A 209365-nucleotide genomic window follows, 5' to 3' on the forward strand; every position below is an offset into this window, starting at 1 on the left:
CGCCGAGATCAAAGGCCCTGCAGGTTCGTCCGTTGTCGAGCGACGCGACACGGGCTTTCGCGATGAGATGACGGCGTCGCCGAACAAGGACGCTTATGAGATTCTCGTCGCACAGAACTCGACGTTCCAGAAGGACGGCGGCAAGCAGGTCATGACGGAGATGCTCAAAAACTACAAGGACAAGATCGACATTCTCTTCGCGCAGAACGACGACATGGCGCTCGGCGCGATCGAGGCGATCGAGGCGGCGGGCTTGAAACCCGGGCAGGACATCGTGATCGTTTCGTGCGACGGCACGCGTGCGATCTTCCAGGCGATGATCGATGGCAAGAGCAACTGCACCGTCGAGGGCAACCCGCTGCAGGGTCCGCTCTTGATGGAGATGGCGAAGAAGGTCTTAGCCGGCGAGAAGGTCGAGCGCACGGTCTTCGTCAAGGACAGCGTCTATCCGGCAGAAATCGCCCCGATGGCGATACAGGAAAGAAAATATTGATGGGAGGGGCGCGGCGCTTGATGGCCGCGCCTTTTTCTTGACTTCTCGGGCTTTCATGATAGAATAGTATAATAAGGAGGAGAGGAGAGACTCTCTGAACTGGAGGAGGTTCACTTTTGCTTACGTTTTTGATGGTGCTTGATGCGCTTGTCGCCATACTCTTGATCGCTGCCGTCTTGGGGCAGGAGCCTAAGTCTGCGGGCATGGGCGGCTTCGACGGAGGCGGCGGCGATACCGTGTTCAGCGCGAAGGCGCGCGGCATGGATGCGCTCTTGGCGCGTGTGACGGTCGTCCTGGCGGTGCTTTTCGGTGCGATTACGCTCGTGATTGCCAAGATGACGATGTAGGGCGGCCATAGAGCGCAGGGGTTTTCTGCGCTTTCTTGGCAGCTGTTTGCGGCGGACGCTCGGCAAAAGGCCGGGCGTTTCTTTCTATTGGAGGGGCGTGGCTTGTGGGGCCTTTCCCTTCGGCCGTCGAGGGAGGGGTGCGGCGATGATCATCGAGGGAGCGGAGCCTTTTCTTTTGTCGGGCGGCTCGCACGGCGTGCTGCTCCTGCACGGCTTCACGGGCATGCCGCCCGAGATGCGGCTTCTCGCCGAAGCCCTCCATCGTGTAGGTCATACGGTGCTTTGCCCGCGCCTCGCCGGGCACGGCACGAGTCCCGAGGATCTGGCACATACGGACGCTGAGGACTGGTACGATTCGGCTCTCGACGGCTATGCGATTCTTTCCGGGCTCGTGCCGCGCATTTCTGTCGTCGGACATTCGATGGGGGCTTTGCTGGCGCTTCGTCTCGCGGCGCAAAAGCGCGTCACGGGCGTCGTGACGCTCGCCGCACCGATCTTCATTGATGAGGGGCGCGGCATGAAGCACCTGCCGCCGCGCAGCGCGTGTATCGGCAGGTTTCATCCGAAACTGCGCAAGTCTCTGCGCGACGTGCCCGAGTTCTGCAACGTGACGTATGACAGGATGCCGCTCGTCGCCATCCACGAACTCGTCGGCTTCATCGAGTGTGTCAAGGCGCTGCTGCCAAAGGTACACGCACCGCTCCTACTCGTGCACTCGCTGCACGACCGCACGGCGCACAGGAGAAGCCTCCGCTATATCTATGACCATGTGGGGGCGGCGCATAAGGAAGTTCTTTGGCTCGTGCGCTCGGGTCATCTCGTGATGCTCGATGCCGAGCGACGGGCGGTCTTCCGGTGCACGGCATCGTTTTTGCGCGAGATGGGGAGCGTTTGAGAGAATGGGGAAGGAAACGATTTATGCCATACGAAAAGATCGGGCAGGGTGAGGACTACTGCTTTGCCTGCGGCCCGAAGAATCCTATCGGGCTTCATCTGGAGTTTCAGCTGACGGATGGGAAATTCCGGGCGCGCAAGGCGCTTGCGCCCGAGTATCAGGGATACAGCGGCATCGTGCACGGCGGCATCGTCACGACGCTGCTCGATGAGGCGATGGGCGGCTATCTCTACGACGGACTCGGCGAACGGGCTGTGACGGCGCGTCTGGCCGTGCGCTATCGAAATCCTGCGCCTGTCGGCGAGGAGCTTTTGATCGAGGGCTGGGAGGAGAGCCGCCGCAAGGGGTTCGTGAACATGCGCGCCAAACTTTCGCTCGCTGACGGCACCGTGCTTGCGGAAGCGACGGCGAAGATGGCGCTGGTAGGAGAAATGAATGGAACAAAATGAATTGCAGGAGCGCATCGTAAACTACATGCGCACGGCGGCGTACAAGCCGCTGACGGCGGACGATCTCGCCGCCGCCATGAGCCTCGCGCAAGAAGAACTCGCGCTCTTTTGGACGGCTTTGGAAGAGCTGGAGAAGACCGCGGCCGTCATCAAGACGCGCCACGAGCGCTTCGGCGTGCCCGAGCGCATGAACCTCGTCGTCGGCAGGCTCTCGATGTCGGCGAAGGGGTTCGGCTTCATCATCCCCGAGGTGCGCGAGAAAGAGACGGACAGCGACATCTTCGTGCCGGGCGTGAGTCTCGGCGGCGCGATGAACGGCGACCGCGTCGTCGCGAGGATTTCGCCGTCGGAAATTGCCGGACGCTCGCGCGAGGGCGAGATCATCCGCATCGTCGAGCGTGCCAACGAGCAGATTGTTGGCACGTTTGAGGAGAGCCGTCACTTCGGCTTCGTGACGCCCGATGACAAAAAGATCGGGCAGGACATCTTCATTCCCAAGGGCGCTGTGCATGGCGCAAAGGCGGGCATGAAAGTCGTCGTGCGCATCACGAAGTGGCCGGCGGGCAGGAGAAACGCCGAGGGCGAGGTGGAGGAAATCCTCGGCCGCGCGGGCGAGCCCGGCGTCGACGTGCTCTCCGTCATGAGCCAATACGGGCTTTCGGAGGAGTTTTCCGCCGACGTCGCAGCAGAAGCAGCAGCGATCGAGGACGCTGTCTCACCCGAAGAATTCAGCGGCAGGCGCGACCGCCGCGGTTTTCGCATCGTGACGATCGACGGCGAGGACGCGAAGGACTTGGACGACGGCGTTTACGCCGAGCGGCGTGCGGACGGCAGTTTCTTCCTCGGTGTCTACATCGCTGATGTCAGTTGGTACGTGCGCGAGAATTCGCCGCTCGACCGCGAGGCGCGTGCACGCGGCACGAGCGTCTACCTCGTCGACCGCGTGATTCCCATGCTGCCGAAGAAGCTGTCGAACGGTATATGCAGCCTGAACGCGGGCGAAGACCGCCTGGCGATGGCGTGCGAGATGGAGATCGGCGCGGACGGACTCGTCAAGAGCTACGAGATCCTGCCCGTCGTCATTCACGTCTATCGTCGCCTGACCTATACGCTCGTCAACGAGATTTTCGCCGAGGGCGCGGAGGCGGTGCGCACGGAGAACGCCGACCTCCTGCCGCTTCTCACACCTCTTCGCGAGGTGCATGACGCGATGGAAAAGGCGCGGCATGAGCGCGGTTCCATCGGCTTCGACGTGCCCGAGATCAAGGTGAAGCTCGACGAGAGCGGCAAGCCCGTCGCGCTCATCAAGCGCACGGGGTCGCTCGCGGAGTCGATGATCGAGCAGTGCATGCTCGCGGCGAACGAGACCGTCGCGGAGCACATGGAGAAGAAGGAGCAGCCGTTCCTTTACCGCGTGCACGAGCAGCCGTCGGACGAGAAGATCGAGCGCCTGAACAACCTTCTGGCGACGTTCTCGCTGCACCTCGTGCCGAACGAGGCGGGCGAGGTAGCGCCGAAGGACGTGCAGCAGGTCTTGGAAAAGGTCAAGGGAAGGCCTGAGGAGCGCATCGTCAGCGCCGTCTCGCTGCGCTCGATGCAGCAGGCGCGTTACGCCGACGCGCCGCTCGGCCACTACGGACTCGCCGCGCGTCATTACACGCACTTCACGTCGCCGATCCGCCGCTATCCCGACCTCATCGTGCATCGCCTGCTGCGCGAGACGTTTGCGACGGGCACGATCGCGGCCGAGCGGCAGGAGCGCCTGAGGAGCCTCTTGCCCGAGATCGCCGAGCACACCTCGGCGCGTGAGCGCATCGCCATCGAGGCGGAGCGCGAGACGCAGGACATGAAGAAGATCGAGTACATGGCGCAGTTTGTCGGCGACGCTTTCGACGCCGTCATCAGCGGCGTCACGGCGTTCGGCATCTTCTGCGAGCTGGAAAACGGCGTCGAAGGACTCGTGCATGTATCGAGCATGGTCAACGACTACTACGAGTACCGCGAAGACCTCTACGCGCTCGTTGGCGGTGCGACGCACGTTTCCTACCGCCTCGGCGAGCCTGTGCGCGTCGTGCTCGTGCGTGCCAATATCGCCGAGCGCAACCTCGACTTCATCTTGGAGGACAACGGCGTCTTTGTCGCCGCGAAGAAGAAGCCCGAGGAAGGCGGCGTAAAGCGCGGTGAGTCTTCAAAGGGCAAGGGCGCGAAGAAGGACGCACGCTCGAAAAAGGGCAGAGGTCGGAAGGCGGCGAAAGAAAAGCGTACGGATGAGATCATCGCCGATGTGAAGGGCGACAAGCGTCCGGAGAAGACATCCACCCCTGCGGAAACGGGCGAACGCAAGTCGCACGGCAAGGGACATAAGGGTGCGAAGCCGCACGGCAAAGGGCGCGGTGCGAAGCGGCCGGAAAGATTCCAGGCAGAAAGGCAGGGCGCTCTCGCCGACGAGTCGAGCAGCAGCCGCCCCAAGGCGTTCTGGATGAAGCCGCCGAAGGACTTGCGCAAGAAGGGCAAGAAGTCTGCGCCCAAGCCGGAAAAGAAGCGCCGCCCGCACAACAAGACGCAGCGAGCGACGGCGAACAGCGATTGATGCAGAGATGCTGCAGGAAGCGGCGATTGCCGCATAAGGAAGCAGGGGGGAAGCGATGGGACGCAAGAACGACGGCGTGAAGATCGTCGCGGAAAACCGCAAGGCGCGTCACGACTATTTCATACACGAAACCTTTGAGACGGGACTCGTGCTGCAGGGCACGGAGGTCAAATCCCTGCGTGCGGGAAGAGTGAACCTCAAGGACAGCTTCGCCTCGATCAAGAACGGCGAGATCTTCGTGGAGAACATGCACATCAGCCCCTACGAGCAGGGCAACATCTTCAACCACGAGCCGCTCAGGAAGCGAAAGCTCCTCATGCACAAGGCGGAGATCGTTAAACTCTTCTCCAAGACGCGCGAGAAAGGCTTCACGCTCGTGCCGCTGAAGCTCTACTTCTCGAAGGGCAGGGCGAAGCTAGAACTCGCACTTGCAAGCGGCAAGCACAACTACGACAAGCGCCGCGACCTCGCGGCAAAGGCCGCCAAGCGCGACATCGAGCGCGCCTTGAAGGATCACGGCAAGGGTCGGTGAATACAACAAAAAGAGATGGCATCCGCCATCTCTTTTTGCTATTCATCTGCCGAAAAGTTTACTGTGTGTACCTATGCGAGCGAGCGTAAGGATTAGTATATCGTTTTGATGTTTATAGATCAGCAGCCAGTCGGGTGAGATATGACATTCGCGGTAACTGCTCCATGTGCCGCTGAGAGCGTGGTCGCGATTCTTCTCCGGCAAGGGGATGCCGAGAGCCAGCTTTGTGATCACGTCTTCCAAGAGCTTCATATTTTTGCCGCTTTTTTCTGCTGCTTTGTAATCCTTGCGAAATTGTGTCGTTGTTTTGACAATATATCTGCTTTTCATCTTTTTAAGTCCGCAAAAAGTTCGTCGAGGTCATCGTAGCCCTTTACGTTCGGGTCATTCGTGATTCGTTCGGCTTCAAGCAAGGCCGCTATAGTCTCTTTGTTCGGCTTTTCCAAAGCGATGTCAAAAGGTATGCGTCCTTCGCGCAGGGATTGGCGGACAAAAATTTGAAAAGCGGTCGAGAGGTTCATGCCGAGCTCGGCGAAGAAGATGTCGGCCTGCGCCTTTAGTGCTGCATCCATGCGTATGCTGATGTTCGTTGTAGCCGTGGACATAAATATCAACTCCTTATATATATTATACTGTTTTGCACGAAAAAAACAATGATGTGCACGAATAATTCAACATAAAATTCCAAGGGGTCAAGCTGAAGATGCAGACCGATTGCCTGCTTTCAATGAAGCGAAAAAGTTCGGTCATGATTCTTGACATATAAATCGCTATATCGTAATATATAAATATAACGATTTTGGAGTTGATTCTATGGCAGAAGATCGAGAGCTTGCACGCGCGGCCGAGATGCTCAAGGCGCTCTCGCATCCCGTGCGCCTCTGCATCGCGCGCGGGCTTTGGCAGAGCGGCGGCTGCAATGTGGCGCACATGCAGCAGTGCCTCGAAGCGCCGCAGTCGACGATTTCGCAGCATCTCGCGAAGATGCGCGCCGTCGGCATCATTGAGGGCGAGCGCAACGGGCTGGAAGTCGTCTATCGCCTCAAGAGCCGGGCAGTGGAGCAGCTGCTCGAAGGGCTTTTCTGCAAGGAGAAGAATTATCACGATATGGGCTGATTTCGCTCTTTCGACGAGCGAAGCGCGGCGGCACAGAAGGAGGCATATCCGTATGGAAATGAAAAAGGAACAGGCAAAGCGCTATGTGATCGTCGGCGGCGTGGCGGGCGGGGCGACGGCGGCGGCGCGACTCAGGCGCTTGGACAAGGATGCGAAGATCGTGCTCTTCGAGCGCGGCGAGCACATCTCCTTCGCGAACTGCGGCCTGCCATACTATGTGGGTGATGAGATCAAGGAGAGCGAGAGCCTGCTGCTCATGACGCCCGAGCTGTTTCGCGAGCGCTTCGCCGTCGACGTGCGCACGGGAAGCGAGGTCGTGCAGGTCGATGCAGAAAATCGCCGCGTCCGGGTGCGGACGCCGGCGGGTGAGACGTATGAAGAGCCGTACGACGCGCTTCTCCTGTCGCCCGGAGCAAAACCTCTGCGGCCGCCGATCCCGGGCATCGAAAGCCCGCGCGTCCTCGCACTTCGCAATGTGCCCGATGCCGAGGCTCTGCGCCGTCTGGCGGATCAGTATGCAGCGACGGGGCGTGCCGTCGTCGTGGGCGGCGGCTTCATCGGCGTCGAGATGGCGGAGAATCTTCGTGCGCGCGGGCTTTCCGTCACGCTCGTCGAAGCGGCGCCGCATGTGCTCGCGCCCTTTGATGCGGACATGGTGAAGATCGTGGAAAAAGAGATGAACGAGAACGGCGTCGGACTCGTCCTCGGCGATGGCGTGAAGGAGTTCAAGGAAGAAGCTGAGGGCATCCTCGTGCGCCTTGCGAGCGGGCGCGAGGTAGCGGCGGACTTCGTCGTGCTCGCCATAGGCGTGAGCCCCGACACGGGCTTTTTGCAGGCGAGCGGCATCGCGCTCGGCGAGCGCGGCCACATCCTCGTAAACGAGCGCATGGAGACGAACGTGCCCGAGGTCTACGCCGTGGGCGACGCCGTGCTGACGCTCGACCGCCAGACGAAGAAGGCGGGCGCTCTGCCGCTCGCAGGGCCTGCGAATCGGCAGGGACGTATCGCCGCCGACAACATGGCGGGCAGGCGGCGCGTCTATGACGGATTCGTCGGCACGGCGATCCTCAAGGTGTTCGGCCTCGCGGCGGCTTCCGTCGGCAAGAACGAGCGCACCCTTGAGCGTGAGGGTCTATCCTATGGCGAGGATTACCGCGTCGTGACGCTTCATCCGCTCGCGCATGTCGGCTATTATCCGGGCGCTCAGACGATGACGATGAAGCTCCTCTATCGCACGAAGGGATCTGTCGGCAAGATTCTCGGGGCGCAGATCGTCGGTGCGGGCGGCGTGAAGGCGCGGATCGACGTGCTCGCGGCGGCGATCGCCATGGGCGCGGACACGGATTTTCTGACGAGTCTGGAGCTTTCCTACGCGCCGCCATTCGGCGCGGCAAAAGATCCCGTAAACATGGCGGGCTACATGGCGGAAAACGATCTCGCAGGCCTCGTGCGCTTCCTGCCCGCAGATCGCCTCAAGGAGGCGCGGGAAGAGGGCGTGCGCGTGCTCGACGTGCGCACGGCGAGCGAGCTTTCCCATGCGCCCGCCGCATCTGACGCGCAGATTCCGCTTGACGAGCTGCGCGAGCGCTTCTCGGAGCTTGACCGCTCGCAGCGCTGGGCGGTGCTCTGCAAGGTCGGGCAGCGCGCTTATACGGCGGCGCGTTTCCTTCAGCAGGCGGGCTATGACGCAGAGGTCATCGCGGGCGGCTATACGTCGCTGAAGATGGAGGAATTCGAGGCGTCGCCCGTGGCCGCTGCGCCTGCGAAAGTCCTTTGATGGAACGCTTATATGATGATACGATGATACGATGAGAAAAGGACAGCCTGGCAGCATCCCGAGGATGGTGCAGGGCTGTCCTTTTTTCGCTATACGAGATCTTTCCCTTTCTTGCCCGTCAGGTGCTCGATCTTCAGCTCGACCATGTTGAAGGCTGGCCAATGCTTTTTGATCTCCTCATCACAGGCTTCGGGATGGCCGGGATAGTAAGCCTCGCCGAGAAATTCCGCCGCTTCTCGCTTTTCCTCGTCGCTCTTGAGGACGCGCAGCCTGCCGAAGGCGATGACGCTGCGGTATTGCGTCAGAAAGCGGTGCGGCACGACCTTGTCCTCGGCAATGATGCAGAACGACGCCTTGTCACATCGCTCAATCGCCGTCATCTTGTGGCCGACGCGTGCCGTGTGAAAGAGCAGGCGTTACTTTTCCTCGTCGTAGGCGAAGCTCATGGGCACGGCATAGGGATAGCCGTTTTCGCCCGCGAGCGCGAGCACGCCCGAGGTTGCTGCCGCGAGGATGTCGCGGGCTTCTTCATCACTCATCTGTTGATTCTTGCGGCGCATTTCTCTGAACATGGCAATCGTCTCCTTTTGAGGAAGCATGGAGAAAAGCCGTGCTTCCTTGTGCAGCCTTGTTTTATGCGAACTTGGTCAGGGGGCTAAGGCGCTTCATTCTCGCCCAAAACTTGACAACACCCCTACCATATAGCTTACAATGAAAGTCCAAGAAGTCAAGCCCGAAGGGCGCAGGCTGATTGGCTCTTTCATGTAAGGGCGTGCGCACCATGTCCACGAAGTGGACGTTTGTGCGTTAAGTTTACAATGAAAGTCCAAGAAGTCAAGCCCAAAGGGCGCAGGCTGATTGGCTCTTTCATGTAAGGGCGTGCGCACCATGTCCACGAAGTGGACGTTTGTGCGTTAAGCTTACAATGAAAGTCCAAGAAGTCAAGCCCAAAGGGCGCAGGCTGATTGGCTCTTCTGGTCAAGCTGCAAAAGGAGAATTTCATGAACACATTGGCAAAGCATTTCAGCCTCGGCGGTCTTTTGCGCTTCGCTGCGCCCGCCGTCGGCATGATGCTCGTCATTTCTATCTATACGGTGACGGACGGCATCTTCATCGGGCGCTATGCGGGAAGCCTCGCGCTCGCTGCATCGAATATCGTCTATCCTGCGCTGAATCTCGTATTTGGGCTTTCCATCATGCTTTCTTCGGGCGGCTCGGCGCTCGTTGCCAAGACGCTGGGCGAGGGCGATGCGGCATTGGCGAGAAGCCGCTTCACGCTGCTCGTCGTTGTTGGTGCAGCGCTCGGCATATTGCTCGCAGGCACGGTGTTCCTTTTCATGGAGTCTATTTTGGCGCTTCTCGGCGCTTCACCCGAGCTTTATGCCGACTGCCGCGCGTATCTCTCGGCGAATATGTTCTTCGCGCCGTTTGTCGTTCTGATGATTATATTCAACGCTTTTTATATTGCGGATGGCCGCCCCGTGCAGGGATTTCTCGTATCATTGACAGCGGGACTTGTCAATGTTGGACTCGACTATGTGTTTCTCGCGCACTTCGGCATGGGCATCTTCGGTGCGGGCCTTGCGACGGGCATCTCGGATGTCGTCGCGGCGGTCTTGGGTCTCGTTTACTTTTCGCGCTACAGCCGCACGCTCGCGTTCGAGCGGTTTTCCTTCGCTGTGCGTCCGCTTTTCCAGGCACTTTACAACGGCTCTTCCGAGATGGTCACGCAGCTTTCCGTAGGTATTACGACGTATCTCTTTAACCTCGTGACATTCTCCTATGCAGGAGCGGACGGCGTCGCGGCGATCAGTGTCATCCTCTATGCGGAAATGCTCCTGACGGCAATACTCATGGGTTTCGCCAATGGCGTCGCACCTGTATTTTCCTACCAATTCGGCGCGAAAGGATATGCCGAGCTTCTGCGCCTTCTGCGGCTGTCGCTTGGCATTATCTTTCTCTTCGGAATTTTGTCCTTTGCGGCGGCAAATATATTCGCCGTACCGCTGATGACGCTGTTTCTGCCGGATGGAGGACGTGCCTATGCGCTGGCTCTCGGCGGCTTCGGGCTGTTCTCGTGGAGCTTTTTGCTCTGCGGTTTCAACCTTTTCTCCTCGACCTTTTTCACGGCGTTGTCGGACGGCAGGATGTCGGCAATCCTGTCCTTTGTGCGCAATCTCGTCGGCATCGTGGTGTTCCTGCTGCTCCTGCCGCACTTTTTCGGCCTTGACGGCGCATGGCTCGCCGTTCCTGCGGCAGATGCGGCCGCCGTACTGCTTTCCTTCCGCCAGCTTTGGGGGGCGGCGCGTTCCTTTCGCGAGGACAAGGCGGCGGGCGCTGTGATTTTGGAGCGTTGAGAGGTATGTGTGCGAAAATGAAAGTTTCGAGAAATATCGGGAAGCATGCTGCGTGCTTTTTGGCTGCGGTCGGCGTGTTTCTCGGCGGGGCGGATTTGACGGCTGCTAAAGCGGGAACGACTGCCGCGGCAGTGTTGTCCGTGACAGATGCGGCGGCAGTTTCCGCTCAGCCTGCATTGAAGGCGGAGCTGGCGGACGATGTGCGGGGGCAGACTGAGGAAGATGCATCGCCCGACTATGGCATGGCGCTCGGCGCTCCCTACGATGACGCCGGCTTCTGGTGCGATGCGGCAGGCGATCGCCTCCTTGGCACGGCGGAGGACGTGGCACGTCTCAACGAGGAGCTGCACGCGAATCAGCCGAGTCTCGTTTCTCTGGCGGAATTGCCGCGTGCCGTATCGAGGCGGCAGCTCCGACACTGGATGGAAGAAGCCGCGCCCGAGCGCGAAGATTGGTACGCGCCGACAGAGCCGCTTTCGGCTGAGGCGTATCAGGCGACTGTCGAAAACTGCGCGGCGGACAGGCTGCCGCTCCGCAATCCTCTGCGCTATGGAATCTGCGTGCGCCGCGCCGACTTGCGCTGTTTACCGACCGAGGAGGCTTGGCTCGATGCGCCCGACGATGTCCATTACGACATCCTGCAGGCGACCGCCGTCGATCCCGCTGAGCCGCTTGCCGTTTGGAGCGAGAGCGCAGACGGCAAGTTCCTCTTCGTTTCCATGCGCTATTATCGCGGCTGGCTGGCGAGGGGGGCGGTCGCCTTGACAACGCGCGAGACGTGGCTCGCCTATGTGCAGCCCGAAGATTTCCTCGTCGTCACGCAAAATCGCTACGAAACGCCCGAGGAGGCAGGCGGGCAGGTCTATCAGCTCGGCAGCCGCATTCCGCTCGTGCAGCAGGGCGGAGCGCATCTCGCGCGTCTGCCGCAGCGTGCGGCGGACGGCAGTCTCCAAGAAATGCTTGTGCCGCTTCCGTACAGCGAGAGAGCGAGCCTTGCTGTGGAGGACGCGGGCGACATGGAAGCCGCCGCGCTCCATCACGGCAGCCTGCCCTATACGGCGAACAATCTGCGCCGCGCGGCTTTCGCGTGTCTCGGCGACGTCTATGGTTGGGGCGGGCAGGATGAGAGCGTCGACTGCTCCTCGTTCGTCGCCGATGTCTACCGCATGGTCGGCATCGAACTGCCGCGCGACGCCGATGAGCAGGAGGAGGCGTTTCTGCGAGCGAGTGCCCATGTGGGCGATGCACAGAATGCGGCGCACGGTGCGCGGGGAAAGGCTGCGGCATTCGGGGTGCGTCGGCGCGGCACGGAAGATGCCGCGCCGCACATCTTTTTCACGCCGCTCGACGATCTTACGCCCGAGGAGCGAACCGAAGCGCTTCTCGCCGCACCGCCTGCGAGCCTTCTCTTTCGCCCCGGCCATGTGATGCTCACGCTCGGCTCGGTCGATGGCAAGACGTATGTCATACATTCCTTGAGCGGCTGCTGGGAAAAGACGCAGGAAGGCCTCAAGCGTTGCCGCATCCGCCGCGTGCTCGTCAGCGACGCCTACTTTTTGACGAGCACGGAAGGCAGGAATCTCGACGATTGCACAGGGGTGGGCAGTTTCCGATAAGGCATGGTGCGCCAGGTTTCGATGCCCGGCGCATTTTTTGTGCAAGATATAGATGGAATGTTCTGAGGTTGAAATAAGGAGGAGAAAAAGAGTATCTTATTTCATTTTGATTGTAAAAGTGAAATAAGACGCATATTGGCCGCACGACATATCTTGACGGTCACGGGCAAGGGAAATGGCGCGCTAAGACTATCAGAGGAGTCTTCGTTATAATTTTTTGAGCATTTTCCTGACGGGTAAATTTTTACCCATCGCTTATGCTATAATGACATTACGAGATGAAAAGGGACATAGAAAGTATCACCAGGGAGGATGCCAATGAATGTTTATGCCGGAGACAATAAGAAAATGCTCAATATGTTGATACTGGAGATACTGAAGGAATACACAGATACCGAGCATAGGCTTACGCAGCAGGAAATCATCGACCTTCTCAAACTGAACTACGGTGCGGAGTGTGATAGGCGTTCCATTCGCAACAATATCCGCTCTCTCAAGGACATGGGCTACGAAATCGCCACGGAGCGTGGCTGCTATCTGGTAGAGCGGGATTTTGAGAATGCGGAACTGCGGATGTTGATTGACAGCGTTCTCTTTTCGAAAAACTTGTCGGGAGCGCAAGCCCAGCGGCTCGTCAAAAAACTAAAGGGCTGCGGCAATCGTTACTTTCACGCCAAGGTTTCTCATGTGTCGAACTTGCCTGAAATGTTCCATTCCGACAACAAACAAGTCATGGTAGTCTTAGATACACTAAACGATGCCATAGAGGAAAAGAAGAAGGTCAGCTTCATCTATAACTGCTACGGCACAGACTTCAAACTTCATCCAAGACGCGATGAGCCGTACATCGTGAATCCTTACTATATGGTTGCCAACAACGGGCGCTACTATCTTATCGGCAATTACGACAAATACGATGACCTGTCCCACTACCGCATTGACCGCATAACTTCGGTCACCATGCTCTCGGAGCAGGTCAAACCGAAAAAGGATGTCAGGGAACTTGCCAGAGGTTGGAGCCTCCCCAAGCACATGGCAGAACATATCTACATGTACAGCGGCGATAGCGTGATGGTGAAATTCATCGCCGACACGGATTTGATGGACGAACTGATCGATTGGTTTGGTAGGGATTTTTACATCAAGAAAGAGACTGAAAATAAAATGCTTGTGACGCTTAAATGTAACGAACGGGCGATGAAATATTGGGCATTGCAATACGGTGGGCATATTGAAATCAAAGAGCCGCAAAGTTTGCGTGAGGCCGTCAAGGCGACAGTTTTGGATATGGCGAAGAAATACGCCAAAGGATAAGAATGAGCGAAGGGAGTGATAGCCATGTATGGAGCGATTTTAGGTGACATAATCGGTTCGCCTTACGAATCTGACAGGGGAGAAAAAATCAAGGCATTTCCCTTGTTCATAGAAAAATCTCGTTTCACCGATGACACCGTTATGACCGTAGCCGTAGCGGATGCCCTGATCTATGCGGACAAAGATGCCGAGGAGGAGAAAATTTGCGCGGCGGTTGTTTCCTCCATGCAGCATTGGGGGGGAAAATATCCCAAAGCAGGATATGGCGGCAAATTCCGTGAGTGGCTAAAGAAAAAGGTGCCGAAACCTTATGGCAGTTTTGGCAACGGCTCGGCAATGAGAGTATCTCCCGTAGGTTGGCTTTACAGCTCTATAGAGCGTACGAGAGAAGTTGCTCGTTGGACCGCAGAGGTTACACATAATCACTCCGAAGGGATCAAGGGCGCAGAGTCTGTGGCGAGCGCCATCTATCTCGCACGGACGGGAGAATCCAAAGCAACCATCAAAAAGTATATCGAGGAGGAGTTCGGCTATTATCTCTCCCGCACATTGAAGGAAATTCGCCCCACCTACCAGATGGATGTGACTTGCCAAGGTTCAGTGCCGGAGGCCATCATTTCCTTCTTGGAATCTACGGATTTTGAAGATGCGGTGCGAAATGCCGTCTCCATCGGCGGCGATACGGATACCACAGCTTGCATTGCCGGAAGCATTGCCGAGGCTTACTATGGGCTTACGCCGACCTTGGAAGAAGAGTGCTTTGAGCGTATCCCTGAAAAAATGAAATCCGTACTGCACCACTTTGACCGTACAAGAGGGAAGGCAATACTGGGCGAACCTATCATCGAAGCCGCAATTCTTCGTTATCATAAAGACAGATCCCCTGAAAATGAGGCGGCTGTTTTGGAGGCAATTTATATGCGCATGAAAGACGGTGGCTCTTTCCTGCTCTCACCAAGCGAAGTACGGGTATTTGACGAATGTGTCGCAAAGGGTGATTGTGAAGGCACAATAGGTATCGAAGCCTATACCTCGGACAGAGAATTTTTCATGGGGCTGGATGAGGAAGACGAAAATGACGATTACATCACGGAGGTGAAAATTTACGATTTACTCTCCTTTATTTCTAAGGGAACAGACAAGGAAGTGGGCATTGACATCAACTACGACAAAAAGTTCTATCTGAACCGCGACATGGCAAAATCAATTTTAGCAAAAAGTAAAGAGACAGTTGCTCATCAGAGAAGGATGTATATCCTCATGTCGGATAAGATATCCATTTCGTCTAAAGATTTAAGTCCTAAATTCATCTCCGGGGTTAGATTTTGCTTCGTGTGCACCTACGATATCTATAACAATTACTGCGAGCTCTATCATCGTAACGGCAAAATTTACCGTTATGATATTTCCGGCGATCATAAGAACATGGAAAAGATTTGTCAGGTTTTCCCTGCGCTCAAGAAATTTCATGAGAGTAGCGGTCAAAATGATAAACTGGATGAATGGGAGTGGAACTACTACGAATTGGGAGCATGGATCTTTGCTCACTCTGAAGTGCAAAAAGCGTATAAAATGCGTACGGGATATACCGACTATTTGACATGGAGTCCAGATGATGCCTATATGACGATACAGGATTTGTTGGAAGAAGAAGGGGTACACGATAACCGATGAAGAGGTGAAGGATTATATGATCAGAATGAATAAAGAGAAAAAGTATCATGATTTGGTGAAAAAATCGCAGGATGAATATCGTAACCATCCCGAGGAGCATAAGAATACCAGAATTGTTTTGCAGGCTGCCCCCGAAGGATTTTGCGAGGAGATCAATCTCTACACTTATTGGCAGGGGTTTGGTTACGCTCAAGGCATACCCGAGATTAAATATCTTTTGGTGGCGCAGGATTGGGGCAATCTAAGCGTCATGAAGAAGGGAACTGCAGAGAGAATCAAAGCCATGAACCAAGGGGAAAAGGATGTAAACTATCTGGACAAAAAATCCCTCGATTTTGAGACAGATGCGAACTTGATAGAGTTATTCAAAGTATTGGGGTACGATTCTATTGCAAATACAAGGTATGCGGATCTCTTTTTCACTAATTTTTGTTTGGGATACCGAGCCGGAAAAGAAAGCGGTGGAATGACTAAGACTTTGATGATGAAGGATAGCGGCTTTTTCAAGGAACTCTGTGATATTTTGGAGCCGGAAAACATTCTTTGCTTGGGTCAACTAACTTTTAAATGCGTTTACGAAACGCTGACCGGCGAGAAAATATCTTCCCTTAAGGGTTTCAAGGACGGCTATAACACTTTTATAAAACAGGATGAGCCTATAAGAGCCACGTGCGGCAGAGTGACTGCAAACATCTATCCCTTGGCACATTGTGGGAGCATGGGTACGATGAACCGAAATAGAACCCTCAAGGATGACCCTCGGGTGAAAAAAGATGCTTTGTTCTTGCAGAAAGGGGATTGGGAGAGAATTAAGACAAGAGGGTGAATTGGGAGATGTCCTTCGATACGGCAGCGGCGGCAATCAAGCGCTGGGCAAATGCGAAATCTTGGCAGAAATAAGCGAGAGAAGAAGAAGTCGCATCTTCTCACCGCAGAAAATTGCGCCAGATCGTAAAAGCTGCGAAGACGATGAGGAGGAAGAAAACGAAGAGGCGAGGCGGTTCTTTTCTTTCGCCGTGCAGAATCCAATGGAGATCGTCGCGCAGGAGAAAGATGCACAGAATCGGGCCTACAATGAATATGGCTTCATTCGCATGGAAGGCGGCAGCGAGGTCGCCTTCGGAGAGCGAGAGCATCAATCGAGTGATGCCGCAGCCGGGGCAGTCGAGTCCTGTCATGGCGTGGAAAGGGCATGGCAGGCTGAGTCCCGTCGTGCGGCAGAAGATGAGATAGGCGACGCCGACGGCGAGGAGCAGGACGTAGCGTCGGAAAACGATCTTGGCGCGTGTTCGCTGCTCGGCGGCAAGCCATCTTGCCACTCCTTTTGCATTGCCTGTGATGTTTTTTGCGGCAAAAAGAAACCGCCCGAAAACGGACGGCTTCTTTCTTTTCGTATCGTTCATGATTTAGAAGGCCTGTGATGCGCCGCCATCGTGGTCGATACATACATTAAGCGAGCTTTGAATCAGCGCGAGACTGACTGGCCAAGAGCAGAAGAGGGCGAGGGCGAGATAGATGAAAGGGAGGTTGTTGTCAACCATCATATTGCGGACTTGTTGTGCCGAGATGATGTTCTCACCCATTTTATAAAACCAATAAAAACCATAGATACTGCAGGTGAGGATTGTGAAGAGGACAACCTTGCCGCCAGAAGCCGTAGTGCGCTGTCCAGTCATGGTATAGGCGTCTTCTGTGAGTGCATAGAGCCAGTAAAGACCATAGATGCCGCCGGTAAGTACAGTGAAGACGACAGCGAGCGGAATCGTTCGTTTTGTCATGAATATCATCCTTTCTGTCGAGAGGCAGGAGGGTTCTTTTATTTCGGTTGCGTTCATGTAAGCGGCTTTTGCAGAGATACGGGAGAATCCGTTTGCGTATGGATGAATTCGGTTGGGAAAGCAGGGGTGACATTTCCTCGCTGGAGCAGGAAATCGTTGAGCGATAGCTGCAGGAAGGAGACTGTGAAACCATAGGTACGCAGGAGCGCCATGAGCAGGTAAACGAGAGTCGGATTTCTGTCCTTGCGTTCGTACACGGCCCAGAGAACACCGCAGGACAGGGCGGATTGAATGAATACGATCCAGAAAAAGACGATAATCAGCACGATACCCATGAAGAAGATGGCGAAGAATACATCGTTGTTTCTGCTTAAGGCGGAGTGCATTGGTGCGGCTTCAGCAAAGATTGTGAGGACGATTTGCCAAGTATAGCCCATGGTCATGAAGAAGATGCTGACAATCGTCATAATAATCGTTGTGAGGCGATATGTTTCGTTGCTGACTGAGTCATCGGAAAGCCCGTTCATACGGCGCAGTTCAACGAGTTCTTCACCAATCTTGTAAAGCCAGTAATAAAAGTATATGGTAAAGGTGAGGAGCGTATAGAGTACGGCCGTGCCGCCGTCCACGGTGCGCGGCTTGCCCGAAAGAGCGTGGATCTCGTTCGTCAGCTTGTACATCCAGTAAAGTCCGTAGATGCCGCAGGTGATGACGGTCAGGACAATGGAGAGCGCGATGTCGCGTTTCTGTATCTGCATGAAAACCTCCTTGCTAGATCTTAGCCTTTCCTAAAGATTTCTCTTTTACGAGAGAAGCTCCATGGGGCAGATGCCTCATGGAGCTTCTTCTTCAGCGCACGCGTGCGGCGGGTTCTTCCTTCTCCTCCTCGGGGAAGACGACGCCCTGCACCTGTACGTTCGTCTCGACGACCTTGAGCCCTGTCATGGACTCGATGGCGCGGCGCACGTTCTTCTGCACATCGGTCGCGACGTGGCGGATGTCGACGCCGTAGGTCACGACGATGGAAAGATCGACGGCGGCTTCCTGCTCGCCGACTTCAACCTTAACGCCCTTCGAGAAATTCCTGCGGCCAAGCATCTCGGCGATGCCGCCGATGAGACCGCCGCTCATTCCTGCGACGCCGTCGACATCCATCGCCGCGAGTCCCGCGATGACGCTGACGACTTCATCGGCGACGCGGATCGAGCCGAGTCCTTCGTTGCTCGTCATGAGCGGAGCTGTATCTTCTGCCATAGTGAGAACCTCCTTGCTTACCATTAAACTACATGCACAAACGTCCACAGAGTGGGCATTGTGCGCCGCCCTTACAGAAGCCTAGCCGATCAGTCTGCGCCTTCAGCTTGATCTCTCGTGACTTCATGGTAAAAGCTTCTTCAACATCTCTGCTATTTCAGTATAACAGAAAATGACATGCGTGGCAATGATATCGGTTTGTCAGATGTTAGAGTGAAGCAGCTGCTCTTTGGGCGATTCGCTGAAAGAGAGCAATCGTCTCTTGGCGGTCGCGGCAGTTTTCGTCCATGACGACGAGGATCAGGTCGCCCGCGTCGCTCCAAGCGATGCCGCCGTCGGCGTAGACGCCCGTGATTTCGCCCGTCTTGTTCGCGACGAGGAAGACGGGGAGCGCCGAGGGCAGACAGTCCTTGTCCTTCTGGCGCGAGAGGATCTGCAGCATCTTTTTGTCGTGCTCGTAGTCGACACATTCGCCGCGGTAGATGAGCGAAAGGAGCGTGCCGATGTCCTTGACGCTGGAGAGGTTCGGCCGGCCTTGGTTGGAGAGCATCATCTTGTGCTGCAGGCACGTGTCTGCGTAGCCTTTCTGGCGGATGTAGCCGTCGATGTTCTCAATGCCGAGGCGGTCAATAAGGATGTTCGTCGCAGTATTGTCGCTGTCCGTGATCATGCGCTCTAAGAGCTGCTCGATCGTGAGCTGCTTGCCCCTGTCGTACCAGCTGAGCTGCCCGGCGCCGCCGACGATGTTCGTCTCGGTGATGGAGAGCGGTTCAGCAAGGGAGAGTGTTCCGTCTTTCGCTTGCTGCATGGCGTAGGCAAGAATGAAGAGCTTGATCATGCTCGCAGGCTGCATGGCGTGCGATTGGTAGAGAAGCGGCTCTTTTTCTTCGCGCGGACGTAGCAGGAAGATCGAGCAGTCGGGAGATTTTTTGGCGAGGATGGCGGAGAAGTCGGCGCGCAGCGCTTCCTGGTCGCTGCCGCGTTCGGCGAGCTTCGGCACAGGTGGCACGCTCTTAGCTGCAGCCGAAGAATCCTGCTGCACGCTGCGTTCCGCCGCCTCCGCCTCGCCGCCCCTTTGCTTGGCGCGCACGGCGCTCGTAAGGCTCTGCCAATGCTCTTGCAGTTCTTTTTGAGCAGCGTCGCTGCCATCGAGAAGGGCGACGAGGAACGGCGAGGGCTTGTCCGGGTTCTGCTTCTGCCACATGTATTCGGCGACGCCGAGGCAGAGGGCAGTTTGTACGAGGATGAGCAAGGTGGTGCAGAGCATCGCTTTTTTCAGCCACGAGGAGGATTTCTTCGGCGTCTTTTTATCCGCGTGGAGACGATCGAGCTTCCTTTGCAGTTCTGCACGTTCGCCGGCTTTTCCCGATTTTTGCGTGCGCTTCTTTACCACGGCTGCGCCGTCCGCGGCGTCATGACGCCGAAGGTGAAGCCTGCGCCCTGCAGCATGTCGATGATGGCGGGCAGCGCCTCGACCGTCGTTTCCTTGCCGTCCTTGCTGTGCATGAGGACGATGGCGCCGCGATCCTTGGGCCGGTTGGCGCAGGTGTAGCTGATCGAGCCGAGGATTTTCTGCACGCTGACGTTGTTGCCCGTTGCGTCTTCGCTGCTGACGTTCCAGTCGTGGTTCACATAGCCGTTTTCCTTGAGCATGGCGCTGTAGCCGGGCTTGAACATGCTGGCGGCGCCGCCCGGGGCGCGGATGATGAGCGGACGTACGCCGAGAATGTTGTAGATCACTTCATCGGTGTGGACGATCTCTTCGAGGAAGTTTTCCTTGTTCGGATAGAGAATGTCGTAGCGGTGGCTGTAGCTGTGGTTGCCGATGGCATGGCCTTCGGCGAAGATGCGCTTGAGAACGTCGGGGTGCGCTTCTGCCATGCTGCCGATGACATAGAAGGTGGCGTGTATGCCGCGCTCCTTTAGGATGTCGAGGATGGCAGGCGTGTTCTTCGCGTCGGGGCCGTCGTCAAAGGTCAGGTAGGCGACATTGGGCATCGTATAGGGGATAAGGTCCGGCATCTCGGTGGGAAGCCCCTTTTCGCGGCGCTCGGCGAGCGTATAGATGTCGTAGACGGGCGTCTGCGCGTCGGTGATCTGGAGGTTGCTGAAGTCGTCACTGACGACGACGTAGTTGCCGCTCGGCGGCGTCTTTTTCGCAGGGTCAGCTGCGGGAGCGCCGCTGTCCGTTGTCTGTGCCGTCGAGGATTCCGCAGCGTTGTCTTCCGTATGAAGCTCACTCCATGCGATGCGCCAGCCCGCGATGCAGGCAATCATGAGGCAAGCGATGAGCACGAACATCTTCGCGTGGCGGTTTTGCAGGAAGTTCTTGCCGCTGGTGTTCTCCGTATTCTTTTGCAAGACAAAATCATCCTTTCCGTATGTTCCGTGATTTCTTACATTCCGTTTTGCCGTCTTGGCGTATCTTTCATCCTTTGCTGAGGCGGCGGAGTTCTTCGAGAAGCTGCTTCATGTCCTCGTCCGTGCCGATGGTGATGCGCAGGTGTTCGTCGATGCGCGGTTTTTTGAAGTAGCGCACATAGATGCCGCGCTTTCGCAGCCCTTCGAAGAGCGTTTGCGCCGGGATGTCGGGATTTCGCGCGAAGAGGAAGTTTGTCTTCGATTCCGTGACGGAAAAGCCAAGCTTTTGAAGAGACGCCTTCGTTTCCTCGCGCGTCTTGATGATTTTTTCAAGCGTTTCCTGAAAGTAGCCTTCGTCCTCGATAGCGGCTTTTCCTGCGGCGAGAGAGAGCGTCGTCATCGTGTAGGAGTTGATCGACGCCTTGACGTCCTCCAGGGCACGGATGAGCCGCTTTGATGCGAAGGCGTAGCCGATGCGCATGCCGGCGAGAGCGCGCGATTTCGACATCGTGCGCACGACGACGAGGTTCTCGTATTTCTTGAGCAGCGGGAGCGCTGTTTCTGCGCCGAAATCGACGTAGGCCTCATCGACGATGACGACGGATTCGGGATTCGTCGCGAGGATCTCTTCAACGCCTGAGAGGGGAAGCGCAAGTCCCGTCGGCGCGTTGGGGTTTGCGAAGATGACGCCGCCGTTTTGACGCGCGTAGTCTTCGGGGCGGAGCGTGAAGTCCGTGGCGAGCGGCACGGTCTCGTAGGGAATGGCGTAAAGCTCGGCCCAGACATCGTAGAAGGAGTAGGTAATGTCGGGGAAGAGCACGGGCTTTTGCCCGGCAAAGAACGTGAGGAAGGCAAGCGCGAGCACGTCGTCGGAACCGACGCCGATGAAGACTTCGTCCGGCTTGACCGCGTAATGCGCGGCGATCGCTTCCTTCAAAGTGTGGCAGTCCGGTTCGGGGTAGAGGCGCAGGCGGCCTGCATCGCAGGTGGCGATGGCTTCGGCGACGCGCGGCGAGGGCGCGTAGGGGCATTCGTTCGTGTTCAGTTTGATGACCTTGCCCGCAGGCTGCTCGCCGGGGACGTAGGGGGTGACGTGGCGGATGTTATCGTATAGGCTCATGGCTTTCCCTCGTTTTCATTATGCTATAAGCGGTTTCTTAAGGTATATTTCCTATTCTACGTCCTTTTGGCTCGAAGGGCAAGGGGGCGGCAGGAAAGCGGCGGCTTTTGCCGAAAATTTCTTTAGGGTAAAGAGGGGATTTTCCGCGTGTTTGACGGAAGGAGAGAAAGTCATGACGGAAGATGGAAAAGTGCGTGAAAAGGAGCGCATTGAGCGTACGCTTGAAGCGTTTCGCCGCAATCGTTACGACGTATCCCTGTTTCAGACGAAGGAGGAGGCGGCAGATTACCTCGCGCGGGAGATCGCAGGAAAGCGCGTGGGCTTTGGCGACTCGGAGACGCTGCGAGCGCTGAGGCTCTACGAGAAACTCAGCGTGAAAAACGAGGTCATAGATCCTGCGAGGAGCGGTCACATCGGCGGTTTGGAGGCTTTCCTCGCGGCAGGCAGGGAGGCGCTGATGACCGATGTCTTCCTATTGTCGGCGAACGCCATCACGGAGGCGGGGCAGATCGTCAACATGGACGGCGCGGGAAACCGCATAGCAGGTTCTCTCTTTGGTCATGAGAAGACGTATTTCGTCTGCGGCGTGAACAAGCTCGTCAAGGATGTGGAGGCGGCAATCGAGCGCATCCACGCCATTGCCGCGCCGCAAAATGCAGCGAGGAAGAAAAAGCGCACGCCGTGCGCTGCAAAGGGCGACAGGTGCTACGACTGTACAAGCCCCGAGCGCATCTGCAACGCACTGACGATCCACTACAAGAAGATGAGCTATCGACCGATGGAACTGGTTTTGATTGAGGAGTGTTTGGGGTTGTGAGGTGTTGATGATGAGAAAAAATATAGATTTTATATGGGATTGAATTACCCTGTGGTGATAGAGCGAATCTCAGAAGAAGATGGTGGCGGTTTTTTTGCATCGATTTCGCTTTTGCCAGGGTGCATGAGCGACGGAGGAACGCTGGAAGAGGCTTATGACAATATTGAGGACGCAAAAAAAGAATGGCTGATGAGCATGTTGGAGCGCAAGATGAACATACCGGAGCCGGCGGATCAGGAAGAGTTCAGTGGCAAGTTTCTCATACGCCTTCCAAAATCACTGCATAGAACTTTGGCGCAAATATCTAAAAGGGAGGGCGTCAGTCTCAATCAATATGTTGCAAATGCGTTGGCGTATAGTGCAGGGCAGAAGGCCTGACAAAAGAGCTGCCGCACGAAGACGTGCAGTCTTCATGCGGCAGCTCTTTCGGTGTCCAGTTTATGCTAGGTAACGTCATCTGGCAATATTGATAATTTTTCGCTCAGGTGCACCATCAGGCAATAACTTGGTATTGGTCTCATCGGCTGTATAGAATAAGATGCGGCAATGCTTCAGTATATTATTTCTTGAAAATATGATTTTAGTATCGTTGATATTTGGATTTACGCCAACATCAACGAAACGAACTGTGGTCAATGCATAGGATTCACCGTAATTCCGATTTACTTCCTTGGCAATCTTGATGTATGTTTGATCAGGTACATTGGGTGGCATATATACATACATTTCGTAATGTGTCAGTCTTCCATCGCCCATAAAATGCGAGTCTATGATATGATAATCGAGAGAGGCGTCCTTCTCATAAATCTTATCGAGGAATTTTCCTTCGATGACGGATTCCACTTTTCCGTCCCGTGGTACAGGCGAATTTCCCGCAATGAATCTGGATTCCCTCGGTTCTAGGTCTAAATCAATCCAGCTGTTTTTTGCACTATCGGTAATCGAGCTATTTGAAATCTTTATGCGGCCTTTGAATCGCTGGTTCGAAGAGTTTTCGATTCTGGCATACCATGCTTGCTTGTCGTGATCTTTTGGAGTCGGTATATATACAGTTTGAATGATGGTTTTTCTGATGGAATCGTTGGGAATGTTTTTGGCATCTTGGTGGGCAGTCTTTTCTTGTTGCTGCGGCACCTTTGGTTGTTGTGCATTTTGTTGCTGCGTATGTCGTGGGAGAGTGATGCTAGTAAGGAGGTGCAGAACAAAAAACAAGAAAATGCAAAGGAACGTAGTTGCTTTATAGTATTTAGGGAACTTTAATTCGCGGCGTCTGTAGGTTTCTTTCATCATCGCTGCACTAAAAAGAGGATAACCGTCCATATCCTTGAAAGCACCGTTGTAAAGCTGATAGAAATCGTATAGAGTACCCAGAAAGAAAAGTCCACCAGAAAAGAGATAGAGTGTACCGCTCTTCCAGTTTCCAACATAGAAACGATGAAATCCGGCAAAGCCGATAAATCCCAGCGAGCAAAGAATCATAGCGATGGTTCGGCTTTGCGCGGAAACGTAGTAATAGGAGCTCCTTGATTGATAGTCTTTGTCGATGATGATTTTTACGCCGCATTTAGGGCAGAACTTCATATGGTCCTCAATATCGTTTCCGCAGTTTCGGCAGTACATGGGGGTACCTCCTTTTGTGGAAAAAAGATGTTCTTAAACAAATGAAGTAATGATTTGGAACAGCAGAAAACCGATTCCCATGCCAAACAGCATTCCTGTCATAAAACGTTTGAAGTTTGTGGATTCATATTTTGCATAAAAGAGTTGAATGCTGCCGTCGACGGACATCGGCAGCATCCATAGGATTGCTGATGTTGCTGAGAGGCGGCAACCGAAGATAAGAAGAAAAATGACGGTGATTTCTCCGACAAAGATGCCCGTACATCTCGCACATAAGGGGAGTTGGTATCCGTAGGCAGAGAAACTTCTTGTCGGAATTTGATGGCATCCCCAATAGTGTCGGAAGAAAAGCATTGTCTTAATCCATAAAGCAATCTTTTTTTCCTCATTCATACTTTGAATTTTTGTCCACAGTGTTTACAGACCCAGAAATGTTCTGTATGCGTTTCACCGGCACGGTGCATACCGGCAGCAGCACCAACAGCCGTACCAGCTGCAATGCCGGTTGTTGCTGATAATTGCGCACACCCCAATCCAGTCATTAATGTTGTAGGAATTGTAACGAATAATGATAATGGTGAGCAACATAGCGCTGATGCTAGATTGCTGCATACCGCCACTGGCAACCCGAGAAGACCGCCAATACCACTTATGCCGCAGCAACCCGACGCAGTGGCCGATGAGCCTAAGAGCATCTTTTTCCCGTTGATGCCTTTTGCTTGTACGTCCGCCACGACCTGCAAATCGTGAGACCCACATTGCGGGCAAGTGATGCCGGCGAAGGGAATGGTTTCGGCTGGCATAGCGCCTTCTTTCACTTGTGTGCGGCAGTATTGGCAGAAATTTGAATCGTCAGGGATGCGTTTTCCGCAATTTCTACAATTCATGGAGACACCACTTTCATCGAATTTAATTTATATTAGTATTGTATCGACTTATTATTTTTCGGTCAATAGTTGCAAAAAAAGTTGGTTCTCGGTATTTTCCAATATCGAGAACCAGATGCAAGCAGCTATTCGAGATACTCGATCTTTGCCTTGACGATGCGCCGGACGGAAGCGTCGAGGCGGTCTTTGGAGATCTCGCCGCTCTTCACGGCTTTCAAGAGGCCGTTGTAGACGGCGGTTTCGTGCGCGTAGTCGTGGCAGACGAGCACGAGGTCTGCGCCCGCCAGGATCGCTTCGACGCCCGCGCGGTCGAAGCCGTAGTGGCGGGAGATCGCGCCCATTTCAAGGTCGTCGGTCACGATGACGCCGTCGTAGGAGAGCTCTTCGCGGAGAAGACCCTGCAGGATGGCGGGCGAAAGGCTGGCAGGATTCTTGGCATCGAGCGCCGGGTACATCGTGTGCGTTGCCATGACGAACCAGCCGCCCGCTCCTTTCGCATTCTTTGCAGCGTTCCTCTTGCCGATCATCTCGCGAAACGGCACGAGGTCGCTCGCTTCGAGGGTGGCGCGGTCGGCGTGCACGGTGACCGTGTCTTCATGCGAGTCGCTCTCGCCGCGTCCGAGACCGGGGAAGTGTTTGATTGTCGCGAGAAGCCCGGCGTCGGAGTGACCTTCGAGGGCGGCGGCGACAAACTTTGTCGCGGTAGCGGCATCGTCGGCATAGGAGCGTCCGTCTGTCGCACCGAGGTCGGCAACGGGAGCGAAGTTCAGGTTGAAGCCCATCGCCTTGAGTCCGTGCGCCGTGTCGGCGGCATAGCGGTATGCCGCTTGGGGGTCGCCCGTGCGGCCGATTTCTGAGGCGGCGGGCGGCGGCGGGAATGCCTCCTTCATGCGAGCGACGGCGCCGCCTTCCTCGTCGATGGCCAGGAAAAGCGGCAGTCCTGCATCCAAGGCATTTTTCTGCAGAGAATCGTTCAGTGCACGCACCTGCTCTTGACTCTTCATATTGCGGTCGAAGAGGATGATGCCGCCGATATGATATTCCGAAAGCATGAAGCGGCTGTCCGCATCAAGCTCCGTTCCCTGTATGCCGATCATGAGGAGCTGCCCGACCTTCTCGGCGTCGCTCATCTTCTGTACGATGGCGGCCGCTTTTTCATCGAGCGAGAGGCCTTTTTGCGTATGGCTCTCGGCGGAATCTTTCGAGGCGGCATCGTCAGAGCGCGCAAGGCAGCTCGCGAGGAGCAGGCTGGTGCAGAAGATGGTCAGACAGAGGAGCAGAGGAACGAGAGAGGTTTTGCGGTTCACGCGATTTTTCATCATGGATAGTTTACTTGAGCAGCACGCTCGCATTCTCGAGCACCGCTTCGCCTGCTTGGCAGGCGGGGCAGAAGCAGATCTTGTTGCCGGCAGCTTTGAACTCTTCGGCCTTCTTTGCGAGGTTTGCAGCTTCTTCCGCACCGAAGATGCTTTTCGCTTCGTCGGACTGGAAGAAGGCGAGTGAGGCGTCGATGCTGGAGACGTCTTCCTTGAGAGCGGCGATGAGCTTTTCGGAGAGCCTCTTTTCCGCGTCCGTGCCGACGGCGGCGAGCCAGTCTTCGCCGAGCTTTCGGAGTCCTTCGTAGCAGCTCGGGGCGCTGACGATTTCTTTGACCTTTTCGATGAGGATTTGCTTGTCCATGAACAACATCCTTTCTTTTATCGTTGACATTGCCTATTACGACTATAGAAGAAATGGGGCAGAATTGCAAGCGGTTATTGACAAAGCGCGGAAAATTTACGTAGTATAGTAATGGAAGAACGGTGGAAGCGCGGCTGAGACGGAGTCGTCCGGATATGCGAAGATGGGCGCTTGAGGTTATTTGCGCTTCCTTTGGAACGGAAAGGAGATTCAGGCATGAAGCATCTTCTTGTCATCGGACAGGGGCCTGCGGGCATTTCGGCGGCTGTTTACGCGAAGCGCGGCGGGGCGTCGGTCACGGTCGTTGCGAACGGCATCGGTGCGCTCGAAAAGGCGGAGCAGATTGAAAACTATTATGGCTTCGGCGAGCCGCTGACGGGCAGGGAATTGGCCGCGCAGGGCGTCGAGGGCGCGAAGCGTCTCGGCGTGGACTTCGTCGAGGGCGAGCTTGTCGGCCTGCGTTTCAAGGACACGATGGATGGCTTCGTCGCCGAGCTCGTGCATCGGACGCTCGAAGCGGATGCGGTCGTGCTCGCCATGGGCGCTTCGCGCCTCGCGCCGCCACTCTCAGGACTCAGGGAGCTGGAAGGGCACGGCGTGAGCTACTGCGCGATCTGCGACGCCTTCTTCTATCGAGGCAAGGAGGCCGCCGTCCTCGGCGCGGGTGACTATGCGCTTGCAGAAGCTGCGGCGCTCCTGCCGCACGCGGCGAAGGTGCATCTTTTGACGAATGGCGAAGCGGCGCCCGTGCACGTGCCGACAGGGCTTCTCGTGCATACGGAACGGCTCGCCGCGGTCGAGGGCGAGGGCAGGGTCGAGCGCGTCGTCTTCGCGGGCGGTGCGGCGCTTCCCGTCAGCGGCGTATTCGTCGCCGTCGGCACGGCGGGCAGCACGGCGATTGCCAAGAAGCTCGGCATTCTTCTCGACGGTGTATATCTGAAAGTGAATGAGAAGATGGAGACAAACGTGCCCGGCGTCTTTGCCGCGGGCGATGCGACGGGCGGACTCCTGCAGGTGGCGAAGGCCGTGCACGAGGGCGCGGTCGCGGGGCTTTCGGCGCTGAAGTTTTTGCGCGGCAAAAAGGCTTGAATGGAAGAAGTGCGGCTGACGGAAAGTTTTCTTTGAAAAAAATTGGAAAGAGACGCCCCTTCCATGCTATAATGATGGTCAAGGTATGTACGCCAGCTGGGCGCGGGCGTGTCCGGCAGTTTTCTTTGGGAAATGATGATAAATTGAGGCCGCATAGAAGTGTAAGGATAGGCGGCCGAATTTATCCGTGCTTCTTTCGTCAGGAGGTTCGAAGGTGTTTGATTTTTTGAAGAGCAGAAAAGATGAGGAAGGGAAATCTTCTCTGCGCGACCGCGTGGATGCGAAGCCCTTGCCGCAGGTTCAAAAGGCGGCCGCGCAGAACGGAGCGCCGGCAGGCAGAGACTTGCAGGGCGCTGATGTCGCCGTCTGCTACCTGCATCGAAGCGAGATTGCGCGGGAAAACCTCGCGCCCATCGCCTCTCTGCCCGACGGCGTGGCGCTCGTCCTCGGCTTCGTCTCGCCCGATCTCGACTTGACGGACGTCGGCAGAGCCGTGCAGCAGGCGCTCGGCAAGGAAGTGCGCGTCGTGCTCATGACGGACGCGGGCGAGCTTTGTCGTCCGCAGGGCAGCGCGACGCTTTACCAGGAAGCCGGTGAAGGACGCGCACGCGTGCTTCTGCAGGGATATTCGCGCCGCATGATCGAGGACGTCTTCACGATGAGCGTTCCGCTTCACTCGCAGGACTTGAAGGCGGATCGTATCGACATGAGCCTTGAGGCGCGTCTCCAAGCGATCAAGGGCGAGCTTGAGCGGCATACGCCGCCGTTTCGCATCAGTCTTTACCACACGTTTGCGCTCGTCTACATCGATGGACTTTCGCGCTCGGAGACGTTTCTCATGCAGGCGCTCTACGAGTCTCGAAAGTTCCCGTGCCCCTATATCGGCGGCTCGTCTGCCCCCGATGCGCACGGGCGCGCCTGCGTCTACGACGGCGAAGCGAGCCTTGAAGATCATGCCGTCATTACGCTCGTGCGTCTCAGGCGCGGCTACCGCTACGGCATCTTCAAGACGCAGGCGGTCGAAAAGACGGATACGTCCTTCATCATCGACAAGGCCTCGACGGCGCTTCGCTCCGTCGAGACGCTGCAGCTTTCGTCGGGCGAGACATTGCCGGCGTTGGAGGCCTTGAAACGCACGCTTGGCGTGCATTCTGCCGCCGATCTTGATGCGGCAATGCAGAAGTACACGTTCGCTTCCGATATCAACGAAGACTTCTTCATCCGCTCGGTCAGTGCGCTCGACCATGCGCGAGGCCGCCTGAATCTCTACTGCGACATCGTGACGGGCGAGCGGCTTCATCTGATGAAGCGCGGCTCTCTCGCCGATACGCTCGCCAAGGGTCTTGCCGATTTCCAGCGCGGCAAGCCTGCACCGCTCGGCGGTATCCTGAACGACTGCATCCTGCGCCGCCTCTGCTATGCGTCGGAGACGGGGCACATCGACGAGTTCCGCGATGTGCCTGTCGCAGGCTTTTCGAGCTTCGGTGAAATCGCAGGGCTGCATGTCAACGAGACGCTGACGGCGCTCTTCTTCTATCATGTGCCTTCGGGTGTGAGTTTTTGCGATGATTACATCGATAACTTCGCGAGCATCTACGCCGACTGCGACACCTTTTTCTTCCGCCGCATGATCGACCGGCAGGCGCATGTGGGGGCGCTCAAGGATGACCTTGTCGCCATGTTTCGCGACTATCAGCAGAAGATTCCTGCGATCATCGCCTCCATCACGCGCATTTCCGATGAGGTCCATGCGATTCAGGCGGCGCTCAAGAATCTTTCGGACGGCTCGGCCGAGCAGAAGCAGCTCTTCGCGCAGATCGTGCGCCAAGGCGAGGAAATCGGGCCTACGCTCGAAAAGCTGGCGCAGGACACGAAGCGCATCGACGAGGTTATTCGCCTGATTGCAGGCATCGCTTCGCAGATCAACTTACTCGCCTTGAATGCGACCATAGAGGCGGCGCGTGCGGGCGAGGCGGGACGTGGCTTCGCCGTCGTCGCGCAGGAGGTCAGCAAGCTCTCGGGCACGACGCAGGAAAACCTTACGGCATCCGACGAGGCGGTGCGAAAGCTGCTGAATGAAGTGCACAAGATCGACGCCATCATGGAGGCAAACGAGAAAATGGAGAAGAAGATTCATGCTTTCGACGCGCAGTTCAACGAGCAGATGACCGTGCTGCAGAAGACGCTCGAAGGAAGCCTCGTGCACATCGCCGAGTCGGCGCGCTCAGTCAGCGAGCTGGAAAAGGTCAGCGAGTCGGCGAATATGCGCATGGAGGCGATCAACCTCCTGATCCGAAACATCGAGCGCGGCGCGTAGATGGGCGGCTTGACTCTTCGCGGCGACGGGGTGAAGGCACGCGCTCTTCGCGCGGCATTTCCGCGCACCGTGCCGATTCTCGCGGGCTTCCTCTTCCTCGGCATGGCGTACGGCGTCTACATGCATGTGCTCGGCTTCTCCTTCTGGTATCCCGTCGTCATGGCCGTCGTCATTTTCGGCGGCTCCTTGGAGTTCGTTGCGGGGACGCTGCTGCTCTCGCCCTTTGCACCCGTGCAGGCGTTCTTCATCGCCTTGATGATTCAGGCGCGCCACCTCTTCTATGGGCTTTCGATGCTCGAAAAGTACAAGGGGCTCGGCGCCAAGCGCATCTATCTCATCTACGGCCTTTGCGACGAGACGTTCTCCATCGCCTATACGACGCGCCTGCCGCAGGATGTCGATCGCGGCTGGTTCTACTTCTTCGTCACGCTTCTCAATCAGCTTTATTGGGTCGCGGGCACGGCGCTCGGCAGTCTCGCAGGCGGTCTGATGAGCTTCGACACTGCGGGACTCGGCTTCGTGATGACGGCGATGTTCGTCGTCATCTTCCTGGAGCAATTCCTACATGAAAAGCAGCATATCAGCGCTGCCGTTGGCTTTTTCTCCGCAGGCGTCTGCCTCTTCTTCTTTGGCGCGGACGACTTCCTCATCCCGACGATGGCGCTGATCTTGCTCCTTTTGACCGCACTGCGTCGCCCGATTGTGCGGAAGGGAGGCTTTCGATGAGCTCTTTTGAGGAAGCCGCGACGATCGCCCTGTGCGGGCTGGCGACGCTCCTTACGCGCGCTGTGCCGTTTCTCATCTTTTCGGGCAGAAAGCCGACGCCCGCCTATGTGCGCTACTTGGGCGATGCGCTGCCCGCCGCGATCTTCGCGCTGCTCGTCGTCTACTGTCTCAAGGACGTCGCATGGCTCGCCGCGCCGCACGGCTTGCCCGAGCTTTTGGGCGTCGCCGTGACGGCGGGCTTGCACGTGTGGCGCAGGCAGTTCCTCTTCTCCATCGCAGGCGGCACAGTCTGCTACATGCTGCTCGTACAGTTCGTATTCATCTGAGAAAACACGGATGAATGCAGCACATATCGAAAAAGAGCCGCCACGGCTACAAAACCATGGCGGCTCTTTCTCGTATGTCTTGAGGAAGCGCGAAATTTATCCGCGATCCCTTCAGTCGAGCAGGCTCTCGACCATCTCGCGCGGCACGAAGCCGACGGATTCTTTCGCCTTCTTTCCGTCCTTGAAGACGATGAGCGTCGGAATCGACTGCACGCCGAATTGGACGGCGAGATCGGGCTGCTCGTCGATGTTGACCTTGCCGACCTTGAGGTCGGGATGCCCTGCAGCCACCTCGTCGATGACGGGCGTGAGCATGCGGCACGGGCCGCACCACGGCGCCCAGAAGTCGAGCAGTACCGCGCCCTTGGCGGCCGTGACCTCGCTCTCGAAGTTTTCCTTTGTAATCTCTATTGCATTCATGTTTATCCCTCGCAATCTTTTTTGATGGAATTCTTTCGCCATTATATCACATCTTTTTCCTCGGAAAAAGCGGGAAGGCGTGCGATTTCTTCCGTCTTGCCGTCAAATCTCTTGCAATATCGCGCTTTTTCCACTACAATGATGAACGAAAAATAATGATTGGGGAATCGCTGAACTTATCCGTGCTTCCCTGGAAAGGTGGATTCCATGACACGATTGGAAGAGATGCTGCAGGCGAATGAGGCGTACTGCAAGAACCCGCCCGTCGACTACACGGGGGAGGATGTGCACGAGAGCAAGCTGCCGAAGAAGAAAATCGCTGTGTTCACCTGCATGGACACGCGCCTTGTAGAGCTTTTGGAGCCTGCCTTGGGGCTAAAGCGCGGCGACGCGAAATTCGTCAAAACCGTCGGCAACACGCTCGTCGACCCCTTCGACGGTGTCGTGCGAAGCCTCATGGTTGCGACATACGAGCTCGGCATTGAGGAGATCTTCGTCGTCGGACACGACGAATGCGGCATGGCGAAGACGACGGCGAAGAGCCTGATCGAGGCCATGCACGCGCGCGGCATCGACGATGCGGCGATCGCGCCCCTGCGCGAGGAACTTGTGCATTGGGCGGACAGCTTCAGCCATCCAGCGGAAAATGTCAAGGAAGTCGTCCAAAAATTGCGCGAGAATCCGCTGCTGCCGAAGGATCTCAAGATTCACGGACTGATGCTGCACCCGAGGACGGGCAAGGTCGATCTGATCGAGAGCGGCGATGCGTGAAGGCAGCATCGGATATGAGGAGAAGTTTTTTGGTTCAGGTATGCCGGAGGAGAAGTCATGATGGCCGCTCGAAGAAAGAACCGTGAGTTTACCGCGAAGGATCTTGTCTTGACCGCGCTGATGACGGCGATCGTCTTTCTCGCCACCTTCGTGCCGCACATCCCGATACCGCTGGGCTACGCGCACTTGGGCGATGCCGCGATCTTTCTCTTCGCACTTTTGACGCCGCGGCGCTCGGCGCTCGTTGCCGCGTGCCTCGGCTCGGCGCTTGCCGACTTCATGAGCGGCTTCGCGCTTTGGATCGTGCCGACGCTCGTCATCAAGTTTGTCATGGCGGAAATCGTCTGCCGCATGGCGGATGCGGCGAGTCTCGTTGGACGCATCGGCGTGGCGCTCACGCTTTCAAGCCTCTGGATGGCGGCGGCCTACACGCTCGCGGGCGCTGTCCTTTATGACAGCCTCGCGGCGGCGCTGGCCTCCTTCCCCGGGCTTTTCGTGGAGGGGGTCGTCAACAGCGCCTTGGCGCTCGCCGCCCTGCCGTTTTTGCGCGGGCGTTTTTTGCGCAAGGATTAAATTTTATGGATGAGGAAAGAAGTGACGGAATTGCTCGCTCCCAAGGGCTATGAAGATATTGAAGAAAAGGTGCTGGCGAAAGAGCGCCTGACGCGCGAGGACGGCGTCCGCCTCTTTGACTGCAGAAACATCGCTTGGCTCGGTGCACTCGCCGACCATGTGCGGCGCGAAAAGTGCGGCGACGTCGTCTACTACAACGTGAACTGCCATGTGAACCTCACGAATATATGCCGTGCGCACTGCAAGTTCTGCGCTTTCGGACGTGACGCCGAGGACAAGGGCGCTTACGAGATGGCGGCGGACGACGCCGTCGCCGTCGTCGAGGACGCGATGAAGGATCCGCACCTTGCGGGACTGCACGTCGTCTCGGGGCTGCATCCCGCATGGACGTTCGATGACTACCTCGCGCGGCTTCGTGCGCTGCACGAAAGATTCCCCAAGCTCTACCTCAAGGGCTTCACGGGCGTCGAGATCACGCATTTTTCCAAGATCTCGGGGCTTTCCGTGCGCGAGGTGCTGCAGAGGCTCAAGGCGGCCGGACTTGACGCTATCGCGGGCGGCGGTGCGGAGATCCTTTCCGACCGCATCCGCGAAGAGCTGTGTCCGAACAAGGCGACGGCGAAGGAGTGGCTCGATGCCGCGCGCACGGCGCATGAACTCGGCATCAAGTCGAACGCCTCGATGCTCTACGGGCATATCGAGACGCTCGCCGAGCGCGTCGACCATCTGCTCGCGCTGCGCTCTCTGCAGGACGAGACGGGCGGCTTCCAGACCTTCATCTGCTTCCCGTTCCTGCCGAAGAACACGGCGCTCGCCGCTGAGAGCGGCATCTCTCAGACCTCGATGTGGGATGACCTCAGGACGATGGCGATCTCGCGCCTCATGCTTGATAATTTCACGAACATCAAGGCGTATTGGGTCATGCTGACCGTCCCTGTCGCCCAGGTAGCGCTCGCCTTCGGCGCGAACGACATCGACGGCACGGTGCACAAGGAGACGATTCTGCACGACGCGGGCGCGAAGAGTCCGCGCGCGCTGACGGAGGACCGCATCATCCGCATCGTTAAGGAAGCCGGCCGCATCCCCGCGGCATGTGACTGCAACTTCAATATCCTTCATGTGTATGAATGAGGTGGAAAAATGAAAAAACTTTTTCTAGCATCTTATTTGGCCGGAGTGAAGACGTTGGTTGGAACATGGTTGGAGGAGAAAAGGCCGGAAGAGATTCTCTTCGTTCCAACGGCGGCGAATGTCGAAGAATACACCGACTATGTGGAGGAAGCGGCGGATACATTCGCCGCTCTTGGCTACCGTGTGAAACGTATGGATTTTAGCAAATTCGCACGGGAAGAATGTGAACGAGAATTGCAAATGTGCGATAGCCTTTATGTTTCAGGCGGTAATACCTTCTATTTGCTGCAGGAGCTGCGCCGCAAAAATCTTCTGGGGGCTTTGCATGAGAGAATTGAAGAGGGGATGCTTTATATCGGAGAGTCGGCAGGAGCAATGATCACGGCTAGGGATATTGCCTATGGTCAAATCATGGACGACAAAAAAGCCGCACCGGACCTAAAAGACATGAGCGGCTTATCTGTTGTGGATTTTTATATTTTGCCTCATCGAGGAGAAGAACCGTTTGTTGAAGCTGTGGAAGAAACGCTTCGTGTATACGATGGGAAACTGGAATTTTTGACAATGGACAACAGTGAGGCAGTGATTGTTGATGGTGCGGAGCACAGAGTGGAGAGAGAAGCGTAGGTGCGATCGGCTCCGCTTAGGCTTATAGGGACTCACTGTCGTCAAGTTTTGCAATTCTGCGTGCAGCGGTTTTATATACGGCAGAATCGCTGCGCAACCCGATGACGATGATAAGCATGTGATCGCGGTCTTGCACCAGTTTGTAGACGATACGGATGCCTGAGCGCTTCAGCTTGATTTTTAATAGACCGACGAGATTCGTGTCGGCATGTGCGCCCAATGGCTTGCCGTAGCCGCCTTTACTTGCAGGCAGTGGATTCTGAGAAACCTTGCAGATGGCCTTTGCCGTTTCCTGCTTTTGACTGCCGTCAAGACGCTCGAAATCTTTTTGCGCTGCTTCCAGAAACTGTACTTGCCACATCATTCGATTTCAACGCTCTCAAAATCGAGAGAAGGAAGGTCGATGCCGTTTCGCTTGCAGACTTCTTCAAAGGGAATAGCCGCCTGCTCTTTGCTGTCGAAGTCTTTCAGTCTTTCGGAAGCGAGATGCAGAAGGTCAGCGTCTTCTAAGCGCTCGACAAGGGCGTTGTAATCGGCAGGCGACAGCAGGACGCACTCCGGTTCATTGTTCTTCATGACGACCGTCATGCCGGTTTGTTTTACGTTGGAGAAAATTTTTCCGGCTTGGCCGCGATTGAAGGCTGTGATGGGAATCGTAGGGGGAAGCGGGCGTATTTGCGGCATGATGAACCATCCTTTCCAGATCATGCGGGTACTCTGCATCCAGTATAGCAAGATGTCGATAAAATGGCAACGAATTTGTCGACACTCCTGTTGCGGGGAAAGGAATCACAATCTTGGAATCGGAGCGGAATATCCATTTGTATAACGCATGCCCGAGAAAAGAACTGTTTTACCATGAAGCCCCAAGAGGTCAAGCCGAAGGCGCAGAGCGATTGGCCAGGCTTCTGTAAGGGCGGCGCACAATGTCCGCGAAGTGGACGTTTGTGCGTGTAGTTTGTGAGCGAAAGGAGCATTTGCATGAAAAAAAGTCTTTTCGTATGCTATCCGCGCTGCACGACATGCCAAAAGGCGCGTCGCTGGCTGGAAGAGCGCGGCGCTGCAGTCGAGGAGCGCGACATTAAGGAGGAGAGACCGACGGCCGACGAACTGCGTGCATGGCACGCGAAGAGCGGTCTGCCGCTGAAGCGCTTCTTCAACACGAGCGGCTTAAAGTACAAGGAACTTGGACTCAAGGACAAGCTGTCCGCGTTGAGTGAGGCTGAGCAGTATGACTTGCTTGCTTCTGACGGCATGCTCGTCAAGCGTCCGCTTCTCGTCGCCGCTGACTTCGTCCTCGTCGGCTTCAAGGAAAAGGAGTGGCAGGAGCACTTTGCATGAATTCCCGACGCAGATGCGTCGGGATGAGTGACTTCGTTTTATCCGCGCTTCCTTATGGCTGTGCTCGGGCTTTTTGCCTTGGGTGCAGCCTTTTTTGCTTCTTGGAGGGAAGCATCTGACGGGCGGGGGGAAGCTATTGGAAAAATCCTTGAATCTTCCCTTAGGAATAGAGGCGTTCGCGACGATAGATACATTAGACGCATATATTTTGACTACTTTTACGGAGAGAGGTACGAGATGAACGGAAATTTGAAAAACTGCCCTTCGTGCGGCAAGCTCTTTATCGCACAGCCGAAGCAGAGGCTGTGCATGGACTGCTTCGAGAAGCAGCGCGAGGAAGAAGAGCGTATCATCCGCTATGTGAATGCGCATCCGGAGGTGACGACGCTCGATGAGATCGCCGCAGGAACGGGGGCTGAGCCAAAGGAGATCCTGCGCATGATCCACGACTCCCGCCTCCTGCAGGCGGACCGGGAGATCCGCTATCCATGCGAGAGCTGCGGCACGCTGATCACGCGCGGGCGCTACTGCGCGGGCTGTATGCGCGACTTCAAGGCGGGGGCGGACCGCATCGGCTGAGGGCGGATGACCTCTTCTTTCCGGTGGCGCACTTCCGTGCCCGTCGCAAAGAAATAGGACGCTTGAGAGCCGCTCTTTCGCAGAAACTTCTCATGGAGCGGCGCTTAAGCTGAAAGAATTTTTTTTCGATACTACACATGAAAGACGGGTATGTGAGTGAGGATGCTCCGTTTCCGTCCATAACAAGAAAGGTGGTGAGGTGCGATGTCCATCCAGGTGCAGGGACGTGTGCAGACTCTTTATGGCGTCTATACGGCGAATGAAGCTCTTTCTGCCGTGCAGACGCAGGACAGATACCGGACGGAAGCGCCGCGCAAGGACGCCGTTGTGCTTTCCGAGGAAGGTAGGACGTTCGGTGAGATTCTCAACCGCTTGAAAGCGGATAACGATAAGGTTCGAGAGGACAGAGTTGGTTTTTATGAAGAGCGCATCGCCGCAGGTGATTATTATGTTGCCGGGCGCGATATAGCTGCGAAAATGCTCGACCAGCGCATTTGAGAAAGCCTTGTTTTGATGCGCTGTCACGAGGAGGATGCTTATGTGGCGTGAAATGAAGGAAGTCATGAAGGCACTTTCTTCGTGTTATGCGGAGCTTGCAGAAGTCAGCGGGGCGAAGCACAAAGCACTGGCCGCGATGGATCTCAAGGCGATCGAACGCGTCGTGAAGGAAGAGGAACGGTTCGCGGCGGAGATCGAGCGACTTGAGACGCGCCGCAAGGCGGTTCTCCGAAGCCTTGCGGAAAAGGACGCGGGCATAGAGACGACGATGAAACTGCGCGAGCTTCTGGCACTCTGTCCGGACCGGCAGATTGCCGGAGAACTTGAGTCGCTGCACGAGGAGCTTGATCGACGCATGAAGGAGGTCGAGCGCCTCGGCGAGCGGAATACGCTGCTTGCCGAAGGCGCGCTCGCCGCGGTGACGGCGAACCTCAACCGCATCGGCGGCACGGCGGCGGGTGCGTCCTACGGAGCGGGCGGCAAGGAAAGCGTGACGCGCGAGCGCCGCTTCGACTTCAAGGCGTGAAGCTATGGGAGAGATCATCAAGCTGCTCAGACAGCAGATTGACTTGTGCCAGAGACTTCTTCTTGCGGTGGAACGTCAGCGCCAGGCTCTTTGCGACGGTTCGGGCGATTCGATGAGCAAGGAGACGAAGGCAATCGAGGTCCTTCTCATCGAGCTGCGACGCATAGAGAAGCGCCAGGAGCTGCTTCTGAAGGGTACGGCAACGCACGACCTCGCGGAGCTTCTCTCGCGCACGGCTCCGTCTGAAGAACGTGCTGTCGCGAGACGCCTGCTGGAGGAAACGAACGGGATCATGCGCGAGATGCAGGAGGCTGTCGCCATGAATGACGCCCTGCTCGAACGCCACATGCAGTTTATCCTCTTCAACATCAATGTGATGGCGGGGACGCCTGCAGAGGCGACGTACACGGCGAAGGACGTGCGGAAAGGGAAGAAGCAGACGGGCGCGGGCACGAAGGTGTTTGATGCAAACGTCTGACGGGATAGATAGAGAAAGCGCAGATTCGTAAGAGCGAGGCGGCGCTTCCGAAGGAAAAGGGTGAAAGAATGCGATCAACATTTTCCGGACTGAATACGATGGTTCGCGGCATTTACAACAATCAGCTGTCCCTTGATACGGTGGGGCACAACATCACGAACGCGAACACAGAGGGTTATTCGCGCCAGCGCGTGAATCCTGCGACTACGCGGGCATTGGAGCACAGTAGTCTGTATGGCGGACTTTTCGTCGGTACCGGCGTCGATTCGGATTCGCTGACGAGAGCCCGCGATTTTTTCGCGGACAAGCAGTATTGGCAGGAGGAAGCGACGGAGTCCTACGCGAAATACCGTCAGAAGAACTACGACAAGATCGAGGCGGTTTTCAACGACTCCAAGACTAAGGGGCTGCAGAATGAGATGCACAAGTTCTACAGTGCGTGGAACGACCTCAGTGTCTATGCGAGCGATCCGGCTAAGCGCGTCTCTGTCATCGAGTCGGGCAAGCAGTTCGCTGACCGTCTCGAAGAATCGGCGCAGAACGTACAGAAGCAGCTCGATCTCGTCTATCGCGAGATGGACACGCAGGTCAAGGATGTCAACGAGATCACGCGGAAGATTGTCGAACTCAATAAGAATATCTCGCTCGCCGAAGCGAATGGTGCAATGGCGAACGATCTTCGCGACAAGCGCGATCTCCTTGTTGATAAATTGTCGGGCTACATGAGCCTGCACGTCTACGAGATGGATAACGGCATGTACCAGGTCGTCTCGGGCGGCGCGTCCATCGTCAACGGCGTTTCGCGCCTCGAGCTCAAGATGGACGGTCCTGTTGAGAACAAGCGCTACGGCGTCAACGACTATTCATTGATTTTCAAGGATACGAACACACTCTTCGTGCCAGGAAATGGCTCGCTGCAAGCTGCCGTCGACTCCATCAAGGAGGACAAGGCGTACATGGATAAGCTCGCAAACATCGCGGCGACCTTCATGACGCAGTTCAACGACCAGCATCGTGCGGGTGCTGGAATTGACAAGGACAAGACATCGAACCTCAACTTCTTTGGCAGAAACGACAAGTATTATATTTGGGACAAGGAGCGTCAGTCGCTTCTCGCAGCGAAGGTGACGGGCACGGCGTCGACAACAGCCGGCTCGCCTCCCGTGACGACGCATACGACGACGCTCTCTACCGCGGCCGGCGATACGGAAGAGCTCGAAGGCCTTGAGATCATCAAGGCGATGAAGGTCAGTGCCGAACTCGTCGCACAGAACGGCGAGCTCAAGCTTGCCGCACGCGGCTTCGGCGACAACAGCGATGCGAAGAACTCCTACGTGCAGAATCTCGGCTACAACAATGCGACCGTTCCGCCAAATCTTACGGGCGCGGGCACCGTCGTCCATACGACGAGCGACATGAACGGCACGGCGGACGGCAGCAACGCCGTTCTCTTGACGAACATCTTCAACATGGAACAGAAGGACACGGGGCTCACAATCTACAAGAACCCGACGGCGGGCAGCCCAACGGAACACCGTCCGACGGGCACGGTCTCGCTCAATAACTATTACAATTCAGTGACGAGTGCGCTCGGCATTGACTCGAACGCGATGGACACGAAGGTCAAGTTCCAGCAGGATGTCATGACGCAGATCGAGGCGTGGCGTACGTCGGTCTCTGGAGTCAACTGGAATGAGGAGCTTTCCAATATGATCAAGTTCCAGCAGGGCTACAGCGCGTGCGCACGCTGCATGACGACGATGGACGAAATGCTTGACCGTCTCGTGAACAACACGGGAATGGTGGGAAGGTAAGGTGAAATAGATGAGAATCGGCAGTTTGCAGATGGTTTCACGCTATCAGAAACAGCTGAACACCGCCGCAGAGGAGCAGGCGAAGCTCATGGAGCAGTCGGACGGACAGTCGCTGCACCGTCCGTCGGACGATCCCGTGCGCTACTCGAACTGGATGCGCTACAGCACGGAGCAAAACGAGAACGAGCAGTATCAGAAGAACGTCGATGCGGGAAAATCTTGGATGCAGCGCACAGACGGTGCCGTTTCGGGCATGGCGGACATCTTCAAGACTTTGAAAGAGAAGACGATTCAGGCGGCACAGTCGCCACATCAGGATACGGATATGGACGCAATTGCCAAGGATATGACGGCAAAGCTGCATGAAATCGTCTCCCTCGGCAATTCACAGCAGGGTGATCGCTACATCTTCTCGGGGCAGTCCGACCTCACACAGCCGTTCCTTCTCACGGAGAAGAAAGTCGCGCGTGGCGTGCCCAAGACGCTTGACGATCAACAGTCGAAGTTCTTCAACAATACGAACGTGTCGGGCCGCATGAAGCAGATGATCACGCTCCAAGGCGACGACAATAATGAATATTATCTCGACACGAAGACGGGAGACATCTATTCCTACGACTTCATGAAGGACGGCTACAAGAAGAAGGTTGCAGCAGGCCAGACAGAAGTCAACCCGGCGGCCGATCGCGCGGGCACTCTCGGCGGCGCATTCAACGTGTCGGACAACTTCCTCAATACGGGGCAGATCAAGGACGCCTCGACGACGCCACCGGCTGCTGCCGGCAAGGGCGCAGGCTGGTCACAGAGCATCACGGTCGGTGGCAATACGGTTAACTTGAAGCTCAAGACCATCGACCAGCAGATCGTCAAGTACCAAGGCGATTTCAAACAGATCTCCATGGTCAAAAAGAACGGCGCCGTCGAGCCGACCGCCGACACCGTCAATGCGACGGCGGGCGACATCTTCGGCACAGACATCTTTGACGATGAAAATTCGGGCAATACCCAGTCGGGTACGGCGGCGATCAACGATATGCTGACCGTGGCGGCGAAAGTCGATTCCTCCGACGTCAACTGGCTGATTTCCGACGGCGTGACGCTCGCCGACGAGTCACACAATAACGTCGTCATATCGCAGGATCATATCGCGGCGCGCCACAACGTCTACAAGGGCATGGCGGACATCCTCGACGACTACGCCGTTTCCATCAAGCAGGATATTTCCGACACGAACAGCACGGATGTCGCGAAGCTCGCCGTCCAGCTCATGCAGGCGTCGGCAATCTACAACATGTCGCTCTCCGTCGGCTCGCGCATTCTGCCCCCGACTTTGACCGACTACTTGAGGTAAGAACAAGACAGAAGAAAGGAGGGACGCGATGCTTTCCAATATGACGTATCTGAATGTGCGCCATACCCTGCCCATGCTCGGCTGGCAGACGCGCTCCTTCCGGCTTAAAACGAGCATGACGCCGACACAGATGCGAGGGGTGCGGCGCGAAGCGAGCGCAAATCTCGGCGCGACGCAGGTGCGCATTGACATCGACAGCTACGAGAGCCGTAAGGCGTACGGTTTCCGCAAGGATGCCGATCTCTGCGCGGACTTCAAAAACGCAGGCCTTTCGGGCGTGAAAAGCGGCACGAGCCGCCGTTCATCGGAGGCTTGGCAGGCGATTGACGGTGCGGCGAAGCCAAATGCGGACTTTTTCCAAAAGCAGGCGAAGGGCAAGATCGAAGCTGAGATCAAGGAACAGAAGGAAATCGAGCTCAAACCCATCCCACGTCCGAAGATCACAGTGCATCCAGCAGAGCTTAAAGGATCGCCCGATGTCGGCGAGCACTCGATCGACATACGCTCCGATCCGTTCGCCACGTACGACTATGAGCCGGGCAGTATCGACTATCATATGAAAGTGGAAGGTTCCATTCATATGTGGACATCCATCGGCCATTATGATGTATACGCATAGGGGAGAAGAACATGAGAAAGATCACGACGACGCGCTTTGGAGAAATCGAGGAAGATGAGAGCAAGATCGTTCATTTTGCTGCAGGCCTTCCAGCCTTCGAAGACGAACATGAGTTCATCATCATCCCATACGACGAGGAAAGCCCTTACGTCTTCCTGCAGTCGGTGACAACGCCCGATCTCGCATTTCTGATGGCGATCCCGTTCATCTTCTTCCCTGACTACGAGTTCCGCTTGGAGGATGATGTTCTCGAAAGCCTTGCCCTTGAACGACAGGAAGATCTTCTGCTTTATACGCTCTTGACGATTCCAGGAAAAGATATCCGCGAGATGACGGCAAACCTTCTCGCACCGATCGTCATCAACAGTCGCACGAATGAGGGATGCCAGATCGTCCTTGACAAGAGCGGCTATTGCACGAAGCACAAGTTGTTTTCCAAGAAGACGGAGGACAAGGAAGCAAGCGAGCGGGAGGCGAACTGAATGTTGGTATTGACGCGCAAGCCGCGCCAACAGATCATGATCGGCGATGATGTTGTCGTCCACGTTGTGGAAGTTCAGGGGGACAATGTCCGCATCGCCATCGAAGCACCGCGTGAGGTCAAGATCTACCGCGGCGAGATATATCGCGCTATACAGGACGAGAACAAGCGGGCGGCAGCGCCTGCTGACATCGACCTCAGCGGCGCACTGCCCGGGGCGGAGTGAAGCGCCTCGTCCAGGGCAGGGCTTCAGTAAGTCGTTCCTTGCAGGAGCAGGAAGCTCCTGTATTGCCCTGCGCAGGAAGCGCTCGGCAAACAAGGGATTGCATATATTTTATCTATGGAGGGAGAAAACATGATAAGCAAGATTCAGGACGCGCTCGGCGCGGCGGCCGTCATGCAGATGACCGATCTTGCCGTAGGGGGGAGTTCAGCGCCCGCTCCTGTAGCACCCGCAAACAGCGGACAGCAGGCAGCGACGACGGGCGTGGAGAACCCTGCGGCGAGCAGCCCCGCAAGTGAAGCTTCGCCCGCTGCCGTCGTCGACGAGCATCTGAGCACGCAGCTGCAGGCGCGAGAGATCAGCGAAGCGGCGAATACGAAGAGCGAGGCAGCGGAAGCGGAGCGCAAGGAGAAGCCCGACAAGGACAAGCCGGTCGACGAGTCGCAGATGACGTACCTCATGAAGGAGATCAACCGTATCATGAGCCGCATGAACTGCAACATCGCCTTCGAGTACCACAAGGAAGTCGACGTCATGAGCGTGCGCATGCTCGAAAAGAAGACGGGCAAGCTCATCAAGGAGATGCCGCCCGAATATATGATCAAGGGCATGGAAAAGACGCGCGAATGGCTGGGCACGTTCCTGGATCAGCCGGCCTAAGGAGGAAGAATTATGGGTGTAAATGGAATTTACGGCCTTTCCGGCTCGGGTCTTGACGTAGAGTCCCTCGTCAAGATGGGCATGAAGGGCAAGCAGAACCAATATGACAAGATGTACAAGCGCGAGATGACGAACGAGTACACGAAGACCGCGCTCAACGAGCTTTACAACAAGGTCAACACGTACAACCTCTCCGAGCTTACGAATTATAAGAAGCAGTCCGATATGGCGGCGAAGAGTGCGTCAAGTTCGGACGACAAGACGGTCACGGTCAATGCGAACGGCGCGGCGGCAGTCATGAGTCATACGGTCACGGTGCAGAGTCTTGCGTCGAATGCCTACTTTATGTCGAACGCACCGATTACGCGTTCCTATCAGCCGGATCCCTCCGATCCGCATCCGCCCGACAAATCGAAGAGCACCGAGCTTGCCGACATCGCATTCAAGCGTATCGACAAGCTGACGACGCTCGGCCCTGGCGGTGTCAAGCAGTATCGTGTTCACTATACGGATGGTACAAATGCCGTCGTCAACGAAGATGATACGGCGCTGTCTTTTGAAATGAAGGACAAGCTTGGAGCGCCCGCTGCTGATACGTATACGATCAAGTACACGTTCAAGGATCTCGTGGAAAACAAGAAGACTTTGAATGACCTTGCGAGCAGCATACAGAATGCGTCTGTCGGCTCGAACGGCTCGTCGCGTCAGGTGGCGAAGAAGGCGAACTTCAATGCGAGCTACGATGCGGCGACGGGATCGTTCAGCATCTACAACAAGAACGGCGGCGCGAACCATGTCATCGACATCAAGACGCTTGACAAGGGTTCGACGCAGCTCATGAACAACCTGCATCTTGCAAAGTATGATCAGTCGACGAACTCGCTGACACCCCTTACAGCTTTCGCGCAGGGCGTGGGTCAGTCGCACGGCGGCACGGCAGGACAAGTGACGGTTGACGGCAGGACGTACAGTATCGATGAGAACCGCCTCGTTGCGGGAGGCGTCACCTACAACTTCCTCAACAAGACGCAGACAGGACAGACGGTCACGGTCTCCGTCTCGCAGAACGTCGACGCCGTCGTCGACAGAGTCAAGAAATTCGTCGAGAGCTACAACAAGCTCTTGGACGAACTACAGAAGGAATATAACACTGCACACGACAAGGACTATGACCCGCTGACAAAAGAGCAGGAAAAAGGCATGTCGGAAGAGCAGGTCAAGCGCTGGAATGAGAAGGCGAAGGGCGGCCTGCTTTATCACAATGCGCAGCTCGGCAGACTGATCAACAAGATGAGAGAGGCTGTAGCGACGCCTGTGACAGCAGTGGACTCGAAGTACAATTCGGCATCGTCGCTCGGCATCACGACGCAGGTTGGCAATAACCACGGACACCTGACGCTCAATGAGGACAAACTCAAGAAGGCATTGGCGGAAGACCCCGACTCTGTCTACCGCGTATTTGGCTCGTTGGACGAAAAGGATGACTTCAAAAAGTCGGGTATCTCGATGCGCCTGTCAAAGGTCTCCTTGGACAGCCTCAAAGACATTGCCAAAGAAGCCGGTACGAAGTCTGATTGGGATGACTCGAGTGCACTCGGCAATCTGATTCGCCAGCAGAAGAAGAAGATGAAGGACTTCAAGAATCTCTTGGATGACTTCCAGTCGCAGCTCTACAAGAAGTACGACGCGATGGAGTCGGCGCTGCAGCGTATGAATAGCACCTACAGCTCGATTTTCGGCGCGAAGTGATAGGGGAAGGCAGGGGGAAAACGAATGGTAAATGCAGCAGCGGAAGCATATAAGAGACAGCAGATCATGACGGCGACGCCCGAAGCCCTCACGCTCATGCTCTACAACGGCGCCCTGCGCTTCATGTCGGAGGGCAAGGAGGCTCTGGAGAAGAAGGACTACGAGTCGGCGAACAACTCGATCATCAAGGCGGAGAAGATCATCACGGAATTTCGCGTGACGCTCGACTTCGACTATGAGATCTCGCATCAGCTACTGCCGCTGTACAACTACGTCTACGACTGCCTCGTACAAGGAAACTTGTCGAGTGATACAGGTAAGATTGATGAGGCGGCGGGCATTATCCGCGAGCTGCGCGATGCCTGGGCACAGGCGATGAAGAAGGCGCGTGCCGAAAAATCGGGAGAGACGCTCGAAGGGGCGGCGCCGCCCGTGCCCGAGATCTCCACGACGCCTCCGACCGAGGGCGCATGATGGAGATGCGCACGCCCGAAGAGCTTTGGCAGCTGTACTTGGAGCTTTCGCATGAGATGTTGAAGTTCATCAAGGAGGACGATATTGACCGCTTCCTCGACCTTGAAGCGCAGAGGGCCAAGGTGTTTGAACAGATGGAAGAGTGCAGTATCGAGGCCTTCAAGGTGACGCAGGAGGGGCGAGCTCTCGTCGAAGAGCTCAAGCCCATCGAGATGCAGATCATCTACAACACGAAGGTCTGGCTGAATAAGTCGCGCACGCAGCATGAAACCGTACGCGACTATGAGGTCAGAGGTTTTGACCCCAGCGGTCATCTCGTGAATCGAGAAATGTGAGGAAGCACGGGGTGGTGCAGCCTTCCGTAAAATAAATTTTCACCGGCGGGAAAAAAGTTTCAAAAAACGCTTAAGAAAATGGAGCGTCCCACCGATAAACTAATTGAGCAAAGGCAAGAAGCACTTGCCGCTCATCAGATGTCAGCAGTCAGGCGGGTCTCCGATCAACCCGCTGCATGAAGCTAGCTAGCGGCGGCATGCAGTAAAGACGGAAAACGCCTGTTTTGCTTATTTGCGCCGCAAGGCGCAGGGACGGCAAAGCCGTCTCAAGCACCGGACAAGGATGCCCGGCAGAAGAGAAAATAGGAACAACCAGGGAGGAAAAGACAAATGGCATTGGTAGTTAAGAACAACATGATGGCGGTCAACACGCTGAACACGTTGAACAAGAATCAGAGCGCGCTCTCGACGAGCCTCAAGCAGGTTTCGTCCGGCATGAAGATCAACGGCGCCGTCGATGACGCTTCGGGCTATGCGATTTCCGAGCGCATGCGCGTCCAGATCCGTTCGCTCGATCAGGACAACCAGAACACGCAGAACGGCAACAGCATGATGAAGGTTGCTGAGGGCGCTGTTTCCAGCACGGTTGACATCCTCAAGACCCTCAAGGAGAAGGTCATCAACGCTGCGAACGACACGAACACGGATGACGATCGTCAGACGATCCAGAAGGAGCTCAACCAGAGCATCGACCAGATCAACGACAACGCGAACATCACGTTCAACGGCAAGTACCTCGTCGATGGCACGCACAACCAGAAGGTCACGGCTACGACGACGACGTTCACGAACCAGGCGATGAGCACGGCGACGGAGGGTTCTTCCGTTCTGACGGCGCTGCTTGACCGCACGGGTCGTAACCTCAACATCCATTCGCAGGATACGATCACGGTTTCCTACGTCAACCAGGGCAAGACGGTGACGACGTCCTTCACGGTCGGTACGTGCAAGTTCAGCGAGATCATCGGCAAGATTTCCGGCGTCGGCAAGATGGCTACGACCGTTGGTGCAACGTCCATCATCGGCACGAACGTCGCTGGCGATACGGTCTACACGGCTTCCGGCGAGAGCGCGGTTTCGATCTACGCTGGCGGCACGGGTGTCGGCAACTCGATCGGCGGCATCACGTTCAGCATCACGGACACGCAGGGCAACATCAACAAGTCCGCGAACGCTGTTCTCGATGCTTTCTCCGAGACGGTTCGTGCGCAGGACAACTCGCAGGACAACGCGATGAACTTCCAGATTGGCACGCGCGCCAACCAGGCGATCCGCGTCGGCATGACGGATATGCGTGCTCAGGCTCTCGGTCTCCAGGGTTCGGATGGCTCCACGCTGAACATCAGCACGCGCGACAAGGCGAATGCTGCCATCAACGTTCTTGACAACGCGATCGCAAAGGCACTCGACCAGCAGACGACGATCGGCGCTGTTCAGAGCCGCTTGAACTACACGAGCCAGAACTTGACGACGGCAAGCGAGAACGTCCAGGCTTCCGAGTCCACCATCCGCGATGCCGACATGGCAAAGGCGATGACGAACTACACGAAGAACAACGTTCTCATGCAGGCTGCTCAGGCTATGCTCGCTCAGGCGAACCAGTCCAGCTCCGGCGTTCTCAGCCTGCTCCAGTAATTTCGTCAGAATTACACAAAGAGCAAAAAGAACCTCCCCTTTTGGGGAGGTTCTTTTTTTGCTCTTTGTCGTTTTAAGTTTCGTTCTGCTTATCACGATAACAAGACATGAGCTTATCGGGAGGGCATCATGAAAATATCTGCTTGCTATATCGCGAAAAATGAAGAGCGAAATATTGCCCGATCCTTGCAGAGTCTGGTAGACGCTGTGGATGAAATCATCGTGGTCGATACGGGATCGACGGACGGGACAAGAGAAATTGCTGAGGCGCTGGGAGCGCGCGTATTGGATTTCTCCTGGCAGGATGATTTCTCCGCTCCGAGAAATTTCGCTGTTGAAGCAGCTTCAGGAGATTGGATCGTTTTTCTTGATGCAGATGAATGGTTTGTCGAACCGCAAGGTGTGCGCAGTACAATCGAAGCGGAGATCGGTGCCGCTTCCGATCTGGAAGCGATGATGCTCCTGCGCCTGAATCTCGACGATCAAGGCAAAGAATTTTCACGTGACAGAAGTCTGCGCATATTTCGCAATGCACCATGGCTGCGCTATCATGGAAAGATTCATGAGAATGTATACAGCAGCAAAGGCCGTCTGCGAGTTTCCTATCCCGAAGGACTCGTCCTCAATCATGACGGCTATCGTGGCGGCATAATTGAGGAAAAAATCGAACGCAACTTGTCCCTGATGCTCAAGGACATTGAGAAGAATGGTCATGCGGAGCGATTTTACCCCGGACTTACGGATTGTTTCTACCACCTTCGACAATACGAACGCTGTTTGGAGATGGCATTTTCGGGGTTGGAATTCCCTACGTATCCACGAGATACCCGCAGGGGCCTTTATCATGTTGCATTGGAAGCCATGCGATCCCTTAGCCTTCCCTTGGACTTGATGTGTGATCTTATGGATTGTGCACAGGCAGAATTTCCTCATCTTCCCGAATTCTATGCAGAAAAAGGCATTCTTCTTTCGTGTAGGGGAGATCTGGAGGAGGCAGTTTGCAATTTGGAGAAAGCAGCCGTCCTTTTTGAGGCTGCTCGGGAAGATGAGGTGTTTCCGTACTTTTATAAGGGCGGTGGGATTGCCTATGAACGTCTTGCACAGATCTATCGCGTTCTGGGGCGTTATGATTTGGCAGCCTTGAATTTTCTGAAAAGCAGCTGCTTTTGTGGAGTGATGCCTCCTTCTGCAAAGGAACTATTGGAAGAAATGTGCCGCATTTGTGGGATTCAGATGAAGGAATTTGCAGGGAATGGGAGCACGATGATGCTTCCCGCCTTGCTGCAGAAGCGTTTGCTGCAGGGCAGGCGGTCGGCTTCACCTGCTATGGCACGGATGTGCCGCTGTGGTTTGCTTCTTGTGGCAGCGGCTCGTGTGCCGCGGGCAAAGGCAGAAATGCTCGCTTTTTTGCCAAAGACTTTGCAGGAAAAGTGGAACGGCTATGAGATTGTGAAGAAGAAAAAGGAGATCGATGATGCGCATATCGGCATGCTGGATTACACGAAATGAGGCGAAGAATATAAGCTCTTCCATCGCAAGTGTCGCAGCGAGTGTAGATGAGATTGTTGTCTACGATACAGGATCAGAGGATGATACGTGCCGCATCGTAGAGAAGATTCCCAAGGCAAAGCTCTTTCGAGGTTCTTGGCATGACGATTTTGCGGCAGCACGAAACGAGGCGCTTTCCCATGCGACAGGCGATTGGGTCGTCTTCCTCGATGCAGATGAGCGCTTTTCCGAAGAAACGCGGGGGAATTTGCGCGTCATCCTTGAAGAAGCAAAGGAATATGATGCGCTTGCCGTAAAGATCGTGAATCTTGATATCGACGGCGAGAGGGAGCGACGAATCGATCACACCTACGTCGTGCGTGCTTTTCGGCGTTCAACTGAGATTCGCTATGTGGGGCGTATCCACGAGCACATTGAGCGAAAGGGGGAGGAACTGCGGCTCGCATTCATCCCGGAGGCCATGTTGGTGTTGCTTCATACGGGCTATACGGAGAGCCGCTTGAAAGGAAAGGCGGAGCGCAATTTGAAACTCCTCCTGCGGGAATTGAAGCAGACGGAAAGTCCGCAGGATCTCTATCGCTACCTGGCTGAGGCGTATGAGGGCGTGGGTGATACGGAACGCGCCCTTCATTATGCGAGGCTTGACGTTGCGGAGGGACCTCGTCCTGTGATCTTCGCCAGTCGCTGCTATCGCATGCTGCTTTATATGCTGCCGGAAGGAGAGGAGCGCACCCGATTGTTGGAGAAGGCCGTGCGGGACTTTCCAGGCCTGCCGGAGTTTCACGCTGAATATGCTGAGCATCTCGCGCGCGATTTGAGATTTTCGGAGGCGGCAGAGGTGATGCAGCAAGCCTTTCGTGCCTATGCTGAGCATGAGGAAGATGGCGAAGCCATGGAGTTTGATGATGCGATGCTCGCCGTGGCGAAGGAGCGCACAGCCCTTTGGCAGAAGATCGCGGAAAGGGAGAAGACGCTCAAAATCTCGGCCTGCACCATCGCGCGTGATGAGGCGCATGATCTGCCGCGCTGGCTCGAAAATACGGCGGTTTACAGCGATGAGCGCATCGTCGTTGATACGGGATCTGAAGATGATACGAAGGCACTTGCGGAGGCGGCGGGGGCGCGTGTTTACGATCATCCATGGAGCGATGATTTTGCAGCGGCAAAGAATGCGGCTCTTGCTCATACAACGGGAGAATGGGTCGCTTTTCTAGACGCCGATGAGTATTTTGCTGCACCACAGCAGGTGCGGCCGTATCTTGCCGCACTTTCCGTCGAGCAGCCGGAGATCGAGGCGGTCATGCTGACGATCGTAAATCTTGACGAGGATGATCGACTCAGGGAGATCCAGCGCTTTCCAGCCATACGTCTCTTTCGGCGCAGGAAGGATATTGTCTTTGTTGGCCGAATTCACGAAAGCATTTGCAAGATGGATGGCAAACTTGAGATCAAAATGGAAAGAAGGCATCTGACCGTCCATCATCTCGGCTACTCATCGGGGCGCGTGATGAAGAAGATGGAGCGCAATTTTTCCCTACTGCAGGAAGATATCAAAGAAAACGGCGAACAGGACAGGCACTACCGTTATTTGGCAGACTGCTACATCGCTTTTGGCGATTGGAGAAAGGCGCTGTACTATGCTCTGGCGGCGCTCGATTCTTCAGCGACTGCCGTCGGCAGTGACAGCGATATGTATCGAACGGCGCTGCGTGCGATGCGCGAATGCCGAATGTCGGCTCAGGATATGCTTTCCCTGGCAGAAAAAGCGGCGGAGGAATTTCCAAGTCTGCCCGATTTTCATGCGGAAAAGGGCAGGATTCTCTTTTCGTCAGGAAGACTCAAGGATGCTGCTGCTTGTCTTGAACAGGCACTCGATATTTTTACACATGAAAATGACGCAGGACAGGCCACGCGCTTTGTGGCGGAGGCTCCCGTCGCCTGGCGCGAGCTGGCAGAGATTCGCCTCGCTCTCGGCGAGAAGGAAAAGGCGAAGGCGGCGATCACTTCCTCCCTGCGCCTCAACCCGTTCAGTGAGGAAGCGCTCGGGCTCTGGCGGAGAATCTGGGGTGTCCCTTGCGGTGAGGAACTGTACAAGTTCTTCCCGCATACGCCTGAAGCGCTGCGCTTTCTGGCGCGTTGGGCGATTTCTGCGGGAGAGGCCCAGCTCGCGGCTGATGTTGCTGCAGAGCTTACAGACCGCTCGGGTGAATATTTGCCCGAGGCGGCATGCCTCGTTGCTTGGCAGGTGCAAGATTGGGAAAAAATGGCAGATGTGGCGATGGAGAACGTTGCCGCTGTGATGCAGGAACTCTTCCTCGTGCTGCTGCTGGCGCTGGCCAAAGGGGATTCCGTGCGTGTACATGCATCGGAGATGCAGTCTCTTCTGCCTGAGCTGCAGGAGATCCTGTGCAGTTTTGCCAAGAATCAGCCGATCAGCGCAGACCTTTGGGAAGAGTGCCGGGCGTTCCTTCCCGTGCTTGCACAAAGACTGCCGAACGAAGTCCTGCTGCGATACGTCAGCATTCTTTCTGCACTGACGCCAGAAAAGAAGTGCGAGGCGGCGACGCTCCTTTTGACAGCGGAAAAGTGGCAAGCCGCTATGGCTCTTTTGGCGGAGATTCCTGCAGATTCTCCAGCAGCAGATGATGCCTTTTGGCATGACACAGGCGTCGCTTTTTATCAAATGGGAGACTTTCCTGCAGCGCGCGAGTGCTTTTCGCGTGCGCGGGCTTTGGGTTCAGCGGCGAAAGATATCGCCGCCTATGAAGCATGGATGAAGGGAGTCGGAGCATGAAGCTTTCCGCCTGCGTGATCGTGAAGAATGAAGAAGAGAATATCGGCACGTGGCTCTCTTCAATGAAGAAGATTGCTGACGAGATGATTGTCGTCGATACTGGCTCGACCGATCGTACGGTCGAGATGGCGAAGGCGGCGGGCGCACGCGTCTTTCATCATGCGTGGCAGAATGATTTTGCCGCCGCGAAGAACTGCGCGTTGGAAAAGGCGAAGGGCGACTGGATCCTCTTCCTTGACGCTGACGAATATTTCAGTCCGCAGACGATTGCCAAGGTGCGCCCGCTCCTCATGGAGGTGGAGAAAAGCACGAAGCCCATCGTCGGCGTGATCTGCCGGCTCGTCAACATCGACAAGGATCAGGGGAACCGCTTTACGGGAGCAATCTTCCAACTGCGCATTTTCCGCAATAGTCCCGACCTTCGCTACGAGGGCAAGATTCATGAGCATGTTGTAGATGCTCGTAGGGCGGAGCATGAGATGTTCGCGACGCCGGAACTTGTGATTTTCCATACAGGCTATTCACAGCATCTCGTACAAAAAAAGCTTGAGCGCAACCTCGAATTCCTGCGACAAAAGGAAGAGACGGAGGGCGAGTCGACGGATGACGCTCTGCATTATATGGATTGCTACTATGGCTTGGGCGATTTTGCCAAGGCGGAAGAATATGCACGCAGAGCGATTGAAAGCAAGATCATCTATCTGGGGCGTGAAGGTGCTGAGTACTGGGGATTGACGCGCGCTTTGCTTGCCCAGAAGCGGCCGAAGGAAGAGATCGTAGCCGTCCTGGAAAAGGCAATGGAGAAGTACCCTGATCTCGCAGAGTTTCCCATGGAGTATGGACTCTTGGCATGGGAGGAGCACGACTATCTGCTTGCAGAAAAGATGTTCCGCCTTGGCATGAAGCTCAAGGAGAAGGCGCCTGCGTCGCTTCGATCGGACAACTCGCTGCAGATGTTTCCCTTTGTCTGTGCATCTCTTGGAAAGATAGCGGCAATGCAGGGAAGAGCGGACGAGGCATTCGATCTTTTCCTGCGCGGTCTCAGGGAATATCCGTATGACGAGGGGCTTTTCCTCGCCCTTTACGATGCTCTCGCAGGCCAGGAAGCGGCGGACGTCATCGCACTTTTCGATACACTCTACGACAGGGAGCACGATGCGCTGTTCCTTACGAGGGCTTTACGCGCACGGGAGGCGACGCCGATCGTGCTTTACTATGCGCGATTTTTGCCGCAGGATCAGAAGGATGAAGCATATCTCTACATGGCAGCGAATCGCATGGATGCCGCAGCGGTGGAATTTTCTGCACGGCTCAAGAGCTTTTCTTCTGTGCTCGCCGAGGCGAAGGGTGAGATGCACATCCTGCCCGAGATGGATGGCGCCTCGCTCCTGCTTGCCGATGCTTACCGAAAGCAGTGGCGCAGGAAGGCGCTGCCTCTCGTCAGCATCATGATCCCGACGTACAACCGCCCGAAGTTCTTCGAGCTTGCGCTCCAAAGCGCCCTGTGGCAGACGTATGAGAATCTTGAGATCATCGTCTGCGACAACAGCACGGACGATGAGACGGAAGCCCTTGTCGAAAAGTATCTGAACGATTCAAGGCTGCAATATCATAGAAACAAGGCGGCAAAGACGAAAGAGGAGAACTTCGTGCCGTTTGAGCAGCTTGCCAATGGTGAGTACCTGCAGTGGCTGATGGACGACGACATCCTGCTCGACGGCAAGATTGAGAAGATGATGCAGGCGTTTCGCGAGAATCCTGCAGCGAGACTTGTGACTTCAAGGCGTGCCCTGATTGATGACGAGGGAAGGGTTCTGCCCAATCCCTATGCGGCGAGTGTGCCTGAGATTGAAGCGGATTATTCCGTATTCGAAGGTGCAGTTGTCGGCAGGGAGACGCTGCTTGGTTGGCGTAATTTCCTTGGAGAGCCGTCTGCCGTCCTCTTTCGGCGGGCCGATCTCAAGCACCACTATTGGCATGCCGAGAGCCGCGGCTACAAGACAATTTCTGACGTGGCGATGTGGCTGGAACTTTTGGAAGGAGGAGACTGCATTTTCTTCCAGAAGCCCCTGAGCTGCTACCGGCGTCACGCGGCGCAGGAGGGGCAGCAGGAGGCTGTAATCCTCTTGAGCCGCTTGGAGTGGCTGCGGCTCATCAAGGAGTATTTTGAGCGCCGCATATACATCACGACGGAAGAAGAGTATATACAGCCATTGGAGCTTCTTTACGGCGAGTATCTAGCGGAGCGCGATCGTTTTGATCGTGCGGCGGCAGGTGACTATTGGCGCAAGTATGAAGATGCGATGCGTGGCGTGCGGCGCATCTTGGCGAAGCTGAAGGAAAAGGGGCGTGCGCATGGCAGGCAAAGAGGAAAAGGAAAAAAATAGGCTGCGCGAAAGAATCGGTGACTGCCTTGCCGTACGCGATTTTGACGGTGCGATGGACGCTGTGCGTGAACTGGCAGAGGATAAGTCGGCAGAGGCAGAAGCGCTCGGTGCCGCCGCGAGCATCCATATCGAGGCGGGCGACTTTGCGGGGGCAGTTCCTCTCGTTGCGGCGCTTCTGCAGAAGGAGCCGCAGTCCGTCTACGGCGCGTTCCTCCATGCGCGAATCCTCTTCGCTGAGGGGAAACCGCTCTCGGCATATGACGCGCTGACGTCACTCCTGAAGCGCGAGGAAGGACTCGCACCAATCTACGTCGAGAAGGTTTGCAACCTTCTCGGGCAGACGGCGCGTATCATGGGATTGGCAGAAGAGGCTGCTGCCGCTTACAAAAAGGCGGCGTCTGCGGCAGAGACTTTCGAGCTTCGCAGGATGGAGTGGAGCAATGTTCTCTTCGCGCTGCATTTTTTGCGCGTGCCGCAGCAAGAAGTGTATCGTGCGCATTGTGCCTACGCTGAGCTTTTCCGCGATGTGCCGCCGTTCCTCCACCGCCTTCGACAGAAGCGGCGCAAGATTCGCATCGGCTATATCTCGCCCGACTTGCGCCGCCATGTCGTGCTGCGCTTCGCCGAGGCGCTTTTCACGCATTACGATGCCGAGCGCTTCGAGGTTTACTGCTACCAGAACGGCCCTGAGGACGAGGAGAGCCGCCGCATCATGCATCTCGTCGACAAGTGGCACAACATCTCGCCGCTCTCACCCTCGGAGGCGGCGCGGCGCATCTACGAGGACGGCATCGACGTCCTCGTAGATCTCGCCGGTCATACGCGCGGCACGGCGCTTCCTGTGCTCGCTCATCGCCCTGCGCCCGTGCAGATGTCAGGCATCGGCTACTTCGCGACGACAGGGCTTCCCGCGGTCGACTATATGATCGGCGACGTATGGCTCGACGGTGCGCCGGCGGGCATCAAGGAAGCGCCGTTCTTTACGGAGAAACTGCTCGTGCTTGCACATACGCACCTCTGCTATACGCCCGAGGCGGACGCACCGCCTGCGGGCGCTGCGCCATGCCTGCGGAAAGGCTTCGTGACCTTCGGCAGTTTCAATGCCTTCGCCAAGGCTTCGGACGAGACGCTCGCGGTGTGGGCGCAGATTCTTGCAGCAGTTCCGAACGCGCGTCTGCTCTTGAAATCTGCCGCCTTTTCGAGCGAGGAGGGATGCGTCGCCGCACTTGAGCGGTTGCAAGCGGCAGGCATCGAGCCTGCACGCGCCGAGCTGCGCCCCGATACTCGTGAATACCTACATGAGTATCACGACGTAGACATCGCTCTCGATCCGTTCCCCTATCCCGGCGGCGGCACGACGTTCGACGCGCTCTACATGGGTGTTCCCGTCGTCACGCTCAAGGGAGATTCGCACGGCGCGCGCTTCGGCTTCAGCATCCTCGCCAATCTCGGGTTGGAGGATCTGGCGGCAGCGGATGCGGCAAGCTATGTAGAGAAAGCTGTGGCGCTGGCGAAAGATGCGGAGCTTCTTGCCGCCCTGCACGGGAATCTGCGCTCCATGATGGAAAATTCGCCTCTGATGGACGGCGCTTCTTATGTCGCCGCTCTCGAAGCCGGCTATGAAACGACACTCGCCGCGCACGATGCGACTGAGACGCTTCCTTCCCCCGAAGAAGCTGCGAGGCTCGCCATTGCGCTCAAACGCTTTTTTGCGGCAGGGGACTTGCGTCAGGCGCTTGCCGCTGCCGACGCGCTCCTTGCTGCAGGCAGGGCATCGCGCGATGTATGGCGGCTTCTGGCAGGGCTTTACGTCGATGCCGAAGAGGGGGAGAATGCCGCGCGTGCGGCTGGACTGTACCTTGCAGACAAGGCGGATAGCTTTGGCTTTCTCTTGCGTGCGCGCGCCGTATTCCTGCTCGGCCGTTGGCGCGATGCGCTCGAAGATGCACGCCGTGCACTCGCCCTCGGCACACTCTCACGTGGGGAGCAGGTGCTCGCGCACAACCTCGTCGCGCGCATCTGCCGCAGTATGGGTGAGATTGAAGAAGCTCTGTGCGCGGAGAAAGCGGCGTTTGATGTCGCCGATACGCTCGAAGACAAGGCGGCATCATGGAGCAACTACCTCTTCGCCCTGCACTATGTCGAGCGCGAGCCGCGCTTCCTGCTCGATGCGGCACGCCGCTACGGAGAGCTTTTCAAAGACGTGCCGAGATGGAAGGGAACGCCGAAGCGGCGCGAGAAGATTCGCGTCGGCTACATTTCGCCCGACTTCACGTTCCATATCGTCGCGCTCTTCAGCTTCGCCTTTTTCACGCACTTCGACAAGACCCGCTTCGAGGTCTTCGGCTACTCGCTTGCGGGAGAGAATGCGATGGCAGAGGAGCTTTCTTCTCATGCGTCGGCTTGGCGCTATGTGGGCGGCGAGACTCCCGCAGAGATTGCGGAGAGGATTCGCGCTGATGAGATCGACATCCTCTTTGACCTCGCGGGGCACAGCGCAAACAATGCGCTTCCCGTGCTCGCGCTGCGTCCTGCACCCGTGCAGATCTCGGGTATTGGCTACTTCGATACGACGGGGCTTTCCGCTGTCGACTACTTCCTGACGGACGTGCATACCGATCCCGTTGGGGAAAACGACGCCTGTTTTACAGAGAAGCTTCTGCGCTTGCCCGAGAGCCACCTTTGCTATCGGGCGAGGGGAAAATCTCGAATCGCGCCTTTGCCTGCGCGGGAGAAGGGCTGTATTACGTTCGGCTGCTTCAACAACTTCGCGAAGGTCACGGACCAGGTGCTGCATCTCTGGGCGAAGATTCTCCGCACCGTGCCGCGCTCGCGTCTCTTCCTCAAGACGGCAGCGTTCGATGCGGCGGACGGCAGGCAGGAGGCGCTCCGCCGCATCGAGGCGGCGGGCATCGACCGCGCACGCGTCAATATGGAAGGCCATACGGCAGAGTACCTCGCGGCATACGGCGAGGTCGATATCGCGCTCGATACATTTCCATACCCGGGCGGTGGTACGACGTGCGACGCACTCTACATGGGCGTGCCCGTCGTCACGCGGGCAGGCGTGCGCCATGGCGCACGCTTCGGCGTGAGCATTTTGGCAAATCTCGGTCTTGTCGACGCTTGCTGTGCGCATACGGCGGACGAATATGTGGAGAAAGCGTGTGCGCTTGCCGCTGATGTACAGGCGCTCGCCGTCCTACGGCGTACCTTGCGCACGCGCATGGAGGCGTCTCCCCTCATGGACGCCGCGCGCTACATGCTCGATCTCGAAGCGGCGTATGAAAAGATCTGGGCGCATCGGCTCGGAGAAGATGAGGGAGAGGTACGCAAGGCGCTTGTGCTCAAGATGGAAAAAGAGACGGATGCGGCCTTCAACGCACGCGATTGGCGGCGTTTTCTCTCTGTCGCCGCACGTCTTATGGCTCTCCATTCTGCCTCGGGGCGGCTCTTGATGAGCATGGGCTTTGCCGCCCTGCAGCTGCAGCAAGTGGCACGGGCACGCCTTTATCTTGAAATGGCGCTTGAGAAGGCGCAGGAGGAAGAGCCGGAAATCCTGCAGCTTCTCGCCGAAGCGCAGAAGCTGTCGGGCGATCATAAGGCGGCGCTCGCGAGTTTGAAAAAGGCGGCTGCGCTGACGGAAAAGACGCACGAGACGCGCCCCTTCCGCTATCGTCTTGCGCTTGCACATGGTCATGCCGCATACATGCTCGGCCATGCCGACGAGGCTGCTGCAGCCTATCGGGAGGCTTCCGACTTAGCAGAGAATCTTCGCGCACGCACGGCAGCCTACAGCTCGCATCTGCTCGCTTTGCACAATACAGCGATTGGGCGGGAGGCGCTTTTTGCTGCGCATCGAGATTATGAGAGGATTCTAGAAGGGATCGAGCCGCTTGCCGCGCGAATTTTACAGACACGCAGCAAGATTCGCATCGGCTACGTGTCGCCCGATTTTCGCCGACACGTCATGTTCTCCTTCATCTACGGCCTTTTCGTACGCTTCGACCGTATGCATTTTGAGATCTATGCGTATTCGCTCGCAGAGGAGGAGGACGGCTTCACCGCTGCCCTAAAGGAGCACGCGACGGCATGGCGTGAGATGGCGGGACTTTCCTATGCTGAAATTGCCGAAAGGATTCGTGTCGATGAGATCGATGTCCTCGTCGACCTCGCAGGGCACAGCGCGGGCGGCGCACTCCCCATATTCTGCTATCGTCCCGCTCCCGTGCAGGTTTCGGGTCTTGGCTATGTCAATACGACGGGGCTTTCCTCGGTCGATTACTTCCTCACGGACGATATCGTCGACCCGCCGGGAAGACATGATGCGTTCTTCACGGAAGAGCCTGTATGCCTGACGAGCCAGTTCCTCTACACGGCGAAGAGCGATGTGCCGGATCCTTCGAGTGCACCATGCAGACCATGCAGAGTGAAAGGATATATCGTTTTCGGTGTTTTCAACCACTGGTACAAGGTCACGGAAGAAATGCTCTTTTGCTGGCGCGAGATCTTGGAGCGCGTGCCGAAGAGTCGTCTGCTCATCAAGTGCCAGGAGCTTTTTGCGCCAGAGATGCGAGAAGAGGTGCTGCGTCGCATGGTAAAGGCGAAGATCGACATTGAGCGTGTCGACCTGGAGCCTGCGACGAGCGACTACATGGAGCGATACAGGACGGTCGACATCGCGCTCGACACCTACCCATACCCGGGTGGCGGCACGACGTGTGACGCGCTCTACATGGGCGTGCCCGTCGTCACGCGCTATGGCAGGCGGCGCGGCTCGCGCTTCGGACTGTCGCTGCTGAAGAACGTGGGCGTTTCGGAGCTTGCCGCTGCTGACGCGAGGTCGTACATTGAGAAAGCCGTGGCGCTCGCTCATGATGCAGATCTTCTCGATCAGCTGCATCGGACTCTTCGTGCACATCTTGCTGCCTCGCCCGTCATGCAGGCTGCGCACTATATGGAGGAGTTGGAACGTTTCTATTGCACGGCAGTCGAACGAAAGAAGGAGGAGTCGGACGAAGGATGAAAGATTTTTCAAAAATCGCTGGAGAGCTTGCTGTTTTGCAGGACAAGGGGAGATGGGAGGCGGGAATCGAGCGCGTAGAATACCTGCTTAGAAGGCGTGCGTCAGAGCTTGAACGCGGTGAGAAGAGTTTCCTCTGCGGCAGGCTCGGCTACTTCCTGCATTTCGTTGGCCGCATCGAGAAGGCGGCTGCTGCTTATCAAGAGGCGGTCGCCCTTGCGCCGTACCTTGCACAGCAGAGAAAGCTCTACAGTGACTACCTCATGATTTGTCACTATCTGCCGCAGATCGGTGACGAGGAGCTTGCCATACGCCATTTCACCTATAATCAGTTTTTCCGTTCGGAGGAGGAACTGTATCACGAGCGAGAGCTTCACCGCCGCCACGAGAAGATCCGGGTAGGCTACCTCTCGTCGAACTTCAAGACGCACATCATGAGCTGCTTCATGATGCAGCTGCTCGCCATCGCTGACCGCAGTCGTTTCGAGGTCTATTGCTACGACTTTGGCAACGATTCTGATGCAGCGGCCGAGCAGATGAGATCCTTCGGTAACATTTGGCGCAGCATCGCCCTGCCTGAGGCTAAGGATCGCGCACGGGCGATTGCTGCAGATGAGATCGATATTCTCTTCGATCTCAGTGGCCATACGGACGGCGGACATGGTTTGGCGACGCTTGGCTACAAGGCGGCGCCCGTGCAGCTCACGGGAATCGGCTACATGAGCACGTCGGGGCTCAAGGCGGTCGACTACTGCCTGTCGGATATTTTTCTAGACCCAGAGGGCAAGGGCGATGCGTATTTCTCTGAAAAACTTCTGCGCCTTCCACATTCACACTTCTGCTATACGCCGTTCGAAGCCGTGTTCAAAAGTACGATTGACTGGCAGCCGCATGAACGAGTGGTGTTCGGCTGCTTCAATAACTCCGCAAAAGTTTCCGACGATATGCTGCGTCTCTGGCACACGCTCCTTATGCGTGTGCCAGACTCCAAGCTTGTGCTGAAGGCGTGGAAGCCTAAGAACTTGCGCAAAAGGGCGCTTTCTCTCGGCTATCGTCCCGATCAGATCGAGGTGCGCCCCATGACGCTCGACTATATCCACGAGTATATGGACATGGATATAGCGCTCGATACCTTTCCCTATACGGGTGGCGGCACGACGTGCGAGGCACTCTACATGGGAACGCCCGTCATCACGCTCGCGGGCACGCGCCATGGCACACGCTTCGGATTGTCGCTTCTGGAAAATGTCGGCCTTGGCGAACTGGCGGCACAGACTCCGCCAGAATATATCGAAAAAGCTGCGGCGCTCGCTTCGGACAGAGAATTGCTGACAGCGCTGCACCGAAACCTGCGTCCCATGATGCAGCGATCTCCTGTGATGGACGGCAGAGGCTATGTGCGTGAGGTCGAGACGATGTATGAGAAGATTTGGAAGGAATGGCTCGATGGGGAGAATCGTTGAGGAAAATATTGGCGTTATTCGTACTTCCTTAAGCCTATATCGAGCTTTTTCGATATAGAGACGTATGATATAATGGACGTAAAGGAAATCTAGGAGGAATATATCTTGTCAAATTGGAATACGAGAAATTCGCAGGGAACGGTGATCTCGGCAGATGAGATGAAGCGCAAGCTTGCCGCGCAGATGGCAGATGAAGAGTACGCAAAGGCGCTTGGCACGGTCGCGGCGATGATTGAAAAGGGGATTAAGGATGCCGACGCCTTTTATGATGCAGCGTACAGCTACTTCATGAGCGGTGACTATGAACGCGCAACACAGTGGGTAGATAACACGCTGAGTCTTGTGCCGCATCACGTTAGGGCGCGCATCCTGCTCGCTCGCATCTGCCTCTTGGAAGAGCGCACGTCGGACGGTCTTGCCATCTTCGAATTCGTGCTGAAAAATTATGCGGCATCCCTTTCGACAGAAGATAAGGAAGACCTTTCCGAGGTGCTCGATTACTATGTTGCGACGAAGGAAGATGAGATCCGTGCAGGTTATCCCGCCATCGCGCATTTCCTGCAGCTCGATCATGCGGCATCGGAGAAGCAGACGGAGGCATTTCAGCCGTTGGCACAGCAGGTGCAGCGCATCGAAATGCCGTTGGCGCAGCAGAAGCAGCCTGTGCAGCAAAGTGCGGCGGATGATGAGAATGAGGCTATGCGCTTGACGCAGGAAATTCTTGGGAAGGATGTCGCGCTTTCGGAGAAGGTGCGTCTTTTGAATTCGTTCGCAGGGGGGTTCTTCCTCGCAGGTTCTTTCACTGCAGCGAAGCATCTCTTAAAGCAAGCGCTTGGTCTCGATGCGCACGATGAGATGACGCTCAAAAACATGGGATATACACTCGCTGCCCTTGGAGAGCGCGATGCAGCGCTGGAACTTGCTGCTAGGATGAAAGTGCCCGACTTTGGCCTTCTGGTCGCTGTCCGTGGCTGAGGCGCATTCTTTTGCGGAGGCGATGACAAGCGTTCGTGCCCTCCTTGCTGAAGGCAGGGGAGGAGTCGCGCTTGAGGCGCTGCGCCGCTTGGCGCGAGCGCCTCTTTCGCCGCGTGCCGCCTTCGAACTGGCGGCGGCGAAAGCATCTGCCTACACCGCCTTGGGCGATGCACACGGAGTCGTCGAGGCGTACCGTGCAGCATGCTCGTCGGGCGGTGCTCTGCCGGAAGAACATCGCATGGCGTACAGCAATTATCTCTTTGCACTTCACTACTTGCCGGGTGTGGAAGATGCCCGGCTTTTTCGTGAACACTGCGGCTTTGCGGCGCTTTTTGAGGGCGTGAGGCAATATGCGCACGATGCGCTGCTTCACCGCCATGAGAGATTGCGCATCGGATATATTTCGCCGGATTTCGCCATGCAGATCAATGCTTTCTTCATCATGCCGCTTCTTGTTCATCGGACGAAGGAGCGCTTTGAGGTCTACTGCTATGACACGCGCGGCGCAGGTGACAGCGTGACGGAGCAGATGCGCTCTCTCGCGGATGTCTGGCGAGATGTGTCGTCTTTGCCTGCAGCGGAGCAGGCGGCGTGCATCCACGCGGACGAGATAGACATCCTCGTCGATCTTTCCGGTCATGCAGCGGGCGGAGAAACTCTCGCCGCTCTCGCCCATCGCCCCGCTCCCGTGCAGGTGACGGCGATCGGCTGGTTCGATACGACGGGACTGCCTGCGATCGATTATGTGCTTGCCGACCGCTTTTCGGCTACGGCAGACAACGAAGAGCTTTTCCTCGAAAAAACGCTGCGTTTGCACGATCACTCCCTGCTCTGTTACATGCCGCCGTCCTCGGTGCAGTATGTGACGAAGCGGCGCGAGCGACACGCGGCGCCGGTGTTCGGCAGCTTTAATAACTTTTACAAGATTACGCACGAGCAGCTTCTTCTTTGGCGTGAGATTGTAGAGCGTGTGACGGGCGCACGCCTCGTGCTCAAGAATACGGCAGACAGCGAGGTGCAGGAGCGCCGCATGCGCCGCATGGCGAAGCGTGCGGGATTCGCCGAGGGAATGGTCGAATTTCGGCGTGCGTCGAGCGATTACCTCGCGCAGTATCTCGACATCGATATTGCGCTCGACACCTACCCGTATCCAGGTGGCGGCACGACATGCGACGCGCTCTACATGGGCGTGCCTGTCGTCACGCGCTATGGCAGGCGCTTCGGCTCGCGCTTTGGCCTGAGTCTTTTGTCGGCTGCAGGGCTTTCGGAGCTTGCGGCAGCGACGCCTGAGGAGTATGCGGCGAAGGCCGTGTCGCTCGCTCGTGATACGGAACTTCTGACTGCGCTGCACGAGACTTTGCGTGTGCGTATGGAGGCGTCGCCTTTGATGGATGGCGCTGGCTATGCGCGCGAGGTTGAGGCGCTCTATGAAGAAGCGTGGCGGGCATGGCTGCAATAGGGAAAGCACCGTAGGAGGAGATGCGAGGGAATGAACAAGATTATCGCTATATCCCTGGTCGCGGACTGTGCTGACATCATCGAAAGCTTCGTGCGTCACACGCTGACGTATGCGGATGAGATGCTCGTGGTCGACCATGCGGCGACGGACGGCACGGGAGATGTCCTGCACGCACTTCAAGAGGAAGGACTGCCCCTTTGCATTGAGCGCTACGAGGCGGCGGAACTTCGCCATGACGAGATTATGACGGCTCTGATGCACAGGGCGTTTGACGAGTATGATGCCGACATCGTCGTTCCTGTTGATGCCGATGAGTTTCTCGTAACACAGGACGCGGCGAAACCTTGCCGTGCTGTCCTCTCGCATCTGCGCACCGATGTGACATTCTGCGCATGGCATTGGATGTACGAGTTGGAAAAACCGGAAGAAGATACAGGAAGATTCCTGCTCTCGCGCCCGTTGCGGCGAAAGAAGCGGCATGAGCCGGTACAAAAGGCGATCGTTGGGCGCGAGGCTGCACGTTCGTATCCGTTGTTGGCGCAGGGCACGCACTATCTCTACCGCATGGAAGGAGAGGAGCGCGTGCCGGCGCCTGCGCTCCCCATCAGCTTCCTGCACTTCGCGCATTTCCAATGGCGCGGCACCCTGCATACGGCGGTCAAGGTCCTGAACGGCTGGATTGGCAATGCGGCGAAGTATTCCGTGCACACGGCGCGCTGCTATTATTGGAAGGAGCACTTCGACACGGTATTCGAGGGCAGAGTGCCGCCCGTCGCACTTTCGCCGGAGGAAAGCGAGGCAGTGCAGGGATTGGTCTTGCCGCAGGGACAGATTGAACTGCGCTATACAAAAGGTGCGGCATTCTCTCCACTGCAGAGCCTGATGCGTCTATCTGAGCAGCTCGCGCAGGATTTTGCCGAGGAGCGTGTGCTTGCGCGCCGGAGGCTCGTGAGCATTGTCGTGCCGTATCTTGGGAACTTTTCTTTATGGCAGCGTTCTTTGGAAAGCGCTGCAGCACAGACGTATCCGCATATCGAAGTCGTTGCGCTTGATTTCGTAGGCGATGAAGCGCGCCTGCAGGAATCTCTGGAGGCTTTGGGAGCGCCGCATGGAATTGTTCCCGCCGTCTCTTCGGGATGGGGCGCACGGCTTTCCAGCACGGTGCGCGGAGCATACGTTCAATGGATCGTCCCCGGCGACCGGCTTCTTGCTGAGAAGGTCGTGCGGATGGTGACGACTTTGGAACTTGACGATGAACTTGATTTCGTAATTGCCGATCCAGAAGAAGCGGCGAATGAAGAGAATGATGCGTTGGAGCGCTTCGCCTTCCGCATGAGGCAGTCGCACTGCATCGTCGCCTCTGGCGCATGGCATCGCAGTTTCGTGCTCTCGGAAGGACGTTCGCCCGCAGGGGGGCTGTCGGGTACACTGCTGCGCCGCAGCGTGCTGGACGAGTGCGCGTGGTTGGAACCGGCGTTCTTCCAGGGACGCTTCTTCCCTCTGGCAGCGTTTGTCCTGCTCTTCCAAACGCGGGCGGATTTCCGTGCCGGTGTCTTCGAGATTCCTTTGCTCGCCCGCGGAATGCAGGACGCAGGCGAGATTTTATGGCATCCGGCGGAATGGGCGGCATTGCTCCTTTCGTGCGACGGCGAGGTTGACATGACGGCACGAAAGAGCGCTAGGGAGGCTCTGGCGCAGCAAGCGCAGGATATCTTTTCGCGCGAAGCTCTTTGTAGCAGAGCAGACTTTGCGTGTGCGCGCCGCGTGTTTGAGGAACTTTTTGCGGCTCTTCCCGAATGAGGCGCTGTTCCCGAAGGCAAAGGAGGATGACCGAGATTATGCAAAAAGCGCCGTACATCGCTGAGCGCGCCATCGTCCTTGCGGCGGGGCGCGGCGAGAGGATGCGTCCCTTGACCGATGAGACGCCGAAGCCCTTGGTGCGCGTCGGCGAGCGCCGCATCATCGACACTCTGCTCTCGGCGCTTGTGGCGGCGGATTACCCTGAGATCTGCATCGTGCGCGGCTACTTGAGCGAGAAGTTTGAGGCTCTCAAGGAGGAGTACCCAATGATCCGCTTCATCGATAACCCGCACTGGCACGAGGCGAACAACATCGCATCGTTGCTCGCCGTGGGAGATCTTGTCGAGAACGCGATGATCGTCGAGGGCGATCTCTTTCTGCAAAATCCCGCGCTCCTTTGCCGTGAGCAGCCAGGGACGAACTATCTGGCGATTCCCGTCGAAGAGACGGATGACTGGTGCTTCTTCCCCGATGAGGAGGGCGTCATCCGTCGCATGGCGGTTGGCGGTAAGGAGTGCTGGAAGATGGTCGGCATATCCTATTGGACGCCGAAGGATGGCAGGAAACTCTCCGAGTCTTTGCAAAGACTCTATGAGATGCCTGGCGGGTCTGAACGCTATTGGGACGAGGCGGCTCTCTCGGCCGACATCGAGGATTTCTGCGTCCGTGTGCGTGCCTGCAGCGAGAAGGATGTGCAGGAAATCGATACGGTTGAGGAGTTGGAGACGTTGAGGCGGAAGTACGGGGAAATGGAGGAGAAGTGATGGCTACGCGCGCATTTCCGCCGGGAAACGCAAGGGGAGCGGAAGTTTTTCAGGCTCTGCTGCAGAAGAGTCGCGACGGCATGTACGATGAGGCCTTTTTTGATCTTGTTGAGCAGTATCGTCAGATGTATCCGCTATCGGAGAAAACGTCGCTGTTTCTTGCTTTTTGTGCCATGAGCGAGGGATATTTTGATATCGCCATGGAACAGGTGAGGGAAGCAGAAAAAAAGAGGCGCATGTCCCTTCCTGTATGGGAGAGCCTTATCGCGTGCTGCTCGCGGCGGGGTGATGTGCGTGAGGTCGTTGTTTACAGCGGTATGGCTCGCTGCTTCTACCAGCGCCCGATGCATCTTTCACTGTCGCATGATGAATTGGAGCAGTTTCTGAGCGTGCTTTCGCGCGCTATGAGCGCGCCGCTTTACGCGCCACTGCTTACGGCGCGAGCTGTTTGGGAGGATGGCGTCCTTTCCTATCGTGCGGGATCCTTTGCGGGGGAATTCCTGCCCACGCTTTTCCATTCGGAGGAATGGCCGTATTGGGCGGGCGCCTATATTGCTGAAGAACCGCTGAACGAAAAGGGTTGGCTTCTCGAAAGGATGAAGGACGATCCGGAGTTTGCCGCGCACCAGGGGGCAGAGTTTGTTTTTGATCTCATGCGGGCGAAAAAGGTACAGGAAATCACTTTTTCGACGGGAAAAGACACATGGCTCTTGCCTGTAGCCGGCCTGTCCGCAGGGCAGGAGGCAGAGTTTGCAGGAGCTATGCAAGCGGGAAGCGTGCCTCTGGCGTACAAATCGTTTTCGTTCTTTCGCGTGGATAAGGAGATAAAAATCTCTTCCAAGGAGCCGTGGATTCTGGGGCAGCCGATTCGCTTAGGGCATAGCCCACGTCGTCATCGCCTAGTGCTCAATATCCTTGTCGACGCCCTTAGCTGGGGTGAGATCAAAAGGGAAGGCTACAGGGCGGTGCCCAATCTCATGCAATTTTTCTCCTCGGGAATCATATTCGACAATCACTATGCTGCTGCAGAATATACATACCCATCGTTGGCTGCAATGGAAACGGGCCTTTACATGCACCGCTTGCAGGTGTTTGATAACTGTTTCGGCGGGGAGATCGATAGTGGAATCAAGACGCTCTCGGAAGGCGCGGCGGAGCTCGGGTACTACTGCGTCAACGTCATGGGAGCCTCGGAGGGCGTTTACAACGGTGTCACGCGCGGCTTCCATCGGCTCATCGTCAACCCGAATCACCTGTCGTCTGCCGAGGCTGTGGAAAGGGCGATCCGCCAGATCGAAGCATTTGATGAATGCGATCAGTATGTATTCCTGCATTTTTCCGATACGCATACGCGCTCCATATTGATGGATGCCCTGCCTCTTGCGACGCAGACGCATCTGCCGCTGGAAGAGCGTTTACTGGGGGCGGAAGGCGAAAAAACGAGTGTATTTCTCTCGGAACGCGCCATTTATTCCCATGCCAATCGAGAGGGGATACGTCGGGTGGATCGGATCCTAGGGGAGTTTTTTTCGTATCTGGAGAGCCGCTTTGCGCCGGAGGAGTATGTGGTTCATCTCTATTCCGATCACGGGGTTCCCGTTTACGAGAAGGAGCCTTATCCGACGAGCGAAAACCAGGCCTGCGCTGCATTGATGCTGCGCGGCGCGGGAATTCCAAAGATCGGGCGTTGTGCGGAACTCGTGAGCGGACTCGATTTTTATCCGATTGTGGCGCACAGCCTGGGATTCTCGCCCAGCGCGTCCATCGACGGCAATCTGCCGAAAGTCTTGGGCGGTAAGGAGCGTGAATATGTGGTTTCCAGCACGCAGTTTCCCGGGCAGCCGTATCGCGTAAGCATACGCACCAAACTGCATGAATGCCGCATGGAAAGCGTTTTTCCCGTGACACCGGAAGGCACCGTCAATCTTGCGGGAGCAGCCATCGAGATTTATACGCGCGAAGGTCATGAGCAGGTGGAAGATGAGGCGCTTTACCGTTATTTTCTTTCTTTGCTCGATGACCATACACGCTCATTTAATACAGAGGGGCATGAATGGCCAGAGCACTTCATGGAAAAAGTGAAGGAATCATGGCACGCATGAGGAGGAATCTATGGGAAATATTGCTTACGCCTGCTTCTGCACGGATGTGATTCACGAAGGGCATCGAAACATCCTGCGTGAAGCCAAGAAGCACGGCACGGTCATTGCGGGCGTCCTTTCTGATCGCGAGATGGTGCGCTACAATCGCTTTCCCTCCATATCACTTGAAGAGCGCATCGCGCTTTTGGAGGCCGAGCCGGAGGTCGAACGCGTCATCGTGCAGGACGCCATCATGTACGATGCGGTCATTGCATCTCTGAGACCTGACTTCGTCGTGCACGGAGACAACTGGCGCGGCGGTCCGATGTCTGCAATTCGCGAGAACGTGCTGGCCAATCTCAAGAAGACGGGCGGTACACTCATCGAGGTGCCATACACATGGAATCCGGATGTCAAGAAGATTGACGAGCGCGTGAAAGAGCGGCTTGTCATGCCGGAGTTTCGGCGACGGCGTCTGCGCCGTCTCTTGGAGATCGTACCGATTGTCAAGACGATCGAGGTGCACGACGGGCTTACGGGACTTCTCGCAGAAAAAACCGTCGTCGAGCATGAGGGCGGTCTCGATCAGTTCGATGCTCTTTGGATTTCTAGCCTCTGTGACTCGACGGCGAAGGGCAAGCCCGACATCGAGCTTGTCGACATGTCGTCGCGCATCCGCACGATCGATGATGTCATGGACGTCACGACGAAACCCATCATCCTCGACGCCGATACGGGCGGACTCACAGAGCACTTCGTCTATCATGTACACACGTTGGAACGCATGGGCGTTTCCGCTGTCATACTGGAAGATAAGATCGGCCTCAAGAAGAACTCGCTCTTCGGCACGGAGGTCGAACAGCAGCAGGATACGATCGAGCACTTCGCGGCGAAGATTCGGGCGGGCAAGGAGGCGCAGCGAACGGATGATTTCATGATCATCGCACGCATCGAGAGCCTGATTCTTGAAAAGGGACTGGCAGACGCCTTGGAACGCGCTTCCGCCTATGTGGCGGCGGGGGCGGACGGCATCATGATCCACTCGCGCAAGAAGGAGCCGGACGAGGTATTCGCCTTTGCCGATGCTTTCCGCAAGACGCATCCGGCTGTGCCGCTCGTCGCTGTTCCGACATCTTACAGCGCGGTGACAGAGGCGGAGCTTGCCGCGCATGGCGTGAACATCGTCATCTATGCGAACCAACTGACGCGCAGCGCCTTTCCCGCGATGGAGCGCACAGCAATGTCCATCTTGAAGCACCATCGTGCTCTTGAGGCGGATGCGGATCTTATGCCTTTCAAGGACATCATCCGCCTGATCGACGATGTCTAGTTGTTTTGAATAGACGAAGACGCAGGCGGCTAACGTACGAAAGCAGGCTGTGGGCGATGAATGGGTGAAAGGACGGAGCGTGCATGGATGAATAAAGAAAAGTGGGAAGAGGCGATGAAGGAGCAGAAAATCCAGCCTCAGAACGAAGTCGTGCAGGACGCGAAGAAGATCGCCGTCATTGTCGCACGCCAAGGAGAGGAACTTCCTCAGGACCTCTTGATGTCGATTCGCCTATTGGAGCAGCCGGCAGGCTTCACGATGGAGCTCGTCGAAGTCGAGGGCAAGGCTGGCATGGCAGCGGCATACGGACAGGCTATGGAAGCGAGTGCCGCGAAGTACAAGATCTATCTCGACGAGCGCGTGCGCATCTTGGATTCGCATCTCTTGGTGCGCATCGTCCACCTCTTTGAAACGCACGTCGATCTCGGCGTACTTGGTATCTCAGGCACGAAGCTCCTGCCGCCTGACGGCATCGCCTTTCATTCGACGAGGCGCATCGGATCGCTGCGCCTTGCTGAAGACGCACGCACGGTGTCCTGGGGGCGGGTGCTCGGCGAGATGGAGAACGTGCTTGCCGTCGACGGCTTCCTAATGGCGACGCAGGTCGATTTGCCGTGGCGCGAGGATCTCTTTCATGGCGGGGCGTTCTTCGATGCGGCGCAGTGTTTGGAGTTTCGTCGCCAAGGGCTACGCTCGGCCGTGCTCGGTCAGGATGAGCCGCTCGTGGAGTTCCTTGGCGAAAGTTTTCCTGCCGATGAGGCGGGAAGGCGAGCCTTCCTCGAAGAGTATGCGACGGAGGCGCTGCCGCTCGTGAGCATACTCATCCCAACGCATGAGCGGCCGGAGTTCTTCAAGCTCGCGCTGGAAAGCGCGCTCGCGCAGACGTATCGCCACATTGAGATCATCATCAGCGACAACAGCAGCGATGATCGTACGGAAGAACTTATGCGGACGTATGCCGATGATGCGCGCATACACTATGTACATGATTCGAGCCTTTCCCTGCGTCAGAATTGGCTGCGCCCGCTGGAAAGAGCAAACGGCGAGTATCTTGCCTACCTTTTCGATGATGACCTCTATGCGCCCGAGAAGATCGAGCGCATGGCGGATGCGCTGAGCATGGAAGACGGTATTGCCTTTGTGACCTCGCATCGCCGCGTTATTGACGAGGAGGGGAACTTTGTCGACGATCCTACTGTCGATCCGCTGCCTGTCGAGGAAACATCGCGTATTCCGGGTGAGTTGGCAATTTACGGCCTCTTGGAGAAGCAGGCGAACTTCATCGGGGAGTTCACGACGGTCTTGCTGCCACGCAGGATGAAGGAAATCGTGCATGAGATATTGCGCAGGGAACCTCCGAGTGTATTGCCTGACGTCGAGTGCTGGCTGCGGCTCTTGGAGGAGGGAGATCTCCTCTATATTGTTGATACGCTCAGCTATTTTCGCAAGCATGAAGGGCAGGAGGGCGCAGATCTAGCCGTTCAGATTGAAGGCGCACACGCCTGGGCACAGCTCCTGCGTGAGCGCGCGGCGCGGGAGAACGGTATGCGGCGCAAGAAAATGTTTGAGCAGGCGGATCTCATCGAGATGGTTCTGCGTGCGCGGAGGAGATGACGAGATGAAGGAAATAGAAGCGAAGAAGCAGGAACTTCACGACAAGATCCTCGCGCTTGTGCGCGAGTACGCCGACGAATATCACAGGCCTGCGCCCTGGACGAAGGGGGCACGCATCCCCTACGCGGGGCGCGTCTACGATCATGAGGAGATGGAAGCCCTCGTCGACAGTTCCCTGGAATTTTGGCTGACGGCGGGACGCTATGCTGCACAGTTCGAGAAGGGGCTGGCCGCATTCCTCGGCACGCGCCACGCGCTCGCCGTCAATTCTGGTTCTGCGGCGAACTTGCTGGCTTTCATGGCGCTGACTTCGCCACTCCTCGGCGAGCGCGCCGTGCGTCCGGGTGATGAGGTCATTACGGTCGCGGCGGGCTTCCCGACGACGGTCGCGCCGATCATCCAGTACGGCGCCGTGCCCGTCTTCATCGATGTGACGATCCCGCAGTACAACATCGATGTCACGCGGCTTGAAGAGGCGCTGTCGCCCAAGACGCGTGCCGTCATGCTCGCGCACACGCTCGGCAACCCGTTCGACCTTCGGGCGGTCAAGGCATTTTGCGAAAAGCATGGGCTTTGGCTCGTCGAGGACAATTGCGACGCGCTCGGCTCGCGCTATGAGATTGACGGCAAGCAGTGCTATACGGGAACGGTCGGCGACATCGGCACGTCGAGTTTCTACCCACCGCACCACATGACGATGGGCGAGGGCGGCGCCGTCTATACGAAGGACGCTCTGCTCTTTCGCATCCTGCGTTCTTTGCGCGACTGGGGGCGCGACTGCGTATGCCCGCCGGGCGAGGATGGCTTCTGCGGCCACCGTTTCGACGGACAGTACGGCGAACTGCCGAAGGGCTACGATCACAAGTACGTCTACTCGCACTTCGGCTACAACCTCAAAGTCACGGATATGCAGGCGGCGGTCGGCTGCGCACAGCTCAAGAAGCTGCCCTCCTTCGTTGAAAAGCGTCGGAAGAACTTTGCACACCTCAAGGCGGCGCTTCAAGGCATTGAAGAAAAGCTCATCTTGCCCGAGCCGTGTCCGCACAGCGAGCCTAGCTGGTTTGGCTTCCTCCTGACCTGCCGTGAGGGCGTTGAAAGAGAGCCGATCGTCCGTGCCCTCGAAGCGCACGGCATACAGACGCGCATGCTCTTTGCGGGCAACCTCGTCAAGCATCCGTGCTTTGACCGCCTGCGCGAAGCGAAAAGCGGCTATCGCGTCGTCGGCGAGCTTTCGGCGACCGACCGCATCATGCGCGATACCTTCTGGCTCGGCGTCTACCCGGGCATGGCGGCAGAGCAGATTGACTATATGGCGGAGGTCCTGCACAGCGTCCTCAACGGATAGAGGAAATTGCGGCGCGGCAGGGAAGCGGATTCGTCAGTGGCTTTGCACCTTGCAAGAGCAGGAGGCTTTATGAAAACGATACTTGAGGCATTCGAGGTCTTTGGCGAGCGTCTTTCGCCCGATGCGCCTTTTCCGGCGCGGGATTTCGTGCGCGTCATGGAGCCTGTCTTTGCGGCGGGGGGGTATCGCACGCCGCGCACTGCGGGCGAGAAGATAGAGATGCTCGTCATCATGGATGCGGGCGTCGGCGACTTCCTATGCTTTTCGGGCGCTCTGCGCGAGATCCGCCGCCTCTATCCTGAGGCGGTGATCACGCTCGTGATTTTTCCGCCGGGCTTCAAGCTCGCTGAGCCATGCCCGTACATCGACTTTCTGCTTGGCAATGAGCAGCTTCCCGTGCTGCGCCCCTTGTCGGAGCTTTTTGCAGCGCACGCTGGGTATGCGGCGGAGCATCTTTTGAGGCAGCGCTTCGATCTCGCCTTCATCTTTGGGCACTATGCGAGCGCGTACCTTCTCGCCTATATGGCAGGCGCGAAGGAGCGCATCGGTCATATAGGGGACTTTGCGGAGGGAGGACTTTTGCGCGAGGACTGCGCCGCGCTTTTGACGCGCCCTTTGGAAAAGCCCGTGCATTCCCTGCACATGGCCGATCTTTGCTTCGATGTGATCGACCAGCTTCTCGCCGCGCCCGTGCCCGATCGCTCGTTGGAGCTTTGGCTGACGAAGGCGGACATCGCGGGCGTGCGCGAAAAGCTTACATATCTCGGAGCACCCTCGGCAGGGCAAAAGCTCTTCGCCGTCGGTCTGGGTGGCAGCACACGGCGCAAGCATTGGCCGTCCGCCGCCTACGCAGCGTTTTTGCGCCTGCTTTTGGCCGAAGAGAGCGAGGCGTTTTTCCTGCTCCTGGGGGGCAGGGACGATGCGGCGGAAGCGGCGGAAGTTGCCCGTGCGCTCGGCGAGGAGAGGGCGCTTTCCCTCGCGGGCGTGCTTGATTTTCGCGAGACGGCTTCTGTCGTCACGCTCTGTTCGGCGTACATCGGTAACGATACGAGCCTCCTGCACATGGCGGCGATCGTAGGCCTTCCCGTACTGGAAATCTGCTGCTACGGGAGCGACCTGCCGCTTGACGAAAAGGCGATTCCTCGAAGCTACTACCCCTATCGTACGACCTCCGTCATCGTGCAGCCCGCGAGAGCTTTGGCGGACTGCGCCGAGGAGCCGCGCGATACTTACGGCTGCAAGCATATAGAGGAAGCACACTGCATCGCCTCGATCGAGCCGCAGACAGTGCTGGAAGCGTATCGTCTGTTGCTGCAGCGGGTGAAAGAGGGAAAACGAGAGCCGGTCTTCGTCGCGGAAGAAGTGTGACGGAGGGGCGGCGAGGGGAAGGAGGCGCGGCATGATGGAAATGCCCTTCGATGAAAGGCTTTATGCGGAAATGGCAGCATTCTTCTCCGAGAAGATGGCATCAAATGCACTGCTTATCGGCATGGGCGCGGCGTGGCAGAGTCGCTTTCAGCAAGACTTTGCAAACTGCACCTTTGCTGCGGCAGCATGGGAGGAGGCGCTGCCCGCCGTGTGGCACGGTCGCTTTTCCTGGATCGTGCTTGCGCCAGGAGTCGAGGAACTGTCTGCGCCGGAAAGTCTGTTGGAATCCCTGCAGGATTTCCTCGCACCTTGCGCTGCTCTTGTTGCACCGTTCCGAAATCCTTGGCATTGGAGTGTCTTTCGCGCGTGGCTTGCGGGCGATTTGCGCTATGGGGCGAATCCTCTGCTCGATGGGCAGGGACGGCTCTTCTCCTTTCCCGAATTAGTGCGCCTTGCTAAGCTTGCGCACTACGAGGATTTCGCCGTGCGTCAGGTCATTGAAAAGGGGACGGCGGAGATGCTGGAGGTGATGCAGGCTTGCGGCGTGCAGAACGGACACCAGGAGATAGAGACATCGTGGTGGGTCGTGCGGCTTTCCGTACTCGATGCACGCACGGCACGCCTCAAGGCGCGGTACACCGATGCGGAGCGCTGTCTCTTGGCGCGTCTGCTGCATAGATTGGAAAACGGCATTGAAGCGGCGGAAACCGTCGAAGCTCTGCGACGCTTGCTCTCTGAAAGCAGAATCGACGGCGGCTACCTCGAAGAATTTGCCCGGAATACGGCGGGAGATGCCGACTCCATGTGCGACATCCTGCGAAAGGAGGGGCTGCTTCGATGAGCGAAGACGCGAAGAAGATCGCCTTCATCTCATGCGTGAACGATGAGGAGATGTACGCCGAGTGCGTGCGCTACCTCAGGCATCTCGATCTGCCGCAGGGCGTTTCGGCGGAGCTTGTTCCCGTGCGCGGCGCACCGTCGATGGCGGCGGGCTATGAGGCGGCGCGGCGGGCATCGTCGGCACAGTATAAGGTGTACATGCATCAGGACATCTTGCTGACGGAAAAGCGAATCATTTTCCGACTGCTGGAAAGCTTCCATACAAAACCGGAGATGGGGCTGATCGGTCTCACAGGCTGCCGTCACATGTCGCTCGATGGTGTATGGTGGAACGCGAAAGAATGCTATGGCTCGGTTTGGCAGATCCGCGATCCTGAGGCGATGGATCTGTTGGAGCAGCGTCCTGTACCATCTGCGGGCATCGAAGTGGAGGCACTCGACGGCATGGTTCTGGCGACGCGGACGGATGTGCCGTGGCGCGAAGATATTTTCACAGGCTGGCACTTTTATGACATTTCGGCTTCCATGGAGTATCGGCGGCGCGGCATGCGCCTCATGATTCCGCATTTTGAAAAACCGCCGTGCATCCATGAGACGGGGCGCAAGCGCCTTGATGACGCATGGGAGACGGCGCGGCAGGTCTTTCTTGCCGAATACGGAAAAGAATTGCAGCATGGCTGAGAGGGGGAGCGCAGATGAAGAAAATGACGCGGCAGGATGACCTTGCCTTTTATCGCGGCAAACGCGTGCTTTTGACGGGGCATACGGGCTTCAAGGGGATATGGCTCTCGAAACTGCTGCTCGGCGCAGGAGCGCATCTTACAGGATTTTCGCTCGCTTCGCCGACGGCGGACGGTGCACGGCTCTTTGAGAAGCTGAAGCTGGCGGATTCCATGCGCTCGATCGAGGGCGATGTGCGCGATCTCGCATCTCTTCGCGCGGCCTTTCGTGAGGCTCGTCCTGAGATCGTCGTGCATCTTGCGGCGCAGCCTCTCGTGCGTGAGAGCTACCGTACGCCCGTCGAGACGTATGCCGTGAACGTCATGGGCACGGCACACGTCCTCGAATGTGTGCGGGAGATCGATACGGTCCGTTCCTTTCTCAATGTGACGACGGACAAGGTCTACGAAAACAAGGAATGGGAGTGGGGCTACCGCGAGGACGAGCGTCTCATGGGTTTCGACCCGTACTCGAACAGCAAGAGCTGCTCAGAGCTCGTAACGGCGAGTTACCGCCAGAGTTTCTTCGCGGATGGCGGCGTGCGCATCTCAACGGCGCGCGCGGGCAACGTCATCGGCGGCGGAGACTTCTCGCCCGAGCGCATCGTGCCCGACTGTATCCGAGCGGCGAGCGAAGGACGAGCCGTCATCCTCAGGAATCCCACATCGACGCGGCCCTATCAGCATGTCTTGGAGCCTCTCTCTGCGTATTTACGTATCGCGCACGCGCAAGCAAGCGAAGCAGAATTGGCGGGAAGCTACAATGTCGGGCCGGCGGACTCCGACTGCGTGACGACGGGCGAGCTGGCCGAGCTCTTCTGTCGCGCTTGGGGCGAGGGTGCTTCGTGGCGTGTTGAGGAGGAGTGCGCCGCGCCGCACGAGGCGGGCTTCCTGAAGCTCGACTCCTCGCGCATCAAGGCGCGTCTCGGCTGGCAGCCGCGCTGGCACATCGAGGAGGGGATCGCGCGTACCGTCGATTGGGCGAAAGCATGGCGGGCGGGCGAGGACGTCGGTGACGTCATGGAGGAGCAGATCGCCGCCTACTTCGAGGAGGCGGAGGCGTGAATCGACAGGATGAGTGCTTGAAAAGGGCCTCGGCACGGGGGCTGGAGAGCGATGAAGGCGACGGGAGGGGCGCTGCGTCCATCTTCGCGCCTGCCGCTGCGCCGCGACTGTGCCTGCAGCCCGTTTACATGCGCCGCTTCGTCTGCGACGGCAAGCGATGCGGCTCGCTCTGTTGCTGTGCGAAGTGGGGCGTCGCGCTCGATGCGGCGACATTGGCGCGCTATGAGGGGCGGCCGGAGCTTCTGCACGAATTGAAAAAAGGCTTGGAACGCAGCGAGGCGACGGGCGTCTGGATTATGCGCCACGAAAACGGACGCTGCGTTTTTTTGCGTGAGGACGGGCTTTGCTCGCTGCATCGGCGCTTCGGTATCGGCGCGATCTCCGATGTCTGCGCCGAGTACCCGCGCAAGATGCACGAGGTCGGCGATACGCTCGACCGCGCCCTGTGTCTGAGCTGTCCCGTGGCGGCAGAGGAAGTCTTGTTCACCGAAGAGCCGCTGGCGTTCGAGTGGGTGGAAGTCGCCGCACCGCGCCCCGCTTATGTTGACCGCACGCCGCTTGGCGCACCGCTGTCGGCGGCGGCCTTCCGCAGTCTGCAGCTTGCTGGAATCGCGCTCTTGACCGAGCGCCGCCTCTCGCTCGACGCGCGTCTCGCGGCGCTCGGTCTCCTGCTCGCGCGTGCCGAAGCGTATGTCGAGCAGGGGACGGCGGAAGATTTGACAAGGGATGCCGTCGCCATCGCCAATGCCGCCGCAGGGGAGGCATTGGCTCTTCTCGCGGCGAATCCCTTCGATGCGGCACTGTATCTGCGCTTCTTCCAGCGGATCTTCCCTGCTCTGGCGAAGGCGACGGAAGATGATTTGCCCGAAACGGCGGCATATTTGGCGAGGATTCGCAGAGCCTTCGGCGAAGGGGATGGCGACGCGGCGGGAGAACGGGCAGATGCGGCGCATACGGGCGCGGCGCAGGCTCGGCAAAGCAGCATCGCCGCTTTTTTGGAACGACGCAGACAATATGCGAAGGGCATCCTTTCAAAGTACAGCAATGCTTTGGAAAACTGGCTCGCCAATGAATTTATGCTCGGACGCTACCCTCTGACAGGAGGCACGAGCTTTCTGGCAAACTATGAGGTCTTCGTCGTGCTTTACAAGCTGCTGGAGTTCCTGCTTCTTGTGGATGCCTCGCTCGATGGGGGCGGCGTGTCTGCGCCGCACAGCGCGGTGCGGACGGCTTTTGATGGCGTGGAGAGTGCAGAAGACGAGGATGATCGTACAAAGGAGTGCATCCTTGCCGCTGTCGAATGGCTTGCCGTGCGCACGAATCACTTTTACGGTTATATCGATGCGTTGGCGGAAGAGATCGCCCGCCTGTTGCCCGGCGGGCGTTTGCTTAGTTTGCTTGACGGCGAGCACATTATTTGATCAACGCAGCAGGGTGCGGGAAATTGGCAGCTAAGCCGCAGAAAAAAGAGGAATTTTTCCCTTCGTTGGCGAAATAAAAAAACACTTATGGGAGTTTGGGAAATTCCGGGAGGTAAGCAAGATGATGGATTTTAAGGACAGCGAGATCCGGCGGATTCTCGTGCCTTATGACGGTTCGGAGCAGGCGCAGCAGGCCGTGCGGCAGGCGGCGCATATCGCGCGGCTGCAGGGGGCGACGCTCATGCTGCTCTCGGTCGTCGATCTCAATGCCGAGATCGCGGCCTTCGAGCGCGTGAGCATGGACGGTTATGATCCTGCGGCTCTGAAAGAGGGCGCTTACAAGGAACTGGCGAAAATCCTGCGAGAGGTGCCCGCAGACATCCGCACGAACAGTGTAGTGGAACTTGGCTCGCCCGCCGAGGTCATCGTGGAGACGGCGGACGATGAAGGCTACGACCTCGTCGTCATGGGCAGCCGCGGTCTCGGCCGTCTGACGGGCTTCTTGATGGGCAGCGTCAGCCAGTATGTACTGCAGCACGTCCACTGCCCCGTCATGGTGGTTCGCTGATATGCAGAACGACAAGAAAAAAAGCTTCCTTTCCCGATTCTTTCAGAGCAAGGATGACGCAGCGCGACTGAGGCGCGGCGTCGTCCTTTTTGCGGTCTTTTTTCTCGCAGCGTTCCTCGCGCTCGGCTATCACGCCTACGACAGCGCACGCACGTCGAACGCGACGATCTGGAAGGAGAAGGTCGACGCTGACATGCGCGGCGTTCTCTTGCTGATCGACTCGACGCATCCCGGCGATTGGACGGTGCAGGACGGACGCATCTACAAGGGAGGAAGACTGCTCAACGACAATGGCAGTTTCGTCGATCACTTGAAAGAGGTTACGGGATCGGACGTCGCGCTCTTCGTCGGCGAGCAGTGCGCATCCTCGACGTATGAGACGAGCGGCAAGAGACTTGTCGGACAGAAGGCGGACGCCGCCGTCACGAGGATCGTGCTCACGGGCTGCACGCCGTATGTCGGCCGCTCTGATTTCGGCGGCAGGCGACCCATCGGTTCGTATCGTACGCTCTTCGATGCGGACGGCGAGGCGGTCGGCATGATCTTCGTCGGCGTGCCTGAGGCGGAGGAGGAACGCTCGCTCGGCGCATTGACGAACTCCATGACTCTGGCGGGGCTGCTGCTGCTCTTGCTCGTGCTCACGGGATTGGGGCTTCTGCTCGCTTATGCCGGGCGCATCGCCCTCCCGCTGCAGGGGCAGAAAGAAGAGGAACAGGCTCCTTTGCCCGAGGTCTCGGATGTTCCTGCAGGTGAAGCGTTTGCCGCGCAGGAATTGGGGACGCCTCAAAGAGATGCAGCGTTCGAGGCCGTGCCATCGGAGACGCTTTCGCGCATGGGCGCCTTTTGTACGAAACTTCTCGCGGGGGCGCAGGAACAGGCGCAGGCGATGGAGTCGGCTCTCGCACAAGCGGGGGCATTGAAGGAGCGGGCGGAGAAAGCGGCTTCGGTGCTCGCCGAAGCCGCGGACGGCATGGACGAAGATGCGTCGGACGAAGCGCAGAAAGAAGCCGAAGAAGTGCGCCGTCAATTTGGCGAGAACCGGAGGGCGGCGCACGATGCGGCAGAGCGCACGAACGCGCTCGCGAAGGAGTTGAAGGCGGCGGACGAGATGGCGCGCGATCTGGGAAAACGTGCGGCGGCGATCGGCGATACGCTCGCTGAAGTCGCGGAGCTTGCGAGCCAGACGAACCTTCTCGCGTTCAACGCGGCGGTCGAGGCGGCGCGTGCGGGCGATGCGGGCAGGCGCTTCGCCGCTGTTGCCGACGAGGTGCGCCGCCTGTCGGAGGATGCGGGCAAGCTTTCCACAAATGCGGCAGAGCTTCTGACGGCGCTCGCCGGCGACGTCTCCAAGGCGGCCGAGGCCATCGAGGCGGGCGGTGCAGGCGCACGGGAAAGCCGCACGGCGCTTCGTGCTCTCGCCGATACGGCGGCGCGCCTGGAGGAGGCGGCAAGGCGCACGGCAGGACGCGGAAACGGGACGGCAAGATTCCTGCCGGCTCTTGCCGAGGCGCGTGCGCTGCATGAGAAGATGGCGCAGGATGCGGGGAAACTCCTCGCAATCAAGGAGGGCGAGGAAGCGAAGATCGCCGAACTGCACGCCGCTGCCGATGGCCTGCGCGCCCTTCTGGGTACGGTTCTGCCGACGCTTGGAGCGGCGGGAGGCACGGCCGGAACGTCTGAAGCGAGCGACGCGGATGCCGCAGACGACGTGGCGGAATCGCCTGAGATGCGAGGGGAGGAAAAGCCATGATCATATCGTGGGATGAATACTTCATGGGCATCGCCCTTTTTTCCAAGTACCGCAGCAAGGATCCGCACACGCAGGTCGGCGCCTGCATTGTCAACGAGGACAAGCACATCGTCGGCGTCGGTTACAACGGTATGCCCAACGGCTGCTCCGATGCGGAGTTCCCGTGGGGCAGCACGGGCGAGTTCGGCGACAAGAAGTATGCTTATGTCGTGCATGCCGAACTGAACGCCATATTGAACGCGAGCACATCCTTGAAAGGCTGCCGCATCTACACGTCGCTCTTTCCGTGCAACGAGTGCTGCAAGGCGATCATTCAAAGCGGCATCAAGGAGGTCATCTACCTGTCAGACAAGTACGCGGCGACCGACAGCACACGCGCCTCGAAGCGCATGTTCGCCGCTGCTGGCGTCCACTATCGGCGTCTGGAAACGGACATCGAAGAGCTGCCCGTGAATTTTGCGCTGCCAAAAGACGAGCAGGAAGGATGAATAGTGCGTCGCCCTTACCAGAAACCTAGCCAATCAGTCTGCACCCTTCGGGTTTGACTTCTTGGGGTTTCATGGTACAATAATAGAACGTTGAAACGGAGGGCTGCATTTGGCAGCTGTGACTTTATATTGCCGGCTTTTGCATTTTCTAGCGGAGGAGGATTTCTATTGCCCTTTCAGACGACGATCGCCCGACGCGTCGATTACGACGGCGTGGGGCTTCATTCCGGCGTCCTCGTGCATCTCTCGCTCCTGCCGGCGCCCGTCGATGCGGGAATCGTCTTCGTGCGCAAGGATGTTGCGGGCGAGCCGAAGATCCGCGCGACCGCGCCGCATGTGACGTCGACGGTGCGTGCGACGACGCTCTCTGAGGGCGGCGTGCGCGTCTTCACGGTCGAGCATCTGATGAGTGCGCTCGCGGCGTTCGGCATCGACAACTGCTTTGTCGAACTCGACGCCGAGGAGCCTCCCGTCGCGGACGGCTCCTCGCTCGTCTTCTTCTCTCTTTTGAAAGAAGCGGGGAAGGTGCAGCAGGAAAAGGAGCGGCAGGAGATCGTCATCGACCGCGTCTACCGCATCGACGACGGTGAGCGCTTCCTCGTTGCCGTTCCCTATGGCGACGGCTTGCGCGTGAGTTTTACGTCGCTCAACGAGCACGCGCTCGTCGGCACGCAGTACCGGGATTTCCTCATGAGCGAGGACGCTTACGAGAAGGAAATCGCCCCTGCGCGTACGATTGCTTATGAAGGCGAGGTCGAGGCGCTGAAGAAAGCAGGACTCGGACTCGGCGGCACGCTTGAAAACGTTATCGTCTACAACGATGAGCGCTGGCTCAACGAGCTGCGCTTCCCCGACGAGCTTGTGCGCCACAAGATCCTCGACCTCATCGGCGATCTGCGTCTCGCGGGCTTCGTACGAGGGCATATCCTCGCCGTGAAGTCGGGCCATGCGCTAAACGCGCAGCTTGCTAAGGCAATTTGTGCCTCTCTGGCATAAAAGTGCAGACGGGGTTTCTGCTTGCGGTGAACTCCGGCGCGTTTTGTGCCGGTTTCGATTAGGAAAGAAGGAGCGAAACTATATGATTTTGGACATCAATGAAATTCAGAAGATCCTGCCGCATCGCCCGCCGATGCTTCTCGTCGATCGCATCATCGAACTCGTGCCGTTCGAGTCAGCGACGGGAATCAAGTGCGTGACGATGATGGAGGACTTCTTCCGCGGTCATTTTCCCGGCTCACCGATCATGCCCGGCGTGCTCCTTCTGGAGGCCATGGCACAGGTCGGTGGCATCACGATGCTCTATCCCGAGGAGAACCGCGGCAAGCTCGCACTCTTCGGCGGCATGGAGGGTGTGAAGTTCAAGAAGCCCGTCGTGCCTGGCGATCAGCTCGTGACGAAGGCGAAGATCACGAAGGTGCACGGTGACTTTGGCAAGCTTCATGCTGACGGCTACGTCGACGGTGTGCTCGTCGCCAAGGCAGACTTCACCTTCGCTCTGCAAAGAGCTGAAAATCTCTCTTAAGGGGCAGATTTACCAGGAAAATGAGTGCCAGTCTTTTATCAACCCCCGAAAATTGCCGATTTTGCCTGAATATCGCAGGCAAAAGACGACAGGATTTGCAGGATTATAACAATATGGCGCTTTATCCGAATAAGAATCGCGCATAGTTTCAGTGATTCTTATAGAAAGCATAGATTGAAAATCCTGTCAGCTCTTTTCGAGTGGAATAAGGGGTGGAAAAAATGATGGACAGCAAAGTGGTGGCATATATCCACGAATCGGCGGTCGTAAGCCCTCGTGCCCATGTGGCGAAGGGCGTGGAGATCGGCCCGTATGCTGTGATTGAAGAGAATGTGACGCTCGCCGAGAACGTCAAGGTCGGTGCGCACGCTGTCATCGGCGCGAATGTCTCGATCGGCGAGGGCACGCGCATCGAGCCGCATGCCGTCATCAACAGTTGGACGAGCATCGGCAAAGACAGCCATATCTTCCAATTCGCTTCGGTCGGCGCGGAGCCGCAGGACTTGAAGTTCAAGGGCGAAAAGAGTTATACGATCATCGGTGACCGCACGACGATCCGCGAGTATTCGAGCATCCACCGTGCGACGGGCGAAGGAGAGGAGACGCGCATTGGCAGCGACAGCCTGCTCATGGCTTGCACGCATGTCGCGCACAACTGCGTCGTCGGCAATCATGTCATCATGTCGAATGCAGCGATGATTGCGGGCCACGCCATCGTCGAGGATCGTGCGGTCTTGGGTGGCATGTGCGGCATCCACCAGTTCGTGAAGATCGGCCGCAACGTCATGATCGGCGGCATGTCGAAGATCGTGCAGGACTGCGTGCCCTATACGATTGTCGACGGTCATCCGGCACGCGTCGTCGGACTCAACAGCGTGGGCATCGCGCGTGCGGGCATCGCAGTTGAGGCGCGGCGAAATATTAAGCGCGCCTACAAGATCCTCTTCCGCTCGGGTTTGAGCCTCGCGCAGGCGATCGCTGTCATCGAGCAGGAAGTCGATACGTCCGAAGAGGTCGAGCATTTCCTGCGCTTCCTGCGCAATGTGGATCGCGGCATCTGCCGCGAGCGTCGCGAGAACGAATAGAAATCGGAGGGAAAATCTTTGGAAAAGATCGGTCTTTTGGCCGGCGTGGGACGATTGCCCGTCGTCTGCGCACAGGCGGCGAAGGCGCTCGGCATCGAGGTCAGCGCCGTTTCGCTTCTTGCGGGCACGGATAAAGAGCTTGCGGAAGTCGCATCCGATCATCGCGCGATCAACGTCGCACAGCTCGGCGCGATCATCGACTATCTCAAGGAGCGCGGCGTGACGAAGGTGACGCTTCTCGGCAAGGTTACGAAGGAGCTTCTCTTTGCGGGCAGCCACGAGCAGCCCGACATGCGCATGATGCAGCTCTTGATGTCGCTGCCCGACAAGAAGGACGACACGATCATGCTCGCCTTCGTCAAGGAACTTGCGAAGGAAGGATTGGAAGCCTTCGATCAGACGGCTCTCTTAAAGACACTGATGCCGCATGCGGGCACGCTGACGAAGCGTGAGCCTACCGCAGAGGAACGCGCTGACATGGAGATGGCGCTCGCCATGGCCAAGGAGATCGGCCGGCTCGACATCGGGCAGACCGCCGTCGTCAAGGCGAAGGCGGTCATGGCGCTCGAAGCGATCGAGGGAACGGACGCCTGCATAAGGCGCGGCGGGGAGCTTTCGGGCGGAGGCGCTGCCGTCGGCAAGGCGGCGAAGCCCCAGCAGGACATGCGCTTCGATGTGCCGGCAATCGGCACGGCGACGATCGAGTCGATGATCGCTGCCGGGGCGAAAGCCCTCGCCATCGAGGCGGGCAGGGTGCTCGTCGTCGATCAGGCGAAGGTCGCGGCGCTCGCTGATGAAAACGGCATAGTGATCGCGGCGATTTGACGATTTGCGCGGTGGATGCAAGATCTGCATCCTCGCGCTTTTTCGGCTTAAAGAAGCGCTGGTGAAATGAAGCCCCTGGATTTTCGCAGATGTGTGAAGATGGGGGCGGTGTTTGTCCGTGCTTTTCGAAGAGGAGGGGCAAGATGAAAATCATGATGTCGGCGGGCGAGGCGTCAGGCGATTTGCACGGCGCACGCCTCGCGAAAGAAATGCTGGAGATGGAGCCGGACGTGGAGCTTTTCGGCTTCGGCGGAGCCAAGATGGCGGAGGCAGGCGTGCGCCTCGTGCGCGACTGTCGCGATTACAGCATCATGGGCGTGTGGGAGGTTGTCCTAGGACTCGGTCGCCTATTGCAGCTGGAAAAGACGCTTGTCAAGTCCATGCGCGAGGAAAAGCCCGACCTCCTCCTCATCATCGACTATCCTGATTTCAACTGGCGGCTTGCGGCTAAGGCGAAGGCGCTCGGCATCCCCGTCTTTTCCTACATCCCGCCGTCGGCCTGGGCGTGGCGCAAGGGGCGTGCGAAGAAGTGCGCGGCAATTGCCAAGGAGATCGTCACGATCTTCCATCACGAGATCGGTCCCTACGTCACGGCGGGCGCGAACGTCTCCTTCCTCGGCAACCCGCTCGTCGACACCGTACGCGCCGACATGGAGCCGGAGTCGGCGCGCGCCTTTTTCGGACTCAAGGATGGCGAGCGTGCCGCGCTGCTCCTGCCCGGCAGCCGCCGGCAGGAGGTCTCGTTTCTCCTGCCCGATATGCTCAGGGCGGTGCAAATCTTGAAGGAGAAGCGACCCGAGACGCGCTTTTTCCTGCCCGTTGCACAGGGACTCGAGCGCCAAGAGATCGAGCGCCATATCGAAAAGTCGGGCGCTTCCGTCGAGCTGACGGAGGAGCATGTCTACGACCTCATGGGCGTCGCCGACTTCGCCATAGCGACATCGGGCACGGTCGTCATGGAAGCGGCGCTGATGGATCTGCCTGCCGTCGTCTGCTATCGCATGGGCAGGCTCAACTACGCCATCGGCAGGATGCTCGTGAAGATCGACCATTTCAGCCTGCCGAACATCATCCTCGGAGAGGAGGCGGAGCCAGAGCTGCTGCAGGACGAGGTGACGCCGGAGCGCATCGCCGAGGAAGCTGCGAAGCTCTATAAGGGCGAGCCGCAGCGCGACTCCGTCATGGCGCGTCTCAAGGTCGCCGTGCTGCAGCTCGGACCTCCGGGCGCTTCCGTGCGCGTCGCGGCGCATGTGCTCGCGGCGGCCGCAGGAAAGGGAAACGAGAGGGAAGCATGAAGAACTACATCCGTTTGATGAACTACATACGGCCCTATGTGAAGCATCTGGCGTTTGCCATCGTCTGCATCGTGCTTGCGGCGGCAGCGAACCTTTATGTGCCGTGGATCATCAAGGACATGATTGACAAGGTGCTTATGGAGCGCGACATGGCGATGCTCAACCTCATCGCGGGTGGCATCATCGTCGTCTTCTTCTTCCGCGGTATATTCTACTATGGGCAGAGCTACCTCGTTTCCTTCGTTGGGCAGCGCATCGTCATCGACATCCGCGAGGCGCTCTTCGAGAAGTTCCAGCGCATGCCGCTCGCCTATTTCGACCGCCATCAGACGGGGGAGATCATGAGCTACGTGACGAACGACGTACAGGCATTGCAGAACGCGCTCGTCGACAAGCTCATCGAGCTTGTGACAGAAAGCTCCGTGCTCGTCGGCTCCATCGTGCTCATGTTTTATCTTGACTGGAAGCTTACGTTCATCACACTCATCACCGTGCCGCTCGTCGGACAAGCGATGAATATTTTCGGCAAAAAGCTCAAGAGGTCGGGCATCGTCATCCAGGAAAGGCTTGCCGACATCAACTCGCTTCTGCAGGAAAGCATCTCTGCTGTGCGTGTCGTCAAGTCCTTCGTGCGCGAGCGCTACGAGATCGAACGCTTTCATCGGCAGAACGAGTTGAATTTCCAGGCCGAGATGAAGAACGTGCAGCTTACGAGCCTCCTGACCCCGACCGTGGAGTTCCTCGCGGCGATCACGGTCACCTTCATCTTGTGGATCGGCGGCTACGAGGTCGTGCAAGGTGATCTGACGGCAGGCGCTCTCGTTGCGTTTCTGACGTATGCCGTGAATCTCGCGAACCCTGTCAAACGCATCAGTCGCATCTACGGCACCGTGCAGCGTGCGATGGCGGCGGCCGATCGCGTCTTTGACGTGATCGATATGGAAGAGATGATTCACGACAAGGAGGATGCCGTTCCTCTGCCTAAAATCGAAGGGCGCGTCGCCGTCAAGGACGTGTCCTTTTCCTACAAGGAGGGTGCTCCTGCGCTCTCTCATGTGTCACTTGAGGCGAGCCCTGGACAGCTCGTGGCCTTCGTCGGCCCTTCGGGCGCGGGCAAGTCGACGATCGCGAATCTCATACCGCGTTTCTACGAGGTGGACGAAGGTGTGATCGAGATCGACGGTCACGACGTGCGTGACGTGACGCTCAACTCTTTGCGCGAACAGATTGGCATCGTGCCGCAGGAAACGATGCTCTTTTCGAGCAGCGTGCGTGAGAATATCCGCTACGGCAGACTTGAAGCGACGGACGAGGAAGTTGAGGAGGCGGCGCGTGCGGCGAACGCCGAGGAATTCATCCTGCAGCTTCCCCAAGGCTATGAGACGAAGATCGGCGAACGTGGATTGAATCTTTCGGGTGGACAGCGTCAGCGCATCGCGATCGCACGCGCCATCTTGAAGAATCCGCGCATTCTGATCCTCGATGAGGCGACGTCGGCGCTCGATACGGAGAGCGAGAAGATCGTGCAGGCGGCTCTCGACAAGCTCATGGTGGGCAGGACGTCCTTTGCCATCGCGCATCGGTTGTCGACGATCTTCAACGCCGACTGCATCTACGTCATCGACGGAGGACACATCGTCGAGCAGGGAACACATGCGGAACTTCTGGCGGCGGGCGGGCTTTACAGCACGCTCTACAATATCCAGTTCAGAGGTGAGGAAGAGGGCGAGAAGAAGGGCGAAGGATCTTTGCAGCCTGCTACATGAAGGAGCGGAAATATGCGGTTACTCTACAATCTGGCGGCGATCCTCGCCGTAGTCCTCATCATACCCGTGTTCCTTGTTCGCGCCGTACGCGAGCGTGGCTTCGTCGAGCGCGTGCGCCAGAGCCTCGGCTTCTTTCCTGAGCACGCGCTCGACAAGGTGGCAAAGAAGAACTGTATATGGGTTCATGCGGCGTCCGTCGGCGAGATCGTCGCTGCCAGCCCCCTGATCCGAGAGTTCCACAAGGAATTCCCGAAGAGCTCGATCCTCGTCTCCGTCGTCACGACGGCGGGCTACGAGATGGCGAACCGCATTATCAAGGATGCGGACAGCATCATCTACTTTCCGCTCGATCTTCCGTGGCGCGCGGGCAGCATTCTGCGTCGCATCCATCCGCGCGTCTTCATGCCCGTCGAGACGGAGCTTTGGCCGAACTTCCTGCGGACGGCGAAGAAGCTCAAGATTCCCGTCATGATGGTCAACGGGCGCATCAGCGACAAGAGCGTCAAGCGCTACAAGCATCTGCACAGCGTCCTTGATGACATGATCGGCACGGTTCGAAAGTTCGCCATGCAGTCGCCCATCGACGCCGAGTACATCATGCGTCTCGGCGCACCGCCTGAACTTGTGACCGTCACGGGGAATACGAAGTTCGATCAGACGTACACGGATGTGAGCCTCGCGGAGAAGGAAAAGCTCCTGCGTGAAATGGGACTTCGCAAGAATGGTGGCATTTTTCTCGCAGGCAGCACGCATCGCGGTGAGGAGACGCCTGTCCTCGAGGCGTTTGCCGCACTCCGGGAAAAGTTCCCCGAGGCCAAGCTCATCATTGCGCCGAGGGAGCTTCTGCGCACGACGGAAGTCGCCACGCTCTGCAGGCACAAGGGATTTTCCGTCGCGCGCCGTACAGAACTTTTGAAAGAACCGAGCGAAGATCATGACATTGTGATCCTCGATACGATCGGTGAGCTCGGCAGAGTCTACAGCATCGGCGACGTCATCTACGTTGGCGGCAGCCTCATCGCGCACGGTGGTCACAACATCCTGGAGCCTGCGGCGCACGGCAAGGCGATCATCGTCGGGCACAACATGTTCAACTTCAAGGATACGCATGTACTCTTCACGAAGAGGAACGCCTGCATCACGGTGCATGATGGAGAGGAGCTTTCCGCAGCTGTTTGCAGACTTTTCGAGGACGAAGGGGAAAGGCGGCGCATGGAGCGCGAAACGCTCGCCATCATCGGCGAGAACAAGGGCGCATCCCGAAAGACGGCTGTGCTCCTGCATGACTTCCTGGAGGACTTCGAGCAGGGCGAAAATGCGGGCAAGGTGCGCACGACGGAGCGCGTCGAGAACTTCCGCACCTATGTCACCGACCTCATGCGCCGCCGTCATGCCGATGGCTTTTGCCTGCGCGTTGTCATGGGGATGCTCTACAGCTTTTCCCTCATCTATCGCCAACTTGTGAACTTGAAGCTTTGGGGCTACAAGGCGGGGCTTTTCAAGCGCAAGCAGCTCTCCTGCTACGTCATCAGCCTCGGCAATATCACGGTCGGCGGCACGGGAAAGACGCCGACTGCACAATACTTGGCGGCGTCGATCCGCGACCTGGGCTATCGCGTCGTCATTTTGAACCGCGGCTATCGTGCGAAGTGGCGCGGCGACGTCGGCATTGTTTCCGACGGGCAGAAGCTTTACATGGACGCGACCGAGGCGGGCGACGAAGCCTTCATGCTCGCCAAGCATCTGCCTGAAGTGCCCGTGCTCATCGGCGCCGAGCGATCGCTTACGGGACAGTATGCGATCGAGCACTTCGGCGCGGAGGTAGCGATCTTAGACGACGGCTACCAGCACTGGCAGCTCGCGCGCGACATGGACATTCTGCTCGTCGATGCGGTCAACGTCTTCGGCAACGGCTACATGCTGCCGCGCGGCACTTTGCGAGAGCCTGTCTCGCACATCGAGCGCGCCGACGTGTGCCTTCTGACGAAGGTTGATCAGGCGGTCGGCGTCTCGCGTGAGCACATCAAGAACACGATACGAAAGTACAACGAAAAGGCGCTGATCATGGAGAGCATCCATCAGCCGCGCCGCTTCGTTGACCTCAAGGACTGGCATCGTGACATCTCAGGCGAGGGCGTCGACATCAAGACGCTCGCGGGGAAACGCGTCATGGCGGTCTCCGCCATTGGCAATCCGATGTCGTTCGAGCAGACGCTTTTTGACATTGGCGCAAAGATTGTCGAAAGCCTGCGCTTTCCCGACCACCACGAGTACACGACGAAGGAATTGCAGGACGTCCTCGATCAGGCGATCTCTCTCGGGGCAGAAGCCATCGTCATCACGGAGAAGGATGCCGTGAAGATTCCGTTGACGATCATTGAGGCAAAGGTGCCGATCCCTGTATTCGTCATCTGCGTCGAGGTCACGTTCCAGAAGGGGGCGAAGGAGTTTCAGGATATGCTCGCCGCACATCTGCAGGAAAAGATCACTGCCTTGCGAAAGGGAGGAGAAGGAGAATGAGGACACTTTGCGTGATTCCGGCGCGCTACGCGTCGACGCGCCTGCCGGGAAAGCCGCTTGCCGACATCTGCGGCAAGCCCATGATCTGCCGCGTCCTAGAGCGTGCGAGCCGCGCCCAAAAGCCCGAGAAGGTAATCGTGGCGACGGACGACGAGCGCATCTACGACGCTGTGCGAGCGGAAGGCGGCGAAGCAATCCTGACGCGTGCCGACCATCCGACGGGCACCGATCGGCTTGCCGAGGTGGCAGAGGCATACCCTGAGGTTGATCTCATCGTCAACGTGCAGGGCGACGAGCCACTGATCGAACCTTCCGTGATCGATGACCTCATCGCACCATTTGAGGTAGACGAGAACTTGCCGATGGCTACTGTCATGACGCGCATGGACGACGCGGCGGAGCAGCTCAATCCGAACAACGTCAAGGTCATCGTGGACAAACTCGGCTACGCGCTCTACTTCTCGCGCTCGCTCGTGCCTTATCCGCGTGCGGCGGCCAGTCCCGTGTACAAGCACATCGGCATCTATGCCTACCGACGCGACTTTTTGCTGCGCTACGCACGCCTTGAGCCGACACCCTTGGAGCGGGCGGAGTCGCTGGAGCAGCTTCGGGCGCTGGAAAACGGCTACGGCATCCGCGTGCTGGAAACGGACTGCCGCTTCGTCGGCGTCGATACGGCAGAAGACCTTGCGCTCGTGAACAAGCTCTATCGAGAGCAGGGGCTGGTGTAAGAAATAAATGTGTTGCGGACAAAAGCGGTACGGTGCAAAGAATCTATCAGCGAATCTTTAAGCATTTTTAAGAATTTGCTGATAAAATGAGGTCGTTCGGATGTGTGAAGCTGGGCAGTTGAATTTATCCGTGACTCCCCAAGAGAAAGGCGGTACTATGATGATGAACAAGGTGAAGGTCAGAGATTTCACGATCGGCGGGGGAAGCCCGCTCGTGCTCATGGCGGGGCCGTGCGTCCTTGAGGAAATGGAGCGCTGCCTTTTGATCGGGCGCACGATCAAAGAAATCACATCGAGGCTCGGCATCCCCTACATCTTCAAGGCGTCGTTTGATAAGGCGAACCGCTCGTCTTTCAACAGCTTCCGCGGCCCGGGACTCAAGAAGGGACTCGAAATGCTGCAGGCGATCAAGGAAGAGCTCGATGTGCCCGTCGTGACCGACGTCCACAAGGAGTCGCAGATTGCGCCTGCGGCGAAGGTCGTCGACGTGCTGCAGATCCCTGCGTTTCTGTGCCGGCAGACTGACCTCATCTACGCGGCGGCAAAGTCCGGCTGCGTCGTCAATGTCAAGAAGGGACAGTTCCTCGCACCGCGTGACATGGGCAACGTCGTCGACAAGCTGCACGAGGGCGGCTGCTCCGACATCCTCTTGACAGAGCGCGGCGCCTCGTTCGGCTACAATAACCTCGTCGTCGACATGCGCAGTTTCCCCATCATGCGCACGTTTGGTGCTCCCATCATCTTCGATGCGACGCACAGCGTGCAGCTGCCGGGCGGCGCGGGCACGTCGTCGGGCGGCAACCGCGAATTCGTTGAGCCTCTGGCACGCGCTGCCGTCGCCGCCGGGGTTGACGGACTTTTCATGGAGGTGCACGACAATCCCGAGGAGGCGCTCTGCGACGGCCCGAACAGCCTCTACCTCGACAAGCTCGAAGAGCTTCTGAAGGAAGTGCTGGCAATTTACGACGTGGTGAAAGGGAAGCTGGTCTGAATGATTCTTTCTGCAGATGCGAGGGAGCGCGCGCACCGCGTGCGCTTCCTCATCCTCGATGTCGACGGCGTTCTGACCGACGGCGGCATCTATATGGGCGATACGGGCGAGCTGATGAAGCCTTTCTACGTGCGCGACGGACTCGGCATGCGCCTGTGGCAGAACGAAGGGTTTGGTCTGGCTGTCATCACGGGGCGCGACTCCGCCATCGTTTCCCGCCGCGCTGCCGATCTCAAGATCGAGGACGTCTACCTCGGGCACATCGACAAGCGTTCGGCCTACGACGATGTCAAGGCGCGCCAAGGCCTTCGCGATGAAGAGATTGCTTACATCGGCGACGATCTTGTCGATCTTGCCGTCATGGAGCAGGTCGGTTTCCCTGCCGCACCCGCTGATGCTGCCGCCGAGGTGCGGGAACTTTCGTGTCTTGTGGCGGGAAATCCAGGCGGCAGGGGAGCCGTGCGAGAGATCGTCGAGTTCCTTCTGAAGGCAAAGGGCCGTTGGGAGAGCGTTGTCGCACGCTTCACTGCGTCGACCAAGGTCACGAACGTCTCGCAATGACAGCTTTGGCAAGGGCACGCAGCACTCTATGAGGCGGACGCGCGTGCGCTCAAGATCTCACATATCTGAAGACAGCAGGTGAATGTTCATGCTCTACAACTCGTTGATGGCGCTGAGCCGTGCGCTGCGCTTTCTGCCGCACGGCGCGCTGCTCTTCCTCGGCGCGCTGCTCGGCAGGCTCTATTATATGATCATCAAGAAGCAGCGCGAGCTTGCCGTGCGCCAGATGATGCGGGGGCTTTGCATCTCGGAGGAGGAAGCACGGAAAATCGTGCGCGCCTCCTTCGTGAACCTCGCGCAAAACATGCTGGAGATTCTCTACATGCCGAAGCTCAATCGAGAGAACCTGCATGAATACATCGAGATCGAGCACCTAGAGCGCCTTAAAGACGCGCTAGCCGAAGGGCACGGCGTCGTCGTCCTCACGGGTCACATCGGCACGTGGGAGTGGCTGTCCGCCGCTTTCTCGCTGTCGGGCCTGCCCGTCACGGCAATCGCTAAGACGCAGCCGAATGCCGAGTATTCGCGCGTCCTCGATGATCTGCGTGCGACGATCGGCGCGGAGATCTTTTCGCGCGGCACGAGCGAACTTTTGGCGGCGGGGCGCGCCTTGAAGAATGGCAAGCTCCTCGGGTTCCTCGCTGATCAGGATGCAGGTCCTGGCGGCGCTTTCATCGAGTTTCTCGGCAAGACAGCTGCGACGCCTTTGGGACCTGCCGTCTTTTCGCGCAAGTTTCGCGCACCCGTCGTTCCCGCGTTCATCCTGCGCCGCCCCGACGGCAAGCATACGGTGCGCGTCTATGAGCGCATGGAGTATGTCGACACGGGCGATACAGAAAAGGATCTCTACGACCTGACCGTGCGCATGACGCGCCTTATGGAGGAGGTCATCCGCGAAAATCCGACGCAGTGGCTGTGGTTTCAGAAACGCTGGAACACGCCGCCTGAGATGAAGAAGGAGAAGCACCACGGCGCGATGCTGCAAGGAGGGAAAGATGAAGCATAGGAAGACTCTTCTCGCAGTCCTCGCCGCAGCCCTCTTCGCCGCTGCACTCGCATGGGCAGTGTTCTCCGTTCCCGAGGTTCCAGCCTTGAACGATTCTACGCGCACGTTGCGTTATGAGGGAAATACGCTGAGCTTGGAGAAGGACGGACGTACCGTCTGGCAGCTGACGGCGGAATCGATCGAGGCGGATGCTGACGGCAAGGCGGCAGAGGCGAGAAACATCGAAGGTGTTTTTCATGAGGAAGGCGGGCGCGAACTGAAGCTCACTGCGCCTCATGCTCATTATGATCTGACGTCTAAGGATCTTACCATCGACGGCAGCGTGAGGATCGAGACATCGGACGGCATACACCTGAAGAGCCGAGAGGTCATCTGGTCGTCAGAAAAGGAGACGCTCGCCGCTGTCGGCGACGTCCTGCTCACGCAGGATAAAGAGAAGCTTCGCGTGAGCGCGGAGCGCATCGAAAGCTCGGACGGGTTCGTGAAGTTCACGGCGAGCGGCAAGGAAGGCAAGAAGGCGCGGATTGAAAAGGGGAGTGGAGCGAATTGAGGAAGAGAAAAGGGAAGGCTGCACTCGTAACTGCCGTTTTGGCTGCAGTTCTGAACATGGGGACGTTGCAGGCGGCGGATGAGCCATCGTCCTTGGAGGGAGCGAGCGTCAGCTACGACATGACGACGGGAGAGATTACGGCGGAAGGCGGCATCACATTGAAGCGAGGCACGGCGACCATCACAGGGGCGAGAGCCAGCTACAACACGAAGACACAGCAGGGCGAGATCACGGGCGGTGTCATCGCTGTGCGCGATGCGATGCGTCTGACGGCACAGACCGTGACGCTCGAATCTGCCGATGCCATCCATGCGACGGGCGGCGCAGAGATCACGAAGGAAGATCTTAATCTGACTGCTGCAAGCCTCTCTGTCTTTGATAAGGATCGTTATGTCGCGGAAGGTGACGTTCGTGCCATAAAAGCGGATAAGACGTTTACTGGCGCACGCGCTGAGTTCACACAGTCGGCGAACTACATGCTCATTCCGGCGGGCGGCACGATGACGACGGCGGACGGAACTTTCACGGCAGACCGTATGGAAGGCTGGCTGACAGAAGAGCATTACCGCGGCACAGGCAACGTGCATGTCGTCAGTCCGCCGAGAAGCTTCGAGGGCGGCGGCGATATGGTCGACTACTTCGCCAAAGCCGAGGACGGAAAGGGCAAATGCGTGCTCGATGGCAACGCCTGGGCATACCAGGGAAATAACATGCTCAAGAGCAAGCATCTGACAGTTTACCTTGCCAACACGGGCAATCTTGCGGTAGAATGAGAAGGATTCAACATAAGAAGAGAGGTGGAGAGTCTTGCATCTGGAAGCGAAAGATCTGGTCAAGACGTTTAAGCGACGCAAAGTTGTCGATCATGTGTCCCTGCGCGTCGAAAAGGGCGAGATCGTCGGGCTTCTAGGTCCCAACGGCGCGGGCAAGACGACGACGTTCTACATGATCACGGGGCTTGAGCGGCCGACTTCGGGCGATGTTTTCGTTTCCGATGTGCGTATCACGAGCATGCCCATGTATGCGCGTGCGCGTCTCGGCATTGGCTACCTCGCGCAGGAAGCCTCGATCTTCCGCAAGATGACCGTCGAGGAAAACCTCCTCTCGATCCTGGAGATGACGAAGCTTTCCGCGCAGGAACGCAGGGAGAAGATGGAGAATCTGCTCGCGGAATTCCGCATCGGTCATGTGCGTGACCGTCTCGGCACGGAGCTTTCGGGCGGTGAGCGCCGCCGCGTTGAGATCGCGCGCTGCCTCGCCATCGAGCCGCAGTTCATCCTGCTCGATGAGCCGTTTGCCGGCGTCGACCCCATTGCCGTCGCTGACATACAGGAGATCATTGCGTATCTGCGCAAGCGAGGCATCGGCATCCTCATCACTGACCACAACGTGCGCGAGACGCTGCACATCGTTGATCGCGCCTACATCCTGAACGACGGCAAGATCCTCCTCGAAGGGGACAGTGTGACCATCGCCGCGAGTGATCTCGCACGCAAGTTCTACCTCGGCGACAACTTCACGTTATAGGAGCGTCCTTATGCAAATACGACTTTTGGACAAATACATCTTTCGTGAGGTCTGCCTCGCCTTCTTCTTCGGTATATGCGGCACGTCTGCCGTGTTCGTCGGCTCGGGCACGCTCTTTCGCATTGCGCAGTACATTACGGAATATGGCGCATCGTTTGGTTCTGTCGTAAAGATGCTCATCTTCAGCCTGCCTGCCATCGCCATCTATACATTTCCCATGTCGATGCTCTTGGCGGCGCTCTTGACGTTCGGCAGGCTGTCGAGTTCGAGCGAGATCACGGCGATGAAATCGTGCGGCGTGAGCTTCTACCGCATCGCTGCGCCCGCCATCGTGCTTGGCGTCGTCGTCAGCATCTTTTCCATCCTCTTCACGGAGCATGTCGTACCGCGTGCGAACAACGCCTACGAGAATGTTATCGCCTACGAGATTCAGGGCAACGCCGCACCTAAGTCGCAGGATCACATCGTCATCAAGGAGATCAAGGACGGCGAGATGCAGCGGCTCATGTATGCGCGTCGCTACGACGCTGCAACGGAAACTCTCGAAGGCGTGACGCTGCAGTCGTTCGAGCAGGGTGAGACGAAGTATGTGCAGGATGCCGCCTATGCGAAGTGGGAGGGCACGCAGTGGACGATGTATCGGGGAGCGATCTACGAGGTTTCCGGCGGCAAATCGGAGCATACGATGCGTTTCGACAAGCAGGTGCTGCCCATCAACGCTGGTCCTGGGCGCATCGTGCGCGAGCAGAAGAAGCCGGAGGAGCTGACGATGAAGGAGCTGCGTCAGCAGATCGAACTCATGCGCACGCAGTTCGTCGATACGAAGAAATTGGAGACAGAGCTTTATCAGCGCATCACGATTCCGATGGCGAGTCTCGTCTTTGCTGTCATCGGTGTGCCGCTCGGCATCCAGCCGACGCGCAGCAGTTCCTCGCGCGGCATAGGTCTAAGCCTCTTGATCTTCTTCTGCTACTACGTCCTCATGACGCTCGCGGGGGCACTTGGACAGTCGGGCGCACTAAATCCCGCTTATGCTGTCTGGCTGCCGAATGTCGTGGGACTTCTCGTCGGAGCGTATCTGATGCGCGAGGCGGCGCACTGATAAGGAACAGGCGGATTTTCCCGCCTTGCCAAGGGAAAACTCTCGGGAGAGAAAGGAGCATGTCTTGATGTACGGGATCGTCTTGATACTCGTGCTGATCATCACGGGTGGCGTCATTGCCGTCATCGGCGACCGCGTGGGCACGAAGGTCGGCAAGAAACGCTTGTCTCTCTTCGGCCTCAGGCCGCGTCATACGTCGACCATCGTTACCATCGTCACGGGCTTCGTCATCACGACACTGACGTTCATCATCCTGGCCGCCGCTTCAGAAAACGTGCGCACGGCGCTCTTCGGCATGGAGCAGCTCAACCGCTCGATGCGGGAAACGGAGGAAAAGCTCAAGGATGCGTCGGCCGAACTTACGTCGGCGCGCGCTGAGCAGGCGGCGGCGGACAAGGCGCTTGCCGATCTCAAGGGCAGTGTCCGCTCACTAGAAGAGGAAGCCGAAAAGCTTTCTGCGGGCAACCGTGCGCTCGCAGCGAAGAACGATGAGCTCGCAAAGGAAAACACTGCGCTCGATGGGGTGAACCGTACACTTGCGGCAGAAAACGATGCGCTCGGTGCGGCGAACGAAACGCTTGGCACGGAGAATGCGGCGCTTGCGACGAACAACGCGCAGCTTGCCGGCGATAAGAAGGCGCTGGAAATGCGCACGCAGGAGCTGCGCCGCGGGCTTGAGATCATCCGCGAGGGCGACATCGTCTATCGCGCGGGCGAGGTCATCGCGGCGGGCGTCATCAAGGGCGGACGGCCCGAGGACGATGTGCGCGCCGATGTCGCTGCACTCGCACAGCTCGCGAGCCGCAACGTCTCAGCACACCTCGGCAAAGATCTGCCCGACGGCGAGATCTGGGTCTACTCGCCCGAGGTCGATGACGCCGTCGCACGCATAGCTAAAGGTCCAGGCGATATGGTCGTGCGCATCGTTGCAGCGGGCAATCTCGTGCGCGGCGAAGCCGTGCGCGCCGCCCTCGACCTGCATCCGAACAGCATCGTTTATCGGCAGGGAGAATTCATCCTCGCGCAATCGTACCGTCTGACGGGTACGGGCGGTGCGCAGGCATCACAGGAAGTCGTCATGGACTTCTTGAAGCGCGTGAATGCCGCTGCTTCGGCACACGGCATTCTGCCCGATCCGATCCGCGGCACGGTCGGCGTCATCGATGGTGAGCAGATGTATGGCATCATGCAGACACTCGAACCGCTTTACGGCATGATCCTCCTCTCCGCCTATGCGCGAGATGACACCGATGCACTCGGTCCTCTGCGGCTCAACATCAAGGTTGAGCGAGCAGCCGAATGATGGAGAACGGGACGCTCGCCGCCGTCGATCCCGGTCGCGAGAAGTGCGGGATTGCGGTTCTCGATGTACATGGCGTGGTGCTTTTCCAAAAAGTGATCGAGACGCTTAATCTTGCGCGTGAAATCAACGATAAACATTCTAGGTATGCGTTCGCTGTTCTTGTGCTTGGAAACGGCACGACGAGCAAGGAAGCGAAGGAACGCATAGAAGAGGCCGTGCCTGGTTTGCGCGTGGTGCTTGTCGACGAGTACCGTACGACGGACATGGCGAAGCGGGCGTACTGGCAGGCACGTCCGCCGCGTGGCTGGCGGAGGCTTCTGCCCGCCTCGATGCTCGTGCCGCCCGAGCCTGTCGATGATTTTGTTGCCATCATCCTTGCACGGCGCTTTCTTGAAAAAGCGCCGTTAAGCGATGTTTGAGAGCAGGAAACTTGGTTTCCGCAAATGTTAAAGATGTGTTGACGAACCTTTGAGCAGCACAGTTCTTCCACAATGAAAAGGAGAGTTCACATGGCAGAAAAAGAAGAAAACCTCGAGGTAGAAACGAAAGGCACGAAGAAAACGGCGAAGGCAGCAAAGGCAGCAGAGGCAATGGAGACTGCGGAAGCTGTCAAATCCGAAAAAGCAGCGAAGTTTGACGCGATGCTCAAGGAGCTTGACATTCAGGCGTTCCAGAAGCAAGAGGTCGGCGATGAGTACGGTACGGTGCTCTACCGCTCCTCGATGGAAATCAAGGGGCAGTTCCTGCCCGTCATCGTCATCCTTGACGCCTCCATCTACGGTATTGTGCGCGTCATCGTCGGCAGCAAGGTCGTCAACGAGAAGAACGAGAGCGACCTCGCGGCATACATCAACGAGATGAACAGCCGCTACAAGGTGTTCAAGTACTATACGGTGGAAGACGGCAGCCTCGTCCTCGACGCTTGCCTGCCCGCTTCTGACGAGGGATTCGAGCCGGACATTGTGCGCACGATCCTCGACGTCATCCTGCAGCACCTCGATGAGACTTTCGGCGATACGATGAAGACCATCTGGGCGGACAACTGAGAAATGAATCAAGAGAGGGCTGCTCCGAAAAGCGAAATCTCGCTTCTTGGAGCAGCCCTCTTTGCTTGGAAAAAGCATGAAAAAACTGCCGCAAGCCTTCTGGCTTGCGGCAGTTTTTTTTCGTGCAAATCAGCCCGCAGCGACAGCTTCGTTCAGACCCTTCATCAAGGCGTCGATGTCGATGCCGTGCGCGAGTGCACCCTGCTCGATGTTCTCGAAGTGCGAGGCGGCGCAGCCGATGCAGCCCATGCCGGCGCTCATGAATACGGGAACAGTGGCGGGATATTTCTGGACAACTTCTCCGATGCCCATATCTTTCGTTATGGTCATACAAAAACCTCCTTTGTTACAGGGAAACTCCCAAGAAGCCGACAGAAGTCAGCCGGTTGATTGGTTCCATGTAAGGGCGAGTATACGGCAGAGCCGCATACGAAAACACCTTACTACTGGCTAGATTATATCATGTTTCCTAGCGAATAGCTAGAGGATATTTCGATTCTTGAGAATAGTTGCTGTCATGTTGCGTGGAACGCGGCGCATCTATTTCAAAGAATATCCTCCATCATTTCATGTGCTGAAGCATAGGATTTGAAATTCTCGGGATTTCTGCGTATTCCTTCGGCTTCCTGCAGAGCGGCCATCGTTTCGGGATTTGTTGCATAAAGCTCAAAAGGAAGCCTTCCTTGGCGCAGGATCTGACGCGCCATCGCGTTGACCGCGACGGACATGTTGAGTCCCATACTGGCAAGTGCGGCATCCGTTTGGGCTTTTAACGCTGAATTCATGCGGACTCGTATCATGGTTGAAGGCATGGTTTCAACCTCCTTTTTGAGACAGAAATATGGAATAAAGCTACAGGAATCGTTGAAACTGTCGACCTGTCTTACGGTATCAGTATAGCATAAATAAAAGAATTGTCTGCAAGAATGGGCATTTCGCAGGCGGATATTAGCCGCATTGAAACAGGAGAGGCCGATCCTTCGATGCAGACGATGAAGGGGTTGGATATGCAGCTTCGCGTGATGTTCGTACCACAGAACGCGCACAGCGGCGTGTAGAAAAGCAGATCGGCGTTGGAGAATTTTCCTTGCATTTTTCCACAACTGCGCTATAATGAATATTGCAAAAGGGGAGTCCACGAATGGGCTGAGAGGGGGCTTTTCGCTCCGACCCGGAACCTGATTTGGATCATGCCAACGTAGGGAATAGAGGGCGACTTTGACCGCATACACCACTTTGGCGTGTGCGGTTTTCTTTTTGGGAGGGATGAAGATGGTGAAGGTCAATGGCGAGGATACTGCGGCGGACGGCAGGATGCTCTTGGACTATCTGCGAGAAGCCGGCTATACGCCCGCACGCATCGCCGTCGAGAGAAATGGCGAGATCGTGCCGCGGGCGACGTATGAATCGGTGCGGCTTGCGGCGGGCGACGTCGTGGAGATCGTGAGCTTCGTCGGCGGCGGCTGAGGCGATGAGGCGCGTCGTGCTTCTGCCGGGGTGCGCTGTCGATGGAGGGAAGGCTTCTCCCAAAGGGAGGGCGAAGGGGGAAATCGTATGGAAAAGAAGCAAGAGGAAGATATGTTGAAGCTTGGCGGCAAAATGTTCCGCTCGCGCTTCATCCTCGGCTCGGGCAAGTATTCGCTCGAGCTCATCCGTGCCGCCGTGGAACATGCGGGCGCGGAGATGGTGACGCTCGCCGTGCGGCGCACGAATACGCGCGAAGGTGAGAGCATCCTCGACTACATTCCCGCGCATGTGACGCTCTTGCCGAACACGTCAGGCGTACGCACGGCAGAGGAGGCGGTGCGCATCGCCCGCATGGCGCGCGAGCTTGGTTGCGGCGATTTCATTAAGGTGGAGATCATGCGCGATGCGAAGTATCTTCTGCCAGACAACGAGGAGACGGTTCGCGCGACGAAGTTGCTTGCCGCCGAGGGCTTTACCGTCCTGCCGTACATGTTTCCCGACCTCTATGCGGCGCGCGCCCTTGAAGCGGCGGGAGCGGCGGCGGTCATGCCGCTCGCCGCTCCCATCGGCTCGAATCAGGGACTGCAGGCGAAAGCGTTCATCAAGATTCTCGTCGAGGAGATCGACGTGCCGATCATCGTCGATGCGGGCATTGGCAGGCCGTCGGAAGCGTGCGAGGCGATGGAATTCGGCGCCGCCGCCGTCATGGCGAACACGGCGATCGCGACGGCGGGCGACGTGGCGCGCATGGCGGGGGCGTTCAAGTCGGCGATCGAGGCGGGGCGCGCGGCGTATCTTGCAGGGCTTGGCCGCGTCTTGGAGCGCGGCGCGGCCGCTTCCGATCCGCTGACGGGTTTTCTGCACGAGGGAGAGGCGACGAGATGAGAGAAGATGCAAGCTACTTCATAGATTCGGCGCGCTTGAGCGGCGCGGCGCTCGAAAGGAAGCATCGGCTCGAAAACGATCCGGCGAGCCGCACGGATGTCATGGCGTATGCGAGCGATATGGAGCGGATTGATTCCGATGTGCGCGAAAAGGTGCTTTCTGCGGCAGCGGAGTACGATCCTGCCGCTTACAGCGCCGCCGATGTCGAGCGTGCTCTCGCGCACGAGCGGTGCAGCATCGAGGACTTCGCGGCGCTCCTTTCGCCTGCCGCCGCGCCCTTTTTGGAGCGCATGGCGAGGCGTGCGCAGCGGGAGACGGGGCGTCACTTCGGCAACACGGTCTACGTCTTCACGCCGCTTTATATCGCGAATTACTGCGATAATTACTGTATTTACTGCGGCTTCAACCGCTACAACGACATCGTGCGGCGCAGGCTCACAGAGGCGGAGATCGCACGCGAGATGGAGGTCATCGCGGCGTCGGGCATCGAGGAGATCTTGCTGCTGACGGGCGAAAGCCCCGCGATGAGCGACATCGCCTACATCGGCGAGGCATGCCGCTTGGCGAGGCGGCATTTCCGCAATGTCGGACTTGAAATCTATCCCGTGAATACGGCGGATTATCGCTATCTGCACGAGTGCGGCGCGGACTATGTGACGGTGTTTCAGGAGACGTATGACGCCGTGCGCTACGAGGAGCTTCACCTCGCGGGCCGAAAGCGCGTCTTTCCTTACCGCTTCGAGGCTCAGGAACGTGCCATCCTCGGCGGCATGAGGGGCGTCGGCTTCTCAGCTCTTCTGGGACTCGCCGACTTTCGGCGCGACGCCTTGGCGACGGCGCTGCACGTCTACTTCCTGCAGCGCAAGTATCCGCACGTCGAATACTCGCTCTCCTGTCCAAGGCTTCGTCCCATCGTCAACAATGCGGGAATCAACCCGCGCGACGTGCACGAAAGGGAGCTTTGCCAGGTGCTATGTGCCTATCGCATCTTCCTGCCCTACGTCGGCATCACGGTCTCTTCGCGCGAGTCGGCAAGCTTTCGCGACGGCATTGTGAAGATCGCGGCAACGAAGGTGTCGGCGGGCGTCTCGACGGGCATCGGCGACCACGAGGAGAAGTACGAGGGAAAAAAAGTGCAGGCGGCTGGCGACGAGCAGTTTGAAATTGCCGACGCGCGCTCTCTTGCCGAGATGTACGCAGGACTCTCGCGCGGCGGACTGCAGCCCGTGCTGAACGATTACGTCTATGTATAGGGGAAGAATCATCGCGTGCATCACGAATCGCCGTCTGGTCGAGGGCGATTTCCTCGCGCAGATCGAGCGCGTTGCCGCGATGGAGCTGGTGGACTGGATCATCGTGCGCGAAAAGGATTTGCGCGTGGAGGAGTATCGGACACTTTTCGCAAAGGTCGCACGCATCGCGCATAAGGGCGGCAAGAAGTGTCTCGCGCACGGTCGGATTGCGCTCAGCGTGATGTCGGAGCTCGGCGCGGACGGCATCCATCTGCCGCTTGACGTCCTGCGCGAATGGCGAGCGGCGAGCGGGCGGGGCGGGCGGCGATCAGGCGGCGGCGAGGATGCTGTGCAGTTCGTCGGCGCATCGGCGCACTCCGCCTCCGAGCTTGCCGAAGCCGCCGCCCTTGGCGCAGACTACGCGACGCTCAGTCCCATCTTCGCCACAGCGTGCAAGCCAGGTGTTGACCCTCTCGGCACGGCCGCCCTCGCCGCCGCCTGCCAAAAGTCGCCGATCCCTATATTTGCGCTCGGCGGCATCGGCATGGACAAGCTCGACGCTTGCATCGAATCCGGTGCGGCGGGCTGCTGCATGATGTCGGAGCTGATGCGGTGCATTTATTCGATCCGCGCTGTACCTTTGGGGCTTGAGTTCTTGAAGGTTCATGGTACAATAAAATAGAAGGGCGGGAGAGGACGATGTCCTTTCCCGCCGTATCCTTTTGTGCTGCTTTCAAGGAGGTGAAAGCGGCGCTTTGCCTGTGCGATGCGTCGCGAAGTGTATGGGAATCTTATTTATCGGAGGAATTGTTGGCGTCGTTGCGTTGGTCGTCGTGCTCTTGGCGATTTTAGTGGGCGGCTATGTGAAGGCTTCGCCGTCGACGGCACTCATTATTTCCGGCATCAAGAAGCGCCCGCGCATCCTCATCGGGCGGGGCGGAGCGCGCATCCCTTTCTTTGAGCGCATGGACAAGCTTTTCCTCGGGCAGATTTCTGTGGACATCAAGACGGAGACACCCGTGCCGACGAACGATTACATCAATGTGAATGTCGATGCTGTTGCCAAGGTCATGGTCGGGCGCGACGAGGAGAGCGTGCAGCTTGCAGCACGGAACTTCCTGAACTTCACGGGGGAACAGATCGCGAAGGATCTGCAGGATTCCCTTGAGGGCAACATGCGCGAGATCATCGGCACGTTGACGCTGGAAGCCATCAATACGGATCGTGACAGCTTCTCTGATCAGGTGGTCAACAAGGCGGCGCAGGATATGAAGAAGCTCGGCATCGAGATCATTTCCTGCAACATACAGAATGTCACGGACAACAATGGTCTCATCGTCGACCTCGGTGCGGACAACACGGCGCGCATCAAGAAACGCGCGGCCATCTCGCGTGCCGAGGCGGAGCGCGATGTCGCTGTGGCCAAGGCGCAGGCGCAGAAGGAAGCGAACGATGCGCAGGTAGAGGCGGATCTTGAGATTGCCCAGAGGCAGACCGATCTTGCCATTCGGCAGGCGGAGCTTAAGCGGGCGTCCGATATCAAGCGCGCGGAGGCGGATGCAGCCTACGAAATTCAGGCGCAGGAGCAGCAGAAATCTGTTCAGGCCGCTACGGTCAACGCGCAAATCGCGAAGGCGGAGCGTGAGCAGGAGCTGAAGAAGCAGCAGGTGTCCGTGCGTGAGCAGGAGCTTGCGGCGCAGATTCAGAAGCAGGCGGACGCAGAAAAGTATGCCGTCGAGCAGAAGGCGGCGGCCGATCTTGCCAAGCGTCAGCGTGAAGCGGAAGCCGCGCTCTACGAAACGCAGCGCAAGGCGGAGGCGAAGAAGGCTGAGGCTGAGGCCTCGCGCTATGCGGCAGAGCAGGAAGCAGCAGGAATCAAGGCGCAGGGCGAGGCTGAAGCTGCCGCAATCCAGGCGAAAGGCGAGGCGGAAGCCGCTGCGATGGATCGCAAGGCGGAAGCGCTGAAGAAATACGGCAAGGCGGCTATGGCGCAGATGATCGTTGAGATTCTGCCTCAGATCGCTTCGGAAGTGGCAAAGCCGCTTGAGCGCATCGGTAATGTATCCATCATCGGCGGCAGCAGCGCCTCTGCGGTTGAGCCGATGGCAGACAATGTGCCGCTCGTCATGGCGAAGACGTTTCAGACGGTCAAGGCGGCGACGGGCATCGACCTCGCAGACATCGTGCGCGGCGAGAGCTACGAGGCGAAGGTCACGAAGAATGTCAACGTCACGGGGGCGGATGCTGATGCTATAAAAGCGGCTGCCGTCAAGGCGGCGACGATTGCCAATGCGATTCGCGACTGAGGGAGGAAAGAGAATGACAAACTACACGCACAAACGTCCACTTTGTGAACATTGTGCGCCGCCATTACAGAAACCTAGCCAATCAGTCTGCGCCTTCGGCTTGACCTCTTGGGGTTTCGTGACAAAATTTCTGCGGCGGTTTCTACCGCTCTTCGTGCTGTTCTTTGCGCTGCTTCTGGCGGCGGGCACGGGGAACATCGATGCACGCATTTCGCAGGAAGTCGAGCAGGGGGCGAAGGTGCGCATTCTGAACTACCACATGGTCAACGACATGGATCATTCGCTCGCCGTTGCACCGAAGGACTTTGACCGTCAGATGGCGTGGCTCAAGAAGAACGGCTTCCAGTCGATCACCCCTGAAGAGCTTTACGGCGCTCTGACGGGAGCGGGCGATTTGCCCGAAAAGCCCGTGATGATCACATTTGACGACGGCTATGTCGACAACTATGAGAAGGCGTATCCGATTCTTAAGAAGTACGGTTTCAAGGCGACGATCCTCGTCGTCACGGAGATGGTGGGAAAGAAGAAGGGTTATCTGACGTGGGAACAGCTGCGCGAGATGGAGCAGAACGGCTTTTCCATCGAAGGGCACACGATGACGCACCGCGCCTTGACGAGCCTCACGGATGACGAGATCAAGGAGGAGCTTTCCGCTTCGAAGCGCATGATCGAGGAGAAGCTCGGCAAGACGGTCACATGCTTCGCCTACCCAGGGGGCGCATACAACCTGCACATTGCGAATCTCGTGAAGGAAGCGGGCTACAAGATGGCGTTCACCGTGCGCTACGGCAATGCGGATCGCGCGAGCAATCTCTACGCGATCGACCGTGTGCCGATCTTCCATACGGAAAACACGGAAGGATCGTTTCAGAAGCGTCTGCGCTATTTGCCGATTTTCGAGAATTTCGGCTGGCAGAAGCGGTAGGGAAAAGCGCGGCTTCTTCTTGCCTAAAAAAGAAAATATGTTTGTGGGAAAGCAGTCCCTTGCCTTTGGCGAAGGGGGTGCTTTCTCTTTATTTTTGCGGCAAAAGGGGCGCAGGATGAAAAAAATGAAAGCGAGAGGCAGGAAAAAAAGGGGAAAGAAAGAATTAAAACTAGACAATGAAGTGGCGAAAAGTGGGGAAATGTGGTTTAATATAGAGAGCACTGGTGAAGGAGGTGGCAAGCGAGATGTTGATGGGCGAATACACACATACGATCGACGCGAAGGGGCGCGTGATCCTGCCTGTGGATTTTCGCCCGGAGCTCGGCAGCTCGTTTGTCATCACGAAGGGGCTTGACAATTGCCTCTTTCTCTACGGAGAGGAGGAATGGGAGCGGCTGTCGGCGAAGCTCAAGGCGCTGCCGATGTCGAAGCCTGAGGCTCGGGCCTTTGCACGCTTCTTCTTTGCGGGCGCACGCAAGCTGGAATTGGACAGGCAGGGACGCTTCCTCGTGCCTGCGAACCTGCGCGCCTATGCGAGCCTCAAAAAGGATGTCGTCCTGAACGGCGTCATGACGCGCGCCGAAATCTGGAGCCGCACGGCTTGGGATGCTTACAACGCTGAAGTGAATCCGATGGTCACGAAGATCGCGGAGACGCTGACGGATCTCGGGATTTGAGGTGAGTGCATGGAGTTTCGCCATACGAGCGTGATGCCGGAGGAGACTCTGGAGGCTCTCGCCGTAAAGCCTGCGGGCACTTACGTCGACTGTACGCTGGGCGGCGCGGGTCATGCGCGGCGCATCGCTGACAGGCTCTCTCCCGCAGGACGGCTCATCGGGCTCGATCAGGACGAGGCGGCGATTCGGGCGGCGAAGGAGCGGCTTGCCGACGTTCCGTGCCGCGTCGACGTCGTGCGCTCGAATTTCCGTGCGCTCGACTCGGTTCTGCAAAGACTCGGCGTCACAGCTGTCGACGGCGTGCTCTTCGACCTTGGCGTGTCGTCGCATCAGATCGATACGGCAGAGCGCGGCTTTTCCTACATGCAGGACGCGCCGCTCGACATGCGCATGGATACGTCGCGTCTCCTCTCGGCGCACGAGGTCGTCAACGAATATGACGAGGCAGAGCTTTGGCGCATCTTCCGCGACTACGGCGAGGAGCGCTGGGCGAAGCGCATCGCCGCATTCATCGTAGCGGCGCGGCAGGAAAAGCCCATCGAGACGACGGGCGAACTCGTTGACATCGTATGCCGCGCTGTGCCCAAGGGCGTGCGCCGTGCGGCCGGCGGCCATCCGGCGAAACGCATCTTCCAGGCGATCCGCATCGAGGTGAACGACGAACTCGGCATCCTGCAGGCGAGCGTCGAGAATGCGGTGCACGCGCTCGTGCCCGGTGGCAGGATCGCCGTTCTCACGTTCCACTCGCTCGAAGACCGCATCGTCAAGCAGGTATTCAAGGAACTCGCACGCGGCTGTATCTGCCCGCCCGGGCTTCCCGTCTGCGTTTGCGGTCACGAGCCTAAGGTCAGGCTCTTGGGCAAGGCGCAGAAGCCGAGCGCCGCAGAAGCTGCAGAAAATCCACGCGCCAAGAGCGCGAAATTGCGTGTGGCTGAGAAATTATAGGAAGCCGCTCTTCGGCGGAGGGCGCATGAGGGAGCAGGCGGAGGCCGCAGGAAGCGGCAGCACCGCTATCAAGGAGGGATCGACAGATGCTCGCAAGACAAAGAGAGTATGAGTATTATGAGGAGGAGCTGCAGCCGCAGCGGATCGAGAAGCCTGCGCCGCCTCCTAAGAGGCGGCCGACGCTCAACACGCATCTGCGCTCCCGCTGTTTCTTGCTGCTTGCGCTGGTCTGCATCATGGCGATGGCGGTGACGATCCGAAGCGGCATCACGGCGAGCCGCGGCTACGATCTCGTGAAGATCCAGCAGCAGGCGGAAACGCTCGAAAAGGAAAATGAGCATCTGAAGATCGAGATCGCACAGATGAAATCGCCCGAGCGCGTGCGCCGCATTGCGACGGAAAAGCTCGGCATGAGCACGCCGAAGACGGTCTACTTTGCGACAGGTGCGAAGGAATAGGTCCGATAAATTTCATGGAGGGATGGCAATGAAGACGCTTGCCGAGTTGGCGGCGCTCGTCGAGGGCGCTGAAATCAAGGGAGATGCAGCTGCGAAGATCGCGGACATCGTGCACGATTCGCGCGAGGTGACAGAAGGGACGCTCTTCGTCGCCATCGAGGGGCTGCATGTCGACGGCCATTCCTTTATCGCGCAGGCGGTCGAGAAGGGCGCGTGCGCGATTCTGACGGAGCGCGGGATCGAGATTCCCGAGGGTGCGGCGGCGGTTCTTCGCGTGCCGAATCTTGCGGCGGCGCTTGAGGTCATCGTGCCGTTTTTCCATGACTACCCGTCGCGAAAGATGCGCATCATCGGCATCACGGGCACGAACGGCAAGACGACGACGAGCTATATGACGCGTGCCATCCTGCGCGAGGCGGGGTACAAGGTCGGACTCATCGGCACGATTCAGATCCTCGTTGAGGATGAGGCTCTGCCGATTCACAATACGACGCCCGACGTCGTCGTCCTGGAGCGAACGCTCGCCTATATGGCGCGGCGCGGCATGGATTTCGTCGTCATGGAGGTGTCTTCGCACGCGCTCGATCAGAACCGCGTGGCGGGCATCGAGTTCGATACGGCGGTATTCACGAACCTCACGCAGGATCATCTCGACTACCATAAGACGCTCGAAAACTATAAGCGCGCGAAAGCGCGCCTTTTCGACCTTGTGAGCCGAAAGGGCGCGAAGGCAGGCAAGACGGCCGTCGTTAATGATGACGATGCGGCGGGCGAGACGATGCTCGCCCATGCGAAGTGTGCGCATCTCACGTATGCCGTGAAGAAGGAAGCCGCCCTTCGCGCCGAGAACATCCGCGTCCATGCGCGGGGCATGGAGCTGACGCTTACAGGCGCTTTCGGCAAGATGGATCTTTCGCTCGGCGTTACGGGAATCTTCAATGTCTACAACGTCATGAGCGCCGTCGGCGCGGCGCTCGCGGAAAGGATCGCGCCCGAGGCGATCAAGAGGGCGCTCGAAGCTTTCAAGAGCGTGCCTGGGCGCTTCGAACTCGTCGATGCAGGGCAGGCGTTCTCCATCATCGTCGACTATGCGCATACGCCTGACGGCTTAGAGAACATCCTGAAGACGGCGAGGGAGATTGCGGCAGGACGCATCATCACGGTGTTCGGCTGCGGCGGCGACCGTGACCGCACGAAGCGGCCGATCATGGGACGCATCGCGGCGGCGCTTTCTGACGTCGTGCTCGTGACCTCGGACAATCCGCGCACGGAAGATCCCGCGCGCATCCTCGATGAGGTCGAGGTCGGCGTGCTCGAGAAGATCGGCGACAAACGCCATGAAAAAATCGCCGACCGCCGCACGGCGATCATGCGTGCCGTGGCGCTCGCCGAAAAGGACGACATCGTCATCATCGCGGGCAAGGGGCACGAGAATTACCAGATCTTGAAGGACAAGACAATCCACTTCGACGACAAGGAAGTCGCACACGAGGCCGTCGCCGCGCGGGAAAAAAGCTATGTGATGCGCTTTTCGCTCGCCGACGTCGAGCGTGCGGCGAAGGTCGAAGCCGTGCGCACGGCGGCGGACATCGTATTTTCCGACATCGTGACGGATACGCGAAAGATTGCGGCGGGATCGCTCTTCGTCGCGCTTCGGGGCGAGCGCTTTGACGGCGCGGACTTCGCGGCGCAGGCGGTCGAAAAGGGCGCGGCGGGCGTGCTCGTGGCGGCTGATACGCCCGAGGCGAAGCTGCCGAAGACGGGCGTCATGCTCAAGGCGAAGGATACACTGCTCGCCTATCAGCAGATCGCCGCCGCGTGGCGCAGAAAGTTTTCCATCCCCGTCGTCGCCATCACGGGCTCAAACGGCAAGACGACGACCAAAGACTTGACGGCTGCTGTACTCGGCGCACGCCTTCTTGTGCAGAAGACGGCGGCGAACTATAACAACGAGATCGGCCTGCCGTTGACGCTCCTTGGCCTTCGCGCCGCGCACGAGGCGGCTGTCGTCGAGATCGGCATGAGAGGACTCGGGCAGATCGCCGCGCTCGCGCCGCTCGCCGCGCCGACCGTTGCCATCGTGACGAACGTCGGCGAGGTGCACATGGAGCTTCTCGGCTCGATCGAGAACATCGCGAAGGCGAAGGCGGAGCTTGTCGAGGCAGTGGAGTCGGGCGGCACGGTCATACTGAACGCCGACGATGCGCGCGTCCTCGCGATGCGCGAGAAGGCGAAGGCGGGCGTGCGCGTCGTGACCTTCGGTCTTTCGCGCGATGCTGATGTGCGTGCCGTCGCTGTCGGCAAGGCCGAGGACGGCATGAGATTCATGCTGGAATGGAAAAACGAGCGCGGGCGACTGGAACGGCACGAACTCTTCTTGCCGATGCCCGGCCGACACAACGTGTCGAATGCGCTCGCCGCCATTGCTGCGGCTCGCGTGCTCGGCCTTTCGCTCGCGGATGTCCGGCGCGGACTCGCCGTGCCGCCTGCGCAGAAGATGCGCTTCGCCGTTGAAAAGTGCGGCGCATACACCTTCGTCAACGACGCCTACAATGCGAGTCCCACATCGACACGCGCGTCCTTGAAGACGCTCGCCGAGATGTTTGCGGGCAGGAAGATCGCCGTTCTCGGCGACATGCTCGAACTCGGCAGAGCGTCGAAGAGCGGCCACGCGAGCGTGGGCGAGGAGGCGGCGCATCTTGGCTTTGCCGCCGTCCTCTCGCGCGGCGAGGAGAGCCGCTTTATCGCAGAGGCCGCAAAGGCGGGTGGCGTGCCGCTCGTCGAGCGTATGGCATCGCACGAGGCGGCGGCGGCAAGGCTCAAAGAGATCCTGCAGCCGGGCGATGCCGTGCTCTTCAAAGGCTCGCGCGGCATGAAGATGGATGAGATCATCCCCCTGTTGAAGAAGGCGCTGGAGGCAGGCAAATGATGGATGTGAATACGACGGCGCTTTCTCTTGCAGGAGCGGCGGCGCTCGCCGCCGTCCTCGTGCTCGCGGCTGGCCCCTTCGTGATTCCCGAGCTGCACAAGCTGAAGTTCGGGCAGAGCATACGTGAGGAAGGGCCGAAGAGCCATCAGGCGAAGAGCGGCACGCCGACGATGGGCGGCATCATGATCATCGCCGCCATCACGCTCGCGACGCTTGCCGCCGCGCCATTGACGGCGGGCGTATGGCTCGCGCTCTTCGTGATGCTCGGACACTTCGCGCTCGGCTTCCTCGATGACTACATCAAGGTCGTGAAGAAGCGCAACCTTGGGCTCAAGGCGCGGCAGAAGTTCTTGGGGCAGATCGTCATCGCCGTTGTCGTCGTTTTTTTCGCACAGCACGAACTCGGAATTGCGACGACGGTCTGGCTGCCGCTCGTGCATGCGGCGCTTGACATCGGACTCTTCTACTATCCGCTCGTGCTCTTCGTGCTCGTCGGCACGAGCAACGCCGTGAACCTCACGGACGGCCTCGATGGCCTCGCGGCGGGCACGGTCACGGTCGCCGCACTCGCCTACATGGCGGTTGCGCTCGCCTTCAGCGCGACGGGGCTTGCCGTGTTCGCGGCGGCGATTGCGGGCGCTTCGTGCGCCTTTTTGCGCTTCAATCATCATCCGGCTCGCGTCTTCATGGGCGATACGGGATCCTTGGCGCTCGGCGGCGCGATCGCCGCGCTCGGCATTCTCACGCATACGGAAATTTTGCTTGCCGTCATCGGCATCGTCTTCGTCGCCGAGGCGCTTTCCGTCATCATCCAGGTCATCTCCTTCAAGACGACGGGAAAGCGCGTCTTCCTCATGAGTCCGATTCATCACCACTTCGAGCTAAAGGGGTGGCAGGAGACGCGCGTCGTCCATACGTTCTGGCTCGTCGGCGCCGTCTTTGCGGTGCTCGGCGCATGGCTTGCATATTGACGCGGGCAGACGTTTGACATCTTGGGAAGCCTCCCTCGTCTGCAGGGAAGAGATAAAACGAGGAGGAAGCATATTGCATCTCAATACGGATTTCACAGGAAAGAAGATTCTCGTCATCGGCGCCGGGATCAGCGGCTTTGCGGCGGCGAAGGTTCTCAAGAGGCTTGGCGCGAAGGTCACGCTTTCCGATGCGAAGGACGAGGCGGCGATCAAAGAGGACGTCTCGGAGCTTCGCGCACTCGGCATTGAGCTGATCTTCGGCGCACAGGAAGCCGCGCTCCTGGACGGCTGCGATCTTCTCGTGCTCTCGCCCGCCGTTCCCGTCGCCATCCCGCTCGCCGAGGAGGCGAAGCGGCGCGGCATCCGCATCACGAGTGAAGTGGAGTTGGCGGCGGCGCTTGCCAAGTCGCCGATCTTCGCCGTGACGGGGACGAACGGCAAGACGACGACGACGACGCTCCTGGGGCTGCTGCTCGCCGAGAAGTTCGGCAAGGAGAAGACGCGCGTCGGCGGCAACATCGGCTATCCGCTGTCAGAAGCCGTGCTGGAGGCGGGCGAGGGCGGCGCGGTCGCCGCCGAGATTTCGAGCTACCAGATGGAGGCGACGGAGCACTTCCGTCCGAAGGTCGCCGCCGTCCTCAACGTGACGCCCGACCACATCAAGCGCCACGGCTCGATGGAAGTCTATCAGGCGATGAAGGAGCGGCTTTTCCGCGAAATGGCAAAAGGCGATTGGCTCGTCCTGAACTATGACGACGAGAGGACGCGCTCGATGAAGGAGCGTGCCGCGTGCCCCGTATTTTTCTTCAGCCGCAGGGAGGCGCTCGAAGAGGGCGCTTTGCTCTTGGGCGACAAGCTCGTCCTGCGCCAGGGCGGCGAGGAGATCGCGCTCGTGACGACGGCGGAGCTTGGCATCAAGGGGGCGCACAACGTCGAGAACGCGCTCGCGGCGGCAGCGATGGCGCATCTCGCGGGCGTCGAGGCTGAGGCGATTCGCCGCGTGCTGCGCTCCTTCAAGGGCGTCGAGCACCGCATCGAACATTTTCTCGATCTCGCGGGCGTCGCCTGGTACAACGATTCCAAGGCGACGAATACGGACTCGGCGATCAAGGCGCTCGAATCCTTCTCGGACGGCATCGTGCTCATTGCGGGCGGCGACGACAAGATGACGGATCTGACAGACTTCATGCATCTCGTCTCGGAGCGCTGCACGGAACTGATCCTCGTCGGCGACGCTGCCGTTCGCTTTGCCGAAGCCGCGCGCGCAGCGGGCTTTCCCACTGCGCATATCCACGATGCCGCGTACTCGATGAAGACGGCGGTCTACATCGCGCGTCGCCTCGCGAAGCCGCCTGCCGTCGTGCTCTTGTCGCCTGCGTGCGCGAGCTTCGACATGTTCGACGGCTTCGAGGAGCGCGGCGAGGTGTTCAAGCGCTTGGCACGCGAGCTGGTGTAGGAGTTTGCAGGAAAACGCAGAAATGACAGGCAAAGGGGAACTGGCATGAAGATCATCGTTTCGGGCGGCGGTACGGGCGGCCACATATATCCGGCGCTGACGCTCGTGAGCGTTCTCGCCAAGAAGGAGCGCACGGCGGAATTTCTCTACGTCGGCACGCAGAAAGGCCTGGAAGCCGACATCATACCGAAGGAAGGCATCCCCTTTGAAACCGTTGATATCGAGGGGCTCAAGCGCAGTTTCTCGCCCACGAACATCGTGCGGCTCGGACGCGCCATGCATGGCCTTGCGGAGGCGGCGGCCATCGTGCGCCGCTTCCGTCCCGACGTCGTGATCGGCACGGGCGGCTACGTCTGCGGGCCAATCCTCATGGCGGCGAGCCTCGCGCATGTGCCGACGCTCATTCAGGAGCAGAACGTCGTGCCCGGCGTGACGAACAAGATCTTGTCGAAGTTCGTGACGAAGATCGCCGTCGGCACGGAAGAGGCTCTGTGCCGCTTCCCGCGCAAGAAGGCAGTCTTTACGGGAAATCCCATCCGCCGCGAGGTCATGACGGCGAGCCGCGAGAAGGCGCTCGAAAAGTTCGGCTTTGATGCGGCAAAGCGCACGGTGCTCGTCTCGGGCGGCAGCCGCGGCGCGAGGAGCATCGACCGCGCGATGGTCGGCGTCCTGCAGGCGGCGCAGGAGTATCCCGAGGTGCAGTTCCTTCTCGTCACGGGAAGGGGCGAGTATGAGGACGTCATGCGCCGACTGGAGGAGGCGGGCGTGGATCTCGCCGCCGCGCCGCACATCAAGGTCGAGCCTTACCTCTACAATATGCCCGAGGCGATGGCGATGGCGGATCTCGCTGTCTTTCGCGCAGGTGCGACGGGACTTGCCGAACTTACGGCACGCGGCGTGCCCGCGATCTTGGTGCCGTATCCGTATGCGGCGGAGAACCATCAGGAGTACAATGCACGCGCCTTGGAGCGGGCGGGCGCGGCGCGCGTGATCTTGGATCGCGATCTCACGGACAAGACGCTTTCGGCGCTGCTCGGCGAGCTTTTGTCGGAAGAAGGAAAGCTTCGCCGCATGGCACAGGCGAGCCGTATGCTCGGCCGCCCCGAGGCGGCCGATGAGATTGCCGATCTCGTGCTGGAGATTGCGAAAGATTAGGAGGAGAAAGAGTTGCTGAAGGACATCCATAAGATACATTTTGTCGGTATCGGCGGTGCGGGTATGAGTGCGCTCGCGCACATTCTGCTGGAAAAGGGCTATGAGGTGACGGGCTCCGATCTCGGCTCTTCCGCGCTGATCGAGCAGCTCAAGGGTCTCGGCGCGCACATCCATCATGGGCATAGGGCAGAGAACGTGCACGGGGCAGAAGCCATCGTCGTCTCGACAGCGATTCCTGAGACGAATCCTGAGATCGTCGAGGCGGCGCGGCTCGGCCTGCGTCGCTTCCATCGCTCGGACATCAATGCCGCGCTCCTCAACGCGGCGAAGGGCATCGCTGTAGCGGGAGCGCACGGCAAGACGACGACGACCTCGATGCTCGGCGTCGCGCTCGACCATGCGGGCATCTCGCCGACGATCATCATCGGCGGCGAGGTCGATGTCCTCGGCGGCAACGCGAAGCTCGGCAAGGGTGAGTATCTCGTCTCCGAAGCCGATGAGAGCGACGGCTCGTTCCTGAAGCTCCGGCCGCACATCGCCGTCGTCACGAACATCGAGGACGATCATCTCGATCACTACGGCACGCTTGAGAACATTCGCAAGGCATTTCGCGAATTTCTGGAAAACATCAAGCCCGGCGGCCACGCCGTCCTGTGCTTTGACAACGAGAACGTGCGAGACATCGCGCAGACGCTCGGCCGCAAGGTCATCTCCTACGCCATTGACCATGAGGCGGACTACCGCGCGGGCAAGATCGAGATGCACGGCGCGGGCGTTGATTTCTCCGTGCTGCACAAAGGAAAAGATCTCGGCCGCGTGCGCCTCAATCTGCCCGGCCGGCACAACGTGCTCGATGCGCTCGCGACCGTCGTCACGGGGCTGTCCATTGGCTTGACGGTCGAGCAGATGGCGGCGGGACTTGCGCTCTTTCACGGCGCGAAACGGCGCTTCCAGACGAAGGGGCGCGTGCAGGACGTATGGGTCGTCGACGACTACGCGCATCATCCGACGGAGATCGCAACGACGCTCCTCGCGGCGCGTCAGACGAAGCCGCGCCGCATCATCTGCGCCTTTCAGCCGCATCGCTACTCGCGCACGAAGCTTCTTGCCGCTGAATTCGGCGGCGCTTTTCGCGAGGCGGACGTGCTCGTACTGACGGATATTTATTCGGCGGGAGAAGCGCCGATCGAGGGCGTGTCGGGGCGCACGATCCTCAACGCCGTGCGGCAGACGACGGGGCAGGACGCGGTCTATATTCCGCAGCGGGAAGATATTGCCGCGCACCTCGCCGCCATCGCACAGTCTGGCGACATCGTCCTCACGATGGGCGCGGGCGATATATGGAAGACGGGCGAGGAACTGGTCGCTCTTTTGGAGGGGAAGTAATTTCATGAAGCAGGGAAAGATCGTCGTCGTCATGGGCGGCCCGTCGAGCGAGGCGGAAGTCTCGCGCCGCACGGGAGCCGCCATCGTCAGCGCCTTGGAGTCGAAGGGCTATGCGGTCGAGGGCATGGAACTCGATCCGCCGCACTTTGCCGAGGCGATAAGAAAGAGCGACTGCGCCATCGTCTTCAACGCGCTGCATGGCAGGTACGGCGAGGACGGCGTGCTGCAGGGCACGCTCGACATGCTCGGCATCCCCTATACGGGTTCGGGCGTCCTCGCCGCCGCCGTCACGATGGACAAGGTCATGTCGAAGCGCGTGTTCCTCGGCGCCGGCATCTCGACGCCGCGCTCCGAGACGTTTCATCGCTTTGAGTTTGACGCGGAGCTTCCCTCGCGCATCCGAAAGGCCTTTTCCCTGCCCGCCGTCATCAAGGCGTCGTCGCAGGGATCGAGCATCGGCGTCGCCATCGTCGAGAAGGAAGAGGAGCTTGAGGCGGCGCTCAAGGACGCCTTCCGCTACGACGAGGAAGTGCTCGTCGAGGAGTTCATTCGCGGCAAGGAGCTGACCGTCGCCGTCTGGGGTGATGCGAGAGAAGCGCAGGCTTTTCCCGTCATCGAGATCACGACCGTTTCGGGACGCTACGACTACGCGAGCAAGTACACGAAGGGCGCGTCGACGCACATCATTCCCGCACGCATTCCCTCGGAGGTGACGGAGCGCGTGCAGCAGCTCGCCGTCGACGCTTTCCGCGCCTGCGGCTGCCGCGGCGTGGCGCGTGCCGACATGATGCTCGGCGAGGACATGACGCCTTATGTGATCGAAATCAACTCGATGCCCGGCATGACGGAGACCTCGCTCGTGCCCGATGCGGGACGCGCCATGGGCGTCGAGTTCCCCGAACTCTGCGAAAGGATTTTGGAAATGGCAGGGTATGAGAAGTAAGAAATGAGCGAAGGTACGGGATACGGAAAGGAGGCGGAACGATGGCAGAGGAAAGGCAGGAGACTCTCGGCTTTACCGAGCCCGGCGCATTGCCGGGCGAGACGCATATCGTGCGCCGCCGCAGCCCGCGCCGCGTCCTCAAGGGATTCCTGTTCCTCGTCATCTCGGGCGCTCTCCTCGCCGTCGCCGTCTACTCGCCGCTCTTTTCCGTGCGCGATGTGCGCATCATCGGCAACCACTACATGCCGGCCGATGACATCCGCCGCGTCGCCGGCGTCTACCCGGGCGTGCCGCTCTTCCAGGTGAAGACGGCGGAGATGGCTCAGCTCCTGATGAAGGATCTGCGCGTCGAGCAGGCGAGCGTGCGCCGCTCCTTGCCGTCGACACTTGAGATCCAGATCGTCGAACGCCGCCCCGTTGCCACCGTCGACTGCGACTTTGGCTACGTCGATCTCGACCGCGAAGGCACGGTCATCGACGCTTACAAGACGCTGAAGAAGATGCCGATTCCCATGGTCACGGGCATCAAGCTCAAGGACATCTACATCGGCGACAAAACGACGGATGAAAATCTCAAAGCGGCGCTCGTCTATCTCAATGCCCTGAAGCCTGAGACGAATGCGCAGATCTCCGAGGTGTCGCTGAAGAAGCCGGACGACGTCATGGCGTACACGACGGGCGGTGTGCAGATCCGCCTCGGTGCGCTCGACCGCTTGGAAGAAAAGGCGCATCTGACGGACAGCTTCATCGTCGATCAGGAGGTCAAGCAGCGCCCCGTCGAGTACGTCGACTTCAAGTACACGGCGCCGTTCATCAAGCTCAAGCAATAGTTGTGGAAGAAAATTTGAGTTTGCGTTATAATCTCTTTGTTATCTCATTTCAGCAACAGCTCGGGAGGCATTTTATGATCAATTTCAAGCAGGGGCGGTGGTCCATCGCCTTTGTCTGCATGGTGCTGGGCTTCATGCTCGCCGTGCAGTTCCGTGCGACGGAGGACATGCGCCAGTCCGTATCGCAGCAGCGTGTGGAGGAACTTGCCACGCGTCTTCTGGAGACGGAGAAGGAGCGTGACCGTCTGCAGGAAGAACTGAAGGATACGAAAGACGCAGCGTCAGAGGGGCCGAGCAACGACTACCAGCGCATGAAGGGCGGCTTCACGGCGCTCGCGGGACCGGGCGTCATCGTCACGCTCGACGACAGCAAGGCGACGTCGAAGGCGGGCGAGAATCCGAACCTCTACCTCATTCATGACGACGATCTCCTGCGCGTCATCAACGAACTGCGCGCCGCAGGTGCAGAAGCCGTGTCCATCAACGGGCAGAGGCTCACGGGTACGTCGGAGATCCGCTGCGCGGGGCCGACGCTCTCCGTCAACAATGTACGTTCGGCACCGCCCTACAAGATTCATGCCATCGGCGACCCCGAGAGTTTGGAGAAGTCGATCAAGATGCGCGGCGGCGTCGAGGACACGCTGAAGGTCTGGGGCATACAGATCGACGTGAAGAAGGAAGAGCATGTCGAGGTGCCTGCCTACAAGGGCGCGGCGTCGTTCAAGTACGCGAAAGCCATCGAAACGCTTTCGGATGAAAAGGAGGGAGCAAAATGATTCTGCCCGTTCTCGGACTTCTCGTCGGCGTCGCTGTCGGCATGCTCTCTCCGATCACCGTGCCGCTCGCCTACGCGAAGCTCTCCTCCGTCGCCCTGCTCGCCTCGCTCGATTCCGTTTTCGGCGGCCTTCGGGCGGCGTCGGAAAACCACTTCGACAATGCCGTATTCATCTCGGGCTTCTTTATGAACGCCCTCATGGCGGCGTTCCTCGTCTACATCGGCGATCGCCTCGGCATCGACCTCTACTATGTGGCGCTCTTGGCGTTCGGCTTGCGTGTTTTCCAGAATTTGGCGATTCTGCGCCGTCATTTCTTCGAAAAGCATAATTAGAGCGGCAAAAAGAGAAAAAAGCAAGCATTTTCATAATTTTTTTATGGCGCACGTATTAAAATAATGATAGAATGGTAGGGAAACTTTTGAGGACGACTGCCGTGCTCCCTCTGTTGGGACGAAAGGCGGACTATGCTATACTTTGGGGGTTGCTATCGTGTTTGAATTGGATGATATGGGTTTGGACCAGTTCGCCAAGATCAAGGTCATTGGCGTAGGCGGCGGCGGCAGCAATGCTGTGAATCGCATGATTTCAGCGGGATTGCAGGGCGTGGAGTTCATCGCTGTCAACACGGACGCGCAGGCTCTTTTGCACGCAATGGCGCCGAAACGCATCCAGATCGGCGAGAAACTTACGCGTGGCCTCGGTGCGGGTGCGCGTCCCGAGATCGGCGAGCAGGCGGCGGAAGAGAGCCGCGACGACATCCTGCAGTCGCTGCAGGGTGCGGACATGGTCTTCGTGACCGCTGGCATGGGCGGTGGCACGGGCACGGGCGCGGCGCCCGTCGTCGCCGAGTGCGCGCGTGAGATCGGCGCTCTGACCGTTGGCGTCGTCACACGCCCCTTCACGTTTGAAGGGCGTCTGCGCCAGAAGAAGGCGGAGGCGGGCATCGAGAAGCTGCAGCAGCACGTCGACACGATCATCACGATTCCGAATGACCGCCTGCTGCAGGTCGTCGACAAGAAGACATCGATTACGGATGCGTTCAGCTTCGCCGACGATGTCCTGCGCCAGGGCGTCAAGGGCATCTCCGACCTCATCGCCGTGCCAGGACTCATCAACCTCGACTTCGCTGATGTCAAGTCCATCATGAGCAATGCAGGCTCGGCGCTCATGGGTATTGGCGAGGCAACGGGCGAGAATGCCGCTGTCGCCGCCGCCAAGTACGCGATCGAGTCGCCGCTCTTGGAGACGAGCATCGAAGGGGCGCACGGCGTTCTCCTCAACATCTCCAGCTCAGCGGAGAACCTCAGCATGTACGAAGTCAACGAAGCCTCGTCGACGATTCAGGAGGCCGTCAACGTCGATGCGAATATCATCTTCGGCGCGTCCCTCGACGAAACGCTCGGCGACACCGTGCGTGTGACCGTCATCGCGACGGGTTTTGACAACGATACGATAGGCATCCAACGTCCCGCTGCGACGGCTGTCCCGGGAAAGCCCGTGCAGCCTGGCGCAAAGCCCGTTTCCCAGGCCGATACGCCGCTACCGAAAGCGCCGAGCTTCAGCAACTTCGACATCCCTGAGTGGATGAACCGAAAGCGCGACTGAGGGCAGGCAGGGAAATAATACGAAAAGCAACAGGCATCCTTCCGATGATGGAAGGATGCCTGTTTTGTGTGCGCATGATGCGGCGCATGTTCTGTTCCTCCGTTAAAGGATTTTCAGTCAAAGATTTTCCACCGATTCACTTGAATTCGTGCTATAATAATCTTCACTAGATGGATTTTGAGGGGATGGCGAGAGTATGAAGAAGATGGCGCTGAGTTTGGCTTTGGCTCTGGCGGTGGCCTTGGGAACAGATGCCGTTTCGTTTGCGGCACTGCCGCAAACGCAGGCTCGTGTGCAGGTGCAGCAGCAAGCGGCGAAGACGCTGACGGGCGTGCGCTTTGGTACGAGCGACGAGCGTGAGCGCGTTGTCTTCGACTTGACGACGCTGCCCACCTACGAAGTCCATACGGAAAACGATGGACAGAGGATCGTGCTTTTCCTTGCGGGCGCACGCAGTCAGGTCGTGCAGCCGGAGATTTCGGGCAGCATGGTCGAGAGCGTGCGCGTATCGGCTGTGCCGCAGGGCGTCAAGGTCATCATCGATCTTGCGGCGCCGGCATCTTACGAGATCAAGACGCTGGCGAATCCGACGCGCCTCTTCATCGATGTGCAGAAGGAGTATGAGGTCGTTTCCGAGGAGACACCTGCGCCCGGTTTGAAGCTCTCGACGCTCAAGAGGCTCGACGCTCGCGGCCGCCTGACGGGATGGGTGCTGGAAGCTGATCCTGCCCGCTATCGCGCCGTGCCTGTGCTCGCCAAGGGGGCTGTGCCAGGACGTGCTTCAGTCAGCGCGATGTCAGATATGGCAGGAGCCGCTGCGGCGATTAATGCATCCTATTTTGCACCGAGCGGCGAGATTCTGGGTCTTTTGAAGCTGGACGGCACGATTGTCGGCACGACGTACTTTCGGCGCAGTGCTGTGGGGTTTGACGCCGACGGCAGGGCATATTTCGGCCCTGTCGATTACAGCGGAACGGTGACGCTCGGCAAGAGAAGCTGGCCCGTGGGCGGCGTCGATGCGGAGCGCGGCGAGGATAGTCTCGTGATCTACAATCATTACTATGGATCGACGACGCGCACGAATGAATACGGACAGGAGTACATCGTCCGCGGCGGCAGAGTTGCTGCCGTCAACACGGCGGACAGCACGATTCCGAAAGACGGCCTCGTCATCTCAGTACACGGCAAGGCGAAGGATGCCTTCGCCCAAGTGAAGGTCGGCGATGCTGTGCGTGTAGAGGAGGCGATCGGTGCGCCTTGGGAGAGCCTGCCGACAGTCATCGGAGCAGGCCCGATGCTTGTCAAGGATGGTATTGTTCATGTGACGTCGGAGGAGGAGGAATTTCCTCCCGATATCGCACGCGGACGTGCGCCGCGCACAGCGTTCGGCGTGACGGCGGCTGGGCATTACCTGCTCGCCGTCGTCGACGGACGCCAGTCGCACAGCATTGGCTGCACGCTGCAGGAGATGGCGGAGTTCATGCTGCAGTTCGGCGCCGTTCAGGCGATCAACTTCGATGGCGGCGGTTCGAGTGCGCTCGTCGTCGGTGGCGAACTCGAGAACAGTCCGTCCGACGGGCAGGAGCGTGCCGTCGGCTCGGCGCTCGCGCTCTTGCCGCGCTGACGACGACTCTTCTTATAGTTTTTGTTGGCACATCAGAAAGAATTCGCTATAATGGAGGAGATGTAAATGAAAAAAATACTGACATTTGGTCTTTTTCTTGGTGTTATACTGCTCGCTTTCCATGCTTTGAGGGCAGAGGCGGCAGTGGATGTGAAGTCTGGTATTGCCGGAACAGTCACATGGCGGGCTGAGCCGGGAAGTACGCTTGCGGCGGGTGCGGAGATCGTGCGCGTACGCACGTTGACGGGCGAGGTCGCGGCGGCGCGTGCCGAAGAGGACTGTAGCGTGAGCGAGATGCTCGTCTCCGTCGGCGATGACATCGCTGCGGGACAGGTCGTCGCGCGCTTGAAAAAACAGGATGAATGATTGCGAGGGAAGACTCCCTCTTTTGTGCCGCTCTCCAATCTGTACGAGGTGATATGTTTGCGTAATTTCAAAAAGAAGATGCTCGCGCTCAGTTTGTCGCTGTCTCTTTCCATGGGCGTGGTGGCAGCGGCTTCCCTGCCACCGACTTTGCCGCTTTCGGAGGTATACCCGGGCATGGAAGGGACGGCGTACACTGTGGTCGATGAGTCGGGCGAGATCGTGCCGTTTCACGTCGATGTCGTCGGCACATATGAGGAAGGCTCGTCGACGAACCGCATCATGGCGAAGGCGTCAGGCCCTGTCGTCGAGCGCACGGGCGGCACGCTGCAGGGCATGAGCGGTAGCCCTGTCTATGTGGACGGGGCGCTTGTCGGAGCGCTTTCGGCGGGTATCAAGGGCATGAGCCTCTATACGTTTTTCATCACGCCGATCGATGAGATGCTGCCCATCTGGGATATGCCCGACTACAAGGCGGTTCATTTGAAGAAGGAAAAGAAGGAAAAGGCAGCGGACGCCGATGAGCCGATGGGCGAGGGCATCGGTGAAGGTGCTGGCGAAGGCGGCGAAGGTGGGACGGAGCAGACGGCAGGAAAGCGTGCCAAGCTCGAAAAGGAAGAACTGCCGGAGCTAGCCGGGGGGACAGCGGAAAAGCCTGACAAGAAGCCAGCAGGAAAGCAGGGAAAAGACTCCGAAAAGAGAGAGAAAGCAGAGAAAGAAAAATCTGCAGCTGCTGAAGAAAAGAAGACAAAGGCAAAGGAGAAGCCTGCGCCTGAGAAGGAGGAGTCTGCAAAGGCAGAAGAGAAGCCTGCGGGAGAAAAGAAAAAGCCTGCAGAAGCGGAGAAGAAGCCTGCGGGAGAAGGAGAAAAGCCCGAAGGAGCGAGAAAGAAGCCTGCCAAGGCGAAGGGAAATCCTGCTGAGACAGGGAAGAAACCAGCCGAGGCGATGAAAGAGCCGACGAAGGAGACGAAAGAACCGGCAGAGGCGTCAAAGAAGCCGGCAGAAGAGAAACCTGCGGAGAAGAAGCCCGTGCCTGAAGAAGGTGCGAAGCCAGCAGCGAAGAAGCACGAGACGCAGGCGAAGTCGACGCTCTATCTCGCAGGATTCGGTAGAAGCGGCTCCGCCTATATGGAGGATAAGCTTTCTGCCCTCGGTTTCAAGGCGGGCGAGATGCCGGCATTCGGCACGCCGACGCCAGGCGCACATGTCGTCTATGATGCGGCTCTCGCGCCCGGGAGCGCCGTCGGTGTCGCCGTTTCTTACGGCGATTTTTCCGTCGGCGCGACGGGGACGGTGACGGCGGTCGACGGAAAGCGCGTGCTGGCCTTTGGTCATCCGTTCCTGCACAAGGGAAATGTCAACTACTTTATGACGGACGCCAAGGTCGTCGGAACGATCAGCGGCCCGACGGACGGCATGAAGATTGCGAGCATCGGCAACATCATTGGACGCATCAACCAGGACCGAGAGGCGGGCGTCGCCGGCATCATCGGCGCATTTCCCGAGAGCGTGCCGATGCGCGTGCGCGTGAAGGACACGTCGCTCGGCTATGACAGGAAGTTTGCGGCGCAGATCGCCTACGACGAGGATTTTCTGCCGGTTCTCGTGCCTGGCATCGCTTACGCAGCGATGGGCAAGACATCGGATACGATCGGCGAGGCGACGGCGAACCTCAAGTTCACGATTCGCACGACGGCGGGCGAGGATGGCAAAATCGAGCGCTCGAACATGTACTATACAGCCTCGGACGTTGGACAGGCTTCCGTGGGCGAGTTGGCGCAGGTCATGACGCTTCTCTGTCAGAATGCGGAGGAGGAAGCCGACGTGACTTCGATTGACGTTGACATCGAGATGGAGAGTACGCGCAAGACGGCCTCTCTGATTTCCGCTGTGCCCGAAAAACCCTCGGCAAAGCCAGGCGAGACGGTAAATTTTCGCACGACGATCAAGCCCTTCCGCAGGGAGAAGGAAGAGCTGCTGATTCCCTACCATGTGCCGGAGAGCCAAGCACCGGGCGTCCTGAGTCTCGATGTGCGCGGCGGCAGTTTCATCCCCGTGACGGCGGCTCTTTTGCAGAACGCGCTCGGCATCGATACGAGCGCCGAGGAGGACAAGACGCAGACAACGGCGGACAAGCTCAAGCAGTTCCTGCAGCTCGGTAGGAACAATGAGATCATCGTAGCGCCTGCGATCGCGCCCAAGCTGCCCCTTTCAGCGGAGGAGAAAAAGGAAGCGAAGAAGCGCCTGAAGAAGCCAGAGAGCGTACTACGGAAGAAGCAGGAGAAGCGCATTGACCTCCTCGGGCAGAAGGCGAAGGAGCAGGGCAATCCCTTTGAGACGAAGTTCGAGACGGGTTATGTCATAGACAATGTGATCCATACTTCATTGCTGATTGAGGAAGAGGATAAGAGATGATGATGCGGCTGTTGGAGAAAATCGGTTCGTTCGTGCTCGAAAGATTCGAGTGGGTCGGCTCCGTCATTTTGCTCCTTGCCGCCGCCGTTAAAGAGATGCGCCGCCCCTTGCGCTTCCGACACATCTTCGCGCAGATGTCGCATCTCGGCGTAGATTCACTCGCCATTGTCGCCTTGACGATGCTCTTCACTGGTATGGTCATGACGTTGCAGGTCGCGCATGAGTTCATCCGCTTCGGCGCGCAGTCGACGATCGGAGGCGTCATAGCCATCGCCATCGGGCGTGAGCTTGGCCCCGTGCTCGTCGGTGTCGTTTGCGCAGGGCGCGTGGGGTCTGCCATCACGGCGGAGATCAGCACGATGAAGGTCACGGAGCAGATCGACGCCCTGCGCGTCATGGCGACGAGTCCAATCGGCTACCTCGTCGTGCCGCGCATGATCGCGTGTATGTGCATGGTGCCGCTCCTGACGGTCTTCGGAGACGTCATCGGTGTCTTCGGCGGCTGGTTCGTCGCTGTGCACTATGCGGGCATCGCCTCCTATACCTTCACGAACTCCATCCATGTCTTTGTTGTGCCACACGACGTCACGGGCGGACTCATCAAGGCAGCGGTGTTCGGCGTCGTCATCGCCGTCCTCGGCGCATGGTACGGGCTTCATGCGCCCGAAGGAGCGGAGGGCGTGGGACGTGCCACGACGAAGAGCGTCGTAGCGGCGATCGTCTGCATTTTCTTTTTGAATGTGTTCCTGTCATTCTTGCTTTATTGACGGGTTGAGGTGGAAAATATGATACGGCTGGAAGGTGTGACGAAGAGCTTCGCTTCCCATGAGGTGCTGCACCCTCTCGATCTCTGCGTCAAAGATGGTGAGACGCTCGCCGTCATTGGCGGCTCTGGTTCGGGCAAGAGTACGCTCCTTCGGCTCATCATCGGGCTGATCCGTCCGACCTCGGGCAGGATTTGGATCGATGACGCCGAAATCTCACAGATGACGGAAACCGAGCTTGACCAGGTGCGCCTGAGGATGGGCATGGTCTTCCAGTATTCGGCACTCTTTGACTCTATGACCGTTGGCGAGAACGTCGCCTTTGGACTTCGAGAGCACAAGCATCTCAAGGAGACGGAGATCTCGCGCATCGTGCGTGAGAAGCTGCATCTCGTCGGCCTCGATGGCAGCGAGTGCATGATGCCGGGGGAACTGTCGGGCGGCATGAAGAAGCGCGTGAGCTTGGCGCGCGCCATCGCCATCGACCCATCCATCATCCTCTACGATGAGCCGAGTTCGGGACTCGATCCCCTGACGTCGGCGAAGATTGACGACCTTATCATCGAGACGCAGAGGAAGCTTGGTGTGACGAGCGTCGTCGTGACGCATGATATGGCGAGTGCCTGCCGCATCGCTGACCGCATCGCCATGCTGCATAAGGGATCGCTGATCGCACTCGATACGGTCGAAGGGTTCAGAAAGCTCAAAGATCCGCGTGTCCGTGCGTTTTTTCGTGCGGTGGAGACGGAAGAGAAGGAGGCGGGTTTATGACGACGGAAGCGAAGGTGGGAGCGTTCACGCTTGTCGGCATCGCGATTTTGACAGCAGTGCTTCTGCAGCTTCAGGGATTTTCTTTTTCGACGAGCCGCAATTATACGATTTATGTAGGTTTCACGCAGGTTGTGGGCCTTGCCCCGGAAGCGGACGTGCGCTATGCGGGTGTGCTCGCGGGCAAGGTCAAAGCCATTGAGCCGGAGGGAACGGGCGTGCGCGTGACGCTTTCCGTCCATCCTGATATCCGTATTCCGAGAGATGCACGAATCTCTCTCGCGGCGAACAGCGTCCTCGGCGACAAGTTCGTCCTCATCTCGCCGGCTGGATCGAAGAGTACGGATTACTTGAAGGACGGAGACTTCGTCATCGGCGCGGACGAGACGAGCGTCGATTCCGTACTTGAGAACGTGAGCAAGGCGGTGGCTGATGTGCATGACCTTCTCGGCTCGTTGAACGACATCCTCGGCAATCCGCGCATGAAGGAGTCTGTCCTCGGCTCGGCGGAAAATGTGCGCGAGGTCACGGCGCACATCCGCGATCTCACGGCCGTGCTCGGGCGCGTCGCGCTGCAGAATGAGGGCAATATGCACGCGATGATGGAGGAGATGCGCACGATCTTGACGAACCTTGCCGCGACGACGGAGACGGTTCGCCAGATGGCGGCGGACGTCTCCGACGGCGGCGCGACGGCCGCGAATCTTCGCTTGACGCTGCTGAACGTCGCCAAGGCGAGCGAGAACATCCGGCAGGTGGCGGAGGAACTGCACGACGTCACGGGCGACCCTGCGGTGCGCGAAGATCTCAAGGCGACGATCCATCAGGCGCGCGCCGTCACAGAGAAGGCGAACGACACGCTTGATAACTTAAGCAGCATAGAGACGCAGCCTTCGGTTGATATTCTCTACAGCGGCAAGAATCGTGACTGGATCACGAACTTCAATGTCGACGTTTCCAAGGAGGACAGGCCCGACCGCTTCCTGCGCGTTGGCGTCGAGGATATCGGCGAGGGGAACGATCTGAATCTTGAGGTCGGCCGCACGAAGGGCAGGCTCGGTGCGCGCGCCGGACTCATCGCTGGCGAGCCGGGCGTCGGGCTTGATGCGAATGTGGGAAATCGCTGGCGCTTCTCCGCCGACGCCTACGATCCCGACGACTTCCGTCTGCGCCTTTCCGCGCAGTATCGTCTGCGTGAAGATACGTATCTGATGGGACAACTCAAAGATCTCAACCGCAGCGAGCGGCGTGCCGCCTACTTCGGTCTGCACCAGTCATTTTAGGAGGAATCATTGTGAAGCAGTCAAAACATTTTTCCAAGAAGCTTGCGGCGCTCGTCGCGGGCGGGCTCTTCTCCCTGAGCTTCGCATCTGCGTCCGCAGCGGAGACGCGCTCTCTCGCGCTCTCCGAGAGCGTGGAACTGGCGCTTGAGAACAATCGCTCGATCAAGTCGTCCGTGACCGATGTGGATGCGGCGGACTGGGCATACCATGAGGCGCGCCGTACGGCAGGACCGAAGCTCACGCTTTCGACGCAGGGCAACCGCGTCGGCGGCAAGGCATACAAGATGTACGACCATGACTATGCTTTTCGGAGCAGCGCGGCGCTTTCCTTCCCGCTCTACACGGGCGGCAGTATCGAGCGTGGCATTGAGGCGGCGCGCTACGGTGTGAACAATGCCGATCTCGCGCTCGAAGGCACGAAGCAGGCGGTGCGTTACCAGACGACGGGACAGTATTTCAAGGCGCTTGAATACCGAAATCTCATCAAGGTCAGCGAGATGTCCGTCGCCAATTTGAAGGGTCATCTGGCCAATGTCAACGCGCAGTACAAGGTGGGCACGGTCGCACGTTCCGATGTGCTCGCATCCCAGGTCTCGCTCGCGAACGCTGAGCAGAGTCTCGTGAACGTGACGAACAACTACGACGTCGCCATCGCCGAACTCAATAAGATCATTGGCTTACCGACGGACACGAAGCTCTCGCTGGCGGACGAACTCGCCTACAGAAAGTATGATCTGAGCCTTGAGGACTGCACGGAGTACGCACTCGCGCACCGAGCGGACGGCATCGCGGCGGACTATGCCGTGCGTCAGGCGAACGCTGCCATGGAGGCGACGCGCGGCGCTTCGCTGCCGCAGGTCAGCGCAGCGGCATCCCGCACGGTCGGCGGCGACAGCCTCTTTTCCAACAACACCGATTCGGCGGACACTTGGTCGATCGGCATACAGGCGAACTGGGCGGCCTTTGACAACAACGTGACGCAGGCGCAGGTGAACCAGAAGCGTGCGGCGGTGCACAAACTGCAGCAGGCGGCGGAGGACACGCGCGAGCAGATTGCGCTCGACGTGCAGACGGCGTACCTGAGTCTTCTGGCGGCGGAGAAGAACATCAAGACGACGAGCGTCGCCGTCGAGCATGCCGTCGAGGACTTCAAGATCGCGCAGGTGCGCTACACGGCTGGCGTCGGCACGAACCTCGACGTGACGGACGCCGACGAAAAGCTCGTCGCGGCGCAGACGAACTACTACGATGCGCTCTACAACTACAATCTCAGCAAGGCGGCGCTCGACCGGGCCATGGGTCTGCCCGTCGATCTCGACACCGTTTCCTACCGTGAGAAGGTTGACGCCAAGTACTACAAGGCGGCGAAGGAGCAGGCCGAGACGGCGCTCTACCATACGGATGAGGCGGCGGAGAAGATGGCCGCCGAGCAGAAGCTGCTCGATGAGAAGAGCCGGAAGAGCCGCACGGCGAAGGATGATGCGATGATTCCCGTGACGCACGGCGCACCCGCCAAGACCGCACCTGTCAAGACAGCAGAAAAGGATGCGGCGGCCGAGGCGGCTGCCGCCGGGGAGATGTAAAGCGCATCGAGCCGCGATATCCTTTCGTGCCGCAGAATTTGAAAAAGATACAACGAGGAGGAAGAGCCGATGAAGAAGGGGCGCATTGTTTTCGCTGCAGTCGTCATCGCGCTCTTCTTTTTTATGCTCGTTTGCGGCACGGCGGCTTACATCGCCTGCACGGGCGCTTACGTTGAGGAGGCGGGCAGGACGCTTTCGGCAAAGGCGTCCGAGTCGCTCGGTGTTCCCATCGCCATCGACGCCGTGCGGGTCGAGTCTTGGCATACGCTTGCCCTTGACGGCATCGCAGTGCAGGACAGGGAGGGAGAGGAGATCCTTCGCGCCGCGCACGCCGAGGTGGAAATGAGCCTCTTCGCGGCTCTTTCCTCATCGCCTGTCGCTGCGATTTCCCATGTGACGGTCATAGAGCCGTCCCTTTCCCTGCAGCAGCGCGCGGACGGAAGCTGGAATGTCGCCGACCTCGTGCAGCAGGAAGCAGGGGAAAATGATTTTTGCGGCAAGGTCAGCGTGAAGGAAGGAAAGGCGAACGTTGCCGTTTCGGGCAAGGAAATCGCCTTGGAGGATATTGGGGCTGAGCTTGACTTCGCGCACAAGTCTTCTGCCTCCGTCGAAGCTGAGGCTAGATGCAAGGATGCACCGCTTGCTGTCGAGGGAGAAGTCTCGAAAGAGCGACAGGAACTGAAGATCCAGGGGGAAAATATCAATGCGATGGATTATATCGCATTCCTGCCCGAGGGTGTGCTTCCCGATGAGATCGAGCCGCAGGCGCTGCACGTCGACGAGGCGGCGCTGAAGCTCGTGCGCGAAGCGGATGACGTTTCGCTCGCGGGCGATGTGCGCCTTTCAGGCGCGAAAGCGCTCGTCTATGGCGAGGAGGTTGAGGCGTCGCGTGGACTCGTCGTCTTTTCGGGCAAGGAGGCGCGCATCTTTTTGCGTGCTTCTGCCGAAGAGCAGCAAGCGTCCATTCATGGGAAGGTCGCTTGGCAGGAGGAAGTGCCGAGCTTCAACTTCGTCGTCGAGTCCGCGGCCTTCGATCCGTCGAAAATCTTGGCGCAGAGTCCTTTTCAAGGTTCGGTGCGCGTCCTCGCTTCCGTTTACGGCACGCCGCAGGACTGGAAGGTTGACGGAGAGTGCGAAGCCTCAGCCGCGACGCTCTACGGTACATCGCTTTCAGCGGTGAAGGCGAAGGGTCACTATGAGGACGGCCTTCTGACAGCGAGCGGCGAGGCAGAAGCCTTGGGAGGCACGTTCGAGGGTGGGGGGATGCTCCGCACGGCGGACGGCTCCTACAGCGCACACGTCGAAGCGAAGGGGCTTTCGGGCGAGGAAATCGCCGCCGTACTGCCTGTGGACGGCCTTTCCCTGACGGGGAATTGCACTGCGGACGTCGCATTGAGCGGCAAGGGGACGGATTTGGCAGATCTTCTCGCGTACGGTACTTTTTCGGGTGAGGGAGCGGCCTTCGGCGGCATTGCGGCCGAGAAGGTTTCCGCATCGTTCTTCAAGCAAGGGGAGCTTCTTCATTTCGATAACCTCAATGCGTCGTTCGCGGCGGGCGGCACGCTCGTTGTCGAGGGTGACGTACGGGGCGGCACGGCGCTCGACCTGCGCTTTTACGGTACGGCATTGCCGCTGGCGCTCGTCGACGCCTTTGTGCCCGAGGCCGAGGGAGCGGGCACGCTCGACATCGCGGGTGCAGTGCGCGGCGCCGCGTCGAATCCTGCCATTGAGGCGGATTTCGAGGGGACGGCGGGAAGTCTCTTCCATCAGCCCTTCGACGCATTCCACGGCGCCGTGCACGGCAGCGCCGACAGCATCGTCATCGACCGCTTTTCCGTGGAGCGTGCGGGCAAGGAGACGTGGATCGCTGAGGGAAGCGTTGGCCTTACGGGCGAGAGACGCATCGACTTGCGCGTCGATTCCATCGGCGCGCGCATGGAGGACATCGCGGCTCTCGTCGCTCCCGATCAGCCGATCACGGGCAACGTCGACAATACGATCCGCTTCACGGGAACGCTCGACAATCCGTCGGCGGTCGGCTACATCCATCTCTATCGCGGCAGCTACAATGGCTACATCCTCTCGGGCATGGACGGCGACTATTATCTGGAGAACGGCGTCGTGCGCCTGCAGGACTTTCATATCTTCTCACCGCTCGTCGACGTCGACCTCAACGGCACGGTCACGCGCGATGGTGCGCTTGATCTCTATGCCGATGTACATGATGTGAGTCTCGACCGCTTCGGCAGCAGACTGCCGTACCCGGTCAGCGGCCACGGCACGTTTGCTGGGCATATCGCGGGTACGCTGCAATCGCCTGAATTCATCGGTGTGCTCGATGCAAAGACGCTTCAACTCAACGGACAGGCGATCGAGTCCGTGCACGGAGAGATCGTCTATGGCGCAGATGTGCTGCGTGCCGAGAATGTCCACTTCAAGCAGAACGGCGGCGCCTATGCGATGAAATGCACGGCGAATCTCGAAACGCAGGCGCTTGACGGCATATTGAACGTCGAGAACGGTGACGTGCGCGCTCTCTTCGCGATTGCGAACCTCAAGAATGACATCCTCGACGGAAGATTGAACGGCACGATCCGCCTTGGGGGCACTTTGGATAATCCTATGGCGGCGCTTGATGCCGTTGTTGTCGAGGGCAAGGCGGCAGGCTACGAGATCCGTGATATGGCTCTGAACATTAATCTCGCCGACCACGTCGTGACGATCAATGAACTCCATGGCAGGCAGGGCGACGGCGTATTCGCAGCCAAGGGACGCATTCCATTGGATGGCGCGACGATGGATGCGCAGTTTGCCGCGAACGGCATCCCCGCCGGCATGGTTGCGAAGGCGGCGGGGGCAGACGCTGACGTGCGCGGTACGATCAATCTCGCCGTGCAGTTCGGCGGCACGCTGGAGAACCCGCAGGCGAACGCCTCCGTTGAAGTGAAGAACGGTGGCGTAGGTGCGTCGACCTTTGATGATATGACGGGCTTGGCGAGCCTCAAGGACAGCGTCATCAACATCGAGCAGCTTCATGTGAAGAAGAAACTTGGCGAACGCGACTACAGCGCGAGCGCCAAGGGAAAGATTCCCGTGAGAAGCTTGACGGCAGCCGCCGATGAAACGGTCGCATCGTCCGATCAGATTGATCTTTCGCTCGCGCTCGACAATGCCGACCTATCGCTTCTGCCGATTCTCTCTCCCGCCGTCGAGTGGGCGCTCGGTCCGACGAAGGGCAAGGTGCGTGTGACGGGGACGCTCGAAAGGCCGCAGTTTGCTGGCGAGGTCAGTCTTGCGGACGGAGCGCTGAAGTTCAAGGACGTCGCGACGCCCGTCACGGAGATGAAGGCGCGGCTGCGTTTCTTTGGCAACAGCATCACGCTGGAGGATTGCACGGGCAAGATGGGGACAGGCTCTTACCATATCGCGGGCAGGACGTCGTTCGACGGCGGCAGGTGGCGCGATTATGCGCTCGATTTTAAGGCGGATGAGCTTTCTGTCGTCAGCAGTTTCTATGACGGTCCCTTGAGTGCAGACTTTCACATCGAAGAGGGTGAGATGTTCGGACAGAAGATGCCGAAACTCACAGGAGACATCCACATCCATCATGCGACGCTTTCCGTTCCATCCCTTCCCGATGCCGAGAGCGCACTGCCCGAGATGATCTTGGATGTCGGCGTGACACTCGGCGAGCGCGTGCGCTTCTATGATCCTGCCCTCTATGATATGCGCCTTTCAGGCGCTTTCCGCTACGGCGGCACGACGCAGCACGTCGAGCCTTCCGGCACGATTCTCGTCGAGCGCGGCACGATCACGTACAACAAGACGCGCTTTACAATCCGCGATGGCGAGGCGTACTTCAACCAGATTGGTTCATTCTTGCCGAGCCTCACGCTCGAAGCGGAGGCGCACGTCGGCAAGGTGCGCATTTTCCTGCATTCGAAAGGCCCCATCGGGGCGATGGAAACGCACCTTAGTTCGATGCCCGAAATGAGCGAGACGGAGATCGTGAACCTCTTGACCTTTCAGACGCCCGATCTGAAAAGTTCCCAAGCGCTCACATCGCTTTTGACCTTCGGTCTTTCCATGACGGTTCTCGGCGAATTCGAGACGAACGTGAAGAATGCGCTCGGCCTCGATGAATTCCGCATCGCGGGCGAGGATGTGACGACGACGGACAAGGACGCCATGAAGCCGGGCGAAACGGCGCACGGACTCGAATATACGCTGGAAGTGGGCAAGTACATCAACGACAGGGTCATGCTGCGCTACAAGCAAGGCATCGGCAACAAGGTGCGCGAATTCGGCGTGCGCTACGACTTCAACGACCGCATGAGCATCTATTGGAACCGTGACGAGGATTCGCAGTCCGTCATCGGTATCGAAGCGCGCATCAAGTTCTAAGCGCGAGGAGGATCGTCATGAGACTTGAGGAATATTTGCAGGAACTCGAAAAGGTCGAACTCCTTGCGCCTGAGGAGGAAAAGTCCTTGTGGCAGGCCTTTAAGGAGCGCGGCGAGAGGGCGGCGAGGCAGCGCCTGATCGAGTCGTATCAGCCGCTTGTATTCAAGACGGCGCTGCCGTGGCGTACGAGCGAGAGTATCATGGACATCATACAGGAAGGAACGGTTGGACTCATCGAGGCGGCGGAAAATTTCGACTGGAAGCGCGGTGTCGCCTTTAGTCTCTTCGCTGTTCATCGCATACGCGGCAGGATGCTCAATTTCCTGCAGAAAGAAGGCAGCCGCGACGTCACCTGTATGGATGCGCCTCGCGCCGACGGCAAGGCGCCCTGGGAACTTCTGCCTGATACGACGCCTTCCGTCGCTGAGCAAGCGGAATTGGGCTTCATGACGCGAGAGCTTCATCGGGCGCTCGCGCGTCTGCCGCAGAAGGAGCGCGTCGTCCTGGAGAGCGTGTACCTGAAGAGCGAGACGATTCCGAAGATCGCCGATGTGCTCGACGTCAGCGCCTCGCACATCTACCGCTTGCAGAAGAGCGGCATACGCCGCGTGCGCGGCATGCTTTCGCGCTTCATGCGCTTTTAGGGAAGGAGGGAGAGGAAGATGGCAGAGGAAAGGGAAAGGATCTGTGCGCATGTTAAGGCAGCGAAGGACTGGCTGGGACGTGCAGAATCCTCGTTGGAGAAGGAAGAGGATATTCGAGGCGGACTCAATCTCATGCTGGCGGAGGCGGAACTGCAGCGTGCGAGAGAGACGCGCAAAAGGAAGCGATTCGCACGTTTCCTCGCGCCGGCGCTCGCTATGCTCCTCGCCTTGGGCGGCGTCGCCCTGCAGAGGAGTGCAGAGCCGACGGCGGCACCTGCCGAGAAAAGTCCTGCGGCGATCGTCGGACAGGGGACGACGATTCACGAGGAGAAGGGAAGTGAGGCACTCGCCGAACGAATGGGAGCCGCGACGAATCTTTCGGAATCTCGTGAGATCGAGCTGCCTGTCATGCCTGTGCGGGTGCAAGAAAGCCCGATGGCACAGGCGCAAGGACAGGTGCAGTTTGCCGAGCCGTCTCAGCCGCAGCCTGCTTTGGAGCAGCAGACGGAGAAGACGAAGCAGGTCCCTGTCGCTTCGCCGCCGACTGAAGACATGCAGGAACTCATGGTCACTGCGGGGCGCGTGCTGCGCGAATGATTCTTATGATTCCTATAATTCGATGAGTCTGCTGTTAAGACTTTGCGTCCCCCTTGACCTCGTGGGCATTCATGGTACAATAAAGGGGATGTGAAGCATAGGAGGTTGAAAACTTGGATATGAAGAGAACGCGAATCCTCGCCGGGGCCGTCGCACTTGCTGCGGGCTTTGCCGGCTTTTCCGCAGACGCCTCTGCGGCCGTCGCTGTCGTGGGTACGATGCAAGGCGATCAGGAAATGAAGAACGCCGCTGCAGATGCCGAAGAAATCCGGCGCGTGGATGCGCAGACTGTTGCTGAAAGCGCTGCCGCCAAGGCACAGATGAAGGATGCGCGCGTTGAGGCGTGGGAAGCCAATCGCCCCGAGGAGCGCAAAATTGACGAGGAGGCGAAGATCGCCGACGGCAAGACCATCGTCGACATTGTCATCGACGGCGCGGGCAAGGATACGATGGCGACGGCGCGCGCTGCCCTCGTGCAGCGCGTGGGCGATGTGTATGATGCTAAGAAGGCGCAGGGCGACCGCTCCGCCATCTTCGATACAGGCTATTTTTACGACCTCTACCCATCGTGGGAGTATGTGCCCGAGGGTGTCGTTCTCACGTATCATGTCCTGGAAAACCCCGTGCTTCATTCCGTGAGGATCGAGGGGAATACGGTTGAGACGACGGAGGATCTCGAAAAGCTCGTCACGCTTGAGCCAGGCAAGGTTCTGAACAGCCGCGAACTGCAAAAGGACGTCTCTGCCATGCAGGAAAAGTACAGGGCGGACGGTTTCATCCTCGCCAAGATCGAGGACATGAATATCGATGCTGCAGGAGACCTCACGCTCAAGATCAATGAGGGAAAGCTTGAAGGATTCGCTGTCAAGGGCAATACGAAGACGAAGGATCGCGTCATCCTGCGCGAGATGCGTCTGAAGATCGGTGAGCCGTTCGACGTGAAGAAGGCTCGCCGCAGCATGCAGCGCATCTACAACCTCGGCTTCTTCGAGGACGTGAACATGAAGCTCAATCCCGGGAAGGAGTCGGGATCCGTCGTCCTTGAAGCGGACGTCGTCGAAAAACGCACGGGCAACTTTGGCATTGGTGCCGGCTACAGTTCGTCGGACGGCCTCGTCGGCATGGTCAATGTCGGCGATACGAATTTCCGGGGCACGGGCGACGCCGTGAGTCTTCTCTACGAGATGAGCGGCGATGATACAGATGCGCACGGCTTCGTCTTCTCTTATCGACGTCCTTGGCTTGACAGCAAGGAAACAGCGGCTTCTCTGCGTATCTACAACCGCACCTATGAGTACGACGACTATGATACGGACGGCAACTTGGAGGAAGAATACATGCGCAGGTACTCGGGCGGTGAGATCACCTTGAGCCGTCCCGTCAATGAGTATGCAACGAACTCCATCACGCTGCGCAATCGCAAGGACAGCTATGAAAAGCATAAGAGCAGCGGAAATCAGGGCGATCGCAGCACGCCAGCATGGAAGGCGTGGCGCGATGCGAACTTCGGCACGACGCGCAGTATCACGTTGTCGCGCGTGACTGATACACGCGACAACATCTACAGCCCGACATCGGGCGGACGCACGAGCTTCGAGGCGGAGTTCGCTGGATTCGGCGGCGATTTCAACTATCAGAAGTTCACGGCAGAGGACAGGCGCTTTTTCAAGGTCGGTCGAGCGCAGACCATCGCTGTACGCGGACAGATCGGCTACGCGCACGGCTCGATTTCCGAATCGAACCTCTACAAGATAGGCGGACAGGATTCCCTGCGCGGTTACCGTGATGACCAGTTCCGCGGCACGCATCTACTGCTCGCGACGGTTGAGTACCGTTTCCCCATTGTGAAGAAGGTGCAGGGCGCCGTCTTTACTGACTGGGGAAATGCTTGGAGCGACGGTCGCTGGCCGAATACGATCAAGGGCAGCGTCGGCGTGGGGCTGCAGCTTGAGACGCCGATCGGTCCGATTCGCCTCGACTATGGACGCGGCTCGGACGGCGGGCGCGTGCACTTCAGCGTCGGCGGCTCCTTCTGATGCTTGGGCGAAGAGCAAGGGCACAGATGCTCCTTGCGCTCTTCACCTTCGTGCTCTTTTGGCTGGGAGGTGAACATGCCTTTGCTTCGGGCATGGTCACAGCGGTTCGCGCCGAAGTCGTAGCGGACGGCGAATCTTTGCCGCCCACGGTCAAGGTGCGCATGGAAAAAAGCGTCGCCGCCATTTCCTCACAACTCATTGAGGGAAAACCGCTCTCTTCGTATGAGGGGCGCAGGGCGGCGGATGAGGCGACAATCCGCGAGGTATTCGATAAGGTGCTCGTCGGCTACTCCGTCACGGACGTCGCCATTGAGCCTGGCGAGGAGGCGTGCGTCCGTGTGACTCTTGCTCCTTGGGCGAATCGCGTTGAGGCGGTAGAGGTCGAAGTTGTGGTCGATGGTGTCTCGCCTGTCATAGGGAAGATGGCAAAAGAAGATCTCGCAGGTGTCGAGACGGTGTTTCGACAAAGCCTCGAAGGGCTTCCAGTGGCCGCTGTCGACTGGACGAACGGCGTCCTGAAGGAGAGTCTAAGCGCCTATATGGCGGAGCATCTGCCCGAGTTTCGTGCCGATTTCGATGTCGAGACGGCAGGGCACACGCGCGTCGTGTTGACGGTTTATCCGAAGATGCCTGTCGTGCGCACGATTGATCTCGCCATGCGTTCAGATACGATCGCGAACTTTGCTCTGCTCGAAAAGCGCAGCGTTTTGCAGGCGAAGGCGAACGAGATGCTCGGTGTTCCCGTTGCATTCGTGGCTCGTCACGAGAAGGAATTTGCGCGGGGAATGGAAGAAGTTCTCGACACATCAGGCGAGTTCCGCACGCTTGGCTTGAAAACACATGCAACGATTGCAGCAGGTGAGCAGACCTCGGTTATGAGTCGCAGCGATACTTCCAGGTACCGTCTGCGCCTCGAGGGATGGAGCGATATCGGCAGACGTTCTGCCGATGGCAATGACATAACGTTTCGCGCCCATGCGGGAGCGATGTTGTCGGCAGCGGATGAAATCTTCGTGCAGGCCGATGTACTGCCGCAGGATTTTGACTGGGGCTGGGAAGTGGCCTACGAGAGACACGTCTTTCCTGGAATCTTCGCGAGCCTTCGCTACGATATGCGCGAACATGCGTGGACGACGGGGGTGCGCGCAGATCCCCTGCCGCGCGTTGAAGTGCGCTGGGAGTACCGCCGAGCCGATCATACGGGTGAGGCTGGAATCAGCTATCGTCTGCACGACTTTCTACGTGCCGAACTCGTGCGGGACTCTTCGGGTGGATGGCTGCGCCTGATTGGCGATTTTTAAGGGCGTCTGCGCCCTCTTGGGCTTGAATCCCCCAAAAGAGTTTGCTATAATGTTTATCGTTGGGTATTTGAGGAAGGATCGCGATGCAGCGTTCTTCAAAAGGGAAAAGGAGACAAAGAAATGGTAAAACTTCAGAAGACTCAGGTCAAGATCTTTTGCGTGGCACTTGCGCTCGTGTTCATTGGCTCGGTCGTGGCTCTCGGTCTTTCGCAGCTCGGTACGAGCACAGCGTCTGCAGCATCTTCGTCCGTCGGCGTCGTCGATTATCGCAAGGTGATGATGAGCCATCCGGATTACGCTTCGGCTTCGAACGAGATGCAGAAGGCGATGCAGGAAGCGCAGATGCGCTTCGAGGCGGATAACGCAAATAAGAGCGATGAGGAGAAGGCGAAGGCGATGCAGCAGGCGCAGATGGAGCTGCAGCAGAAGGAACAGGATCTCATCTCGGGCATCCAGCAGAAGATTGACGATGCCGTCAAGCAGGTCGCTGAAGCCAAGGGGCTTTCCGTCGTCATCGACAAGAGCGCTGTCGTCTATGGCGGTCAGGACATCACGGACGATGTCATGAAGAAGTTCAAATAAGAAAATACGGATATGCGCGCGCGAGCGCATGATGTACCGGGCGGGCTTCCTGCCCGGTACTTTTAAATGCAGGGGCTTTTCGGGAGGTGGATGAGATGCCGCAGGAAAAGGCGCAGGGCGGCGGTTTTTGGGAAAAGCGCCGGAGGGAAATTTGCGGTGCTCTCGCTGTCCTGTTCTTGGCGGCTCTTGGCGGCGCAGTCTTCTTCTTTCGAGCCGAGCCGCCGCCTGCTGCTCCGGCGAAGCAGGAAAATGGCGGGATCGCCGTCGTCGATGTGGCGCGAGCCGAGAAGGCACATGAGGCGTATGCGCAGCTGGCGGATCTTGAAGCGCAGTATGCATCGCTCGCCGCCGACATCGATCGACTGAGCCGTTCGCGCCGTGCCTTGAAGCCGCCTGCGCTCGCAGATGAGCCGTTCCAGCTTGCGGCGGAGCAGAAAAATCTGCAGCAGCAGCGCCTCGCGGCAGAAGCACAGGCGCGTGAACGCCGCAAGGCGCTCGCTGCATGGGAAGAAAATACGAAGGACGCCTTTCTCAAGGAAAAGAAGGCACTCGAAGACGCCTATCAGAACCGCATTGTTAATATTGAGATGAAGATTGACAACCGAGAGGCGATGTTCCTTTCGGAGGCTGACGTAAAAAACCTGCTCGACGAACTCAAAGCCTTGCGCGAGGAGCGCGGAGAGCGCATACGGGCGCTCTTTGCTGCTCGCGACGAGGAGAAGCGGAAGTATCTTGACGCGCTCATCGCGCGCGACGCAAAGAGTGCAAAGTCTACCGCAGCAAGCGCACAGGAAGAAGCTGCACGCCAAAAGGCGGAAGCGGAAAGGCGCAACAGCGAGGCGCTCCTGCAGGCGATGCAGGGCGTCGAGATCGACGAGATCCTGCGTCGCAAGAGAGCGGCGCTCGCGGCGAAGGGCGAGGAAATACGCATCATTCGCGAACACATTCGCAAGGATATTGAGAGCAAGACGGCGAAGCTCGCGCTCCTCCATCATCTTTCCCTCGTCGTTGCGAAAGAAACGGATGAAGCTGCAGATCTGCGGCGAGAAGAGGCAGACGCTCCCTCGCTTCGTTTTTCTGTTGTCGCTCCCGCCGCACTCGATCTGACAGAAGAATTGATTGCCGAGCTTGCGCCCGGAAATATTTAGAAAGAAGTGGAAAATCATGAAGCAAAACAAGAAGCGCATGGCGATGCTCGCAGGTGCCTTTGCCATCATGACGCTCGCCGCAGGCTGCGGCAAGACAGAGATCGGCTATGTTGATCCGAGTCGCGTTGAGAAGGAAGCGCCGGCCATCATGAACATTGACGCCGAGATGAAGTCGAAAGTGGAAGAAGTGCAGAAACAGGCGCAAGAGGAGTTGAAGGAGAAGCAGGCGCAGGGTGCGCCGCCCGAGGAGATGCAGAAGGCACAGCAGCAGGCTATGGGCAAGATGCAGCAGACGAGCAGCATCTACGACCAGCAGAAGACGATCAAACTGCAGACGGCCGTCGGCGAGATTGCACGTACGAAGAAGTTGGATGCGGTTCTCTTCAATGTGGATGAGCAGAAGCTCGTCCATCTCGGCGGCACGGACATCACGGATGATGTGATCAAAGCGCTTCAGTGAGACTGAGAGAGGACATGACGATGAAAAAGACGTTGGGGGAAGTCGCTCGCTTCCTGGAAGGACGGCTTGCAGGCGATGAAAACATCGTCGTCACGGGCGCGACGAACATCGAAGCGGCGGGCAGGACGGAGATCACCTTTGCCGCCCCGCCCCATATCGAGGAGGCCAAGGCGTCGAAGGCGGCCGCCGTCCTTCTGCCCGACGATGTGCAGGCCTTTCCTCTGCCCGCCATCCATGTGAAGGAGCCACGAGCCGCCTTCGCGAAGCTTTTGGAGCTTTTCACGCCGCCGTTGCAGATTCCCGCGGGCGTCAGTCCGCAGGCTTTCGTGGCGAAGACCGCCGAGGTAGAAGAGGGGGCCTCGATTCTTCCCTTTGCCGTCGTCGATGAGCACGCGAAGATCGCTGCGGGCACCGTCATTTACCCGCATGTCTACGTTGGGCAGTACGCGGAAATCGGTGAGAAGAGCGTCCTCTACGCGAGCGTCACGGTGCGCGAGCGCTGCCGCGTCGGCAAACGTTGCGTGCTCCATGCGAACTCGGTCGTCGGCTCCGACGGCTTCGGCTTCACGACGTCGGGCGGCGTTCATACGAAGGTGCCGCAGGTCGGCAACGTCGTCCTCGAAGATGATGTCGAGATTGGCTCACATGTCGGCATCGACCGCGCTACGACGGGATCGACTGTCATCGGACGCGGCACGAAGATCGACAATCTCGTCCATATCGGGCATAACTGCAAGATTGGCGAGGGGAATCTCATCGTCGCGCAGACAGGCATCTCTGGCTCGACGACGACAGGGCCAAATGTGACCTTCGGCGGACAGGTCGGCACGGTTGGACACATCCACATCGGCGGACATTCCGTCTATGCAGCGCGTTCGGGTATCATCGGCGACATGCCCGAGGGTGTGTTCTGTGCGGGATTCCCCGTGCAGAGCCATCAGGAATGGCTGCGCATGCAGGCGGCTATGAAACGCCTGCCCGATCTTGTCAAAAAGGTCAAGCAGCTGGAAAAAGCTCTCAAAGAGAGGGAAACTAAGGAATGACGTACTACCTCGTGCGCTTTTTGAGCCGTATCGTCTGCCTTCTGCCCGGGCGCTTCTGCGACTGTCTGGGACGCGCTCTGGCGCTCGTCCTCTGGCCTTTTCTGCCCGCGCGCAGAAAGAGACTCGCGGTCTCGCAGGTTGCCATGTGTCTTGGGACAGATGAGCGCGAGTCGGAGCGTATCGCCAAGGAGAGCGCCTTGCGTTTCGGCCCCATGCTCTTCGAGGTTCTGCGCTTTCCCGTCATCGTGCGCCATATGGCAGATTACGTCGAGATCGAGGGAAGAGAGCATCTCGAAGGAGTCCTCGCCCAGGGCAAGGGCGCGGTCATCGCCACGGGACATGCGGGCAACTGGGAGCTTATGGGTGGTGCACTGTCACAGGCGGGCTTTCCAATTATTGGCGTCGCCATGCGCCAGAGGGATGCGGCGATGGATCGCTTTATCAATGAGTATCGGCGGCTCGTCGGTATGCACATCATCTATAAGAACGACGTGCGCGAGATGTTTCGCATGATGAAGGAAGGCTGGGTCGTTGGACTTCTTGCCGATCAGGATACGAATCGGCACGATGGCATCGTGCTCGATTTCTTCGGCAAGCCGACGAACTGTGTGCCCGGACCCGCCGCGATGGCTCGTTCGGCAGGGATCGGCGTCATCCCCGGATACATCACGCGCAAGGAGGACGGCATGCATAAGATCGTCCTTTATGCGCCCGTCGAGGTGCCTCGCACGAAGGACAAACGTGCCGACATCCGCACGGCCGAGCAGGCGGTCAACCGTGTCTTGGAGCAGCACATCCGCGAGCATCCCGAGGAGTGGTTCTGGCTGCATGATCGATGGAAGTCGATGCGTGAGGAGTTTTAGGGGCTTCTGCTTGCATGAAGATGAAAAAACCTTTATAATTCAAGGAGAGTCAAAAATTGCAGGCGGAAGGTGGCTTGTGAATTTATGAAGATAGATGCCTTAAGCTCGCAGCGATCTGCGCTGCAGACACTTGAGCGTGATATCGCTGTACATGAACCCTCACGCAGCGATGTGGATTTCGGAACGGAACTCGCCGACCAGCATGCGGCGTTTTCCGATCGCCAACTGCAGGAAATTTTGAAGAAGATTGACGAGCAGGGTGCGCGCCTTACGAATACGCCGACGTATGATGAACTCAAAGCGTATCGCGATCTCGTCAAAAATTTCGTTGACGAAGCAGTCGGGCGCATGTATCAGCTTCATGTGCAGGCGGGATGGGATCGCATGGGACGGCAGAAAGTCTACACGACGGTGCGTAAGATCGATCGGAAGCTCGAAGAACTTGCAGAGAAGATTCGCACGGGTCAGACGGACGCCCTGGACATCGTGGCGAGTCACGACGCGATTCGCGGTATGCTCGTCGACCTCTATATGTGATGGAGGAGGCGCTTTCCTGGAGGGATGTCCTCGGGCACGAAGGGAATATCCATAGGCTGCGGATCATGCTGCGTGACGGTCGCCTGCCCCATGCGCTCCTCTTTTCGGGGATCTCCGGCGTGGGCAAGAAAAAGGTTGCGCACCTCTTGGCCGCAGCTTTGCTGTGCGGCAGAAAGGATGCGCCTTGCGGTGTGTGCCCTTCATGTCGTGCTTTTCTCGCAGGTACGCATTCCGACTACGTTGAGACGGCGCCCGAGAGCCGCGGCAAGGGCGTGCGCGTCCTGCGCATCGACGCCGTGCGTGAGATTGAGAAGAAGGTCGCGCGAAAGCCCTTGCTCTCGGGATGCTTCGTCGTCCTTGTGGACGATGTCGACGCGATGAACGAGGCAGCGGCGAACAGCCTTTTGAAGACTTTGGAAGAGCCGCAGGGCGCAGTTTTCTTCCTGCTCGTGACGGCGAAGCGCACGGCACTTCTGCCGACGATCTTATCGCGCGTGCGTGACATACATTTCGGTGCGCTCTCTCCCGAGGTAATTGAGGAGGCGCTCCTCGCGCGCGGTGTGGAAGGCCAGAAGGCACATTCTCTCGCCATGGCGGCGGACGGCAGTCTCGGTCACGCATTGCTCCTGCTCGAAGGGGGCGGGTTGCAGCTCATGGAGGATGCGGCGCAGACGCTCTTTTCGCTTTCTGCGCTCGATATGTTCAGCCTTTGGGCGAAAGCAGAGGAACTTGGCAAATTGCCGCGTGATCGCGCTGAGGAATGGCTGCTCGCGCTCTCTCGCCTTCTTCGTGACATGCTCGCGCTCCTTTCAGGGCGCGGTCAGATCTACCATGAGGAAAAGCGCGGAGCTTTGGCTCATGCGCTCGCAGAGTTTCCCGAGACGCGCATCTTCGCGTCTCTCGCCCTCGTGCGTGAGGCGCTCGGGAGGCTTCGGAGCAACGCAAGCGTGCATCTTCTCTTTGAAGGATTGCTGATGCGTTTGCGGAATGCGTGGGCGTCGGAAAGGTGATGCCAGGCGCGAAAGAACGCGCTCTCAATAGATGAAGGAGGCAAGGGGTTGCAGACGATTGTGGGCGTCCGCTTCAAGAAAGCGGGCAAGATCTATTATTTCAGCCCGGGAGAATACGAACTCGTACTCGGCGACGATGTCATCGTCGAGACGGTGCGCGGCATGGAGTGCGGGCGCGTCGTCTTGGGGGTGCGAGAGGTGGAGGAAAACGGCTCTCAAGTCTTGAAGACCGTGCAGCGCAAGGCGACGGAGCAGGATCTTCGTAAGGTCGAGGAAAACCATCGCAAGGAAAAAGAGGCGTTTAAGGTCTGTGAGAAGAAGATCAAGCTGCATGGTTTGCCGATGAAACTCGTTGATGTCGAGTGCACATTCGACTTGAATAAGATCATTTTCTACTTCACGGCAGACGGGCGCATCGACTTCCGTGAACTCGTCAAAGATCTGGCCTCCGTGTTCCGCACGCGCATCGAGCTGCGGCAGATCGGCGTGCGCGATGAGGCAAAGCTCATGGGCGGCATGGGCTGCTGCGGCAGGCCCTTGTGCTGCTCGATGTTCCTCGGCGACTTTGAGCCGGTATCCATCCGCATGGCGAAGGAGCAGAACCTCTCTTTGAATCCGACGAAGATCTCGGGTATCTGCGGCAGGCTCATGTGCTGCCTCAAATATGAGTGCTCGGACTACAAAAAGAGCTGCCCCAAGCGACGTCCGAAGCCGCCGAAGCAGGGAAGTCGCGTCGCGTCGGCGGAAGGGGAGGGAAAGGTCATCTCTATCAATGCGCAGAGACGCACGGCGACGATCCTGCTCGACTCGCACAAGACGCTCGTGGCAGCATGGGAGGACGTCATTGCCGTAGAAAAGGGAGACAAGGCGTAAGATGGAGCGCACGGAAGGGGCGCAGGGAGCGACGCCAAAGGAAGCCCGGCACGTAAAGGGCACGCTCTACCTCGCGGCGACGCCCATCGGTAATCTTGAGGACATGACGCTGCGTGCCGTGCGGATTCTCAAGGAAGTGCCGTTGATTGCGGCCGAAGATACGCGCCACACGCGCAAGCTTCTCGCACGTTACGACATCCACACGCGCCTCGTGAGTTACCATGAGCACAACAAGTTTGAGAAGGGACCATGTCTCGTGGAATTCCTGCTCGCAGGAAACGACCTCGTCTGTGTCAGCGATGCGGGGCTTCCTGGCATCGCTGATCCCGGCAGCCACCTCGCTGCTCTGGCCATAGACGCAGGTGTCACTGTGTCTCCCCTGCCCGGCGCAAATGCCGCGCTCTCAGCACTCATCTGTTCGGGACTCGACACACGGCGCTTCACTTTTGTGGGCTTTCTGCCGCGCACGGCAGCGAAGCGCGGCGATCTTCTCGCCGAAGTCGCCGCGCGAAGGGAAACACTCATCTTCTACGAAGCGCCGCACCATCTGAAGGATACGCTCAAGGCGCTCATTGCTGTTTTCGGCGGAGCGCGGCCTGCGGCAGCTGCGCGTGAGCTTACGAAGCGCTACGAAGAGTTCCGGCGCGGCAAACTCGCCGACTTGCTCGCGCACTACAGCGCGGAAGAGCCTCGCGGCGAGTTTGTCCTCATCGTTGCGGGGGCGGCGGATGGAGAGGTACAGGAGACGACACCGCAGGATACGCCGCAGGAACTTGTCGCACGCTTTATGCAAGAAGGCAGGTCGAAAAAGGAAGCCATGCGCGAAGCAGCGAAGCGGCTGAACTTAAGTCGCCGCGACGTTTATCAGACTTTGCTGGAAGAATGAAAAAGCCCGCCCACTCCCTTTGCGGGAATGGGCGGGCTTCTGGATGCTTGCGCAAAACCTATACGGCTTCCTTCTGCAGATCTCTCGCGCACTTTTTGCAGACATTGCGCCCCTTGAAGAGCGACACGTCGTCTACACTGCCGCAGAAGATGCACGTGCAGGTCGGTTCGTACTTTCGCAGCACGATGCGATCCTCATCGGTGTAGATCTCCAAGGCATCGCGCTCTGCGATGCCGAGCGTGCGACGCAGCTCGATCGGTATGACGACACGACCGAGTTCGTCGACTTTTCTGACGATTCCTGTGGCTTTCATAGCTATCTCCTCCTTAGAAGCAGGCCAGCCAACTGCGGGGAAATAGTCATTCAACGTGCAAAAGCAGAGTTGAGTGATTATTACAGGTTTACAGTATTTGCATGGAGAAACATTTTTTGCCTAAAAATGTATACTTTTTCCTTTGCTTACAGTATAGCATTTTCAAGAGAATGTTTCAAGTGAAATAATTAAGAAGAAATAATAAATCTATACAAGAAAGACATTGTGTTTTTGATGAAGGACATAGCGAGGGAGAAAGTATTTTACTGCCAAATCCTCAAGCAATGATTGAAATGATCGGTGCTTTCTCGATGCGCGAAACTTGAAAATCTTGCATAGGAGGATAAATTTATTCTATAATAGGGGAGATATATAAATGCGGCATCATGCCGTTGAGGAGGATTTTTTGATGACAAGGAAATCATTCTACATAACGACGCCGATCTACTACCCGAGCGCGAAGCTGCATATCGGGCACGCGTACTGCACGACGATCGCCGACGCTGTCGCGCGCTTCAAGCGGCTGACCGATCACGATGTGTTCTTTCTCACGGGAAGCGATGAGCACGGGCAGAAGATCCAGCAGAAGGCAGAGGAGGAGGGCGTGACGCCCATTGCCTACGTCGACAAGATCGTTGCGGGGTTTCAGGGACTTTGGCAGAAACTCCACATCTCGAACGACGATTTTATCCGCACGACTGAGGAGCGCCACCAGCGCGTCGTGCAGGAGGTCTTCCGCCGCATCTACGAGAAGGGCGACATCTACAAGGGCAAGTACAAGGGGCTTTACTGCACGCCGTGCGAGAGCTATTGGACGGAGCGCCAGCTCATAGACGGCAAGTGCCCCGACTGTGGGCGCGAGGTGGCGGAGGTCGAGGAAGACGCCTACTTCTTCAAGATGTCGCACTATGCCGACCGTGTCCTCGCGTACATCGAGGAACATCCCGACTTCATACAGCCCGTCTCGAGGCGCAACGAGATGATCAATTTTATCAAGCAGGGGCTTGAAGATCTTTGCATCTCGCGCACGTCGTTCGACTGGGGCATCCCTGTGCCGATCGCACCCGATCATGTCATCTACGTCTGGTTCGACGCCCTGACGAATTACCTGACGCCGATCGGTTTCTTGGACGATCCCGAGAAATTTGAGAAGTATTGGCCGGCCGACGTCCACCTCGTCGGCAAGGAGATCGTGCGCTTCCATTCGATCATCTGGCCGTGCATCCTCATGGCGCTCGATCTGCCGCTGCCGAAGATGGTCTACGGCCACGGCTGGCTGATCGTAGACGGCGACAAGATGTCGAAGTCGAAGGGCAACGTCGTCGATCCCGTGCAGCTCATTGACGAGTTCGGCGCTGACGCCATCCGCTACTTCCTGCTGCGCGAGATCAACCTCGGACAGGACGGCAATTTCTCGCGCGACGCTCTCATTACGCGCATCAACGCTGACCTTGCGAACGATCTCGGCAACCTCCTGCACCGCACGCTGAACATGATCGGCAAGTTCCAAGACGGCGTCGTGGAAGAGGCGCAGGGAGAGAGCGAGATCGACCGCGCCTTCCTTGCGGACGCGGAAAGTGCAATCGCTGCCTACGAGCGCGAGATGGAGGAGATGAAGCTGCAGAGCGCCATCAAGACGACGTGGGCGTTCATCAGCCGCGCGAACAAGTACATCGACGAGACGATGCCGTGGGCGCTCGCCAAGGATGCGGCGAAGAAGCAGGAACTGACGAATACGCTCTACAATCTCGCCGAGAGCCTGCGCCGCATCAGCGTCCTCATCGAGCCGTTCATGCCGGAGACGGCGGCGAAGATCTGGCATCAGCTCGGCATGGAGGGAGACTTCTCTCGCGTGCGCTTTGCCGACGTGCGCATGTGGGGCGGCTTCCTAGCGGGAACGCATGTGGGAAGCCCCGAGCAGCTTTTCCCGCGCATCGAGGTCGAGGCGGAGGAAAAGCCTACGACGCAGGGGAAGAAAGGCTCTGCCGCAAAGTCCCAGGAGGCGCAGAAAAAGCAGGGGAAAGCGGAAAAGACGAATGTTGCTGAGCCTGCAGATGGCGTCATCACGATCGACGATTTTAACCGCGTCGACCTGCGCGTTGCTGAGATTCGGAAGGCGGAGCGCGTGCCCGATACGGCGAAGCTTATGCGCCTTACCGTGAGCCTCGGCACGGAGGAGCGTGAGGTCGTCTCGGGCATCGCCGAGTTCTATGCGGCAGACGAGCTTGTCGGCAGGAAGGTCGTCCTCGTCGCGAACTTGAAACCCGCGAAGATTCGCGGCATCCGCTCGCACGGCATGATCCTGTGCACAGCGGACGAGAGCGGACTGCGCCTCGTCGAGCCTGTCGCATCTGCAGGGAGCAAGGTAAAGTGATGGAGCTTATCGATTCTCATGCGCATCTCGACGGCGAGAAGTTCGCGGACGACCGCGCCGCCGTCGTTGAGCGTGCACTGGCAGCCGGCGTCGTGAAAATCATCACGATGGGCGACAGCCTCGAATCCTCGGCGCGGAGCGTCGCGCTTGCAGAAAGGTTCGAGCCGATCTATGCGGCGGTCGGCGTCCATCCCGAGGAGGCGCAGCCGATGACGGCGGCGACGGACGAGCAGCTTGCCGCATGGGCGGCGCAGGAAAAGGTCGTCGCCATCGGCGAGATCGGGCTCGACTATTATTGGGAGAAGGATGAGGAAAAGCGTGCGCTGCAGCGTGCGATCTTCGTGCGCCAGCTCGATCTCGCGCGTCAGCTCAAGCTGCCCGTCTGCATCCATGACCGCGAGGCGCACGGCGATATGATGAAGATCCTCAAGACGGAGGGCAGAGGGCTTCGCGGTGTGCTGCACTGCTACTCAGGAAGCTGGGAGATGGCGGCGGAACTCTTGAAGGGCGACTGGTACTTCGGCATCGACGGGCCTTTGACGTATAAGAACGCTGCGAAACTGCCCGAAATCGTGCAGCGCCTGCCAGCAGAGCGCATTCTCGTTGAGACAGATTCCCCCTACCTTTCTCCCATGCCGTTTCGCGGCAGACGCAACGAGCCTGCCCATGTACTCTACGTCGCCAAGAAGGCGGCGGAACTGCGCGGTGAGAGCCTTGAAGATTTCGCACGGGCGACGCGCGAGAATACGCGCGCTCTGTATGGCATTTGAAAGAAAATTGCATCTTATACGTTTATAATAAAGAAGTGGTGAATGCCTGTCGGAAAAGGGCTTTCACCACTTCTCTTTTCCCTAAATATGGTGTTTTATTCCACCAAAGTGGGGCATATATTGACAAAGAGGGAGAACAGTGCTAGAATAAGCCTGTCGTTAGATTTCTAAGGGGGGATTGAATGACTTTAAGGAAACTAGCACTTTGCATGGTGTTGATCCTCGGAGTCGTATTCACGACAGGTTTTACGGACGCGATGCGCAATGTCAGCATCGAAGTCGACGGCAAGACTTTGGAGGTAAGCACCAGATACTCGAGTCCTGAGTTGATCTTGCATCAGGCAGGCGTCGAGATTAGGCACAAGGATGAGTTTCAGTTAAAGAAATCGGACAAAGAAGAAAAAATTATTGTGCAACGTGCCGTGCCGGTCGTCATCGAGTTCGAGGGCGACAGGCAGAAGGTTTATACGACCCGCAGCAATGTGGGCGAGGTACTCAAAGACTACGGATACGTCGGCGACCGCTTCTCGGCGGAGCTGGATGGGGCAACACGACTTGAAAAGAATCTCAACATCAAGATACACGATTTGGTCGCAGAAAAAGAAAGAGAAGAAGCAGCAAGACGTGCCCAGTCTGTAGAAACATCGCGCGGCGCTATGCGCTATGTGCGTGAGTACGATATGGAAGCGACGGCCTACCTGCCGACCGACGGCGGCGGAAATGGCATCACGGCTTCTGGTATGCTCGCAGAGCGGGGCGTCGTAGCTGTGGATACGGACGTGATTCCCTTGGGAACGCGCCTCTACATCCCGGGCTACGGTGTGGCCATCGCAGGGGACACGGGCGGCGCCATCAATGGCGAGCGCATCGACCTGTGTATGGAATCCTACGGTGAGGCGATGGAATTCGGCCGCCGTTGGGTCAAGGTTTATGTCTTGGAATAACGACATAGAAAGAGGACTGTACGCGAAAGCGGCAGTCCTCTTTTCGTATGTGCATTACCTGCGAAAACGTATGACGTGCGCCTTCGCGCGGTCAGAGCTTTTCGATATACGGCTCCTCGTGGAAGGCTTCGGCGTGCTGTATGAGGCTCTTGAGGCGGTCGATGTTTTTCTTGTGCAGCACGATGGCGAACTCGATGCGCGTCCTCTCCTCATCTGTGAAGTCGCCCGTTTCGTGCGATTCCTCGATGCGCTTCAAGCGTTCCTCGACGTCTGCAAGTTCGTCGGCGAGGAGCTTTCGGTCGTGCATGGCAAGCCCGTAAACGGAGCGCAGCCCCTGGCGTACCTCTTGCGCATAGCCCGCCTCGTGCGTGACGGCTTCCAGTTCCTTGGCAACCTCGTAGATGATGTCATAGGGACTGGCGGCACTGTTGATCATGCCGAGCATCTTCATCTTGATGTTCTCGAAGAGCGTGTAGTCGATATTCTCGTGGTGGATTTCTTCTGCCATAGTTGCATCTCCTTCTTCACTTCGGACTTCCCTAGTATAGCATCATTCCGTTTTTGTTTACAGAGCAGGATGCACAGTCTATAATAAAAAGAGCAATTCTCTATAAAAGTCCAAGAAGTCAAGCCGAAGGCGCAGACGGATTGGGTAACTTTCATTGAGGGCGACGCACTTTTGTCTACAAAGTGGATGTTTGTGCGTGTAGTTTTTTGAGGTGATATGATACCATGCAGAAACAAAAAGAAATGCGGCGCGGCTTGAAGAACCGTCATCTGCAGATGATCGCACTCGGCGGCGCCATTGGCACAGGGCTTTTCTATGGCTCGGCGTCGACAATCAAGCTCGCGGGACCTTCCGTCATGCTCGCCTATTTGACGGGCGGCGTCGTCATCTTTCTCATCATGCGCATGCTTGGCGAGATGGCGGTCGAAGAGCCGGTGTCCGGCTCCTTCAGTCACTACGCTGCGAAGTATTGGGGCGCTTTTCCGGGCTTCCTCTCGGGCTGGAACTACTGGTTCAACTACGTCATCGTCAGCATGGCGGAGCTTTCCGTCATCGGCATCTACATGAACTACTGGCTGCCCGACTTGCCGCAGTGGATTTCAGCACTCGTGACGCTCGTCGTCATCACGGCGCTGAACCTCGCGGCTGTCAAGGCTTATGGCGAGATGGAATTTTGGCTTGCCATCGTCAAGGTCGCCGCCATCGTCTCGATGATCGTCCTCGGGCTGTACCTCGTCTTTTCGCGCCCTGAGGCATTTCCGATGAACTTTTCCAACCTCTGGGTGCATGACGGCTTCTTTCCGAATGGCGTTTGGGGCATGATGCTCTCGATCACCGTCGTCATGTTTTCCTTCGGCGGCATCGAGCTGATCGGTATCACGGCGGGAGAAGCCGCCGACCCGGATCGCTCGATTCCGCGCGCCATCAACCAGGTCATCTGGCGCATCCTCATCTTTTACGTCGGCGCCATGGCGGTGCTCATGGCGCTTTGGCCGTGGGACGAGGTCGGCATGGAGGCAAGCCCCTTCGTGCAGATTTTCTCGAACGTCGGCATTCCTGCCGCCGCGCACATCCTGAACTTCGTCGTCCTGACCGCTGCCGTATCCGTCTACAACTCAGCAATCTACAGCAACTCGCGCATGCTCTACGGACTCGCTGCAGGCGGTGATGCGCCGAAAATTCTCGCGAGTCTGTCACGTCAGGGCGTGCCCGTCGTCGGCATCCTCATCTCCTCGGGCGTGACGCTTCTCGCTGTACTCCTCAACTACCTGTTCCCCGGTCAGGTATTCATGCTCTTTCTTTCCATCGCCATGGCATCCGTCATCATCAGCTGGGGCACGATCGTCATCACGCACTTGAAATTCCGTTGCCTCTATGCGCGGGAAGGACGTAGGGCGAAATTCCGTGCGCCGTTTTTTCCCGTTGTCAACTACATCTGCCTAGCGTTCCTCGTCATGATGTACGCCCTCATGACGCAGATCCCCGACATGCAGTTCGCCGTCCTTGTCCTGCCCGTTTGGCTCTTCGTTCTGTGGCTCGGCTATCGCAGGAAGAAGCGCGATATTTCCTAGGGAATCACTGATAAATTCAGCCACCCATCTTCACACATCTGCGCTGTCCTCTCGTCGTCGACAAATCCTCGACGTAGCACCGCTACGCCTGTGGTTTGTCTCCTCGATAGATACAGCGCATCTGTGCAAATCTGGGCGACCTCATTTTATCAGCGCTTCCCTAGAAAAAATTGGTTTTTATCGCGTGTTTATGATATGATGAGAGAAAATGTTGAGGAGAGAAACATGCACCATAAGACGAGCATCATCATCTTGAGCTGCAATACGTTGGAACTGCTGCAGCTTTGCATCTCGAGTATCTATGAGTACACGGAGGCGGGGACGTATGAGATCATCGTCGTCGATAATGCATCGGAGGATGGCTCTGCTGAGTGGTTGAAGGAGCAGAAGAATCTTCGCTGTATCTATAACGGAGAGAATCTAGGTTTTCCCAAGGGTTGCAATCAAGGGTTGGAGATCGCGACGGGAACGGAGCTTCTGCTTTTGAACAGCGATACCGTCGTCACAAAGAATTGGCTCAAGAATCTTCGATGCGCTCTCTACAGCAGCCCGAAGGTTGGCGCCGTGAGCTGCGTGGCAAACTGCTGCCCGCACAATCAAATGATTGAGACGCACTATGAAAAACTTGAGGATATGCAGGATTTTGCTGCAGATTACAATAAATCTAATCCTAAACTTTGGGAGAAGAGAACGACGCTGATTGGCTTTTGCTATCTTTTCAAGCGCGAGGTGCTTGAAAAGGTTGGATTTCTTGATGATCGGTTTAGTCCGGGCAATTACGAAGATGATGACTACTCGCTGCGTATCCTGCAGGTGGGATATGATCTGCTTCTTTGCCGGGATACGTTCATCCATCATTTCGGCAAGGCGTCATTCAAGAAGAATCTCAGTACGCAGGACGCTGTTGAAATGGCGCAGCGTTATAATTCCCTTTTGGAGAGAAACGGAGATCTCTTTGAAGAAAAGTGGCATGTGCCGAGCGATTGCTGGAAGATGGCTCCCGAGGAACTGTTGCCTTACCTGCGACAGCAGGTGGTGGAGAAAGAAGAGGGAAGTTCTGGTGCAGGGCTTGTGGCGCAGAAGGTTGCCGTCCTTGTGCGTAAGACGCAGGAGAAGCGTTACGGCCTCTGCGTGGAGTCTTTACGCGCATCAAGGCTGCCCGCAGGATATGCGTTGGAAATCTTCTCGTTGGCTGCGAACAAGCCCTATGCGGCACAGGTGAACGAGATACTTTCCCAAACGGATGCGGAGATTAAGATTTTCATCAATGATGAGATCTGCCTTGTCTCGCCGTTAGCAATTGAGCAGATGCTGGAAATCTTCCGCAAGGAAAATATCGGCATGGTCGGCTTCATGGGCAGTCGCTCGCTGCCCATGAGCGGCAACTTCTTGGAGGCGCCCGATGTATGGGGCAGTGTCCATATGCCGATGAAAGGAAGCCTTGAGGAAATCCGCTTCGGCAAGGCAGCCGCTCACGAATTCACGACGGGCGTGCGATTCCTCTGCCCGTCCTTTTTTGCGACGCAGGTTGATATTCCATGGGATGAAGACTATGACAAGCAGTATTATGCCGTCCTTGCGCATTGCCGCGCCATGGAGGAGGGCGGACAGAAGATGGCCGTGCCGCTGCCGCGCGAGATTTGGTGCGCCTATCAGATGGAAAATATATCGTTTGACTCTGCCGAGGGAGATCGTCGGCGCTACTTTGCAGCGCATCATTCCAGACTGGATGATGTGCTGTCGTCTGGGGCGCGATTGGCTCTCTATGCATGCGGCAAGGATGCACAAGTCGAAGGCTGGCAGAGTTTTTCTCATCCCGAGGGAATCGCCGTCGGCGCTCGGACGAGGATACATGAGACGGCGCTTTGCCGGCTGTTCTCGGACAACTTCGTGGGCGAGCCGCGCATCTCTGTCGGCGACGACTGCACGATTGACGCTTACAGCACTCTGACGGCACAAAATCGCATCGTTCTTGAAAACCTTGTGACTGTGGGTGCGAACGTTCAGATTAAGGACTACACTCGCGCAGAAGAGGATCTTGGCCTTGCCGCCGAGGATCGCGAGCTTCTCGGGCATGCACGTGGCATCCGGATTGGCTGTGCGGCAGAGATCGGAGCGAACGTCGTCATCGAGGGCGCTGTGCAGATCGGCTGCGGCGCACGCGTCCGTGCTGGAAGCGTTGTAAAGAGCGACGTCCCCGCTTACTGCATCGCCGAGGGCAATCCCGCGCGCATCGTCAAGGCCTTTTCATCGCGCGCGGGGAAATGGCTTGCGACACCCGATGAAAAGGTGCTCACGGGCCTCTTGGAAGAGCGGGAGAAGACGAATCCGCTCCTTACCTATGCTTTCATCACATATAATCGCAGCCAGTATTTGAGAAAATCGCTCAGGAGTGTGCTGCAGCAGGTCGGAAATGATCCGCTTGTCGAGGTCCTCGTCTCGGACAACGCCTCGACGGATGAGACGAGAAGCCTCGTAGAGGAGCAGCAAAAAAGGTTCAAGAACCTGCGCTATCACTGCAACGAGACGAATGTTGGTGCAGAGGGGAACATTCATTGCGCCATGCGGGCGAGCCGCGGCGAATATGTGATTGTAGCAGGTGACGATGACTACATCCTCGATGGCGTCCTGCGTTTCGTGCTTTCTGCCATCGTCAAGCACCGTGGCGTCGCGCTGTTTTGCTTGAAAAAGGAGGCCGTGCCACGCTGGGTACGGCGGGGTGCGGGAATATTGGAATATATCTCGTATGTAGGTTTCTTGATGACCTGGATCAGTGGCATCGTTATGCGGCGCGACCTCTATCTTTCTGTCGAAGAACCGCAGAAAGATGACGATACACGCATACCGCAGGTCTATCTGCAGCTGGAGATGTTGAAACAAAATCCTGAGTTTGCTGTACTCTACGGGCGTGTTCTGGCGGAAGGCTCGGGAGAGCGCATGGCATCAGGATTCAACTTTGGCGAGGTGTTTATTAAGAATTATCTCGATATATTGATGGCGGCAGGTATACCGGCATATCTCCTGTCGCAGGAAAAGAAGCGGCTGGCAGAAGATATGATTTATGATCGTCTGCAGAAGATTACGAAATATCATTACGATTTGCCTTTGGATGGAATTTTTGACATCATGCATGAGTATTATGGTGAGGAGCCTTATTACGAAGAAGTCGTGGCGAAGATGAAGGAGATATTACAGGAAGTGGGAGATGCAGGAGATCAAGCGGATGCAGAAAAGAAAGATGCGGTGAACCAAAAGTGATAGAGAGACTCAGTATGACAGGTTTCGCTCTTGTGGAGCAAAATATCTTCGAGGATGAGAAGAAGACGAAAGGAAGCTGGCGCGCGGCATCAGGCATCGATTTTTAAAAGAAATCATTGACAAGCTGCAGAAGATCAAGTGGTGGAACTGGCTCGAGGAAAAAATTCTGTCCTTACTGTCGGAACTGAAGGATGCGCGGCGCTTTGTCGATACATTTAGCGAAGACGTGAAAGAAGATGACGAGGATGCGGATCTGACGGCTTCAATGAAGGAACTGCAGTCGCAAGGCTATACGATCTGCTATTGCATTGCTGACTTTGATGTGCAGGATCGGGTCTGGCAAAGGGTGTTTGAAAATTATCTGAAAGCGTATCGTTCGGCAGACAAGACAGCTTTGCTGTTTGGCGTACGGCAAGGACCGGAAACGGTAGCTGCCTTATGAGAAGAATGTCAGCCCAGAAGGAAACATTCATCTGATGACGGCATGGAATCAGTGAAAGATTTGTTTAGGAGAGAAAAAATGAGTCATAAGACGAGCATCATTATTCTGAGTTACAACACATTGGACCTTCTGCAGTTCTGCATCAAAAGCATACGCGAATATACTGAGGAAGGAACGTACGAAATCGTTGTCATCGAGAATGGCTCGAAGGACGGATCGGCCGAATGGCTCAAGGAACAGGATGATATCAAAGGTGTTTACAACGAGGAGAATCAAGGTTTCCCCAAGGGGTGCAATCAAGGGCTTGAGATTGCGACGGGGACGGAGCTGCTGCTTCTTAACAGCGATACTGTCGTCACGAAAAATTGGTTGAAGAATTTGCGCTGCGCCCTTTACAGCAGCCCTAAGGTCGGTGCTGTGAGCTGTGTTACGAACTGCTGCTCCAACGGCCAACAGATTGAGACAAGCTATAAAAGCATAGAGGATATGCAGGCGTTCGCCGCAGGCTACAATAAGTCGAATCCCATGCTTTGGGAGAAAAAAACAACACTTGTGGGCTTCTGCTATCTCTTCAAGAGAGAAATTTTCCATAAGATAGGCTTCCTCGATGAACAGTTTAGCCCCGGTAACTTCGAGGATGATGATTACTCTTTGCGTATCTTGCAGCAGGGCTATGATCTGCTCGTCTGCCGCGATACTTTCATCCATCACTTTGGTCATGCGAGTTTTTCCAAAGGATATGACGATCAGGCTGAGGTAGAAAAAGCCAAACGCTTTCAAGCTTTGAATGAACGAAACGCAGCCTTGTTTTTAAAAAAGTGGCATGTATCTGAGATGTATAAGGTTATGGATGTGGAAGAACTTCGCCGCTGCCTGCAGAATCAAGAAGGTGCAGGGAAACCGGTTTATGAGAACCATCCGTCAAAAGAAAAAAAGATCGCTGTAATCATCCGCAAAAGTCACGCGGGGCGCTGTGAAGTTTGCATGGAAGCCCTGAAAAATGTGAAGTGGCCGCAAGGATATGATGTGCAGGCGTTCATTCTGGATGCGGCAAAGCCATATGCGGCGCAGATCAACGAAATTTTGACGGAAACGGATGCCAAATACAAAGTCTACATCAATGACGAGATGTGCGTCGTTCATCCGCAAGTGATCGAGGAGATGCTGGCGATTTTCCAAGATGAAAGCATCGGCATGGTTGGCATTCTCGGCAGTCAATCATTGCCCGTGAGCGGCAATCTCATGGATTCACCGTATAAGCGTGGCACCGTCTATGTACCGTCGGAAGACGACTTCTCCGAGCTGCGTTTTGGAGATGCGACAGGAGAAGCTGCGGACGTTCGCGGCCTCCTGCCGTCTTTCTTTGCGACGCAGCGGGACGTTCCTTGGGACGAAGCCTACGAAAAGCAGTATTACGCTGTGCTGGATCATTGCCGCGCGATGGAGGATGCCGGTGTGCGCGTCGTCGTTCCCTTGCCCGAAAACACCTGGTGTGCCTGCCAGATGAAAAGCATTTCCTTTGATGCTGATGAAGTTGATCGGAAAAAGTTTTTGGGAAAATACCATACATACCTCGACGGCACGGAGCCGAAGGAAATCAGCATGCTCTATGCGTGCGGCGAGGGGAGCGAGATTCCTTCATGGCAGGATTTCTCCCATCCTGAAGGAATCGCCGTGGGCAAGGAGACGCATATCCGCAAGATGGCTTTGTGCCGTCTTGCCATGTCCAACTTCGCGGGAAAGCCACGCATCATCATCGGTGATTGTTGTGAGATCGGAGCTCGCAGCACGCTCGCGGCGGCGCAGTGCATCGAGATTGAAAACGCTGTGAGCGTGGCGGAGAATGTGCATATCAAGGATTTCGCGTACGATGACAGCGGCATCGGACTATCGCTCAAAGACTGCGAGATCATCGCAAAAGAGAGAGGCGTCCATATTGAGCGCGGCGTGCGCATTGAGGAGAACGTGTTGATCAAGGGTGCTGTGCGCATCGGGCGTGGTAGCGTCGTGCGCGCGGGAAGCTGCGTGCAGCAGGATATCCCTGCTTACTGCATCGCCGAAGGGAGTCCCGCGCGCGTCACCTTCGTTTTTTCGCCGAAATCAGGCAAGTGGCTGCCGGCAGCGGGGCCGAAGATGCTGAAGAAGCTGCTCGCAGAAAGAGAAAAGACGCCGCCGCTTCTCACCGTTGCCTTCATCACCTACAATCGCAGTAAATATTTGAAGAAGTCCCTGCCAGCTGTATTACAGCAGATTGGCAATGATGAACTGGCGGAAGTTTTCGTCTCGGATAATGCTTCTACGGACGATACGCGGGTATTCGTTGAAAAAATGCAGAAAAAATATAGGAATTTGCGCTACCATTGCAACGAGAAGAACGTCGGCGCGGAAGGAAACATCCATCGAGCTATCAAAGCGAGCAAAGGCGAGTATGTGCTCGTTGCGGGCGATGATGATTACTTTGTTGACGGCGCTCTTCATGTATTGCTTAGCAACATCATCCGATATCGAGGGGCCGCTCTCTTTTGCTTGGGTCATCATGCAACGATTCCGCGCTGCGTATATACGGGAACAGGATGTCTGCAGTATATTCGCATGGTGAGCTACTTCATGGGCTGGATTACCTGCATCGTCATGCGGCGCGAGCTTTATGACCATATCCCTGAACCTCATAAGTATGATGATTCGCGTATCCCTCAAGTATATCTGCAAATGGAAATGTTGAAGCAAAATCCGGATTTTGCCGTGTTTTGTGGGGCTTTTTTTGCGGAAGGTGGCGGCGATCATACACCGAAAGGTTACAATTTCGCCGAGGTTTTCATCAAGAATTACTTCGATATATTGACAGGGGCGGTGGACATCCCCGCAGCACAACTTTCGGCAGAAAAGAAGCACGTTTTAGAGCGATCGATTCTTCCATGGTGCAAACGGATTAAGGAGGAGCATATCGGCTTGTCGCTCGATGGAATCTTCGATATTGTCGAGGAATATTACGGAAACGAACCATACTATGCGCAGCTTGTCGAGCTTCTCAAGGAAATCTTGAGGGAATAGCGGATTGCCCTGTTATGAGCCAGCGGTGGAAGAGAGCTGCATTGACAGTGTTGATAATAAAAGGAGATGAAGATTTGAAAACAGTGCTTCTGGCAGGCGGATTCGGTACGCGAATCACCGAGGAGTCGGAAAGACGACCCAAGCCCATGGTGGAGATCGGCGGTATGCCGATCCTCTGGCACATCATGAAGGGATACAGCCATTTTGGCTTCAACGATTTCATTATATGCGCGGGCTACAAACAGCATATGATCAAGGAATGGTTCGCTGACTACTTTTTGCATACGTCCGACATCACGTTCGACTTCACGCAGGAAAACCGCATGATTGTGCACAACCAGCATACGGAGCCGTGGAAGGTTACGATCGTCGATACGGGACTCGATACCTTGACGGGTGGGCGCATCCGCCGCATTCGCAAGTATGTGGGGGATGAGACGTTCATGATGACGTACGGCGACGGCGTGGCGGATGTCGATATCGGTGAACTTGTGCGCTTTCACAAGGAGCACGGCAAGGCGGCGACACTGACGGCAATCATGCAGAAGCAGCAGAAGGGCATCTTGGACATCGGCTTTGACAACTCCGTGCATGCCTTTCGAGAGAAGGCGATGGAGGACAGTGCGCCGATCAACGCGGGCTACATGGTGCTGGAGCCTTCCGTTTTTGAATTGATCGAGGACGATTCTACGGTGTTCGAACAGAGGCCGTTGGAGGAGTTGGCGAAGAAAAGTGAGCTCAAGTGCTACCTGCACAGCGGCTTCTGGCAGTGCATGGATACGCTGCGTGAAAAGATTTTGCTCGAGCGTTTGTGGCAAAGCGGCAAAGCGCCTTGGAAGCTCTGGTGACTTTCAGTGATGGATGTTTGCAGGAAGGGAATGATATGAAAAAAGAAAAGCAAGTTGCATTTTTCGTACGCAAGTCGGATGAGGCGCTTTATAGCACCTGTTTGGAATCGTTGCAGGCGCTTCATCTGCCTGCGGGATATGAGGCGGAACTTTTTACGTTGGCGGCGGGAAAGCCGTATGCTGTGCAGGCGAACAAAGCATTGGCTCTTTCCGATGCCAAATACAAGATCTATATCAATGATGACATGTGCCTTGTTCAGCCCCGGCTCTTTGGAGAATTGCTGGCAATCTTCAAGAACACCGCCGTTGGTATGGTTGGAGCATGGGGCAGTCAGTCCTTGCCTGTGGACGGCAATGTGCTGTCCTCTGTCTATAAGCGCGGCGCTGTCTATGTGCCAGCGGAAGATGGCTTCTCCGAGCTGCGCTTTGGAGATGCAACGGGAAAGGCCGCAGATGTTCGCTGCATTCTGCCGTCCTTCTTTGCGACACAATGGGACATCGCTTGGGATGAATCTTATGAAAAGCAGTATTACGCTGTGCTGGCACATTGCTGCGCCTTTGAGGAAGAGGGGCGCAGGATTGTCGTTCCCCTGCCTAAAAATATCTGGTGCGCCTATCAAGTGAAGGACATCTCCTTCGATGGATCTGAAGTTGATCGGAAAAAGTTTTTTACGAGGTATCATTCCTATATCGACGGCACGGAGCCGAAGGGAATCAGCACACTCTATGCGTGCGGCGAGGGAAGCGAGATTCCTTCATGGAAGGAATTTTCCCATCCCGAGGGGATCGCCGTCGGCAGGGAGACGCACATCCACAAGACGGCTATGTGCCGCCTTGTCATGCCCAATTTCGCGGGAAAGCCCCGCATCATCGTTGGCGATCATTGTGAGATTGAAGCTGGCAGTACCCTTGCGGCGGTGAACCGCATCGTGCTGGAAAACACTGTGCGTGTGGCGGAGAATGTCCATATCAAGGATTATGTGTATGATGACAGAGACATAGGACTTTCATTCAAAGATCGTGCAATCATCGCGGCAGAGAGCGGCATCCAGATCGAGCGCGGTGTGCGCATCGAAGAGAACGTGCTGATCAGGGGCGCTGTGCACATCGGCCGCGGCAGCATCGTGCGAGCGGGAAGCACGGTAGAATCGGACATTCCTGCCTATTGCATCGCCGAAGGAAGTCCTGCGCGCGTTGTCGCAGCCTTTTCTCCGAAAGTGGGGAAGTGGCTGCCTACAGCGGGGGAAAAGGCTCTGGAAAGGGTACGCGCAGAACGGGAGAAGACACCGCCGCTTCTTACCGTTGCCTTCATTACCTATAACCGCAGTGAATATTTGAAGAAGTCCCTACGATGTGTTCTGCAGCAGCTTGGCAACGACGAGCTGGCGGAAGTCCTCGTCTCGGATAATGTCTCGACGGATGACACAAAGGCGTTTGTCCAAAAGATGCAGAAAACGTACAGGAATTTGCGCTACCACTGCAACGAGGAGAATATCGGTGCGGAGGGGAACATCCATCGGGCGATTCAAGAAAGCAAGGGGGAATATGTACTCGTTGCGGGCGATGATGATTACTTTGCCGATGGCGCACTGCTTTTCCTGCTCAGCAACATTGTCCGATATAGGGGATCGGCGCTCTTCTTTTTGGGAAACAACTTCGATTCCTACGAGGTGCAGCGAGGTTCGGGCTGCGCGGAATATATTGCAAGTGTTGGCTTCTTCGTGACGTGGATCAGCGGTATCGTCCTGCAGCGCACCTTGTACGATCTCATAGAGAATCCGCAAAAATACGATGATACGCATATACCGCAGGTATATCTGCAAATAGAGATATTGAAGCGAAATCCGAAGTTTGTTGTATTGTATGGAACCTTCATCCTCAAAGCGTCGGGGGATCGAGCTCCGGCCGGCGTGAACTTCGCCGAGGTGTTCATCAAGCATTACCTTGATATGCTGCAGTTTGAGGCAAAAATCCCGCAGGAATTGCTGTCTGCGGAAAAAAAGCGCTTGATGGAGAACCATGTGTATCCGTGGCTCGCTAGAATAAGGGGAGAGCACATAGATGTCTCCCTCGACAGATTTTTTGATATTGTTGAGGCGTATTATAAGGATGAGCCGTACTATGAAGATGTTCTTGCGACGTTAAATGGAATCGTGCAGATCACCAGCAGCGAAATGTAGTTTTGGGGGCAGACCATATGAGGGAAAAGAAACTTGCGTTCTTTGTACGCAAGTCGGATGAAGTGTGCTACAGCGCCTGCTTGGAATCACTGCAGGCGCTTCATCTGCCCGCAGGATATGAGGCGGAACTTTTCACGCTGGCAGCGGAAAGCTCGTATGCTGCGCAGGCAAACCGAGCGTTGACGCTTTCGGATGCCAAGTACAAGATCTATATCAACGATGATGTGCGTCTTGTCCGATCGCAGTTGATCGAGGAATTGCTGACAGTTTTCAAGGATGCCTCCATCGGTATGGTTGGAGTGCTGGGAAGTCAGTCCCTGCCTCGTGATGGCAATGTGCTGGAATCGGACTACAAGCGGGGCGTTGTCTATGTGCCGACGGGACGAGAACTGTCAGAGATGCGATTCGGAGAAGTTTCGGAAGAAGAGACAGCGGATATCCGCTTCGTTCTGCCCTCATTCTTTGCAACGCAGATGGATTTGCCGTGGGATGAAGAGTATGAAACACAATATTATGCCTTGCTGGCACAGTGCCGAAGCTTTGAGGAAATCGGAAGTCGGATCGTGACGTCCTTGGCAAAGGAGGCTTGGTGCGCCTATCAGTCACGAGATATCTCCTTCGACGCCGAAGAAGCGGATCACGCGAAGTTTTTTGCAAGATATCATCCTTATCTGGATTCTGCGGAGACGGAGGGGACGCAGGCTGTTTTGTATGCGTGCGGCGAGGGAACGACGCTTCCCTCTTGGCGAGATTTTTCCCATCCTGAGGGCATCGTTGTCGGATGCGATACACATGTGCATCGGACGGCGAGCTGCGGCCTTGCCCTGTCGAATTTCGCCGGTCGCCCCAAGCTCCTTCTTGGTGATCATTGTACGATTGGTGCCGGCAGCACGATCACGGCGCTCTATAGCATCCGATTGGAAAACAATGTGACGGTGGCGGAGAATGTCCACATCAAGGACTATGCTTACGATGAGACGGTGATTGGCCTTTCCCTCGAAGCGCAGATGGATTCGAGCGAGGGAGGCGGCATTCAGATTGAAAGCGGCGTGCGGATCGAGGAAGGCGTCCGGATCAAGGGCGCCGTGCAGATCGGACGCGGCAGTTTCATACGGGCGGGCAGCACCGTGTGTGGGAATATCCCTGCTTATTGCATAGCAGCGGGGAGTCCTGCACGCGTCGTCAAAGCATTTTCTTTGAAAGAACGGAAATGGCTTCCTTTGGCGAATGAACAGGTATTGGCACGACTGCTCGCAGAACGTAAGGTAGCAGCGCCGCTTCTGACGTTTGCCATCATTACGTACAACCGCTGTGAATACTTGCGGAAATCTCTGGACTGTGTTTTACGACAGTTGGGAAACGATGATCTGGCGGAAATCCTTGTTTCGGACAATGCATCGGCAGATGATACGAAAGATTTTGTCGAAGAGATGCAAAAGACGTACAGGAATCTGCGTTACCATCGCAACGAAATGAATGTTGGTGCGGAAGCAAACATTCACGTGGCTATCGGAAAGAGCCGTGGCGAATATGTGCTTGTTGCAGGAGATGACGATTATTTCACCGATGGGTCTTTGCTTGCCGTACTCGGAAGGCTTCTCCAACACCGAGGGAGAGCGCTCTTTCATCTGAGAAGGGCGCATGAGCCGTATCGCGTGCATACAGGAAGCGGAATCGCGGAGTACGTCCATATGGTTGGCTATCATATGACGTGGATTACGAGCACCATCATGCGGCGAGACATTTATGCGCGGATCAAAGAGCCGCAAAAGCATGATGCTACGCGCATCCCTCAGGTATACCTGCAAATGGAGATGCTGAAGCAGGAGCCGGACTTCGCTGTCATTGCGGCACCTTTCATGCGTTTGGGGTCAGGCGAGCATACGACGTCGGGGTTCAACTTTGTCGAAGTGTTCATCAAGAATTATTTTGATCTGCTCAAAACGGCGGGGGAGATTCCGCCGACGGTTCTGTCAGAAGAAAAAAAGAGGCTGATGGAAGAATGCATATATTTTCAATGCGAAAGAATCAAGGCGCAGCAGCTGCAGATTTCCTTGGATGGACTTTTTGATATCGTTCGAGAGTATTATGGCAGCGAAGCGTTCTATCCGCAAGTTGCTGCAAATCTCAGACGTATCCTGCAGAAATAAAAGGTCTGTTTTTTGTGGAGTTATGTGCTGCCGCTGCAACAAGCCTTGCAGACAGGGTGTGCTTTTGGAACAAGAAACAGATGCAGAGCGAACGACGGCCTTGAGGGGAATCGCTGCAGGAATGTCCCTTAGGCATCGGCATGTGTTTGGAAGAAGATTCGGCGGGGAGGAGAAAACATGTGTCATAAGACGAGCATCATTATTTTGAGTTACAATACGTTGGAGATGCTGCAGCTTTGCATCGCGAGTATACGTGAGTATACGGAAGTTGGAACGTATGAGATCATCGTCGTCGAAAATGCCTCAAAGGACGGCTCGGCCGAGTGGCTCAAAGAGCAGGGGGATCTTCGATGCATCTACAACGAGGAGAATCAGGGCTTCCCCAGGGGCTGCAACCAAGGCTTGAAAATTGCGGAAGGAACGGAGCTCCTGCTCCTCAATAGCGACACCGTCGTCACGAAGGACTGGCTGTCGAATCTGCGCCGTGCGCTTTACAGTGATCCTGCGGTCGGCGCTGTGAGCTGTGTCACGAATTGCTGCTCCAATAATCAGCAGATTGATGTTTCTTACCGAGGCATGGAGGAAATGCAGGCATTTGCCGCGGACTACAACAAATCGAACCCTGCATCTTGGGAGAAGAAGACGACACTTGTGGGATTTTGCTATCTCTTCAAGCGGGAAGTATTCGACAAGGTGGGGTTCCTTGATGAGCAGTTCAGCCCCGGCAACTTCGAGGATGACGACTACTCTCTGCGCATCTTGCAGCAGGGATGGGATCTTCTCCTCTGCCATGATACATTTATTCATCATTTCGGGCATGCAAGTTTCTCGAAAGGATATGGCGACCAAGAGGCGGCGGAAAAAGCTCGACGTTCCAATGCATTGATTGAACGAAATGCGGCTTTGTTCCTAAAAAAATGGCATGTGCCTGAGATGTATAAGGTCATGGCGGTGGAGGAGATTCGCCGTTTGCTGCAGAGCCGTGTAGGTGCAGACGAGGCGGTGCATGAGCGTCACCTGCCGCGTGAAAAGAAGATCGCGGTGCTCCTGCGGGACAGCCATACGGGGCAACACGAAGTTTGCATTGAAGCTCTCAAGAATGTGAAGTGGCCCGACGGCTATGAAGTGGAAGTATTTACAATCGATGCTCAAAAGCCCTATGCGGCACAGGTCAACGAAGTCTTGGCGGACATCGTTGCCAAGGTTAAAATCTATATCAATGACGACATTTTCCTCGTCCATGCGCAGGCGATCGAAGAGCTGCTGAAGATTTTCCAAGATGAGAGCATTGGCATGGTCGGTTTCCTCGGCAGTGTTTCGCTCCCCGTGAGTGGTAATCTTATGGATTCTCCCTATAAATATGGTGCTGTCTATGTGCCGACAGAAGAAGATTTTTCCGAGATGCGCTTCGGTACGGCAGTGCAAGCAGCGGCCGATGTCCGTTATATCCTGCCGTCCTTCTTTGCGACACAATGGGATATCCCTTGGGATGAATCTTATGAAAAGCAGTATTATGCCGTGCTGGCATATTGTCGAGCATTCGAGAAAGAAGGGTACAAGATTGTCGTTCCCTTGTCTGAGAACATTTGGTGCGCCTATCAGGTGAAAAATATTTCCTTTGATGCATCCGAAGCTGATCAGAAAAAGTTTTTCACCAGTTACCATACATATCTCGACGGTACGGAGTCGAAGGCAAGCGGCACGCTTTATGCGTGCGGCGAAGGGAGCACAATTCCCTCGTGGCAGGAATTTTCTTTTCCAGAAGGAATCTCTGTCGGCAGAGAGACGCACATCCACAAGACGGCGCTCTGCCGACTCGTCCGGCCCAACTTCGCAGGAAAGCCGCGCATCATCGTTGGCGATTATTGTGAGATCGGCATCGGCAGCACGCTTGCGGCGGTAAATTGCATCGAATTGGAAAATGCCGTAAGTGTGGCGGAGAATGTACATATCAAAGATTACGTCCTCGATGAAAGCGGTGTTGGAATATCCACTGCTGATCGTGAGATCCTCACGGAGAAAGGCGGCATTCATGTCGAGCGCGGCGTGCGCATCGAGGAGAACGTTCTCATCAGGGGGGCCGTGCGCATAGGCCGCGGCAGTATCGTGCGTGAGGGAAGCCGTGTGCAGCAGGATATCCCCCCTTACTGCATCGCTGAGGGAAGTCCCGCGCACATCGTCAAGGCCTTTTCACCGCGAGCGGGGAAGTGGCTGCCCGTCACAGGTGACAAGGCATTGAGAAGGCTGCTTTCGGAAAGGGAAAAAACGCCGCCTTTGCTGACATACGCTTTCATCACCTATAATCGCAGTCGGTATTTGAAAAGGTCGCTTCGATGCGTGCTGCAGCAGCTGGGCAACGATGAACTCGTGGAAATTCTTGTTTCAGACAATGCTTCGACGGATGATACGCGGGCATTTGTCCAAGAGATGCAAAAGACGTACAGGAATCTGCGCTACCGCTGCAACGAGAAAAATATCGGTACGGAAGCGAACATCCATACTGCCATGCGGGAGAGTCGAGGCGAATATGTGCTCGTCGCGGGCGATGACGATTATTTTGTCGACGGCGCTTTGCTCGTCCTGCTCACGAAGCTCGTACAGCATCGCGGAGCGGCGTTGTTTTATCTGGGACAAGGAGAAGATGCCCTTCGCGTATATGAAGGGAATGGTCCATTGGAATATCTCAGACAAGTGAGCTTCTTCATGACATGGATCACCGCCGTTGTTATGCGTCGCGATCTGTATGCTCGTATATCGGACCCACAGAAGTATGATCATACACATATTCCTCAGGTATATGTGCAAATGGAGATATTGAAGCGAAGAGGGAATTTTGTCGTACTTCATGGAAACTTCTTTGATGAAGGAACGGGAAACTGCCCGTTGGGTGGAACCAATCTTGGTGAGGTCTTTATTAAGAACTATTTTGATGTCTTGCAAGAGGTCGTGGATATTCCTGCTGCCCAGCTTTCGCAGGAGAAAAAATGGGTCATGGATCGATTGATCATTCCGCGGTGCAGAAAGGTTAAAGAAGAGCAGATCCATCTGTCGTTGGACAGGTTGCTTGATATCGTTCGAGACTATTATGGCGAGGAGCCGTACTATGAAGAGATCTGCAAGAGACTTGAAGACGTCCTGAAGGAACGACAGAGCTGAGTGCGGAAGCGGCGATGCTGCAGGTGATGCCGGCTGAGAGATGGCGTTTGCTGAGAGAGGAGATTCTTCCTGCATACAAAAAATCTGACCGAAGGATCAAGCTTTATCTTTCCGAAAAAAATTCGATATTATTGAGGAGTATTATACGAAAGAGCTGTATGGTCCACAGATTGTCGAGAGCCTTTGGAAAATATTACAGGATGTCTTCGAATGAGACTGTCGGTGCGCATTTCAAGAAAGAAGGATGACGGATACGATGAAACTGGAAAAGCTCTATGATTTATACGAAGCGAGGAAGGTGTCAAAACGCCTGTATTGGGAATTGGCGCGCGAGCGACTCGTGCCATTGCTTGAGGTGCAGAAGATTATCAAGAAGAATCCTTATTGTAAAAGTGTCGAGATCAGAGAGGACGGCATCGTGCTCAAGACACAGGACATCGAACTCTTCTTTGATATGGAACAGAATATTTGCCGGGCGGAGACCATTTTGATCGGTACGGAGGGTGAGGAGATTTCCCTTATGAGCCGCTTCGTTCCGGAGAGTGCGACGATCTTCGATATCGGCGCGAATGTTGGGCGCGTGAGTCTTGGCTTGGCGAAGGCGCATGAGGACTCGACGATTTACGCTTTCGAACCTGTGGAAGATACCTTCCACGGCTTGGAGAAGAATCTTCGACTGAATGGCGAAGAGACGCATATCAAGGCGTACCACATGGGATTCTACAGCGAGAGCGGCGACCTGAAATTCTTTGTACCTGCAGCGAACGAGGCGGCATCTCTGCGTCCTGTTACCGATACGTACTATTTCAAAGAGGGCGATCAGGGACAGGGTGAGCGCAAGGAACGTCTGGATGAGATCATCTGCCCCGTCGATACGCTCGATCACTTCGTGGAAGCGAACGGTATTGCGCGTCTCGATTTCATCAAGTGCGATACCGAGGGCGCGGAGAAGATGGTCTTTGCAGGCGGCGCGCGTGTGTTCAGTGAGCTGCAGCCTGTTGTCTATACAGAGATGCTCAGAAAGCATGCGGCGCGTTTCGATTATCACCCGAACGAGATCATCGAGATGTTCAAAGGCTGGGGGTATAACTGCTATACGTCCGATGGCGAACGGTTGCTTCCTTTCGGGAAGATGGATGAGTCGACGCAGGAGACGAACTTTTTCTTCCTGCACGAGGAGAAGCATCGGGAGCTTTTGAAGCAGTATGGCAGCTGAGGATTTGTGTTTAAAGGCGTGCTTCATTTGCCGGCGTAGACCGCAGGGAAGATTTTTGCATGGTTCAGGCGCATCTTTGATGACTTGAGGTGAAGCTTATGGTGGAGTACGTGATCTATGCCGACGTTCCGGAGAGAAACCAGCATGTCAGAGATTTTATTTCTCGTTCCGGTGGAGAGTATCTTGGCTGCGTTGATCGAAACCCGGCAAAATGGGATTCGGACAAGAAGATGTATGCCCCTGCTTTTATCGCGAAGCATCCGCGGGCGAAAATTGTCATCACGAGTTTTGATATCGAACGGATTGCTCAATATATCCGTCAGCAAGGCTGGATGAATGAGATTCTTGTCTATCCGTATTGGCGGATGCCGTTTTTTGTTGATGCAGAGCACGAGCCGAGAAGTTGGGGCGAGGCGAATCGAGAGCGGCTGCTGCAGATTTATGACAAAAGGGATTCCTGCAATTTGGCCTATATCGAGGAACTTGTTCGGCAGAGGGTTGAAGAGTTTGCGCCGATTCGTTTGCAGGATGTATGGGATTACCTTCCGTACGAGCGTTATTTTGTGGATGATGCTCTGATCTCCCGGGAAGACGATGTGACTTTTGTGGATTGCGGTGCTTATGATGGCGATACGATTGCTGATTTTCAACGGAATTTTGGCAAGCGTTTGAAAAAAGTATATGCTTTTGAGCCGAATCCTCAAACGTACAGCTCCTTGCAGCAAAATCTGAGGAGCATGGGATTGTGCGATCTGTCGGAGACTTTCTGCTGCGGGGTTTCTGATCAGCCGGGAAGTGTACGGTTCACGCAGAATAAGACGATGAGCTTCATCGACCCGAACGGGACGATAGAGATCGCCATTCGCACTCTTGATGATTGTGTAGGAGAAGTGACGGGGAGTCTTTATATCAAGATGGATATCGAAGGCTTTGAGATTCCGGCGCTTCGGGGCGCGGCACGCCTTATTGAAAAATATCATCCATACATGGCGATTTGTACCTATCATAAATGGGATGATTATATAGAAATCCCTGAAACCATAAAAGCAATCCGTGATGACTATGAGTTTTATCTTCGCGGAGGAATGCATTCCATATGCCATGCTGTGCCTAGATGAGGGCAGGTGATATTTACAGAGGCGCGGCGTCTTGGAGTATGCGAATATATGTCGCGATGAAAGATACGTTGATTTGAGGACTCTGCTTCACTGAAAGGATGGGAGGGATTGTTTTGGGAGAGCGGCTGCTGCTTGATTGTACGCTGCGTGACGGCGGCTATGTAAACAATTGGGAGTTTGGCTACGACCAGATTGTAGAAATCTTTGAGCGTCTTGTAAGTTCGGGCGTGGAGTTCATTGAGGTGGGCTTCCTCGATGAAAAGAGCAGCTTCGACCGCGGGCGTACGGTCTTGCCCGACACGGCTTCCGTCAGCCGCATGTTCGAAGGAGTTTCCAAGGGGAACTCGCTCGTTCTCGGCATGATCGATTACGGTGCCTGCAGTATTGAGCGTTTGGAGCCGTGCGAAGAGACGTTCCTCGACGGCATCCGCGTGATCTTCAAGGAATCTAAGATGGAAGCTGCCTTGAAGTTTTGCGCTGAAGTCAAGAAGCTCGGCTACAAGGTCTTTGCACAGATGGTTTCCGTCACGACGTATACGGATGAGAAGCTCGCCGAGTATGCGAAGCTTGTCAACGAGGTCATGCCCTATGCGACGTCGATGGTCGACACCTACGGACTGCTCGACGAGGAGCATTTGTGCCATATATACGGCATCCTAGACGCGAATCTTGACCCGCAGATTCGTGTCGGTTACCACGCGCACAACAATTTCCAGCTCGGCTATGCGAATGCGAAGCACTTTCTCTCGCTCGATTCGGAGCGCGGCCTCTTGGCGGACGGTACGCTCTACGGCATGGGAAAGAGCGCGGGCAATGCACCGTTGGAACTCTTGATGATGTTCCACAACAAGAAGCAGGGTGCGCGATATGATGTCAACCAGGTACTGGAAGCGATTGATAATGTTATTCTGGACATTTATCAGAAACAGTACTGGGGTTATAACCTCTTTTTCTATATCGCTTCTTCGATGCATTGCCATCCGAACTATGTAAAGAACCTGATGAACAAACGAACGTTGTCGGTCAAGCAGATTCGCGATATCTTGGGCAGTTTGGAAGTGTCGAAGAGTCTTCTTTATGATGAAGCGTACATTGAGAAACTTTATCGTGAGTATCAGAGTATTGAGTGCGATGATTCGGCAACGCTTCGTCTCTTGACGGAGAAACTTTCGGACCGTCCGCTGCTCATCTTAGGGCCGGGACGCAGTATGGAGAAAGAACGAAGCAAAGTCGAGAAGTTTATTGCGGATAAGAAGCCGATCGTGATTTCCGTGAATTATGCTCCGGAAGATATCGAGGTCACAGGCATTTTTCTCACGAAGGCAAAGCGTTATACGCAGCTTGTGAGCGACCTGCATCGCAGTATCAATAAGGGGAAACCGATTTTGGCGACATCGAATGTGACGAAGATCGAGGGCGATTTTCCCTATGTGCTGAATTACAGTTCCCTGATCGACAGGGATACGGAAATCATTGACAACTCGCTGATCATGCTCCTCAAAGTTCTGCTCCGCATGAAGGTTTCGACTGTCTCCTTGGCGGGATTCGACGGCTATTCCAAGAGAGCGAGCAACTACTTTGATGAGAGCAGGGAGTACAGCTTTGCCAAGAGCAAGGCCGATTATTTGAATGCGTATGTCAAAGATTTCTTGAACCGAATCAAGGATGAGATGACAGTGAACTTCATCACGAAGACGCGCTACGAATGGCAGGGAAAGGACGGCGAGTGATGGGTCGGCTCGCGGGAAAGATCGCGCTCATCACGGGCGCGACCTCGGGCATCGGCCATGCGTCGGCGCGGCTCTTTGCCTCTGAGGGAGCGCACGTCATCGCCGTGGGCAGAGATGCGGAGCGCGGCGAGGCGCTTGCCGCTGAGATTGAGAAGAAATATGCGGGGCAAGTACGCTTCGTCCGTGCAGACGTGACGGATGCCGACGATGTGGCGCGGTTTCTTGCTATTGTGCAGGAAGAGCTCGGACGGCTCGACATCCTCTTCAACAATGCGGGCATCTTCGTGACGCGGGCGATCGACGAGATCGACGATGTGGCGTGGGAGCGTGTCTTTCGCACGAATACGAAGGCGGCGATGGATATGACGGCGGCGTTTTTGCCGCTCCTGCAAAAGGCAAAGGGAGCGATCCTGAACACGGCTTCGATCGGCGGTCTTCCCTATCATATCGCGGGCAGCAAGACGTACCTCTACGCTTCGTCGAAGGCGGCACTGATCCAGTTCACGAAGCTCTGTGCGCTGAACTTCGCGCCTGACGTGCGCGTGAACTGCCTCGCTCCCGGCATCACGGACACGCCGATCTATACGAATCGCGACTTCTCGCGCTTTTCGGGCATACCGATGGGGCGCGTCGCCGACGCTCTCGAAGTGGCGCGCGCGGCGCTCTTCCTCGTCTCGGATGAGGCTTCTTACATCACAGGCGCGGTGCTGCCCGTTGACGGCGGTGCGTCGCTGAAGTAGCGGAGGTGCTTCATGAAGGTCAAAGTATCAGACTATATCGCGGATTTTCTTGTCAAAAAAGGCATCACGCACGTATTCACCGTCGTTGGCGGCGGTGCTATGCACCTCAACGATTCTCTCGGACACCACGAGAAGATTACGTCGATATACTGCCATCATGAGCAGGCGGCGGCGATGGCGGCGGAAGCCTATGCGCGCGTACATGGACGCATGGCGGCGCTCTGCGTGACGAGCGGGCCGGGCGCGATCAATGCCTTGAACGGCGTTGTGGGCGCTTATCAGGATTCGATTCCGCTGCTCGTGCTCTCGGGGCAGATGAAATCCTCTCTGACGGTGCGGGCGAGCGGTCTGCCGCTTCGCACGCTGGGCGGGCAGGAGTTCGACATCGTGTCAGCGCTTGATAATATGACGAAGTACGCGGAGATGATCACCGAGCCGCAGAAGATTCCCTTCGCGCTCGGAAAAGCGTATCACTTGGCGAAGAGCGGCCGCCCCGGTCCTTCGTGGCTCGATTTGCCGCTCGACATACAGGGGAGCTTCATCGACGACGACTTGCCGGGCTTCAAGACTCATGCGCAGGAGAAATATGCAGACGTCGAGAAGGCCGCGCATCATGTGCTGGAAAAGCTCAGAAGCGCCGAACGTCCCGTGTTCTACGCGGGCAACGGCATCCGCCTCGCAGGTGCGGCGCCGCTCGTCGAGGAACTGGCACAGCGCCTGTCAATGCCTGTCGTCACATGTTGGGACAGCATCGACCTCATCGCGACGGAGCATCCGTACTACTGCGGCAGGGGCGGTACGATGGGTGATCGCGCGGGCAACTTCGCCGTGCAGAACAGCGACCTTCTGCTCTCGATCGGCAGTCGACTGAGCATCTACCAGGTCGGCTACGACGTGCGCCTTTGGGCGCGCGCGGCATATACGATCGTCAACGACATCGACCCCGCTGAATTGAAAAAGCCGACGATCCGCGTCGACTATCCCGTGTGTGCCGATGCGGCGGACTTCATGCGTGCGCTTCTGGCGGCGGCGAAGGAGGATGAGCCGAAGGAAAACGGGGCATGGCTCGCGCAGTGCCGCAGGTGGAAGAGCGAGTACCCCGTCGTGCGACCCGAGCAGAAGGAAGCGGCGGGCAAGACGAATGTCTATGCTTTCATGGATGCTTTGAGCCGCGCTCTGCCCGAGGGCAGCATCACGGTCGTCACCAACGGGTCTGCGAGCGTTGTCGGCAGCCAGTCGTACTTCATCAAGGAGGGCAGCCGCTTCCTCATGAACTGCGGCATCTCGTCGATGGGCTACGGCCTGCCCGCTGCCGTCGGCGCAGCCGTCGCGAGCGGTGAGAGCGTCGTCTGCCTTGAGGGCGACGGCAGCATCATGATGAACCTGCAGGAATTGCAGACCGTCGTCACGAATCGGCTGCCCGTCAAACTCTTCGTCATCAACAACAACGGCTATCATCAGATCCGCCAGACGCAGAAGAACGTCTTTGGCAATGCGCTCGTCGGCGTCGGCCCCGAGAGCGGCGATCTCGGCTTCCCGTCGTTTGAGCGAATCGCGCAGGCGTTCGAGATGCCCTACATCAAGATTTCTTCCAACGTGGAGCTGCACGAAAAAATCGCGCAGGCGCTCAGAGAACCAGGCTATGTGCTCACGGAAGTGTTCGTGACGGAAGAGCAGAAGTTCGAGCCGAAGTCCGCGACGAAGCGGCTGCCCGATGGGCGGCTTACGAGTCCCCCGCTGGAAGATCTCGCGCCGTTTTTGCCGCGCGAGGAGCTGGCACGCAATATGTACATCCCGCTCATCGAGCCGGACGGAGGAAAAGCATGATCAACCTGCGACATACAGGCATCTACGTCAGGGACTTGGCGCGCATGGCGTCGTTTTACCGCGAGGTCTTCCATATGCACGCGATATGCGAAAACGTTGAGCAGGGGGACGCGCTGCTTGCCGACCTCTTTGGGGCGGCGGGTGCGAGGGTTCGGATCACGAAGCTCATCACGGAGCAGGGAAAGGCGAGCGGCGTCGGCGATATGCTGGAGCTTCTGGAAGTCATCGCTCCCGAAGGACGAGAAGAGAAGACGAACTTGCCGATCGAGGCGGGGTTGCACATCGCCTTCGGCGTGCGTGATATGGAAGCGACTCGCAGGGCGATTGCCGCGCATGGCGGCGCATGTGCGACGCGCGTGCACGATATGGGAAACGGCAACCTTTGTTGCTTCTGCCGCGATCTCGAGGGGAATTGGCTGGAGCTGATCGCGCGGCGCGATGCGCAGGAAGAAGGCTTGAGTTCCAGCAGATGAGCGGGATTCGTCTGCAGCGGGACATGGGAAAGGAGAGGGCGGCATGAAGATCAAGTCGGCGTTCAAGGAATACAGCGTGGATTTTTGCAGGGATTTGTCCCTGCTGCGGGATTTGGCGGCGGCGAAGGATACGTTTTTTGTGCTCGACCGTACGGTTTACGAGATTTATAAAGACCGCCTGCCGGATTTGCCGAAGGAGCGATTCTTCCTGCTTGAAGCTATTGAAGAGAAGAAGGATATGGCGGCAATGCTCGCAATCTGTGAGCGCATGACGGAGATGAGCGCCAAGCGCAATTCGCATCTCGTGTCCTTGGGCGGCGGCATCACGCAGGACGTCACGGGCTTTGTCGCCACGGCGCTCTATCGCGGCATTCGCTGGACGTTCTTTCCAACGACGCTCCTCGCCGCCTGCGACAGCTGCATCGGCGGCAAGTCGTCACTGAATTACAAGGGCTTCAAGAACCTTCTCGGCTCTTTCTATCCGCCCGACGAGATCTTCATCTATCCCGAGTTTTTCCGGAGTCTCAGCCCGCGGGACTACTGCAGTGGATTAGGTGAAGTCGTGAAGTTCAACGTCATCGCGGGCGCGGCGGGCATCGACGGCATGGAGCGCGATATGGAGGCGATTCTGGCGCACGATTACGAGAAGCTGCTGCAGTATGTGAGGACGTCGCTCGACTTCAAGCGCGGCTTCATCGAGGAGGACGAGTTTGACCGCGGCAAGAGGGTTCTGCTCAATTACGCGCACACCTTCGGACACGCCTTCGAGAGCGTCAGCTCCTATGAGATTCCGCATGGATCTGCCGTTGCGCTCGGCATGATTACGGCGAATGCGGTATCGGTCAAGCGCGGTTTCATCGAAGAAGCGTATGCGGCGCGCATCGCGGCGCTCTGCATGAAGATCCTCGCGCACATCCCTTGGCGGGAGGAGTGGTTCGCGCCTGCGGGCATCATCGCCGCCATTCACAAGGATAAGAAACAGACGAGCGAGAGAATCACGGCAGTGCTTTTGAACAAAGCGCATGAGCTCAGCGTCTATCGCGATGTTGAGGAAGAAGAAATCCGGCAGGCGCTTGCGTGTCTGCTGCAATATTGGAGGAATCATCGTGGAAAATGAAGTTGTGCCTTTTTCCGAGGCGTATCAGAAGAATCGCCTGACACTGCGCGAGGTCGTGCCGCTCGCGGTACCTCTGTGCGTGTGCATCGAGCCGACGAACATCTGCAACTTCAAGTGCCTGATGTGCTGGCAGAGCACACAGGAATACACGAAGCACGGCGGTCCTTTCGGCAATATGACAGACGAGCTTTTTGACAAGCTCTTGGAGGATATGAAGGGCTTCTGCCGCCATCAGGGCAAGAAGATCAAACTCATCAAGCTTTACTCGACAGGCGAGCCGCTTCTTCACAAGGGCGTCTGCCGTATGGTGAAGAAGATCAAGGAAGCCGATGTCTGTCACGAGATGGAGATCACGACGAATGCGTCTCTTCTGACGAAGGAAGTGGCGGAGGAACTCGTCGATCTTGGACTCGACTACCTGCGCGCTTCCATCTACTCCGTGCGCACGGATGGGCAGGCGCGCATCACGCAGTCGCGCGTCACGCCGCACGAGATTCGCGAGAACATCGCCTACTTGAAGAAGTACCGCGACGAGAAGGGAGCGAAGAAGCCCTTCATCTGTGCGAAGATCATGGACACGCACGGCGAGGAAAACGACGAGTTTTATCGCATGTACGAGGATGTGTCCGACGAGCAGCTGATTGACACACCGTGGATTTTGCCGAAGCTTGAGGAAAATGCCCTCGACCGACTCTACGGCAGCGAGGAAAAGGGCGAGGAAGCGCAGGCGGCGTACTTGGAGCAGGCGCTTTACAAGGAGCGCAAGGTCTGCCGCTACCCGTTCACGCACATGACGGTGCGCAGCAACGGTGACGTCGTCGTCTGCTGTACGGACTGGTCGCGCGACACCCTGGTCGGCAGCATCTGCGATAATACGCTGGAAGAGATCTGGAACTCGAAGAAGCTCTACGATTTTCGCTGTATGCAGCTGAAGACGAAGGGGGCGCACCATGCGCTCTGCGCGACGTGCGAAATTCCGCTGAAGGATACGAGCGAGGACAATCTCGACGATTTCCCTGTGGAGAAGCTCCATTATTGGGGGGAAGGCGATGGAAAGAAGAACGTTTCTAAATAGCCCGGTGCTCAAAGAGGACATGCAGGACATCTACGCGCGTGGACTGGATTGGCAAAAGCTCAGGGGCAAGACCGTGCTGCTCACGGGCGCGACGGGAATGCTCGCGTCTTACGTCGCGTTCTTCCTCGTCTATCTGAACGAGGAACACGCGATGGGGATGCGGCTGCTCTTCCATGTGCGAAGCGAGGAAAAAGCGCGTGCACGTTTCGGTGAGTACGCGGATGCGCCATATATCTCGTTCGTGCAGCATGATCTTAGAGAGCCGTGGCAGATCGAAGGGGCGGTCGACTTCATCATCCACGCTGCAAGCCTCGCGAATCCTGCGTACTACAAGACGATGCCCGTCGAGGTCGCCGAGCCGAACGTGCTCGGCACATACCATCTGCTGCGCTTGGCAAGGGAGAAGGGGACGCAGTCCTTTCTCTTCTTCAGCAGCGGCGACGTCTACGGCAAGATGCAAGAGGGCGCGGGTGAGATTCACGAGGCGGACGTCGGTGCGGCAGATCCGCTCGATCTTTTGAGCTGCTACGGCGGCAGCAAGCGCATGGGCGAGACGTGGTGCCGGCTCTTCTCCGTCGAGTATGGCGTGAACGCGAAGATCGCACGCATCGCGCACACATACGCGCCGACGATGGATATTGAGAGCGATCCGCGCGTCTTCTCCTCCTTCATGAAGTGCGTTGCGGCGGGCACGGACATCGTCATGCACAGCGACGGCAGCGCATGCCGTCCCTTCTGCTACATCGCCGATGCTGTTTCGGCGTTCTTTCTCATCCTCTTCGAGGGCGCGGCGGGCGAGGCGTACAACGTGTCGAACGACAGGGCGTTCTTGAGCATCCGCGAGTTTGCGGAAATCCTCGTGAAATTGCGTCCCGAACTGGGATTGAAGGTCATCGCGAAGGAACGGCCGAAGGGCGCGGCGTATCTGGAAAACAATTTCAACAAGGCGAACCGCCCCAGTGCCGACAAACTTCGCGAACTCGGCTGGCAATGCCGCTTCGACGCGGCGGCGGGATTCGCACGCGTCTGGCGATATCTGCGCGATGTGCAAACATCTTGCCAAGCGAGCGGAAAAAGGGTAGAATAAGGGAAAGACGGCAAGAAGGGGGTCATACGATGAAACACATCAAGACGGTCAACAAGCCGACGATGCAGAAGACGCTGAAGACGGGCGGCTGCGGTGAATGCCAGGCGTCGTGCCAGTCGGCATGCAAGACGTCCTGCACGGTGGGCAATCAGGTCTGTGAGAGCAGGAAGCAAGCGTGAAAAAAAGACCTCTTCCGTAAGGAAGAGGTCTTTTCTTCACGCTTCGCCATATATCTGGAGGAATTATGAAAGAAAGAATACATAAGTTCAAACAGGCGGACAGCTTTATCCTGCTTGATGTCAACAGCGGCGCCGTCCATGTCGTCGATGAGATGATCTACGACATCATGGACGTCTTCGACGGTGCGAACGATCGGGCGGTCGTCGATGCGCTCGGCGCGAAGTACCCGAGGGCGGAACTTTCCGAAGCACTTGAAGAGCTGCACGAACTGATGGCGCTCGGCGAGCTTTTCGCACCCGATATCGACGTGCCGCCGACGTTTTCCCAGAAGGGACTCGTGAAGTCGCTGTGCCTGATGGTCGCGCAGGACTGCAACCTGCGCTGCAAATATTGCTTCGGCGACGGCGGCAACTACGGCATGGAGCGTGCCGTCATGACGCCCGAGGTCGGATGTCGCGCCGTCGATTTTCTCATCGAAGGTTCAGGACCGCGCAAGCATTGCGAGATTGACTTCTTCGGCGGCGAGCCGCTCCTCAACATGAAGACGATCAAGAAGGTGACGGAGCATATAAGAAAGCGCGAGAAGGAGACGGGTAAGATCTTCAAGCTCACGCTGACGACGAACGGCATGCTCTTGAACGATGCGAACATCGCGTGGCTCAACGAGAACGATTTCTCGCTCGTGCTGTCGCTCGACGGGCGCAGGGAGACGAACGACGCCATGCGTCCCGACGTCGGCGGACACGGCACTTATGACCGTATCGTGGAAAACTTCCGAAGGTGTCTTGCGAGCCGCGCAGGCGGCGACTGGGACTATCGCGGCGTCTATACCTATCTTCGCGGCACCTACACGAAGCGCAATCTCGACTTCACCGAGGACGTGCTCTCGATGCACGATGCGGGATTCAATATCCTCTCGGTCGAGCCTGTCGTCTTGAAAGACAGCCCGCTCGCTCTCATGGAAGAAGATTTGCCGCGCATCCGCGAGGAGTACGACCGCCTCGCCGCCGCTTACATGGAGCGGCATCGCGCGGGCAGGGGATTCTTCTTCTTCCACTTCAACATGGACTTATCGAACGGCCCTTGCGTCGCCAAGCGCCTCTCGGGCTGCGGTGCGGGTCACGAATACTTCGCCGTCGCAGAAAACGGCGACCTCTACCCGTGCCATCAATTCGTCGGCAGGAAACGCTACAAGCTCGGCAGCATCTACGACGGAGTGACGGACGAGACATTGCCGCCGTACTTTCGCGAGTCGCACGTACTCAACAAGGAAAAATGCGCCGACTGCTGGGCACGCTTCTTCTGCAGCGGCGGCTGTCACGCCAACGCCGACCTATTCCACGGCGATATAAGAAAGCCTTATGAAGTCGGCTGTGAGATTCAGAAAAAGCGCCTTGAATGTGCACTCTACGTGCAGGCGCTGCTGGCACTGGAGAAGGAAGAACAGGTGCAGGCGGCTGTTCTGTAGGATGATTTCACTGACAGATGGAGGGGAATCTGCCTGCACAAGCGTCCGCGCTGCACGTGTTTGTGTCGCTCGTACATGAAAACGGAGGTGAGATGACTTTGAATCGAATTGTCGTTGTGTCCATGGTGCGTAATGAAGAGGACATCATTGAGAGCTTTGTGCGCTGGCATTGTGCGATTGCAGACGCTATGCTGGTGCTCGATCACAGGAGTACGGATCGTACAAAGGAAATCTTGTGCGCACTGCGAGATGAGGGCCTGCCTCTTATCCTTGCAGAGGCGGAGGATATGGCGTACAGGCAGTGGGAATATACGACGGAGCTTGTGGTTCGTGCGTTCCGTGAGTTTTCCGCGGATGTCGTATGCCCGCTGGATGCGGATGAGTTTTTACTGGCTGATACCGAGGATGTCTTCCAGAGTCGCCGCATTCTGCAAAATTTGGAGCTTGGAGTTTATTATCACTTGGCATGGATTGATCATTTCCTTACGCGCCCCGAGGAAGATCAGGACATGTTCCTTCTCGCACGCGAGCATGTGCGAGAACGGAGTCCCAGAATGGACAGCAAGGTTTTGTTGACTCGCAGAGACGGGGATATTCCTCTTTGGCTGGAAGGAAGGATGTCCGTTGCGCAGGGAAATCATTTCGTGGCGATTCGTGAAAACGGCAGGTCAGTATCTTGTCCGATGCGCGAAGCAGCAGGACTATACCTTGCACATTTCCCAGAACGCAGCATAGAGCAGATCCTATCCAAGAACATTGTTGGCTGGCTCACGAATGTAGCAAAGTTTTCCGGTGGAACTGTTATGGCAATCCATTGGCGTCTTATTTTTCAAGCATACCTCACGCATGAACGGTTCGAAATGTCAGCGGCAAGCGAGCCCTTACCGAGTCGGCAGGACGCTTTTCGAGGACGTTTCCCGCTTCGCTTCACACGGAAGGAAGTTCCCGAGCATAAGCTGCTGCGCAACATCATGCTGACGGCGGAAGGCATTGCGGAGGCCCATGCGCAGAAGGAAGCCGTTCTCCGTATGGTGGAAAGAGATGGTCGAAAGTGTGTAGAACCGCCCGTGGTCAGTGTGCTTATTCCTTTTTATGGCGACATACAGGCGCTTCGCCTTTCCCTTCGCGATCTTGCTTTGCAAAAATATCCTTTTTATGAATGCATCCTCCTGTGCTTTTCTCCCGTGGAAAAGGAGCGCCTCCGCATTCTTGCCGAAGAGGAGGAGATATCGCATCCTCTTATTCTGACAGGGGCTGAGGTTCAGCATTTGCCGCAGCATGTCCGCGGCACATATGTGCAGTATTTCCTGCCGGACGTTTCCCACAATAGCGCCTGCTTGCAGCAGATGGTGACCTCGCTTGCACTGAACGATGATATTTCTTTTGTGATGGCGGATGCTGAAGTATCGGAGGGAGATGCTCCTGGGCCGCCCGTTTATTTGGACTTTGCCACGTACGGACTTCCGTTCTATTCTTTTGAAAGTGATGACCTGCGAAAGAAAATTCTCAAACAGGGGAAATTTCCTAAAGGCGGCATGTCCGAAGCGCTCTTTCGACGTGAGACGATGGAATCTTGCAATTATCTTCTAAGAGAACTGCAAGATATGAGTCTGCAAAGGCTTTCTCTATGGCTCTCAATCTTTGAGAAAACAAGCCGCGTCGGCTTCTTTAAGAAAGCGCTCGTTCAGGTTCGGCGAAGGCTCAGTTCAGAGGAAAAACTCCTTTGCCACATGGAATGGCTATTGTTGCTTGAGCAGGAGATTCAAACGAGAAAACGGGGGATTTCTTCAGAAGAACTGAAAGTTGCCGTTACGCTTGCCATAGATGGCAACCGCGATGGAATCCTCGCCGTCCGGTCTGGCGTAAGTTCTGGACTTTATGAAGAGTGCAGCAGACTTCGGTCAGAACTGGCGCAGCAGGTATGCTGATTGAGGCACTTTCGATGCTTGGAGAAAGAGAGCGGACGATGCTTTGGATATGCATTTTGTTGCAATGGGTGCATGAAGTTGACAGACTTCATGCACCCGTTTTTTTGCAGCATAAAGACAATGCGTTTATTTTCTATATTGACAGAAGAAAACGACAGCTTTATAATAAGATAACAAAAGATAACAAAATATAAACTAAATTAACATCAAGGGGGCGCATATGATTTCGATCGACAGGAAGAAATTTATTCTTGACTACCTGCAGCAGAATGAAACGGTCACGAGCAGCGTCCTGGTGCAGGCGCTCAATGTCACGGCCATGACGATTAGCCGTGATCTCAAACAGTTGGAAGAGAAGGGGCTGCTCGTGCGCACGCACGGCGGAGCCATGCTGCCAAACTACATCGTGGAAGAGACTTCGTATGCGAAGAAGAAGGTGCGCGATATCGAAGTTAAGCGGCGCATCGCGGAGGCGGCGCTGCGGCAGATCCGTGCGGGTATGACGGTCTTCTTCGATGCAGGCACGACGACGTTCGAGATTGCTGACCGTTTGAAGAAATCAGCGCCCGCTAATATCACGGTTGTGACGAACGATTTGCACATAGGTGCGCATCTGTATTCTCAAACAGAGATTCGCACCATCCTCTTGGGCGGTGTCGTCTTGCCGGAGACAGGGGCTGTTGCGGGTGCTATGGCGACGGAGCAGCTTGTGCGTTACGGCATTGATCTCGCCTTTGTCGGCACGTCTGCCGTCACGGAGGACTTCTTTCTTGTCGTACCGACGGAGAGCAAGTGCGTGTTCAAGCGGAAACTCCTTGAGATAAGCGAGGTTTCGATACTTGTCGCTGATCGATCGAAGTTCCGCAAGAAAAAGCTCTATAAGGCGGCTCATATGAGCGAACTGGATCGCGTCATCACGGATTATCCGTTTACGAAGACAGAGGTGAAGAAGGCGATGCCGCGTGGAGAAATCATCGCGATTTGATCGGCTTGCCGGGAAGGAGAAGATACGATGAAAGGCGTGATTGTTGCTGACGATCTGACAGGGGCGAATGCATCGGGCGTGCTCCTCAAGAAAATTGGACTTAGTGTGAGCAGTCTCTTTCGCCTGACTGGAGCGACAGAGCACAAGGCGGATGTGCTGGCCTACTCGACGGCGAGCCGCGGATTATCCTCCGAGGAGGCTTTCCGACGTGTCAGAGAAGCCTTTTTGCAGTTGAAGTCGGGTGGTGAATTTTTCAACAAGCGCATTGATTCGACGCTGCGCGGCAATATCGGAGCGGAGATTGACGGGGCACTTTCCGCCTTGGGCGACGACTTTACGGCGATTGTCGTACCCGCTTATCCCGACTCGGGACGCATCGTCGCAAATCGAACGATGCTCGTGAACGGCATGCTTCTGACAGAGTCGGATGCGGGGCGCGATCCGAAGATGCCCGTTGCATCGGATGATGTTGTAGATCTTGTCGCGCAGCAAACGCGCCACAAGGTGCGATACTTTTCGTTGAAAGATTTGGCGCAGGACGTGGATTCGCTTGCCGCTGCCGTCAGAGAAGCGGCGAAGGAGGTGCGCGTTCTCGTCTTTGATGCGGTGCGCAATGAAGATGTGCAGAAGATCGCCAAAGCGGTGCTGCAGAGCGGCTGCCGCGTGCTGACGGTCGATCCCGGGCCCTTGACCATGCAGTTTGTGTACGAGATGCAGGTGAAGGAAAAGCGCGAACAGAAGGTTTTGCTCGTCATCGGCAGCGTGACGGCGACGACGAAGCGGCAGATTGCCGATTTGCTGCAAAAGAGGCGCGTATTCTTTGTCGACATGCGCGTGAAGGAGTTTTTCGAGAAGGAGCGGCGTGAGGCGGAAATTCGGCGGGTCGTCAATAAGATCTGTGATGCCGTAGACGCTGAAGACGTTCTCTTGCTGACGACGACGCCACTTTCTGATGAGGGACATCTCGATCTCAAGGCGACTGCGAAGGCACTCGGTGTCACTCCGGAGGATGTGTCACGCATCCTTTCCGGCACATTGACCGAGGCTGCGGGCGAGATCTTGGAGAAGAGCGGCAAACTCGAGGGTATTTATTGTTCGGGTGGTGACATCACGATTGCTCTCTTGGAGAAGTTGGACGCCGACGGCATCGAGGTGCGTGACGAGGTTCTGCCGCTTGCTGTCTACGGGCGCATTCTTGGCGGTCGCCTGCCGAAGCTGCGCATTGTGACGAAGGGGGGGATGATCGGCGGCGATGATGCGATCGGGCTTTGCTTGGAAAAAATCGCCAAGGATATTGCCCTTTGATGATTCTTGAAAGATAAAAGGAGTTGTGCGTATGGAAAAGAATGTGATGGAAAAACCTCTGATCGGTGTGCCTATGGGCGATCCTGCCGGAGTCGGTGCGGAGATCACCGTCAAATCTTTGCTCGACAAGAAGGTGACGGATGTTGCGAGGGTCATCGTCGTCGGCGATAAGGGCACGATGGAGCAGGCAATCGGTGTCTGCGGCGTAGAGGCGCGCATCCATACGGTGGAGGAGCCTGCGGCTGCCGTTGATGAGGCGGGCGTCATCAATCTTATTGATCTCAAAAATGTCGATATGGCGAAGCTGAAGATGGGCGAAGTCCAAGCGATGTGCGGACAGGCGGCATTTGATTACATCAAGAAGTGCGTGGAGCTGGCGATGGCGCACAAGATTGATGCGATTGCCACGACGCCGATCAATAAGGAGTCTCTGCGTGCGGCGAAGATTAACTACATCGGACATACGGAGATTCTTGGCGGACTGTCGAACTCGCGTGATCCGCTGACGATGTTCGAGGTTGACGAGATGCGCGTGTTCTTCCTCACGCGTCACATGTCACTGCGTGATGCCTGTGATGCCATCACGAAGGAGCGCGTGCTTGAGTATATCCGCCGCTGCACGAAAGCATTGAAGCAGCTCGGCGTCGAGGGGAAGATGGCGGTCGCGGGACTCAATCCGCACTCGGGTGAGCATGGGCTCTTCGGTTGGGAAGAAGTCAAGGAGATTGCGCCTGCTGTGGAAGAGGCGCAGAAGGAAGGCTATGATGTGGTGGGCCCGATCGGTCCGGACTCCGTCTTTCATCAGGCGTTGCAGGGACGCTATCAGGCGGTTCTTTCCCTCTATCACGATCAAGGTCATATCGCGACGAAGACGTATGACTTCGAGCGTACGATCGCCGTCACACTCGACATGCCGTTCCTGCGCACATCGGTCGATCATGGTACGGCTTTCGACATTGCCGGAAAGGGTATCGTGAGTGCCGTGAGCATGGTGGAGGCGATCCGCCTCGCAGCAAAATATGCCCCGAATTTCAAGCAAGGCTAAGAGGGGCAGCTCCGCAGAAACAACGACTTTATGAACAAGGAGATGAATCCTCATGGCTGCAGAAACACAAATTCTCATAGGTCTTGGCGTTGGTATTACCTGCTTGATTTTCATGATCATGAAGACCAAGATTCATACATTCTTGGCGCTGATCTTGGCAACCGTTCTTGTTGGTGTGATCGGCGGCATCGAGTTCAAGCAGATTGTCGCGAGCATCACGAAGGGATTCGGTGGTACGCTTGGGAGCATCGGCATCATCATCGGCTTTGGCGTCATGATGGGCCAGCTCTTCGAGGTATCGGGTGCGGCAAAGCGCATGGCTCTGTGCTTCCTCAAGCTTTTCGGCAAGGGACGTGAAGAAATCGCTATGGCATTGACGGGCTTCCTCGTCTCCATCCCGATTTTCTGTGATTCGGGTTTTGTCATCTTGACACCTCTGGCCAAGGCGATTTCTACAGAAGCGCGCAAGTCGATCGTATCCATCGGCATCGCTCTCGCCACCGGCCTCGTTATTACACATACGATGGTGCCGCCGACACCGGGGCCTGTGGGAGTCGCAGGCATCTTTGAAGTGAGTGTCGGATCCTTGATTCTCTGGGGACTCGTGCTCTCCGTGCCGATGCTCATCGGGCCTTTGCTCTTTGCGAAGTGGGCAGGCGAAAGGATTTGGCAGATTCCGACAGCGGATGGCGGTTGGACGCGTGACAGATCGTATACGGCATCGAATCAGGGAAGCAGCATCTACGATGACGCGCATCTGCCTTCGGCCTTCATCTCGTTTGCGCCGATCGTCGTTCCGATCCTTTTGATTCTTATTGGTACAGTGGCGGCTGCCATGGGGATGAAAGGGCAGATCGCCGATGTCATTCAGTTCTTCGGCACACCAGTTATTGCCGTCGGCATCGGGCTTCTCCTGACGATCTATGGCCTGACGGGAAGTCTCGATAGGAAACGCGTGCTGGAGGAAATGGAAACTGGTATCAAGTCAGCGGGCATCATCATCCTCATCACAGGCGGCGGCGGTGCTTTCGGCATGTTGATCCGCGACAGCGGCGTCGGCACGGTTCTGGCTGAGACTATGCTGCAGACGAGCATTCCTGCCATCTTGCTGCCGTTCTTCATCGCGACGATCGTGCGCTTCATCCAAGGCAGCGGCACGGTGGCGATGATTACGGCGGCCTCGATCACGGCGCCAATTATCGCGAATCTTTCCGTGAACCCTGTCTTCGCGGCTCTCGCCGCCTGTGTGGGCTCGCTTTTCTACTCGTATTTCAACGACAGTTTCTTCTGGGTTGTCAACCGTTCCATCGGCATCACCGAAGGCAAAGAGCAGCTTCGCCTCTACTCCGTTGCCAGCACGATTGCTTGGGCGACAGGCATCGTCGTGCTCTTGATTCTCAACGCGATGTTCGGTTGATATTTCTGTAGTTTTCATCGAAGTCTCCATGCTGCAGTCTATGTGGCATGGAGACCTTTATTTTAGCGTGAAATCCCAAGAGATCAAGCTGAAGCGCAGATCGATTGGCTAGGTTTCTGTAACGGCGCACAATGTCCGCAAAGTAGACTTTTGCGCGTGTAGTTTACTGATCATATGTGTGGTATGTTGCAGGAGGGCGAAGAAGTTGATGCAGTAGCCGTGGAATAGTCATAGAAAAAGCGACCCTTGGGGAAAGGGTCGCTTTTTGGGAGTGGTCGGGGATTGGGGAAATCCCCTCTGGATAGTGGTTATGGGGTTTGAGAAGGTTTTAGAAAGCACGGATGAATCGAGAGCGCCGATGGAACGGACTGCATCGCTATCCGTGATTTCTTTATGGGGAAGTTCTCGGGGCGGTTCAAGATCCCCGCCCCGAGGGAAAGTCCTTACTTATTGCCGAAGTAGCGGTCAAAGAGACCCTTGAAGCCGCGGCCGTGACGCGCCTCGTCCTTGCACATCTCGTGCACGGTGTCGTGGATGGCGTCGAGGTTCAGCTGCTTCGCGAGCGTAGCGAGCTCCTTCTTGCCTGCGCAGGCGCCGTGCTCGGCGTCGACGCGCATCTTGAGGTTCTCCTTCGTGCTCGAAGTCAGAACCTCGCCGAGAAGCTCCGCAAACTTCGCCGCATGCTCGGCTTCCTCGAAAGCGTAGCGCTTGAAGGCCTCGGCAATCTCGGGATAGCCTTCGCGGTCTGCCTGGCGACTCATCGCGAGGTACATGCCGACCTCGGAACACTCGCCCGTGAAGTTCATGCGCAGGCCTTCGATGACCTTTTCATCCGCACCCTTGGCAGCGCCGACATGATGCTCGTCCGCAAACTGCATGTCGCCCGTCTGCTCGACGAACTTGGAAGCGGGCGCATGACAGATCGGACACTCTGCCGGAGCCTGGTCGCCCTCGTGAACATAACCGCAAACCGTGCAAACAAACTTTTTCATTTTACATTACCTCCCAAAATATCGTGGATGTTTTTCTTTTTCTTGGTAGTGGCTCGCGATTCACTGTGCGGGGTTGTTTCCCTCATGTGCTTGTCGCTTGCTGTGCCCTTATTATAGGCGAAGCGTCCCAAGAAGAAAATATCGAAAAAATGCTAAATAACAAAGATATAGTCATATATCGTGAAATATCTCCATATATCTCACGTTTTTATACTTTTTCAAAATAAATACTAGTGGATAATTATTATTGATAAAAAGTATCGCTATACTTGCGCGAAGCGTTTCAAAAAACGGCAGGCTTGTGGTATGATAGGCAGAGAAACGACGGAGAGCTTCGGCAAAAAGCTCAGCGCGATAGCTGAGGGACGCGGCGCTCTCCTATGGAAAGGTGTTGCAGTAATGTTTACGGTGGAAACGGCTTCGCCCGAGGAGACGGCAGCGCTCGCCGAGCGCATCGGGGCGCTTTGCCCGGCGGGAACGGTCTTCGCGCTCGCGGGCGATCTCGGCGCGGGAAAGACGCTCTTCGTGCAGGGATTGGCGCGCGGCATGGGATTTTCGGGCGAGGTCACGAGTCCGACGTTCAACTTGATGAACGTATATGAAGGGAAGATGCGCCTTACGCATTTCGACGTCTATCGCCTGGAGTGTGCTGAGGAGCTTTATGACATTGGCTTCTACGAGTATGCGGACGACTCCGAGGGTGTCGTCGTCGTCGAGTGGTTCGACAAGTTCAGCGAGGAGATGCCCGCGGACTATGTGCGCGTGACGATCGAGCGCGTGGCATCTTCGGCGGGGGAGGTCGATTCAGAGGAGGCGGCGGATCGCCGTCGGCTGTGTTTTTCGCTTGTGGGAGTGCAGCTCAAGGAATTTTTTGAGGAGATGAGGGACGTTGTCGATTCTGGCGATTGATACGGCAAGCTCGGTGTCGAGCGTCGCCGTGGCGAGCGAGGGGAAACTGCAGGCGGAAGTGACGGTTGAGGCGGGGCGCACGCATTCGGAGACGCTTCTTTCGCATATCGAGGGGGCGCTCTCCTTCGCGGGCGTCGAGCGCTCGGCGCTCACGGGCGTCGCCGTGAGCATCGGCCCCGGCTCTTTCACGGGGCTTCGCATCGGCCTGGCGACAGCGAAGGCGATCGCTTACGGTCTGGGCATCCCGCTCGTCGGCGTCTCGACCTTGGCGGCGCTCGCGCTCGCCTTCCCCGTGCCGGACGTTCATACGCTCGTCTTGATGGACGCGCAGAAGGGAAACGCCTATGCAGGTCTCTACGAGTGGCGTGCTGGGAGTCTGCACGAGGTGCGTCCCGTGCGCGTCGCGCCGCTTGCCGAGGCGATCAGCGAGGCGGCGGACATGGGAAAGCCTGTATTGCTGACGGGCGAACTCGCAGTGAAGAAGCGGGCGCGTCTCGGAAATTTGCCCGACAATGTCACGCTCGCGCCCGCGCATCTTCTGACGGCGCGCGCCTCGCACGTTGCATGGCTCGGTATCGCGCGGCTTGCGGCGGGCGAGTGCGATGATCCCATGACGCTGGAGCCGTTCTACATTCGGCGCTCGGAGGCGGAGGTGCTTTGGGAGAAGCGCCATGGCAAAGAAAAGACGGAGGGGGCGTCATGCTGACCTTTCGCAAGATGCTGCCCACGGACGCCGCTGCCGTCGAGAAGGTGGAGCTGGCGTGCTTTTCCATGCCGTGGTCGCGCGAGTCTTTCTGGGAGGAGGCCGCGCAGGAAGCGGCCTACTACCTGTTGGCGCTCGATGACGAAGAAATCATCGGTTACGTGGGTGTCTGGCTGCTCGGCGAGGAGGGCCACATCACGAACGTCGCCGTCGCGCCAGAGATGCGCCGGCGCGGCGTCGGCGCTGCGCTGCTCGCAGAACTCATGCGGATCGCCGTGGGGTGCAGCGTGCGCAGCATGACGCTTGAAGTGCGCCCGTCGAACGAGGCAGCGCTCGCGCTCTACAAGAAGTTTGGCTTTCGGAGTGTTGGCAGGCGGCCGCACTACTATACGGACAACGCGGAGGATGCGGAAATTCTCTGGAACACGGACATCGAAGCGACGCTCGCCGCACTCGGAGAAGCGCAGGGGAAAGGAGATGAGGCGCATGGATAAGGACATCTTGACGCTTGCCATCGAGACGAGCTGCGACGAGACGTCCGCTGCCGTGCTGCGCGGCGGACGCGAAATCTTGTCGAACATCATCGCGACGCAGATCCCCGTGCATCAAAAGTACGGCGGCGTCGTGCCCGAGATTGCGTCGCGCTGTCATATCGTGAACATCATGCCCGTCATCGACGAGGCGCTCAAGGAGGCGGGCGTTGCCAAGGGGGAGATTGGTCAAGTTGCCGTCACCTACGGGCCGGGGCTTGTCGGTGCACTGCTCGTCGGTGTCGCCGCCGCCAAGGGGCTTTCCTTCTCGCTCGGCGTGCCGCTCATCGGCGTCAATCATCTAGAAGGCCATATCTTTGCGAATTTCTTGAGCTCGCCGGAGCTAAAGCCGCCGTTTGTGGCGCTCGTCGCTTCGGGTGGGCACACGGCGCTCGTCCACGTCAAGGACTACAACCATTTCACCTTGCTCGGGCAGACGCGCGACGATGCGGCGGGCGAGGCGTTTGACAAGGTGGCTCGCGTGCTCGGGCTGCCCTATCCGGGCGGCCCCGAGATCGATCGCCTCGCGAAAGAGGGCGACGCCTCGGCCATCGACTTTCCGCGCGCCTTGGAAGAAGAGGGCAACTACGAGTTCAGTTTCAGCGGCCTGAAATCTGCCGTCTTAAACTATCTGAACTCGATGAAACTCAAGAAGATCGAGGTCCATGCCGCCGACGTCGCAGCGTCGTTTCAGAACGCCGTCGTCGAGACGCTCGTCGAGAAGTCGCTCGCGGCTCTGCGCGAGACGGGGCTGAGGACGCTGGTTTTGGCGGGCGGCGTCGCGGCGAACAGCTCGCTCGAAGGGCGGCTTCGCCAGGCGGCGGCGGAGAGTGGCGTCGAGTTCCATTATCCGGGGCTTCGGCTCTGCACGGACAATGCGGCGATGATCGGCTGCCGCGCCTACTATCAGGCTCTGGCGGGCGGCTTCGCAGACTCTCATCTGAACGCCGTGCCGGGGCTTTCGCTGCGCGATGTGGGCGGGGAGTGAAGCATGTTTCCGATGCCCGCTGTGCGATGGACGAAAGACACCGCAAGAGCGATGATTCCTAGCGTTTCGCTCGGTCATTCTCCAAGAAATGGCAAAATAATTTCAGTTGCGCTTTTTGTTTGAATCTGCTAGAATAGGTAGGCAAGCGCAGGTTTGGACATGCCAAGCCGTCGGTGCGTGCAGCGTCCGAGAAGGACGTTTTCACATAATTATCAGCAAGGGAGATATTTCATGGAGTTCCAGGACAGGACATTGGTTTGCAAGGATTGTGGCAAGGAGTTCACGTTCACCGCAGGTGAGCAGGAGTTCTACAAGGAGAAAGGGTTTGAAAATGATCCGGTTCGCTGCCGCGACTGCCGCGGAAAGAGACGCCGCAGCCATGATGGCGACAACGGTGAGCGCACGATGTTCCAGGTGACATGCGCCGCTTGCGGCAAGGAGACGGAAGTTCCGTTCGAGCCGAAGGATGACCGCCCGGTCTACTGCCGCGATTGCTTCGCTGCCAGAAGAGGCAGGTAAGCCAAGCTTTGCATGCTTTTGCCCGATGGAAGCCTGCGGGATGGTTTCCTTTCTCGGATAAGACGCAAACTTTCGTAGCATAAGGTACAGTCTTCTCTTGTTTTATATGCTAAGATGGTAAGGATGGCATATAAAATGGGAGGAGACTGTTTTTTATGAAAGAATGGTGCGTGATTTATTCGTCGCTTACGGGAAATACGAAGCTTGTCGCCGAAGCGATGGCAGAGGAAGCAGACGCCGACCTCTTCTCGGTGGAGAAAGTGCCGGAAGACCTCTCGGGCTACGAGGCCGTGGCGCTCGGCTACTGGCTGCGGCTCGGTGCGCCCGATCCGAAGATGCTCGCGCTCCTGCCAAAGATCGAGGGCAAGGATGTCGTATTTTTCCAGACGCACGGTACAGATCCAGGCAGCGAGCATGCCGTTACAGCGTTCGCGCGTGCAGGATATGCGCTCGGCGCGGACTGCTATATCGCGGGCACATTCTCCTGCCAGGGCAAGATCAATCCGAAGATTGTAGAAAAGCGCAAGAAGGAAGCTGCAGCAGAGGATGACCCGCACGCGGGAAAGAAGGCGCAGGCGCGCTGGCAGAGAGCTGCGAGCCACCCCGATGCTGAGGATCTGCAAAGAGCGCACGATTTCATGCGCGTGATGCTGGAGAAGCGGCTGAAGCGAAAGGCGCGGCTGGAAGCGGGCAAGATGTAATATGGGTGAAGTGCAGGGGGAGTGTACATGAACGCTTCCCCTTTTTACGTTCTTGTGCTATACTTTCCTTAATAATTTCTTATGGAGGCGGTGGCTGATGGAGAGGAAGATCCTCTTGAATCCGGGTCCGGCGACGACGACAGATACAGTGAAAATGGCACAGGTCGTGCCCGATATTTGCCCGCGCGAAGAAGAATTCGGCGCCATCATGCGCGAGGTCGCGCAGGGGCTTTTGAAGATCGTTCATGCCGATGCGAAGGCGTTTTCGTGCGTGCTCTTCTGCGGCTCCGGTACGCTCAACATGGACGTGTGCCTGAATTCGCTCTTGCCTGCGCAAAAGAAGGTGCTCATCGTCAACAACGGCGCGTATTCGGCGCGTGCCGTCGATATATGCCGCGCCTACGGGCTGGCGCATATCGACCTGCGCTTTTCCGTCGAAGACGTGCCTGACCTCAAAGCGATCGAGCGTGCGCTCGCGGACGATCCCGACATCGCTCTCGTCTATACGACGCACCACGAGACGGGCACGGGCGTCCTGAATCCCGTCCGCGAGATCGGTGCGCTTGCGCATGCACACGGCGCGGCGTTCGTCGTCGATACGACTTCGACGTATGCGATGCTGCCCTTTTCAATGGAGGAGGCGAACATCGACTTCTGCATGGCGTCGGCGCAGAAGGGTATACAGGCGATGACGGGGCTTTCCTTTGTCATCGGCCGCACCTCGCTCATCGAGGCGTCGAAGGATTATCCCGTGCGCTCGTATTACTGCAACCTCTACCAGCAGTACGCGTACTTTGAAAAGACGGGACAGATGCAGTTCACGCCGCCCGTGCAGACGATCTATGCTGCGAAGCAGGCGCTCGCCGAATACTTCGCCGAGGGCGAGGCGGCGAAGGCGGCGCGTCATGCGCGGGTGGCGCAGGCGATTCATCGCGGGCTTGCAGCCCTGGGGCTGAAGGAGGCGATCCGCCCGGAGATTCAGTCGGGACTCGTCGTCTCCGTGCTTTATCCTGCGGATGAGCAATGGGATTTTGACCGTGTGCACGACTACTGCTATGCGCATGGCTTCACGATCTATCCAGGCAAGATGCAGGAGAAGGGGACGTTTCGCCTGTGCGCGCTCGGCGCGGTCGACGAGGCGGATATTGAGAAGTTTTTCCGCGTGCTGAGAGAAGCTCTTGTGGAATTGGGCATGATTTTGCCGAAGGGATGAAACGGCAATGAATGGGACAGGAGAGACAGAAGACAGATGAATCGCTGGCAGGAAATCTGGAATAAGAGAAGTGCACAGCTTGCAGGCATTGATCGCTCGGACAAGCGGGCGATGCTCTTGGAACTCAAGCGCATCAATGGCTTTGATGTGACGGGCGGTGGTATACCGTATGAATCACTTCTAAAGCAGTACGAGGAAACGAAGGCGGCGCTTCGTCTGCCTGCAGGCGGCAGCATATTCGAAGTCGGCTGCGGTGCGGGAGCAAACCTCTGGCTCTTTCGACTCGATGGTTTCGCTGTCGGTGGTCTCGATTATTCGGAGAAGCTTATTTCTATCATGAGGGACGTATTTGCTGAAGGAACCCTGCGGGAAAGCCTTTGTGATGAAGCGAAAAATCTGCCTACGAAAGAAAAATATGACGGTGTGCTAGCGAATAGTGTCTTCTCTTATTTTCCCGATGAATCCTATGCGGAAACCGTGCTGGAAAAGATGCTCGAAAAGACATGCGGCAGCATCGTCCTTCTCGACGTGCATGACGCGGAGAAGAGAGCGGATTTTCTGAGTGCACGCCGTATGATCGATCCGGACTACGACGAGCGGTATAAGAACCTTGACAAGTTCTTTTACCAGAGGTCGTTCTTTGATGAATTTGCCCAAAAGCATGATCTGTCCATTGTCTTTGCAGATTCGACGATCGAAGGTTATTGGAACAATCCGTTCATCTATCATGTATATTTCCATCGCAAGGAAGAGTCAGAGAGATGATCTGCGGGAGAAGGGGGAGGTATTATGCAGGCGACGGAGTTTTTGGACATCTTGGGCGCAGACTTTTTCGTCGGAGTGCCTGACTCGCAGCTGCGCGCTCTTTGCGACGCCTTGATGGAGCGATACGGCAATCATGCGCCGCACATCATCGCGGCGAACGAGGGGACGGCGGCGGGAATCGCGGCGGGGTATTATCTCGCGACAGGTCGCTCGCCGCTCGTCTATTTGCAGAACAGCGGTGAGGGCAACATCGTCAATGCGCTCGCGTCGCTGCTGCACGAGAAGGCATATGCGATCCCGCTGATCTTCGTCATTGGCTGGCGCGGCGAGCCGGGCGTGAAGGACGAGCCGCAGCACGCCTATCAGGGCGAGGTGACGCTTCCGCTGCTTAAACTTTTGCAGGTCGAGCATTTCGTGCTCGCGAAGGAGACGCGAGGGGAAGACGTGCGCGCCGCTATGGAACGCTTCCGCTCGTCCTTGGAGGAAGAGCGCTCGGTGGCCTTCGTCGTTCGAAAGGGCGCGCTCACGCACGACACGAAGGTTTCCTACAAAAACGGCTATAGGCTGCGCCGTGAGGAGGCGATTCGCACGATCCTCGATGCCGCAGACGAGGGCGATGTCTTCGTCTCGACGACGGGCAAAGCGAGCCGCGAGCTTTTCGAGCTTCGCGAGGCGCGCGGCGAGGGGCATGAGCGCGATTTTTTGACGATCGGCTCGATGGGGCACAGCTCGTCCATCGCGCTCGGCATCGCGCTCGAAAAGAAGGGGCGGCGCACGTGGTGCCTAGACGGCGATGGCGCCTTCCTCATGCACATGGGCGCGGCCGCCGTCATTGCTGCCGCAAAGCCATCGAACTTCTGCCACGTCGTCTTGAACAACGAGGCGCACGAGAGCGTCGGCGGCATGCCGACGGCGGCTTCCTCTATTGATTTCCCGGCGCTCGCGCGTGCGCTTGGCTATGCCGCCGCGTGGCGTGCGAAAGATGGCGAGGAGATTGCCGCCGCCTTGGAGGAGATGAAAGGGCAGGCAGGACCGTGCTTTTTGGAGGTGCGTTGCGCCGTCGGCTCGCGTGCCGACCTCGGCCGGCCGACGATCCCTCCAAAGGCCAACAAGCTAGCAATGATGCGCTTTCTCGGCTATTAATTGATAATATATACTGCCCGATATACCCTTGACAAATGGTAGGATAATCAGTATGATAGAAAAAGACGTTGACGCGAAGAGAGTGCCGAAGGAGCGGTCTTTCGGGTCGACACTTTTTGAATTTTAGGAGGATGAATATCATGGGTACGATTTTTTCTAAGAGCGATTTCTGGATTGGTCTTGCTGTCGGCGCTGTCGCAGGCGTTTTTGGCTACCGCTTCATGCAGGAGCGCGAGCAGCAGATGATGGCGATTCAGCAGGGCGCTCCTGCGGCGCAGGTGCCGCTTGCTGAGCTTCAGCGCCAGAAGGAAGAGCTTGAGGATCTCATCGCTGCGCAGGAAGCCGGCGCGAACCAGTAAGGGAAACATAAGAGGGGCTGCGACAGGCAAATGCTCGTATCGTCATGGCATATTGCGTGCGCAGCCCCTTTCCTGTTTTGCTGTTGATAACGAATTGCATGAAGGAGGACGCTATGGCAAAGGTTTCTTTGGGCTTGCCGCTGGCAGCGGCTGCCGCAGGCACGGTCGTGACGCTCTTTGTTCCGGCGAAGCGTCTGCATATCGTCTGCGGCGCAGCATGGGCGGCACTCTCGCTCGTTCACGTTTGGCAGTATCGCAGGAGGCTCGCGCAGGATCTTGCGGCGACGCCGCTAGGTGCCTGTCTCAAGAAAGATGTGATGAAGAGGGTCGAGGCGGGTCTTCAGAAGCTTCCCCTGCCACCGACGAAGCTCGGCGCACTCATCGGCTCGATGCGCCCCGCCGCCTACGCACCGGGCAGAATGCGCCTCTATAGCTGTTCGCTCGTGGGAAACGAGAAGCTTAGAGAGCAGATTCTAGCGTATTTCGCTGACTGTCCCGAGGTGGACAAGGCAGAGTGCAGTACCCTCACCGGCTCCGTGCTCATCACCTATGAGCCGGAATTCTTTGCTGAGAACGAAGAGCTTTCACAGATTGAAACGTATGTGAAGCATCATGTGCAGATGACACAGGGGAGGAGTTAAATCTTTATGTCTTATATGTCTGGTTTGATGATCGGCACGGCCATTGTCCAAGGCCTCGGCAGCATGCTTTCGGGCGGCGCTTCTGTAGGTCTGGGTGGCGGCATGGGCAGGAGTACGGGCATGAGCGGTCTTTTTGGCATGGCGCCCAGCATGGGTCGGGGCGGCATGGGCAGAAGTTCCGGCATGAGCGGACTCTTTGGTATGATGCCGACGGGCATGAACAGCCTGTTCGGTCAAGGCGCGGGCAGAGGATGCGGCAAGGGCATGGCGCAGGGCGCGTCCGGCTCTCTGGCTGTATCTACACCGACAATGCCCGCCTTCGCGCTGAAGAGTGCCGTGCCCGGGCGCAGGCGCTACTATGCGGCGGCTCTGCAAGGGAACGAGGAGTTGGCCAAGCTTCTGGAGAAGAATCTCGGCCGTATCGCTTTCATCGATTCCGTCAAGGCGTCGAGTGTCACGGGCAGCCTTCTCGTCTGCTATACGGGCGATGAAGAAGCCGTTGACCGACTGATGTCGGATCTCGGTAAACGCGTCTTTGGTGCGGCGGAGCATGCGGGTTTTAAACTGCCGCAGGGACTTTCCAATTTGCTTCCTGCGGCAGGCTTAACGCAGCCGCTCGCTGAACTCGGTGCAAGCATCCGCCGCACAGCAGGCGCGGCGAACGTATGGCTGCACGAGAAGACGCATGGCTGGCTCGATTTCCCGTCGGTATTCGCTCTCGGCTTCATCGTGCGCGGCTTGCGCAAGATCCTGCTCTATGAACAGCGGCCGTCGGGTCCTCAGATGCTTTGGTGGGCATTCTCGATCTTGAAAGGATGGAAGATGATATGACGTATGGGACATGCTCGCTCCGCCTATCGGCGGATCTTGCTCAGGATAAGCGCGCCCTCTTGGGTGCACAGCTTCGAAGCATAAAGGGCGTCGTCGCCGCTTCGGTCGGCGACAAGGCGCTGACGGTCTGGTACAAGGAAGAATTGCCCCTCGCACTCGTGCGTCGGCTCGTCAAGCGCATGGAAGAAGAGTGCGCACCGAGCGATCCCGAGCTTGACATGGCGGGCTATCGGCGCGAAGCAATCTTCTCGCTCGCGAGTTTCGCGGGCATGAAGGCGCTTGAAAAGCTCGCGCCTGAAGCTTTTGCGGGAATGAAGGTGTTTCGCAGTCTCCTCGTCTTGGCCATCGCGCGCAACTTCCTCAAGAACGGCGTCGTGGGCATGGTGAAAGAGCGCCGCCCGAACGCCGACACGCTGACGAGTACGGCGGTTATCGCCTCCGTGCTCGCAGGCAAGCCCGAATCGAGCCTCACGCTGCTGACGCTGTCGAACGGCGCTGAGATGCTGACGGCTTACGCCGCGGAGCGCGCGAAGAAGCAGATTTCCGGCCTTCTGAACATGAACCAGCGCTTCGTCTGGCTCGTTGACGGCGGCGTCGAGCGCAAGGTCGCGGTCGAGTCCGTGCAGGTCGGCGACCGCATCGCGGCACATTCGGGCGAGATGATCTGCGTCGACGGCCGCGTCGTCAGCGGCAAGGCGTCCGTGAACCAGGCGTCGATCACGGGCGAGTCGAATCCCGCGATGAAGCGCGAGAAGTCGCCTGTCTACGCAGGCTCTGTCATCGAGGTCGGCGAGATCGTCATTGAGGTCGAGAAGACGGGCAAGGACACGTCGCTCGCACATATCGTCCATCTCGTCGAAGAGGCGCAGTCGAGACGTGCACCCGTGCAGAATTTCGCCGACAACATGGCGAACATGCTCGTGCCGATCTCGTTCCTCGGCGCGGCGATCGTCTACGGCGCGACGCGCGATTGGCAGAGGGTGCTGAACCTCCTGTTCATCGACTTCTCGTGCGGCTTGAAGCTCTCGACAGCGACGGCGATTTCCGCTTCGATTGCGGCGGCGGCGAAGAAGGGCATCCTCGTCAAGGGCGGCAACTATATGGAAGCGCTCGCTAATACCGATACTGTCGTCCTCGATAAGACGGGCACGATCACGGTCGGCATCCCGCAGATCTCCTCCATCAAGACGGCGGAGGGCGTGACGGAGAAGGAGATGATCCTTCTGGCAGCGTCGGCGGAGATGCACTCCGTGCATCCTCTGGCCGTCGCCATTCAGAAGTACGTTAAGGACAACAACTGGGAAGTGCCGCAGCACCGCTCGTCGAAGACGATCGTCGCACGCGGCATGCAGGCGGTCGTGCCTGATTTCGACGGCTTCAAGGGCGGCGACGTGATCGTCGGCAGCTACAAGTTCATGAAGGAGCGCGGCGTGCAGGGCGCGGGCGAGCTCGTCGTCGAGGACACGACGGAAAACTTCCTCTACATCGCGCGGAACGGCTCGCTCATGGGCATCATCGGCATCACCGATCCCGTGCGCCCGAAGATGAAGAAGACGCTGAACCAGATGCGCCGTTACGGCGTCGACGAGATCGTGATGCTCACGGGCGACTCGGAGAAGGTCGCCGATCATGTGGCGCGTCAGATGGACATCGACTCCTACCATGCCGAGGTCTTGCCCGAAGACAAGGCGAACTACGTCATGAAGCTCAAGGAGCGCGGCGGCAGAGTCATGATGGTCGGCGACGGCATCAACGACGCGCCGGCGCTTGCCTTTGCCGACGTCGGCGTGACGCTCGGCGGTCGCCAGACGGACATTGCCGCCGAGTCTTCGGCAGTGACGATCCGCTCGGAAGATCCTGAAGGCCTCGTCGACGCTCTGCGTCTCGGCAAGCGCACGATGGGATTGATCCATCAGAATTTCCGCGCGACGATCCTCGTCAACTCGGGCGCCATGCTCATGGGCGCATTGGGCATGATCAGCCCGCTGTGGGCGGCTGTCATCCACAACACGGCGACGCTCGCCGTCGTCTTAAACAGCGCGCGCATCCTCTCGACAGGCAAGAAGCTCGCAAGGCGCGTCGGCTGAAAGTAAACTACACGCACAAACGTCCACTTCGTGGACATTGTGCGCCGCCCTTACAGAAGTCTAGCCAATCGGTCTGCACCTTCGGCTTGACCTCTTGGGGCTTCATGGTAAAAAGAAAGGGATACCGCAGAAATTTGTGCGGTATCCTTTTTTGATGCTGCGGTGCATGTGCGCGTCGCTCGCTTCTCTCTGCAGTCCGTTGGAATATCTGCCGCATGATGATGGCGCTTCCTTATCGTACGTTCCCCGCAAGACCAAGACAAAAGTTATACGAATCCCCCTTCATTATGGACTTGACAATCATTCTCAGCTCCTCTATAATAGTGTCATAAAGATGAGTGATATTCATATTTATGATAAAGAAAGGGAGAATGGTTATGAGCAGTGTGGTGATTCTCGGGGGAAACGAGTGTATGGAGTGCCGTTATCGGGAGGCGTGCAAGAGCTGCGGTTTCAAGGCGAAGGTTTTTCCGAAGATGTGTCGAGACCTCAGGAGGAAGATCGGCTCGCCCGATCTCATCATTCTTTTCACGAGCACGGCATCGCACCAGCTTGCCATGCACGCGCAGGAAGAAGCGAAGAAGTGCAACGCAAAGATCGCTTTCTGCCACTCGGCAAGCATGGCGGCGCTGCAGAACGTCCTCGCTGAGCACTCAGCATGAGGGCGGAACGCGTCATGGTGATGCGATGTCTTCTGTGATATTTTAACGAAAGCGCAGGAGCGAAGGGGACGCTCCTGCGCTTTTTGTGTGCAGGAGCGTCGTCGGTCTCAAGGCGGAGCTTCGGGGGAGGCTGCGCATTTGCACCTCTGCGGTATTTTTTACGGGAAGGGTGCAATTTCTTCGGCGGAACGTCCGCCCGCTGTTTGGTTAAATGAGAATATTTATAAATTGATAGAAAAAGTTCAAATCGCGCCTTATTTCCTTGACAGCATGAGCTGGATAGAGTATTATTATCTCTGCCGATGAACTGGATTCAGTTTCATTGTCGTTCTCATTTTTTATGAAACCCCAAGCGATTGAGCCGTAGGCGTAGGCCGATTGGCTGGGTTTCACTAAAGGAGGCGTGCAATGTCCGCAATATGGACGTTTGCGCGTGCAGTTTGTTGTCTTATTTAATGGAGGTAAGAAACATGACGTTGAAAGACGGAAAGACAGGAATGTCTCTTCGTGTCGACAAGGTGGGCGATTCGGAGCTCAAGCAGCGCCTGATGACGATGGGGCTGATCCCGGGCACGCGCATCAAGGTGCTTCCGTCGGCGCCGATGGGCGATCCGATGGCGATCGGGCTTCGCTCGTACAATCTCGCGCTTCGCCGCGCCGATGCGGAGAAGATTGAAGTGACGGAAATCAAGGAAGGAGCGGGAGCCTGATGAGCACCATGAGCGTCGCCCTGACGGGCAACCCGAACACGGGAAAATCGACCATATTCAACGAATTGACGGGCATGCGCCAGAAGATCGGCAACTGGCCGGGCGTCACTGTTGACAAGAAGATGGGCGTCGTCAACTACAAGGATCGCGTGATCACAGTCGTCGATCTGCCTGGCACCTACAGCATCAATGCGCGCTCGGCGGAAGAGCAGGTCGTCATCGACTACTTCAAGACGACGATGCCCGACCTCGCGGTCGATGTCATTGACTCGTCGAATATCGAGCGCAACCTCTTCCTCACGGTGCAGCTCCTCGAAGAGGGCATCCCTCTTCTCATCGACCTCAACATGCAGGACGAGGCGGAAAGAAAGGGCATCCGCATCAATATCCAGAAGCTCGAAGAGGCTCTGGGCATGCCTGTCGTGCAGACAGTTGGCCGCAGCAAGAAGAGCATCCAGAAGCTCATCGAAATCTTCACGACGACCGTCATGTCGAACTACCGTCCGAGTGCGATGGTTGAAGAGCACAAGGCGAAGGCGACGGAACTCAAGAAGAGCGGCCTTTCCGCCGAAGAGCTGGACGAAAAGCTCATCGAGCTGCGCTATGATCTCATCGACAAGATCATGAAGAAGGCGGTTGTCGTCGAAAACGTCGGGCTGTCGACTTCGGAGAAGATCGACCGCGTGCTCGCGAACGGCGTCTTGGCGCTGCCTATTCTCCTCGGCATTCTCTACTTGGTGTTCTGTATCGCCTTCACGTGGATTGGTCAGCCGCTCGCAGATGCCGTCGGCGACTGGATCGGCGGACCGTTCACCGACTGGATCAATGACGCGATGGAATCTGCGGGTGTCGCCGAGTGGCTGAAATCCTTGATTGCAGACGGTATCGTCGCGGGTGTCGGCAACGTCATCAACTTCGTGCCGCTCATTTTCACACTGTTCTTCATGCTGTCCTTCCTCGACGGTACGGGATATATGGCGCGCGTCGCCTTCATCATGGATCCGATCATGCGCCGCGTCGGCCTCACGGGCAAGGGCATCATGCCGCTGATCGTCGGCTTTGGCTGCGGCGTGCCCGCCATCATGGGTGCGCGTGCGCTCGACTCGGAAAAGGACAGGCTCACGTCGATTCTCATCACGCCTTTTTTGACATGCTCGGCGAAGCTGCCGATCATGGCGCTCTTCGCTGCGATGTTCTTCCCTGAACATGCCGCGAATCTCGTATTCTCGATGTACATCATCGGCATCGTCGTCGCCATCATCATGGCGAAGGTTCTGGGCGTCACGGCGTTCAGGAGCCAAGGCTCGACGTTCCTCCTCGAACTGCCGCCGTACCGCATGCCGGACATGAAGACGGTGCTCCTGGAGACTTGGGACAAGGGCAAGGGCTATCTGATTAAAGCCGGTACGATCATCTTCGCAATGAGCGTCGGCATCTGGTTCTTGTCGAATTACAATGCGGACGGCGCTACGGATGAGATGAGCGAATCCTTCCTCGCTTCGATCGGCGGCGGCATGAGCCATCTCTTCGCACTGCATGGCTTCGAGACTTGGGAGTCGGGCGCAGCCGTCGTCACGGGCATCATGGCGAAGGAATCCGTCGTCTCGACGCTCGGTATCCTCTATGGCGTCGGCGATGTCTCGACCGAGGCAGAAGACGCCGCAGAGACGGCGACACAGTTCGCCGGCTCGATGGGTACGGCATTCACGGCAGCCTCGGCGCTCGCCTTCATGGTCTTCTCGCAGCTCTACACGCCGTGCATGACTTCGCTCGGCACGATCAAGAAGGAGACGGGCAAGTGGAGATGGATGTTCTTCGCCGCCCTCTATACCTTCGGTGTCGCCTGGGTCGTCTCACTTCTTGTCTACTGGGGAGCCTGCGCCTTCGGCATGAACGGCTAGGGAAGCCGTCCGTGCTTCGCTACTCCTGAAAGGAGATCTTTGCCATGGCAAGCATCATTGTCGGCGCGATTGTCGCCGTCCTGCTCTTCTTCGCTCTGCGTCACGTCTATCACAATGTGAAAGAAGGCAAGGAAGACTGCTGCAGCGGCAGCTGCAGCGGCGGCTGCGGAGGCTGCGGCGGCAGCTGCAGCACGGGGCAGGAAAAGTAAATAGATGAATATAAGAAAAGCGTCGAGAGATTCTCGGCGCTTTTCTTGTTCGTGCGAATTGTTTATCGTATGCTTGGAGGAGTCGTAAAAATATACGAAGCGTTACCGCAGACCTTTTCAAGACATCTCGCAGCGACTCAGCGGGCTGCGAAATGAAGGCAGGCAATCTTGTCGTTGCAGTTCTTGTTCCACCAAGGAATCACGGAGAGGAGTCCGAACAAGCCCCAGCGGCAGCGGAATCCTTCGTAGAGGGTTCGCTCCTTGAGGAAGGCGATGGCGGGATGGAGTCGTTCTATCTCCTTACCGCTTTTTGCACCCCATTGAAAGGGAGCTTTCTGCGTATCTACGGAATCGTGGTGCTTTTGCTGACCGATGAGGAAAGGCGGCATGATTTCGATGAACATGGACGCATCGGCAAAGGCCTCGGCGAGCATGGCGAAGAGACTGCGCATCTCTTCTTCGCTGAAGTACATGGCAGCGCCTTCCAGAAGAATGAGGACGGGACGGCCTTCGTGCTCGATTTTTTCGATCCAGCCGGAATCGAAGACGGAGGCGGCGAGATTGTGAATGCGTCCGTCTTCTTCTGCCAGTAATTTCTGGCGCAGTTCCATGACGTCAGGCAGGTCGAGGTTGTACCAATCGATCTGCCCGTTGTCGATGCGGTAGAAGCGGGTGTCGAGACCGCAGGCGAGATTGATGCATACTGCATCGGACTGCTTTTCGATGAATGCCTTTGTTTCATGGTCGAGGATGTAACTGCGCACGGCGACCCCCGTTTGCGAGTGCTTGGCGCGGGCGAATTTGGCGAAGTCGTAGTCGATCTGCTCGACGAGCCGCACGGCGAAATCGTCTCGGATCAAGGCGTCTGAGCGCTTCGTTTCTTCTGCTCGCGCCCACAGGGGGATGAGCAAGGTTTCCGCTACACCGCTGAGCTTTGTTTTCATGAAAGGCCTCCTTATAAATAATTGATATAGAATCTCAATATCTACAAACATATTATGATACTTGTTCATCTATGTCAAGGGTGAATACTCATGCTTGTACGGAAGCATAAACTCGGATTGGAGAACCGTGCGGAAGTGGCGATGCAGAAGTATGATATTCATTCCTCATAAAACATTATTGAAAAATATTTTCATATATGTTACACTAAAAGCGTCGGAAAAATTCCGGCGCTTTTCTTTCCACTTGCGGACAGAATTTTTACTATGAAAGTCCAAGAAGTCAAGCCCGAAGGGCGCAGACTGATTGGGTAACTTTCATTAAGGGCGGCGCACAATGTCCACAAAGTGGACGTTTGTGCGTGTAGCTTGCAGATGAAGGAGGAGACGTTTATGGAGTACAAGATCGAGCATGATTCTCTCGGAGAGGTTCGCGTACCGAAGGATCGCTATTGGGGGGCACAGACGCAGAGGAGCTTCGAGAATTTCCCCATCGGCACGGAAAAGATGCCGAAGGAGATCATCCGCGCCTTTGCCATCTTGAAGAAGTCGGCGGCGTTTGCCAACGCGACGCTCGGCAGGCTCGACGAAAAGCGCCGCGACGCCATCGCGAAGGCGGCGGACGAAATTCTCGCGGGCGATCTGGACGGGCATTTCCCGCTCGCCGTATGGCAGACGGGCAGCGGCACGCAGTCGAACATGAACGTCAACGAGGTGCTGGCGAATCGCGGCAACGAGATTGCGGGCGAGAAGCTGCTGCATCCGAACGACCATTGCAATATGTCGCAAAGCTCGAACGACACGTTCCCGACGGCGATGCACATCGCCGCTGTCGTCGCCATCGAGGACAAGCTCCTGCCGTCGATCGACAAGCTCGCCTCGACCTTCGAGCGTTTGATGAAGGAGAATGAAGGAATCGTCAAGACGGGCAGGACGCATTTGCAGGATGCCGTGCCCATTTCCTTCACGCAGGAGATCAGCGGCTGGCGCGCCATGCTCAAGGAGTCGCGTGCACAGATCGAGGCGACGCTGCCGTTCTTGAAGGAGCTGGCCTTGGGCGGCACGGCGGTCGGCACGGGACTCAATGCGCCCGAGGGCTTTGCCGAGGAGGTCGCACGCGTCGTTAGCGACATCACAGGACTCGATTTCCGTACAGCGCCGAACAAGTTCCACGCGCTCTCGGCGAAGGATGAGATGGTCTTCGCGCACGGCGCCTTGAAGGGGCTGGCGACGAACCTCATGAAGATCGCCAACGATGTGCGCTGGCTCGCGAGCGGCCCGCGCTGCGGCCTTGGCGAGATCACGATCCCGTCGAACGAGCCAGGAAGCTCCATCATGCCGGGCAAGGTCAATCCGACGCAGTGCGAATCGGCGACGATGGTGGCGGTGCAGGTCATGGCGAACGATGCGGCTGTCGCCATCGCGGCTTCGCAGGGCAATTTCGAGCTGAACGTCTACATGCCCGTGACGATCTACAACTTCCTGCAGTCGGTGCGCCTCCTGGCGGATTCCCTGCGTTCCTTCGATGAGCGCTGCGTATCGGGCATCAAGGCGAACAAGGAGAAGATGCACGAGAATCTGCACCGCTCGCTGATGCTCGTGACGGCTCTGAATCCTGTCATCGGCTACGAGAAGGCGGCGAAGACGGCGCACAAGGCGTACGAGGAGAACATCTCGCTCAAGGAGGCGTGCGTCGCGCTCGGCTTCCTCGCGCCTGAGAAGTTCGACGAGGTCTTCCATCCCGAGGAGATGGTCTAAGTGACGGATGTCGGCAGGAGTCCGGCCGTACCGGAAGCGGGCGCGGAGAAATCGCCCGAGGACGGCACGGGCAGAAAGCCGAACTACAAGAACTGGTTGCCGCGCCGCATGATTGCGGCGGCGCTCCTGGCAGCTGTCCTCTTCTGGGCGTTCTTCGTGCTCGTGCTCGCTCTTTTGCCGCGTGCGGACGCGTGGCTTGCCCTAGACGGCTTTCTCGCGCTTGCAGCAATCGCTTCGACGCTCCTCACATTTTGGTTCTGCGCGCTCTACCGCATGTTTTCTTACGACGGCAAGCGGCAGTTGGCGCGGCAGATCGTTGAGGGAACGGCGGCATTTGTCAAGCTTCCCGCAGGCGGGCGCATCCTCGACGTCGGCTGCGGCAGCGGCGCTCTGACGATCGCCTGCGCGAAGGGAAATCCCGCGTGCCAGGCGATCGGCGTCGATCTCTGGCGCGGTGTCTACGCCTCGTTCAGCCAGCGGATCTGCGAGGAGAATGCGGCGGCTGAGGGCGTGACGAATACGGAGTTCCGTCCGGGTGACGCCCTCAAGCTCGATTTTCCCGACGAGAGTTTCGATGCGGTGACGAGCAACTACGTTTATCACAACATCCCGAAGATCTCGGGACAGACGATGCTCGAAGAGACGCTTCGCGTCCTGAAGAAGGGCGGCGTCTTCGCGATTCATGACATCATGGAGCACGGCAAGTACGGTGATATGGAAGCGTTCGCCGCCAAGCTGCGAGATGAGGGCTACGAGGAGGTCAAACTTCTCGACACGGCCAAGGGCATGTTCATGAGTCAAGGAGAGGCGCGCTTCATGTGCTGCAGCGCCTCCAAGCTGCTTGTCGGCAGGAAGTGAAGTCGTCGTAACAGAAAAGTGGAAGGCTGTGCATGAGTCGATTCGACTCGTGCGCAGCCTTTTTTGCAGGAGGGGCGGCGCACGATGCCCGATAGGCGGGTGCTGCGTGCATATTTTGCACGCAAGCGACATGGGGCAAACGTCCTTTAAATATTGTTAGAAATTGCTCATGAAATTCGTCTGCGAGGTTTTGATTGCTCTTATTTTTTTCTTTTACAGCAGAAAGTCGTTTCCTTCTATGCAGATTCATCGCAATTCATGTATATTGGAATCAACTGTCAGGGAGTTTCCTCGTTTTGCCCGAATTCGCAGAAAAAACTTTCTTCCCGCAAAGAGGGATTTTTGTTCTATAATAAAAGAAAAGTTGGGAGAAAAAGAGGAGGTTCTTATGAAACTGAAACCGAAGATGCTCTTGGGTATCGGGATTCCGCTCGTTGCGGCATTCCTCATCGTGGGATTCGTCATCAGCTCGATGGCGAGCTCGGCGCTGTCGGAGTCGAAGCAGAGAAGCATGTATGAGATGGGCGAGCATTATGCCAACGCCATCGACAAGATCGTGGAGATGAACCGCGTCGCTGTCGAAACGGCGACGGTGAATTGGGAGGAGGCGATGCCCGAGGGCGAGGCGCTGCACGAGGCGCTGCTGCACATGGCGGAACGCCCGGGCGTCGTCTCCGCCTATATCGGCAGGGCGGACGGCAGCGCGGCGACGAGCGCGTCGTTCCGCGCGGGATACGACCCGAGGGAGCGCCCGTGGTACAAGGAGGCGGCCGCTGCTCCCGACAAGACGATCATATCCAAGCCGTACAAGGCGGCATCCACGGGCAAGCCTGTCTTGACGATCAGCCGTGCCATTGAGAAGAACGGGGAGATCAAAGGCGTCGCCGCCATCGATATTTCGCTCGAATCCGTCGGGGACATCGTGCGGGACGTCAAGGTCGGCGAGACGGGAGCGCTCGTCATCCTAGGGCCGGAGACGGAGTACATCTACCACACGAAGTATACGGTGGACGACCGATTCAACGAGATTGACGGCGGCGCTTACAAGGATCTGGCGGCGAAGCTTACGACGGGAAAGCCTGAGCAGATCGAAGCTGACTATCAGGGCAGCAAGAAATTCTATGCGGGCGTTCCCGTCGGGGAGACGGGTTGGACGGTGCTCATCGCCCTGCCGCGCGACGAGGCGAATGCCGCCGTCACGCACATGAGCATGCTCGTCGTCGCGATCTGTCTCGCGGCTCTCGTGCTGCTTCTCGGCATCACCTATGTATTGCTCCATGCAGTGACGACGCCGATCGGCGTCCTGTGCTCGCTGATGGAGAAGATCGCGGGCGGCGACCTCACGACGCATCTTCCTGCGAGCAGTCGCTCCGATGAGATCGGCGCCCTGCAGAACAGCTGCCGCGACATGATGACGAGCCTGCAGACGATGGTCAAGACGACGAAGGAAGCCGCCGACCATGTGTCGGAGTCGAGCGAGGAATTGACGGCAAGCTCCTCGCAGTCGGCGGACGCGGCGCAGTCGGCGGCGGAAGCCGTCGTCGTCATCGCCGAGGAAAGTGCGCGTCAGAGTACGATCGTTGAGGATGCAACAGGAAAGGTCATGGGCGTCAACGATGAGATGAAGACGATTCGCTCGGCGGTCGGCAAGGCGCAACAGGCGGTTGCCTCGACGGGCGAGGCAACCGAGGAAGGCGCGGAAAAGCTCAGGGGTGCGATCCGCGGCGTCGAAGGGCTGGCCGATGGCTCGACGAAGACGAGCGCGGCGGTCGAAAAGCTCTACGAGGGCTCGAAGAACATCGCGGAGATCAACGAGCTGATCACGAGCATCGCAGGGCAGACGAAACTCCTCGCGCTCAACGCGGCGATCGAGGCGGCGCGCGCAGGCGAGCAGGGCAAGGGCTTCGCCGTCGTCGCCGACGAGGTGCGAAAGCTCGCCGAGCAGAGCGAGCAGGCGGCGCAGGAGATCGGCACAGTCATCGGCAAGAACTCGGAAGAGATCGAGCATGTATTCTCGCTGACGAAGAGCCAGCAGGACGATGTGCGCGAGAATGTGCGAGAGGTCAAAGAGGCAGGCGAGAAGTTCCGCCGCATCATGGGGCTCGTCGAGGAGCTTGAGGGCGAGATCGAATCCGTCGTCAAGATCAGCGAGAAGGTGCAGAAGAGCTGCGCCGAGACGGCGGCCGCCGTGCAGGAGATCAATGAGGTCTCGCATACGGTGCAGCAGAAGGCGACCGACGTCTCCGCCGTATCGGAGGAGCAGGCAGCCTCGACCGAGGAGATCGCCGCCGCCAGCCAGACGCTCGCGCATCTGGCGGAGCAGCTGCAGCAAGGCGTGCAGAAGTTCCGCCTCTAAGATGGAGTCTGCGGCATGCGGGCGCAAGACAAAAGGGAATAAGGCAAGGGACGAGAGCGGTGAAGCGTATCTTGCCCCTTGTTCTTTTTTAGAAGGAAAAGGAAGGAGCTGGAAGATGGAAAGAATGAGCACGCTTTGCTATATCGAGCGTGAGGGCAAGTATCTGATGCTGCATCGCACAATCAAGGAGAACGATGTCAATCACGGCAAGTGGATCGGCGTCGGTGGTCACTTCGAGGCGGACGAGTCGCCCGAGGAATGCCTGCTGCGCGAGGTGGAGGAGGAGACGGGATATCGGCTCCTTTGCTGGCAGTTCCGCGCACTCGTCACGTTCGTTTCGGGCGACGGGGTGACGGAGTACATGCATCTTTTCACGGCGGATCGCTTCACGGGAGAGCCGATCTCTTGCGACGAGGGGGAGCTTGCCTGGGTGGAGAAGGGGCGCATAGAGAGTCTGGAGCTTTGGGAGGGCGACCGCATCTTTCTGCGCCTCCTGGCGCAAGATGCGCCATTTTTCACATTGAAGCTCGTCTACGATGGTGAGGGAGGGCTTCTTGAACATCGCCTGCATCGCTATGCGTGATGAAAGGGAAAAAAGGAGAAATAGGGAGATAAAAAGATAAAATGGAAGATACTGGATGGTAATTGGAGGAAAATGGGATAAGCTCTCCTAAATGAGTGATTTTCATTCGACAAAAGTAGCAGAGAGGATGGGATGAATTTTCTATTTCACGTTTATTAAGAAAATTCTCAGGAAAACGAGGCAGGAAAAAGAGCCGATTTTGCGAATATTGAGGACTAAAGAACGACTTAGGGGGATATTTCTAGGAAGTTAGGGCTTGATTGAGGGATATCCAGGGAATGGGTAAGAAAGGACAGGGATGAATTGTATGAAATTAAAACCCAAGATGCTTTTGGGAATCGGTGTCCCGCTCGTCGTGATTTTCATCATCATGGGTGTCTCCATCAACATGATGGCGAGTTCGGCGCTGACGACGTCCAAGCAGAAGAGCATGTACGAACTTGGCGAGCACTATGCAAACGAGATTGACAAGATCATCGCCGCAGATACCGCCGTGGTCAATACGACGGCTGCCGCTTGGGGCGAGTCGATGCCCGAGGGCGAGGCGCTGAAGGCTACGCTCGTCCACATTGCGAAGTTGCCGGGCGTCGCTTCCGCCTATATCGGCAGGCCAGACGGCAGCTATGAGACGAGTAAGCATTTCCCGGCGGACTATGATCCGCGCACGCGCCAGTGGTACAAGGCTTCGGCGGCGAACCCGGACAAGGCGGTGATGTCGAAGCCGACGACAGCGGCTTCCGACGGCAAAACCGTCGTGACACTCAGCCGCGCCATCGTGCGAAATGGCGCACTCATCGGCGTGCTCTCCGTCAATATTGAGCTTGATGCCGTGCGTGAGGTGGTCAAAGATGTGAAGGTCGGCAAGACAGGCGCATTGGTCATCCTTGGTCCTGATACGGAATACATTCATCATTCGACGTACACGCTCGCGGATAAGTTCAAGGAGATCGACGGTGGCGCTTACAAGGAGATTGCGGAGAAGCTTACATCAGGGACTCCTACACAGCTTGAGGCAGAGTACCAGGGCGATACGAAGTTCTACGCGGGTGTGCCGATCGGCGAGACGGGCTGGACGACTCTCGTGGCTCTGCCGCGCTCCGAGGCGAACGCTGCCGTCACACAGATGGAGATGGCGCTGCTCGTTATCTGCGTCGTTGCGCTCGCGCTCATCTTGGGCGTCACCTACGTCCTGCTGACTTCGGCGATCACGCCGCTCGGGCTCTTGTCCTCTCTGATGGAAAAGGTTGCAGCAGGCGACCTGACGATGCAGCTTTCCTCTGACGTGCGCCGCGATGAGATCGGCGCCCTGCAGACGAGCTGCCGCACGATGCTCGAAGGACTGAAACGCACGGTCAGTTCGACGCGCAAAGCGGCGGGTCAGGTGTCGCAGGCGAGCGAGGAGCTTTCGCTGAACGCCGGACAGACGGCGCAGGTCTCGCAAGTCTCTGCTGAGGCTGTCACGGACATCGCCGAGCAAAGCGCTGCACAGAGTCGAATCGTTGAGGAGACGGCGGAGATGCTCGTGGACGTCGACGAGCAGATGAAGACGATCTCGCAGGCGATTGCGGAAGCCGGTCAGGCGGTCACGTCTACGGGAGAGGCGACGAAGGAAGGCGACGCGATGCTCGATCAGGCCATCGCGGGTGTCGAGGGACTCGCGGACGGTTCGGTGAAGACGGGCGCGGCCGTCGAGAAGCTCTATGCTGGCTCAAAGAATATCGCGGAGATTAACGAACTCATCACGAATATCGCGGGGCAGACGAAACTTCTCGCCCTCAATGCCGCCATCGAGGCGGCGCGCGCCGGCGAGCAGGGCAAGGGTTTTGCCATCGTCGCTCAAGAGGTTCGAAAGCTCGCCGAGGAGTCGGCGGCGGCGGCGCAGGAGATCAGCGGCGTCATCACGCAGAATGCCGAAGAGATCGAGCAGGTCTTCGCGCTGACGAAGGCGCAGCAGGAAGAGGTACGCGAGAACGTCGGGCAGGTCAAGGCGGCGGGGGAAAAGTTCCATCGCATCATGGATCTTGTTGGCGATCTGGAGGCAGCTATCGTGCGCATCGTCGATATCAGCCGCAAGGTTCAGGCGGACTGCGATGCAACGACGGCATCGGCGCAGCGCATCAACGATGTCTCGCACAAGATTCACAAGAAGGCGGCTGACGTGTCCGCTGCCTCGCAGGAACAGGCGGCCTCGACGGAGGAGATTGCCGCTGCCAGCCAGACGCTCGCGAGCCTTGCCATAGAGCTGCAGAACAGCGTGCAGGCATTCCGTCTATAACGTTTCTTTAGAATATATTTTTAAAGAAGAGTTTTGTCTATATACGCAGGAATATAGACAAAGCAAGAATGAGGGAAAAGAGGCGGAGGCTGCAGCTTTGAGAGCCTCCTCCTCTTTTTTGCTTAAGGGAAAATAGATAGAAATACCTAATCGTTTTGTAGAATTATAAAGAAAAGATTTTTCGGGGAAGATATCAAAAAAGCAGAAAATATAAGAAAGATATATATTATGTTCATAAATTATTATAGGCTCATTGTACCCCCCCCCCCCACCGTGGGGGGGGGAGCGCCTTTGGTAGGCGCCACAGGCCGG

The 209365-nt window shown here is 57.3% G+C and carries 191 protein-coding genes, 1 pseudogene and 1 riboswitch (1 of these 193 running past the window's edge); of the genes and pseudogenes, 167 read left to right on the forward strand and 25 right to left on the reverse strand.

Annotation, left to right across the window (positions count from 1 at the left end):
• The 6 genes from RWS31_RS05865 to smpB form a co-directional block, all read left to right on the forward strand.
• A protein-coding gene (locus RWS31_RS05865) for an ABC transporter substrate-binding protein (protein ID WP_314596657.1) crosses the window boundary here: on the forward strand, positions 1 to 493 show its 3' portion. The gene continues 536 nt to the left of window position 1, outside the view; 493 of the gene's 1029 nt are visible here — the last part of the coding sequence; its start codon lies beyond the left edge, outside the window; the stop codon is at positions 491 to 493.
• Between the two features lie 131 nt (positions 494 to 624).
• Positions 625 to 840, forward strand: coding sequence for a preprotein translocase subunit SecG (secG, locus tag RWS31_RS05870; RefSeq protein WP_314596965.1), 216 nt, complete (start codon positions 625 to 627; stop codon positions 838 to 840).
• A gap of 145 nt (positions 841 to 985) precedes the next feature.
• Entirely contained in the window at positions 986 to 1735 is a 750-nt protein-coding gene (locus RWS31_RS05875) for an alpha/beta fold hydrolase (protein ID WP_314596659.1), read from the forward strand.
• A gap of 23 nt (positions 1736 to 1758) precedes the next feature.
• Positions 1759 to 2184: a PaaI family thioesterase gene (locus RWS31_RS05880; protein ID WP_314596661.1), complete on the forward strand. Its 426-nt coding sequence runs from the start codon at positions 1759 to 1761 to the stop codon at positions 2182 to 2184.
• The gene (gene rnr / locus RWS31_RS05885; protein WP_314596663.1) at positions 2171 to 4774 is read left to right on the forward strand and encodes a ribonuclease R; all 2604 of its coding nucleotides are present in this window, start codon (positions 2171 to 2173) and stop codon (positions 4772 to 4774) included. The genes RWS31_RS05880 and rnr overlap by 14 nt, the downstream gene beginning before the upstream one ends.
• 55 nt (positions 4775 to 4829) lie before the next feature.
• A complete protein-coding gene (gene smpB, locus RWS31_RS05890; RefSeq protein ID WP_006193795.1) occupies positions 4830 to 5306 on the forward strand; it encodes an SsrA-binding protein SmpB in 477 nt (158 codons plus the stop codon).
• 42 nt (positions 5307 to 5348) lie between these two features.
• Here smpB and RWS31_RS05895 read toward each other — a convergent pair whose 3' ends face one another.
• Both RWS31_RS05895 and RWS31_RS05900 read right to left on the reverse strand, forming a co-directional pair.
• Positions 5349 to 5636 (reverse strand): type II toxin-antitoxin system YafQ family toxin, encoded by a 288-nt coding sequence (locus RWS31_RS05895; RefSeq protein WP_314596666.1) that lies wholly within the window; start codon positions 5634 to 5636, stop codon positions 5349 to 5351.
• A complete protein-coding gene (locus RWS31_RS05900) occupies positions 5633 to 5911 on the reverse strand; it encodes a type II toxin-antitoxin system RelB/DinJ family antitoxin (RefSeq protein WP_298588030.1) in 279 nt (92 codons plus the stop codon). The genes RWS31_RS05895 and RWS31_RS05900 overlap by 4 nt, the downstream gene beginning before the upstream one ends.
• Before the next feature lie 208 nt (positions 5912 to 6119).
• On the opposite strand from RWS31_RS05900, the gene RWS31_RS05905 reads away from it, so the two are divergent.
• Complete coding sequence (locus tag RWS31_RS05905) at positions 6120 to 6422, forward strand: helix-turn-helix transcriptional regulator (protein ID WP_009646990.1); 303 nt, start codon at positions 6120 to 6122, stop codon at positions 6420 to 6422.
• Between the two features lie 52 nt (positions 6423 to 6474).
• The gene (locus RWS31_RS05910) at positions 6475 to 8199 is read left to right on the forward strand and encodes an FAD-dependent oxidoreductase (RefSeq protein ID WP_314596670.1); all 1725 of its coding nucleotides are present in this window, start codon (positions 6475 to 6477) and stop codon (positions 8197 to 8199) included.
• 89 nt (positions 8200 to 8288) lie between these two features.
• Here the strand turns inward: RWS31_RS05910 and RWS31_RS05915 are convergent.
• A pseudogene (locus RWS31_RS05915) lies at positions 8289 to 8771 on the reverse strand (pyridoxamine 5'-phosphate oxidase family protein).
• A 429-nt stretch (positions 8772 to 9200) separates the two neighbouring features.
• Here RWS31_RS05915 and RWS31_RS05925 point away from each other — a divergent pair.
• The 5 genes from RWS31_RS05925 (at position 9201) to RWS31_RS05945 (ending at position 15986) form a co-directional block, all read left to right on the forward strand.
• The gene (locus RWS31_RS05925; RefSeq protein WP_314596674.1) at positions 9201 to 10556 is read left to right on the forward strand and encodes an MATE family efflux transporter; all 1356 of its coding nucleotides are present in this window, start codon (positions 9201 to 9203) and stop codon (positions 10554 to 10556) included.
• 17 nt (positions 10557 to 10573) lie between these two features.
• Positions 10574 to 12172, forward strand: a complete 1599-nt coding sequence (locus RWS31_RS05930; RefSeq protein WP_314596676.1) for an SH3 domain-containing protein — start codon at positions 10574 to 10576, stop codon at positions 12170 to 12172.
• Between the two features lie 318 nt (positions 12173 to 12490).
• On the forward strand, positions 12491 to 13486 hold the full coding sequence (locus RWS31_RS05935; protein ID WP_399553740.1) for a helix-turn-helix transcriptional regulator: 996 nt from the start codon (positions 12491 to 12493) through the stop codon (positions 13484 to 13486).
• Between the two features lie 24 nt (positions 13487 to 13510).
• Positions 13511 to 15160 (forward strand): ADP-ribosylglycohydrolase family protein, encoded by a 1650-nt coding sequence (locus RWS31_RS05940; RefSeq protein WP_314596680.1) that lies wholly within the window; start codon positions 13511 to 13513, stop codon positions 15158 to 15160.
• 16 nt (positions 15161 to 15176) lie between these two features.
• Positions 15177 to 15986 carry a hypothetical protein gene (locus tag RWS31_RS05945; protein WP_314596682.1) on the forward strand — a complete coding sequence of 270 codons (810 nt, stop codon included), beginning with the start codon at positions 15177 to 15179 and terminating at the stop codon, positions 15984 to 15986.
• Between the two features lie 100 nt (positions 15987 to 16086).
• On the opposite strand, the gene RWS31_RS05950 is transcribed toward RWS31_RS05945, so the two are convergent.
• The 7 genes from RWS31_RS05950 to hisC all read right to left on the reverse strand — a co-directional run bounded on the left by RWS31_RS05950 (position 16087) and on the right by hisC (position 21673).
• Complete coding sequence (locus RWS31_RS05950; RefSeq protein ID WP_314596683.1) at positions 16087 to 16479, reverse strand: DUF2752 domain-containing protein; 393 nt, start codon at positions 16477 to 16479, stop codon at positions 16087 to 16089.
• 87 nt (positions 16480 to 16566) lie between these two features.
• A complete protein-coding gene (locus RWS31_RS05955) occupies positions 16567 to 16938 on the reverse strand; it encodes a DUF4234 domain-containing protein (protein WP_314596686.1) in 372 nt (123 codons plus the stop codon).
• Between the two features lie 53 nt (positions 16939 to 16991).
• Positions 16992 to 17696, reverse strand: a complete 705-nt coding sequence (locus RWS31_RS05960; protein WP_314596687.1) for a DUF4234 domain-containing protein — start codon at positions 17694 to 17696, stop codon at positions 16992 to 16994.
• A gap of 91 nt (positions 17697 to 17787) precedes the next feature.
• Positions 17788 to 18192 (reverse strand): Asp23/Gls24 family envelope stress response protein, encoded by a 405-nt coding sequence (locus RWS31_RS05965; RefSeq protein ID WP_006193774.1) that lies wholly within the window; start codon positions 18190 to 18192, stop codon positions 17788 to 17790.
• Positions 18193 to 18400: 208 nt separating this feature from the next.
• Positions 18401 to 19585: a serine hydrolase gene (locus RWS31_RS05970; RefSeq protein ID WP_314596690.1), complete on the reverse strand. Its 1185-nt coding sequence runs from the start codon at positions 19583 to 19585 to the stop codon at positions 18401 to 18403.
• Entirely contained in the window at positions 19579 to 20553 is a 975-nt protein-coding gene (locus RWS31_RS05975; protein WP_314596691.1) for a polysaccharide deacetylase family protein, read from the reverse strand. Before RWS31_RS05975 ends, RWS31_RS05970 begins: the two co-directional genes overlap by 7 nt.
• Positions 20554 to 20620: 67 nt before the next feature.
• A complete protein-coding gene (hisC, locus tag RWS31_RS05980; RefSeq protein WP_314596693.1) occupies positions 20621 to 21673 on the reverse strand; it encodes a histidinol-phosphate transaminase in 1053 nt (350 codons plus the stop codon).
• Positions 21674 to 21845: 172 nt separating this feature from the next.
• Between hisC and RWS31_RS05985 the strand changes: the two genes are divergently transcribed.
• Both RWS31_RS05985 and RWS31_RS05990 read left to right on the forward strand, forming a co-directional pair.
• Positions 21846 to 22490 carry a lactate utilization protein gene (locus tag RWS31_RS05985; protein WP_264919794.1) on the forward strand — a complete coding sequence of 215 codons (645 nt, stop codon included), beginning with the start codon at positions 21846 to 21848 and terminating at the stop codon, positions 22488 to 22490.
• Between the two features lie 33 nt (positions 22491 to 22523).
• Positions 22524 to 22868, forward strand: a complete 345-nt coding sequence (locus RWS31_RS05990) for a toxin-antitoxin system HicB family antitoxin (protein WP_314596696.1) — start codon at positions 22524 to 22526, stop codon at positions 22866 to 22868.
• A 75-nt stretch (positions 22869 to 22943) separates the two neighbouring features.
• On the opposite strand, the gene RWS31_RS05995 is transcribed toward RWS31_RS05990, so the two are convergent.
• The 5 genes from RWS31_RS05995 to RWS31_RS06015 all read right to left on the reverse strand — a co-directional run bounded on the left by RWS31_RS05995 (position 22944) and on the right by RWS31_RS06015 (position 26677).
• Positions 22944 to 24110, reverse strand: coding sequence for a TM2 domain-containing protein (locus tag RWS31_RS05995; RefSeq protein ID WP_314596698.1), 1167 nt, complete (start codon positions 24108 to 24110; stop codon positions 22944 to 22946).
• 33 nt (positions 24111 to 24143) lie between these two features.
• The gene (locus RWS31_RS06000; RefSeq protein ID WP_314596700.1) at positions 24144 to 24503 is read right to left on the reverse strand and encodes a DUF2085 domain-containing protein; all 360 of its coding nucleotides are present in this window, start codon (positions 24501 to 24503) and stop codon (positions 24144 to 24146) included.
• A complete protein-coding gene (locus tag RWS31_RS06005) occupies positions 24500 to 24997 on the reverse strand; it encodes a zinc ribbon domain-containing protein (protein WP_314596702.1) in 498 nt (165 codons plus the stop codon). The genes RWS31_RS06000 and RWS31_RS06005 overlap by 4 nt, the downstream gene beginning before the upstream one ends.
• Before the next feature lie 125 nt (positions 24998 to 25122).
• Positions 25123 to 26319, reverse strand: coding sequence for a glycoside hydrolase family 3 protein (locus tag RWS31_RS06010; RefSeq protein WP_314596703.1), 1197 nt, complete (start codon positions 26317 to 26319; stop codon positions 25123 to 25125).
• Positions 26320 to 26326: 7 nt separating this feature from the next.
• The gene (locus RWS31_RS06015; RefSeq protein ID WP_314596704.1) at positions 26327 to 26677 is read right to left on the reverse strand and encodes a heat-shock protein Hsp90; all 351 of its coding nucleotides are present in this window, start codon (positions 26675 to 26677) and stop codon (positions 26327 to 26329) included.
• A 216-nt stretch (positions 26678 to 26893) separates the two neighbouring features.
• Here RWS31_RS06015 and RWS31_RS06020 point away from each other — a divergent pair, with 216 nt between their 5' ends.
• From RWS31_RS06020 to RWS31_RS06035, 4 genes are all read left to right on the forward strand, one after another.
• The gene (locus RWS31_RS06020) at positions 26894 to 27766 is read left to right on the forward strand and encodes an NAD(P)/FAD-dependent oxidoreductase (protein WP_314596706.1); all 873 of its coding nucleotides are present in this window, start codon (positions 26894 to 26896) and stop codon (positions 27764 to 27766) included.
• Positions 27767 to 27980: 214 nt separating this feature from the next.
• Positions 27981 to 30083: a methyl-accepting chemotaxis protein gene (locus RWS31_RS06025; RefSeq protein WP_314596708.1), complete on the forward strand. Its 2103-nt coding sequence runs from the start codon at positions 27981 to 27983 to the stop codon at positions 30081 to 30083.
• Positions 30084 to 30809 carry an AzlC family ABC transporter permease gene (locus RWS31_RS06030; protein ID WP_314596710.1) on the forward strand — a complete coding sequence of 242 codons (726 nt, stop codon included), beginning with the start codon at positions 30084 to 30086 and terminating at the stop codon, positions 30807 to 30809.
• Positions 30806 to 31135 carry a branched-chain amino acid transporter permease gene (locus RWS31_RS06035; protein ID WP_314596711.1) on the forward strand — a complete coding sequence of 110 codons (330 nt, stop codon included), beginning with the start codon at positions 30806 to 30808 and terminating at the stop codon, positions 31133 to 31135. Before RWS31_RS06030 ends, RWS31_RS06035 begins: the two co-directional genes overlap by 4 nt.
• A gap of 111 nt (positions 31136 to 31246) precedes the next feature.
• On the opposite strand, the gene trxA is transcribed toward RWS31_RS06035, so the two are convergent.
• On the reverse strand, positions 31247 to 31555 hold the full coding sequence (gene trxA / locus RWS31_RS06040; RefSeq protein ID WP_314596713.1) for a thioredoxin: 309 nt from the start codon (positions 31553 to 31555) through the stop codon (positions 31247 to 31249).
• Between the two features lie 207 nt (positions 31556 to 31762).
• On the opposite strand from trxA, the gene RWS31_RS06045 reads away from it, so the two are divergent.
• From RWS31_RS06045 to RWS31_RS06060, 4 genes are read left to right on the forward strand one after another with little or no spacing between them, the layout of a single operon-like run.
• Positions 31763 to 32326 (forward strand): carbonic anhydrase, encoded by a 564-nt coding sequence (locus RWS31_RS06045; RefSeq protein WP_314596714.1) that lies wholly within the window; start codon positions 31763 to 31765, stop codon positions 32324 to 32326.
• A 57-nt stretch (positions 32327 to 32383) separates the two neighbouring features.
• On the forward strand, positions 32384 to 32899 hold the full coding sequence (locus tag RWS31_RS06050; protein WP_314596716.1) for an ECF transporter S component: 516 nt from the start codon (positions 32384 to 32386) through the stop codon (positions 32897 to 32899).
• A 9-nt stretch (positions 32900 to 32908) separates the two neighbouring features.
• A complete protein-coding gene (gene mqnE / locus RWS31_RS06055) occupies positions 32909 to 34030 on the forward strand; it encodes an aminofutalosine synthase MqnE (protein WP_314596719.1) in 1122 nt (373 codons plus the stop codon).
• Between the two features lie 9 nt (positions 34031 to 34039).
• Complete coding sequence (locus RWS31_RS06060) at positions 34040 to 34657, forward strand: Type 1 glutamine amidotransferase-like domain-containing protein (protein WP_009646329.1); 618 nt, start codon at positions 34040 to 34042, stop codon at positions 34655 to 34657.
• A gap of 22 nt (positions 34658 to 34679) precedes the next feature.
• On the opposite strand, the gene RWS31_RS06065 is transcribed toward RWS31_RS06060, so the two are convergent.
• Positions 34680 to 35021, reverse strand: coding sequence for a type II toxin-antitoxin system RelE/ParE family toxin (locus tag RWS31_RS06065; protein ID WP_314596721.1), 342 nt, complete (start codon positions 35019 to 35021; stop codon positions 34680 to 34682).
• Positions 35018 to 35341: a type II toxin-antitoxin system Phd/YefM family antitoxin gene (locus RWS31_RS06070; RefSeq protein WP_314596724.1), complete on the reverse strand. Its 324-nt coding sequence runs from the start codon at positions 35339 to 35341 to the stop codon at positions 35018 to 35020. The genes RWS31_RS06065 and RWS31_RS06070 overlap by 4 nt, the downstream gene beginning before the upstream one ends.
• A 297-nt stretch (positions 35342 to 35638) precedes the next feature.
• Here RWS31_RS06070 and RWS31_RS06075 point away from each other — a divergent pair, with 297 nt between their 5' ends.
• The 54 genes from RWS31_RS06075 to RWS31_RS06340 all read left to right on the forward strand — a co-directional run bounded on the left by RWS31_RS06075 (position 35639) and on the right by RWS31_RS06340 (position 98013).
• Positions 35639 to 35998 (forward strand): arsenate reductase family protein, encoded by a 360-nt coding sequence (locus RWS31_RS06075; protein ID WP_314596726.1) that lies wholly within the window; start codon positions 35639 to 35641, stop codon positions 35996 to 35998.
• Positions 35999 to 36235: 237 nt separating this feature from the next.
• Positions 36236 to 36577, forward strand: a complete 342-nt coding sequence (locus tag RWS31_RS06080; RefSeq protein WP_013740550.1) for a flagellar protein — start codon at positions 36236 to 36238, stop codon at positions 36575 to 36577.
• Positions 36578 to 36781: 204 nt separating this feature from the next.
• The gene (locus tag RWS31_RS06085; protein ID WP_314596729.1) at positions 36782 to 37075 is read left to right on the forward strand and encodes a flagellar biosynthesis anti-sigma factor FlgM; all 294 of its coding nucleotides are present in this window, start codon (positions 36782 to 36784) and stop codon (positions 37073 to 37075) included.
• Positions 37076 to 37115: 40 nt separating this feature from the next.
• Complete coding sequence (flgN, locus tag RWS31_RS06090) at positions 37116 to 37601, forward strand: flagellar export chaperone FlgN (RefSeq protein ID WP_314596731.1); 486 nt, start codon at positions 37116 to 37118, stop codon at positions 37599 to 37601.
• A gap of 4 nt (positions 37602 to 37605) precedes the next feature.
• A complete protein-coding gene (locus RWS31_RS06095; protein WP_265070919.1) occupies positions 37606 to 38079 on the forward strand; it encodes a flagellar protein FlgN in 474 nt (157 codons plus the stop codon).
• A gap of 68 nt (positions 38080 to 38147) precedes the next feature.
• Complete coding sequence (gene flgK / locus RWS31_RS06100) at positions 38148 to 39893, forward strand: flagellar hook-associated protein FlgK (protein WP_314596734.1); 1746 nt, start codon at positions 38148 to 38150, stop codon at positions 39891 to 39893.
• Between the two features lie 10 nt (positions 39894 to 39903).
• Positions 39904 to 41244, forward strand: coding sequence for a flagellar hook-associated protein FlgL (flgL, locus tag RWS31_RS06105; protein ID WP_314596735.1), 1341 nt, complete (start codon positions 39904 to 39906; stop codon positions 41242 to 41244).
• 28 nt (positions 41245 to 41272) lie between these two features.
• Positions 41273 to 41863, forward strand: coding sequence for a DUF6470 family protein (locus tag RWS31_RS06110; RefSeq protein ID WP_314596736.1), 591 nt, complete (start codon positions 41273 to 41275; stop codon positions 41861 to 41863).
• Positions 41864 to 41874: 11 nt separating this feature from the next.
• Entirely contained in the window at positions 41875 to 42345 is a 471-nt protein-coding gene (fliW, locus tag RWS31_RS06115; RefSeq protein WP_314596738.1) for a flagellar assembly protein FliW, read from the forward strand.
• Entirely contained in the window at positions 42346 to 42570 is a 225-nt protein-coding gene (gene csrA, locus RWS31_RS06120) for a carbon storage regulator CsrA (RefSeq protein WP_313972467.1), read from the forward strand.
• 129 nt (positions 42571 to 42699) lie between these two features.
• On the forward strand, positions 42700 to 43227 hold the full coding sequence (locus tag RWS31_RS06125; protein ID WP_314596740.1) for a flagellar protein FlaG: 528 nt from the start codon (positions 42700 to 42702) through the stop codon (positions 43225 to 43227).
• A 12-nt stretch (positions 43228 to 43239) separates the two neighbouring features.
• Complete coding sequence (gene fliD, locus RWS31_RS06130) at positions 43240 to 44976, forward strand: flagellar filament capping protein FliD (protein ID WP_314596742.1); 1737 nt, start codon at positions 43240 to 43242, stop codon at positions 44974 to 44976.
• 24 nt (positions 44977 to 45000) lie between these two features.
• Positions 45001 to 45450, forward strand: a complete 450-nt coding sequence (gene fliS / locus RWS31_RS06135; RefSeq protein ID WP_009646340.1) for a flagellar export chaperone FliS — start codon at positions 45001 to 45003, stop codon at positions 45448 to 45450.
• Positions 45447 to 45785 (forward strand): hypothetical protein, encoded by a 339-nt coding sequence (locus RWS31_RS06140; protein WP_314596745.1) that lies wholly within the window; start codon positions 45447 to 45449, stop codon positions 45783 to 45785. Before fliS ends, RWS31_RS06140 begins: the two co-directional genes overlap by 4 nt.
• 330 nt (positions 45786 to 46115) lie before the next feature.
• Positions 46116 to 47420, forward strand: coding sequence for a flagellin (locus RWS31_RS06145; RefSeq protein WP_314596746.1), 1305 nt, complete (start codon positions 46116 to 46118; stop codon positions 47418 to 47420).
• 129 nt (positions 47421 to 47549) lie between these two features.
• Positions 47550 to 48929 carry a glycosyltransferase family 2 protein gene (locus tag RWS31_RS06150; protein WP_314596747.1) on the forward strand — a complete coding sequence of 460 codons (1380 nt, stop codon included), beginning with the start codon at positions 47550 to 47552 and terminating at the stop codon, positions 48927 to 48929.
• Positions 48895 to 51723: a glycosyltransferase gene (locus tag RWS31_RS06155; RefSeq protein WP_314596748.1), complete on the forward strand. Its 2829-nt coding sequence runs from the start codon at positions 48895 to 48897 to the stop codon at positions 51721 to 51723. The genes RWS31_RS06150 and RWS31_RS06155 overlap by 35 nt, the downstream gene beginning before the upstream one ends.
• Positions 51720 to 54110 carry a glycosyltransferase gene (locus RWS31_RS06160; protein WP_314596750.1) on the forward strand — a complete coding sequence of 797 codons (2391 nt, stop codon included), beginning with the start codon at positions 51720 to 51722 and terminating at the stop codon, positions 54108 to 54110. The genes RWS31_RS06155 and RWS31_RS06160 overlap by 4 nt, the downstream gene beginning before the upstream one ends.
• Positions 54079 to 59136, forward strand: coding sequence for a hypothetical protein (locus RWS31_RS06165; RefSeq protein WP_314596752.1), 5058 nt, complete (start codon positions 54079 to 54081; stop codon positions 59134 to 59136). The genes RWS31_RS06160 and RWS31_RS06165 overlap by 32 nt, the downstream gene beginning before the upstream one ends.
• A complete protein-coding gene (locus RWS31_RS06170; protein ID WP_314596755.1) occupies positions 59133 to 60596 on the forward strand; it encodes a UDP-N-acetylglucosamine-peptide N-acetylglucosaminyltransferase in 1464 nt (487 codons plus the stop codon). The genes RWS31_RS06165 and RWS31_RS06170 overlap by 4 nt, the downstream gene beginning before the upstream one ends.
• 105 nt (positions 60597 to 60701) lie before the next feature.
• The gene (locus RWS31_RS06175) at positions 60702 to 61571 is read left to right on the forward strand and encodes a CDC27 family protein (protein WP_314596757.1); all 870 of its coding nucleotides are present in this window, start codon (positions 60702 to 60704) and stop codon (positions 61569 to 61571) included.
• 22 nt (positions 61572 to 61593) lie between these two features.
• Positions 61594 to 63030, forward strand: coding sequence for a hypothetical protein (locus tag RWS31_RS06180; RefSeq protein ID WP_314596758.1), 1437 nt, complete (start codon positions 61594 to 61596; stop codon positions 63028 to 63030).
• A gap of 30 nt (positions 63031 to 63060) precedes the next feature.
• Positions 63061 to 64830: a glycosyltransferase family 2 protein gene (locus tag RWS31_RS06185; protein WP_314596760.1), complete on the forward strand. Its 1770-nt coding sequence runs from the start codon at positions 63061 to 63063 to the stop codon at positions 64828 to 64830.
• A gap of 38 nt (positions 64831 to 64868) precedes the next feature.
• Positions 64869 to 65594, forward strand: coding sequence for a phosphocholine cytidylyltransferase family protein (locus tag RWS31_RS06190; protein ID WP_314596761.1), 726 nt, complete (start codon positions 64869 to 64871; stop codon positions 65592 to 65594).
• Positions 65594 to 67696, forward strand: coding sequence for a sulfatase-like hydrolase/transferase (locus RWS31_RS06195; RefSeq protein ID WP_314596763.1), 2103 nt, complete (start codon positions 65594 to 65596; stop codon positions 67694 to 67696). Before RWS31_RS06190 ends, RWS31_RS06195 begins: the two co-directional genes overlap by 1 nt.
• 10 nt (positions 67697 to 67706) lie before the next feature.
• Positions 67707 to 69005 (forward strand): phosphoenolpyruvate mutase, encoded by a 1299-nt coding sequence (aepX, locus tag RWS31_RS06200; protein ID WP_314596765.1) that lies wholly within the window; start codon positions 67707 to 67709, stop codon positions 69003 to 69005.
• A gap of 87 nt (positions 69006 to 69092) precedes the next feature.
• A complete protein-coding gene (locus RWS31_RS06205) occupies positions 69093 to 70619 on the forward strand; it encodes a glycosyltransferase (RefSeq protein WP_314596768.1) in 1527 nt (508 codons plus the stop codon).
• A 4-nt stretch (positions 70620 to 70623) separates the two neighbouring features.
• A complete protein-coding gene (gene rfbH, locus RWS31_RS06210; RefSeq protein WP_314596770.1) occupies positions 70624 to 71964 on the forward strand; it encodes a lipopolysaccharide biosynthesis protein RfbH in 1341 nt (446 codons plus the stop codon).
• A gap of 69 nt (positions 71965 to 72033) precedes the next feature.
• Entirely contained in the window at positions 72034 to 73332 is a 1299-nt protein-coding gene (locus tag RWS31_RS06215; protein ID WP_314596772.1) for a glycosyltransferase family 9 protein, read from the forward strand.
• Positions 73333 to 73363: 31 nt separating this feature from the next.
• Entirely contained in the window at positions 73364 to 74173 is an 810-nt protein-coding gene (locus RWS31_RS06220) for a hypothetical protein (RefSeq protein WP_314596774.1), read from the forward strand.
• On the forward strand, positions 74170 to 74853 hold the full coding sequence (locus RWS31_RS06225; RefSeq protein WP_314596776.1) for a glycosyltransferase family protein: 684 nt from the start codon (positions 74170 to 74172) through the stop codon (positions 74851 to 74853). Before RWS31_RS06220 ends, RWS31_RS06225 begins: the two co-directional genes overlap by 4 nt.
• Before the next feature lie 14 nt (positions 74854 to 74867).
• A complete protein-coding gene (rfbG, locus tag RWS31_RS06230; RefSeq protein WP_314596778.1) occupies positions 74868 to 75956 on the forward strand; it encodes a CDP-glucose 4,6-dehydratase in 1089 nt (362 codons plus the stop codon).
• Entirely contained in the window at positions 75953 to 77377 is a 1425-nt protein-coding gene (fliB, locus tag RWS31_RS06235) for a flagellin lysine-N-methylase (RefSeq protein WP_314596779.1), read from the forward strand. Before rfbG ends, fliB begins: the two co-directional genes overlap by 4 nt.
• Before the next feature lie 121 nt (positions 77378 to 77498).
• A complete protein-coding gene (locus tag RWS31_RS06240) occupies positions 77499 to 77945 on the forward strand; it encodes a universal stress protein (RefSeq protein WP_314596780.1) in 447 nt (148 codons plus the stop codon).
• A gap of 1 nt (position 77946) precedes the next feature.
• A complete protein-coding gene (locus RWS31_RS06245; protein ID WP_314596781.1) occupies positions 77947 to 79695 on the forward strand; it encodes a cache domain-containing protein in 1749 nt (582 codons plus the stop codon).
• A complete protein-coding gene (locus tag RWS31_RS06250) occupies positions 79692 to 80183 on the forward strand; it encodes a dCMP deaminase family protein (RefSeq protein ID WP_314596782.1) in 492 nt (163 codons plus the stop codon). Before RWS31_RS06245 ends, RWS31_RS06250 begins: the two co-directional genes overlap by 4 nt.
• A gap of 168 nt (positions 80184 to 80351) precedes the next feature.
• Positions 80352 to 81179, forward strand: coding sequence for a UDP-3-O-acyl-N-acetylglucosamine deacetylase (gene lpxC / locus RWS31_RS06255; RefSeq protein WP_314596783.1), 828 nt, complete (start codon positions 80352 to 80354; stop codon positions 81177 to 81179).
• 82 nt (positions 81180 to 81261) lie between these two features.
• Complete coding sequence (fabZ, locus tag RWS31_RS06260; protein ID WP_006190687.1) at positions 81262 to 81705, forward strand: 3-hydroxyacyl-ACP dehydratase FabZ; 444 nt, start codon at positions 81262 to 81264, stop codon at positions 81703 to 81705.
• Positions 81706 to 81926: 221 nt separating this feature from the next.
• Positions 81927 to 82790, forward strand: a complete 864-nt coding sequence (gene lpxA, locus RWS31_RS06265; RefSeq protein ID WP_314596786.1) for an acyl-ACP--UDP-N-acetylglucosamine O-acyltransferase — start codon at positions 81927 to 81929, stop codon at positions 82788 to 82790.
• 18 nt (positions 82791 to 82808) lie between these two features.
• The gene (locus RWS31_RS06270; protein ID WP_314596788.1) at positions 82809 to 83615 is read left to right on the forward strand and encodes a UDP-2,3-diacylglucosamine diphosphatase LpxI domain-containing protein; all 807 of its coding nucleotides are present in this window, start codon (positions 82809 to 82811) and stop codon (positions 83613 to 83615) included.
• 143 nt (positions 83616 to 83758) lie between these two features.
• Positions 83759 to 84910: a lipid-A-disaccharide synthase gene (gene lpxB, locus RWS31_RS06275; RefSeq protein WP_314596790.1), complete on the forward strand. Its 1152-nt coding sequence runs from the start codon at positions 83759 to 83761 to the stop codon at positions 84908 to 84910.
• Complete coding sequence (locus RWS31_RS06280) at positions 84907 to 86676, forward strand: ABC transporter ATP-binding protein (RefSeq protein WP_314596791.1); 1770 nt, start codon at positions 84907 to 84909, stop codon at positions 86674 to 86676. Before lpxB ends, RWS31_RS06280 begins: the two co-directional genes overlap by 4 nt.
• A gap of 12 nt (positions 86677 to 86688) precedes the next feature.
• The gene (lpxK, locus tag RWS31_RS06285) at positions 86689 to 89196 is read left to right on the forward strand and encodes a tetraacyldisaccharide 4'-kinase (RefSeq protein ID WP_314596793.1); all 2508 of its coding nucleotides are present in this window, start codon (positions 86689 to 86691) and stop codon (positions 89194 to 89196) included.
• Entirely contained in the window at positions 89193 to 89927 is a 735-nt protein-coding gene (kdsB, locus tag RWS31_RS06290; RefSeq protein ID WP_314596795.1) for a 3-deoxy-manno-octulosonate cytidylyltransferase, read from the forward strand. Before lpxK ends, kdsB begins: the two co-directional genes overlap by 4 nt.
• Before the next feature lie 157 nt (positions 89928 to 90084).
• Entirely contained in the window at positions 90085 to 90918 is an 834-nt protein-coding gene (kdsA, locus tag RWS31_RS06295; RefSeq protein ID WP_399553741.1) for a 3-deoxy-8-phosphooctulonate synthase, read from the forward strand.
• Positions 90919 to 91479 carry an HAD hydrolase family protein gene (locus RWS31_RS06300; RefSeq protein ID WP_314596798.1) on the forward strand — a complete coding sequence of 187 codons (561 nt, stop codon included), beginning with the start codon at positions 90919 to 90921 and terminating at the stop codon, positions 91477 to 91479.
• A gap of 88 nt (positions 91480 to 91567) precedes the next feature.
• Entirely contained in the window at positions 91568 to 92485 is a 918-nt protein-coding gene (locus tag RWS31_RS06305; protein ID WP_314596800.1) for a lysophospholipid acyltransferase family protein, read from the forward strand.
• Positions 92475 to 93035, forward strand: a complete 561-nt coding sequence (gene lptC, locus RWS31_RS06310; RefSeq protein ID WP_314596803.1) for an LPS export ABC transporter periplasmic protein LptC — start codon at positions 92475 to 92477, stop codon at positions 93033 to 93035. The genes RWS31_RS06305 and lptC overlap by 11 nt, the downstream gene beginning before the upstream one ends.
• Positions 93032 to 93808: an LptA/OstA family protein gene (locus tag RWS31_RS06315; RefSeq protein WP_314596805.1), complete on the forward strand. Its 777-nt coding sequence runs from the start codon at positions 93032 to 93034 to the stop codon at positions 93806 to 93808. Before lptC ends, RWS31_RS06315 begins: the two co-directional genes overlap by 4 nt.
• A gap of 34 nt (positions 93809 to 93842) precedes the next feature.
• Positions 93843 to 94562 carry an LPS export ABC transporter ATP-binding protein gene (lptB, locus tag RWS31_RS06320; protein ID WP_314596807.1) on the forward strand — a complete coding sequence of 240 codons (720 nt, stop codon included), beginning with the start codon at positions 93843 to 93845 and terminating at the stop codon, positions 94560 to 94562.
• A gap of 10 nt (positions 94563 to 94572) precedes the next feature.
• Positions 94573 to 95664 (forward strand): LptF/LptG family permease, encoded by a 1092-nt coding sequence (locus RWS31_RS06325; protein ID WP_314596808.1) that lies wholly within the window; start codon positions 94573 to 94575, stop codon positions 95662 to 95664.
• A 67-nt stretch (positions 95665 to 95731) separates the two neighbouring features.
• The gene (locus tag RWS31_RS06330; RefSeq protein WP_314596810.1) at positions 95732 to 96967 is read left to right on the forward strand and encodes a DUF3084 domain-containing protein; all 1236 of its coding nucleotides are present in this window, start codon (positions 95732 to 95734) and stop codon (positions 96965 to 96967) included.
• Positions 96964 to 97386: a pre-16S rRNA-processing nuclease YqgF gene (locus RWS31_RS06335; protein ID WP_314596811.1), complete on the forward strand. Its 423-nt coding sequence runs from the start codon at positions 96964 to 96966 to the stop codon at positions 97384 to 97386. The genes RWS31_RS06330 and RWS31_RS06335 overlap by 4 nt, the downstream gene beginning before the upstream one ends.
• Before the next feature lie 90 nt (positions 97387 to 97476).
• Entirely contained in the window at positions 97477 to 98013 is a 537-nt protein-coding gene (locus RWS31_RS06340; protein ID WP_314596813.1) for a YbjN domain-containing protein, read from the forward strand.
• Between the two features lie 129 nt (positions 98014 to 98142).
• On the opposite strand, the gene RWS31_RS06345 is transcribed toward RWS31_RS06340, so the two are convergent.
• Both RWS31_RS06345 and RWS31_RS06350 read right to left on the reverse strand, forming a co-directional pair.
• Positions 98143 to 98343, reverse strand: a complete 201-nt coding sequence (locus RWS31_RS06345; RefSeq protein ID WP_006190717.1) for a DUF1858 domain-containing protein — start codon at positions 98341 to 98343, stop codon at positions 98143 to 98145.
• 215 nt (positions 98344 to 98558) lie between these two features.
• Positions 98559 to 98825: a type II toxin-antitoxin system RelB/DinJ family antitoxin gene (locus tag RWS31_RS06350; RefSeq protein ID WP_314596816.1), complete on the reverse strand. Its 267-nt coding sequence runs from the start codon at positions 98823 to 98825 to the stop codon at positions 98559 to 98561.
• 102 nt (positions 98826 to 98927) lie between these two features.
• Between RWS31_RS06350 and RWS31_RS06355 the strand changes: the two genes are divergently transcribed.
• The 41 genes from RWS31_RS06355 (at position 98928) to rsmI (ending at position 144143) form a co-directional block, all read left to right on the forward strand.
• Entirely contained in the window at positions 98928 to 99071 is a 144-nt protein-coding gene (locus tag RWS31_RS06355) for a helix-turn-helix transcriptional regulator (RefSeq protein ID WP_314596818.1), read from the forward strand.
• Positions 99072 to 99130: 59 nt separating this feature from the next.
• Positions 99131 to 99235, forward strand: a riboswitch (TPP riboswitch).
• 50 nt (positions 99236 to 99285) lie between these two features.
• Positions 99286 to 99480 carry a sulfur carrier protein ThiS gene (thiS, locus tag RWS31_RS06360; protein WP_314596820.1) on the forward strand — a complete coding sequence of 65 codons (195 nt, stop codon included), beginning with the start codon at positions 99286 to 99288 and terminating at the stop codon, positions 99478 to 99480.
• Between the two features lie 87 nt (positions 99481 to 99567).
• A complete protein-coding gene (locus RWS31_RS06365) occupies positions 99568 to 100365 on the forward strand; it encodes a thiazole synthase (RefSeq protein WP_314596822.1) in 798 nt (265 codons plus the stop codon).
• Complete coding sequence (thiH, locus tag RWS31_RS06370; protein ID WP_264918414.1) at positions 100362 to 101618, forward strand: 2-iminoacetate synthase ThiH; 1257 nt, start codon at positions 100362 to 100364, stop codon at positions 101616 to 101618. The genes RWS31_RS06365 and thiH overlap by 4 nt, the downstream gene beginning before the upstream one ends.
• A complete protein-coding gene (locus RWS31_RS06375) occupies positions 101611 to 102279 on the forward strand; it encodes a thiamine phosphate synthase (RefSeq protein WP_314596824.1) in 669 nt (222 codons plus the stop codon). The genes thiH and RWS31_RS06375 overlap by 8 nt, the downstream gene beginning before the upstream one ends.
• Before the next feature lie 100 nt (positions 102280 to 102379).
• Positions 102380 to 103903, forward strand: coding sequence for an SPFH domain-containing protein (locus RWS31_RS06380; protein ID WP_314596827.1), 1524 nt, complete (start codon positions 102380 to 102382; stop codon positions 103901 to 103903).
• 118 nt (positions 103904 to 104021) lie between these two features.
• Entirely contained in the window at positions 104022 to 104828 is an 807-nt protein-coding gene (locus RWS31_RS06385) for a polysaccharide deacetylase family protein (RefSeq protein ID WP_314596829.1), read from the forward strand.
• Positions 104829 to 105073: 245 nt separating this feature from the next.
• A complete protein-coding gene (gene mraZ / locus RWS31_RS06390; RefSeq protein WP_009645462.1) occupies positions 105074 to 105505 on the forward strand; it encodes a division/cell wall cluster transcriptional repressor MraZ in 432 nt (143 codons plus the stop codon).
• A gap of 9 nt (positions 105506 to 105514) precedes the next feature.
• A complete protein-coding gene (gene rsmH, locus RWS31_RS06395; RefSeq protein ID WP_314596831.1) occupies positions 105515 to 106450 on the forward strand; it encodes a 16S rRNA (cytosine(1402)-N(4))-methyltransferase RsmH in 936 nt (311 codons plus the stop codon).
• Between the two features lie 86 nt (positions 106451 to 106536).
• The gene (gene ftsL / locus RWS31_RS06400; protein ID WP_009645447.1) at positions 106537 to 106908 is read left to right on the forward strand and encodes a cell division protein FtsL; all 372 of its coding nucleotides are present in this window, start codon (positions 106537 to 106539) and stop codon (positions 106906 to 106908) included.
• Between the two features lie 22 nt (positions 106909 to 106930).
• Positions 106931 to 109837 (forward strand): UDP-N-acetylmuramoyl-L-alanyl-D-glutamate--2,6-diaminopimelate ligase, encoded by a 2907-nt coding sequence (locus RWS31_RS06405; protein WP_314596832.1) that lies wholly within the window; start codon positions 106931 to 106933, stop codon positions 109835 to 109837.
• Positions 109834 to 110808 carry a phospho-N-acetylmuramoyl-pentapeptide-transferase gene (gene mraY / locus RWS31_RS06410; protein ID WP_314596833.1) on the forward strand — a complete coding sequence of 325 codons (975 nt, stop codon included), beginning with the start codon at positions 109834 to 109836 and terminating at the stop codon, positions 110806 to 110808. The genes RWS31_RS06405 and mraY overlap by 4 nt, the downstream gene beginning before the upstream one ends.
• 73 nt (positions 110809 to 110881) lie before the next feature.
• Positions 110882 to 112264, forward strand: coding sequence for a UDP-N-acetylmuramoyl-L-alanine--D-glutamate ligase (gene murD, locus RWS31_RS06415; RefSeq protein ID WP_314596836.1), 1383 nt, complete (start codon positions 110882 to 110884; stop codon positions 112262 to 112264).
• A gap of 45 nt (positions 112265 to 112309) precedes the next feature.
• Positions 112310 to 113419, forward strand: coding sequence for an undecaprenyldiphospho-muramoylpentapeptide beta-N-acetylglucosaminyltransferase (murG, locus tag RWS31_RS06420; RefSeq protein WP_314596838.1), 1110 nt, complete (start codon positions 112310 to 112312; stop codon positions 113417 to 113419).
• A gap of 12 nt (positions 113420 to 113431) precedes the next feature.
• On the forward strand, positions 113432 to 114805 hold the full coding sequence (gene murC, locus RWS31_RS06425; RefSeq protein WP_314596840.1) for a UDP-N-acetylmuramate--L-alanine ligase: 1374 nt from the start codon (positions 113432 to 113434) through the stop codon (positions 114803 to 114805).
• A gap of 4 nt (positions 114806 to 114809) precedes the next feature.
• The gene (locus RWS31_RS06430; RefSeq protein ID WP_314596842.1) at positions 114810 to 115748 is read left to right on the forward strand and encodes a D-alanine--D-alanine ligase; all 939 of its coding nucleotides are present in this window, start codon (positions 114810 to 114812) and stop codon (positions 115746 to 115748) included.
• 41 nt (positions 115749 to 115789) lie between these two features.
• The gene (locus tag RWS31_RS06435) at positions 115790 to 116578 is read left to right on the forward strand and encodes an FtsQ-type POTRA domain-containing protein (protein ID WP_314596844.1); all 789 of its coding nucleotides are present in this window, start codon (positions 115790 to 115792) and stop codon (positions 116576 to 116578) included.
• Positions 116579 to 116652: 74 nt separating this feature from the next.
• Positions 116653 to 117354: a DUF881 domain-containing protein gene (locus RWS31_RS06440; protein WP_314596846.1), complete on the forward strand. Its 702-nt coding sequence runs from the start codon at positions 116653 to 116655 to the stop codon at positions 117352 to 117354.
• Entirely contained in the window at positions 117351 to 117686 is a 336-nt protein-coding gene (locus RWS31_RS06445; protein ID WP_006191080.1) for a small basic family protein, read from the forward strand. Before RWS31_RS06440 ends, RWS31_RS06445 begins: the two co-directional genes overlap by 4 nt.
• 157 nt (positions 117687 to 117843) lie before the next feature.
• Positions 117844 to 118959, forward strand: a complete 1116-nt coding sequence (ftsZ, locus tag RWS31_RS06450) for a cell division protein FtsZ (protein ID WP_314596849.1) — start codon at positions 117844 to 117846, stop codon at positions 118957 to 118959.
• Between the two features lie 196 nt (positions 118960 to 119155).
• Positions 119156 to 120583 (forward strand): phosphodiester glycosidase family protein, encoded by a 1428-nt coding sequence (locus RWS31_RS06455; RefSeq protein WP_314596851.1) that lies wholly within the window; start codon positions 119156 to 119158, stop codon positions 120581 to 120583.
• A gap of 66 nt (positions 120584 to 120649) precedes the next feature.
• The gene (locus RWS31_RS06460) at positions 120650 to 120949 is read left to right on the forward strand and encodes an acetyl-CoA carboxylase (protein WP_314596853.1); all 300 of its coding nucleotides are present in this window, start codon (positions 120650 to 120652) and stop codon (positions 120947 to 120949) included.
• A gap of 78 nt (positions 120950 to 121027) precedes the next feature.
• A complete protein-coding gene (locus RWS31_RS06465; RefSeq protein ID WP_399553742.1) occupies positions 121028 to 123361 on the forward strand; it encodes a SpoIVB peptidase S55 domain-containing protein in 2334 nt (777 codons plus the stop codon).
• Positions 123361 to 124128, forward strand: coding sequence for an ABC transporter permease (locus RWS31_RS06470; RefSeq protein ID WP_314596974.1), 768 nt, complete (start codon positions 123361 to 123363; stop codon positions 124126 to 124128). The genes RWS31_RS06465 and RWS31_RS06470 overlap by 1 nt, the downstream gene beginning before the upstream one ends.
• 18 nt (positions 124129 to 124146) lie before the next feature.
• Positions 124147 to 124896 carry an ABC transporter ATP-binding protein gene (locus RWS31_RS06475; protein ID WP_314596855.1) on the forward strand — a complete coding sequence of 250 codons (750 nt, stop codon included), beginning with the start codon at positions 124147 to 124149 and terminating at the stop codon, positions 124894 to 124896.
• Positions 124893 to 126176: an MlaD family protein gene (locus RWS31_RS06480; protein WP_314596856.1), complete on the forward strand. Its 1284-nt coding sequence runs from the start codon at positions 124893 to 124895 to the stop codon at positions 126174 to 126176. Before RWS31_RS06475 ends, RWS31_RS06480 begins: the two co-directional genes overlap by 4 nt.
• Positions 126177 to 126187: 11 nt before the next feature.
• A complete protein-coding gene (locus tag RWS31_RS06485) occupies positions 126188 to 127759 on the forward strand; it encodes a TolC family protein (protein WP_314596858.1) in 1572 nt (523 codons plus the stop codon).
• A gap of 69 nt (positions 127760 to 127828) precedes the next feature.
• A complete protein-coding gene (locus tag RWS31_RS06490; RefSeq protein ID WP_314596860.1) occupies positions 127829 to 132163 on the forward strand; it encodes a translocation/assembly module TamB domain-containing protein in 4335 nt (1444 codons plus the stop codon).
• A 17-nt stretch (positions 132164 to 132180) separates the two neighbouring features.
• Entirely contained in the window at positions 132181 to 132807 is a 627-nt protein-coding gene (locus tag RWS31_RS06495; protein ID WP_314596862.1) for a sigma-70 family RNA polymerase sigma factor, read from the forward strand.
• Between the two features lie 18 nt (positions 132808 to 132825).
• The gene (locus RWS31_RS06500; RefSeq protein WP_314596864.1) at positions 132826 to 133404 is read left to right on the forward strand and encodes a hypothetical protein; all 579 of its coding nucleotides are present in this window, start codon (positions 132826 to 132828) and stop codon (positions 133402 to 133404) included.
• Positions 133405 to 133517: 113 nt separating this feature from the next.
• A complete protein-coding gene (locus tag RWS31_RS06505; RefSeq protein WP_314596866.1) occupies positions 133518 to 135440 on the forward strand; it encodes a BamA/TamA family outer membrane protein in 1923 nt (640 codons plus the stop codon).
• Complete coding sequence (locus RWS31_RS06510; protein WP_314596867.1) at positions 135440 to 136741, forward strand: hypothetical protein; 1302 nt, start codon at positions 135440 to 135442, stop codon at positions 136739 to 136741. Before RWS31_RS06505 ends, RWS31_RS06510 begins: the two co-directional genes overlap by 1 nt.
• A 120-nt stretch (positions 136742 to 136861) precedes the next feature.
• On the forward strand, positions 136862 to 137323 hold the full coding sequence (locus RWS31_RS06515; protein WP_313972406.1) for an OmpH family outer membrane protein: 462 nt from the start codon (positions 136862 to 136864) through the stop codon (positions 137321 to 137323).
• A 95-nt stretch (positions 137324 to 137418) separates the two neighbouring features.
• A complete protein-coding gene (locus RWS31_RS06520) occupies positions 137419 to 138471 on the forward strand; it encodes a hypothetical protein (RefSeq protein WP_314596869.1) in 1053 nt (350 codons plus the stop codon).
• Positions 138472 to 138487: 16 nt separating this feature from the next.
• Positions 138488 to 138931 carry an OmpH family outer membrane protein gene (locus RWS31_RS06525; protein ID WP_314596871.1) on the forward strand — a complete coding sequence of 148 codons (444 nt, stop codon included), beginning with the start codon at positions 138488 to 138490 and terminating at the stop codon, positions 138929 to 138931.
• Positions 138932 to 138945: 14 nt separating this feature from the next.
• Positions 138946 to 139974: a UDP-3-O-(3-hydroxymyristoyl)glucosamine N-acyltransferase gene (lpxD, locus tag RWS31_RS06530; RefSeq protein ID WP_314596872.1), complete on the forward strand. Its 1029-nt coding sequence runs from the start codon at positions 138946 to 138948 to the stop codon at positions 139972 to 139974.
• Positions 139971 to 140837, forward strand: coding sequence for a lysophospholipid acyltransferase family protein (locus RWS31_RS06535; RefSeq protein ID WP_314596874.1), 867 nt, complete (start codon positions 139971 to 139973; stop codon positions 140835 to 140837). The genes lpxD and RWS31_RS06535 overlap by 4 nt, the downstream gene beginning before the upstream one ends.
• Positions 140838 to 140921: 84 nt before the next feature.
• The gene (locus RWS31_RS06540; protein WP_314596876.1) at positions 140922 to 141374 is read left to right on the forward strand and encodes a YaaR family protein; all 453 of its coding nucleotides are present in this window, start codon (positions 140922 to 140924) and stop codon (positions 141372 to 141374) included.
• A complete protein-coding gene (locus tag RWS31_RS06545) occupies positions 141374 to 142384 on the forward strand; it encodes an AAA family ATPase (RefSeq protein WP_314596976.1) in 1011 nt (336 codons plus the stop codon). The genes RWS31_RS06540 and RWS31_RS06545 overlap by 1 nt, the downstream gene beginning before the upstream one ends.
• A gap of 48 nt (positions 142385 to 142432) precedes the next feature.
• Positions 142433 to 143257, forward strand: coding sequence for a stage 0 sporulation family protein (locus RWS31_RS06550; RefSeq protein ID WP_314596878.1), 825 nt, complete (start codon positions 142433 to 142435; stop codon positions 143255 to 143257).
• A 1-nt stretch (position 143258) separates the two neighbouring features.
• Positions 143259 to 144143, forward strand: a complete 885-nt coding sequence (rsmI, locus tag RWS31_RS06555) for a 16S rRNA (cytidine(1402)-2'-O)-methyltransferase (RefSeq protein ID WP_314596880.1) — start codon at positions 143259 to 143261, stop codon at positions 144141 to 144143.
• A gap of 58 nt (positions 144144 to 144201) precedes the next feature.
• Here the strand turns inward: rsmI and RWS31_RS06560 are convergent, their stop codons facing one another.
• Positions 144202 to 144456: an AbrB/MazE/SpoVT family DNA-binding domain-containing protein gene (locus RWS31_RS06560; RefSeq protein WP_009645428.1), complete on the reverse strand. Its 255-nt coding sequence runs from the start codon at positions 144454 to 144456 to the stop codon at positions 144202 to 144204.
• Positions 144457 to 144865: 409 nt separating this feature from the next.
• Here RWS31_RS06560 and metG point away from each other — a divergent pair, with 409 nt between their 5' ends.
• The 3 genes from metG to RWS31_RS06575 all read left to right on the forward strand — a co-directional run bounded on the left by metG (position 144866) and on the right by RWS31_RS06575 (position 148544).
• Complete coding sequence (gene metG / locus RWS31_RS06565) at positions 144866 to 146830, forward strand: methionine--tRNA ligase (RefSeq protein ID WP_314596882.1); 1965 nt, start codon at positions 144866 to 144868, stop codon at positions 146828 to 146830.
• Positions 146830 to 147600 (forward strand): TatD family hydrolase, encoded by a 771-nt coding sequence (locus tag RWS31_RS06570; protein ID WP_314596978.1) that lies wholly within the window; start codon positions 146830 to 146832, stop codon positions 147598 to 147600. Before metG ends, RWS31_RS06570 begins: the two co-directional genes overlap by 1 nt.
• A 209-nt stretch (positions 147601 to 147809) precedes the next feature.
• Complete coding sequence (locus RWS31_RS06575) at positions 147810 to 148544, forward strand: 3D domain-containing protein (RefSeq protein WP_314761658.1); 735 nt, start codon at positions 147810 to 147812, stop codon at positions 148542 to 148544.
• Positions 148545 to 148635: 91 nt separating this feature from the next.
• Here RWS31_RS06575 and RWS31_RS06580 read toward each other — a convergent pair whose 3' ends face one another.
• Positions 148636 to 149052: a hypothetical protein gene (locus RWS31_RS06580; protein ID WP_314596885.1), complete on the reverse strand. Its 417-nt coding sequence runs from the start codon at positions 149050 to 149052 to the stop codon at positions 148636 to 148638.
• Between the two features lie 224 nt (positions 149053 to 149276).
• On the opposite strand from RWS31_RS06580, the gene RWS31_RS06585 reads away from it, so the two are divergent.
• The 24 genes from RWS31_RS06585 to RWS31_RS06700 all read left to right on the forward strand — a co-directional run bounded on the left by RWS31_RS06585 (position 149277) and on the right by RWS31_RS06700 (position 184419).
• The gene (locus RWS31_RS06585) at positions 149277 to 150623 is read left to right on the forward strand and encodes an amino acid permease (protein WP_314596887.1); all 1347 of its coding nucleotides are present in this window, start codon (positions 149277 to 149279) and stop codon (positions 150621 to 150623) included.
• 225 nt (positions 150624 to 150848) lie between these two features.
• A complete protein-coding gene (locus RWS31_RS06590; RefSeq protein WP_314596889.1) occupies positions 150849 to 153881 on the forward strand; it encodes a glycosyltransferase in 3033 nt (1010 codons plus the stop codon).
• A gap of 226 nt (positions 153882 to 154107) precedes the next feature.
• Entirely contained in the window at positions 154108 to 154323 is a 216-nt protein-coding gene (locus tag RWS31_RS06595) for a hypothetical protein (protein ID WP_314596891.1), read from the forward strand.
• Between the two features lie 78 nt (positions 154324 to 154401).
• Positions 154402 to 157374 carry a glycosyltransferase gene (locus RWS31_RS06600; protein WP_314596894.1) on the forward strand — a complete coding sequence of 991 codons (2973 nt, stop codon included), beginning with the start codon at positions 154402 to 154404 and terminating at the stop codon, positions 157372 to 157374.
• Positions 157375 to 157448: 74 nt separating this feature from the next.
• Positions 157449 to 158222, forward strand: coding sequence for a glucose-1-phosphate cytidylyltransferase (rfbF, locus tag RWS31_RS06605; RefSeq protein ID WP_037369631.1), 774 nt, complete (start codon positions 157449 to 157451; stop codon positions 158220 to 158222).
• 35 nt (positions 158223 to 158257) lie between these two features.
• Positions 158258 to 160402, forward strand: a complete 2145-nt coding sequence (locus RWS31_RS06610) for a glycosyltransferase (protein ID WP_314596896.1) — start codon at positions 158258 to 158260, stop codon at positions 160400 to 160402.
• Between the two features lie 17 nt (positions 160403 to 160419).
• Positions 160420 to 162552: a glycosyltransferase gene (locus RWS31_RS06615; RefSeq protein ID WP_314596898.1), complete on the forward strand. Its 2133-nt coding sequence runs from the start codon at positions 160420 to 160422 to the stop codon at positions 162550 to 162552.
• Positions 162553 to 162729: 177 nt separating this feature from the next.
• A complete protein-coding gene (locus RWS31_RS06620) occupies positions 162730 to 165708 on the forward strand; it encodes a glycosyltransferase (RefSeq protein WP_314596899.1) in 2979 nt (992 codons plus the stop codon).
• Positions 165709 to 165964: 256 nt separating this feature from the next.
• Positions 165965 to 166924 (forward strand): FkbM family methyltransferase, encoded by a 960-nt coding sequence (locus RWS31_RS06625; RefSeq protein ID WP_314596901.1) that lies wholly within the window; start codon positions 165965 to 165967, stop codon positions 166922 to 166924.
• 98 nt (positions 166925 to 167022) lie between these two features.
• Entirely contained in the window at positions 167023 to 168042 is a 1020-nt protein-coding gene (locus RWS31_RS06630) for an FkbM family methyltransferase (RefSeq protein WP_314596903.1), read from the forward strand.
• Positions 168043 to 168155: 113 nt separating this feature from the next.
• Positions 168156 to 169772 carry an aldolase catalytic domain-containing protein gene (locus tag RWS31_RS06635; RefSeq protein ID WP_314596905.1) on the forward strand — a complete coding sequence of 539 codons (1617 nt, stop codon included), beginning with the start codon at positions 168156 to 168158 and terminating at the stop codon, positions 169770 to 169772.
• Complete coding sequence (locus RWS31_RS06640; RefSeq protein WP_314596908.1) at positions 169748 to 170512, forward strand: SDR family oxidoreductase; 765 nt, start codon at positions 169748 to 169750, stop codon at positions 170510 to 170512. The genes RWS31_RS06635 and RWS31_RS06640 overlap by 25 nt, the downstream gene beginning before the upstream one ends.
• A gap of 12 nt (positions 170513 to 170524) precedes the next feature.
• Positions 170525 to 172339 carry a thiamine pyrophosphate-binding protein gene (locus tag RWS31_RS06645; protein ID WP_314596909.1) on the forward strand — a complete coding sequence of 605 codons (1815 nt, stop codon included), beginning with the start codon at positions 170525 to 170527 and terminating at the stop codon, positions 172337 to 172339.
• Positions 172336 to 172812, forward strand: coding sequence for a VOC family protein (locus tag RWS31_RS06650; protein WP_314596911.1), 477 nt, complete (start codon positions 172336 to 172338; stop codon positions 172810 to 172812). The genes RWS31_RS06645 and RWS31_RS06650 overlap by 4 nt, the downstream gene beginning before the upstream one ends.
• A gap of 43 nt (positions 172813 to 172855) precedes the next feature.
• Positions 172856 to 173929 carry an AroB-related putative sugar phosphate phospholyase (cyclizing) gene (locus tag RWS31_RS06655; RefSeq protein ID WP_314596913.1) on the forward strand — a complete coding sequence of 358 codons (1074 nt, stop codon included), beginning with the start codon at positions 172856 to 172858 and terminating at the stop codon, positions 173927 to 173929.
• Positions 173919 to 175004, forward strand: a complete 1086-nt coding sequence (locus tag RWS31_RS06660) for a radical SAM protein (protein ID WP_314596915.1) — start codon at positions 173919 to 173921, stop codon at positions 175002 to 175004. The genes RWS31_RS06655 and RWS31_RS06660 overlap by 11 nt, the downstream gene beginning before the upstream one ends.
• Positions 174979 to 176091, forward strand: a complete 1113-nt coding sequence (locus RWS31_RS06665) for an NAD-dependent epimerase/dehydratase family protein (protein WP_314596917.1) — start codon at positions 174979 to 174981, stop codon at positions 176089 to 176091. The genes RWS31_RS06660 and RWS31_RS06665 overlap by 26 nt, the downstream gene beginning before the upstream one ends.
• 29 nt (positions 176092 to 176120) lie before the next feature.
• Positions 176121 to 176270, forward strand: coding sequence for a six-cysteine ranthipeptide SCIFF (gene scfA, locus RWS31_RS06670; protein ID WP_006193459.1), 150 nt, complete (start codon positions 176121 to 176123; stop codon positions 176268 to 176270).
• Between the two features lie 65 nt (positions 176271 to 176335).
• On the forward strand, positions 176336 to 177739 hold the full coding sequence (gene scfB, locus RWS31_RS06675) for a thioether cross-link-forming SCIFF peptide maturase (protein WP_314596919.1): 1404 nt from the start codon (positions 176336 to 176338) through the stop codon (positions 177737 to 177739).
• Positions 177740 to 177756: 17 nt separating this feature from the next.
• On the forward strand, positions 177757 to 179667 hold the full coding sequence (locus RWS31_RS06680) for a glycosyltransferase family 2 protein (protein ID WP_314596921.1): 1911 nt from the start codon (positions 177757 to 177759) through the stop codon (positions 179665 to 179667).
• 220 nt (positions 179668 to 179887) lie between these two features.
• Positions 179888 to 180652: a DeoR/GlpR family DNA-binding transcription regulator gene (locus RWS31_RS06685; RefSeq protein ID WP_009645501.1), complete on the forward strand. Its 765-nt coding sequence runs from the start codon at positions 179888 to 179890 to the stop codon at positions 180650 to 180652.
• A gap of 27 nt (positions 180653 to 180679) precedes the next feature.
• Positions 180680 to 181957 carry a four-carbon acid sugar kinase family protein gene (locus RWS31_RS06690; RefSeq protein WP_314596923.1) on the forward strand — a complete coding sequence of 426 codons (1278 nt, stop codon included), beginning with the start codon at positions 180680 to 180682 and terminating at the stop codon, positions 181955 to 181957.
• A gap of 31 nt (positions 181958 to 181988) precedes the next feature.
• Positions 181989 to 183002 carry a 4-hydroxythreonine-4-phosphate dehydrogenase PdxA gene (pdxA, locus tag RWS31_RS06695; protein WP_314596925.1) on the forward strand — a complete coding sequence of 338 codons (1014 nt, stop codon included), beginning with the start codon at positions 181989 to 181991 and terminating at the stop codon, positions 183000 to 183002.
• A gap of 52 nt (positions 183003 to 183054) precedes the next feature.
• Positions 183055 to 184419 carry a GntP family permease gene (locus RWS31_RS06700; RefSeq protein WP_314596927.1) on the forward strand — a complete coding sequence of 455 codons (1365 nt, stop codon included), beginning with the start codon at positions 183055 to 183057 and terminating at the stop codon, positions 184417 to 184419.
• 443 nt (positions 184420 to 184862) lie between these two features.
• Here the strand turns inward: RWS31_RS06700 and RWS31_RS06705 are convergent, their stop codons facing one another.
• Complete coding sequence (locus RWS31_RS06705) at positions 184863 to 185411, reverse strand: NADH peroxidase (protein ID WP_314596929.1); 549 nt, start codon at positions 185409 to 185411, stop codon at positions 184863 to 184865.
• 306 nt (positions 185412 to 185717) lie between these two features.
• Between RWS31_RS06705 and tsaE the strand changes: the two genes are divergently transcribed.
• The 17 genes from tsaE to RWS31_RS06790 all read left to right on the forward strand — a co-directional run bounded on the left by tsaE (position 185718) and on the right by RWS31_RS06790 (position 200282).
• Positions 185718 to 186320 carry a tRNA (adenosine(37)-N6)-threonylcarbamoyltransferase complex ATPase subunit type 1 TsaE gene (gene tsaE / locus RWS31_RS06710; RefSeq protein ID WP_314596931.1) on the forward strand — a complete coding sequence of 201 codons (603 nt, stop codon included), beginning with the start codon at positions 185718 to 185720 and terminating at the stop codon, positions 186318 to 186320.
• Positions 186301 to 187026 (forward strand): tRNA (adenosine(37)-N6)-threonylcarbamoyltransferase complex dimerization subunit type 1 TsaB, encoded by a 726-nt coding sequence (gene tsaB / locus RWS31_RS06715; protein WP_314596934.1) that lies wholly within the window; start codon positions 186301 to 186303, stop codon positions 187024 to 187026. The genes tsaE and tsaB overlap by 20 nt, the downstream gene beginning before the upstream one ends.
• Complete coding sequence (gene rimI, locus RWS31_RS06720; RefSeq protein ID WP_314596935.1) at positions 187020 to 187517, forward strand: ribosomal protein S18-alanine N-acetyltransferase; 498 nt, start codon at positions 187020 to 187022, stop codon at positions 187515 to 187517. The genes tsaB and rimI overlap by 7 nt, the downstream gene beginning before the upstream one ends.
• Positions 187510 to 188541 carry a tRNA (adenosine(37)-N6)-threonylcarbamoyltransferase complex transferase subunit TsaD gene (gene tsaD, locus RWS31_RS06725; protein ID WP_314596937.1) on the forward strand — a complete coding sequence of 344 codons (1032 nt, stop codon included), beginning with the start codon at positions 187510 to 187512 and terminating at the stop codon, positions 188539 to 188541. Before rimI ends, tsaD begins: the two co-directional genes overlap by 8 nt.
• Positions 188542 to 188772: 231 nt before the next feature.
• Positions 188773 to 189060 (forward strand): zinc-ribbon domain containing protein, encoded by a 288-nt coding sequence (locus RWS31_RS06730; protein WP_009645441.1) that lies wholly within the window; start codon positions 188773 to 188775, stop codon positions 189058 to 189060.
• Between the two features lie 155 nt (positions 189061 to 189215).
• The gene (locus RWS31_RS06735; protein ID WP_009645431.1) at positions 189216 to 189761 is read left to right on the forward strand and encodes a flavodoxin family protein; all 546 of its coding nucleotides are present in this window, start codon (positions 189216 to 189218) and stop codon (positions 189759 to 189761) included.
• Positions 189762 to 189858: 97 nt separating this feature from the next.
• Positions 189859 to 190974: a 2-aminoethylphosphonate aminotransferase gene (locus tag RWS31_RS06740; protein WP_314596940.1), complete on the forward strand. Its 1116-nt coding sequence runs from the start codon at positions 189859 to 189861 to the stop codon at positions 190972 to 190974.
• Between the two features lie 36 nt (positions 190975 to 191010).
• Entirely contained in the window at positions 191011 to 191739 is a 729-nt protein-coding gene (locus tag RWS31_RS06745; protein WP_314596942.1) for a class I SAM-dependent methyltransferase, read from the forward strand.
• A 24-nt stretch (positions 191740 to 191763) separates the two neighbouring features.
• A complete protein-coding gene (gene aepY, locus RWS31_RS06750) occupies positions 191764 to 192882 on the forward strand; it encodes a phosphonopyruvate decarboxylase (RefSeq protein WP_314596944.1) in 1119 nt (372 codons plus the stop codon).
• Between the two features lie 149 nt (positions 192883 to 193031).
• Positions 193032 to 193241 carry a 50S ribosomal protein L9 gene (locus RWS31_RS06755; protein ID WP_037367891.1) on the forward strand — a complete coding sequence of 70 codons (210 nt, stop codon included), beginning with the start codon at positions 193032 to 193034 and terminating at the stop codon, positions 193239 to 193241.
• A gap of 113 nt (positions 193242 to 193354) precedes the next feature.
• Complete coding sequence (locus RWS31_RS06760; protein WP_314596945.1) at positions 193355 to 193882, forward strand: HMA2 domain-containing protein; 528 nt, start codon at positions 193355 to 193357, stop codon at positions 193880 to 193882.
• A 6-nt stretch (positions 193883 to 193888) separates the two neighbouring features.
• Entirely contained in the window at positions 193889 to 194713 is an 825-nt protein-coding gene (locus tag RWS31_RS06765; RefSeq protein WP_314596946.1) for an HMA2 domain-containing protein, read from the forward strand.
• A complete protein-coding gene (locus RWS31_RS06770; protein WP_314596947.1) occupies positions 194710 to 196800 on the forward strand; it encodes a heavy metal translocating P-type ATPase in 2091 nt (696 codons plus the stop codon). Before RWS31_RS06765 ends, RWS31_RS06770 begins: the two co-directional genes overlap by 4 nt.
• Positions 196801 to 197177: 377 nt before the next feature.
• Positions 197178 to 197462, forward strand: coding sequence for a DUF2325 domain-containing protein (locus RWS31_RS06775; RefSeq protein ID WP_037369648.1), 285 nt, complete (start codon positions 197178 to 197180; stop codon positions 197460 to 197462).
• 470 nt (positions 197463 to 197932) lie between these two features.
• Positions 197933 to 198172 carry a FeoA family protein gene (locus RWS31_RS06780; protein ID WP_009645483.1) on the forward strand — a complete coding sequence of 80 codons (240 nt, stop codon included), beginning with the start codon at positions 197933 to 197935 and terminating at the stop codon, positions 198170 to 198172.
• On the forward strand, positions 198172 to 200073 hold the full coding sequence (gene feoB / locus RWS31_RS06785; RefSeq protein WP_314596950.1) for a ferrous iron transport protein B: 1902 nt from the start codon (positions 198172 to 198174) through the stop codon (positions 200071 to 200073). The genes RWS31_RS06780 and feoB overlap by 1 nt, the downstream gene beginning before the upstream one ends.
• 44 nt (positions 200074 to 200117) lie before the next feature.
• Positions 200118 to 200282 (forward strand): FeoB-associated Cys-rich membrane protein, encoded by a 165-nt coding sequence (locus RWS31_RS06790; RefSeq protein ID WP_314596952.1) that lies wholly within the window; start codon positions 200118 to 200120, stop codon positions 200280 to 200282.
• Between the two features lie 137 nt (positions 200283 to 200419).
• Here RWS31_RS06790 and RWS31_RS06795 read toward each other — a convergent pair whose 3' ends face one another.
• Positions 200420 to 201226 (reverse strand): class I SAM-dependent methyltransferase, encoded by an 807-nt coding sequence (locus tag RWS31_RS06795; RefSeq protein ID WP_314596953.1) that lies wholly within the window; start codon positions 201224 to 201226, stop codon positions 200420 to 200422.
• Between the two features lie 390 nt (positions 201227 to 201616).
• Between RWS31_RS06795 and fumC the strand changes: the two genes are divergently transcribed.
• The 5 genes from fumC (at position 201617) to RWS31_RS06820 (ending at position 209053) form a co-directional block, all read left to right on the forward strand.
• The gene (gene fumC, locus RWS31_RS06800; RefSeq protein WP_265071025.1) at positions 201617 to 202981 is read left to right on the forward strand and encodes a class II fumarate hydratase; all 1365 of its coding nucleotides are present in this window, start codon (positions 201617 to 201619) and stop codon (positions 202979 to 202981) included.
• On the forward strand, positions 202982 to 203839 hold the full coding sequence (locus tag RWS31_RS06805) for a class I SAM-dependent methyltransferase (RefSeq protein ID WP_314596956.1): 858 nt from the start codon (positions 202982 to 202984) through the stop codon (positions 203837 to 203839).
• A gap of 388 nt (positions 203840 to 204227) precedes the next feature.
• Positions 204228 to 206195, forward strand: coding sequence for a methyl-accepting chemotaxis protein (locus tag RWS31_RS06810; RefSeq protein WP_314596958.1), 1968 nt, complete (start codon positions 204228 to 204230; stop codon positions 206193 to 206195).
• 115 nt (positions 206196 to 206310) lie between these two features.
• Entirely contained in the window at positions 206311 to 206778 is a 468-nt protein-coding gene (locus tag RWS31_RS06815; RefSeq protein ID WP_314596959.1) for an 8-oxo-dGTP diphosphatase, read from the forward strand.
• A gap of 307 nt (positions 206779 to 207085) precedes the next feature.
• Positions 207086 to 209053, forward strand: coding sequence for a methyl-accepting chemotaxis protein (locus RWS31_RS06820; RefSeq protein WP_314596960.1), 1968 nt, complete (start codon positions 207086 to 207088; stop codon positions 209051 to 209053).
• On the opposite strand, the gene RWS31_RS06825 is transcribed toward RWS31_RS06820, so the two are convergent.
• Positions 209048 to 209365: hypothetical protein (locus tag RWS31_RS06825; protein WP_314596961.1), on the reverse strand; the 318-nt coding region annotated here is incomplete at its 5' end. The genes RWS31_RS06820 and RWS31_RS06825 overlap by 6 nt on opposite strands.

Origin of the sequence: uncultured Selenomonas sp., assembly GCF_963528755.1 — a bacterium.
Classification (GTDB): domain Bacteria; phylum Bacillota; class Negativicutes; order Selenomonadales; family Selenomonadaceae; genus Selenomonas.

What these genes read in the sequence shown, in the direction of transcription:
- rfbG (WP_314596778.1), top strand. Translation starts at nt 74,868, where the DNA reads ATGAAGAAAATGACGCGGCAGGATGACCTTGCCTTTTATCGCGGCAAA.
- hisC (WP_314596693.1), bottom strand. Translation starts at nt 21,673, where the DNA reads ATGAGCCTATACGATAACATCCGCCACGTCACCCCCTACGTCCCCGGC.
- RWS31_RS06075 (WP_314596726.1), top strand. Translation starts at nt 35,639, where the DNA reads ATGAAAAAAAGTCTTTTCGTATGCTATCCGCGCTGCACGACATGCCAA.
- rsmH (WP_314596831.1), top strand. Translation starts at nt 105,515, where the DNA reads ATGGAGTTTCGCCATACGAGCGTGATGCCGGAGGAGACTCTGGAGGCT.
- RWS31_RS06820 (WP_314596960.1), top strand. Translation starts at nt 207,086, where the DNA reads ATGAAATTAAAACCCAAGATGCTTTTGGGAATCGGTGTCCCGCTCGTC.
- RWS31_RS05880 (WP_314596661.1), top strand. Translation starts at nt 1,759, where the DNA reads ATGCCATACGAAAAGATCGGGCAGGGTGAGGACTACTGCTTTGCCTGC.
- RWS31_RS06570 (WP_314596978.1), top strand. Translation starts at nt 146,830, where the DNA reads ATGGAGCTTATCGATTCTCATGCGCATCTCGACGGCGAGAAGTTCGCG.
- RWS31_RS06155 (WP_314596748.1), top strand. Translation starts at nt 48,895, where the DNA reads ATGCGCATATCGGCATGCTGGATTACACGAAATGAGGCGAAGAATATA.
- RWS31_RS05945 (WP_314596682.1), top strand. Translation starts at nt 15,177, where the DNA reads ATGATCAGAATGAATAAAGAGAAAAAGTATCATGATTTGGTGAAAAAA.
- scfB (WP_314596919.1), top strand. Translation starts at nt 176,336, where the DNA reads ATGAAAGAAAGAATACATAAGTTCAAACAGGCGGACAGCTTTATCCTG.
- ftsL (WP_009645447.1), top strand. Translation starts at nt 106,537, where the DNA reads ATGCTCGCAAGACAAAGAGAGTATGAGTATTATGAGGAGGAGCTGCAG.
- flgK (WP_314596734.1), top strand. Translation starts at nt 38,148, where the DNA reads ATGCGATCAACATTTTCCGGACTGAATACGATGGTTCGCGGCATTTAC.
- RWS31_RS05985 (WP_264919794.1), top strand. Translation starts at nt 21,846, where the DNA reads ATGACGGAAGATGGAAAAGTGCGTGAAAAGGAGCGCATTGAGCGTACG.
- RWS31_RS06095 (WP_265070919.1), top strand. Translation starts at nt 37,606, where the DNA reads ATGGGAGAGATCATCAAGCTGCTCAGACAGCAGATTGACTTGTGCCAG.
- murG (WP_314596838.1), top strand. Translation starts at nt 112,310, where the DNA reads ATGAAGATCATCGTTTCGGGCGGCGGTACGGGCGGCCACATATATCCG.
- RWS31_RS05990 (WP_314596696.1), top strand. Translation starts at nt 22,524, where the DNA reads ATGGGATTGAATTACCCTGTGGTGATAGAGCGAATCTCAGAAGAAGAT.
- RWS31_RS05900 (WP_298588030.1), bottom strand. Translation starts at nt 5,911, where the DNA reads ATGTCCACGGCTACAACGAACATCAGCATACGCATGGATGCAGCACTA.
- RWS31_RS06470 (WP_314596974.1), top strand. Translation starts at nt 123,361, where the DNA reads ATGATGCGGCTGTTGGAGAAAATCGGTTCGTTCGTGCTCGAAAGATTC.
- RWS31_RS06745 (WP_314596942.1), top strand. Translation starts at nt 191,011, where the DNA reads ATGAATCGCTGGCAGGAAATCTGGAATAAGAGAAGTGCACAGCTTGCA.
- RWS31_RS06140 (WP_314596745.1), top strand. Translation starts at nt 45,447, where the DNA reads ATGATGGAGATGCGCACGCCCGAAGAGCTTTGGCAGCTGTACTTGGAG.
- smpB (WP_006193795.1), top strand. Translation starts at nt 4,830, where the DNA reads ATGGGACGCAAGAACGACGGCGTGAAGATCGTCGCGGAAAACCGCAAG.
- RWS31_RS06165 (WP_314596752.1), top strand. Translation starts at nt 54,079, where the DNA reads ATGGCAGGCAAAGAGGAAAAGGAAAAAAATAGGCTGCGCGAAAGAATC.
- RWS31_RS06085 (WP_314596729.1), top strand. Translation starts at nt 36,782, where the DNA reads ATGTCCATCCAGGTGCAGGGACGTGTGCAGACTCTTTATGGCGTCTAT.
- flgN (WP_314596731.1), top strand. Translation starts at nt 37,116, where the DNA reads ATGTGGCGTGAAATGAAGGAAGTCATGAAGGCACTTTCTTCGTGTTAT.
- mqnE (WP_314596719.1), top strand. Translation starts at nt 32,909, where the DNA reads ATGAGGAAAGAAGTGACGGAATTGCTCGCTCCCAAGGGCTATGAAGAT.
- RWS31_RS06205 (WP_314596768.1), top strand. Translation starts at nt 69,093, where the DNA reads ATGAATAAAGAAAAGTGGGAAGAGGCGATGAAGGAGCAGAAAATCCAG.
- RWS31_RS06345 (WP_006190717.1), bottom strand. Translation starts at nt 98,343, where the DNA reads ATGACCATAACGAAAGATATGGGCATCGGAGAAGTTGTCCAGAAATAT.
- kdsB (WP_314596795.1), top strand. Translation starts at nt 89,193, where the DNA reads ATGAGGACACTTTGCGTGATTCCGGCGCGCTACGCGTCGACGCGCCTG.
- RWS31_RS06795 (WP_314596953.1), bottom strand. Translation starts at nt 201,226, where the DNA reads ATGAAAACAAAGCTCAGCGGTGTAGCGGAAACCTTGCTCATCCCCCTG.
- RWS31_RS06630 (WP_314596903.1), top strand. Translation starts at nt 167,023, where the DNA reads ATGGTGGAGTACGTGATCTATGCCGACGTTCCGGAGAGAAACCAGCAT.
- RWS31_RS06050 (WP_314596716.1), top strand. Translation starts at nt 32,384, where the DNA reads ATGATGGCCGCTCGAAGAAAGAACCGTGAGTTTACCGCGAAGGATCTT.
- RWS31_RS06765 (WP_314596946.1), top strand. Translation starts at nt 193,889, where the DNA reads ATGTCTTATATGTCTGGTTTGATGATCGGCACGGCCATTGTCCAAGGC.
- RWS31_RS06160 (WP_314596750.1), top strand. Translation starts at nt 51,720, where the DNA reads ATGAAGCTTTCCGCCTGCGTGATCGTGAAGAATGAAGAAGAGAATATC.
- RWS31_RS06525 (WP_314596871.1), top strand. Translation starts at nt 138,488, where the DNA reads ATGAAGCAAAACAAGAAGCGCATGGCGATGCTCGCAGGTGCCTTTGCC.
- RWS31_RS06305 (WP_314596800.1), top strand. Translation starts at nt 91,568, where the DNA reads ATGCTCTACAACTCGTTGATGGCGCTGAGCCGTGCGCTGCGCTTTCTG.
- RWS31_RS06300 (WP_314596798.1), top strand. Translation starts at nt 90,919, where the DNA reads ATGATTCTTTCTGCAGATGCGAGGGAGCGCGCGCACCGCGTGCGCTTC.
- fliW (WP_314596738.1), top strand. Translation starts at nt 41,875, where the DNA reads ATGAGAAAGATCACGACGACGCGCTTTGGAGAAATCGAGGAAGATGAG.
- csrA (WP_313972467.1), top strand. Translation starts at nt 42,346, where the DNA reads ATGTTGGTATTGACGCGCAAGCCGCGCCAACAGATCATGATCGGCGAT.
- scfA (WP_006193459.1), top strand. Translation starts at nt 176,121, where the DNA reads ATGAAACACATCAAGACGGTCAACAAGCCGACGATGCAGAAGACGCTG.
- RWS31_RS06655 (WP_314596913.1), top strand. Translation starts at nt 172,856, where the DNA reads ATGAAGATCAAGTCGGCGTTCAAGGAATACAGCGTGGATTTTTGCAGG.
- rfbH (WP_314596770.1), top strand. Translation starts at nt 70,624, where the DNA reads ATGAAGGAAATAGAAGCGAAGAAGCAGGAACTTCACGACAAGATCCTC.
- trxA (WP_314596713.1), bottom strand. Translation starts at nt 31,555, where the DNA reads ATGAATGCAATAGAGATTACAAAGGAAAACTTCGAGAGCGAGGTCACG.
- thiH (WP_264918414.1), top strand. Translation starts at nt 100,362, where the DNA reads ATGAGAGAAGATGCAAGCTACTTCATAGATTCGGCGCGCTTGAGCGGC.
- RWS31_RS06540 (WP_314596876.1), top strand. Translation starts at nt 140,922, where the DNA reads ATGAAGATAGATGCCTTAAGCTCGCAGCGATCTGCGCTGCAGACACTT.
- RWS31_RS06705 (WP_314596929.1), bottom strand. Translation starts at nt 185,411, where the DNA reads ATGAAAAAGTTTGTTTGCACGGTTTGCGGTTATGTTCACGAGGGCGAC.
- RWS31_RS06560 (WP_009645428.1), bottom strand. Translation starts at nt 144,456, where the DNA reads ATGAAAGCCACAGGAATCGTCAGAAAAGTCGACGAACTCGGTCGTGTC.
- tsaD (WP_314596937.1), top strand. Translation starts at nt 187,510, where the DNA reads ATGGATAAGGACATCTTGACGCTTGCCATCGAGACGAGCTGCGACGAG.
- RWS31_RS06070 (WP_314596724.1), bottom strand. Translation starts at nt 35,341, where the DNA reads ATGCCGCAAATACGCCCGCTTCCCCCTACGATTCCCATCACAGCCTTC.
- fumC (WP_265071025.1), top strand. Translation starts at nt 201,617, where the DNA reads ATGGAGTACAAGATCGAGCATGATTCTCTCGGAGAGGTTCGCGTACCG.
- RWS31_RS06380 (WP_314596827.1), top strand. Translation starts at nt 102,380, where the DNA reads ATGGGAATCTTATTTATCGGAGGAATTGTTGGCGTCGTTGCGTTGGTC.
- RWS31_RS06375 (WP_314596824.1), top strand. Translation starts at nt 101,611, where the DNA reads ATGTATAGGGGAAGAATCATCGCGTGCATCACGAATCGCCGTCTGGTC.
- RWS31_RS06770 (WP_314596947.1), top strand. Translation starts at nt 194,710, where the DNA reads ATGACGTATGGGACATGCTCGCTCCGCCTATCGGCGGATCTTGCTCAG.
- RWS31_RS06640 (WP_314596908.1), top strand. Translation starts at nt 169,748, where the DNA reads ATGGCAGGGAAAGGACGGCGAGTGATGGGTCGGCTCGCGGGAAAGATC.
- RWS31_RS06000 (WP_314596700.1), bottom strand. Translation starts at nt 24,503, where the DNA reads ATGAATGAGGAAAAAAAGATTGCTTTATGGATTAAGACAATGCTTTTC.
- RWS31_RS06080 (WP_013740550.1), top strand. Translation starts at nt 36,236, where the DNA reads ATGAACGGAAATTTGAAAAACTGCCCTTCGTGCGGCAAGCTCTTTATC.
- RWS31_RS06645 (WP_314596909.1), top strand. Translation starts at nt 170,525, where the DNA reads ATGAAGGTCAAAGTATCAGACTATATCGCGGATTTTCTTGTCAAAAAA.
- RWS31_RS06475 (WP_314596855.1), top strand. Translation starts at nt 124,147, where the DNA reads ATGATACGGCTGGAAGGTGTGACGAAGAGCTTCGCTTCCCATGAGGTG.
- RWS31_RS06405 (WP_314596832.1), top strand. Translation starts at nt 106,931, where the DNA reads ATGGCAATGAAGACGCTTGCCGAGTTGGCGGCGCTCGTCGAGGGCGCT.
- RWS31_RS05965 (WP_006193774.1), bottom strand. Translation starts at nt 18,192, where the DNA reads ATGGCAGAAGATACAGCTCCGCTCATGACGAGCAACGAAGGACTCGGC.
- kdsA (WP_399553741.1), top strand. Translation starts at nt 90,085, where the DNA reads ATGATGATGAACAAGGTGAAGGTCAGAGATTTCACGATCGGCGGGGGA.
- RWS31_RS06815 (WP_314596959.1), top strand. Translation starts at nt 206,311, where the DNA reads ATGGAAAGAATGAGCACGCTTTGCTATATCGAGCGTGAGGGCAAGTAT.
- RWS31_RS06045 (WP_314596714.1), top strand. Translation starts at nt 31,763, where the DNA reads ATGACACGATTGGAAGAGATGCTGCAGGCGAATGAGGCGTACTGCAAG.
- RWS31_RS06195 (WP_314596763.1), top strand. Translation starts at nt 65,594, where the DNA reads ATGGCTACGCGCGCATTTCCGCCGGGAAACGCAAGGGGAGCGGAAGTT.
- RWS31_RS06020 (WP_314596706.1), top strand. Translation starts at nt 26,894, where the DNA reads ATGAAGCATCTTCTTGTCATCGGACAGGGGCCTGCGGGCATTTCGGCG.
- RWS31_RS06460 (WP_314596853.1), top strand. Translation starts at nt 120,650, where the DNA reads ATGAAAAAAATACTGACATTTGGTCTTTTTCTTGGTGTTATACTGCTC.
- fabZ (WP_006190687.1), top strand. Translation starts at nt 81,262, where the DNA reads ATGATTTTGGACATCAATGAAATTCAGAAGATCCTGCCGCATCGCCCG.
- RWS31_RS06490 (WP_314596860.1), top strand. Translation starts at nt 127,829, where the DNA reads ATGAAGAAGGGGCGCATTGTTTTCGCTGCAGTCGTCATCGCGCTCTTC.
- RWS31_RS06430 (WP_314596842.1), top strand. Translation starts at nt 114,810, where the DNA reads ATGAAGCAGGGAAAGATCGTCGTCGTCATGGGCGGCCCGTCGAGCGAG.
- RWS31_RS05895 (WP_314596666.1), bottom strand. Translation starts at nt 5,636, where the DNA reads ATGAAAAGCAGATATATTGTCAAAACAACGACACAATTTCGCAAGGAT.
- RWS31_RS06590 (WP_314596889.1), top strand. Translation starts at nt 150,849, where the DNA reads ATGCACCATAAGACGAGCATCATCATCTTGAGCTGCAATACGTTGGAA.
- lpxK (WP_314596793.1), top strand. Translation starts at nt 86,689, where the DNA reads ATGCGGTTACTCTACAATCTGGCGGCGATCCTCGCCGTAGTCCTCATC.
- RWS31_RS06740 (WP_314596940.1), top strand. Translation starts at nt 189,859, where the DNA reads ATGGAGAGGAAGATCCTCTTGAATCCGGGTCCGGCGACGACGACAGAT.
- RWS31_RS06465 (WP_399553742.1), top strand. Translation starts at nt 121,028, where the DNA reads ATGCTCGCGCTCAGTTTGTCGCTGTCTCTTTCCATGGGCGTGGTGGCA.
- RWS31_RS06625 (WP_314596901.1), top strand. Translation starts at nt 165,965, where the DNA reads ATGAAACTGGAAAAGCTCTATGATTTATACGAAGCGAGGAAGGTGTCA.
- RWS31_RS06365 (WP_314596822.1), top strand. Translation starts at nt 99,568, where the DNA reads ATGGAAAAGAAGCAAGAGGAAGATATGTTGAAGCTTGGCGGCAAAATG.
- RWS31_RS06500 (WP_314596864.1), top strand. Translation starts at nt 132,826, where the DNA reads ATGGCAGAGGAAAGGGAAAGGATCTGTGCGCATGTTAAGGCAGCGAAG.
- RWS31_RS06220 (WP_314596774.1), top strand. Translation starts at nt 73,364, where the DNA reads ATGATGGAAATGCCCTTCGATGAAAGGCTTTATGCGGAAATGGCAGCA.
- RWS31_RS05875 (WP_314596659.1), top strand. Translation starts at nt 986, where the DNA reads ATGATCATCGAGGGAGCGGAGCCTTTTCTTTTGTCGGGCGGCTCGCAC.
- RWS31_RS06330 (WP_314596810.1), top strand. Translation starts at nt 95,732, where the DNA reads ATGTACGGGATCGTCTTGATACTCGTGCTGATCATCACGGGTGGCGTC.
- RWS31_RS06600 (WP_314596894.1), top strand. Translation starts at nt 154,402, where the DNA reads ATGAGTCATAAGACGAGCATCATTATTCTGAGTTACAACACATTGGAC.
- secG (WP_314596965.1), top strand. Translation starts at nt 625, where the DNA reads ATGGTGCTTGATGCGCTTGTCGCCATACTCTTGATCGCTGCCGTCTTG.
- RWS31_RS06015 (WP_314596704.1), bottom strand. Translation starts at nt 26,677, where the DNA reads ATGGACAAGCAAATCCTCATCGAAAAGGTCAAAGAAATCGTCAGCGCC.
- RWS31_RS06145 (WP_314596746.1), top strand. Translation starts at nt 46,116, where the DNA reads ATGGCATTGGTAGTTAAGAACAACATGATGGCGGTCAACACGCTGAAC.
- RWS31_RS06730 (WP_009645441.1), top strand. Translation starts at nt 188,773, where the DNA reads ATGGAGTTCCAGGACAGGACATTGGTTTGCAAGGATTGTGGCAAGGAG.
- RWS31_RS06440 (WP_314596846.1), top strand. Translation starts at nt 116,653, where the DNA reads ATGATCAATTTCAAGCAGGGGCGGTGGTCCATCGCCTTTGTCTGCATG.
- RWS31_RS06480 (WP_314596856.1), top strand. Translation starts at nt 124,893, where the DNA reads ATGACGACGGAAGCGAAGGTGGGAGCGTTCACGCTTGTCGGCATCGCG.
- fliD (WP_314596742.1), top strand. Translation starts at nt 43,240, where the DNA reads ATGGGTGTAAATGGAATTTACGGCCTTTCCGGCTCGGGTCTTGACGTA.
- RWS31_RS06170 (WP_314596755.1), top strand. Translation starts at nt 59,133, where the DNA reads ATGAAAGATTTTTCAAAAATCGCTGGAGAGCTTGCTGTTTTGCAGGAC.
- aepY (WP_314596944.1), top strand. Translation starts at nt 191,764, where the DNA reads ATGCAGGCGACGGAGTTTTTGGACATCTTGGGCGCAGACTTTTTCGTC.
- RWS31_RS06325 (WP_314596808.1), top strand. Translation starts at nt 94,573, where the DNA reads ATGCAAATACGACTTTTGGACAAATACATCTTTCGTGAGGTCTGCCTC.
- RWS31_RS06065 (WP_314596721.1), bottom strand. Translation starts at nt 35,021, where the DNA reads ATGATGTGGCAAGTACAGTTTCTGGAAGCAGCGCAAAAAGATTTCGAG.
- mraZ (WP_009645462.1), top strand. Translation starts at nt 105,074, where the DNA reads ATGTTGATGGGCGAATACACACATACGATCGACGCGAAGGGGCGCGTG.
- RWS31_RS06225 (WP_314596776.1), top strand. Translation starts at nt 74,170, where the DNA reads ATGAGCGAAGACGCGAAGAAGATCGCCTTCATCTCATGCGTGAACGAT.
- rsmI (WP_314596880.1), top strand. Translation starts at nt 143,259, where the DNA reads ATGGAGCGCACGGAAGGGGCGCAGGGAGCGACGCCAAAGGAAGCCCGG.
- RWS31_RS05960 (WP_314596687.1), bottom strand. Translation starts at nt 17,696, where the DNA reads ATGCAGATACAGAAACGCGACATCGCGCTCTCCATTGTCCTGACCGTC.
- RWS31_RS05935 (WP_399553740.1), top strand. Translation starts at nt 12,491, where the DNA reads ATGAATGTTTATGCCGGAGACAATAAGAAAATGCTCAATATGTTGATA.
- RWS31_RS06495 (WP_314596862.1), top strand. Translation starts at nt 132,181, where the DNA reads ATGAGACTTGAGGAATATTTGCAGGAACTCGAAAAGGTCGAACTCCTT.
- RWS31_RS06790 (WP_314596952.1), top strand. Translation starts at nt 200,118, where the DNA reads ATGGCAAGCATCATTGTCGGCGCGATTGTCGCCGTCCTGCTCTTCTTC.
- RWS31_RS06150 (WP_314596747.1), top strand. Translation starts at nt 47,550, where the DNA reads ATGAAAATATCTGCTTGCTATATCGCGAAAAATGAAGAGCGAAATATT.
- RWS31_RS06650 (WP_314596911.1), top strand. Translation starts at nt 172,336, where the DNA reads ATGATCAACCTGCGACATACAGGCATCTACGTCAGGGACTTGGCGCGC.
- thiS (WP_314596820.1), top strand. Translation starts at nt 99,286, where the DNA reads ATGGTGAAGGTCAATGGCGAGGATACTGCGGCGGACGGCAGGATGCTC.
- RWS31_RS06760 (WP_314596945.1), top strand. Translation starts at nt 193,355, where the DNA reads ATGGCAAAGGTTTCTTTGGGCTTGCCGCTGGCAGCGGCTGCCGCAGGC.
- RWS31_RS06180 (WP_314596758.1), top strand. Translation starts at nt 61,594, where the DNA reads ATGACAAGCGTTCGTGCCCTCCTTGCTGAAGGCAGGGGAGGAGTCGCG.
- RWS31_RS06690 (WP_314596923.1), top strand. Translation starts at nt 180,680, where the DNA reads ATGAAAGGCGTGATTGTTGCTGACGATCTGACAGGGGCGAATGCATCG.
- RWS31_RS05910 (WP_314596670.1), top strand. Translation starts at nt 6,475, where the DNA reads ATGGAAATGAAAAAGGAACAGGCAAAGCGCTATGTGATCGTCGGCGGC.
- RWS31_RS06035 (WP_314596711.1), top strand. Translation starts at nt 30,806, where the DNA reads ATGAGCTCTTTTGAGGAAGCCGCGACGATCGCCCTGTGCGGGCTGGCG.
- lpxD (WP_314596872.1), top strand. Translation starts at nt 138,946, where the DNA reads ATGACGATGAAAAAGACGTTGGGGGAAGTCGCTCGCTTCCTGGAAGGA.
- RWS31_RS06780 (WP_009645483.1), top strand. Translation starts at nt 197,933, where the DNA reads ATGACGTTGAAAGACGGAAAGACAGGAATGTCTCTTCGTGTCGACAAG.
- RWS31_RS06010 (WP_314596703.1), bottom strand. Translation starts at nt 26,319, where the DNA reads ATGATGAAAAATCGCGTGAACCGCAAAACCTCTCTCGTTCCTCTGCTC.
- aepX (WP_314596765.1), top strand. Translation starts at nt 67,707, where the DNA reads ATGGGAAATATTGCTTACGCCTGCTTCTGCACGGATGTGATTCACGAA.
- RWS31_RS06575 (WP_314761658.1), top strand. Translation starts at nt 147,810, where the DNA reads ATGGTGTTGATCCTCGGAGTCGTATTCACGACAGGTTTTACGGACGCG.
- RWS31_RS06350 (WP_314596816.1), bottom strand. Translation starts at nt 98,825, where the DNA reads ATGCCTTCAACCATGATACGAGTCCGCATGAATTCAGCGTTAAAAGCC.
- RWS31_RS06535 (WP_314596874.1), top strand. Translation starts at nt 139,971, where the DNA reads ATGACGTACTACCTCGTGCGCTTTTTGAGCCGTATCGTCTGCCTTCTG.
- RWS31_RS06340 (WP_314596813.1), top strand. Translation starts at nt 97,477, where the DNA reads ATGGCAGAAAAAGAAGAAAACCTCGAGGTAGAAACGAAAGGCACGAAG.
- RWS31_RS06060 (WP_009646329.1), top strand. Translation starts at nt 34,040, where the DNA reads ATGAAAAAACTTTTTCTAGCATCTTATTTGGCCGGAGTGAAGACGTTG.
- rimI (WP_314596935.1), top strand. Translation starts at nt 187,020, where the DNA reads ATGCTGACCTTTCGCAAGATGCTGCCCACGGACGCCGCTGCCGTCGAG.
- RWS31_RS06435 (WP_314596844.1), top strand. Translation starts at nt 115,790, where the DNA reads ATGGCAGAGGAAAGGCAGGAGACTCTCGGCTTTACCGAGCCCGGCGCA.
- mraY (WP_314596833.1), top strand. Translation starts at nt 109,834, where the DNA reads ATGATGGATGTGAATACGACGGCGCTTTCTCTTGCAGGAGCGGCGGCG.
- RWS31_RS06620 (WP_314596899.1), top strand. Translation starts at nt 162,730, where the DNA reads ATGTGTCATAAGACGAGCATCATTATTTTGAGTTACAATACGTTGGAG.
- RWS31_RS06580 (WP_314596885.1), bottom strand. Translation starts at nt 149,052, where the DNA reads ATGGCAGAAGAAATCCACCACGAGAATATCGACTACACGCTCTTCGAG.
- lpxB (WP_314596790.1), top strand. Translation starts at nt 83,759, where the DNA reads ATGAAAATCATGATGTCGGCGGGCGAGGCGTCAGGCGATTTGCACGGC.
- RWS31_RS06280 (WP_314596791.1), top strand. Translation starts at nt 84,907, where the DNA reads ATGAAGAACTACATCCGTTTGATGAACTACATACGGCCCTATGTGAAG.
- RWS31_RS06240 (WP_314596780.1), top strand. Translation starts at nt 77,499, where the DNA reads ATGATGGATTTTAAGGACAGCGAGATCCGGCGGATTCTCGTGCCTTAT.
- feoB (WP_314596950.1), top strand. Translation starts at nt 198,172, where the DNA reads ATGAGCACCATGAGCGTCGCCCTGACGGGCAACCCGAACACGGGAAAA.
- metG (WP_314596882.1), top strand. Translation starts at nt 144,866, where the DNA reads ATGACAAGGAAATCATTCTACATAACGACGCCGATCTACTACCCGAGC.
- lpxA (WP_314596786.1), top strand. Translation starts at nt 81,927, where the DNA reads ATGATGGACAGCAAAGTGGTGGCATATATCCACGAATCGGCGGTCGTA.
- RWS31_RS05995 (WP_314596698.1), bottom strand. Translation starts at nt 24,110, where the DNA reads ATGTACTGCCGAAACTGCGGAAACGATATTGAGGACCATATGAAGTTC.
- tsaE (WP_314596931.1), top strand. Translation starts at nt 185,718, where the DNA reads ATGATAGGCAGAGAAACGACGGAGAGCTTCGGCAAAAAGCTCAGCGCG.
- RWS31_RS06190 (WP_314596761.1), top strand. Translation starts at nt 64,869, where the DNA reads ATGCAAAAAGCGCCGTACATCGCTGAGCGCGCCATCGTCCTTGCGGCG.
- RWS31_RS06680 (WP_314596921.1), top strand. Translation starts at nt 177,757, where the DNA reads ATGGAGGGGAATCTGCCTGCACAAGCGTCCGCGCTGCACGTGTTTGTG.
- RWS31_RS06545 (WP_314596976.1), top strand. Translation starts at nt 141,374, where the DNA reads ATGGAGGAGGCGCTTTCCTGGAGGGATGTCCTCGGGCACGAAGGGAAT.
- RWS31_RS06700 (WP_314596927.1), top strand. Translation starts at nt 183,055, where the DNA reads ATGGCTGCAGAAACACAAATTCTCATAGGTCTTGGCGTTGGTATTACC.
- RWS31_RS06665 (WP_314596917.1), top strand. Translation starts at nt 174,979, where the DNA reads ATGGAAAGAAGAACGTTTCTAAATAGCCCGGTGCTCAAAGAGGACATG.
- lptC (WP_314596803.1), top strand. Translation starts at nt 92,475, where the DNA reads ATGAAGCATAGGAAGACTCTTCTCGCAGTCCTCGCCGCAGCCCTCTTC.
- RWS31_RS06215 (WP_314596772.1), top strand. Translation starts at nt 72,034, where the DNA reads ATGAAAACGATACTTGAGGCATTCGAGGTCTTTGGCGAGCGTCTTTCG.
- RWS31_RS06610 (WP_314596896.1), top strand. Translation starts at nt 158,258, where the DNA reads ATGAAAAAAGAAAAGCAAGTTGCATTTTTCGTACGCAAGTCGGATGAG.
- RWS31_RS06125 (WP_314596740.1), top strand. Translation starts at nt 42,700, where the DNA reads ATGATAAGCAAGATTCAGGACGCGCTCGGCGCGGCGGCCGTCATGCAG.
- RWS31_RS05905 (WP_009646990.1), top strand. Translation starts at nt 6,120, where the DNA reads ATGGCAGAAGATCGAGAGCTTGCACGCGCGGCCGAGATGCTCAAGGCG.
- RWS31_RS06445 (WP_006191080.1), top strand. Translation starts at nt 117,351, where the DNA reads ATGATTCTGCCCGTTCTCGGACTTCTCGTCGGCGTCGCTGTCGGCATG.
- RWS31_RS06245 (WP_314596781.1), top strand. Translation starts at nt 77,947, where the DNA reads ATGCAGAACGACAAGAAAAAAAGCTTCCTTTCCCGATTCTTTCAGAGC.
- rnr (WP_314596663.1), top strand. Translation starts at nt 2,171, where the DNA reads ATGGAACAAAATGAATTGCAGGAGCGCATCGTAAACTACATGCGCACG.
- flgL (WP_314596735.1), top strand. Translation starts at nt 39,904, where the DNA reads ATGAGAATCGGCAGTTTGCAGATGGTTTCACGCTATCAGAAACAGCTG.
- RWS31_RS06455 (WP_314596851.1), top strand. Translation starts at nt 119,156, where the DNA reads ATGAAGAAGATGGCGCTGAGTTTGGCTTTGGCTCTGGCGGTGGCCTTG.
- RWS31_RS06110 (WP_314596736.1), top strand. Translation starts at nt 41,273, where the DNA reads ATGCTTTCCAATATGACGTATCTGAATGTGCGCCATACCCTGCCCATG.
- RWS31_RS05955 (WP_314596686.1), bottom strand. Translation starts at nt 16,938, where the DNA reads ATGACAAAACGAACGATTCCGCTCGCTGTCGTCTTCACTGTACTTACC.
- pdxA (WP_314596925.1), top strand. Translation starts at nt 181,989, where the DNA reads ATGGAAAAGAATGTGATGGAAAAACCTCTGATCGGTGTGCCTATGGGC.
- RWS31_RS06810 (WP_314596958.1), top strand. Translation starts at nt 204,228, where the DNA reads ATGAAACTGAAACCGAAGATGCTCTTGGGTATCGGGATTCCGCTCGTT.
- RWS31_RS06585 (WP_314596887.1), top strand. Translation starts at nt 149,277, where the DNA reads ATGCAGAAACAAAAAGAAATGCGGCGCGGCTTGAAGAACCGTCATCTG.
- RWS31_RS06185 (WP_314596760.1), top strand. Translation starts at nt 63,061, where the DNA reads ATGAACAAGATTATCGCTATATCCCTGGTCGCGGACTGTGCTGACATC.
- RWS31_RS06005 (WP_314596702.1), bottom strand. Translation starts at nt 24,997, where the DNA reads ATGAATTGTAGAAATTGCGGAAAACGCATCCCTGACGATTCAAATTTC.
- RWS31_RS05930 (WP_314596676.1), top strand. Translation starts at nt 10,574, where the DNA reads ATGAAAGTTTCGAGAAATATCGGGAAGCATGCTGCGTGCTTTTTGGCT.
- RWS31_RS06030 (WP_314596710.1), top strand. Translation starts at nt 30,084, where the DNA reads ATGGGCGGCTTGACTCTTCGCGGCGACGGGGTGAAGGCACGCGCTCTT.
- RWS31_RS06510 (WP_314596867.1), top strand. Translation starts at nt 135,440, where the DNA reads ATGCTTGGGCGAAGAGCAAGGGCACAGATGCTCCTTGCGCTCTTCACC.
- RWS31_RS06685 (WP_009645501.1), top strand. Translation starts at nt 179,888, where the DNA reads ATGATTTCGATCGACAGGAAGAAATTTATTCTTGACTACCTGCAGCAG.
- RWS31_RS06250 (WP_314596782.1), top strand. Translation starts at nt 79,692, where the DNA reads ATGATCATATCGTGGGATGAATACTTCATGGGCATCGCCCTTTTTTCC.
- fliS (WP_009646340.1), top strand. Translation starts at nt 45,001, where the DNA reads ATGGTAAATGCAGCAGCGGAAGCATATAAGAGACAGCAGATCATGACG.
- RWS31_RS06520 (WP_314596869.1), top strand. Translation starts at nt 137,419, where the DNA reads ATGCCGCAGGAAAAGGCGCAGGGCGGCGGTTTTTGGGAAAAGCGCCGG.
- RWS31_RS06515 (WP_313972406.1), top strand. Translation starts at nt 136,862, where the DNA reads ATGGTAAAACTTCAGAAGACTCAGGTCAAGATCTTTTGCGTGGCACTT.
- RWS31_RS05925 (WP_314596674.1), top strand. Translation starts at nt 9,201, where the DNA reads ATGAACACATTGGCAAAGCATTTCAGCCTCGGCGGTCTTTTGCGCTTC.
- RWS31_RS06335 (WP_314596811.1), top strand. Translation starts at nt 96,964, where the DNA reads ATGATGGAGAACGGGACGCTCGCCGCCGTCGATCCCGGTCGCGAGAAG.
- RWS31_RS06615 (WP_314596898.1), top strand. Translation starts at nt 160,420, where the DNA reads ATGAGGGAAAAGAAACTTGCGTTCTTTGTACGCAAGTCGGATGAAGTG.
- RWS31_RS06735 (WP_009645431.1), top strand. Translation starts at nt 189,216, where the DNA reads ATGAAAGAATGGTGCGTGATTTATTCGTCGCTTACGGGAAATACGAAG.
- RWS31_RS05940 (WP_314596680.1), top strand. Translation starts at nt 13,511, where the DNA reads ATGTATGGAGCGATTTTAGGTGACATAATCGGTTCGCCTTACGAATCT.
- RWS31_RS06775 (WP_037369648.1), top strand. Translation starts at nt 197,178, where the DNA reads ATGAGCAGTGTGGTGATTCTCGGGGGAAACGAGTGTATGGAGTGCCGT.